The following is a 230,686-nucleotide window of genomic DNA, read 5'->3' on the forward strand; positions in this document are numbered from 1 at the left end:
CATAAGTTGAGCTACGCTGTATATGCTTGGTTTATAATTATATGTATTCTGTGTGAGCACACAACGCAAGCAGCCCCAATAGAGGCGCAGGTGTTGCAGGACACGCTTTTGCTCAAGAATCCGAAAGGGGTTCACATTTCAGAGGCCTACCGCTATTATACTGAACCCTTTGCGGCGGCTCCCAACCCGGAGCAAGTGGAGGCACAATGGCGGGCCGGCAAGTTTCGGCCCGGCCCCTGGCACCAACCGCTGAACCTCGGCATGCTACACGAACGGGTGTGGATGCGGCTAGCGGTGCGCAACACCGAACTACAGCGCTTGCGCTACCTGTGGAGCATCTTCAACTTCGTTGATAGCGCCACGCTGTACTGCCGTCGGCAGGGCGAAACCACCTTCACTGCGTTAGGCACAGCCAGTTCTTGGACCCCTGCCTCCGAACGAGAGTTCCCGGCCCGGTCGGTGAGCTTTCCTTTCACCCTAGAACCCAATGAGTCGGCAGTGTTGTATCTGCGCATCGAGTTGTATTCCGGGGCGCTGTATTTGCCTACCTACATCGAAACGGCCGAGCACTTTCTGTCTTGGGAGATGAACTTTCCCTTCGAACGTCATTGGGTGTGGCTGCTTGGGTTTTACTTGAGCAGCGCCTTGTTCAACCTGGTGCTTTTCGCCTTCCTGCGCGACCAAATTCACACGTGGTACGTGGCCTACGTGGTGTGCGTGACCCTATTTCTGATGATGGAAGACAGTTTGGATGCTATGCTGCTACCGGCGGCGCTGTACAAACTGATTTGGTCGGTGGGGCAATTCAACTTCATGCTCTTGGCTGCCGCTGCTGGCATACGCATCATGCAACTGTTTCTGCGGCTGCGCAGTGGGTGGCGGCGGCTGTACCGGCTCGGCAACTGGCTGGCGGGCGTAGCAGTGGTGTTTGTGGGGGTGTACGCAACCCTGCTGCCCTGGGCAGTGCGCTACAGCATGTCGGTGGTGTTGATCTTGAACAGCATCCGCGAGCTGCTGCTCGTTAGCTTGTTCGCCTACGGCTGGGTGACGCTTATTGCCGTGATGCTGTCCTGGCGCCGCCGCCGCTTAGGCTTCTACTACACCCTCACCTACCTTTTCTTTTTCGTTGGGGCTGCCGTGTTCTGGCTGAATCACATGGGGCTGACCAGCTTCAACCCCATCTACCCTAATCCTTTGGCATGGGGACTATTTCTCGAGCTCTTGGTACTGAGTGCGCTCCTGACCGGACGCTTTCGGTACACGCTTCGGCAGAACGCGCAGCTACGCATCAAGCAGTTGCGGCAGCGCAATGCCTTGGGAGCCCGGCTCATTGCAGCGCAGGAAGAAGAAAGAGAGCGGCTAGCCCGCGAGCTGCACGATGCCCTGGGCCCCAACCTGGCGGCCTTGCATCTGGCTTGGCAGGGTCAGGCAGTGCAGCAGGCCATATCTAGCTCCCCGGAAGCCGCTGCCGCTGGCCGCCACACCGAACTGCTGCTGCGCCACCTGCGCGACGAAGTACGCACTTTCAGCCACGCGGTGCTGCCTGCTGAGCCCGGCCTCGGCAGCCTAACCGAATCTATAGCCGCCCTAGCCGAACTGCTCAACCTCTACGGCAGCCCCACCGTGCGCACCTATTGTGATGCTGGCCTTGAACAGCTGCCCCAGCCTCTTCAATTAGCTGCTTACCGCATTGCGGCCGAGTTGCTGAACAATGCCGTGCGCCACTCTCACGCCACTGAGGTTCAAGTGCAGCTGCTACGGCTTCCTGCGGCATTGGAAATCATGGTGGAAGACAATGGCAGCGGGTTCAACCCTACGGCTACAGGCCCAGGCATTGGCCTGCGCGGCGTCTATGCCCGAGCCGAGTACTTGCACGGGCAAGTCCATATTGACAGCACAGAAAAGGGCTCCTGCATTATGGTCCGGCTGCCCTGTTGACGCACCACATTTTTTTACGTGTGCGCAGTACCTGTTGAGTTGGGCAACAGCTATTTCCTGCTGAATTTGGTGTATTGGCCCTGTGCCCCCTGCCCCAACCCGTTTGCCTATTCAAGAACCTCTACCTCCACCTTTCCTATGCCGTGCCGTTTACTGATTCTAGATGACCACTTGATGCTGACGCAGAGCCTGGCTCGGCTGCTGGCTGAGCAGTCAGATTTGCGCGTGCTAGGGCAATTTGGTTCTGGCAATGCGCTATTGGCATGGTTACACGCGGCAAGTGAGGCACCAGCCGACGTACTCCTCCTCGACCTACACTTACCCCCCCCCGATGGTCTGACCTTGCTTCCGTTGCTGCGACGCCAATGGCCTAGCCTGCGCGTGCTGGTGTTTAGTACGGCAGCCACTCCCGAGCTAATGAAAAACCTGGAAGCGGCCGGGGCCAGCGGCTTCGTGCCGAAATCAGCTGATGCGGCCGAGTTGCTGACGGCTATTCGGGTGGTGCACGCCGGGAAGCGCATGTTTCCGCAGGTGTGGCAGTCGGTGGCGCAACCGCTCGATGGCGTACTTCCGCCATTGCACCATCTTTCCCCTCGGGAACGAGAAATTGTTGGGCTGGTGCGCGCCGGCCTAACCACCCGCGAAATGGCCGACCGGCTTTCCTTGTCGGAATTTACGGTGAGCACCCACCGCCGCAACATCATGCACAAGCTCAAGCTGCACAACGTGGCCGCGCTCGTGCAGTTTGCGCATGAGCACGGCCTGTCCTGATATGGTGCCAGCAGGCAGGATGCACAACAGAGTACGCTAAGCAAGCGCCAAGGAAACCGTTGCGCCGAGCCGGCCTACAGGCCGGACGTAGTATAGCCCAGCACAGCCGTTTCGCCTTCGTCTGATAGCACGAACGATTGGGTGCCAGGTGCCACTTCGTAGCGGAACACCACGTCGGTTTCAAAGGAAATAAAGTATCGGCACAACAAGTCTAGTGCGCGCGCCTGCCACGTACCGGGAGCCAGATATACTTCCAGCTCGGCCGTTGACAAGGAAAGCAAGCTAACTTCCAGGGCCGGTAGGGTTTCCTGGTACGCGCCACTCAACACCAGGTCGCGGCCAAGCTCGCCCTGCCCCAATATGGCGCCGGATGCTCCATCGGCCAGCTCAATAGCCTCGGCGGGAAACTGTAGCGGGGCCACGGTTTGTAAGTGCACGGGCACTTCCAATACGCTTTCAAAGACCTGCTGCGTACGAGGCAAATCACCAACAATGCGGTGCGCTAAAGGCAGCAAGTACAATAGTGTGGTTACCTGTTTGGGGGGCAGTTGGCCGGCTAGTTCCCAAAAACGGGCCAGCACTTCGTTGTACCACTCTGCCGACAGGTTGGTCATGTACCGCCGCTCCTCTTGCTCTAGCAGCACCCGGAAGCGGTAGAGCTCTTGCTCGAAAGGCAGAAAGAAGCGCCGAGAAGCCTTTTCGCGGCGGCGCTGAGCCTGAATATCTTCAATCATGGCCCGCACTCCTTGCTGGGGTGTGGGGTCGCCGGGATGATGGAAAAGCTGCTGAGGCAAGGCATCATACAGGCCCTCGCGGTGCACCTCAATGGCAGTTTTCAAGGTTCGCCACTGTTCGGTTTCCTCTTCCTTTACGTCGCCGATGTCGCGGCGGTAACGACGAGCAAACAAACTAACGGGCCGAACAATGAAATCGTCGAATTGGTAGCCATAGGCCAATAAATCGGCTAGCACTACCTCCAGGCGCAAGTCCAGGGATTGGCGCCGCAGCTTGTCGAGCAACAACCGGGGGCCATTGGCGGCGAGGTACTTAACGGGGGCCGCCGGAGTAGCTGGCACTGTCCCGAATAAGCGTCCATATGCGCTTGGGTTTGGCATACTATCTTTTTTCTGACAACTTACAATCAAATGACGGAATGTTTAAAATCAACGCCAACAACCCGTCGGTCCTAAAGTAGGTAAAGCAAAGCGTTCTGCGCTTTACTTCTTGTATGGCTTCAACTAGGATGCTACCCTGTGTCTTTGTTTTTTTCATTAATATAGAAAGACTGATTAAGCTAGCTTCAACTATGCTGACTCCTAATCCGGAATCGCACGCGCGCAGCGCAGTAAGCAATATATTCTCGAACGCCCGCTCTAGCCTGCAACAGAGTCCGACGTTTGTAAGCGTGTTTCTGTATTTGCTTAGCAGCCTCTTGCTGTTCGGCTTGCTGGGCGTGGGGGCCGTTTACAGCCCGCTGGCATACAAGCTCACCTTTCTGCTTATGCAAGTGGCTGCGCTGCTCTTGGGCTGCCTGCACCTCTACACGCAACAGCGGTGGCTGGCCTGGTTCAACCCCGACGATTGGATGCACGGCACCGTGATGACGGTGCTGAGTTGGATGGCCGGTGCCCTGGGCGTGTCGTTGCTGGTATGGCTGCCGGCGCTGGAAGGGCGTACGGCGCCTTCGGCCTTCATCATGGCTACGTTGCCGGTTGTTATTCCGTACTTTTTTTATGAGGCTTACCGCGCGTGGCGTCAAATTCCGCACAAGCAATACCAGCTCTGGTATTATCAGCCCAACTCGCCCGGCCCCGACCTGGCCCGCATGGACCTCAGCAATTTCATGGTGGTGCACTTCTGGATGTCGCGCCGCTTCGGCGAGTCGCTCTACCACGACTTCTCCACGAAGGCGCCGCACGAAATGCTTTTCAGCGACCTGTTTCAGATTTTCCTCACCGACTACAATGTGTTGAAACCCGAGCAGGCGCTCCAGTACCTCGACGAGCAGGGCCAGCCCTATGGCTGGATATTCTACGCCAAGCAGCGCTGGTGGAAACCTCGCCGCTACATCAATCCGGACTATAGTTTCCGCAACAACTTTATCAAGCAAGGTGACATCATTGTTGCCCGTCGGATGGTTCGTTAGCCCCTAGTGTCGCGTTGCTGCGAGGCACTTGCTAATTTGCCAAGCCAAATAGTCTTTCTCGCTTTTCTTCTATCTGTTTATATGCTACCCGAAATCAAGCATTATCCTGTGAATTGGGTTGATGGGATGAAAATCTCCCGTCGGCATTTCACCGAGCTTGAACAATTCACCACCGAACATCTGCGTGATGCCACCGCGGTTGGCCTCAGTGGCCACCGCTACGGGCTGTTGCCCACCGACCCGCACGGCCTTTCCTCGTTTGAGTTGCAGCTGAGCGTCGACCAGCAGCAGGGCGTGCAGGCTCGGCTCAGCTATTGCCGGGCTATTACGGCGGGCGGTGCCCGCATCGAAATAACGGGTGGCAGCACGCCGCTTACTTTGCGCACCAGCCTGGCGCAGCTTCTAAAAGAGTTTAATTTACCGGCAGCTACCGAGCAACTGCGCTTCAGTGTGGTCGTATCCGTGAATCCGTACGTGCGGGTGCCCATGGGCCAGCCGGCCCCTGAGGAAGTGCCACCCCGCCACCCTTACACGCTCCCGGAGTACAAGCTGAGCGTAGTACCTACCCAGCAAGTAAATACCACTGCCGTCAGCTCGTTCCATTTGGTGGTAGGCGAATTGCTATATGCCGATGGCGCTTTGCGGCCCGTGGCGCAGTTTATTCCGCCTAGCACGTCGCTTACCAGCCACCCGGCGCTGCTGAAGTGGCTGCACCAGGTGGAGCATATACTGCAGGAAATCGAGACGGACGCCTTCAAAATCATTCATAAGGTGAAGCTGCGGCCCGACAAGAAAAGCCACCTGAGCGAGCAAGTGCAGTTTCTGGCGGAGCGCACTGTGTTTGCCTTGGCGCAGCACATTACTAGCCTGCACCTAAGCGCCGCCGAGCAGCCGCCCATCCACTTACTCGATACGCTGCTGCGCGTAGCCAAGCAAGTGAAAACCGCCCTCGATTGCCTCACCGAAGCCGAGCGGGAAGAGTTGTTAAAGTATTTCGAGCAATGGTCGGAAACGCTGCCCGCCACGCTGCTCAACGCCCTGAGCGGGGCCGTGACTATGCGCTACGACCATCACCGAGTACACGAGCATTTAGAGCAGCAGTATGCGCTATGGCAGTTGGTGGCCAATGTGTTTCGTCAGCTAACCCAGCTCGAGTACATCGGCAAAAACAAGGAAGGCTGGAAAACCTTCATCAATGAGAATCCGGTGGAGCCAGCAGCTGCCCCAGAAAAGCCCGTTACGCGGTGGAATCCATTTTAAGTTCGTTTTTCGCTCGTTACCTCTCCCGCCTGCATGAAGCCCCTCAACCACGTTGAACGCACCACGCGCCTGTGGAAATTTTCGCTCTTCTATCTTCTGGCGCTGGCGCTACCGCTGGTAGCCTCCTATTTCCTGTTCTCCGACGGTACTGCCACCGCTGAAAATCAGAAGCTGAAACTTGAACTGCAACGCACCCGCGACGAGCAGCAAAAGCTGCTTGCCCAACTTGATACGCTCACGGGCCACCTGCAACGCATCGAGCTAACTGACCGCCAGCTACGCACCGAAAGCAACGACTTAGTTATCGGCGACCTGAAAAAGCGCACCCAGGACTACTTGAACGCCATTGCCGTAACGCTCAGCGAATTACGCCGCGACTCCACGCAAATGCAATTCGTCACCAACAAGCGCCTTGCCCACAACGTGCTGCGCGACTTCGACCTGTTCCGCAGCAACCGCAGCACGGTGGACTTCCTGCGTGAGTCGCTCGACAGGCGGGGCATCGATGTATCGGGGCGAGAACAAATGGCCGCCGAGCTAGCCCAAACCAAGCAATTGCTGGCCACGTACCAAGCTGCTGCCGCCAACCGCCCAGCTCCGGTAGCTAGTGGCGGCGGGGGTGGCGGAGGAGGCGGTGGTGGTGGCAACAGTGCCACCAATGCCCGCAATGCCGACCTGCAGCGCCGCTTGCAGGAAAGCCTCAATGAAGTGGCCTTGCTCAACGACCAAGTGAGCTTCGAGAAAGCGGACTGCCTACGCTTGCGCGCTTCAGGCCTAGGCAAAGAGCAGCGCAAGGAAATGCTAGAACAGTCGCGCAAGGGCTTTGTAGCCATTCTGCAAAACCCTAACTCGACTTCGGAGTCCATGAAAGGCAGCGTGGAAAAAATGATTGATTCCATCGACAAGGAGTTAGGCCGCAGACGAGGATTGTTCAACAACTAGTGCTAGCGGCGCTTCCTTCTCTTCAGTTGAAGTCAACAAATCAGTTTTCGATGAGCCAGGAGTACTACCGTTTGCCGCTGAACTTCGAGGAGTTGCTTCAGCGTCGGCCGCTGGCCCGCTGCTCGGTGCAGGAGTCTATTGCGCAGCACTTGTATTTGATGCTTACCACTCACTTCGGGGAGTCGCGCTTTGATCCGGGCTTTGGCTGCGTGGTATGGCAGCAGGATTTCGAGGTCATGACCACTATGCGCTGGAAAGACAACGTGCAACGGTCAGTGGAGCTAAGCATTACGGAGCGAGAGCCTCGGCTAGAGCAGGTGAAAGTGGTAATCAGCATCGAGGACTTCGAAATGAAAGGCGTGAATCAGCGAATTCGTAAGCGGCTGGAAGTAACGGTCCGGGCCGTGCTGCACCGTACCAACGAGCCGTTTGCCTTTCGAGCCAGCCTATTTGTGGCGCCCCTCGCCGTGGTGTAACCACAGCTCCGAGCCCAAAAAAGTAACAGAATAGGCTTTTGTCTGGGCTTACGGCCAGTCTTCAACTACTTATACTAGCCGAACACGCCCTTCTCCCCTCTACCCTCTCATATACCCAGTTCTATACCTATGCAGGCATCTGAAGATTTCACTAAAGCAGGCATTAAAAGCCGCCTCACCCAGAAGGCCGCCGAAATGTGGGGCTACAGTGAGGCCGATATGGATGGCTTCGACCCGCTGGTGCAAATGCTACTGGAAGCCTGCGCAGTGGAGCTAGAGAAGATAGGCCAAGAAATCAACAATACGCAGTACCGACTAGTAGAGCGCTTAGCGGGCTTGCTCAACCCCGACGTAGTAGACGCGCCCCATCCAGCCCACGCCGTGGCGCAGGCCCAACCGCGCGAACCTATTCTGCACCTGCCTGCCGATGCACAGTTTGCTTTTCAGCGACCAGCAGCGGGCCGGGCAGCGGCGGGCCCGGCCATGTTCTTCTCACCTTTGCAAGCCACTCGCCTCACCGAAGGGGCCGTGCGCTACTTAGCCACCGACAGCCAGGTGTGGCGCGTGGAAACCGCCGCTCAGAAACGCCTGACGGCCGTTGCCAGCCAGACAGCCCCGGCGGAGCATCGTCGCCTTTGGATTGGCTTGGAACTGCACCCCGATATAGAGTCGCTGGCGGACCTAACCTTTTATTTCGATTGGCTGAACGAGCCCCGCCGCGAAGCCTATTTTTCCTTCCTGCCTGGGGAAACCTGGCGGTTAGGCGAGCTGGTGCTACCCGTTGCGCAAGGCCTAGATGCCAGCCTCCACGACGCAACGCCTTTACTCCACCAGGAATACGACTTCCTGCAACGGGTAGAGCAGCATGTGCGCAACTTCTACGCGCCTGGGTTTGTGCGCTTGCTGGGGGCTCCAGATGCAGAGCTGCAATTCTACATGCGCGAAACGTTTCCGGCGACGTTAGCACCGCGCTTCTCAGCGGAAGTGATGCAAACTTTCACGCAGCCGCTGGTTTGGTTGGAGGTGCGCTTTTCTCATGCGCTGCCGCCTGAAGCGTTGAACACCATTGCCTGCGGCCTCAACTGCTTTCCGGTGCTCAACCGGCGGCTCAACAAACAGCTATTTCGGCTCCAACCCGCGCTCAACATCTTCCCTTTGCAGTCGGAGGAGGCGTTTCTGGCAATCCGAGAGGTGTACAGCTTGCGCAATGTGATATTCCGCTCCACTACGCTCAGCAGCTTGCAGGAAGGCGCAACCGATACGTACACTCTGCGCTACGGCGCCGGCCGCTTCGACGCCCGTTCGGGCAAAGAGGCCCTGCTGGAGTTGCTAGAGCTATTGCGCGACGAAAGCCGAGCTTTCACAGCCACTGGCACCGATTTCGTATCCAATACGCTACGCGAGCTAAACCAGAACCTAGCTCGCCTGGAAGAACGCCTCGCCCAAGCCAACTCGGAACTCGCCAGTGACCCGGCCCCCTACGTGATGCTACGGCCGCACGATCCCAACGACAGCGTGTATCTGGAATACTGGTCGAGCGACGGAGAAGGGGGCAACCGACTCCCCACGGGTTCCAACCTGCAAGTTTACGATGGGCACTACCTTGATAGGGTGCAGTTGCTTACCACTACCACCGGCGGCCGAGAGCGGCCCCGGCCCGAAGAACGAGTACACGCGCTGCGCAAAAACCTGCTTAGCCGCAACCGCATCGTGACGGTGGAAGACATTCGGGCGGCGTGTTGGGCCGAGCTAGGCAACCAGCTTGGGCAAGTGCGTATCGAGAAAGGCTTTCGTAACGGCACCACCCCTACGGCGGGGTTTGTCCGCTGCATTCGGGTACAGCTCACGCCCGCGTTGGGCAGTCGGCTGTCTGCCCCCGAATGGCAACGCACAGCCCAAGAGCTGCAAGTGCTATTAGCCAGCCAGTCCGCCATGAATCTGCCCTACGAGGTAAGCGTCGCAACAAACTAAACTCAGGCACAACACAGCAAAAGGGGCTTTCCACTACCTGGAAAGCCCCTTTTGCTGTTCGTGGAACCCTGATGGGGAACCGCCTACGAGCCAGCCGACGCAATGGCCGCAGCAGGCGTTTCCTCTACTACGCTTTCCGGCGTTTCTTCGGAGGCCTGCACCTGCCAAGTCAGCTCTTCGGCCTCGGGGGCTTTATCCAAAGAAATAATGGTGCCTTTGCTGGCTTCCCCAGCAATAATCATCCGCGAAATAGGCCGCCGCAGTTGCTGCCGGATTACACCTTTGATGGGCCGAGCACCGTAGCGCGGGGTAAAGCCCGTCAGCGCCAGGTGTGTTCGGGCGGCATCGGAGAGGTCCAGCGTTATGCCTTGTCGACGCAGCTGCTCCTGTAACGGCCGCAAGTGGATGTCGAAAATCTGCACTACGTTTTCTTCGGAAATAGGCGCGAAAGGCACTATCTCGGTGAGGCGAGCCAGAAACTCGGGCCGAAAATGGCGGCTCATCGACTCCATCAGCACGTTGGTTGCTGGAATCTGGCCGGCTCCGAAACTTTCAATGATTTGCTCGCTGCCGATGTTGGATGTGAACAGGATAACAGCATTCGAGAAGTCGCCTTCCCGCCCGAGGCGGTCATGTAGCCGGCCTTCATCGAGGATTTGCAGGAAGATGTCGAACACCGAGCTATGAGCCTTCTCGATTTCATCGAACAACACCACTGAATACGGCTTTTCCCGGATCTTATTGACGAGCATGCCGCCTTCTTCGTAGCCCACGTAGCCGGGAGGCGCGCCGTAGAGCAGCGCTGCCGAGTGCTCTTCCTTGAACTCCGACATATCGAAGCGAATCAGGAAAGACTCATCATTGAACAAGAAGTCGGCCAGGGACTTTGCCAGTTCGGTTTTGCCGGTACCAGTGGGGCCCAGCAAAAAAAAGGAGCCGATGGGCTGGCCGGCTTTGGTGAGGCCGGAGCGCGACTCCAGAATAGCTTCGCACAGCGCCTTCACGGCGTGGTTCTGCCCCACCACGCGCTGCTGCAGGGTTTGGTCCATGTTCAGCAGCTTGTCCCGCTCGTTGCTTTGGAGCTTGCCCAGCGGAATGCCCGTTTTGCCCGACACGACGGCGGCAATATCGGCCCGCTCTACGCTCTCCTTTTTGGTGCCCGACAGGCCTACTACTGCCGCCAGCAGTTCCCGAATGTAATTTTCCAGCGCCTCAGCTGTTTCCAGCGTTTCGGGCTGCTGCTCTTGGTCGAGCTGGTTCAGCCAGAGGTGGCTGACTTGGTTTTGCACCTGGTACAGAAACCAGCGCAGTTCTTTTAGGTAGTCGGCATCAGGTAACTCAGGCTTGCGAGCTTCCAAGGCCCCGAAGTCCTGCTGTAGTTGCAACAGTTCGGCACCCGCGTGTTCGTCTAGCATTCGGATGGCGGCCATCGTACGGTCTACCAGGTCAATGGCGGAATCAGGCAGTTGCCGGTCTTTGAGGTAGCGTTTGGCTAGCCGTACCGCTTCGCCTACGGTCCCCTCTCCTACTTGCAGGCCGTGGTGCGCAGCATAGTACGGCAGCACGCTTTCCACCATCCGCTCCGCCACCACCACACTGGGCTCTTCCACTCGCAACACCTCGAAACGGCGGTTAAAGGCCTCGTCGGCTTCAATGTACTGGCGGTATTCGTCGTTGGTGGTAGCCCCAATAACGGTGATTTCGCCCCGGGCCAGCTCTGGTTTCAGCAGCTGCGCAATACCAGCCCCAGCCGAACCCTTGGGGTCGAGCAACACATGAATTTCGTCGATGAAAAGAATGGCGCGGTTGTACTGCTTGATTTCGCTGAGCACGCTCTTGATGCGGTCCTCTACCTCGCCCTTGTAGGAGGCCCCCGCCACCAGTGTGCCGAGGTCCAGTTCGAACAGTACCACCTGCTGCAAATGGCCCGGCACCTTTTTCAGCACAATCTGCTGTGCAAAGCCTTCCACCAACGCCGATTTGCCTACGCCCGGCTCGCCAACCAGCAACACGTTGGGCTTGGTGCGCCGGCCCAGAATTTCCGCCATTTGCCGCGTTTCCCGGTCGCGCCCTACAATAGGATCCAGCTTGCCCGCTTCGGCCTGCATGGTCTTGTTGACGCAATACGTAGCCAGTGCGCCAGCCTTACCCGCCGCGGCCCGATCTGTAAGCGGGGTAGATTCCTGGCCGTCGGCCCCGACGGCTACGGGCTGCATCACGTCGGGCTCGGCAGCTTCCATTATCTCCCGTTGGGTGAGCGGCAACGACTTCAACTGCTCGGGCGTGTACGCCAAGCCCGGCCGCAGTACCGCTGCCAGGGCGCACAGCGGATCGGTTAGTTCTTTAGACAGTTGCAGCGCCACTAGGTCGGCCACTTCCAGCAACGCCTTCATATCCTTGTCGGCGGCGGGCATTTCGGGGGGGCGGGTAGCTTTCGGCAAGCTTTCCAGCCGCACCTCGGCCCATTCACGCAGATAGTGCACATCTTTGCCTAGTTCCACTGCCAACCAAGAGGCCAGCCCTATTTCGTTGTGCAGTAGCGCTGTGAGTAAGTGGGGCGCCGCGTAATACTCATGCCGGTACTCATGGGCCACTGCTTGCGCAATGTGCAAAACGCGTTTCAACTCGTCGGTGTAAGCCATAGAAAGGGAAATAGAAAAACGGAATTCGATAGGCCAATAGCACGTGCTCAGGACGCTCCTTTCGCACTCAACCGCTTAGGGGCTCCTAGTGGCAGGAACTACCCGTGGGTAAGATAGGCCAATATCAAAAGCGACGCTATATTGGGCTCTAGCACAGCTATAACTCGCTTCTGTAAGTGCCTGTAATATGCTAAGTTGCTTATATTAAGTAATGAATAACTTCTGATTTATCTTAGTTGGTTTCAAAATTTGACGTACCTTACTACTCCGTGACCCGTATATAGGCACAGATTAATTTTTAGGTCTTTAAGCTTAGGCGTTCTTCTTATGTATAACTACGGAATTGGTGGACAGGAGCGTAAACTCGATAACGCCCAAGAGTCCATTTCTGATATCCCCCTCAACCGCACGCTACTGGTTCAGAAACTGACCGCCGATGCGCCTGTGCGCGCTCAGGTGGTAGAAGGCCTGCGCACGCCAGAAGCCGTTTTTGCTCACTTCAAGCCCCAAGTGGAGGTTGAGTTTGAAAAAGAAGACGGCACTATCATCCCGGAGAAGCTGAGCTTTCAGTCGCTTGGCGATTTTGGCAAGAAGGGTATCATCAACCAGAGTGATTTTCTGCAGGATTTAAACACCCAGGCCGACGATTTGCAGAAGCTGTTGCGGCAACTGAAATCCAACAAGATTTTGAAGTCGGCCCTAGACACGCCCGAAACGAAAGCTGCTTTTCTGGCAGCCATTCAGGCCATGATCAGTGAGCTGGAGTAGCGCTTGCTTTTCCCTATCCTTGTTTTGATATTTCTCGCATCGTAATAGATAGAGCGCTCCTCTATGGCAATTGAACAACAGAATGCTGCCGCAGCGGCTAATTCCCGCGAACGGGAACACGCCCCCGGCCTTGAACAGAACACCCAAACGCTTGCTAAATTCGGCGGTTTCGACCTTTTGGAAACGACCATCGATGGTGCCTCCAACCTGAACCCAGAAAAGAAGGCCCGCAAAAAAATCTTTCTCACTGAAGACAGCAAGAAAGAAGACCGTCAGCAACTGAAGAAGCGCTTGGCCCTGTGGCACGAAATGCTCAGCAAAGCCGACACCGTCGCCGACGCCGTGCAGCAGTGTGAGCAGCAAGTGGAATCGTCCATCAACCAGCTCACTGATAATCTCAAAAAAGCTATTGAGGCTACGCACGACATCGAGCAGTCGTACCGCTCAGTGGCGCTTTTCTACCGCAATACCGACCAGGATCAGGTGAAGAACATTTCCATCCTGAACGCAGACAAAGATCAGCTACAGGACCTGGACAATACCACCTTTATTGATGCTGTATCCAGCGAGCTAGAGCAGAACTTTGACCGTCTTGACCTGCGCGACAACTATTCACTGTTGGTAGTGCCTGGCTACTTGGGTTCCAACAAGGTGCTTGACAAATGGGCTAAAATCGCGCACAAGAACAAAGTGATGATGGTCACGGACTTCGAACACTACGATACGCCCGACGATGTTATCGAATTGTTCGAGGAAGCCAACCTAGCCGGCGGCGATGCCCACAAGTCCAACGTTATTATGGCGTGCAACTGGCTGGTTGGCCGGGGCAAGTTGGAAGAGCTTGGTGAAGAAGAGGATTTATTTGTGCCGCCTTCCTCCGCGCTAGCCGGCCGGATTTATAGCACGCTTGCCTCACAAGTCACGGCCGGGCGCAAACACGGCACGTTGAACGAGGTAGACGGCGTACGCTTTCCCTTGCGCAAAAGCGAAATTGCCAACCTGGAAAAGCTAGGCTTGGTACCCATGGTGAATGAATACGGCCGCGTTATGGCCTTTTCCGCCAAAACGCTTTTCAACGGCGACAACATTGGCCTGCAGACTTATTCTGTCGTGCGCGTCTTTGATTATGTAACCAAGGTTCTGATTGACTTCCTAAACCGCCGGGCCTTCGAAAACTGGGACCACAACATGCGGATGGACATTCAAAGCCAGATCGTACGGTTCCTGGATGGCATTGCCGGCCCAAGCAAGCTGATCGAGAAATTCTCGATCAAACGGTTTGAGCGCGACCCAAACCAAAAAGACCGGATCCTGCTGGACATTCACATGGTGCCTTACTTCCCAGCCAAGACTTTCTTGGTTTCGCTGGATGGTACCAAAGGCGATGACCCGGATGCACCGGGCCGCGACTGGAACGCAGAGTATAAACAGCAATAGTTGGGGAAATGCAGAGCAGACATGCTGAATGAAGTGAATAGCCTGTAGTAAAGTAATTCTTTTCAATCACCCATTTTTTAACCCTAACCCATTTGTATTATGGCCTCATTTAGTGCGTTTTTCAATGCCGCTGGCAGCGGTGACTGCGAAGTAGTAAGCTGCAGCTACTCCTTCGACCAAGCCATTGACGACAAAGGTCGTCCATCGTCTAAGGTGCAAGGCGGTACTATTAAAGTGACTATTGTTTCTACTGATAGCTCGGCCCTGGTAGGCTGGATGCTGGACCCTTACAAGCGCGAGAGCGGCAAAATCACCTTTAAGCGCATCGACCAAGATTCGACTTTGAAGGAGATTTCTTTCGAAGAGGCATATTGCGTAAGCTACGCCGAGCACTTCGATGCTCGCGGTGCTGACACCAACACGTCTATGACGTTGAGCCTAACTATTTCGGCAAACAAAATCAACGCCAACGGTTCGACCCTCGATAACCGCTGGGTATAACTAGCTAAATTTAAAAAGCCCCGGCAACACATGTTGTCGGGGCTTTTTTGTGATTCAGTAATTATAGATACCGCATGGGCATAAGTTTTTCTGCTGGTGATGCGCTAGCCGTAGTTATCAATTTTGGCGTGCAATTAGCTCTATCACTTAGTTGAGAGAATCAAGCTTTTTTCCTTTAACGAGCACGTAATAACTCACATTTTCCGTTTTGGTCTAATCTACCTCTGATGTCGTCCGCTTGTGTAGGGCACACTCCTTTCTTACACCTAATGCATCACTTATTATGTATCAAATTCATACCTAATTGTTTGCTAGCACCTGCGTCAAATAAATGTAGACACTCTGCACTTACTATTTACTGGTTATCATATGCATCACCTAGTGACTGGTAATCATCTTTCAGCCAATAAGGGTACTCCCCTTTGTTAGCGAAAAGAGCTGTCAATAACTCTATAAATGAGCTAGCTATAAGGGGCTGTTCTCCGACAATTCCGTGTCTGTCCCAGAAACTGTCATAGCATTTACCTAGGCGCTCCTTTGCTAAGTCTATTGTTACATACTGTGCTTTTCCATCAGTAGCAATTACAAACCAATTATAACTGATGTCATCTTTTATTTCTTCCCCTGCTATGATTGGGTTGGCTCTTTGGAAATTATCAAATCCAACAATTTTCAACGGATATTCTGCCGTTTCAAATAGCTTGATATAACTGTAGTTTTCCAAATAGTATTGTAAGTCTTTCGGGAGGTTGTATTCTGTTTGAAATAATAAAGGGGGCGTTCTTTTCGCAACAACACAGTCACTGGTGTTAGCTATAGTAGCAATAAGATCCTCTAAGGTTTCCATAGTATTTAAATATGAATTTATAGCTCAAACACTGCGTTTAGGTAGGCATTCAGAATGCTGTAGCCGCCTTAAGCTGTAAGCTCGGCCATGGGCGCAAAGCTCCCTTCTTCAAAAGAGTTACGTCATTGAGTCTTGCACAGCTCGCTGCTTGGGTTCACATCCAATTCCTGCCACTCCTACAAAGGCTGATTGCCACCCTCAGACCCAGCTGTAACTTGGCTATGCCGAAAAGGCTAACACGTCGTAGGTGAAGGGTACCAGAGCTTAATACACTAGCAGGATGCCGACTGTTTTATCGATTGGCTTACCTGTGTACTCTTCCTGAACGGGCCCTTCCCACCCACAGGGAATATGACCAGCTTTGTATAGCGGCAAAAAGTCTAGGAAAAAGATGGACAGACGCGGGGCTATTTTCTGGTAGTGATTCTCCATGCACATAGCAAGAAAGATCCAATCACAATCAGCCACAATAACCTGCTTTTTAGCTAGCCTTAGCTGGCCTACTTGGTGGCATGAAGATCAGAGAGTGTACCGGTTCTCAGATCAAACGTACACGCGGTATCATAGGGCTTGTATTCATCGGTGAGCAGAATAGTCGTGACATTGTCCTCGCCCGGCACAAACCAGACCGCATACACTCCTGTTACTTCGTGCTCCAACTTGGGCATCGGCGGGCGCACTTTCACTGATCCGTCTTCCACATACAGGGCCAGGTTTTGCTGCCCGCTTTCCCGAATATCTGACTGGACAATCACTTGGTTCAGGTGCTTGACGTAATTGGCTTCGACTGGGTACTGAAAGTGCAGTTCGACAGGTTGTCCCGCCGCCTGCCACGAAACGGTCTGGTGGTCCTTGCTAACTTTAAATTTGGTAATCATGGTTGCTACTTAATCTTTTTAGGTCAGCATACAGGCTTCAGATGATTCATGCGGTCGGCTAGGAGCACGCGTAGCTCGATTTGATGGCGGGCGCTACCGGGGAGGTAAGTACCGGCCTTGGGGCCGAGCTACGGCCCAATTGGGCCGCGGAAGATGGGAACATCCTTAATAACCTCATACTCCTAGACGTAGTCCACGCTTTCTTTCCAGTCTGAGCGAACGGCAAGCTTATCTTGTACAAACTGCACATCTGGAATCTTATCGGTAGTGCTAAACCCACCGGGTCGCGTGGCTGGCTGGCCCTTCGACATGGCCATGCGAATACGCGTTTTTTTGCCTGCCTTCAAGGTTTCAAGCGTTGGCGTATAGTTAATCTTTGGGCCAAGGGCTAGTGTCGGCCTGCAGGCGCTTGTATTCAGCTAGGCTTTCGGCCCTATTAGGGACCTGTCCCTTGGTTTCCTTTTAGAAGTCATTCCAAGGGTTGCCTCTGTGCGTGGCCCCACACTCCCTCAGGCCGAGGATATCAACCTTTTTGTGCGGACTAGGCACGTAGGCACATAAAGGCCGAACCTCGAGCCAAGCTCGTAGTGTCTTGGGAGATATAGCCACCACTTTCGGGGTCATAGTAGCGGAAGCGGTTATAGTAGAGGCCGGTTTCGGTGTCCTCATACTGGCCTTGGTAGCGGAAAGGACAGGCAGTAGTGGGCTCCACCTGAGCGCGTCGTTGCACGTAGCTGTTGAGTTCTGCCGTCCAGGCAATTTGCCCCTGCCCGTCAGCAATTAAAAAGGAGTACTTAGGTATTTATAGCAATATAAAATATATAGTACAGTAATTATTAACAAGCATCTTAAATATAGCCTACTACAGTCGCTGCGTGTAAATTCATGAATTTACACGCAGCGACTGTAGTAGGCATTCAATATTATGTTTACCGTATATAAACTGAATTTGGGGCGTTATAATCATTGTTAATAACAAAATCATCGTTATTGCACTCTTCTATTTTATCATCTGAAAATAGCGATTCCTAAAGCCAAGTTAGAAATAGTACAATACTATTAGGCGCTTCCATAAGAATATTCCCATATAGAAAAATATATTGGAAACTATACTTACTGCCTTTTGTGCCTATGATATAGGATAATGTATTTCTAACCATCTCATTACTTTTGGGACCATACCGCTTAAAATTAGCAAGAATGTTCACTTCAAAGAACAATTTGGTTTCAGACTCCTTGTTAGGATCGAGGTGGCTTAAATTATCTATGTCTTGATCAGACAAGGAGAACAAAGGATCAAACAATCTGCTGATGTAGTGAATGTTAACTTTTTTTCATTTTATCACTGGGAAAGTTGTGTAAGGCGAACCATTTCTATAAACAACTTTTACCTTATCAGTCTGCATCAACGCATCACCTCGTTTCGCACAAACGTCACAAATTATGCTATCCATTATGATATTAACTATGCCATTTGCGTAAAACAGCGCGCATGTGATATAACAGAGGTGGCCGCTATACTCTAATTGTTGCTTATAACAACTAGCACTATTGATAATTTACTACTACCCCAGAGCACCACTTCCAGACAAAAAATAGCATGATATACGAGTCAAAACCACAAGCAAAGTCTAGTTAATTCAAACAATTAGATTTAAAATTAGACAGACTATCCCTTAAATCGAAATAGCTATTCTCTTCAAGCTTTTTTCGATACAGCATATAGAAAGCGTAAGCTTCATTATATAAACTACTTGCTAATTCTTTATGATTAACAAACATTTTTACTTCTGCATTTCCTATATACAATAGCTTACCCTCCTTTCCAATATCAATAGAAAAAGAAGAATCGGTTCCAATAAATTTAATTTTGTTGTGTCCACCTAAAATGACTTTGTATACAGAATCGAGGAGGTCGGATAATGATACAAAAATCATCATAGATTGATCTGGCACTTTATTACAAGATGATATAACGCTATCGTTTTGGTGAATTTCCATGTCACCCTGTTCAAAAGCGGATATTTCATCATCTATCAATGAAATACTGAATTTAAATTTTATCATGGACCAGTAATTACAGGAAACATTGAAATGATTCGGTTGCCATCGTGAGAGTCTGTTACTACTCTAACAAGATCTTTTCGCCCATTAATAACTATTTTCTTTTCAAATGTCTGTATTTGTTTGTTTGGATCTGACACCCTTTTACCTTTAGCTACTACCTTATTAGCACCTTTCTGAATTTGTTGCCTGCTTGTCCCGGGTGCAAATAGGTCACCAGGGCCTTTGGGACTATTTCCAGTTATGTGACGCTCATCAATGTGTTGCCATCCTTCTTTTGTATTACCATTATCAAGCCTTGGCTTCTGACGGGTACAAGCTAATCCCCATTCATCAAGCCAACTCGTAGGATCTGGAACATATGCATACAAAGAAGCTCCTCCAAAGATCCTAATAGGATCCTGGCTAATATAATTACCACTTTCAGGGTCATAGTAGCGGAAGCGGTTGTAGTAGAGGCCCGTTTCCACATCTTCATATTGGCCCTGGTAGCGGAAGGGGCAGTTGGTGGTGGGCCCGGTCTGAGCACGTCGCTGCCCATAGCTGCTAAGCTCCGCTGACCAAACGACTTGACCTTGCCCATCATGCAGCTGTAAGGGCGTGCCCAGATGGTCCGTGACCACACTATAGGCTGCTTGCCCCTGCAACTTGCCGACCGGGGCGAAGTCCTCTTCTTCAAACAGCCAAGTGATGACCTCAGCTGCGTCATCAGCGTCGACTTCGAGGCTCGTCCATTCGTGTAGCGGCTTGTGGCCATCCCAAACCCAGCGCGTGACCTTACCCCTATACAACTTGCTTACCCGTCGGCCTAAGGCGTCGTAGGTGAAGCGCACTACGTCGCCATCTGGTCGCACGACCTCGGCCAAGTGGCCGGCCGGCAGCCAGGCATAGCGCCATTCGTCGCCGTGGGCCGTTATCTTCTGGCTCAGGTTGCCCGCTGTATCGTAGCTGTAGCGCGTGCCGTTGGCTTCGAGCAGCTGCCCAGCCGGCCCATAGCGCCGATCCTGGCGTTGTGGGGTAGTGAACAAGTTGCCCACCGCATCAGGCAGGCGCAGCTCGTGCCGGCCGTCGCCGAAGTGGGTAGCGGCCAGGTTGCCGAAGGCATCATGCTCGAAGCGGGTGAGCCCATGTTGGCTGTCTTCAATCTGTGTAAGCCGGTCGCCGGCTTGCCAGCCGTAATGACGCACTCGCTCGGGCTGTCCTACCTTTGCCCGAATGCGTTGCTCCACCGGGCGGCCTAGCGTGTCGCGCTTCCATCTCGTGCGCACCCCTCCGCTGAGCGTGCGTTGCAATTCCAGACCTTGCGGATCCCGCTCAAATAGGGCTTGCCAACTACCGGCTTTGATCTGCTCAACGCTCCCACTGGCATCGTGACTATAGCGAACTTCGGCCCCTAAGGAAGATGTCAGACTAGTCCGGTTGCCGAAGATATCGTAATCACTCGTAACAGTATATTCACCCTGCTGCTCCTGTAAAATTGCTCCTAGTAGGTCGCGCTCAAATTGTACAGTGGCGGTTGCATTAGTAGCTTCAAGTAGCGCCCCGTCAGCACGGTAGAGATAGTTCTCGCTGCTGCCGTCGCCGTAGAGGACTTCTAGTACGCGCCCGGCTCGGTCGTAGCTATAGCGGGTGCGCTGGCCAGTGGGCATAGTAAGTTCGGCCACACGCCCCCCCACATCGCGCTGGTAGTGTCGCGTGAGTCCATCAAACCCGGCTTCGCTCACCACGTCGCCCTCCGCATCGAGTTCGAAGCGGTAAGTCAGCCCATGCTCGTTTACTACTGCCCGCAATCGGCCCTCCGAATCGTAGAGGAATTCCACCGCCGTACCCGCTTCCGCGCGCCGAATCAGGCAGGTCAAGCCCCGATAGGCATACTGTACGGTATGATGACGGTCCTGGGCGTGCGTGACGTTACCGAGGGAATCGTAGCGGAAGTGGCGTACGTTACCATCAGGCTCATGCACGGTCGTGACGCGGTTGAGCAAATCATACTCGCGCCACTGCACGTTGCCGCGCGGATCACTGCTTTTATGCACGCGCCCCCACTGGTCGTAAAGCCACCTGCTGCGCTGGCCATCAGCAGTTTGAACTTCTAATAGGTTACCGGCAGCATCATAAGTTAGCGTCGTTGTTCGGCCACTGACCTGATCCGTAATGGTGTGCAAACGGCCGTTGGTATACGTGTACTGCATTGCCCGACCCATTGGGTCGGTGCGCTGGGCTAAGTAGCCGTCATCAGTGTAGCTCCATTGCCACTGGCCGCCTACCGCATCGGTAAGCTGGATCAACCGGCTCTGCGCATCGTACACCCGCAGTAGTTGCGCCCCATCGGGCAACTCAGTCAATATGCAGTTACCACGCTCATCGTACTCGTAGCGGGTCTCATTACCGAGCGGATCGGTTTCGCTGATTAATTCGCTGTATTCATTGTACTCTGTTACCGTCAAGCCACCCCGACCGTCGAACAGACGGGTTACCAGTCCCGACTCGGGGTCGTACTCATACACCCAGTGAGCACCTACGGAATTGGTAGCAATCGTCTGGTGGGCGTCCAAATTGTAGGTCAGCCGGTCGGCATAGAACCCCTCGTTGCCCCACACATGTACGCAACGCGCCGACGTTTCCTCTCCTTCGTACTCGTAATTGAATGTAACCCCGTTTTTGTAAGTACACTGTGTCAGCAGCCCCCCCGCGTAGGTGTACTGCCACGCCTGGTTCAGCGCATCGGTTACCCGCGTGAGCCGGCCTTTACGGTCATAGGTGTAGCGCACGAGATATACCAAACCACGCGGCTCGGTCGGATGCGGTGCCTGAATAGCCACGATGCGCCCTTGGTCGTCATGTTCTACAGTCAGCAAGCGGCCGGCACTATCTCGAATTCCCCTTAAGAAGCCCTGCATCGAATAGTCGAATTCAATGACGGCGCGGTTAACTGGACTTTCCAGTCGAGCCAGCTTATAGGAATCGGTGGCCTCGATGTAGGCTAAGTGGTGGATAAGGCCCTGGCCGTCAGCAAGGCTATAATTGCCGCTGTTTTCCCGCCGAATGGTAAGCTTTTCAGATCTGATAAATACGGACTCGCCTGAACTCAATGCCTCGGCGCCCGTGTAACGGCCGTCGCCCAAGCGTAGCAGTAGCAACTCGTCGTCGGCAAAGAGCTCTGTATCGTAGGCATGATGCCAACCGTTGCCCAAAGCCCCGGTGTGAGCGGAAGTAGCGTACCACATACGGCTCCATTCCAGAGGCAATGGGCCAGCCAATTCAAAGTCAGTGGCCAAGCTGACAACGTTGCCGGTAGCTACATCCACTGGGTCATTGACACATGTCTTCTTACTAAATGGGTTGCCATTGCGCTTCAAGGCGTCAAACCTAGACCCCATCTTTTTGGCAAAAGGCGAATTCATGGCTCGCTTCGCTAAGCCCGAGTTAGCCAGCTTACCAATAAGCTTGCCGCCGAGCTTCTGCATCACGAAGTTTTTGGCCGCTTCAAACGCTACTTCGCCTACAATGGCCAGCCCCACTTCCTTACTCGGGTCGCGGGCAAACTTGGTAACGCCTTTGGCGACAGCCGCGCCCGTGGCCAGCACCGTGCTGGTGGTCATCAAGTAGCCCGCGCCGGTAATCATGGCCGCTCCTAGCGGGGCACCTACGCCCGTGGCGACGAGTAGTGCCCCACCAATGCCCATGGCCAAGCCGCCCCAAAAAGCCCAGTCGGAAGCCTCTTCAGCGGCCTCCGCAGCTTCATCAATTTTATCCATCTGCTGATCCAAGGCTACGGCAGCATTGGCATCAGCTTTATTAAGGTGGATGTTAATTTTACCGCCGACGCCACACATGCATTTACTGGTATCGAGCAGCGGGCGGGCGCCGAGCGTAGTAATGCCCGTATCCGCTACCCGGTCCCACATGATGGGAGCAGGCACGCAGGGGGTACGGGTGACTTGGCAGACGCCGAAGGGCAGAATATTAGTCAGCGGAATGCGGTCGGCCTCGTTGGCAATCTGTGCGTCGTAGAGTAACACGGGCTTGGGCGTCACCATGAAGCGCGTAGGTATCACGCCCTTATCACAGGAGAGAAACGCCCCGTCCATTACATATTTATCACCAGTAGCCATAGGGGTAAATAATAAGCGTTGCTAAGCAGAAAACACGAAGGCTTATTGTGCCTTTCAGCTAGTCGACAGTCTGCAACTCATGCTGCGTTTCGTTGCGGTAAATGCCAGGCACTTCTGCCAGTAGATGTTGCTTAGCCGTACGAAGCCAGCCCGTGAGGCTATCCAGCCGGTAGCTCTCAGTGCTGGCTGCCGAAAGTGTCACCTTCAGTTGGGGGTTATCAGCCATTGCTCGGAATAAACGAAGCAAGTCGTCGTCGCGGAAGGCTGCTTCGTTGAGGGCGCCCGTCACCTGTAGATCTAGGTCGTTGTCCGTTGAGCTAGCATGCTGAGCAGTAGTCGTCATAAGCAGGGGCAGATCCACCTGATTGATGAATTGCTCTAGCACACGGCGGGTAGTTACCGGCGCTTCGGGGGTATAGCCGTACCCGTACAGGCCGGGCAGCAACACGCCATGTACTCCCTTATGGCGAAGTGTCTTCTCAAAGACGCCGTCTACCTGAATATTTCGTTCGAAAGCGTCGAAGAAAGCTTTGGAATATTGCTTGGCGTATTTTTTAACCACTCCTGACTTAATGCGCTGCCAGGTTTTCAGCATCTCGGCTTTATTGTCAATCCGCTCCAGCCGCCCATAGATGTCGGTCTGAATAATGAGCGAGTTACTGACCTGATTTAAATCAGCAGCCAAAGCAGTAAAGAACGAAGGTTTTTCAGCTTCGAAGCTAAGCACCTCAATAGCCAAGCGGTACGTGTTATTGGGTTTGCGTTCCAGCAGCGTCTGGCGGGCCACCGTATGGTACACGTTATGTTCTTCGGCCTCATTCATACGCATGTGTGAGGTGGTGGTGAGTCTGTACGTACGCGGGGCCGCTAAGGCCCCCATTGCCAACGGCAAGGACATAGCGGCGGGTTTTAGTGAATCTTGGTTTTGCCGGAGCTGATGCTGGCCTTGCTGCCCCCATTCACGTCCAACGAAGACGAGGCTGCAATTTTCATGGTGTTGTCGGCCTGGATGGTGGTAGCCTTGCCTTTCATATCCACCTTATCGCTGCCGGTCATGGCTATTTCCTTGGCCGTTTTCGTGATTTTGGTTTTGGCATTGATAGTCACGTTTTCGGCCGTGAGCGTAATATCCTTTTTGGCCGTGAGTGTGATGTCGCCGCCGGCGGTGAGGTTGATGGGGCCGTTGGTGCTGATGCTCACGCTACCGTCGCCGTTGAAATTGATGTTCAGCGAGGTGCCTTTGTTGTTGGAGTTGGAGATGTTGATGCTCTGCTCGCCCTGCTTGTCCTGCATCACGAACTTGTTGCCGCCGGCCGTTTGTAGGCCTTTCATCAGGTTGCCATCAGGGGAGTACTTGGCGCCTTGCTTGTTGTTGGCGTGGAACATGTTGCCCAGCACAAAGGGCTGCTCAGCTAGCCCGTTTTGATAGCCCACTAGCACCTGCGAGCCAACTTCAGGCTTGAACAATTGTCCTTTACCGTCGCCACTGTAGGGAGTGAGTAGCCGGATCCAGTCCGTTTCGGCATCTGCAGGCGTGCTTACAGGCCAATGGTAGCGTACGCGCAAACGCCCTAGCTTCTGAGGGTCGGCGTCGTCTATAACTTCGGCTAGCTCAGGCGTGCCAGCTGGCGGGTTGTAGCCGGGGCGCACGGGGGGCACATTCAGGAAATGCGGAATAGCCGTGAACGAATTGCTGTAATTGCCTTCTGCGTCGAGATAGTGCGAAATACTGATGATACGGTACTTGCCGAAACTCTCAGCCGTGATGTGACGACTGCCCAGACCCTCCCCGCTTACGTTAATAACGCCTCCTACTCGTAAGGCTGGATTGTCGCTATGCCCCTCAAAGGTGATCAACTCAGCCGCTGTATTGGCCTTGAGCATTTTAGCTTCTTCATCCAGCTCACTAGCGCTGGCAATCAGCATTTCGGCCGAGATATGCAGTTCGTCGGTAAACAGCTTTTCTGATTGTTCGAGCGCAAAGCTGCCAAAAGGGTGACCAGAAATACCGGGCACCTGTTGGCTGCTCGTTGAGCTTTTGAACTTCTCGTTTTTCTGATAGCTATACTCGTACATTTTCACCTTGGCCGGTCTGAGGGCCATGCCAAAGGTGAAGCTATTGTAAACACCGTCGGCTATAAAATCCTGTTCGGTGCCGGCAGCTGGGGCTCCTAATTGCAGGGTTTCGCCGTCATAGTAAAACCACTCGCCATACTCCGTAGCTAGGCGACTCAAAAAGTCGAAGTTCGTTTCATCGTATTGGGCTACGAAGGCAATGGGGGCAGTATGTACTGGCTTGATGCTGTGCTTGAGCATGTTGCCTGGGTATACCTGCAATACCTTGCTAAAAATGCTGCTCAACGTTTGCTTAACGAAAGTGCGCCTCTTCAGACCGTCTGTTAGAAGATAGTTGGGGCTGTAGCCGCGCACGATAATACTGCCAACGTAGTCAGTGTCCTTGCTGGTAGCAATGTTGGTAACTAAGCCCTTAAACTTGAACACCTGCCCTTGATTGAAATGGAACGCGTCAGCCGTCAATTCCATGTTTAGCGGCTGCCCAAGTAGCCGCTTGTGGGCCTTCGAGAAGAAAGCTTCCTGCGGCCCCTCAACGTTGTCAAAGGGCACGGCTATCTCGAAGTGATGGTGACCAAATAAATCCTGGTGCAACACAAGGTGCTGGATATCGGGAGCTGGAGCTAGAGGAGTTCCAGCGCACTGCACAGTTGCTGTGACCTGACGAGCCATAGGATGATAATAATATAGTGTGGTAGCAGACCAAGGTAGAAAACTTTATGCTATGTTCACCTTGGCTTACTCGTTAATTAGGTATTACGCCTTGTCGAGTTGAACAGGCTGTGGTCAATTTTGTATCTTACCTAAATACATAACATTCGCCTTATCGCTCTATGCCAACTTACGCCAGCAGTTCTCGCTCTAAACACGCCGCCTGCTTAAGTGGCCAGCCTCCTCAAGCACGTAACTCGAGCGCCCGAACGCAATATACGGCGCATCTTACGGTCCGTCATGGGGCCGTTCAAGACAACACAACGCCAGAACGAGTGCTTGGTTCGCGGGCCAAAACGTTGGTTTTGGGGCAAAACCCGATTTTAGCGCTTTTGGGTAAAACCCGTGCCTTTCCCGGTCAGATTGCAGGCGCAAAAGAGCTTTTAGGAAAGACGCTCCAAACAGCTGACGGCCGCTCTTTCCGCATTACCGGTATGGAAATAGTGTTGCCCGACACGGCTGACACCTATGCTATGCACAAGCGCTACGGCATGCCAGCCGATGCCACGCACGTCCAGCCCCGGCCGCACCGGGCGGTCGAAAATCAACCTCTTCCCTGGGACAGACCAGCGGGTCCATTAACCACTTTTATGCGCCCCACAGGCACGCCGGCGCCTACATTGGTTGGGCCGACGCAGCCACCCCAGCCCCTTACTGCGACAGAGAAATACGTGGGTGTGCCCTTGGATGTCGGCGGCAAACACTATGGAGGCGCTACTAGCGTACTAGAAGCTAATGCGCTAACCCATGCCTCCAAGGCGCGCATCGGCAATGCTTTGCTGCTAAGTGTGCAGAAGTTCAACCGCATGGCTGGCAGCCGAGTGCTGGCTCCTTCCCGTGTGCTAGCAGGCGGCAGCAAACTGCTAAATGCAACGGAAGGAGCGGCTAACTTTAGCTCGAAGTTTGGCACTAAGTTGGGGTACGCAGGCGTAGGGCTTTCGGGCGCAAAAATCATTTATGAAGTGAGCAATGATAAGTGGAATGCCCACACAATTGTTGACGGTGGAATATTGGCTGTAACGGTTACAGGTATGCTCGTTACAATAGCAGCGGCTGGTACAGCACCAGTATGGGTACCTATTGCTGGCGCTGTTATTCTGATTTATGGGTTGGCTGACTATAGTTTTGACTTAGGTGGTAAACTCGACGAATCATTTGGCCGGCGCACTAACTTTTGGAAAAAGTAGGAATCGAATAGGGTGTGTTGATAATACCAAAAGCAACGTCCCGCTGGGCTGGCCGAAGCAGCCTTCCGCTAAAATAACTTCTGATGAATGCAGCGAAGCGGGAGAGCGGCAGCCCAGATCTAACTCTAGTTCCGCAGGACGGGCTGAAAGGCTCGAAAAGCCATGTGCAGCTACTGTCTGCGGGTACTAGTAGTGAGCCTTTACTACTTCTGTTCGCTCCATGTAATGTTTAACCTATGTAATGAAAAATCCTTTAAACCTATATCTATTAATCAATTATAGCGCGGCCGTACAACTTAGCAATGTTGAGAACGAGCGCGCATTCATTGTGTCAGATTTTTTCATCGTATGGCAATGCATGCATCTGTATCTGACGTTGTTCTTTTTTTTGTTCTACCGTAGTGTACCATTTGGCTACCAACTTATCGGCTTTGGAGGGGTACTTTACTTTTTTTATAAAGTAGTCCGGCCCGCTTTTCATCAACAATTCCGTACCGCCGGTTTAGCGCAGGTGTACCGCGAATTACCACGTGGCAGACGTGCAATCTATACCCTGATCAGTTGCACCATGTCACTAGGTGTGCTTGTACTTATTTATGCCGTACTGCTTTTTCGGCAAAGCCACTCGCTGAGCTACTAGCCAAAAATGGGAATTTTGCTTGCTGGAGGCACAGCGCCGGTGTGGATTCCGGCGGCTGGCGCTGTTATCCTGATTTATGGAGCTGGCCACTTCTCCTACGATTTAGGCGACCAACTCGGCAACTCTGTGGGGCGCAGTTCCCAGTTCAAGGAAGTCTGGGAGAAAATGGGCATGGGACGATGATAGCAACACTGCTTTTAGTAGCAGCCGTGGCAGGGCTATCAGGGCCAGAGACTGGCTTCCTAGTGGCCTTCTTATTGCTGCTAGGTTGGCCTTGGTTGCTGGCCGGCTGGGCGTTCTGGCGCCTACGCAGCGCCCAGCCCGCCGGTGGGCTAGGGCGCGCTTATCTGCTGGCCTGCTACGCGGCTTCGGTGCAGGTCAACGCGGCCCACGTGCGGGGCGAGCGGGTCTTCCCCTTTGTACACTTTGTGGTTGCCTCGCAAGCCGTGGCTCTCTACACCGCGCTATACCTGCTGCTGCGGTGGCGTAGTCTACCTGCGAGTTTGAGTGTGGCCAGCGTATTGCTAGTTACTTGGCTGACCTACCGCTACCTGCGGCCGGTCGTGGAGCACCGCTTGCGGGCTTGGGGTACTGTGGACGCCCTCGAAAACTACCCACCGGCTCAGCGGCGGGCCTGGGGACTGCTCGGCCACACTTGCTTCTGGGGGGCTTTTACATTCATTTTCATTTGCTTGGGCTTGCACGGTAAACTTGCTGCTTGGTTGTAAAATTACTAGCGGGCACCGCGTCGGTATGGATTCCGGTGGCTGGCGCTGCTATTCTGATTTATGGCCTCACCGACTATGCATTGGATTTGGGGTCGCTACTCAAAACGCTGGTAGCAGAATTGGCAACTCTTTCGCCCTATGAAGCAGGTACTGTTCGCTCCTCTTGTTGTTGCTTGGCTCGCCGCCGCTGGCCTAAGCAGTTGTAATTCGGCTCCGGATCGGCAACGGGCATTCTTGGAACACCATGCCCACGACAACTTCACTCCGTTTCGAGAGGTGTCACTGTTCATTCGTGGCTCCGACGCCGCTGGGAATACGGTCATAGTGCTGGCAGATGGCCAACTGGCCACCACTTGCCCAGGCGAAGCCCCACTCACGTTCATCACGGTGTCCACCACAACGCGGCAGGTGCAACAGGTCAAGCACGAGTTTCCGAACGGCTGCGTGCCCCGAATAACCCAGCCCCAAATCAGGCAGTTGACGGCGGCGTTTTTGCGGTATCAAGCTCAGAGCCTCCGCGCCGATAGTGACGGCAATGTGTTTGTCGGGTTTGAGAAGCGCGGCCTCATGGCAGCTGATTTGGTGTACGTTAATGCGCCCGCCCACCTGGATAAGTACTTCTACACTGACTTTGCGCCGGTTGCAGGAAAATGGTACGCCCGAAAGGCCTCGGACTAGCTAGCAATCCGCGACACCAGCCGACTACGCTTTGGATCTGGGCGGCCAACTCGACAACGCCGTGGGACGCCACAGTGGCTTTTGAAAATAATCATGCTGCTTGGTCGCGCTTGCTTCTGAGGTGCGTTCACTTCTGTTGTCATCAGTGCCATCTTGTATGAATACTTCTGAAAGCGCTTGCGCAACAGTATATGGCAAGCTTTCCTCTTATCCATATTCACAAGGCAGCCGTGCTATTGCTTTACTCTGAGCACTTCTTGGTTGGGTTGCTAGCCAATATCACCGCTACCCGGCTGCCGGCTCAACTGCCTCGCGTTTCGGTGGGCGTAGCAGCCAGACCAAGCCGAGCACGACAACGCTGCACAGCAGACCGAGTACGGGTACAGATAGCACTTGAAGCAGCCAACCGGTGAAGTAGGCCCCGCTTACGCCGCATAAGTTGACGAGGGCCATGTAGGTGGTGAATTGGGAGCCTTCGATGCGTGGTTGGCATAAGGCCATGAGCAAGGGTAGCGCTGCTACGCTCAAACTGGGGTCGGCAAGGTTCCAGACCAGCAGCCCCACGGTGGCCACCGCCGGATAGTGCCAGAAGAAACTCAAGCTGCAGAACACCAACAAGAAAGAACCTAATCCGAGCAACACCCGGCGTTGGAGTCGCGCCGCCCCTACCCGGTCGGCGAGGGTGCCACCGGCTAGTACCAGCACGAGCGTGGCCAACGTGCCCCAGCCACCCTGCAGAACCGAGACGTCGCCATCGGGCCAGTGCAGCACCTGAATAAGGTGGTAGGAATAGGCCCAGCCAAACATGCCTAGGCACAGATACGCCACCGCAATAACCAGGAAGAGCCGCAACGTACGGGGCTCCATAATGGCCCGAAGCAACTCCTGAAACAACCATTTCAGGGGCGGGTTGTCGTTGTGGCGGCGGGGTGCTTGCGGGCCACCGAAGCGAGGTAGCAGCTGGTCGGTACGGTCGAGGCGGATGAAAAACGTGAGGACCGTGAACCCTAGTAGCGCGCCCGACTGCGCCAGCGCCGCCTCGAAGAAGCCGTAGCGGTGCAACAGCCACGACAGGCCAGCCGCTCCGGCCGAGATGCCCAGCAGAAAGCCGCCCCGCATAAAGGCATTCACCCGCCCCCGCTCCGCTTCGGGCACCACTGAAATAGCAATGGCATCCACGCTGGCATCCTGAACCGACGCAAATACGCTGTGCACCACGAAAGCCAGTTTCAGCAAGGGCAGCTGCTGTACGGGGTTGGTTACGAACAGCAGCACCAGCGAGGCCAGCGCGGCTACCAGCTGCGTGAGTACCACCCATTGCTTGCGTTGCCCAATGACGGACTCCTGATACTTGTCAATAAACGGACCCCACACAAACTGCAGCGCCCAGGGCAGCCCCACAATTGCCGAGAACGTGGCCACGGTGGCCGCATTCAGGTTTTTTCCAATCAGGTAGTTGACCACGGCCGTCATGCCGAAGCCTGCCGGGATGCCTTGCATCACATACAGATAGAAGAACGTGAAGTACCGCAGACCGGCACTTTCGCGGAGCACAAGATGACGCACAGAGCCAGAATAAGGACGGTGGAAAAAGCGGGATGCGGGGCGCTTTGTCTAACAGCGAAGCCGCCGAAACTTCTTGTGCTTACGTCAAAACTTCCTCGGTCACTTTCCCAATGTCGCTGCTTACTTTCTGGATGAAGTCTAGCTGCTCGGTGAGCTGCGGATCGGGGGGAACGGCGGCTTCGGGGCGCGGGGGCGCCGGAGTGGCATCAGCGGAGGCGGCAGGCAACTCGGGCTCGGTGATATCGAGGCGGCGCAGGCTGCGGTGCAGGGCTTGCTGGGCCTGGCGCACGGGGCGCAGCACGCTGGTACCTGCTTGCGGCAGCTGTTTGTCTTGCGTGAGTAAGGCAGAGGAGATAGAGGCTACATTTGAGGAGAGAATGTGGTTTAAAACCACAAACTCGTGCACTTCGGTGGGGCGGTGCTGCTTGCCGCTCGGCTCCGACATCATGCGCTGAAACGCTGCCGCCAGGTTGGCCGAACTAACATACACTTCTTTGCGCGCCAGCTTGTAATCCACTTCCGCCACGGCCGAGCCAGTCAGGGTTTCGGTGAGGGTTTGCAGGTAACGGAGGTTGGCGCGCAGCACGGCCGTCATGTAGTCTTGGAGTTGGTCGGATTCCCAGCGCGGAAACAACAAGTAGCTGGCCGCAAAAGCAATGAGACAGCCGAGCACCGTGTCCAAGATTCGCTCTTCCACCACCTGCAGAAAATCCAGGCCCATGAAGCTGAACAAGATCAGGACAAAGGGCGTCATGAAGCTAACGGCCACGATGTAGTGGGTACGGGTGAAGCTGAAGGAAATCAGCATAAACACAAACAGCAGGCCCACCAACACCATACGGTCGGGTACCAGCCACAACACCACCCCACCTAGCACCCCGCCGGCCAGCGTGCCCAGCACCCGATGGATGTTGCGCTCTTTGGTTAAGCTGAACGCCGGCTTGAGCATGTAGGTGATAGTCATCAGAATCCAGTAGCTGTGGTGCCCCGGCAACAGCACTTTGGCCACCACAAACCCCACCAGACACGCTACCGTCATGCGCACGGCGTGCCGGAAAACGCTCGAGCTAAGCGTGAGGTGCCCGCGTAGCTCTTCCAACGCAAAGCTCTGGTGCGACACAAACCGTCCGAATTCCAATTCTCGGCTGTCGGGGGTGGAGTTGGCATCGAAATAGGCCAGAATATCCTGGAGGCGCTGGCTCAGGTTGCGCAGGTTCACCAAGATTTTTTTGAGCACCAGCGTATGGCCCGGCTGCGAGGGGTCTTCCAGCGCATCAATACGGGCTTTTAGCTGCTCTAGGCTGGCAGTGAGCTGGCCCCTGGCCGTGTGGCTGTAGTTGGCTTGAATGGCAAAGCCAATACTTTCCAGCTCGGTTGCCATTTGCTCTACCAGCCTCGCTACCGCATCGAGCACACCGGAGGCCTCGAAGCGGGCATGGATGGCCGCGTAGTCGTAGTACGTGACGGTGATGTGCTCGTACAGGTCCATCAAATCCACGAAGGTGAGCACCAACCTTCGCCCAGTGCCCGTCGATTCTTTCATGGTTTGGCGGGTCTTAAAGAGCAATTCACGTACCGCATCCTGCTTTTCGCTCACCGTCACTTGCTGGGTCATCAGGCGCCGGTAGTCGTTTTCCAGGTTGGTGCCGGTGCGGTAGAACTCTGCTTTCAGGCGCAGAAACTCCGCTACTGCCCGGATGCACTCCCCAAGAGCCTGCTGGGCCGAGCGGTAAGGCCGAATGTGGCGAGTAAGCAAGCTGACCGCCGTGTACCATGCGCCACCAAGCGTAACAAGACCCGCATACCGAAGCAGTTGTGGCAACGCAAACGACCGGTCCATCATCAGGATAACCAGCAGCAACGCGCCAGTGCCCACCGCCCCGGATCGGGCGCCATACACCAGAAACAAGGTAAACAGGAAGCTCAAGCCCACAACTTCCAGCCCCAGCAGCCACAGGTAAGGCTGCACCAGCCCCGTCAGCACGGCTACTATCGGCAGCAACACCAATACTGCCAGCATGCCGTTGCGCTTGTGCAGCACCGGCCCCGGGGAGTCGGCAATGCTGACGCATAGTGCCCCCAGCGCCATGTCGAGGCCAATTTCCAGCTTGCCGAGCCACCCTAAGAGCACTCCCGGCAGCAGCACGGCCACCGTAATGCGCAAGCCATCCGAGAAATCCTGACTGAAAAAGAAGTATTGAAGCTTGCGGGTATGTTCGTTCATTGGTGCAGCGGGCTGCCGGTTCAGGTCGTGTATACGACGTGTACCGCCAAGCTAGCGCAAAAACCAAACACCCTCACGTTCCTTTCTCATATTCTGTCCCAAACGGCGCTTAGCATGTGGGCTTGAACCCAGACAATATTTGGCGTATACCAGCCACCAGAATTGCACACACGGGTGGGCGCTACTGCTGTGCTCGGCATGCCACTGCTGTTGCAGCACCTGCCCTACGGAACAGCTCTTGGTGATACGCGCCGAGCGCTACACGTGCATTTGTTCCATGATGGGCAGTGTGTACCGCTCGCCGCTGCTAAGCAAGTGCATGCGCAGGTCGCGGATGGAAAAGGGCTTGCCGGGGTCCACTTCGTGGATATTGGTTTGCGTGACGCCCATGCCATCAAGCACTACCACCAACCCGCTGCCAATCACCTCCAGCTCCCGGCCCTGCGTAACAACTACTGCCGTATCCTCTTCCAGCCCCAGCCCGATGCACGACGGATTGGTAGCAATAATTTGCGCCATTCGCACAATCCGGCCGCGCGCAACAAAGTGGGTGTCGATGGCTACGTTGTGCAGAAACTCTAGCCCAGTGGTGATGTGGATTTCGTCTTTGAGCATGCCGGCGTTGTTGCGTCCCTGATAAATCATGGGCGTCGACATGGCCGCGGCTCCGGCGCTGGTTCCGGCAATTACGAAGTGCTCTTGGGTGTAGCGCTCTTTCAGGCGCCGTTGGAAAGCCGTGCCGCCAAGGAGTACGGTTAACCGTAGTTGGTCGCCGCCCGTGAACATGACGCCCCCCGCTTCGTTCAGCATTTTCATGCTTTCCTCGGTATCCACATCTTCTCGCCGCCGAATATCCAGTACCTGCACTCGAGTGCAGCCCAAGTCTTTAAATACTTGCACGTAGTCTGCTGCCGCTTCCTCGGGTTCTTCGGAGGCTATTGGCAGCACCAGAATAGTGCCCTTCTCCCCTATCTCATTCACTACGCGGCGCAAAATGGTATCATCGGCCATGTCGCCGGCCTCGTCCCGCATATCTTTTCGCTCGTGCCCTCCAATGGAAATCAGCGTTCCAAGCGGATGCGGACAGGAAGACTCATGAGAGGCAGGGGCGTTTTTCTTTTTGGAGGCAGGCATATGTGAAGCAAAAAAAAGGGTACACGAAATGGCAAGCTCAGCTGTTGAGCTTGAAGAAAAGAATTACGTTACTATAAAAGCACCAAACAGCGCGATACACAATCACTTATCAACATGTCATTTGTTGATAACTAGCTACTTGGTAAGAACTAACTGGTATACTGCCCAGCCCTACTCGACTTTTGCTAGGTCTTCATTGGCAGGACCGGCGAGTAGCTTACCGTACGCATCAAAGCGGGAGCCGTGGCATGGGCAGTCCCAGCTGGTTTCCAGCGAGTTCCAGTGCACAATGCAATGCAGGTGCGGACAAACCGCCGAGCACTCATGAACTTCTCCTTTGGGGTCTCGGTACACGGCTACCTTCAGCGGGCCACGGCCTATTACAGCACCAGTGCCGGGCGCTACGTCTTCCACCTTGCTTACGTCGCCGCCGGTCAGCAGCTCGGTGTATTCGGCCGCTACGTTGAGGTTCTCGGTGACGTATTCTTTGATTGATTCCAGTTTCACGGTCACGCGGCCCGGGTCATAGAGCTTCGCCCACGGGTTTTCACGGCCCAGTATCAGGTCGGTGATAATGATGGGGCCGAGCGTGCCGTGGGTCATGCCGTGGCCTGAGTCGCCGGTGATGATGTACACATTATCGTCATCGAGGGGGTTACGGCCGGCATACGCTAGCCCATCCACTGGCTCCATCACCTGCCCCGACCACCGGTAGTCGATGCTTTTTACGGACGGGAAGTTTTCGCGTGTCCAGTCTTCCAAGCACTGCAAATGGTCTTCGGGATTGGGCTCCTGGCCGGTTTTGTGGTCTTCGCCGCCCACTAGCAGCAGGTCATAGTCGGTTTGGCCGCCGCGGGGGCCAGCGTCTACTTTTTGCAGTCGGATGTAGTGGTATGGGTCGGCCGTGTCCCAGTACAGCGCCGTCGTGACCGAGCCTTTCGGCACGCGGGCCCCGATTACGTAGGTGCGGTAGGGGTGCTGCTTGGTGTGCATCACTACCCGGTCGTTGAAGGGCGTGTTGGTGGCAATTACTACGGCGTTGGCCGTTACCTCGCAGCCCTCAGTGGTCGTTACGCCGGCATTGCTGCCGCCTTTCACTTCGGAGGCGTGGGTGTTGGTGAAAATCTGGCCGCCCTGGCGCGTAATGGCTTCGGCCAACCCGCTCAAGTATTTCAGAATATGAAACTGTCCTTGGTTGGGGAATACTAGGCACTCGCCGGTAGTAAACCCTTGGGCTCCGGCGTCGGGCAGGCGCTGCACGTCGGTGAGGCCGGCGCGGTGGGCGGCTTCCAACTCTTGGTCCAGCTCTTTTACTTTGCCGTCTTTGGGCAGGTAGAGGTAGCCGTTGAGGCGTTCGAAGTCGCAGTCTATCTTTTCGCGCTGCACTATCTCCTCAATTGTATCCACGGCGCTCCGATGACTGTCGGCCGCGAGGCGGGCTCCTTCTTTCCCGAACAGCTGCTCTAGCGTGGTATACCGATCATCGAGGGCAAATGAAAGATGCGCCGTTGTGCGGCCCGATTCGCCAGAGGCTATTTCACCGTCTTCCAGCACCACTACTTTCTGGCCTTCGCGGCCCAATAAGTAGGCTGTAGTTAGTCCCGCAATACCTGCTCCGACCACTACCACATCGGCCGCAATAGACTCTGTGAGTTTGGAAAAAGTAGGCAGGGAATCTGCGGTGGGAAACCACGACGTTTGGGTGACGCCGGACGTACGGGTAGGATTTACGGAAGCCATAGAACAGAAAGGAATTAGATACCTCCCTTTCCTCTACGCCCACTCACAGATCTGAGTTAACGACGAGCTTAGCGGAACAGCTCGATAACTTCCTTGACCTTCAGCGAGATATTAACGCAGTAGAGCTACTTATTTCGCTAGGTAGTATGGAGGCAGTTAGCAAAAAGACCCCGTGCTTCGGCTAGCGAAGCACGGGGGGCCTTTGCAAGTTGAGGCATCTTACTGCCCGCAGTTCACTTACCCTAGTAAAGAACGTCTTCTACGGGAGCCAGTTTGGGTGGCAGATGAGTTTCCCCGATCATCTCGCGCAGGTCGATTTCGATGCTGCGGCAGATAGCCGTCATGGGCACGTCGTTCATTTCGTTTTCAAACGGGTTTTCACTGGTGTGCCCCACTATCTCAATGGTGTTGAACACCCAGGACACCAACACCGAAAAAGGCACGGTAAGCCAGAGGTGCGTGGGCCCCATCTTCTCGAATTCCGCAATCAGGCCCAGCGGCAGCAAGGCGGCAAACAGCCACACAAACACGAAGCTAAAAAAGGCGTACTGACGCGGAAACGGCGTATTCTTAATTCGCTCACAGCCGCCTTGCAAATTGTAGAGCTGCTCCAGGCTCTGCATCATGTTCACGTGCTGGAAGTCGTTGAGCAGGCCCCGCTCTTCGCGCAGCACGCGCAAATCGGCGGCTTGCTGGCGCAGCAGATGCGCCGGCGGGTTCTGCTTGCGCTGCATAGCCACCGATTCGGCCGGATCGAGAAAAGGGCCTACTTGCTGGTCCCACTGGTCGTTTTGACGGCGCAGGTGTAGACGCACGGCATTGCACCACGCTATCTGACGATAGATCAGCCGCCGGTGCCGCATCGACAGTTCCGAGAGCGAAGCCGCCGGTGCGTCCACGCCGGGCGCATCCACCACGGAGGTCACGTATTCCAGCGCCTGAATCGACCAGGTGCGGCTGTAGTTCACGATACCGCCCCAGAGCTGCCGCCCCTCCCAGTATCGGTCATAGGAGCCGTTGTTTTTGAAGCCGATGTAGAACGATACGGCAATACCGAGCGTGGAAACCGGCTGCCACGGAATTGAAAGCCAGTGTTGATCCATTTCACTGTAAAAGAAGCAGATCAACGACGAGTAAATCGTGAAGATCAGCACTCCTTTCCAGGCATACTTCCAGATGACAGGCCAGCGTAGATTACTGCGAACGTACATAAGAGCGTAACTAAGTGAAGGTGTAGCGGAATACTACCGAGAAAGCAACCAAGCGAAGGAAGCACCTATGCAAACAACTTAGGAAAGCCGTGGACAATTACATTTTGTACCAGAGTTTCTGATATTTCTTTGCCCCATGTGCTCTACTTGATTGCTTATTCTTCGATTTCAATGCCCATGAGCTGCATGAGCTGGCTGGCGTTGAACGAGCGGCAAGCACCGGGCGTCAGGTGGTAGTCGAAGTGGATTTGCCCGTTGGAGAAGGTGCTGTTGAAGCTGAAGTTGCGGACTTGCCCGGGCCACTCTTCTTCCAGTGCCGCCAATTCCAGATCGTGGGTGCTCACCAGGCCGGCCGCGCGCCGCTGGTGCAACTGCCGCAACAAGGCCCGGGCTCCCCGGTGGCGGTCCAGGGAGTTGGTGCCTTTCAGAATTTCATCTAGCAGATAGAACACCGGAAGGGGCTCCTGGCTGGCAGCAGGCGGAGGGGTAGGCGCCGGCGTGGCGCCGCTCAAGTCGAGCAGCAGACGCAAACGCTTGAGCTCGGCGTAGAACGAAGACGTGCTTTCGGCGAGGTTGTCTTGGGTGCGCATGGCCGTGAACACCTGCGCCGGACTCAGCCGTAAACGGCGGGCACACACCACCCCGCCTGCCAGGGCCAGCACCATGTTCAGGCCCAGCGTGCGCAGAAACGTGCTTTTGCCCGCCATATTCGAGCCCGTCACGACCACCGTCTGGGCAAAGCCGGTGGTGTGGAAGTCGTTGGTGATGCGTGTTGTGCTGAAAATAAGCGGATGTCCGAGCGTTTCGGCCGTCACTTCCAATGGCTCGGCACTTAGCTCCGGGGTGGTGTAGTCGGGGTTGGCGAACTGCCAGCTAGCCAAACTCACCAGGGCTTCCAACTCTGCTTGCACTTCCAACACCGTGGTTAGTTCGGGGCCGAGGCCACGCTTCCAGCGCTCTAATTGCCAAACGGCGTGCATATCCCAGAGCAGTAAGCTATTCAGCAGCAACGACCCCAACGGATGCTCGCGCCCTCGGAACAACCCCGCTACGCTGGAAAGCTGCCCCAGGCGTTTGGTGGCGGCGGCTCCGTGGCTGGCGGCCTGCAAAGTGGCTTGTAACTGCCGCAGCCGGGGCGCCTGCCAGCTCCGGTCGGGGTGTTGCTCAAACAAGGCCAACTGCGCCTGGGTGGCTCGGAGGGCGTCGCGCATGGCGGTGGCCTGCTCGGCATATTCGTTGCGCACGGCGGCCAGGCGGCCATTTACCAACCCCACCAGCAGCTGCACCACTACCAGCGCATAATACCCGTAATCGAGCAGCCAGGCCACTATGCTGCCCATCACAAGCAGCGGCAACAGCACCAACACGGGTTTCAGCCAGGGCTTGCCCGCGAAAAAATCGGGGCGGGCCAGCCAGGCGCTAAACTCGCGGGGGTCGGCTTGCTGGCGCGGAAAATGCCGGGCGCGGGCCTGCCACTCTTGCAGCCAGGTTACGTCGGGCGCTAGTTCGGTGGTGGCCTGCTGGCGCGCTACCACCTCGGTAGGTGTAGCGGGAGCCAGCAGCCACCCGGCCAGCCAGTCGTGGCCGAGGCGGGTGGTGGCGCGGTTAAGCAACTGAAACAACGAGTGGCTGCCAAATACATCAAGGTCGGCGGCGTACGGGTGTTGGGTATCAAGGTAGCGAAGGCCAGGGTCGAAGGCGGCTAGCTGGCCGGCCAACCGGTCGAGTTCGTGCTGATTGATTTGGGCCAGCAGCCGGTGATGCTCGCGCTGGTAGCTCACGCCGGCATGCCAGCGCACCAAGATGGAAAACAGCAGCCACACGGCCAGCAACAGGGCCACTCCTGGCGCAATGTGTCCATTGGAAAACAACCACCAGGCCCCAGCCGCGCCGCCGGCAAACAGCAGCAGCCGCAGCCAGCCACCCAATTGGTGGCGCCCGGCAAAGTAGTTTTCGCGGGCCAGATGGGTGGCCAGGTTTTCAGTGAAGACCTCGAAAGGCGTAATAGTCAGCGGACGGACAGCAGCGGAAACAGGCACGGCAACTACATCGGTGGAGCTACGAAGGTACGCACCCACGCTCTTGCCCGGTGCGTAAATCTACCAGCACAGTCCGGTTGCTATGCCAAACGCCCCCTACTACGAACAGCTACGTGCTCGTAATAGGGGGCGCTTTGTGTGGCGGCTACTCGCCTACCGCTCGAACCGAATGCTCAGGAACAAGTTGCGGCCGGGGGCACTAATACCAGATGCGAAAACCCGGTAGTTGGTGTCCAGAATATTCTCTAACCCCGCCTGAACTGCCCAGCGTGGCGTGACTTGGTAGCTGGTGCGCAGGTTGAGCGTGTACCAGCCCAGCGCCCCGGCGGGAGTGGCTTGCGGCAGGTTGTCCTCGCCACTGGGGCTATATTGTGCTACTGTTTTGCGGCCATTGAATAGCACCGACCCCTCAGCCAATAGCCCCCGATGCTGATACGTAAGCGCCCCACGCCCGTACAGCGGCGAAATGTGGTCGAGGGGCACGTCGGCACTCTGGTCTCGGCCCTGGGTGTAGGTGAGGGTGCCATCGAGGCGCAGGTGAGCGGGTAACCCGAGTTGGGCGCGGCTGGAAATACCATGAATGCGGGCTTCGCCGGTGTTCACCGTTGCCAGGGTTTGGTAGGTTTGGCCGTTGAATTCTGTGGTAGTCTGGCCGGTGGGCGTGGCGAAGGGACGCACCACTAGGGCATTGCGCAGGGTGGTGTAGAAGCCCGTCAGGGAAACCAGCAAGCGGTTTTCAATGGTTTCGGAAAGCTCCATTTCGTAGTTCACCACCCGCTCTGGTTTCAAGCCTGGGTTGGGAATAATGAGCGTGCCAATGGCTTGCCCAGTGCCAGCAGTTTGCTCGAAGGTGCGGCTCAAGTCATCCACGTTCGGGTTGCGGAAGCCCGTAGCTACCAGCCCACTCAGGCGCAGCCCGGCCGGCAGCATGGCCACCAGCCCCACGTTGCCATCCAACGACGACGAATTCTGCTTGATGGCGTTGTAGGGCGAATCGAAAAACTTCCGGTCGAAGGCGGCTTCCACTTGCACGTTGCTGAAGCGCAGCCCGTCTGAAAGAATAAGACGGTCGGTAATTTCCCAACGGTGCGCCGCGTACACGCCAGCGGTGGCGTAGGTGGAGCCGTTGGGGTAGCGGGTAACAATGGGCGCTACGGCCCCCGTTGCCACATTCACTCCTTCCCCGATGCTGTGCACTTTGTTGCGCGTTACTTCGGCCCCGTAGCGCAACTCGTGCTGCTTGAGTTCCTTAAACAAATCGAGGTTGGCACTGAGCACGCGCACTTTCTCGGTGTTTTCCTGGCGGACATCTTTGCCGAAGTCCCGCACCAAGCGGCTTTCCTCCACGTCCTGCACGGCTGGCGTTAGGCGCAGCACATCATAAAGAACGTGGGGGCGCGTCAATTCCAGCTGGTAGCTGGCCATCAGGCGCTTCTGGGGGCCATATTCCCACTCGGCATAGCGCAGGGCGCCATTGCGGTAGGTTTGAAGCCGGTCGAAGCGCGGTATGTCGGTGGTGGTGGAAAGCTGCAGGTTCAGCAGGTGGCGCTGGCCGGCTCTGGGTTGAAACAGCACCTTCTGCACCACATCCAACTGGCTGTAGCCCGTGAATTTCTGCCGGTTGACGTGCTGGTTGGGCACTACCACGTCCTTGCCATTCTGCCGTTCCACGTATTCTTTCACTTCCCCAAAGCCTGGGTAGTCGTCGAAGCCGTTGCGGCCCTTGCGCAGGTCGTCGAAGTCGGTGGCCGTGACGCTGGTGAAGGTGGCCCACCGACGCCAGCCGAGCGTAAAGTCGGTGTGGGCGGTTTTTTCGCGGGCGGCCGTGGCGTAGCGCAGCAGGTTGCTGGTATGTGCCTGCACCCCAGTGCTGGTACTGTCGGCTAGCCGCGGCTGCTTGGTATAGAGGCTAATAACTCCGCCCAGCGCGTCGGAGCCGTACATGACGGCGCCGGCGCCGCTCAATATTTCCATGCGGTCCAGAGCGTTGGCATCCACGGTCAGGATGTTCTGCAGGTGTCCTGCGCGGTAAATGGCGTTGTTGAGCCGAACTCCATCCACTACCAGCAGCACCTTGTTGGCCTCGAAACCGCGCAGCACCGGCGAACCGCCGCCCAGCTGCGACTTCTGCACGAACACCCAGCCGGAATTCAGTAGCGCGTCGGCCGTAGTGGCCGGGTTCAGCAAGCTGATCTGACGCGCGCTTAGTACGTCTACCTGCTGCGGCAAATCGGCCTTCCGCTCGCCCTGGATGCGGTTAGCGGATACTACCACTTCGTTCAGCCCGACAATGCGCGTGGTATCGGCAAGTTGAGCGGTGGCAGCGAAACTGATAAATAGGAAAGAAGAAGAGAAGAGTATAGTGTGCTTCATGCAATACGGGTTGAATAGGACAGATTCAAAAATAAGCTGTATTCAGCAGGAAAGTACCCAATCAGCGCAAGCAGTTGCAAATTCTATCCAGCGAATACTTCATTCGCTGTCCAGGCGCCTTTCATGCACCACCGCCCACGCAAAAATGCATGGCTTTGCTACCTCAACTACGGGGTTAGACGCGACGACACGCGCTGCCTTTTCTTCTGGCGGGTGCGCTTAGCCAGCCAGGGCTGCTATGCACTTCAGCTCGATGGCAATGGGCGTGGGCAGGCAATTGACCTCCACCGTGGTGCGGCAGGGCTGGTTGTTTTGGAAATATTCGGCGTAGAGACGATTGTAGGTGGCAAAGTCGTCTTTCATGTTGGTCAGATACACCGTTACGTCCACCAGGTCTTCCCAGCGGGCTCCGGCTTCTTCCAGAATGTAGCGCACGTTTTGAAACACGGCGTGGCACTGCCTTTCAAAGTCGTAGCGCAAGATGGTGCCGGCTGCATCCTGCTCCACGCCAGGCACCGCCTTTTCGCCGCGTTGGCGCGGCCCCACACCAGACAAAAACAGCAAGTTGCCTACCCGGCGTGCGTGCGGGTAGAGCCCGACCGGCTCGGGGGCACGGCTGGAATTGTGCGCGGTGGAAGCGGCTGATGCGCCGTCGGCGGAAGTAGTGTCAGGTGCCATGTGCCAAAACTAGCCGTTTTTCAGAGTTGGGCGCGAGCTACTGAACCGGCACACGCGCTGGTGCGGTTGTTGAGTTATATTCCGGAATCTACTTCATCCTTTGTCTCTCTCCATGGATTCTCTTTTCCGTCGTGTTGCTCTTGCCCTGGTGCTGGCTTTGCCGATGGCCACTCCCTCCTTCGCTCAGCAGAAGTTGAAATACCCAAAGCCTGAACCCGAACAGATTTATGATGCCGTAGGGCAGCCCGCCGTGCCGGTTGGGGGGGTGGAAGCGTACGGGCAGTACCTAGCCGACAACCAGCAATACCCCACTGCTGCCTTGCAGCGTGGCGCCACCGGCACGGTGGAAGTCACGTTTGTAGTCGAGAAAACCGGTGTCATCTCCAACGTAGCCGCCAGCAAGCCAGTTGATCCGCTGCTGGACGCCGAAGCCATTCGCCTGATCAAAGGCGGCCCCAAGTGGACTCCGGCGCAACACAAAGGCCAAAAGGTGCGGCAGCGGGTTAGCATCCCCGTTTCCTTCCAGGTGCCGCTGGGCGCTGGCGGGGCGGCCCCCCAAACCGAGCCCGACGCAACGGCTGGTGCCCCGTCCAAACCCGCCAACGTTTCCAAGTCGGGAGCTACCATTATTGCGCCCGATCAGCCGGCCCGCCCGGTTGGGGGCACGGAGGCCTTTTTCGAGTGGATTCAGAAAAACCAACAGTACCCCACCCTGGCCCGGCAGCGCAAAATAGAAGGCCGCGTGATGGTGGAATTCATCATTCAGAAAGACGGCTCCCTAACGGATGCCAAAGTAGTGAAACCGCTCGGCTCCGGGTTAGACCAGGAAGCGTTGCGCCTCATCAAAATGGCGCCCAAATGGACTCCTGCTACCTATCAAGGCCAGGCATTAAAGCAAAAAATGGTTTTGCCTGTTTTATTTCAGCTATAAAGTAAATGTTGGCCTCGTTCGTCAGCAAAGACAGACGAGGATCGTTGTTGCTTTCCCAGAGTTGGGTTGTCGGCGGATGTAGCTGCTGACTGTTTTCCTTGGCTTTCTTTCCGCCTTCCTATGCTTTCCTTACCGCTGCTATCCGCGCCGCCCGTAACGGCTCAGCCTGGTGCCGAACCTGACACGTACCATATTTGGCCTTACCAAATGCGCTTCTTGCAAGCAGCCCAAAACATTGCCGAAGGCATCTTCAACGCCCTCGACGATGATTTGGAGCCTAATGTGCTGCTGCTAGCACTCGCTACCGATTCGGTTGCATCCGATGTGCCGCTGGTGCATTTGGAGCCTGCCGGCCACGGTCTGGACGCTGGGCGCTTCACCAACGCCTTGGCGCGAGGTCGCGACCTTAAACTGCGCACCCATTTGGCAAATTGGGTACCCCGCGACGGTTCATCGCAGGAAATGATGAGCCGGCGGCAGGAAGCTATAGGTATCCGCGACGCGGTGCAGGAAGTGTTTACTGCCCAAGACGAAGCCGCCCTGCACCAGCATTTGGCAGGATGGCCAGTGCTTATCAACGACTATTTTGTGATGCCGGTGCTACGGATGCGCCGCAAAGCCATGCGGGCCTATCCGTCGTTGCGACCACACCGCTACTACACCGATGGCAAGCCCCTGGCGCCGTCCTTGCTGTCGGCGGCTATTCTGCGCTTCAACGAGGAATGCTATAAAACCCTGAGTGAAGCGGAGCCTGGCTTCGGAATGCTGACGCGCCCCCGCGAGGCCGAAGAAATATTGCGCGCAGCCGGCAAAAGCCTGCTCGATACGCCAGCGCAAGCGCTGGGTGCGGAGCCTGGCGCAGCCCGCTTGTTCAACACGCTCAACACTATTTCCAGCTTGCGCTACGAAGGGGCCGAGGGTGTCGGGAAGCTCATCATGGCTCGGCGCCGCCACCCCAACGTGGAAGAGGTATTTGCCCTCACCTGCCCCACCCCGCTTACCGACTACCGAGCCGTGCGCAAGCTCCTGGAAATGACCACGCCCGATATCAGCCTGCTTTCGGACAGCGAAAATGTGTATGCCCTGGGCCGCTTAGTGGGCGACTATGATCCGACGCGGGAAGATTTGTTTGTCATCAACTTCATCAACCACTTTGCCTGGGAGTTTCAGCACGATGGCAAAGTGCTGATGCGGACCATTTACAGCCAGCCCAGTTTGCCCCGGTCGCGCGTCAACCGGAGCCGTTTTCGCAAAGACCTCAAACGCACTTTCCAACTCACCGACCCCGCCAAGGTCGAGCGTTTGTGGGAGGTGGTGTTGGAAGCCAGCCGCCAGAAGCACGGTACCTTGCTCGTCATCACCACCGAGGCCCTGGCCGAAGCCGACCGACTGAAACTGCAATGCACACTCATTGAGCCGGTGCCGCTCACGCCGCTTATCACCCGGCTAGTCACGTCCATTGACGGCGCCGTACTGCTCGACCCAGAGTCGTATTGCTACTCTATTGGTGTAATTCTGGATGGCAAGGCCTCAGGCCGCGGCACCAGCACCCGTGGAGCCCGCTACAACTCTGCTATTCGCTACGTGGAAACCTCGCCGTACCCTTGTCTGGCCATTGTCGTCAGTGAAGATGGCATGGTAAACGTTATCAGCAAGGACCGATTAGGGGAAGAGTAGCAGCTCCGTTTTCAGCGCCTACGGGACTTTGTACCCTTGCAGTGGCCGCTTATACAGCTGAAAACCCACTTCCATAATCAGCTGCTGCAGGTTTCGATTGAAATGGAAGGCTTGCTGCTGAAATACGACGGTACGGCTGTACGGTGTCAGGCCCCACTCGTAGCGTGCATTCACATCAAGACGCCACAAGCTGACACCTGCGCCAGCCTGCACTGCCCATTGTATACTGGACCGGTCGGCATCAAGGGCTTCGGCGGCGGCTTGCACGTTGGAGTCTATGAAATTGGGAGTCCGCGAATCGCGCAGGTAGCGGCCGACACTGGGCCCCGCAAACAGGCGCAAGGGCCCCGATTGATAGCCACCCAACAGGCGAATATCTACGCGACGGATGCGGCGGCTGGAGTAAGGAAAGTTGCCGGAACTGTAGGTTAGCCCTACTGGTGTTTCCAACGCCGACACATGACCAAGTTCCGGCTGAACGTACCAGCCGCCCTGCCCTACCTGCCAGCGGCCGAAAACAGTTGGCCCGTTGCCGGTTTCGTCATTGCTTTGGTCGGCTTGAGGGTTGATAACCACAGAGCCCAACCGAAACTCTTGCGTGCTGCTGTGCAGCCGGGCGATGTTGAAGCTGCCGCTTACTCCAACAGCCTGCAGGTGCTGCCCATACCCAGAAATCTTCGGAAGCAATAAAACCAAGCAAATGAGGGTCGCGGCAAGTGTGCGTTTCATAAAGCGTATCTATATCTGATTGACTATCACGCATGTTCAGGCAATGCTGTGGTGCAATGATAGCACAAAATACTCCTGGCCTTATGTAGCTATTAGATATCAGCTTGTATTCGTTCCAGAAGCTATTGGCTGAATCTGTGAGAAGTCATACGCTAGTGTTAGGCGGTTGCTACTGTGCAGGTGACGGCTAGATTTCACGTCGATGAACCTGCATCAACATGCCCTCTGGAAGCTAATTGGGGCACTTTTCAATAAATAATATTCTTTTTCCTAGTTGATATAACTTATCAACTTAAAACTTTCACTACTTTTATAGGAGTTTAAGGCTAATGAATTTCCCTGCTACCCGCTCCCTATGAATGCTACCCTTACTTATGCCACATTTATGCCTCGCTTTTTCTATACGCAGCTAGGCGTTCTATGCACTCTATTGCTGCTTTTAATAGCGTCTCCCCAAGCACAAGCACAGGCGCCAGCTTGGCAGCCCGTTGTGATGGGCAACCAGATCAGCAACGCCAGCTATTCCAATATCAACGCCACCACTACCGATGCCAGCGGAAACGTGTATTCCACGGGTTACTTCCGCGGGGTAGCCCACTTCGGCTCTATCACCTTGACCAGTGCTGGTAGTTATGATGCCTTTGTGGTGAAGTGGAGCCCTACCGCAGGGTATGTGTGGGCACAGCGCATGGGTGGCGCAGCAAACGAAGTAGCCACCGCAGTAGCCGTGAACGGGACCAGCGTATACGTGGCGGGTACCTTCGAAGGTCCGGTTGTGCAGTTCGGTGCTACCACCCTCACCAACAACTACCGCGCTGGAGAATACGACATGTTTGTTACCAAACTCACGGACGCGGGCAGTTCCAGCAGCTTTTCCTGGACCAAGCAGGCCGGCGGGTCAGGCTACGACCAAATAACCGCTTTGGCTGTGAGTGGTACCAGCGTATATATAGGAGGGCAGTTCCTGAACACTGCTCGCTTCGGCACGCAAGCCATAACCAGCATTGGCACCTACGACTTATTTGTAGCCAAGCTCACGGATGCTGGCTCCACTGCTAGCTTTCTGTGGGCCGAACGGGCCGGCAGTCCTACCAGCGACGCAATTAGCGCCTTGGCCGTGCAGGGCACCAGCGTATATGTAGCTGGCAGCTTCCGGGGCCCCACGGCTTCTTTCGGAAACAGCACCCTGGCCAACGCCGGAAATTCTGATGCCTTTGTGGCCAAGCTGGTTGACGCAGGAGCATCAGCTAGTTTCACCTGGGCTCAGGGGGCGGGCGGTACTGGCGCCGACCGGGCTACTGCCCTTGCCGTCAACAACTCGAACGTGTACGTCACCGGGCATTTCGGCCAGAGTGGAGCGGCTGCCAGCTTCGGAGCAACCACCCTCACGAGTGCCGGGGGCGCTGATGTGTTTGTAGCCAAGCTGACCGAGACTGTCAACGGGGCCAGCTTTGTTTGGGTGCAGCAGGCCGGTGGGCTGCAAGATGAATCGGTGAATGCTATTGCCGTACAGGGCAGCAGCGTGTACGTGGCCGGCGGTTTCACTAGCGCTATCGTGCGGTTGGGCAATACCACAATCATCAACAGAAACACCAACCTCACCAGTGACGTGTTTGCCGCCAAGCTCTCGGATGCCGGGCGAACGGGCAGCTTCACCTGGGTACAACAAGCTGGGGGAGAAGGTGATGATGCAGCTTCTGGCGTGGTACTCAGTGGCACCAGCGTATACGTGGCAGGCTATGTGGTAGCGCCGGCTACGTTCGGCAACCAAACTATTTCCAACTCTAGCAACGCAGGTGTCGGCTTTCTAGCGGCTCTCACCGATATGGCGCTGCCCACGAAGAGTTCTTCTCTAACAGCGCTAGCGGGTATGAGCATCTACCCGAATCCGGCGCACACCCACACCACGGTTGTAGTACCAGCGGTGTCTGGCGTCACGCAAGCTACGGTTACCCTTTCTGATGTAGTGGGCCGCACTGTGCGCACGCAAAACCTGCGCCTGGCAACCACTGGCACCAAAGCCGATGTTTCCCTGGAGGATTTGAAGCCGGGCCTGTATCGGGTGCAAGTGCAAGCAGGAAGTGAAACCATCACCCGCTCGCTTGCTATAAACTAAGCTCGCCGCAACGCATAAGCCACGGCCCCATCTGCAGAGAGAAAGTAGCTAGGTAGCGCCAGGTGTAGCAGAGTCTACTTGTTAGCTAACCATGCTTTGGCGGCTTCCAACGGTTGGGTGGTAGGCTTAAGCAACAACGGCAGTTCCAACTCTTGCCACTCGCCGACACCGCTGGGCTTATTCCCCAACGATTGCGAGTTGGCAAACCCAATCAACCTTTGGTCGTCCCCTATCTGGCACCAGAGCGCCACTCCCGTCGGGCTTTGAGTTTCAGCCTTACTTCGCCCGGAACGACCAGGTGATTCGAAACGTAGCCACCACGTCGCCCACCTCATCGACGCCCGTGCTGGTACACACCACCGTGCGGCCTTCCCCGGTGACGCGGCTGTCGGCAATGGCTTGGGCGATGTGCGGCCCATCGGCGCAGGTGAAGGCAATAAGTCCCACGGCTTTCTTGGTGAAGTCTGCCTCCAGTCCTACCACCAGCATGGATACTCGCCCAGCACCTTGGGTGTACATCATGGCGAGCATGCCGCTTGCCATTTCGGCCGCCATGCTCAAGCACGCGAAGTAGATGCTGCGGAAGGGGTTTTTAGTTAGATACTTGAACGGCACCGTAATAACTGCTCGCTCGGGCGTAACCTCGCGCAGCCGTAGTCCTGCCAGATAAGCCATCGGCAAGCTCCGTAGCATAAACAGCCGGAGCTTCAGCGGATTGGAAATAGTGCGCCGAAAGGCGGCAGCAGCAGGCGTATCAAGGGTGGCGGGCGTCATAGGACAGGGAAGACAGGTAGTAGCGAGTATGAGTGAATGTAGCACGAAGCCTCCGCTTCGCATAGCACATGGCCCAGAGGAAGCTGCAGCAACGCATCAGCCCAGCCACCACTCGCTGACGCCAACAGGTCTTACAACAGAGCAATACCTTTTTCACCTGACTTGTCCCACAAGCTAGAGCGTGTGGATAACCGGTGCAAAGTTCCTTGTGCTTCGATAAGCCGCCAAGTAAAGCAGGACGGACTTTTGACTGGGAGCCAACCTTCGGCCAACTACCTACTTAGGCCAGGTCTAGCGAGATGCCGGTTTCTTGCGTTTAGCGGGTGTGGCGGCCGGGTACACCGTTAGCTCTCGGTAGCCAAATGTAGCGTCGGGCTCTCGCCGAAAATCCAGTTCTTCCAATACCCCTATCACCAGTTCGGCGGTGGTGTACACCAGGTTGCCATCGAGCAGGTGCCCGCCGATGGTACGCCCCGTGGAATCCGATACGGCCAGATGGAGGTGCCCGCCATTGGTGGATAGCGTCCCGACCAAGGATACAATTTCGAAATGCCCGTGGTACACCGTCGGTTGTTCTTGGTTGGCGAGGCGCAACGTGGCTTGCGTCAAGCTTCCCACGCAGGTAACCATCGCGCCCGCCCGAATCTGGTGTTGCTCCACGAAAGCATTGATTTCTCGGCGTAAGTCCTGCCCCGGCTTCAGCCGCAAGGCATACGTGCGCATAGTTGATGAAGCGGGTGGCGTAACAGACATAGCGACAGACGACTGCGCCGTGGCAGGCAAGGCGCACCAAAGTAAAAGCAGAGACAAAAGCAAAACGCGTATTCTCGAACAACGGCTCATAGCGGCCGCTAAGAACGTCATTCCAACAGCAGCACAACGCTTTTCACTGCCATTCCTTTCTCTCTGGCTACAAAAAAGGCCTGTTCCGAAGAGAGGCGGCAACGTGTGCTTTCCTCTGTTCGAAACAGGCCCTTGTACTGGGGTGCTTGTCTTACCTCCGCCGACTAGCGGTTGAAGCGCACGTTGCCGTAGCGCACCCGGATATTGACGTTGCTGCTAGCAGACCGGCGGGCGCTGGCTGCGCCGAAAGTACCCTGCATATCACTGGATACGGGGCTACTTTCTTCGGAAGCCACTTTCACAAGCTTTTTGTCAACGAGCAGCTTCCCATGCTGCGTGTTTACGTCGAAGTTGAAGCCAGCATTGTCCTCGAAGTTCAGGAGGATAGTGCTGAAACCGCCATCAAGATTGATTTCCCGAAAATTGCGGCCGGTATTGCGCACCTCGAAGTTGGGGCAATTCTGTACCGTCATATCCAGCTGATTGTTTAGCTTGTCGATGCTAAACTTCGAGTAGCCCGATGTTCCGCGCAGGTTACGCACTGTCCCGAGAGCTACGTCGCCGTATTTACTGTGCACCGTCAGGTCCTGCACGATTCCGATGTTGATGTCAGAGTAGTTGTTGCGCAAGTCCACGGTTTCGCCGGTGTCGAGGCGCAAGCGGGAGTACGAGGCATCAATGCCCGCCCGACGAACGAATGGTATAGCTGCCTGCCCGTTGCCGATGCGCAGTAGGTTCTGGCTGCCATCCAAACGGCCAGTGCGCAGGGTGCCGTACTCCACGGCAAGTTCGGTCGGGCCAGTTAGGTCACCCAGAATGCTTACTTCCCCAAACGTGTTATAGACGTGCAAAGGCGTATTGCGCGGCAACCACACTGTATAGTTTACCTCGTAGAGTTTGGTCCGGCTCCAGCAGCCGTGCGGCATCGTCCCGAAGTGTGAGCGGGCTGATACGCCCCCAGTAGCGGGGTCGTTTTCCAGCACCTGCACCTGAATCATTTCCTGCAATTGCTGAGCCTTCTCGTCGGTATCCGCACGGGTAATGACGTCAACATCCGTCCGGATTTCCTGGCGGTTCCACACGTTCACTTGCACCCGCCCGTAGCGAGTGTTGAGCGCATACGGCTTGCCGTTTGGCACTGCGAAAGTGCGGCTTAGCTTGCGCGTTTTTTCGGCGGCCGGAGTGGCCGCTTCCTGCTGCGGTTCCTGCGTACCCAGCAACGATGGAGCCTGCGCATTCTGCAGACAATTCTGGCTGTGCGCTGCATCTGAACCACCTCCTTGGGGCCAAAAAGCAGGAGCTTCGGCGCCGGACGATTGGTAGTAATGCACGTCGGTTGGAGCACTTGGGTGCGCCAAGATAGTGGGTGCCGCTTGCTGCGCTTGCGCGCCTAAGCTGGCAGCCACTAGGGTACCCACTGCCAGCAGGCGGCTGGTCCATAGAAAGGTGCGGCGGAAGCAGCTCATGGCATGGGGTGGTTATCGGCAATCATCAGCGGCTGAGCAGTGTATTCCTGGGCCTGCTCGCGGAAGCGAGTTTGCTGATTCAAGATATCGAGGCGGATCTGCAGGTTGCGGTTCATAGCTTCCAACACCACATCAGGCTCCGGGTTGCGATACAGCTCCACTTTGAGCTGACGATAGGTGGAATCCAAGCTGGCCAACTCCCGCTGCCAATCGGCGGCGGGGGCACTGGCCACGGGCGTTTCGGCTTCCAGTTGTTGCAACTCCTGCTGCCGCTCCCTGATCTGCGAAGCAAAATACGTTTCCATGCGCTGCACAGTCTTGGTGAGTTGCTGCGCAGGAGCTTCCTGTGAATTCGTTACTGGGGAAGCACCGAAGTAGAGGCCGGTATTGGCATCAGTTGGAGCGGGGCTCGGGGCAGCCAGCACCAGCGGAGCCGTACCCGTATTGGTCCAGCCTGTGGTATGCTGCTCATTGTTCCATACGGCCCCCACACCAGCCAGTACCAGCAAGGCTACTGCCGCTGCTATACCTGGGCGAGGCAACCACGTGTTGCTGTTGGTAGTGCGCAACGGTTCGGATGATGCAGCCAGCGTAGCAGCCGGAGCTTCAGGGTACAATTTTACAATCCGCAACGGTTTAGGGACAATTGTCTCATCAGCGTCCTGCTCAACAGGGCCGGCCGTGGGTGCAGCCAGTTCCTGTTCGATGTCGTCCCACAAATCCGGGCGCGGCTCGAACACATCGAACTCGGCACGATGCCGCTCGATGAAATTCTCCAGACCGGTTTCTTTATCGTTCATGTTGGGGGGGTGGTACTAGGCACGTGGTTTATCTCGGTCCGGCGCGCCCTGTCGAAGTGGAGGGTGGGCAAAGCGCGGCCGACGAGATAAAATAGATTAAGAAATCAGGTTTAAGAGGTAAGCCCTTGTTGACAAGCTAGTTCCAAAAGCTTTTTACGAGCTCGGCTATACTGAGACTTTGACGTAGACTCTGTGATACCCAGGATGCTCGCTATTTCGGAATGGTCGTAGCCTTCCAGCAGGTACAGCGTGAGCACTACCCGATAGCCATCGGGCAATTCCTGTACGCAACGTCGTACTACATCGGCCCGCCACTGTATTACTTCGGTGTCAACAGCGTACTCGTTGGCATCGGAGCCAGCGGCGTCGTGCTGCTCTCCGAGTGGTACCAATTGCAAGCGCCGGTTGCGCAGGCAGTTAATACTCTTGTTGATTACTATTCGTTTCAGCCAACTGCCAAATGATGAATCCCCTTTGTAGCTGTGCAGTTCCCGGAAGGCACTCAAAAATGATTCTTGCAGCACATCTTCGGCCTCGGCGTAGTCGCCGGTAATGCGCAACGAAGCGTTGAACATGGCTTTAGAGTAGCGTTTGTAGATTTCGGCCTGTGCCCGTCGGTCACCCAATCGGCACCGCTCTACCAGCGGGGCGTTGATGTCAGTATACGCAAAAGCTTCCATGGCGTCGGGCGAAGGCAGCAAAATTGAAGAATGGATGATCGTAAATATCCAAATTTCCGGACAAAGCCACTAAGGGGTAGCGGATAAGCAAGTGAAAGACAGAGCCAGCCGCTGAGAGGTTGCACCTCGCCTGTTACAAAAGCTAAGTGTTAAATAAGCCAACTTTCCACTAAACCAACAGACCCGTCTAGTGGCACTAGACGGGTCTGTTTACGTTACTGCTTAGCAACGCAGCGTAAGCGCATTCTTATACATCAAACTTGATGCCCTGCGCCAGCGGCAGCTGAGTGCTGTAGTTGATGGTGTTGGTTTGGCGGCGCATGTACACGCGCCACGCGTCGGAGCCAGACTCCCGGCCGCCGCCGGTTTCTTTTTCGCCGCCGAAAGCTCCGCCGATTTCAGCGCCGCTTGTACCGATGTTGACGTTGGCAATGCCGCAGTCGGAGCCGGTGTGGCTGAGGTACGCCTCGGCTTCGCGCATGTTGAGGGTGAAGATGCTGGACGATAGCCCTTGGCGCACACCGTTCTGGAGTTCGATAGCCTCTTCTACCCCACCGCTATAGCGGATGAGATACAGAATGGGAGCAAAGGTTTCTTCCTGCACCGTATGGTAATGATTGTGCGCTTCCACCAAGGCGGGTTGCACGTAGGTGCCGGTTTCAAAGCCAGTTCCCGATAGCACCTCGCCGCCGATAAGCAGCTTGCCACCTTCTGCCTGCACGCTTTCTAGCGCCTTCTTGAAGTTTTGTACGGCATCCTGATCAATCAGCGGGCCGACAAGGGTGCCTTCTTGTAAAGGGTTGCCGATGGGCAGATTGGGGTAAATTTTCAGCAAGCGCGCTTTCACGTCCTCGAAAATACGGTCGTGGATGATGACGCGGCGGGTGGTGGTGCAACGCTGCCCGGCCGTACCGACAGCCCCAAACACAATGGCACGAATGGCAATATCCAGGTCGGCGTGTTCGGTGAGAATGATGGCGTTGTTGCCGCCCAACTCCAGCAGTGCGCGACCCAGGCGGGCTCCTACTACCTCCCCTACCTTCTTGCCCATGCGCGTACTGCCCGTAGCTGACACCAATGGTACCCGGCTGTCGGCTGCTATGCGGGCACCAATTTCGGCATCCCCAATCACTAAGTTGAAAACACCTTCGGGCAACTCGTTTTCGCGCAGCACATCCGCCAGGATATGCTGTACAGCTACGGCCGTAAGCGGAGTTTTCTCTGAAGGCTTCCAAATGCAGACATCGCCGCATACGGCCGCTAACATGGCGTTCCAACTCCATACCGCCACCGGGAAGTTGAAGGCTGATATAATACCAACTACCCCTAGTGGGTGGTACTGCTCGTACATGCGATGGGCAGGGCGCTCGGAGTGCATTGTAAAGCCGTGCAGCTGACGCGAGAGGCCAACTGCGAAGTCGCAGATATCAATCATCTCCTGCACTTCGCCGAGGCCTTCCTGCAGGATTTTACCCATCTCGTAGCTTACCAGTTTGCCTAGTGGCTCTTTGTATTGGCGTAGCTTGTTGCCAATCTGGCGTACTATCTCGCCGCGTTTGGGTGCAGGCACCACCCGCCAGGTGTTAAAAGCCGCCTGTGCTGTTTCAACTACTGCATCGTAGTCGGCGGTGGTGGCTAGTGCTACCTTGCCAATAAGGCGGCCATCGGCAGGTGAATGAATAGGCTTGGAAGAGCTATTGCCGGCTCCGCCCCATTGTAGGCCGGTACTCCAAGCCGCATTTTCCACTTGCACCCCTAGTTCGCGGAGTACTTGCTGAATGCCATGTGGGTCGTGTTCTGATACGTCGGTACCAGTGGCAGTAGCTTCTTCAAGGGCTTGTTTCATGTTCTATAAGAATAGGGTGGGTTGGGAAAAGCAAAGGTACAGTACCCACCGAACTAAGCCGAGGTTCCTGGTTCAAGCAAGTACGCCTTTGTGAGTCAAATACCATCCTACGCAAAAGCAAATAATGTATATATTATAACTATTTCAATAATAAAATAAACCTCATATAACAGAAACAAGTCTTTAAATCGTGCTACTGCGCTGCTTGTCATACCAAAGCATTTTATTTATCATTACGCCTTGATCTACCCGCTTTGGATTATGCCGTCAACTCTCTACACTATTGCGCCCATTGTTCCTTACACCGAATACCTGAATCTTAGCTACCGTCCCGATCTGCAGTTGGTTGTGTTGCGTTGGCTGCGTGATGCCTCATTAGCGGAATTGAAAGTAGCTCATCAAGCAGCGCTTGAGTTGGCGTTGCGCCATCAGGTAACGAACTGGTTTGTTGATGTCAGACGCCGCCAGGCAGTGAACAGCAACAACACGCGTTGGGTAGCCGACGACTTTCTACCCCAAGCAGCATTGCTGTTACTCCCCCGCATACTCCGCGTAGCCTACCTGACGTCGCCTAGCCGACAACACATTATTGATACCACCCCCGAAATGTATAGTACCGTGGAGCGGGCACAAGGCACCAGCCAACCCTACCTCCTACGCTCTTTTCTGGATGAGGCGGTAGCCATGGCGTGGCTTTTCGAAGAAAACAAACGAACGGTTCCGCTTATATAGGAGGTAATCCATACCACCGATACAGCACGTGCCTAACCAGCAAAAAGGCTGTATTTCTCTCGATACCCTATTGGGTTCTGTGCTGATAGATCTTGTTGAAAAAAGGCTGCCTGATGTTTAAATGCTAGCTGACTCAATAGTATGCAACCCCAAACCCTCACCGTCGCCGACCACCTTGCCCTAACCTACCGGCCCGACTTGGAGGTGCTCATTGCCCGTTGGCGCCGGCCCGTGAGCTTATCGGAACTGCAGGCTGGCTATTATGCGCTAGCAGACGAGGCAGAGCGCTGCGGCACAGTACGCTGGCTGCTCGACACCCGAGCCTTAACAATAAGCATCGAAGCCGGCCAATGGGTGAATGATTCGTTTTTTCCAACGCTGGCAACTCGTTTCCATCAGCCCCTTCGCATGGCATACATGGTTCCACCCGACAGCCAGCGACGGCTACAGACAGATGCTGAAATGGCAAGCTTACTTTCCCGGTTTGAAAAAGCTATGTTCTCCTACTGTTTCAAACTTTTTGATCAGGAAGGCGACGCGCAGCGCTGGCTGGCTGCTCCTACTCCCCACTAGCAAGGTGGGTAGCAAACTCTTTGCTCCTACCGCAGTGCTTTGCTAATAGCCCACACTACGCTCGCGCCGTAGTGCCCCCCCTTGGAAGTTTTCTGCTTGAAAACGTTGCTGAGTTTGCAGGATACTCTTATATTACTCTATAGGATACGCTTGGCTGCTGCTCACTTACCTCAACCGTAAGGCTTTCAATTATAGTCTCTTTCCTGTTCAGCGTCGCCCTCTTATGTGTGCAGTAATGTCTTCTGTCACCTGTACCATTCAGTACCGCTCCGACTTGAATGCACTGGTCGTGCGCTGGCTTTCTGACGCGCCTTTGCTTCAGCTGCAAGCCGACTTTACCGCTGTACTAGCCGCAGCCCAGGAACACGGCGCAGCGCATTGGCTGCTCGATGTGCGCCGTCGGGAACAGATCAGCCCGGAGCTGGGTCGATGGACTACTACCGTTTTTTACCCGTTAGCAGCCAGCAGTCTAGCGCCTCAAGTGCTTCACATAAGTGTTTTATGCTCGCCTGCTCGCATGGCCGTGTACGCCTCCGACCCCGTGCAGATGCATTACCTCACGTATGGCCTCGCTCCCGAAAGACCATACTATATGCGCCTCTTCGGCGACGAAGGAGCGGCTATGGAGTGGCTTTCTTCGTAATGCGAAAAGCTTTGCGTTGCTCGCAGCACTCGCCCTTACAGTTTCCTTTACTACCAACAAAAAGCCCTCTGCTGTAGTAGCAGAGGGCTTTTTAATACTCATACTTGCTAAGCCTTATTCAGCTTGCCCAATGGGGTAGTATGCCTTGCGACCATCAGGATAGACACCCTCTACGAGGGCGCCTTCACTGTTCTTAGCTGCTTCCAGGTACTTCTGTACGTCCTGTGGCTTGGCTACTTGGTTTTTATCTATGCGGGTGATGATGAAGCCGTCAGCAATACCGGTTTCACGGAAGTTGGACTTGCCGATGCCAGTGATTTTAGCTCCGCCTTCCAAGCCCAGCTTGTTCATCTCTTGCTTGCTAACCGGGGCCAACGTAGCACCTTCGTACTTAATGGCCTTGCTTACCTCTTCACGAATGATGTCAGTGGTTCCAGTCGCATTACGCAACACCGCCGTGGTGTTCTTGGTGTCGCTGCCACGCAGGTAGGTTACTTTGATTTTGTCGCCAGGGCGGAAACGGGCTACTTGCTCTTGCAGTTGCGAAGATGTGTTCACCTTGGTACCGTTAATCTCGGTGATGATGTCGCCGGGTTTGATACCCGCTTCAGCTGCCGAGCTACCATCCGTCAGGGACTGCACGTACACACCGTTCAACGAAGAGAGCTTTTTCTCGGAAGCCAACGTGGCGTCCACCTCCTGAATGCTCACGCCCAACAGGGCCCGCTGCACCACTTTATATTTGAGCAAGTCGTCAATCACCTTGCTCACGATGGAGCTTGGCACCGCAAACGAGTAGCCTACGAAAGAGCCTGTCTGAGAAGCAATAGCGGAGTTGATACCGATCAGGTCACCATTCAGGTTTACAAGGGCACCACCCGAGTTGCCAGGGTTCACAACAGCATCCGTCTGCAAAAACGACTCGATACCCATGCCTTTCTGGTCGCGCAGGATGCTGATGTTACGGCCTTTAGCGGAAATGATACCAGCTGTTACCGTAGAGTTCAAGTTGAAGGGGTTGCCAACGGCCAGTACCCATTCGCCTACTTTCACTTGGTCAGAGTTGCCGTAACGGATAAAGGGGAGGTTATCAGCCTTCACTTTCAGCAACGCCAAGTCGGTGGTAGGGTCGGTACCTACTAGCTCGGCATCGAACTTACGCTTGTCATCCATAATGACCGTAATCTTGTCGGCCTTATCGATAACGTGGTTGTTGGTAACGATGTAGCCGTTGGCAGCAATGATAACGCCCGAGCCCGAGCCCTGCTGTACACCCTGCTGACCACGACCGTGATATTGCTCGAACTCATCGCCGAAGAACTGACGCAGGAAAGGATCCATCTGCGCTGCGTTGTTGCGGCTTGGCTTTGGAGCATACTCTGTGGTTACGTGTACTACGGCTGGCGTCACGGAAGCAGCTGCTGCCGTAAAGTTCAAACCTTCCGGCACTACGTAATTGCTGCTGCGCAGCTCACTGGTGTACCGAACGTTGGGGTCAGCAGCCACAGTTTGAGGAGCAGCAGTGCGCTCCGGCTCTAGCAGCTTGTACCCACCCACTGCCACACCACCGCCTAGAATAGCAGAGCCTAGCAGACCGAGCATCATTTGTTTTGCTTGCATGGGTAATACGAGGATAAGAAGAGAAAAAGAAGGTGACTCTAATTTACAAAATCAGCATGAAAAGCAAGTGAGAGAGCTTTCATGTTCGCTGGCAAACGAAAGATGCGTACCAGCTAGTATTGGGTTGCACGTATTGGAGATTTTCTGACTATTTCAGCCTTCCCTCACCAATCACACCCAAATCAGAAACTATACCTTATAACACATAAACGAGAAAAAAAGGCACCCACAGGATGCCTTTTTTTCTCGCTTTCAAGTTTTTAACGAACCTCAATATGATGCTTCGTTACTTTCTTGCTATCGAAAGGCAACACAACGCGCAGAATACCATCGGTAAGCTGAGCATCAATAGCGGTTACGTCTACCGTTTCGGGGAGGCGGAAACTGCGAGTGAAGCTACCGTAGCCAGTTTCGACCCGACGGAATTTGGGAGCATTCTCCTCCGCTACCGGAGCCTTGCGCTCCCCGCTAATAACTAAATGGCCTTCTTGAAAATCAATTTTAACGTCTTCTTTTACAACGCCAGGCACCGCTAAGTGCAGTTCAAAACCGTTCTCCGACTCTAAAATGTCGGCGGCAGGAACGAAAGATTTAACGGGTTCCGTCACAGTGGGTAGAGTGTCGCGCAGCATTTCGTTTAGAAGCGAATTGAAAGCACGGGCAGGACGGAGAGCAGGACGATTGTTATACAGCAAAGTTGCCATGATGATATAGAGTTGAAGTCTGAGTTAATGTTTTCCCTTGCGGGTACATCCTCTTTCTATAAAATCTATACCAGATCAAAAAGAGCACAAACAAGAAGACAAAATGTCATTTCTGTCTATACCGCTGCATGTGTCTCCTCAACAATTTTGCAGATAAACGTCGAAACAAATCATCTGACTGATGAAATGGCTTAATTGAAGCCAAGCCATTTTGTCATTCTGATTTCTTAATGCTGCGTGGGAAGCTGGTACCGCTCAGTAGTTGAACTACCACTGAATAATGTCAGGCGCAGGTCTATCCCGAGGGTGGGCGTGACCAAGTTAGTGCGGCCACCGCCCGTTTGCTGGCCCAAGGCATCATACTGTGGCAACGAGTTAATGTAATAGGTTTGCGAGGCCACCCAGGGCGTGAAATCAACATGCGGCGATAGTCGGACTCCTACTTCTGCTCGTAGGTTACCGAAATCAATTACTCGCTCTTTGATATCGTTTTCGTCGCGCTGCAACCGCAGATACGTTACCGGTTCGTAAGCCAGCCGGGGCCGCACGGCAAGCTTCCCCCCCAATGGAAACACCCGATCCACATCGAGCCGCAGGCGAGTTAGAGCCCGGTTTTCGTTGTCGCTGCCGAGCACGTCGAACGTGGTAGCGTACTCTACGCCCAGCCGTTGCCCGAAGTTGAAAGCGCCTATTTTACCGCTATGCCGCACCAAGACTCCAGGCGTTATATTTCCATCCAGCCCTAGAAAGTCGCCGTAACTGTAGTTGTCGCCGCCAAGCACCCGCAACGTAGCGCCAATGCTCCATTGCTGATTTAAAAAGTGCTCGTAGCCTAAGCGCAACTGACCGGCCGCAAACGTACTACCCCCATCGGGTGAGGTTACTAAGTTGAAGCCAATCAACACGTAATCGGACCCTGAGAGAGCCAATTCCACCTGCGCTTCCGGCACCACCACCACGTCGCGCACGTGGCGGCGCTGGGCCATGGTGGCGGTAGTTACCAGCAGTACGCTGCCAGCAACTAATAAGTACCTAAGGTAGCAGCGCATCAAAAACGATAGTTACAAGTATGACAAGAGCCCAACGGCTTATAAGCAAGCCAACTCCTGCAAGGTCAACCAAGCCATTAAGCCTGGTCCCGTTTCCAGGGCTTTGGGTTCGATATCGAAGGTAGGTGTATGCACAGACGACGCAAACCGGCCATCGGTAGCACGCGTACCCAGGCGGTAGAAGCAGGCATCGGCAGCTTGGGAAAAATAGGCGAAGTCTTCCGCCGCCAGCCACTGGTCTAGCTCGATTACGTTTTCAGGGCCGAGGTACTGTTCGGCAGCAGCCCGAATGCGGGCGGTTAGTTGGGGCTCGTTTTCTAGGTACGGGTAACCCCGCCGAATCTCCAGTTCGCAGGTGGCTCCCATCGAATCGGCTAGTCCTTCGCACAAGCGGCGTAGGTGGCCGTGGGCCTCGTTGCGCCACTCCTCATTTAGCGTCCGGAAGGTGCCTTCGATGTAGACTTCGTTGGGGATGACGTTAGTAGCGCCGTTGGCAATAACCTTCCCGAACGAGAGCACCGAGGGCATTTTGGGGCTGGCCCGGCGACTCACAATTTGCTGCGCCGCCACAATGATATGGGCCGCTACCAACACTGGGTCGAGGTTCATTTCGGGCATGGCGCCGTGGCCGCCTTTACCGCGGACGGTCAGATACAGCTCGTCGGTGGAGGCCATGTAGCGTCCCGGACGGATGCCGATTTGCCCGGCTGGTAGCATTGGAAATACATGCTGCCCTAATACGCTGGCTGGCTTCGGGTTTTCTAGTACGCCTTCCTTGATCATCAGCGACGCGCCACCTGGCAACAGCTCTTCTCCCGGCTGAAACATCAACTTCACCGTGCCCTCGAACTCGTCGCGCAGTTGCGTCAGAATGCGAGCGGTGCCAAGCAACGACGAGGTGTGCACATCGTGGCCACAGGCGTGCATCACGCCGGGGTTTGTCGATTTGTACGGCACCTCGTTCTGTTCTGTGATGGGCAGCGCATCCATATCGGCGCGCAAGGCTACGGTGCGGGTGCTGGGGTTACGGCCTTCAATGAGAGCCACAACGCCCGTATTGGCAATCGGGTGCGGCGTGAGCCCCATTTTGGTTAGCTCTGCCGTAACGAAGGCCATGGTGTTGAACTCCTGAAATGACAGCTCGGGGTTCGCGTGCAAATGCTGGCGGAGCGCTACAGTATCGGCCGCAGTTTCGGTTGCCAGGGCTTTGATGCGGGGAAGCAGGTGTTTCATAGAAAGGTACACCAACTTGCAGTTGGTGGCTAGTGGAATGATGCCGCAAGATAAGCTAACGCGGTGGGCAGCAGCTACCCTCGCACCTCCATCTTCACCCAAAAAGCAGTGGTAGGCTAATACCCCGACTTATTTAAGAGCACTTGCGCTGATTCCAGTTCGGCTTTGGGCGCCAGCGGGCGGATGCGTAGCATCGCCTGTTCTGCCTCTAAACGGGTGAGGTAGTCACCCACGTACAACCGAAACACCGGCTGCTTGAACGTGAGGTAATCGGTTTCGTCGGGGTAGCGGCCGATAACGGCGCGGCGAATGGCCATAGCTTTGTCGCGTTCCAGGCCCACATAAGCCAGAATCCGGTAGCCTTGCGCGTACTTCACGTTCTGGTTGGTGTAGGCCTGGTCACGCAGGCGCTGCTCTATTTGCGCGTTTACGTGGTTGGTGGGCGTCACCGCCGACTTGGGAGCAGGCGTGACAGGATCTTTGGAAATGGAAAACTTGGGCCGGTAGCTGCTCAGGTCTTCAACAGAACCTGCCTGGGTAGCTTGGCTAGGGCGCGACTTGGTGGTATCAGCGGGAGTGGTAGCAGCGCTTGTAGTTGGTGCCGTAGTGGCGCAAGCTCCCAGCGCAAATAAAGTGGAAAGCAGCAGCACGTTACGCAGTAATGGTAGTATCATCTTCGTGAAGCAAAACAAGGCTGTTGGACGACCCTATTCGGTCGGCGCCAGCGGCCAACAGGGCCAGCGCGGCAGTCCGGGTGCGAATACCGCCAGCAGCTTTAATACGAATGTTAGCCGGCAAGGACTGGCGCATTAGCATAACATCATCCACGGATGCTCCCCGGCTGGCAAAGCCGGTAGACGTTTTCACGAAGTCGGCACCGGCCTCCTCACATAGCTCGCAGGCCAGCACAATTTCGTCTTCACTGAGCAGGGCCGTTTCGATAATCACTTTCAGCAGGGCACCGCGCAAATGGCACAGTTCGGCCAGTTGCCCTATTTCCTCTTCCACTTCCTCTAAATGCCCGTCTTTCAATGCCCCGATGTTGATAACCATATCCAGCTCGGTGGCTCCTTCCGTCAGGGCTTGGTGCGCCTCGAAAAACTTCACCTTCGCTAGCTGATAGCCTAGCGGAAAACCAACCACGGTGCAAACGGCAACCCCGGATCCTTGCAGTTTTTCAACGGCGAGCCGTACATAGCAGGGCGGCACGCAGACCGTTGCAAAATGATGTTCTGCGGCCTCGGCACACAGTTGCTCGATTTGCCCGGGGGTAGCATCGGGCCGGAGCAGTGTATGGTCGATGTGAGAAGCGAGGTTCATGGCATTAAAGGTAATGTCAACAAAGGAAAAGGTGTGCGTTTGTACGGCGGGCGGTTCTATAATGTACGAACTGAAACAGGGTCTTAGACTGCCTAATACAAAAGCGGGGACCGGCGAATGTCGCCGGCCCCCGCTTAAAGCAATTACTTGGCCGAAATTGTTATGCTATATCAACAACCACGCACCGGTTGTTGAGCACATCGTCTTCCACTGTCTTGTATTTCACATCGCGTAGGATGCGGCCGTCCATGTATTGCACGCTCACTTTCTCGTTGCGGTTGGCAACCTTTTGAGCGCGGGCAGGCTGCTGTTTTTCCAACGGCTCGTTCGGGTCCAAATCTTCTGGACCAGCTCCCAACGACACCGACGACACCTCTTTCTCGGCCTTTAGCTTAGGCATCGGGGCCGGAGTGGGCAATTCGTCTTCGATGTAGAACTCGGGGTCGTTGGTGCCTTCGGCGCCGGCTTGCATCGGCACATCAGCGCGGAACAGGAAGGCCAGCGTCTCCTCGTTTACTTTGCCGATCATGCCTTTGAACAGCTCGAAGCTCTCGAACTTGTACACCAACAATGGGTCTTTCTGCTCATACACGGCGTTCTGTACTACCTGCTTGAGGTCGTCCATCTGGCGCAAGTGCTGGGTCCAGGCGGTGTCGATGGTTGAAAGCACCACGGCCTTCTCCATGCTCCGGATGATTTCGTGGCCTTGCGTGGCTTGCGCCCGGCGCAGGCTGGCTACGGCTGATACTTGCTTGCGACCATCCGTGAACGGCACCGCTACGTTCTCGAACGGAGCGTTTTGCGCCAGCAGGTCATTGACCAGCGGCATAGCGTTAGTGGCAATGTGGTCGTTCTTACTGTGGTAGTAGCCGAGCGCCTCGTCGTAGAGCTTCTGCGTGAGCGGACCGGCGGCCAACCCTTTCATCTCCTGCTCGGTGATGTAGGTGTCATAGCCGTAGATGCGCAGGATAGCCAGCTTGAAGTCCTCGAAGTCGCCAGAAATCTTGTGGCTGATTACTACGTCTTCGGCCACGTCGTAGATCATGTTCCAGATGTCCAGCTCCAGACGCTCCCCAAATAGGGCGTTGCGGCGGCGCTTGTACACCACTTCGCGCTGGGCGTTCATCACGTCGTCGTACTCCAACAGGCGCTTGCGCTGGCCGAAGTTGTTTTCCTCGACTTTCTTTTGCGCCCGCTCAATGCTGGACGTAATCATGGAGTGCTGAATCACCTCGCCTTCCTCTAGGCCCATACGGTCCATGAGCTTGGCAATCCGGTCGGAGCCGAACAGGCGCATCAAGTTATCTTCCAAGCTCACGAAGAACTGCGAAGAACCTGGGTCGCCCTGGCGACCAGCCCGACCACGCAACTGCCGGTCGACGCGGCGAGACTCGTGGCGCTCCGTACCAATGATGGCGAGTCCGCCCGATTCTTTAGCAATGCCTTTCAGCTTGATGTCGGTACCACGGCCAGCCATGTTGGTGGCAATGGTTACAGTGCCCGGATGGCCGGCACCGGCTACAATCTCGGCTTCGCGTTGGTTTTGCTTGGCGTTCAGCACTTGGTGAGGAATACCCCGTAGCTTCAGCATGCGGCTTACCAGCTCGGAAATTTCCACCGACGTAGTACCTACCAGTACAGGGCGGTTGGCTTTCACCAACTCCTGGATTTCCTCGGCTACGGCATTGTACTTCTCACGCACGGTCTTGTACACCTTGTCGTGCTCGTCGTGGCGGGCAATACCGCGGTTGGTGGGTATCACTACCACGTCCAGCTTGTAGATGCTCCAGAACTCGCCGGCTTCGGTTTCAGCCGTACCCGTCATGCCGCCCAGCTTGTGGTACATGCGGAAGTAGTTCTGCAAGGTCACGGTGGCGTAGGTCTGCGTAGCGTCTTCTACGCGCACGTTTTCCTTGGCCTCAATAGCTTGGTGCAACCCGTCGGAGTAGCGGCGGCCTTCCATAACGCGGCCGGTCTGCTCGTCCACAATCTTCACCTTGCCGTCGTCGGTCAGGATATATTGGTCGTCTTTCTCGAACAGGGTGTAGGCTTTCAGCAGCTGGTTTACGGTGTGTACCCGCTCGCTCTTTTCCTGATAGTCCTGCATGAGCTGCTCTTTCTGGTGCAGCTTGTCTTCGTTGGTCAGCGTTTTGCTGTTTTCCAGCGCCGCAATTTCCGACCCGATATCGGGCATGATGAACAGGTGCGGATCTTCGCCTTGGGCCGTAATCAGGTCGATGCCTTTTTCGGTTAACTCGATTTGGTTGTTTTTCTCGTCGATGGTGAAGTACAACGGCGCATCGGCCGTTGGCATCTGGCGCGAGTTGTCTTGCAGGTAGAAGTTCTCCACCTTTTGCAGCACGGCCCGCACACCGGTTTCCGACAAGAACTTGATGAGCGGCTTGCTCTTGGGCAGGCCGCGGTAAGCACGGAACAACGCCAAGCCAGGCTCCCCTTCTTTGGTGCCTTCTTTACCTTCCTTGAGGCCTTTGCGGGCTTCCACCAAATACTGCTGCACCAGTTTCTTCTGGGCATCTACCAGCATCTGAATGCGCGGCTTCAGCTGATAGAACTCGTGCACATCGCCACGCGGCACGGGGCCGGAAATGATGAGCGGCGTCCGGGCATCATCAATCAGTACGGAGTCCACCTCATCGACCATAGCGAAGTGGTGCTTGCGCTGCACCAGCTCCTGCGGGTCGCGCGCCATGTTGTCGCGCAGGTAGTCGAAGCCAAATTCGTTGTTGGTGCCGTAGGTGATGTCGGAGGCGTAGGCCTTGCGGCGGGCATCCGTGTTGGGCTGGTGCTTGTCGATGCAGTCTACGGTGATGCCGTGGAACTCGAACAACGGAGCATTCCACTCCGAGTCACGCTTGGCGAGGTAATCGTTGACGGTTACTAGGTGCACCCCACGCTTGGACAAGGCATTCAAGAAAGCGGGCAACGTTGAAACTAGCGTTTTACCTTCACCCGTCGCCATTTCGGCAATCTTACCCTGGTGCAGAACCACGCCGCCAATCAGCTGCACGTCGTAATGCACCATGTCCCAGGTGATTTCGGCACCGCCGGCAATCCACTTATTCGACCACGTAGCTTGGTCGCCCTGAATGACGACGTTCTTTTTGCGCGACGCGTACTCCCGGTCGTAGTCGGTGGCGGTTACCACCAGCTGACCGTTTTCCTTGTAGCGGCGCGCAGTTTCTTTTACAATAGCAAAAGCATCCGGCAGCACTTGCATCAGCACCACTTCAAGCTCTTTGTTGCGCTGCTTTTCCAGCTCATCAATTTGATCGAAGAGTTGCTCTTTCTGCCCAATATCAAGCGTAGTATCCTCGTTGACGCGGGCGTGCAGCCCAGACAGCTGATCGTCAATGGGCTTTAGGTGCGCATCGATGCGAGCACGCACCTCGTTGGTGCGTTCCCGCAGTTGATCGTCGGATAGTTGTGCCAGTTTGGCATATTCGGCATTGATAAGCGCCACGTAGGGGATAATCTCCTTTAAATCTCGGTCCGATTTGGTACCGAAAATTTTGGCGACGGTTTTCCCTAAAAAATCAAACATGCTAGTTTATTTAAGCTGAAACGCAAGGGCGTACCTCAAATTTACGGCGTTTTTCGGGAAACTCCCGGGACAATACCGCTTATGCGTCGTCCGCACCCCTGAAACGACAAAACCCCGCCACCTCAAAAAGGGTGCGGGGTTTCCATAAAAGAAATGTTGTCAGGTTATTTTGCTTGCTGATTGTTGGTTGTTGCTTGTCGAGCAGGGCGTCCTGCTGACCGTACTATCAACCTACGAAGCCAGCGCAATGCGTTCTTCTGGTTCTTCCCGCAGTTTGTGCATCATTTCCCCAACGCACTGGTGCAGCCGGTCCTCGACTGATGGCAGCAAAGTACCTTGTTTGCTGCCCAGCACGCTGTAAGACGGCCGAGCTGCGGGCAAACCAAAAGCGCGCATCGAGCAGGGCAAAACAAACGACTGATCCATCCCAGCCATATCAGCGGCCACGCGGGCCAAGTCGGCCCAGGTGTAGGCGCCTTGGTTGGCGAGGTGCCACACCCCTTTCTCTTCGTCAATTAGCAGGTTAAGCGATACATTGACAAGGTCGGGGACGTAGGTGGGCGAAATGAGCACGTCGTCGGCAGCTTGGAAAGCTTGCTTTTGCTGGCCGGCCCGCAACGCCGCGTATACGAAGTTATGCTCGTCCCAGGGGCTGAAGAAAGCACTGGTCCGGACTACTAAGGCGCTAGGCTGCTGGATCAGCACGTCGCGCTCTGCGAGGCGCTTGCTGTTGCCGTACACGTTCAGCGGCCGGGGCTGGTCGCTTTCCACGTACGCCGACGACTTGTTGCCATCAAACACGAGGTCGGAGGAGAAGGTGAGTAGCTGAATGCCGCGGGCAGCGCAGGCAGTAGCCAGGATAGTTGGGCCCATGGCATTCTCGCGGTAGCACCGCTCGAAATCATTCTCGGCCTCATCCACCCGTACGTACCCGGCGGTATTTACTACCGCCCAGGGGTTATGTTTGGTAAGGGCTTTCTCAACGGATTGCACATCCGTAATATCCATTTCGGAACGGTTCAGAATCACCGTTTCAATGCCCCGGGTATGGCAAATACGCTGGAAAGCGCGACCAAGTGTACCGGTGGCTCCCGTAATTAATAAGGGTTGAATAACTGGCTGCGAAAGATTGGCCAGCGCTTCATTGGAGGGTAGTATTTGCATCGTATTTAGGAGGTCTGGTGGGTAGGACAGTGGTGGTGGTAGTGGAAACGTTCTTCTCTTTCCCACCACCCCTTAGACAGTAACAGCGGGTGCTCGTAGTGCCCGTCATGCGCCAAGCTCCGTATCATCTTAAACAATGCCGTGGGTCGTGGAGTACCACCTGACATATCGAAAACGCCGCTTTCATAGAAAGTCCCTGGCCGCGTGAGCAAGGAATTCCAATCGTAAGCGCCGAGCAACGACCAGATAGTAATGGCCCGCATATCTACGCCGTCTTCCTTGAGTTGATTGGCCGCGTTCCACGTCTGCTGTACCCACCGCATCTGTTCTTCGCGGGTGCAATCGATGTGTACTTCGGTTATGGCTAGAGGGAGCTTGTACCGCTCCCAGGCTTCCATCAGCAACTGGTATTGGCCCGTAAGCTCTACCAACCGCACCCGCACAGCTTCCACATCAACATAATCGGGCCGCTCGTGGCCGGAAACGCGGTGGTGGCCGAAGTAGGCCTCGTGGTTTTCGTCGAGAAACCGCTCGGACGTGATGTAGTAATTGATGCCCAGCACGTCCGGCGGACATGGGTCATTTACCAGTTCCATCAGTTCCTCTGTAGTGGCTCCATGGGTGCACAAGTAGTCCCACATGGGGTGGCCTTCGTCGATACGACCGCAAAGCAGGTCGAAGGTCAGCCAGCGCCGGTTGTTTTCGTAGTCGGCTTGGTATTGCAGGCCAGGTGTGCACTGGGTTTTGCCGAGGTCTTCGGTTTGTATCAGCTGCGCTTCCGGATTGGTTTTCCGTATCGCCCGCATGGCTGCTTTCGTCCCCTTGATGTGGTTGAGCTGAATCCGGACAAACGTGTGGTCATCGAGGCCGTGCGGATACCAGATGCCGTAGAGGCCGCTGAAGCGGGCCGTAGTCAGGGGCTCGTTAACGGGGGTGTAATTGTTGATCCAAGGGTAGCGCTCGGCTACCATTTCGGCGAAGCGCGCCAAACCCGGCACAAAGTTCTTGCGATGCAGTGCCGTGTAGCGCGGGCCGCTACCGTGGTGGAGCAGCGTCACGATGGGGTCAATGCCTAGTTCACGGAGGCGGTTCATCCGCTCATCGGTCCAGGTCCAATCGGGCTCGTCGAGGCTATTGGGGGCTACCTGTTCCCACAGGATAGGGTAACGCAGCTTCTTGATACCTAGCTCGGCAAACAAGTCGAGGTCTTCGAGGCGGTAGCGGTGGCCGCTGCTTTCCAACTGATCGGTGTAGTCATTGCCAACACGACGGATGGTACATTCTACGCCGCCCCACATTTCAACATTCTTGTCAGGCATAGTTTCGGTCGTTGAGAAGGAAGGCAACTAGTCAACTTACAATCAACTTTATTTAACCATAAAGTGACGAGGTTGCCGGGTCCTAAAACAAGCCTGTCACCTGATTTCCAATTCAGGCTTTGTATGGCCTTTGTCGGAAACCAGATGACAGTTCACTGAACGACGAAAATCGTCAGCTTCATAATGTGTTTGTTACGTGGCCGGATGGTCCTGAGGGCGGTTAAAAATCTCTCGCAGGACTTCTGGTGAGGTAGCTGAAGCGCGTAGCTGGGAGCAGATAACTCCTTACTACTACGGTAACAGCCAGGGGCGCTTACGGCTTTCCTTTGGCCGGGTCGCGGGGTACGAGCTTATCAATGATGGAAGCAGAACCCGTGATGGCAGGCTTGGCAGCAGCTTTCACGGCTTCCTCGCTCTTCTCAGTCAGTTTCTTGTACAGCGTCAGGGCCTGAGCTACTACCTGGTCCATGTTGTAGTAGCGGTAGGTGGCTAAGCGGCCCACGAAATGTACGTTCGGCGTGTTGTCAGCCAGCTTCTTGTACTGGTTGTACAACTCGGCGTTTTCGGGCTGTGGCACGGGGTAGTATGGGTCGCCCTCGGCTTTCGGATACTCGTACACGATGGCCGTTTTGGGGTGCTTCTGGCCGGTAAGGGCCTTGAACTCCGTGATACGGGTGTACAAGTTGTCGTTGGGGTAGTTCACTACGGGAGCCTCCAGGTAGTTCTCCTGGTTGAGGGTCTCGTGCTTGAACTCCAACGAACGGTATGGCAGCTTGCCGTATTTGAAGTCGAAATACTCGTCTACCGGACCCGTAAAAATCATTTCCTTGAACGGAATGAAGTCGATGATGTCGTGGTAGTCGGTGTTGAGCATCACCTTGATGTTCGGGTGATCCAGCATCTTCTCGAACATGCGGGTGTAGCCGTGTAGCGGCATGGCCTGGTACGTATCCGTGAAGTAGCGGCTGTCGCGGTTGGTGCGGGTAGGCACACGCGAGGTCACCGACTTGTCGAGCTCCGAAGGATCGAGGCCCCACTGCTTGCGGGTGTAGTTGCGGAAGAATTTCTCGTACAGCTCGCGGCCTACTTTGCTTACTACTACGTCTTCCGACGTTTTAATAACGGGAATTTCCTCGGCCAACGACTCTAGGAACTGCTCTACTTCGAAGCTGTTGAGCGAGAGACCGTAGAGCTTGTTGATGGTGTCAAGGTTGATGGGCATCGGTACCAGTTGGCCGTCAACGGAAGCCAATACGCGGTGCTCATAGGGGCGCCAATCGGTGAAGTTGGAGAGGTACTCGAATACGTCTTTCGAGTTGGTGTGGAAAATGTGCGGTCCGTATTTGTGGACTAGGATGCCTTCCTCGTTGTAATGGTCGTAGGCATTGCCGGCAATGTGGCTGCGCTTGTCTACGATGAGGACTTTCTTATTCGAACGGGTAGCTAGGCGCTCAGCCAGCACGCTGCCAGCAAAGCCGGCCCCTACTATCAGATAATCGAACATAAGCTAAGAGTGTTTTGGAAGGATTAGGGAGAATGGATGGATGTTCAGGAAGCGGAAATCAATGACGCATCGGCGGTTTCGGAGGCTTGGCCAGCGGTCTTGGCTTGGAGGCGGTCCAGCATAAGGTCCCGCATTTGCTGCCAAGTCAAGTCCCACGAGATAGTGGCTAAGTATTCATCGGTGCGCCGGCGCCAATCGGTGTCCTGCGTTTGAACAAGCGCTTTGTCAATGGCCCGCCCGAAATCGTCGGCATTGGCGGCAATCTGTACGAGGTCTAGTTCCCCGTACGGCCGCACCACGTCGCGGATGGGCGTGCTGACTACCGGACGGCCAGCGGCCAAGTATTCCGGTGTCTTGGTGGGCGAAATGAACTTCGTGCTTTCATTGTCGGCAAACAGCAAGGTGGCAACGTCCCATCCTTGCAGGTAAGAAGGCAGTTCTAGGTAGTCCTTGCCACCTAAATAGTGAATGTTCTGCTGGCGGGGCAACTGGTCGTCGCTGATCTTCACGACGGGCCCGATGATGACAAACTGCCATTCAGGGTGGTTGGTGGCCAGCTGGCGTAGCAACTCGATGTCGAGCCGTTCGTCTACCACACCAAAGAACCCAATGCGCGGATGCGCAATACCAGCCTGGTCGGCGGGGTCGGCCATAGGCTGGCGTGCCTGACCGAAGTGGTCCTTGTCGATGCTGCTTGGGAAGGGATACGCATCGGGGTGTTGCAACTTCTTGGATTCATACAGCGTGTAACCGCCTGTGAATACCAATTCTGCTTTCTTGAAAAGCTCTTGCTCCCGCTCACGCAGCCCAGCTGGCGCAAATTTGAAGCTGGCCAATTCATCCATGCAGTCATAGATGGTAAGAACCGGGCGGAAGTCACGTGACTTATTAAGCGCCATCGGCGTGTAGTACCAGAAGATATACTGTTTGAAGTTTTCCTTCTCGAAGTACTCTGCCAACAACTTGGCTTGGGCGGCATCAGAGTCCTGCCACGTTAAGCCGAAGGGCAAATGGGCAACAACTACTTTCACGCCGTTTTGGCGCTCTTTGATTTCAAGATGCGGTTCTACTTGGTCGGGATGAATAAAAGGGTCTTCTACATACAGCACCCGGCCATGTTGCGCGAACCGCGACAACAAGTGCTGTGGGCGCTGCCACACAAAATCCCAATGTAAATGAGCGAAGCAGACCAAATCAGGAAACGATTCGGACGAGGTTGAGCGAGCGGGTATGGTTGAATCAGAGGCAGAGGAGTTCACCTGCGCTGGATCATTCAGCGACATAGAGTAGCAGTAAGTAAGGAAAGTAGTGTTACACCAGCGGGCCTACGAAGCAGCCTAGATAGTCACCAGCCGTTGGTATTAGATTATACGCTAGTCCTTGATAAAAGGATACACTGCTTTAGCGAGAATTGGTGTAGCTGATAAGTTCAACTCCTAAACCGCTTATACCGATAAGCACTACAATACACATCTAAAAATTACATTTCGGGTGCAATATGAACCCCTAAAGCTCAACACTATCCAGAATATAGAATTCCCTGCATTGGCGAATAAGCTCATCTCTACTCTAGATGCCTACTCTCCTCCTATATGTCCAATAAACACTGGTATTCTACCACGTTTTGCCACTCGTCGGCCATTCGCACCCAATCTTTGCGCACACCCACAAATTGAAATCCGGCTTGTTGAAACAGCTTTTGGCTGGCGCTGTTATTGGCCCCGATTGTACAAAACAATTGGTGCAAGCCTAAGGTCTGGCGGGCATAAGAAATCAGAATTTTCAAGGCAGCGCGGGCAAATCCGTTTTTTCGCTCGTGTGGTAGTACTGCAATTCCTACACCGGCTCGTTGGTGCCGAGGCACGTAATCAAACAAATCAACGGTTCCTACCGCCCGCCCGTCGGGTAGTGCACAAATCACTAGGCGCAATTGCCGCACTTCTTCGAAATCAGCAGTGGAATTTTCTAAATATTTCCGCAAAGTGTACCGCGAGACTGGGGTTGCAGAGTCAGAAACTTGCCATAACGCCGAGTCGTTTTCCAGTACGTACAGGAATTCCAGGTCTTCTGCTTCAAGAGCCCGCAGGAAAATAAGGTCGTCGCGAAGCATGGGATGGGAGCTAGGAGGAGGCCGCTACGTCTTTAGGGTAAATAGATAAGCGCAACACAAACTTATTCAACGAACGACCGGCTTCGCAGCAAATTTTACGTAGTGTACCTACATACATCGAAAGAGTGGAAAGTGCACCCGTTTGTGGTGACTTCGCTCCTACTCCTGCCGATGGATTACCTACGCTTCATTTCAATTTCTTGGATTATGAAATACAACTTGTTGGGCAACACCGGCCTGAAAGTGTCGGAACTGTGTTTGGGCACCATGACCTTCGGCGGCAAGGGCTGGGCGGCGGCTATTGGCTCGCTCGATCAGCAAGCCGTTGATGAGCAAATAAAGCGCGCCGTGGACGCGGGCGTCAACTTCATTGACACTGCCAATGTATATTCGGAAGGCCTTTCGGAAGAATTAACTGGCCAATCCATTCATAACCTTGGTTTGTCGCGCCACTCGTTGGTGCTGGCTACCAAAGTACGCGGCAAGATGGGCGAAGGCCCCAACGAAGTAGGCCTGACCCGAAGCCACATCATGCAGCAGGTGGAGGACAGCTTACGGCGCCTGAAAACCGACTACATCGACCTCTACCAAATTCATAGCTACGACCCACTCACGCCCCTGGAAGAAACGCTCCGAGCCCTCGACGACCTAGTGCGTAGCGGCAAAGTGCGCTATATCGGGGCCAGCAACCTGGCGGCGTGGCAGCTGATGAAGGCGCTAGGCTACTCCACCTACAACCACCTGGAAAAATTCGTGTCGCTGCAAGCGTACTACACGGTGGCAGGCCGCGACTTGGAGCGCGAGCTGGTACCGTTGCTGCTTGATCAGAAAGTGGGCTTACTGGTATGGAGCCCGCTAGCCGGCGGTTTCCTGAGCGGCAAATTCACCCGCGACCAACAAAACGAAGAAGGCGCCCGCCGTATCAACTTCGACTTTCCTCCGGTTGACAAAGAGAAGGCCTACGATATTCTGGACGTACTGCGGCCGTTGGCCGAGGCAAAAGGCGTTTCGGTGGCGCAAGTGGCGCTGGCGTGGCTGCTGCACCAACCCGTCGTCACGAGCGTGATTATTGGAGCCAAGAAATTGGAGCAGCTGGAAGACAACCTGAAAGCAGTGGACGTGCAGCTTTCAGCAGAAGAGCTACAGCAGCTAGACGAGGTAAGCAAGTTGGCACCTGAATACCCCGGCTGGATGCTGGATTTCACGGCTCCCGACCGTCAAGCATAACCTTGTAGCTGTAGTTAAACACACGGAAAAGAGCCGGCCGCTAAAGACAAGTTGTCTTTAGCGGCCGGCTCTTTTCCGTGTTCAATGAAAGCTGACCAGGCTTATACTTCCACGTTTCCGTCGAACACGCGGGTTGCGGGCCCAATCAGGAAGATGTTGGTAAAAGCGCCATCGGGCAGTGCCTCGAACGTGACGCGCAGCTCACCACCAGGAGTAAGCAGGCGCACGGGGCTTTGCGCGCCATGCTGTGAGGCAGCTAGTGCCACCGCCGTAACGCCCGTGCCACAGCTCAGTGTTTCGTCTTCCACTCCCCGCTCGTAGGTGCGCACCTGCCACGGTAAATCAGGCGTTGCGGGCACTTCCGCAAAGTTGATGTTGGTGCCTTGCTCCCGGAAAAGCGCACCGTAACGGATGGCGCGGCCTTCGGCAAACACGTTCAGGTCGGCCAGGGTACTGGCGGGCATAAAGCGCACAAGGTGCGGCGAGCCGGTGTTCAGGAACACCCCGTCGTGCTCTGCTATTTGCTGGTGGCCTGCTACGTCCTGCATGCGCAGGTGCACCGTACCATCGGCGTCGATCTGGGCTTCGTGGGGGCCGTCGGCGGCCAAGAAGCGGGTGGTGCTATCAATAACGCCAAGCTGCCGGGCAAACGCCACAGTGCAGCGGCCGCCATTGCCGCACATAGAGCCTAAGCGGCCATCGGCATTGAAGTACACCATCTCGAAATCGTACTCCGGGTGCTGGCGCAGCAAAATGAGGCCATCGGCCCCGATGCCGCGGCGCCGGTCGCAGAGGTGATGCACGAGGGCTTGGTTGGTTTCGTCGAAGCGGTGGGCGCGGTCGTCCACCATCACGAAGTCGTTGCCGGTGCCTTGGTATTTAAAGAAGGAAAGAGTCACGGGGAAAGAATCAGACGAATTTGCGCAACAGGGCTATCTGCCCGGCGTGGTAAAGATAATGCTGAACGATGCCATGCAGCAGCACATAGATAGAGACGCCGGAACCATCGGCCCGCTGACGTGCATCACCAAGCACCGTATCCAGCTCCGTGGCGGGTAAGGCTTCTGTAATAGCCACCAGTTGTTCGTGCGCTTCGTGCAGCTGTTGCCGCGTACGCAACCAGGCCGCCTCGTCCGCCACAACCGGGAACAGCGGCCAGTCGTCGCGGGTCATAGGCGTGAGTTGGCGGGCCTCAACCCGTTGTGCTACCGTAACAGTCCAGGTGGTTAGGTGCTGCACCAGTTCGCCGATGGTGTGCACGCCGGGCCACGGATAGGCAGCGGCTTGCGCCGCTGTGATGTTGGCCAGCGTTTGTTGCAGTGAAGGCCCCGACCACGCATCTCCATCGAAGGCGCGGCGGAGTTGATCGGCAATGCGTTCCGACTCTGACATAGGGTAGTTGTTGCTAGTGAATTGATGTTATGTAATACGGAGTGTGCGAACTATTTGCCTGAAAGGCAGCTCCTGCAGAAAGGTCGCCGAAGCACCTTACACCGGTAGCGGCGCACAACCAGCGTAGCGAATAGAAGGCCAGGCGACGCCTCTGCATGACGTTCTGGCGACTTATTGGTTGCCGTTACCTGTGCATATGAGCGCCCAGCCCCATAGAATAGCCGTGGTCCATCAGTCAGCAAGCCAGCGTCAACCCCTACCTTTGCACTGCATGTATACTTTCCTTACTACCAGTCCTTGGTCTGATTACGAACTGCTCGACGCGGGCAACTTCGAGAAGTTGGAGCGTTTCGGCCAGCACATCTTGGCCCGCCCCGAGCCGCAGGCCATCTGGGACCCCCATCTGCCTGCTAGCGAGTGGCAGCGCGCCAATGCCACCTTCACCCGCGAGAAAGGCAGTCAGGAGCGGGGCCAGTGGAAAATAAAGCCAGGCACGCCCGAGCAATGGGTGATTGGCTACGAACGGCCCGATGGACTGAAGCTGCGGTTTCGGTTGGGCATGTCGTCGTTCAAGCATGTGGGGCTGTTTCCAGAGCAAGACCCCAACTGGCAGTTCATCTACCAGCAAACCCGCAAGCGTAAAGCCGCCGTGCCGCGGGTACTCAACCTGTTTGCCTACACCGGCGCCGCCACGCTGGCCGCCCGCGCTGCTGGCGCCGACGTCACGCACCTGGACTCGGTGAAGCAAGTCAACTTTTGGGCCCGCGACAACATGGAAGCCAGCAACCTCGACGGGGTACGCTGGCTGGTAGAGGACGCTATGAAGTACGTGCGGCGGGAAGTGAAACGCGGCAGCAAGTACCAAGGCCTCATTCTGGACCCGCCCGCCTACGGCCGGGGCCCCAACGGCGAGAAATGGCAGCTCGAAGACGAGCTCAACGAAATGCTGAAGCTGTGCAAAGAGCTCCTCGACCCCACCGACCATTTCTTCCTCGTCAATTTGTATTCGTTGGGATTCTCGGCGCTGATCCTGGATAACCTCGTAAGCGAGATTTTCCCCACTATGCGAGACAAACGGGAGATTGGCGAAATATACCTGCATGATGCCGGCGCCCGCAAGCTGCCGCTCGGTACCTTCTGCCGGTTTGCCACGTAGGGACCTCACCTCCTACCCCCTTCCTCACGGGGAGAGGGAAACTAGCTTTTAGCATTCTAGCTCTATCTTTTGCACCCATCGCACCCCTATTAAAAACTAGCTCTAGTAAAATTAGAAACTAGTTCTCCTCTCCCCGAGGAGAGGAGGTTAAGAGGTGAGGTTCGCCACCAGCCCAATTATATGACTACTACGCACCACCGCCGCCTTGCCCTCATTGACATGGGCACCAACACGTTTCACTTATTGATTGTGGAGCTGCCGGAAGAACGACACGCGGAGCCGCAGGTGTTGATGCGGACCAAAGTGGGCGTGCGGCTCGGGGAAGGCGGTATCAGCAAAGGAGAAATTACGCCCCAGGCGTTTGCACGAGCTTTGCACACGCTACAAGCTTTTCAGGAAGAAATAGAGCTCCATCAAGTGACGGATGTGCGCGCCACGGCCACCAGCGCCGTGCGCGTGGCACGCAACGGTTCGGAGCTGGTGCAGGCCATCTTCGAGCAAACCGGCATCCGGGTGGAAGTAATTCCTGGCGAACGGGAAGCCGAGCTGATTGCCAAAGGCGTACGGCAAGCAGTGCCCCTCGGCGACGAGCGCAACCTAATTGTAGACATAGGAGGCGGCTCCGTGGAGTTTATCATTGCCGATGAAGCCACCATTTTCTGGAAGCAGAGCTTTGAAATTGGGGCGCAGCGGCTACTGGACATGTTCTTTCCTGACCCCAGCGGCGTTATGTCGGCGGCGGCCGTGGCAGCCGAGCAAGCGCACCTGAGCGTGGTGCTGGCGCCCTTGGTGGCCGCTATTGAAGAGTTCCAGCCGGTGGCGGTGGTGGGCGCTTCAGGCAGCTTCGACAGCCTGGCAGATATGCAGCTCGGCCAGCTGCGCACCGAAGCCGAGCTACCGCCGTGTACCGATTTGGCCATGAGCAGCTTCCAAAACAGCTACCGCCAGCTCCTTAGCAGCACCCACGAAGAACGGAAAGCCATACCCGGCATCCTGCCCATGCGCGCCGATATGCTGGTAGTGGCCTCCGTGCTGTTCGACTTTGTGTTGGGCGTTAGTGGCATCACCCGCATCCGTACCTCGGCTTTCGCGCTGAAAGAAGGCCTGCTAGCCGAAATGATGAAATAAGCCCCTTAGCAACGCAAACCGCCCGCCTCCTTGCACCGATAGGCAAAGAGGCGGGCGGTTTGCTTTACGGCCTGTTAGGTTCAGCAGACGGCTCCGGGCTGCTGAAGATACTAGTTTACTTCCTGGCAGACCTTGTGAATAAAGGCCATCTTCTCGGTCACGGCCGGGGTGATGATGAACGGGTATGGGTCAGGCTGGCCCATGCTGCGGTTGAGGCTGTTCATGGCGAACGTAAGCGGCAGCCAGTGGTCCATGATGCGTTGGAAGTTGGCTTGCTCGTAGGGCTCCTCGCTGATGGTGGCGCGCAGGAAGTGGTTTTCTTCGGCCACTACGGGGTTCACGCTCAAGCCGAAGGCGTGGGCCGTTTGCAGCGTGTCCAGAATATGGAGGTAGTGCGCCCACGTTTCGGCCCAGTCTTCCCAGGGGTGGCTGCTGGCGTACGAGCTAATGAAGTGCTGCGCCCAATCCGGCGGGGCACCTTGGGCGTAGTGGCGTTTGAGGGCGTCGCCGTAATCCTGCTGCTCGTCGCCGAACAAGGCCCGGAATTCCTCTAGATGCGGCGTGTTGTCGATCAGCCGGTCCCAGTAGTAGTGGCCGACTTCGTGGCGAAAGTGGCCAAGGAGTGTCCGGTACAGTTCGGCCATGGCCTTGCGCGCCATTTCCCGCTCGATATCGTCGGCCTCGGCAATGTTGATGGTGATAAGGCCTTCGTCGTGACCGGTCATCACTCTTTCGCCGGCTTCGGGGTTGGGGTCGGCCAGGAAATCAAACCAGAGGCCACGCTCCGGGTCAACAGCTTTGCTGACAACGGGTAGGCCCATGCGCAACAAGCTATACACCAGCCGGTGCTTGGCTACCTCCAACCGCCGCCACCGGGTGCGGTGCTCGGGCTGCTCTAGGTTCGGAATGGTACGGTTGAGGGCACAGGCGGTGCAGAAGGAACCCATGCTGGTAGTAGGCACCAGCCAGTTGCAGGCGCCCTCCGCATGGTTGGGGCAATAGGTATACGTTGGGCCGTCAGAGGGGCTAGCGCCGTACAACCGGAATGTATGGCCATCGGCTTCTGGCACTAGGGGTACTAGTTGCAGTTGCTTGCTCTCGAAGCCCAACGGATAGGTACACTTTTCGCATTTATCGTTTTCAAAGTACAGCAGTTGGCCGCAATGAGTACACTTAAAGAGTTGCATCTGGTTGAAGTAGAGCTGGCTGGTTTCACGGTATGTACGGTTGATTTCAAAATGCCGCTACAACTGCGGGATACGCTGGTACAAAGCTTCTGCTTTCAAGCTTCATGAAGCCGTTGCAAATCCGTTTTGCGTATCCCGTAAGCTGTTGCCAAGGCTCCTTGCGCTACTCATGGGCCTGTTGTTTTCTAGAGGAGCTTTCCTTGACATAACCATCTAAGCAGGTGGCCTTACCAAGCAAAAACCACATAAAAAATCAAAAACCTTATTGAAAACTAAGGGTGTTCCGCAATTTATTCGCTTAATTCCTGAATCAGCACCCCAAAAACTACAGTCGAGTACCTATCCTTGCAGCACCTGTTTTTCTGCTTGCTGGTGCCCAAGCTGCTAGAAGTTTCTGCCTCTCTTTCCCTATTGTATGCACTCTGCTTCCTTGCTCCACTCTTATCGGGAACAGGCCCACGTGTGGGATGAAATGTTCAAGTCTGAAGGTATCCGCCCCGAGTACCGCAACTTCGTAACGGCCATCGAGAATCTGCCGGGCACCGAGATGACGCGCAAGGTGGAGCTAGCCAAAAAGCTGTTTTTGAGCCAGGGCGTTACGTTTACGGTGTACAGCAGCGGCGAAGGCATCGAGAAAATTTTCCCCTTCGATATTATTCCGCGCATCCTCAACCACACGGAATGGACCCGCATTGAGGCCGGCATCAAGCAGCGGCTGAAGGCCCTTAACATCTTTCTCAAGGATATCTACCACCAGCAGTTTATCATCAAAGACGGGATTATTCCAGCGGCGCTGGTGTACTCGTGCCCGCAGTTTTTGCGGGAGATGGTGAATGTCAATGTCCCGTTCGACATCTATACCCACATTGCGGGCGTAGACCTCATTCGGGACCACGACGGGGAGTTTTACGTGCTCGAGGACAACCTGCGCACGCCGTCGGGGGTGTCGTACATGCTGGAAAACCGCAGCATCACGTACCGCATCTTCCCCGATTTGCTGCCCAAGAACAACGTGCAGCCGGTGAAAGACTATCCCGATTTGCTGTTCCGCAACCTGCTCGCCCTCGGCGACCGGCAGGGCAGCGAGGTGACGGTGGTGTTGCTTTCGCCGGGCATCTACAACTCGGCTTACTTCGAGCACAGCACCTTGGCGCGTCTGATGGGAATCCGGCTGGTGGAAAGCCGCGACCTGATAGTGCACGACCATTTCGTGTACATGAAAACCACCCAGGGCCTCACTCGCGTGGACGTGATATACCGCCGCGTCGACGATGACTACATCGACCCGCTGGCGTTCCGGCCCGACAGCGAGCTGGGCGTGTCAGGGCTGTACTGGGCGTACCGCAAAGGCAACGTGGCCATTGTGAATGCCATGGGCAATGGGGTGGCCGACGACAAAGCTGTGTACTGCTACGTACCCGACATGATTCGCTACTACCTCAACGAGGAGCCCATTCTGAGGAACGTGCCCACCTACCAGCTCGACGACCCCGACAAACGCCAACTGGTGTTCGACAATATGGAACGCATGGTCATCAAGCGCACCAACGAGTCGGGTGGGTACGGGATGCTGATTGGCAGCAGCGCCACGGAAGAGGAAATGGATGCTTTCAAGACGGCCATCAGTGCCGACCCACGCAGTTTCATTGCCCAACCCATCATCAGCCTTTCTTCCACTCCCTGCTACATCGACGGCGTGCTGCAGCCCCGCCGCGTGGACCTGCGGCCGTTTGCGCTCTACGGCCCTTCCGGCATCGACATTGTGCCCGGCGGCCTAACGCGGGTAGCACTGCGCGAAGGTTCTCTGGTAGTAAATTCCTCGCAAGGTGGAGGCAGCAAAGACACCTGGGTACTGGGTCCGGAGTTTGGATAAGAGGCTGAGAGTAAGCGAGCAAGAAGTAGCAGGGAATGTGAAGACAAACGTCATTAATTCCACGCCGCCTATACTGTTTTAAATACCCCATACACTCTTAGTCCTCGACCTATCTCCTACCCACTTACCCTCAGGCCCTCTTACCCTCAACAATTACCGCATGCTAAGTCGCGTTGCTGACACAATTTACTGGCTGGCCCGCTACATGGAACGCACTCAATCCATGCTGCAGGTGATTCGAATCAGCTACATCACCTCGCAGGATGAACACCGCTACTCGGGGTGGAAGTCCCTGCTCGACAACTACGGCGACCTAACCACCGAGGAAATCCAGGACACCGTGCGCGACACGGCGCAAATCATCGGGCACTTGGTGTTCGAACGGTCGAATGCGGTGTCGGCGTACAACAACGTGGTGCGAGGCCGCGAAAACGCCCGCGCCGTGCAAGACCATATCACCAAAGAGGTGTGGCAGAGCCTAAACGAGTACTACCACACCATTCGGCAGGAGGACATGGCCCGCCAAACCACCATTGAAGACCCCGTATCGGGCCTAGATATGCTGCTGCGGCAAGGCTTGCTGTTTGCTGGCACGGTACAGTACACCATGCCCCGCGACGAGGGATACGCCTTCCTGAACTTAGGCAAGTTTCTGGAGCGCGCCCTCCAAACGGTGGATATTCTGCGCCTCAACAAGCTGGCCTTTTCGCCGGAGCGGCAGCATCCGATGGGCGCCCCGGAGCTGCGCTACGTGCTGTACTCGCTCTACGGCCACGAGTTGTATTCGAAAACGCACCGGGGAATCCTGGATGCGCAAACTGTACTCAACATGGTGGTCCACGACACGGACTTTCCCCATTCGCTGTCGTATAGCCTTCGGCAGTTGATGCGCCACTGTGAGCGGCTTAAAGACAAAAGCTTGCCAGCCAACTACGAGCAAGTGCGCTTTCTGATTGGCAAGGCCAAGAACAGCGTAACCTACAGCAGTTTGTCGGTGAGTGATGCCGCCATGCTCGACCAGTTTCTGCTGCAAATCCGGAACGAACTGCTGGAAATTGCCACTGCGCTCAACAAATATTATTTCGGCAACAGCTGAGCAGTGGAAGGGCAGCAGGTTGCTGCACTCTTTAGCAGCAACCCGCTGCTGTCTGGCTAGCTGCTCTTTCCATGATCTGCCCTGGCTTCACTCACGCATATTCCTGGCCCCATGCCTTCCTATAAAATCAAGCACCTTACCCGCTACGCCTACGCGGCGCCGGTCATTGACTGCGCCAATCAGCTGATGATTTATCCGCTGGAAGACGAGCGGCTAACCGTGAAGAACCACGAAGTAAGTGTTTCCTACAACCCGGAAACGGCTTTCTTCACCGACTACTTCGGCAATCAGGTGGGGGTTTTTACCTTGATAAAGCCCCACACGGAGCTACTGATTGAGTCCAATCTGGATGTGGTGACGCACCCCATTCAGTTTCCAATGGATGAGGCGTCGGCCGAAACGCAATGGCAGAACCTAGTTAGCTTGCGCCACGATGTAGGCTATATCGACTTCCTGACCCCGGAGGCATCGGCGCTGCAGCAGGAAATATGGCGCGCGCTGAGTGAGATAGTGAACGGTGCCGATAAACCGCTGAAGAATGCGCTAGTGCTGTCGGAATACGTGTACGACCATTTCGAGTACAGGAAAGGCGTCACCAACGTGGAAACTCCAACCGATGAAATCTGGCGGCTGCGGGCGGGTGTCTGCCAGGATTTTGCGCATATGCTGCTGTTCATGCTTCGGTTGATTGGCATTCCGGCGCGCTACGTGAGCGGCTATGTGTGTCCCAAAGAAGAAGGTGTCCGGGGTACGGGTGCTACGCATGCTTGGGTGGAAGCCTACATTCCGTTCTACGGCTGGCTGGGCCTCGACCCAACCAACAACTGCATCGTGAATGATGGGCACGTGCGCATTGCCATTGGCCGCAATTTCACGGACTGCACCCCCATCAAAGGCACCTACAAAGGCACCGGCGCGCACACCCTTACCGTGTCGGTGCACATCGACAACGGTGAGCCAATCCAACCAGTGGCCCTACCGGAAGAACCGGTGTATGTGCGGGAAGTGGAGCAGCCTATTGTGCCCATCAACTCCTACCGCAAGTACGTGAACTGGGAACAGCAGCAGCAGCAGCAACAGCAGTAACTCGTCGCTGCAGCACCTGACTTGGAAGTAGCCGTTCCGGAAACTGCCGTAAGTTTGGGCTTCGGTTTGGCTAGGCGTTTTGTTCTGCTGCCACTCCTTCACGCTACGCCCTTACTCGCTGCCCCCGATGACGTTCTCGTATAACCAGCTTTTCTCCTTCACTGAAGCCGTTTTCAAGAGCATCGGCTGCCCCGATGCCGATGCTATACTTGCCACCGAAACGTTGCTTTCCGCCGATTTGCGCGGCGTTGATTCGCATGGCGTAGCCCGGCTGGTGGGCTATGTACGGCTGTGGGAAGCAGGCCGCATCAATCCGGCTCCACGCGTGGGCGTCACCTACGAAACGCCCAGCACGGCCGTAGTGGACGGCGACGGCGGCTTGGGCTTGGTAGTGGGGCCTAAGGCTATGCAGGTGGCCATTGAGAAGGCGCGGCAGGTAGGTACTGGCTGGGTATCGGTGCGCAACTCCAACCACTTCGGCATCGCGGGCTACCACGCCATGAAAGCCCTAGCCCACGACATGATAGGCATGGCCATGACCAATGCTTCGCCGCTCGTGGCTCCCACCTATTCCCTGGACCGGCTGTTGGGCACCAACCCGATTGCTGTGGCCGTGCCAGCCGGTGAACAACCCGATTTTGTGCTGGACATGGCGACCACCACCGCCGCCAACGGCAAGTTGGAAATTGCTCAGCGCAAGAACATTCCTATTCCCGAAGGCTGGGCACAAGATGCTGCGGGCATCGGCTCCACCGACCCCAACGCCGTGAAGAATGGCGGCGCGCTACTACCCCTGGGCGGGGCTACCGGTTCGCATAAAGGCTACGGGCTAGGCGCTGTAGTAGACATTTTCTCGGCAGTGCTATCTGGCGCCAACTACGGCCCCTGGGTGCCGCCCTTTGTGGCATTCTTACAACCACCCGCCGACCCGGTGGGCCAGGGTATCGGCCACTTCTTCGGGGCCATGCGCGTAGATGCCTTCCGTCCCGCCGACGAGTTCAAGGCCCACATGGACAACTGGATTACCACCTTTCGCAACGCCCGCGCCACAGAAGGCCAGCACGTGCTCATCCCCGGCGACCCGGAGCGCGAAACCGCTTCCCGCCGCTTGCTCGATGGCATCGACCTCCTTGACCCCGTAGTGCGTGACCTGGAAGCATTAGGCGCTAAGTTTGGGGTGAAGCTGTAACGAGCAGGGTACATCATGCCACAAAAAAGCCCGCTCTTGCAAACAAGAGCGGGCTTTTTCACGAACTATTATAAGATTAACCGTTGCTGGCAAGCAGAGTGCTTACAGCAACATCTTCATTCAGGTATTTCGAGGAATAGGTTTCGTCGGCACCGCTTAAGAACAAGCACGTACCGCCGTTCACCGCTTCAATAATTTCATCTTTCTGATCCATCGGCAAGGCCGGGCAGCCGAGGCTACGGCCCAAGCGGCCATTTTGCTTGATGAAGTCTTCGCTTACATAATCGGCACCGTGCATTACTACGGCGCGCTCAAGTGCATTGGTGTTGAAGCCTTCGTCTACGCCTTCCAGTTTCAACGAACGGCCGTGCTTGCCTACATACTCGTCTTGCGTTACGTAGAAACCAAGGCTGCTCATGTTCGACTCGTTCTTGTTGGAGAACGTCGTTGCTACATCCTCGCCCGAGTTGTGGCCGTGAGCTACCAAGGTATTGAATTTCACTTGCTTTTGCGCCAAGTCAATCACCCACAGGCGCTTGGCTGTGCTAGGCAGGTTAAAGTCCACTACGGTTAGCAACTGCTTGTCATTGGACAGGCGGCCTTCGCTTTGCAGGTTCAGGTAGCCAGTCAAGGCTTTCTCGAACACATCAAAGTGCAGCCCCTGGCTTTCCAAGCCAAGCTCTTGGTACAGTCCGTGCGTACGCTGAGTATAGAAAGTGGCTTGCAACTCTTTAGCAGTCGGCAGTTTAGCTTCTGTGCTGGCAGCCTTCACCTTGGAGTTGATAACCGGACTAGCTAAAGGCGTAGCCATAAAAAGCGAGGCCATGAAAGGCAACACCCGGCGGGCAACCCGACGGGCGCGACGCTTGAAACGCTGGCGATATACTACACTAGTTTTTTCCATCTGCGCTGAGAGGGTTGCCCCTGCTTTTTAGATTAATACTCCTTAGGAGAAGTGTTACCTGAGAAGACTATACGCAACATCTGTGCGAATGGTGCACATCACCAGGATTTCCGGCTAGTGCTCTGCTTAAACGTAACTAGCGCCAGATTAATTCCATATCTACTATGTACACTGCTATCGTTGCCTACAGCACGCTATTGCGCGTTTCCACCTCTGGAAGTCAGCCGTACAACTACCCTGAACTTCCGACAACAAAAATTTCAAATACTGCAAGTTCCCAGTTACTTACGCTTCCCCTTATTGCCACCCACGGGCTGCTAGCTGCCGGGCCGCTTTGGTCCCATCCAGCCATTTCGACTCCAGGCCGGGGCCGCTCACAAACAAGCATGAACCTTCGGGCAAACTCTTGATGATAGCGCGGTACTGCTCTGGCGGCAGGGCCGGACACCCGCGGCTATAGCCTACCTGCCCGTGCTCCCGCAAGTAAGCGGCACTCACGTAGTCGGCGGCGTGCAATACCACGTAGCGTGCTTCGGCATTGGAATTCTGGCCGGCATCGAGGCCCCGTAGCCGCCGCGAAAGGCCGTGCTTCCCTCCGTAGGTGTCCTGCGTCCGATAGAACCCTAGTGATGTGCAAGCCGATCTAGAAACGTTGGAAAAGCGTTCGGCCCGTAGATGCCCAGAACCGCGCCCATGCGCTACGTGGCTGCGATGCAGGATGCGGCCCTCTTTCAGATCCAACACCCACAGCCGCTGCTCCGACGAAGGCAGGTCCATATCGGCTACGGCTAACACGCCGGGCCGCTGAATACGATTGGCCTGCCGCAGCGTCAGATAGCCTACACACGCTCTTTCCAACACGTCGGGGCGCAGGGCGGCGGCTTCGGGTCCAAGGCTGGCTTGCAGTTGCTGCACCGTTTGGCGCAACGAGTCGGTAACGTCCGTTAATGGAGGAACGGGGGTCAGGGCCAGCGAATCGGGGAGCGTGGGCGCCGTACGAACAGAAGTTGCCATGCTGGCCGGAACAGCGGCCGCAGGTGCTCTGCTTTCGGTGGCTGAAACGTTGCACCCAACCAGTCCCAACCCAACTGCTGCTCCTATTATGGACCGTACTCCTGCTCTTCCCCACATCATTGCTACGTGCCTACTCATGCCCCAAAGTACTCAGGCCACAGCATTGGAAAAGCACCCTCCCTAAAAGAATGTCGCTTGGCCACAAAAAAGCCTCTCCTATTTACAAGGAGATGCTTGTATACACTACCAGCGTTTGCCTGACTGACAGGGTGCCGACCGCACTAAACTGCGGCAGCGAGTTCGTGCCGCCGCCTCTATCACGTGCCTAGATGGCCTGGCAGGTAACGGCGGCTTTTTGATTCCGAACGAATGTAGCGTTGCAGCGTGAGACAAGCTTAACGCAGTGCTGGCAAGAGCAGAAACTATGGAGTTGTTGACGAGAGACATACGAAAGAATTGAAAGATGACAGTATCATCTGCGCCAGGTCAGATGCGGATATAAGACGGGGGGCACTGGCGCTAAAAAGAAACGCTCACGTTGCCTTTAATGAAAAACGGTGTCCCCGGCGTGTAGTGCAGTTCTGAGACGCCTTCGGCTGGCTCGCCTGGTAAGCGGCTCTGGGTATCAAACTGAGCTTGGTTCCATTCCACATTCAACAGATTCTCGGCGGTGGCGCCTACCTGAAACCGGCCTTTGGTGTAGCTCACTACGGCATCGAGTAGAAAGTAGCCCCGAGCCCGTACCGTGTTGAATTCGTTGGCGGGCCGGTCGTTGAGGTGGCGGTAGCGTAGGCTGGCACTGAGGCCGGTTGGCTGCTTGAGCGTGACGCCCCCAATGCTGGTGAAGCTGGGCGCTAGCGGAATGTAGTTTTCACCTTGCAGTTCGCCCACGGCGCGGCCGTGGTTGTAGTTTAGGTCTAAGTCGGCAAAAAGAATGCGCGACAGTTGATAGCGCATGGCTAGGTCGACGCCGAAGCGGCGGGTCCGGCCCGAACTCTCCACAAAGCCCCCATCCCCGACGTACACCAGTTCGTCTTGCAGATGCAAGGCCCACAACGCAGCATTCACTACTAAAGCCGGTACGGGCTTGAACGTACTGCCCACCTCGTAGCCAATGGCCCGCGGCAAGGCCTGCAGCGAGTCGCCGCGGTTCACCACCACTGCGCGGGCATCATTAGAGTGAAAGCCGAAGCCTGACCGCGCAAACAGCTGCACCTGCGGGTTGAGGTCGTAGTAGAAATTCAACTTCGGGCTCACCCGGCCTTTGGTAGCGCGCCCCGAAGCAGAGTCAGCCGCGGCGTCCTGAAACTTGAACACGAAGTAGTCGGCACGAAACGCGGCATTCACCGTGAGTTTATCGGTCAGCGACAACGTTTCTTCGAGGTAGGCATTCAGGTTTTGCTCGTACACCGGCCCACTCACTATAGTGCCCGTTACCTGGCGTTTCACCGCGTTGCGCAGGGCCACGTTGATATCGTCGATGCGCGTACCAACCCCGACGGTGGTGCGCAGGGCCCGGTTGCCGAGTTGGCCGTTGCGCTCATAGGTGCCCGTGTAGCCGTAGATATTGCGGCTCTCGGTTTGCCGAATTTGGTCGCCTTGGTCTTCGTTTTCGAGGAAGAAAGTGAAGTTGGAAAACAGATTGAAGTTGTACCGGCTGTAGTAGGCTTGCTGGCGCACCACCGCGTCGCCGGGCAAGGTGGTGGTCAGAACGGCCGTGGCGTTGGTGCGGTCGGTGCTGCCGCCCTCCGTGTTATCAATGGCCCCGAAACGGGAAATAAGACCGGCGCGCACGGCCCGCTCCGGCACCTGGCCGGAGGCATCCCACGTGGAAGTGAAGTGCGAGCCGAGCAGCATCAGCGAAGTGCGCTCCGACAGCAAGCCGGTGTACTTGCCCATGCCATTGAAGCGCTTGAAGTGCTGCTTGCTTTGGAAATAGGAATTGGTGAACGTGTACTCCGTGGCGAGGTAGGCACTTTCCGCCTGCTTGGAAAACAAGTGCTTGCCGTCTGGCAGTACATCGAGCAGCACCACCGCCCGGCGCGTATCAAAGCGCCCTATCTCCAGCTTTGCCAGGCTGTTGGTTACGCTGGTTTTGGTGGTAAACTCCCCGGCGCCAGCCGTGGCAAAATCTCCAAACCGCGCCGTGTAGGGGCCCTTGTACACCCGCAACGCATCCACCGTTTCGGGTATCACAAAATGAAAATCGGCGTAGCCCTGCCCGTGTGCATGCGACACCATGTTCACGGGCAGCCCGTCGATGCTGACGTTGAAATCGGTGCCGTGGTCGACATCAAAGCCGCGGATAAAAATTTGTTCGGCCTTGCCGCCCCCCGCATGCTGCGCAATAAACAGGCCCGGCACCAGGGGCAGTAAATCCTGCGCCGAATTGACGGGCCGTAGCACCTGGTCGATGTGGGTGATGGCGGCCAGTGTCTGGTTGGGGTCACGGGGCTGCGCTACGGTCACTTCGCGCAAGCTCAGCGCAACCATTGGCAAGTGCCACGTCAGCGCCTTGTTTTCGCCGGCACGCAGCGTTAGGGTTTGGGTGCGGGCGCCGTAGCCTAGACCCGCGGCTCGAAGCGTGTACACGCCCGGAGCAAGGTTGCTAAAGCGAAAGCTGCCTAACTCATCGGTAGCAGTAACGGCACTGTTGGAGCCACCGGCACCTTCCAGCCGGAGGCCGACGCCAAGTAGCCGCTGGCCCGACGTGGAATCGGTGATGGTGCCGCGCAAGCTGGCGGCTGTGGTGGTTTGTGCGCACAAAGGGGCTACTCCTACCGGCCCACACAGTGCCAGCACGAACAATAGTATTCGTAAAAAATTGAGGGTCATACAACCGATAGCACGACTCTGCCGCGTACAGACCAAGCGGCCCGCATACATGCAGCGTCAGATTGGAAATAAGAAATGCGGGTTGCTATAAGCAGCCTGTTTTGCCCATGCCCGCAAGCAGTGGCTCATGTCTTATCCCCGGCGCGGCGGCGCGTAGAGTATGGCTGGAAATCCGGCTGGTGTTGGCAGTACCAGAATAGCTGTTTCCGGCTTGCCTGATGTCCAGACGGGCATCATGGTTGGCAAAGGAGCCACGTTCAGGCAATGCACGTCCAAGCCCTTGAGGGTACTTAGCAGCTGCGGCAACGACTGCTGCTGGCCTGGTTTGGCTACTTCATACTGTTCGCCGTTGCACTGGTCGAAGCAGTCGAGGCGCAGGTAATGCTGCTGCTGGCAATCAACGCTGTGCACGTAGTCAGCGGCGTGCTGGCGCACCGGCTCTGGCCGCCCTACCAAGCCGGCCCCCACCACCAACAGGTAGTGCGTGAGCAGCAGCAGAACGAGGCAGGTACGGAGCATTGCGTTGTTATTGAATACGTGCTTATCACATACAGCGGAGCCTCTGCCCCACCTTACTCTTGCTAAAAGAAAACGCGCTCCACGGTCCAGTAGGCAGCAACAAGCCCGATGACAACGGACGCGGGTACCACAACGCGCTGCTTGTACCAGACTTTCTGGCCGAACCAGCGGCCCACGAGCAGCCACGCCAGCAGAATCACGGTTACCTGGCCCAGCTCCACGCCTACGTTGAAAGAAATAAGGGACTCGAAAAACATATGGCGCGGCAGCCCTAAGCCCGTCAGCGCACTAGCGAAACCCAAGCCGTGAATCAATCCGAACCCAAACACAATGGCCACACGCCAGGGGTTCAGCCGGTCAGCCACGATGTTCTCGATAGCCACGAACAGAATGGAAAGCGCAATAATTGGCTCTACCACCGCTACGGGGGGCGCTAGTATGCCATACATAGCTAACCCAAGCGTGATGGAATGGGCCACGGTGAAAGCCGTTGCCTGCCAGAGCACTGGCTTGAGGCGAGGCTCCAAGAAGAAGATGCTAAGCACAAACAGAATATGGTCGAGGCCGAGCGGCAGAATGTGCTTAAAGCCAAGCTGCAAGTAGGTCCAGAGAATGTCGGTGCGGGAAAGCTTACTGAGGTCCACGTCCAGCACATGCGCATTAGCCAGAGCAGGCAACAATAGCAGCAACGGTAGCAGGCAGCGGACCCGTGAACAAGAGAAAAGGTGTGCCATAGGCTTCAACCCGTAAGTAGCGCAGCCAGCGGGTGCAGCCACGTAGTGCTATATCTAGATCCAGCGAAACAACAAGGCGGACTTTAGCGAGCAGCCAGCAGCTTTTTACCCTCGTCGGCCAGATCAAGGCTGAGGTAGGGATTAAGCGCAAGTGCCTCCCGGATAAGGGCCTGGCCTTCGGCAACGCGGCCGGTTTTAGTGGCAATCAGGCCGGCACGGCAGAGAAGCGTGGGCGTCTTGGTTTTCATGCGGCGGGCCCGCTGCATCTGCTTTGCTGCCTCGGCGTATTCACCGCGCTTGTAGTGCACCCAAGCCAGCGTTTCCTCTACGTCAATGTTGTCGGGACGCCGCTCGTACTCGATTTTGGCGTGTTCAAGAGCTTTGTCTAGTTCTTTGGTTTTGAGGTACGCATACGCCAACTCCCGGTCGGCGTAGTGGCCCATCAGTTCGTTGTCGTCGGCTTCCTTGGCATCATCGGCCAGCATAGCAATGGCTTCACGAGCCATTTCTTGGGCTTTGTCTGGCTCGTTATTGAGGCGGTATAAGTCCGTTAGCTCGTCGGCAAACGCATAGTCCTTCACGGTGGCCCGGGCTTTCTGGAAGTAGGTGATGGCCGCGCTATAGTTGCGGCGGGCTTTTTCTACCCTTCCCAAACCAGCCAACGCGTAGGAATAGCCAGGGCGCTCCACCAATGATTGTTTGTACTGCTGTTCGGCTTGTTGCAGGTCGCCGGTGTTTTCGTACAGATGCCCCAGCTGGATACGGGCCCACTCCGTTTGTTCGAGGCCGGGAAAGCCTGCTTTGGCCGCCATGTTCATGGCTTCAATAGCGCCAGGCAAGTCGCCGTAGATTTCGCGCAGATACGACACCCGAGCGTAGGCGCGCAAGTCGGGGCGCAGGGTGTTCATCTTATCGGCCATGCGTACGGCCTCGGGGTAGAGGCCGAGTTCCACGTTGGCGTCGCAGAGCAAGCCATACACGAAGGCATTGCTTGGGTTGAGCTTCACCGCTTCCTCGGCCAAGGCCAAGCCTTCTGAAAAATGGTGTTGGGTGAGGCTGAGCGAGGCTTTGCAGCACAGGGCTTCAAAGTTTTCAGGCTCTTTTCGCAGTACGCTGTTGAGTAGTTCCATAGCGGCCATGTCGTAGTAGGCGTGGTCGCCGGTGACGCGGGCCTCCTGCATGTAGGCTTGGGCCAACAGCAATTGTGCTTTGGCATCTTCGGGGTTGGTGCGCAGCTTGGCCAACAAGCCGGCTACGGCACTCTGGGTGTTCACCCACTCACCGCCCATAGCCAGGTCGCCGTGGCGCTCCTTGAGCTGCGGAATTCGTTCGGGCTTGCGGAAGAGAAACAAGGCAGCCACTGCCGCCGCAAAACTTGCCAGCAGAATAGGGTAGAAGTAGTTACGCACAGAGGTGGGATAGTAGAATGGGCAAGGTAGCGAAACGGTGAAATGGTGAGTTCTATATTCTATCCACGCACTGTGCGCAAGCGGAACGCTGAACTCACCATTTCACTGGAACACTAGTTCACGGACTATTGCGCCTGGCGAACCACTTTCACTGACTGCAACACCGTAGCGCCGCTATAGAACGTGGCTACGTAAGTGCCAGCGGCCAGCGAGTTTGGCAAACGCCATTTGTACTCGTAGGTGCCCGCTTTATGCTCTTTTGGCTTTATGAGGGTAGCCACTTGACGGCCCATCATATCGGTGACAATCAACGAAATGTTGCTGTTCACGCCTACCTCGTAACGGAACGTGGTTTGGTCTACTGCTGGGTTTGGATACGCCTGCATGGACGCTACTGCGCTTGCCTGCAAGCCCAAGCCACCCGAAGCCGAGCGCTGCGACAGCGCGATGCGCTGTGCCGTAGTGCCAGACCAAGGCGTCTGTAAGTAAGGGAAGGCCGCTTTGAAGGTCGTATCGTTGGCTTCTACACCCGTACGGAACCCAACTACGCCAAGCAGTTGAGGCGTTACGGGGTTGGCAGCACCAGCCGTGTAGTCGTCATACCACAAGCCGATAGCGGCCAATACGGCACCACCTACAGCCTGCAACTCAATGCGGGTTACATCATCCTCTAAACGACGGCCATTCGGGAAGCCATCCATGTTCGGAATGAACTCTAAAGCGATGTTATCCTTGTAAGGAGCCACTGTGAGGCCAGCAACGGCAGCGGCTAGCAAACCTTCTGAGCTGAAAGCAGGAGAGTTACGTGGGGTAGTAGGCACCGCCATGTTCAGGCGCAGCATGTCCCCGATAGCGGGCAGGAAGTTGTTGATGAATGGCTTGCCAGCAGCCAGCGGATTGCCATTTTTGCCAGTAGCCAATTGGTACGGAATGGCATTCGGAACACCCGTGTGGAAGATAGGCAGAATGTCAACTGAGCGAGGCTTGCCAGCACGCAACAGATAAGGCCCAAACGTTGCATTCTCGAAAATGGTACCAACACGCTGAGCAGCCGTCAGACCTGATACGCCATCGGCACCATTACGGAAGTCGAAACCTTGCAGCGAGCGAGACTGGATGCGCAGGGAAGCCAAACCGGGTACGGCTTCACCATAATAGGTCTGGCCAGCAGGCTTAGGCCCGGCGGGGGCTACTGGGTTGTTATCGGCCATGTATAGGCCTAGCTCCGGGTTAGTGAAGTAGTCGTCATCCAGGGCACGCTCGGCACCGGGGGTGCGGGCATTCCAGCCGTCTTTGCCACCCACTGGGATAATAACTTCGTTGGTGAGCGGCATACCGAGGCGCGATACCTGTATCCAGTTGCCGGTGTGCGTCTGCGTACCATCCACGTTGAGCGTACGCATGGCAGGGCGGCTAGCCGAGGCCCACACCCCAATGATGTAGTCGGAGTCGAGAATGTTGGCCGCCATGGCGCCCGTCTTGCCGTCCTTCTGCAATTCTGAAATCGGAAGTTGCAGCGCAATAGCGTGCGTGTTTTTACGAGCCACACCGTCGCGGGCACTAGCGGTGCGTACGCCACCCAAGTCAAAAATACCGCCTAGGTCCACGAAGAACGGATCATCTACGGGGCCGCAGAAAATCTTGCTTGTTCCTACCGTCTGAATGGCGTTGGCCATGAGCGTATTGTAGGGCGAGTTCAACCCAGCGGCACTTTCAATAGAGCGTGGCCCAATGTTGGGCGGCGGCACAATGCCATTGGTCACGATAGTGGTGAAAGCCCCGCCCGCCACGCTTTTCTCGCAGGTGTAGGTGGTTTTCAGATTTTGCTGCCCCAGCCGGATGTTGAAGAAGGTGGTGGGGTCTTGGTTGGTCCGAGTGAAGGTGAAGCGGTAGGTGATGTCGTCGCGGGTAGGGTTGTCTGCCGAGTTCTTGATGTGAATCTCGTAGCGGACGTTTTCGCCGAACGTGTTGTAGTTAGGTCCACCCTGGGGTAGTTCCAGCGGGATGTAGTTGGCGATAATGTTGATCATCTCCGGGTTTACCGGGTCGCGGAAGGCATACAAGTCGGTGTTGTCGGCCAGCGGATCATCGGCAATGAGTGGGGCTTCCCGGTGGCTACTTGCTTCCAGTTGCGTGGTCTGTCCATTCCAGGCTAGCAGGCCGGCCACAGCCGTGGCGGCTAATGCAATGGGAAGAATGGGACGGGTAAGACTTTTCTTCATGATAATGGTGGGGAAAGATGAGAAAATAGGCAACCAGCCTACCAGAAATCCGGTAGGGTAAAAAGCAAATCACAGGAAGCAATAGGGGAAATCGGAGCGCCTAGCCGCAACCAAGCAGACCAGGAGAAAGGGCATTAACTCAGCAGGCGAAATACAAGTAAACTGGAGCTTAACAAACTCGAGTATACCGTCTACACAACAGTACGTAAACTCCTCTATAGTCGGATTGTTATAGACGAATATTCGTACATATTATTCGCTTATCACCACCCACTCTCTTGGCACCGAAACCGGCGGCTCATTGCTAAACCGACGCCCCGCTATTTCTTCACTATTTTTGCGCTTGCGCCGCGGGTTGATGGTTAAGTTGCTGTCGGGTTCCGTTTCGCTCACCAAGTGCGCTCCGGCGCTCTGCCTTTTCACGCATGGCTAAAGTTGCAATCAACCTCTCCACCGGAAGTATTCAGCAAGAAGAAATCATAGTTGGTATTGATTTGGGCACCACCAACTCGCTGGTTGCCTACATCCACCCCGACACCCGGCAGCCCTTGGCCATCAACGACCAGGGCCGCGGTACCATCGTCCCTTCGGTGGTGCATTTTCCGGTCGGTGGCGAAACGCCTATTGTGGGCACCGATGCCAAGGACTACCTGCTTACCGACCCGCAGAACACGATTTATTCGGTGAAGCGCCTGCTTGGCAAAAGCTACAAAGACCTGGGCGGCCACGCCTCCGACTTGGGCTACAAGGTGATTGACGACAACTCCGAAGGACTGGTGAAAATCCGGGTGGGTGAGAAGTTCTACTCCCCTATCGAGCTGTCGGCAGAGATTTTGAAGGAGTTGCGGGCCCGTGCCGAGCACGCCCTCAAAACGCCCGTCAACAAAGCCGTTATTACGGTTCCGGCCTACTTCAACGACTCGCAGCGGCAAGCCACCCGCGACGCTGGCCGCTTGGCAGGCTTGGAAGTGTTGCGCATTGTGAATGAGCCTACGGCGGCCGCGCTGGCCTATGGCATTGGGCTTTCGCCCGACGAAGAGAAAACCGTAGCCGTGTATGACCTCGGCGGCGGCACTTTCGACGTGAGTATCCTGCGCATTCAGCAAGGCATTTTCGAAGTGCTAAGCACCAACGGCGACACTTACCTCGGGGGCGACGACCTCGACCGCGCCATCATCAACCACTGGACGGCGCAGTACCAGTTAGCGGCTGCGCTAACCAACAACGTGCCGCTTCAGCAAGAACTGCGGCTGCTTGCGGAAGCCGCCAAGAAGTACCTTAGTCAGCACGACGATTTCGGGGCTAATTTCGACGGGCTGGTGCTGCGCCTCACCAAGCCAGAATTCAACAGCTTGATTCAGCCATTGGTGGAGCGCACCATCACGTCGTGCCGGCAGGCGTTAACCGACGCCAACCTCACTCCGAAAGACCTGGATGCCGTGTTGCTCGTGGGCGGCTCTACGCGCGTGCCGCTGGTGTACGATGCCGTGTCAACGTTCTTCCAGCAGCCGGCCAACAACTCACTAAATCCCGACGAGGTAGTGGCGCTGGGCGCGGCCATTCAGGCCGACATCTTGGGTGGCAACCGCCGCGACGTGCTGTTGCTGGACGTAACGCCGCTCACGCTAGGTATTGAAACGCTCGGTGGCTTAATGGACCCCATTATTGCGCGCAACTCGAAAATACCTACCAAAGCCGGCCGCCAGTACACCACCAGCGTGGACGGGCAAGTGAACCTGAAAATATCGGTGTACCAGGGCGAGCGAGACTTGGTGAGCGAGAACCGCAAGCTAGCGGAGTTCGACTTGCGGGGTATTCCGGCTATGCCCGCCGGCTTGCCGAAGGTGGACGTGAACTTCATTCTAAACGCTGACGGCATTTTGAAGGTGGAAGCCATTGAGCTGCGTTCGGGCACCAGCCAAGCTGTTGAAATCAAGCCCCAATACGGCCTCACCGACGAACAGGTGGAAAAGATGCTCATGGACTCGCTCACCTTTGCTCGTGAAGACGTGACGGCCCGTATGGTAATTGAAGCCCGCACGGTAGCCGAGCAAATGCTGTATCAGGTGGAGCGTTTTGTAGAGAAAAACCATCAGCACCTCACCGAGGACGAAATAACCCTTACGGCTGCCTCCACTCAAAATCTGCGTGAGGCCCTAGAAACCAAGGAAAAAGATACCATCCTGAAAGCAGTAGACGAGTTGGAAGCCCTGACCAGCCCGTACGCCGAGCGCGTAATGAACATCTCCATCAAGCAGGCCATGGCCGGAAAAAAGATTGGCTAAGCTTAAGTTATAAAAGCGAAGCTGCTTTTTGTAAGCAGTTTGTCTTACCCTACAAACACAGAAGCTCGAAACGAGCAGCTATCCGCACATTCTGCTGGATAGCTGCCCGTTTCGAGCTTCTGTGTTTACTTGCATACCTGTGACGGCAAGCTCCACCAAGCCAGCGGTAATAAAAAGTATATAAATTGTTTTACGGCCCTCCCACCAGTAGTAAACGGTACAAAAGCCATGAATCCATACCTCGTCCGCTTACTTCAGATTGCGCAGCAGCCGAGTCGGCGCATTATCGGCCTGATGTCGGGCACTTCGTTGGATGGGCTGGATGTAGCGTTGTGCCGATTGGAAGGGCACGGAGCGGACACGCGCCTCACGCTAGAGCAATTCGCTACTATTCCCTACGACGATGATGTGCGCCACCGCATCCGGCAGGTATTTGCGGGCACCCAAGTTAGTCTGGAATATCTGACGCTACTGAATCCGTGGTTGGGGCTGCTTCATGCCGATATGGTGCTGACATGTTTGGGCGCCTGGCAACTCAAGCCCGCCGACGTGGACCTAATAGCCAGCCACGGCCAGACTGTGTACCATGCCCCCCACCACCAGCACCAACACCCCGATTTCCCTCTAAATGCTACCTTGCAGCTCGGCGACGGAGACCATGTGGCCGTGCGCTCAGGCATTATAACCCTCAGCGACTTTCGGCAGAAGCACCTAGCTGCCGGTGGCGAAGGCGCCCCGTTGGCGGCCTACGGCGACTACCTATTGCTTAGCAGCCCCGACGAAGAACGGCTGCTCCTGAACCTGGGTGGCATTGCCAACTTCACGTACCTGCCCCGTACCGGCCATGATGCCAGCACAGCTTTCAGCACTGACACGGGCCCCGGCAACACGCTGCTGGATGCCACCGTGCGCGCCCAGCGCCCTGGGTTGGCCTATGATGAAGATGGCCGTTTGGCAGCCGCTGGCCACGTGCACGAAGGTCTACTAAAAGCCTTGCTTGATCATCCGTTTTTTTCGGCGCCGCTGCCCAAAACCACCGGCCCAGAGCTCTTCGGGCCGGAGTATCTGCGGCAGGCACAAACGCAAAGCAATACCTCCACCCTAAACCTAGAGGATTTGCTAGCTACTCTCACCGAGCTGAGTGCTCTAGGAGTGGCACAGGCCGCCAAGCAAGCTTTTGGTGCCCGCCCTGCGCTGGCTGTATATGCCAGTGGCGGCGGGGCTCACAACCCTGCTTTGCAGGCAGCCCTGCGGCGGCACCTACCAGGTTGCCATTTCGCTACCACTGCCGAGCTCGGAATTGTGCCCGATGCCAAAGAGGCTATTCTGTTTGCGGTGCTGGCAAATGAAGCGGTGGCAGGCCAGCCCATTTCTATTGGAGCAGGCCGCCAACGGGTGCCAGCCGTGACAATGGGTAAGATTTCCTTGCCTGGGTAAAAGTGCTATAAAAAGCAGAAAGCGTCCTCTTTTCGTTATGTTAGTGACTTGCTGCTGGGTTCAAAGAGCCTAGTAGCAAGTCATTACGCGTTTAATGTTCAGCTTCATTTTTTCTTTCACACCTCATTTCCATTCGTATGCCTGTCATCTACTTACTCACTGGGCATCTGCGCCGTTGGGGATGGGTAGCGCTGTTGCTCTTAGAGCTGGCCCTACCAGCCGCTGGTCAGAACACCCGCTACACCATCCGAGGCCGTGTGGTGGATGCTAGTTCGGCAGCGCTACCAGGTGCTACCATCCGGCTTCTCAACACAGTGTTGGGCGCTAGCTCCAACGTGGAGGGCAACTACGAATTGGTAGCCAGCCTAGCCCCCGGAACCTATCAGCTGGAAGTTAGCTCAGTCGGGTACCGGCCGCAGCGCCGCAGCGTGACTCTGGCTGCTGAAGCAACCGTCACCGTCCCGGAGGTAGGGCTAACCGAAGACTTGGTACGCCTCAATGATGTAGTGGTAACTGGTACGTCGGTGGCCACCAGCAAAAAGCAACTGGGCAACACTATTGCCACCGTGAGTGGCGACGAGCTACGCACCACCGTACCAACGCAGATCGACCAAGCCTTGCAGGGCAAGTTTGCCGGGGTTCAAATCACGCAGAACTCTGGCAACCCCGCCGGTGGTATCTCGGTGCGGCTGCGCGGCCCGAGTACCGTAGCCGGTTCTTCCGACCCGCTCTACATCATCGACGGGGTCATCATCAATAATGATTCGCCGCAGCTATTAGACCTGGGCGGCTACGCGCAAAACCGTCTCGTCGATATCAGCCCTAATGACATTGAGCGAATAGAGGTCATTAAAGGTGCCGCCGCCGCGGCTATTTACGGCTCCCGGGCTTCTAATGGCGTGGTACAGATCTTCACAAAGCGCGGCAAGGAGGGTGCCCCTCAGGTAACGGTGTCGTCGCAGTTCCTGACTTCGCAAATCCGAAAAACTCTCGATTACAATCAATACCCGTTTCGCTTCACGAATACCACTAATACTGACCTGACCCAGGTACCAGTACAGCGCTACGACTACCAGAAGGACATTTTCCGAACGGCTATCGGCACTGATAATTACGTGTCGGTAACAGGTGGAAGCAGCACGACCAAGTACTTTGCTTCCGGCAATTACTTCCGCAATCAGGGCATCATCGACAACACTGATTTCAACCGCGGTGGTGGGCGGCTTCGTCTCCAGCAAACGCTCGGTTCAAAAGCCAGCCTGAGTGTAGGCGCCAATTATTCGCTCAGCCAAAGCCGCGAGGTACCCAACGGAGGCATCAATGAAGCTTACGGGGCCCTGACGGGCTTTATTTTCTCCAATAACTTTATTGATCCTAATCAGCGCGACCCCATAACCGGGCGCTACCCGAGTACAGCGCTCAGTATCACACGCACTAATCCGCTGGAAGCTATCAACCGCTTCAAGTTTGCGCAACGCACTTCACGCTTTATTGGTGACGCACAGCTGAACCTTACACCCTTCGCCGGCTTCACTGTAGATTATGTACTCGGCTACGATGCCAGCACGCAGTTAGCCACTGGATTTATTCCGACTAACAGCACGGCACCTACCTATACCACTGGCTTAGCCCGCCGTGCCGACCGGACCGCACTGCTGGTCAACAACGACCTCACGCTTGGCTACCGGCGTGATTTCACAGAATGGTTGGCCAGCACCACCACGGTGGGTGGCACGTTGCAGTATGAACAGGCGCTAAGCACAGCTATTCAATCCATCAACCTGGCTCCAGAAATCGAAACCACTGCCAGCGGCACTGTGGTAGCCGGTGAAACACGTACTGAACGCACCATTCGCGGAGCGTTTGCGCAGCAAACATTTGGGATTTACAATCAGCTTTTTCTCACGGGCGCTATTCGGATGGATGAGGCATCTGTGTATGGGGCCAACGTGCGGAGGCAATACTACCCCAAAGTCAGTGGCTCTTATTTATTATCTGAAGCAGGCTTCTGGAAAGAAGGGCCACTGGCTCGCTTTGTACCACAATTCAAGCTACGTGCCTCCTATGGCGAAGCTGGCAACTTAACTGCTATTGGGCCCTATGACCGACTCAATAACTTGCTGCCGGTGGTGTTAGGTACCCAACCTGGCTTGTCTACATCGGCACAACAGGGAAATGCCCGCTTGCAGCCCGAGCGGCAAAAGGAATTTGAAATTGGCACTGACTTAAGTCTTTTCAACGACCGAGTAGGCATTGAATTTTCTTACTACAACAAAGAGGTAGAGGATTTGCTATTGCTGCGCGACTTGAACTTCAGCAGCGGCTTCACCAATCGGTTCGACAACATTGGGAATATGCGCAACCGTGGAGTGGAACTGCTGGTGCGCGGCACGCCTGTGCAAACAGCATCCGTACGCTGGACAGTTACTGGCACGTTCTCACACAACAAGAACCGTATTACTAATATTCCGAATGGTCTAGTCACGTTCTCCAACGGCTTTGGGTTGGTGGCAGGGGTTGAAGGCCAGCCTTTGGGTACTTTCTACGGCACCTATTCAGCTCGTAACCCTGACGGCTCCCTGTTGCTTACGCCCGCCGGGTTGCCACAACGGGAATTAGGTATTCAAGGCACATTTGGCGCTCCGAACACGCCGCAACGCCGCGCCGACGGCCAGCCTTCGGGCACCTTGCTCAATACAGTACTCGGCGACCCTAACCCCCGGTATACTGCCTCGCTTATCAACGAAGTTAGTTTGCTCGATAACCGCCTCACCTTCCGGGTACAGTTTGATACGCAACAGGATTTCGATGTATTCAACTTCACCCAACGCGTTGGCTCGCGCGACATTTTTGGTGGGCTGAAGCTATACGAGGCAGAGTTAAGCGGAAACGTGCCCAAGGGTACTAGCACTGCTACTTACAACACATTTGACCGCTGGATTGAGGATGGCTCGTTCATCAAATTGCGTGAGGCATCAATAAGCTATCTGATCAAACCCAAGATTCTAGGAATGCGGGATCTGCGCTTTTCGGTAGCTGGCCGTAACCTGTGGGTTATTACCGACTACAGTGGCTACGATCCGGAGGTGAGTGCCGCTGGCCAGAGCAATGCCGTGCGGGGCTTCGACTTTGTGGAAGTACCTATTCCGCGTTCTGTATCAGTGGGCTTCAATGCATCATTCTAATTTCTTTCCCGGCCTTTCCTTCCTATGCATATGCAATACTCATCAACCTGGCTACGTCGCCTGGCCGCTGGCTTTCTGCTCGGAACCCTACTGACGGCCACCGCCTGCGACCTAGAGTTAGCCAATCCCAATGCCGCCCTTGATGAACGGGCGTTAACGACGCGCGAAGGTTTGTTGGCGCTGAGTGTAGGCTTACGTCAGCTCTACTCCACTGCGGCTTTGGAGCCGATTATTCTTACCACCGGAGCTACCAGCCGCGAGGTAAAAGGCATTACCACCTTTTTCAATATCACCGAATTGGAGCAAGGCGGCTCACAACTTTCGCCAAGTAATGCGAATACTTCGGCTTTGTTCGCGCGGCCCTACCGGGTTATCCTAGCGGCCGATCAGTTGATTACTGCTGCTCCGGTGGTATTAGCCACCGACGCCAGCACGCGCAGCCGAGTATTGGCCCATGCTTATTTATTTAAAGCAGCGGCACTGGCGGGTGTATCACTAGGCTTCGAGCAAGCGCCGCTTACGGCTGTACCCAACGTGGAGGCTTCTCCGAACTACGTCGGGCCTAGCTTTGTGCCGCGCCAGCAACTACTGCAAGAAGCTATTCGGCTGCTTGATCTAGCTACACAGGAGCTAAGTGCCAATCCTTCCTCGCCTGAATTCACCGCTGTTGTCACTCGGGTTGGCTTCGATTTGCCTAATACAGTACAGGCGTATCGAGCCCGCTTTAATCTGATGGCTGGCAACTATGCAGCGGCTTTGACTGCTGCCAATCTTGTCGACCTAACCGTTCGCTCTGCTTTCACTTATTCAGCGCAAAACCCGAATCCAATCTATCAATTTACAGTGCAGTCGGGTGCCAACTTTCGGCCACGCAACAACCTAGGCTTACCTACTAGTCTCGTAGAAGCTAATGATGGACGGCTAGCCTTTTACTTAAGCGGCCCCGTGGTGATCGATTCCAACAATGGCACTACAGATAACATCCGCAGTTCAGGTGGTTTTTTCTCCGCCCTGAATTCTGATATCCCTGCCTACCTACCCGATGAAATGCGCCTCATCCGGGCTGAAGCCAATTTGCGCGCTGCTACGCCTAATCTTGCCGCCGCGCTCACCGACATCAACGTCGTGCGAACCCAGGCTACTGGCGACCCGTTTGGCGTGCATGCGGGACTGCCTGCCTACTCTGGCCCACTAACAGTGGAAGCGCTGCTGCTGGAAGTGTACAAGCAACGCTGCGCCGAGCTGTACCTAAGCGGCCTGCGCTTGGATGATAGTCGCCGTTTCGGGCGGCCGGTGCCGCCTGCTAATGTTACAGAACGAAACCGCAATTTCTACCCGTATCCGCAGCAAGAGCGTACCAATAACCCCAACACCCCCGCTGATCCGGCTATCTGATCTGTCTTTCAATAAAAAGCCCTGCTTCTGGCGAGAAGTAGGGCTTTTTTTGTGTGGCTGTTATGCGAATTCATCGTACCGGCGCGGCCAATGGTATCACACCGAAGCTTAGTACTTGGCGGGCCGTGGAATCACGGAATGTGACGTCGAGCTGTACTTTAGGACGAGCAGCCAATGTATCCGCCTTGAACATAAACGCGACAAACGACTGTGGGTGCTGCCCGTCGCGAAGCCGGAATCCTAGCTTGTACAAGTCAATAGATGGGCCGTAGTGACGTCCTTGCTCATACAAAGGCAAGGCTACAGCCCGGAACCGCGCAGGTGTTAAGGCAGAGCCGACTTCGGGCGCCAGCATTCGGTGGGCAACGTCAAACTCACCACGCAATACGGTCAGCAAAAACTGCCGAGCAGCTTGGATCTGCGAGGGTTGCGACGCTGGAGAAGCCACTCCGGCGCCTAATGGCACGCTAAGCAACAACAGCACCAGTAGGCTACCCACCCACCTAGCGATGAAAAACCAACCTATCTGCTTCATATACGAGAGAAATATAACGAGGCAACTCAACTGCACTGCCGCTCGTTCCCTCAACGCAAATCGGCGGTGGTTGGCTGGCTCTTCTGAACCATCCCTCCACCGCCGACGTGTTAACTCGTTGGAAGTTCTAGCAGAAAAGCTTCCAACTCTGGTAGAGCACTTTATTCAATTACAATGCGCCGAGTAGCGTTGAGACCTGCGCCAGTTAAGCGTAGAACGTATATGCCCGGGCTTAAAGCATGCGTATCGAACGTAGCCGGGGTCATACGGCTGTTGAGCGCTAGCTGCTTCCGGCTTATTTGCCGTCCCAAGGCATCATAGAGCGTCAAATCAGCAGTTTTGCCGTTGCCGGTACCTGCCAGCTGCACCGTGAAATGCTTGTCTATGGCTGCCGGATTAGGGAAAACGCTCAACGTCATGCCCGCCAACTGCTCGTCTCGTGTGCCTTGTACAATCGTAATCGTGAAGGCGCGGAAGGCAACGTTGTTGTTTTCGTTGCTCTCGACAATGCCGTTCACGTGGTCGGCGATGAACAGCACGTAATAAGTGCCGGTTGGCGTGTTACCAGGAATAACGAGCGCCGTGCCCATTGACTGCGAACTACCACCGAACAGCGTACCAGCCTGTGAATTTCCTAGGAAAATGTCGTTGCCATCAAAGACGGTATTAGTTGACAGATAGTAACCCGTGGCACTCTGCGAGGCAACAGCACTGCCTTGGTTGAACAATATACAGCTAGCCGTAATAGCATTACCAGCCATCACATTATAGTTCGACAAGGCGGCCTGCGTAACAACTAAGTCAGGCTGCGCTGGTGCTAACACAAACAGGTTGCTGAATGCCACGTTGTTGCCTTCGTTGCTCTCACTAACAGCGTTGCTTGGATCGGCTACGTGCAAGATGTAGTAGCTGCCTGCTGGCGTGGTAGTTGGAATTGTAAATTGGCTACCTCGGAACGCCGTTTGGTTGGGCGACAAGCTACCACCATTGCTGCTACCTAGTAGTACATCAGAGTTGTCGAGCGTGCTGTTCGTTGATAAATAATACTCCACTGTGCTGCTGAAAGCAACTGCACTACCTTGGTTTGCAATTTGGGTGCTCACGGCGAGTGAGTTGCCAGCTGTGATGGTTTGACTGCCATTCAACACAGATGGCACCAAATCAGGCACTGCAGTGCCGGCGGCCACGCAAGAAACAGCTGCTTGGAAACCACTGTTTACCACGCTACCATCTGTCGTGAATCGTAGCGTAAGGGCTCCCGTGCTGTTCGTAGCGGTGATAACACCAGGGTTGCCCACGTAGGTACCAATTATTGGCGACGAGCTGCTCGGACCATCGTAGATCGTAAGTCCGTCGCAGCAGGTTTCCACCGAGAAGAGGCTGAACACAAGTTGAACCTTATTACCGGCTGTACCTGGGTTGATGGTGAGCGTACCGTTTGCGTTATCCGAATAATCGGAGGTGCCACCATGGTCATATACAGTAGTGGCGCAAGTGGTGATAGTGGCTGTGCCCGTGTAAGGAACTACAGTGCCGTTGAAAGGTGCCGTTACGACGAAGGGCAATGATACCACGTTGTTGTTCTCGTTGGTTTCATTGACAAGCGCCGTGTGGTCGGCCACGAACAGGATGAAGTAATTACCAGGCGTGGTGCCAGTTGGAACACTAAGGCTAGCATTACGGCTACCGTAGTCGTTAGCAAACAACGAGCCTCCTGTGGAAGCGCTTAACAGCACGTCGGTGGCACTCAACACATTATCTGCGGAAAGGTAATACCCTACGTTGCTACTTGAGGATGTAGAGTTGCCTTGGTTAAAAATCGTAACAAAGGCATTGAACGCAACGCCAGCGCTGGCAGAGGTACGTGAAAGGCTCTGCTGCGAGAGAGTTAGGTCAACGCCCGGCGCCACAACGGTAAGCACCACGCTACGAACGTTGTTGGTTTCATTGGTTTCTGTTACCGCGCTCAGATGGTCAGCAACAAAGAGCACATAATAGCTACCCGCCGCGGTACTGCTTGGAATTGTGAGCTGTGGGTAAGTGGTAATCCCTTGGTTGGTCGTTAGCTGGGACACCATGCTGGATGTCAGCAGCTGGTCGTTGGCGCTCAAGGTAGCATCGGCAGACAAGTACACTCCCGTGCTACTAGCATTTGCTGTGGTGTTTCCCTGATTATAAACAAACGCTGTGGCACTGATATTGGTCCCTGGCACCACCGAAGTTTGGCTGAGTTGAGCCTGTTGCACCACCAGATCCACGCTGGGCATCGATACGGTGATGGCCACCGCTGCCACGTTATTTGTCTCGTTGCTCTCGTTTACCACGCTTTGGTAATCAGCCGCAAATAAGATGTAGTAGCTGCCGGGGGCAGTACCAGGTGGAACGTTGGTTGAAACGTTCCGGAATTGATTGAAGCTAGGGGTCAGCTGACCACCAAAAGAAGAAGTTAGCAACTCATCGTTGGCGTCAAGTACCGGATTCGTGGAAAGATAGTACCCCACACTGCTGAAAGGCGCCGTTGCGTTGCCCTGATTGGCAATTGAGCACGAGAGAGTAAGCACGTTACCGGGAGCTGTATTCGGTGTTGACACGTTGGCTTGCTGCACCACCAAATCAATAGTAGGTGGTACCACGTTCACCGAGATGCTGGCAACGTTGTTGGTTTCGTTGCTTTCACTCACTACGTTCAAATAGTCGGCAGCGTACAGCAGGTAGTAGCCACCCGTAGGTGTAGAAGCTGGGACAGCCAGCGTGGCCGACCGATACGACGACTGGTTCACGCCAAGAGTGCTGCCAAATGAGTTACCCAGCAGTACATCGTTGGAGCTTAGTGTAGCATCTGTTGATAAGTAGTACCCCACACTGCTACTCTGTGCCGTAGTGCCCGATAGATTGTATATCGTACAGTTGACTGATAGAGAGTTACCAGGGATGATAGCCAACGGCTGCGCCGAAGCACCTTGAATGGCCAAGTCGGCTTGAGGAATCATAGTTACGCACGCAATGTCAGCCGCGAATCCGCTAAGGTGCACCACATTGTCGCTGGTTAGACGAATGGTGAGAGTACCGGCAGCATTAGTAGCGTACAGTGTACCCGGATTCTGTGAATCGTAAACGCCAATGAGCGGAGCAGCTACGCTGGATCCGTCGTATACATAGAGCTTGTCGTAATATGACTCTACGTTGAAAGACGTGAACTGTAATCTAATCTTGTTACCTGCCGTAGCGGGTGTAAGTGTTACCGTACCGTCAACGTTAGGAGAATAGTTGCCGTTAGCGCCCCCATCATCATAGAGAGTTCCACCGCACGTGGTGAAAGATGTGGAACCACTAGTGGGCAGCAAATACGTCTGCGCAGTAGCGGGCAGGGCCCACATCAGTAATAGCAATAGGCTCCCGAACACCGGATAAGTCCGCCGTAAAAGAGATAAGTAAAGTTGGGGCATACAATAAAAGGTAGAAGTGAAAAAAACAAAAAAGCCAGCCCATACGCTTCACCTAGAAGCATACTGGCTGGCTGACAAGAATTTTATTCAAGGTGCGTCCGACGACGCAGACGGTTAGTTACTGTCCTGGTGGGGCACCAGAATAAATACGTCTTCACTAGGGCGTTTCATAATATAGTTTTCGCGCGCAAACTTTTCCAGCAGTTCCGGGCTGCTCAATAATTCAGCGCGCTCTTTTTTCACTGTCTCTATATTGTCTAAATAATATTTCCGATCGGCCTGTAACTCCTGCAGCTTTGCGTACATATCGTACTGCTTCACAAAGTCGTTAGCGTCGAATACAAGCATCCAAACCAGAAAGCTCACTCCTACATAAAAGTAGAAGCTGCGTAAGAAGCCGGGAACACGCATAAGAATACTACTAAAAGACAAGGTTCAAAGATAAATGCATTTACTGCAGAATGAAAAGCAAGTATAGATTTTTTTCTATTCAAATAACCTGGCATTACACCTGGCTCCTAGCTTTTCGAACTATGAAAAAAGGCTCCGTTGCCTTCTGACAACAGAGCCTTTCATAGAAACGCTTCTACAAAAGCGTTTGGTATGTGCTACATTTTGCGGCCGGGGAAGTACGCTACCTCACCTAGTTCTTCCTCAATGCGGAGAAGTTGGTTGTACTTAGCCATCCGGTCAGAACGTGAAGCCGACCCCGTCTTGATTTGACCAGTGTTCAATGCTACTGCCAAGTCAGCAATTGTATTGTCTTCGGTCTCGCCAGAGCGGTGGCTCATAATGCTCTTGTAGCCATTGCGGCGACCTAGATTAACAGCATCAATAGTTTCGGTGAGCGTACCAATCTGGTTTACTTTGATCAAGATTGCATTGGCAATCTTCTCGTCAATACCCCGTTGTAAACGCGTTACATTAGTTACAAACAAATCGTCTCCTACCAACTGCGTGGTAGAACCAATGCTGTCGGTCAGTGCTTTCCAACCCGTCCAGTCATCTTCGTCCATACCATCCTCGATGCTGATGATAGGGTATTTCTTGGTCCAATCGGTCCAGTAAGCCACCATTTCTGACGATGTCAGTTTGTCGCCGGTGCTTTTCTTGAAGTGATACACACCATCTTCGTAGAACTCTGACACGGCAGCATCCATGGCAATCATCACGTCTTCACCAGGGCGGTAGCCGGCCGTTTCAATAGCCTGAAGTACAATCTTGATGGCGTCCTCGTTGGACTTGATGTTAGGAGCGAATCCCCCTTCATCACCCACGTTGGTGCTGAAACCTTGCTTCTTCAAGACGTTTTTGAGGTGATGGAAAATCTCAGTGCCCCAACGCAACGCTTCCGAGAAAGAAGACGCGCCTACTGGCATGATCATGAACTCCTGAAAGTCGATAGAGTTGTCGGCGTGCGAACCACCGTTCAGGATATTCATCATGGGTACTGGCAGCGTGGTTGCCCCAACCCCACCTACATAGCGGTAAAGTGGCATCCCAGCCTCTTGTGCAGCCGCACGAGCAATAGCCAATGAAGCACCTAGGATGGCATTAGCGCCAAGGTTTGCCTTGTTAGATGTGCCATCAAGCTCTAGCATGATCTTATCAAGCAAGCCTTGTTCGAACACTGAAAAGCCAATCAGCTCTTCGGCAATCTGGCTGTTCACGTTCTCAACTGCTTTGAGCACGCCTTTGCCCATGTACATGCTCTTGTCATCGTCGCGCAGCTCTACAGCTTCGTGCTTACCGGTGCTGGCACCCGATGGCACAGCTGCGCGGCCTACAGTGCCGCTATCGGTGGTCACGTCCACTTCTACAGTTGGATTGCCGCGCGAATCAAAAATTTGACGGGCATGAATGGCAGTGATGATGCTCATAATGGAAAGAATGAGGTTGAAGAAAGGTAGTAACTGCGAAACAAGCTACCGCAGCGGTTCGGCATTCACACAGGGTTTGTGGCGCCAAGGTAAGGAATTCATAAAAGAGCTGCCGCCCTTTTGCCATCTTTCACGTTCCCAAAGCACATTCTGCAACGTCAAAATTCAGGCATAAAAAAGGGACGTACCATCTGGCACGTCCCTTTTCAAATCAGTTGTCAAGAACTCAACTTACGACGCAGACTCTTCGTCTTTCTTCTCGTCACGGGTTTCGCCTTCTTTTAGCGTATCCGTAGCGGTATCTTCTGGAGCAGATACTTCTGTAGTAGGGGCAGCAGCGACAGGAGCGTCAGCTACTACTTCAGCCGAAGACTGACCTTCACCAGCCGTAGCGGTAGTAGCTTTCTTCTTGCCACGTGAACGACGAGTGGTAGCCGTAGTTTTGGCTTCACCAGCATTCTTGGCTTCCAACAACGTCTCGTTGTAATCTACGAGTTCGATGATGCACATCTCGGCGTTGTCACCAAGGCGAGACTGGCTCAACTTAATGATGCGGGTATATCCACCGGGACGGTTAGCAATTTTCGCTGCTACGTCACCGAACAGTTCTTTCAAGGTCTCTTTGTTCTCCAGTACCGAGAATACCGTACGACGAGAATGAGTTGTATCGTTCTTAGATTTGGTGAGCAGGGGCTCTACAAACTGACGTAGAGCTTTGGCCTTAGCTACAGTGGTCGTCACACGCTTGTGCATGATCAGAGACGAAGCCATGTTAGCTAGCATAGCATTGCGGTGCGAAGCTGTGCGGCCGAGGTGGTTGATGGTTTTACCGTGACGCATAATAAAGGGGAAATGTGTGAGCTTGCGAACGACGACCACGGCGGAAGGCTTCCCGTCTAAGGAGCCTTCTCATTAGAACCGTTGCCCCTAGGGCTCACTAATGAAAAAATGAATGGGCAAAAAAAGGTGCTCTCCTTACAAGCCGAAACTTTAGTAAGGAGAGCACCTATAAAATTTATTCTTCGTCGAGCTTATACTTGCTCAAATCCATGCCGAAGTTCAAGCCTTTTTCCTCTACGAGGTTTTCCAGCTCAGTTAGCGACTTTTTACCAAAGTTGCGGAACTTCATCATGTCCGACATATCCAACTGCACTAGGTCACCAAGGGTCTTAATGTCGGCAGCCTTGAGGCAGTTGTAAGCGCGTACACTCAGATCCATATCCGCCAGTGGCGTCTTCAGAACCTTACGCATGTGCAGCGTTTCTTCGTCCACAGTCTCTTCTTCTTCAGCCTTGGCCGTTTCGAAGGTCATGGTGCTGTCCGAGAACAGCATGAAGTGTTGGATCAAAATGTTGGCAGCACCTTTCAGTGCTTCCTCTGGGTGAATAGAACCGTCCGTGTGAATTTCTATAAGAAGCTTCTCGTAGTCGGTTTTCTGTTCTACACGAGTATTCTCGATGCTATATTTTACGTTTTTGATAGGCGTAAAAATAGCATCAATTGCAATCTGCCCAAATACCTGGTCAGCTGGCTTGTTCTCTTCAGCAGGCACGTAACCACGCCCTTTCTGAATAGAAAACTCAAACTCCAGCTCTACCGAAGGGTCGATGTGACAGATAACGAGGTCGGTATTCAAAACCTCGAAACCGTTGGTGAACTTATTGATGTCACCAGCAGTGAATGTTTCTTGGCCTTTGATGCGAACGGTGATTTTATCCTCGATAGCATCACTAACCTTTTTGAAGCGCACTTGCTTCAAGTTGAGGATGATTTCGGACATGTCCTCAATCACACCCTCAATGGTCATGAACTCGTGCAGAACGCTGCTGGTGCGAACCGACGTGATGGCATAGCCCTCCAGCGACGACAGCAGGATACGGCGTAACGCGTTGCCGATCGTGACGCCGTAGCCTTTCTCCAGCGGTTTAAATTCAAACGTCCCGTAGAAGTCGTCGGATTTCTCCATTACTACCTTCTCCGGCATTTGAAAAGCTAAGATTGACATAAGTTGGGGCGGTTTTAGTATTGAGTAATGGGTATTGGATATAGAGGCTTGGAAAAGCTCTCAGTACCCACTACCCAATACTTGAATCCATTTAAAGAAAGTCGAAGTAAGAAGGTGACCCGTGTATACAGGCCAACATCAAGATTACTTCGAGTACAACTCGACGATAAGCTGCTCCGTGATTTTTTCCGGAATCAACTCACGCGAAGGAGCGCTGATGAATTTACCAGCCATTTCCTTGCCGTCCCATTCCAACCACGAGAAAGCGCGAGCATTACGAGCGCTCAAGCTAGTGGTAATAGCCTCCAACGACTTCGACTTCTCGCGTACTGCAACGATGTCGCCAGCACGGAGCTTATAAGAAGCAATGTTCACGATTTCACCATTTACAGTAACGTGCTTATGCAATACCAATTGACGGGCAGCACGACGCGTTGTGGCAATGCCTAAGCGGTATACGGTATTGTCGAGGCGTGATTCCAGCAAAGCCAACAGGTTGTCACCGGTAATGCCGGGCATAGTGGCTGCTTTATGGAACAAGTTCTCGAATTGTTTCTCGAGCACGCCGTACATATATTTAACTTTCTGCTTCTCCATCAACTGGACAGCGTACTCGCTTTGCTTTTTGCGACGACCACGGCCATGCTGGCCAGGAGGATACGCTTTTTTGGTGAGCGCCTTGCTTGGGCCGAAGATTGGCTCACCAAAGCGACGGGCAATCTTGGTTTTTGGACCGGTATAACGTGCCATTTCGGGGTTGTTGAGTTTTGAGGGGGTTGAACTGCGCGTGTCGGGCTTCTTGGATGTACCTTACTAAATAGAAAAGGTGCATCAGAAACCCGACACCGGAGGCAAACACTAAGCTTGCCAGTTCAGATAATTATACGCGACGACGTTTAGGAGGACGGCAGCCATTGTGGGGCAGCGGCGTCACGTCCTTGATGGTCGTTACCTCAATACCCACGTTACCCAGCGTACGGATAGCCGATTCACGACCAGCGCCCGGACCTTTAACAAACACTTCGGCTTTGCGCATACCCAAATCATGAGCTACTTTACCGCAATCGGTGGCAGCCATCTGAGCAGCGTAAGGCGTATTCTTTTTAGAGCCGCGGAAGCCCATCTTACCAGCAGAAGCCCAAGAAATAACTTGGCCATTATTGTTGGTGATGGAGATGATGATGTTGTTGAACGAAGCCTTGATGTGTACTTGGCCTACTGGCTCAACAACGACAACGCGCTTCTTGGCTTTGTCTTTTCTTTTTTGTGCCATTTGGTTATCGCGAAAATGCGCGGAAGGTGTTGATACCTACTTCAAGAATATCAAAGTAGGTATCGATTCCCGCTACGGTTTATTTAGTAGCCTTCTTTTTGCCAGCAACGGTTTTACGCTTGCCCTTGCGGGTACGCGAATTGTTCTTGGTACGCTGACCACGAACAGGCAGACCTTTGCGGTGACGCAGACCCCGGTAGCAACCGATGTCCATGAGGCGTTTGATGTTCAACTGCACTTCTGAGCGCAGCACACCTTCGGTCTTAAACTCAGCGGCAATCACGCCGCGGATTTCGCCAGCCTCAGCTTCAGTCCAATCTTTCACCTTTTTGTTTAGGTCAACGCCTGCTTTGGTGAGGATCTGCTGAGCAGAAGGACGGCCAATGCCGAAAATGTAGGTCAGCGCGATTTCGCCGCGCTTGTTATCTGGGATATCTACCCCTGCAATACGAGCCATGTGCTTTATTAAAAAGTCTGGTGCTACTACCCTTGACGCTGCTTATAGCGCGGGTTCTTTTTGTTGATGACGTAGAGCTTGCCTTTGCGGCGGATGATTTTGCAATCAACGCTACGCTTCTTGACGGACGTTTTGACTTTCATGTCGTCGGTTTATTTGTAACGGTACACAATTCGTCCCTTCGACAGATCGTAGGGTGACATTTCTAACTTAACCTTATCTCCCGGCAAAATCTTGATGTAGTGCATCCGCATCTTGCCCGAAATGTGAGCAATCAGTTGGTGACCATTCTCCAGTTCCACACGGAACATAGCGTTAGAAAGGGCTTCCAGGATGACTCCGTCTTGCTCAATGGAAGTTTGTTTGGCCATAAGGCTACTGTAAGGCTTTTTCTATGTATTCAAAGGAGGTAAGAATCTCCGCTTTGTCTTTTCGTATTACTACGGTATGCTCGAAATGCGCTGATGGCTTGTAGTCTTTAGTTCGGATGGTCCAGCCATCTTTCTCTTGCACTACATCCTTCTTTCCTAGGTTCACCATTGGCTCAATGGCAAGAACTAACCCTGTTTGCAACTTTAGCCCTGCACCACGTTTACCGTAATTAGGTACTTCAGGTCGCTCGTGCAGCTTCTTACCAATCCCGTGGCCAACAAGTTCCCTAACCACTCCATAACCTTGTTTCTCAACGTGGTTTTGAATGGCATAGCTAACGTCGCCCATTCGGTTGCCAGCCACTGCTTGCTCGATACCGAGATACAACGACTTCTTAGTCTCCTCTAGAAGTCGGAGTACTTCCGGCTCCACTTCTCCTATTGAGTAAGTGTAAGCGCTATCTGAATGGTAACCATTAAGCAGTACTCCGCAGTCAACTGAAATAATATCGCCGCTTTTCAACACATGGTCTCCTGGAAAACCATGGACCACTACAGCATTAGGAGATATGCAGAGACTGTAAGGGAAATCGTTATAACCCTTGAAAGAAGGCTGCCCACCATGGTCGCGAATGAACTCCTCCGCGCGCTGGTCTAGCTCTCGCGTTGTTACTCCTTCTCGAATTAAGCTAGCAACTTCTCCATGAGCTTGGGCTAACACTTTCGCGCTAGCTTTAATAAGCTCTATTTCTTCCTCAGTCTTGTAAACAATCATGACTGATTAAGATGCCATAGCTATGTTCTGCGAACGGCCACGCAACTTGCCTGTCTTCATCATACCATCATAGTGACGCATCAGCAAGTAGCTTTCTACCTGGTTAAGCGTATCCAATACCACCCCTACCATAATGATAAGTGAAGTACCGCCATAGAAGGCCGAGAAAGGGCGGGTTATGCCAGCTAACAAAGCAAGCGACGGGAAAATCGCAATCAATGCCAGAGCAACAGCGCCAGGCAAAGTAATATGAGTCAATACCTCATCAATGTATTCTGAAGTATCACGACCAGGTTTAACACCAGGCACGAAACCACCGCTTCTCTTTAAGTCATCCGCAATCTGATTAGGATTGACACTGATGGCAGTATAGAAATACGTGAAAACAATGATGAGGGTAGCAAAAACTAAGTTGTACTGCCACGACGTGTAATCCGAAAACTTGACGCCGATGTAGCTAGCAGTTTCGCTGTCATTCTGCCAAACTGAGGCAAGAATAGCGGGTACAAACATCAACGACTGAGCAAAAATGATTGGCATTACACCAGCCGCATTCACTTTCATTGGAATGAACTGACGTTGCGCGTTCAATTGCGCAGTACTACCTACCTGCTTAGCATACTGAACCGGAATTCGGCGCACAGCTTGCGTTAGCACGATAACTGCCATTACCACTAAAAACAGAACAACTAGTTCAATCAAGAAGATCAATGAACCGCGCATGCCTTTAGCAGCCGCCTCACCAATAATAGCGCCTGGCAGACGGGAAACAATCCCGATCATGATGATCATGGAAATACCGTTGCCAATACCCTTATCAGTAATTTTTTCACCTAACCACATACAAAACAACGTCCCAGCCGTGATAATCAACATCGTAGTGATGGTGAAGAACGTACCAGGGTTGATGATGGCGTCCGCGTTAATAGTGGCAATAAAGCCCACCGACTGCGCCATCACAATAGGGATGGTGAGAATACGTGTATACTGATTAATCTTCTTCCGGCCCGACTCTCCTTCTTTTTGAAGCTTTTGGAAATATGGTACTGCTATTGTGAGCAATTGCAACACAATAGAAGCCGAGATGTAAGGCATGATGCCTAAGGCAAAGATGGAAGCATTGCTAAATGCACCGCCGAGCAGCGTATCTAGAATGCCAAACACCCCTGATGCACCACCTGTCTTGAGGCGAGTTGCATCAACGCCCGGCAGCACGACGAAAGAACCTAACCGGTATATGGCAATGAAGAAAAGCGTATTGAAGATCCGCATACGCAGATCTTCAATCGCAAAAATGTTCTTGATCGTAGTGATGAACTTGTTCATTGCCAGTCTTGCTTTACAGCGTCACAGCTTTACCCCCAGCTTTCTCAATAGCTTCAATAGCTGATTTCGAGAAAGCGTGAGCGTGAACTTCTAAAGCCTTGGTGATTTCGCCACGGCCTAGAACTTTGATCTTGGCGCTTTTCGAAGCCAAACCAGCCGACACGAAGAAAGCACTGTCAAGCGTAGTGGTAGCACTGTTTTCAGTTAGACCAGCCAGTACGTCTAGGTTAACTGCCTTGTACTCAATCCGGTTGATGTTTTTGAAACCGAACTTAGGTACGCGGCGCTGTAGCGGCATTTGGCCACCTTCGAAACCTGACTTTTTGGAATAGCCCGAACGGGACTTTTGGCCTTTGTGACCGCGCGTCGAAGTGCCGCCACGGCCGGAACCCGTACCACGGCCAAGACGCTTATTGTTGCGCGTTGAGCCTTCGGCGGGTTGGAGATTGCTGAGATTCATGGTCGGGATATCCTAGAGTACGGTTACTTCCAACAGGTGCTGCACTGCAGCTACCATACCAGCTACCTGAGGAGTGTTTTCTACCTCTTTGGTACTGCCGATTTTACCAAGGCCGAGGGCCTTAATCGTGCGCTTCTGACGCTCAGGGCGGTCAATAACGCTCTTTACAAGTTTAATCTGGATCTGCGCCATTGTTTATTAACCGTTAAAAACTTGGGCGAGAGTGATGCCACGAGCCTGAGCAATTTGCATTGGGTCACGCATCTTCAGCAGAGCATCAAAAGTAGCCTTTACCACGTTGTGTGGGTTCGACGAACCTTTAGACTTAGCCAGTACATCTTTGATACCAGCGCTTTCAAACACAGCACGCATAGCACCACCTGCAATTACGCCAGTACCAGCAGCAGCTGGCTGTACCAATACGAAACCGCCAGAGTACTTGCCTTCCATTACGTGAGGCACAGTGTGCTTGTAAAGAGGTACACGCACTAAGTTCTTCTTCGCGTCGTCAATGCCTTTAGCAATAGCGTCGGTTACTTCGTTGGCTTTGCCGAGGCCGTAGCCTACAGTGCCATTACCGTCACCTACTACTACAATAGCGGAGAAGCTGAAGCGTCGACCGCCTTTCACTACTTTAGCTACGCGGTTGATAGCTACTACCTTCTCTTTCAGATCAGATTCGCCGGCACGGGGAGCTTGTTGCTCACGGTTGCCACCACGTTCACGGTTTTGGCCTTGGCCGCCGCGGTTGTTGTTGTCTTGGGCCATATTCTTAGAAATTGAGGCCGCCTTCGCGGGCTCCTTCTGCCAATGATTTTACGCGGCCGTGGTAGAGATAACCAGAACGGTCAAATACCACTTTCGAAATTCCTTTTCCTGTAGCACGGGCGGCAATTTCTCTGCCGACTGCGGCAGCGAGGGCGACTCCGTTGCCCCCTTCCACCGAAACGTGCTTCGAGGAAGCAGACGCCAACGTGTGACCAGTTGTATCGTCAATAATCTGAGCATAAATGCCCGTATTGCTGCGAAACACTGACAGACGTGGACGCTCGGACGTGCCAGCCACCTTGGTGCGGATGATGCGCTGGATCCGTTTTCTTCTAGTTGCTTTATCGAAAGCCATGATCTGTTATTATTTCGAAGCTGTTTTACCAGCCTTACGACGAATCTGCTCACCCACGAAGCGCACGCCTTTGCCTTTGTATGGCTCAACTTTGCGCAACGAACGAATCTTAGCGGCCACCTGGCCGAGCAGTTGCTTATCAATGCTGTTCAACGTGACAATAGGGTTCTTACCTTTCTCGGTTACAGCAGTAGCGGTTACTTCTTTTGGCAGAGCCAAGAAGATGTTGTGCGAATAACCCAAAGAGAGTTCAAGTGTAGTACCAGCCATTGCAGCTTTGTAACCTACACCTACCAATTCCAGTTTGTGCTCGTAACCAGTGCTAACTCCTTGAATGGAGTTATTGAGGAGCGAGCGGTACAAACCATGCATTGCCTTGTGGCGCTTTTGCTCGGTAGGACGCTCAACTACCAACTGACCGTCGGCTTGTGTAACCGTAATGTCGCGGTCAACCGGAACTGAGAGAGTACCCTTAGGACCCTTTACAGTTACTTCGTTTTCTTTGCTCACTTCAACCTGAACACCGGAGGGCAGGCTGATGGGCAGTTTACCAATGCGTGACATATCTAGTTCTTGTCGATTAGTAAACGTAGCACAGCACTTCGCCGCCCACGTTCTCGGCTTTAGCTTCTTTTTCCGTCATTACCCCTTTCGAAGTAGAGAGGATAGCAATACCCAAACCGCTCAGTACGCGGGGCATGTTGTCAACTGGGGCGTAAGTACGCAAACCAGGTGAGCTCACACGCTCCAGCTTTGTAATAGCTGGCTGCTTGGTGGCAGGGTTGTATTTCAGCGCGATTTTGATCGTGCCTTGTACTGCAGCATCGTCAAAACGATAGCTCTGAATGTAGCCCTTCTTGTAGAGCACCTTCGTGATTTCCTTCTTGATGTTGCTGGCCGGAATCTCTACTACCCGGTGGTTTGCCTTTATGGCATTGCGCACCCGGGTCAGGTAATCGGCAATTGGATCTGTGTTCATTTCAGGGTAAAAAAAGAGGCGCCCTTTTTTAGGGAGCCGCAAAGATATGAAAATTTCACTGCTGCCGAAAGACAGCAGTGAAATTTTCGTTTAAGACTTCTTGGCTCGTCTTTGCGGGAGCGGCCAATGGTTTCTCTCGGCAACCTGCCAAGTATCATTACTTCTAGCAATAGCTAAGAAGCAATAGGTAACAAATTACCAGCTGGACTTTGTTACGCCGGGGATCTTACCTGCTAAGGCCATTTCGCGGAAACGTACACGGCTAATGCCGAACTTACGCATGTAACCACGGGGACGGCCGTCGATCAAGTCGCGGTTGTGCAAACGCACAGGCGAAGAGTCACGGGGCAACTTGTCCAAACCTTCGTAGTCACCAGCGGCCTTCAGCGCCTTGCGCTTCTCGGCGTAGCGGGCAACCAGAGCGATGCGCTTGCGCGCTCTTGCTTTTGCTGATTCCTTAGCCATTAGTCGTTTTGTTTCTTGGCGTTAGCGAAAGGCATACCGAAAGCTTTGAGAAGCTCATAGCTCTGCTCGTCGTTTTCGGCGCTCGTTACGAAAGTAATATCCATACCCGAAATCGACTTAATCTTATCGATCGAAATTTCAGGGAAGATAATTTGCTCCTTAACGCCTAAGGTATAATTACCACGGCCGTCGAAGCCTTTATCGTTGATACCTTTGAAGTCACGTACGCGGGGTAGAGCAACCGTCAATAGACGGTCCATGAACTCGTACATCCGCTCACCGCGCAACGTTACACGGGCGCCAATTGGCATCCCCTCACGCAGCTTAAAGTTCGAAACCGAACGCTTGGCTATAGTTGGAACAGCTTTCTGACCAGTGATAGTCGACAGCTCATCCACACCATTGTCCACCAGCTTCTTGTCAGCTACGGCAGCACCAATACCGCGGTTAATGCAGATCTTGGTGATGCGTGGTACCTGCATGATGCTCTTGAACTGGAATTTCTCCTGGAGCGCCGGTATTACTTCCTTATTATATTTCTCTTTGAGTCGTGCCATTGTCGTCGTACCGAATTAGGCTTTTGGAGCTTCCACTGCCTTCACGTTGCTCACGTGAATACCAGCTTCGATCTTAGTGATGCCACCCTGGGGATTCTTTGCACTTGGTTTGTTGTGCTTAGTAACTAGGTTCAGGCCTTCTACGATAACACGCTCCGTGGTGCGGTTCACCGACTTGATAACGCCGGTTTTGCCTTTTTCATCACCAGCAATAACCAAAACGGTATCACCAGTTTTCACGTGCAGTTTCGCAGGCTTTTTGTCTTTGGTTTTCGTTGCCATTGCTTAGAGAACTTCAGGAGCGAGCGAAACAATCTTCATGAACTGCTTTTCACGCAGTTCGCGGGCTACTGGGCCGAAGATGCGGGTACCGCGGGGCTCATCGTTGTTGTTGAGCAGTACCGCAGCGTTGTCATCGAAACGAATATAAGAACCGTCTTTACGACGAATCTCTTTCTTCGTGCGAACTACAACTGCTTTCGATACAGTGCCTTTTTTAGCGTTACCAGAAGGGATAGCCGATTTGATTGCAACTACAATCTTGTCGCCTACGCTGGCGTATTTCTTGCCCGTGCCACCGAGGACACGAATGCAGAGAACTTCTTTGGCGCCGCTGTTATCAGCGACGGTCAGACGGGATTCTTGCTGTATCATCTTACTTGGCGCGTTCTACAATTTCGACCAATCTCCAGCGCTTGTTCTTGCTCAATGGACGAGTGCCCATAATGCGAACAGTATCGCCTTCGCCACATTCGTTATTCTCGTCGTGAGCCATGAACTTGGTCGACTTGGTAACGAACTTACCGTAGATCGGGTGTTTCATTTTGCTCTCCACTATTACAGTGATGGATTTGTCCATCTTAGCAGAGGTCACGCGCCCGATGATTTCTTTGCGCAGATTCCGCTCAACGGCGGATGTTGCCTGCTGCTCTTCGTTGCTTGCCATCGTTAGTTAGCAGTGTTAGTAGCCTGCTCGTTCTTCCGACGGGTCTGCTCAGTCAGCAAACGGGCGACGTTCTTGCGGCTAGTTTTCAAACGACCTGGGTTTTCCAATGGGGAAATAGCATGCGCGAAACGCAGCGACTGACCATTGGCTTTTTCGGTCTTAATTTGTTCGTTCAGGGCCTCGTCCGAGAGGGCCAGGATTTCAGTGTTCTTCATCTTACTTGCTTTCTACGTAGTCGCGACGAACAACAAACTGAGTCCGAACTGGCAACTTCTGAGCAGCCAGACGGAGCGACTCCTGAGCCACTTCCAGCGATACGCCGTCCGATTCAAACATGATGGTACCAGGCTTCACGCAGGCTACCCAATACTCGGGGGAACCTTTACCCTTACCCATCCGCACTTCAGCAGGCTTCTTGGTAATTGGCTTGTCTGGGAAAATACGGATCCATACTTGCCCTTCACGCTTCATAGCGCGGGTCATAGCGATACGAGCAGCCTCAATCTGGCGAGCCGTAATCCAAGCTACTTCCAACGATTTGATAGCGAAGGAACCGAAGTCTATGGAGCTGCCGCGGAAGGCGAGACCTGTCACGCGACCCTTTTGCATCTTGCGATACTTGGTCCTTTTCGGTTGTAACATGATTTATTAAAATTGAAATTCAGAAGAAGGAAAAGGACTAGCGACGTGGAGCACCACCGCCACCACGGTTGCCGCCACCGGCAGGACCATTACGACGTGGGCCAGCATTGCCACCACCACGGTTGTCACCTGCGCCAGCACCACCGCCGCGGTTCTCACCGCCACGGTCGCCACCCCGGTCACGACGTGGGCCACGGTCACCGCCACGGTCGCCACGCTCACCACGTGGGCCGCGCTCATTACCACCGCGGGTCTCGTTGCCTTGGTTGGCAGGAACCTGATTTGGGGAAAGGTCGGGCTTGCCGAATACCTCACCACGCATCACCCATACCTTGATGCCAATTTTGCCATACACGGTCTGAGCTTCAGACAAAGCGTAGTCGATGTCAGCGCGCAACGTGTGCAGCGGCGTACGGCCTTCTTTGTACTGCTCGGAACGGGCGATTTCAGCACCACCCAAACGGCCACCGCACTGAATCTTGATGCCTTCGGCACCAACACGCATTGCAGCCTGGATAGACATCTTCATAGCACGACGGAACGAGATACGAGCTTGTAACTGCTGAGCGATGCTCTCCCCTACCAGCTTGGCGTCAAGTTCCGGACGCTTAATTTCGAAGATGTTGATCTGAACGTCCTTGCTGGTGATCTGCTTCAGCTCGTCCTTGATCTTGTCAACCTCAGCGCCACCTTTACCGATTACCACACCCGGACGAGCCGTGTTGATAGTGATAGTGATGCGCTTGAGGGTACGCTCGATAACGATGCGGCTGATGCCACCCTTCGGGATACGAGCGAGGATATATTTGCGGATTTTTTCGTCCTCAACTAGTTTGTCGGCAAAGTCCTTGCCGCCGTACCAGTTCGAGTCCCATCCTTTGATGACGCCTAGACGGAAGCCAACCGGATTTACTTTCTGTCCCATAGTGCTTATGCGGAGGCTTGAGCCGTAGTTTCAGTGGATTTCTTGGCTGAGCTACGACGAGTTTTCGTGGCTTTGCCTTCAGTAGTTGTAGCAGCAACAGCTTCAATAGCTGCTTTGCTCCCAATGCGCTCAACTTTTGCGTCAATCACAAGAGTGACGTGGTTGCTACGCTTGCGGATGCGGTGACCACGACCCTGAGGAGCAGGGCGCAGACGCTTCAACTGACGTCCTTCGTCCACGAAAATCTCCTTGATATAGAGATTGGCATCCTCGATGCGCTCGTCTTCGTTTTTCTGCTGCCAGTTGGCCAAAGCCGAAAGCAACAGTTTCTCGATACGCTCGGCACCTGAGTTGGCTTCGAATTTCAGCAAGCCCAAGGCGCGGGTCACTTTCTGACCACGTACCATGTCGGCTACCAAGCGCATCTTGCGCGGCGAGGTAGGAACATTACTTAGTTTAGCTCTTGCTTCCATCTTAGCGTTTGCCTTTATCTTTCTTGGCTACGTGGCCACGGAAGTTGCGCGTTGGAGCGAACTCGCCGAGCTTATGACCGACCATGTTTTCGGTCACGTATACCGGGATGAATTTATTGCCATTGTGCACCGCGAAGGTGTGGCTAACGAAGTCTGGAGAGATCATCGAGCGGCGCGACCAAGTCTTGATGACGGCCTTCTTGCCCGACTCTTCCATCGTCGTTACTTTTTTCTCGAGCCGAAAATCAATGTACGGCCCTTTTTTTAGTGAACGTGCCATTGGTTATTTCTTGCCTTTGCGATTAACGATGAGCTGCTCTGAGTACTTATTCTTGTTGCGGGTCTTCTGACCTTTAGCGAAGATACCGTTACGGCTACGTGGGTGACCACCCGACGATTTACCTTCACCACCACCCATTGGGTGGTCAACAGGGTTCATTGCAACACCACGAACGCGCGGACGACGACCTAACCAACGGTTACGACCGGCTTTGCCGAGACGTACGTTCATGTGGTCACCATTCGATACGGTACCAACGGTAGCCATGCAGGTTACGAGAACCATGCGCATCTCACCAGAAGGCAATTTCAAAGTGGCGTACTTGTCTTCGCGGGCTACAAGCTGAGCATATGTGCCAGCCGAGCGGGCCATTGCTGCACCAGCACCGGGCATCAGCTCGATGTTGTGAACAATAGTACCGAGTGGGATTTCGCGGAGTGGCAATGCGTTGCCTACTTCCGGAGCAACACCTGAACCCGATACAACCGTGCGACCTACTTCAACACCAGCAGGCGCAATGATATAGCGCTTTTCGCCATCGGCGTACTGAAGCAAGGCGATACGAGCCGTGCGGTTTGGATCGTACTCGATGGTCTTCACGGTAGCAGGCACGCTGGCCTTGTCACGCTTGAAGTCCACGATACGATACTTTGCTTTGTGTCCACCGCCGATGTAGCGGTTCGACATTTTACCAGAGTTGTTGCGGCCACCGGAGTTTTTCATGGGTGCCAACAGCGACTTCTCCGGCGTCGACGTCGTAATCTCGTCGAACGTCGGGGCGATACGGAAGCGCTGACCCGGTGATGTTGGTCTTAGTTGTTTGAGTGCCATTACTCTTGCTTAAGGAATTTTCTTTTGCAGAAAGGCGAAGGCTAGATGCCGTTGTAGAAGTCGATAACGTCGCCTTCTTTCACGGTCACGACGGCTTTCTTGCCGTGGGCGCGACGGCCCGAGATGGACCCACCCTTCGTGAACTTAGATTTGATCTTGCCGTTCGTACGCATGGTGCTGATGCCAACAACCGTTACGCCGTAGAACTGCTCGATGTCTTTCTTGATCTGAACCTTGTTCGCAGTACGCTCTACTTCGAAAACGTACTGACCTTTTTCATTCAGGCCCGTGGCCTTCTCGGTCACGATTGGTTTCTTCAGTGTGCTCATTACTCAGCGACGGTATAAAGTTGTTCAAGCGACTTCAGGCCGTCCTCTGACAGCAGCAGCGTGTCCGTGTTCAGCAGATCGTGTGTGTTCAGGGCAACGGGCGTAGCCACGGTTACGCGCTGAATGTTACGAGCCGACAGAACTACGTTCTTGTCTACTTCGCCAGTCACTAGCAACGTTTTCTTGCCGTTGTTCAGCTTGAGGCCGTTTAGGATGCTGAGGAAGTCTTTGGTCTTAGGAGCCGACAGCGTGATGTTTTCCACGAGGGCTACTTTGCCGTCTTTAGCCAAGCTCGAAAGAGCCGATAGACGAGCAAGACGCTTGGTTTTTTTGTTGAGCTTGAAGCCGTAGTCACGGGGCTCAGGACCGAATACACGGCCGCCACCGATGAACACTGGCGACTTCATGCTGCCGGCCCGAGCACCACCGGTGCCTTTTTGCTTCTTCAGCTTCTTGGTAGTACCGTGCACTTCATTGCGCTGCTTCGACTTGTGCGTACCCTGGCGCTGATTGGCCAAGTATTGCTTCACGTCGAGATACATCACGTGCTCGTTGGGCTCCAAGCCGAATACGGCTTCCGGCAGCGTTACCTTGCGACCGGTGTCTTCACCCTTGATGTTATATACTGACAGTTCCATCTTCAAGGTTATTTTTCCAGGACCACGAAAGAGTTCTTGGCACCGGGAATCGAACCGCTCACCAGGATGAGGTTCTTGTCGGCTACCACGCGCATCACCTTCAGGTTCTGCACTTTCACCCGGTCGTTACCCATGCGGCCACCCATGCGCATTCCTTTGAATACGCGCGAAGGCCACGAGCAGGCACCGATAGAACCAGGGTGACGTAAACGGTTGTGCTGACCGTGGGTCTGGCCGCCTACACCAGCGAAGTTGTAACGCTTAACAACACCTTGAAAGCCTTTGCCTTTCGAGGTGCCTACTACGTCAACAAATTCACCTTCCTCGAAGAGGGAAGCGTTGATTTCAGCACCAGCAGCATACGTAGACTCTGCATCGAGGCGAAATTCAACTAATTTTTTCTTGGGGGTAGTACCGGCTTTTGCGAAGTGACCAGCCAATGCTTTGGTGGTGTTCTTTGCTTTTTTCTCGCCGTACCCGAGCTGGATAGCCGTGTAGCCGTCCTTCTCAGTAGTCTTAACCTGCGTCACTACGCACGGACCCGCTTCGATGAGCGTGCAAGGGATGTTTTTCCCGTCCGGAGTGAAGAGGCTTGTCATACCGATCTTTTTACCGATGATGCCAGGCATTCTGTTTTTGTTTAGTAAAAGACGCAGAAGAAAACGCCTGAGTGGCGTTTTCGTAATGGGAGTGCAAAGCTAGGAAATTGTTACGAGAATTAACAACGTCATTCTTAAATATTTTCACTGTCACGACTTTAGCTCTAAACTTATGCTTTGTCATGAGCCTGTTAGTGCCAACTAATTGGGTTTTTCCAACCAGCCTTAAGAAGTATTCATTCCCGGCTTGTAAAAGAAAATACCCTACCAACTCGAAAGTCAGTAGGGTATTACCTAATTAGTCGACAAACTCAGTCCTCAGACTTTGATTTCAACGTCAACGCCGCTTGGCAACTCAAGCTTCATCAGTGCATCTACCGTCTTCGACGAAGTCGAGTAGATGTCAACCAGACGCTTGTATGTGCAGAGCTGGAATTGCTCACGCGACTTCTTGTTCACGTGGGGGGAACGGAGAACAGTGAATTTCTCTTTGTCGGTCGGCAATGGAATGGGGCCGCTTACGATAGCGCCCGTAGCCTTCACCGCCTTCACAATCTTCTCCGACGATTTGTCCACCAAGTTGTGGTCGTAGGATTTGAGTTTGATGCGAATTTTCTGGTTCATGTCTTGTTTGTGAAAGCGGATTAGCGGATAGCGTTACCCTTTTGCTTAGCGATGATGGCGTCAGCCAAGTTTTGCGGCACCTGATCGTAGTGCGAAAAAGTCAAGGAAGCCGAAGCACGACCTGAAGAAATCGTACGTAGCGAAGTCACATAGCCGAACAATTCCGACAGTGGAACGTCAGCCTTGATAACCTGAGCACCACCTTTGGTGTCCATGCCTTTCATGATACCGCGACGACGGTTCAAGTCACCCGTTACTGGACCGGTGTACTCGTCTGGCGAAACTACTTCTACAGCCATGATAGGCTCGAGCAATTTCGGACCAGCTTTCTTACCTGCCTCACGGAATCCACCGCGAGCTGCGAGTTCGAACGACAGAGCGTCCGAGTCAACATCGTGGTAGGAACCAAAGAACAGACGAACACGCATAGCTTCAATTGGGAAGCCTGCCAACGGACCATTCTTCATAGCTTCTTCGAAGCCTTTCTGAACTGGTGCAATGAATTCGCGAGGGATAACACCACCAGTGATGTCGTTCACAAACTCCAAGCCTGGCTTCTCTGGATCAACCAGTTTCGGACCGAGTTCGAATACGATGTCACCGAACTTACCACGACCACCAGTCTGCTTCTTGTAAGTCTCACGGTGTTCAACCGTTTTGGTGAGAACTTCCTTGTAAGCAACCATTGGAGCACCTTGGTTGATTTCCACCTTGAATTCACGACGCATACGGTCGATGATGATTTCGAGGTGAAGCTCACCCATACCTTTCAGTACAGTCTGGCCTGTCTCAGGGTCAGTCTGTACCACGAGGGTAGGATCTTCTTCCACAAGTTTGGCAATCGCCATACCCATCTTATCAACGTCAGCCTGAGTTTTAGGCTCAATGGCGTAGCCGATAACAGGCTCAGGGAACGACATCGACTCAAGCACGATGCGCGACTTCTCATCGGTTAGCGTATCACCCGTCTTGATATCTTTGAAACCCACACCGGCAGCAATATCACCAGCTTGGATCTTGTCGATAGGGTTCTGCTTGTTGGAGTGCATCTGCATCAAACGCGAGATACGCTCTTTCTTGCCAGTGCGGTTGTTGAACACGTATGAACCAGCATCCAGCACCCCGCTGTAGCAGCGGAAGAAGCACAAACGACCTACGAAAGGGTCAGTAGCAATCTTAAATGCCAGCGCAGTAAAAGGCTCATCGTTGTCAGGGTGACGCTCGATTTCCTCGCCGCTGTCGGGGTTAGTACCGATGATAGCAGGCATATCGAGAGGCGAAGGCAAATAGGCCATTACACCATCAAGCATCGACTGAACACCTTTGTTCTTGAAGGCCGAACCGCACATTACGGGCGAGAACTTCATGTCGATAACCGCTTTGCGGATAACAACCATCATTTCCTCACGCGTGATGCTGTCTGGATCGTCAAAGAATTTCTCTAGCAGAACTTCGTCGTATTCAGCAACGCTTTCTACAAGCTTCTGACGCCATTCAGCAACGGTGTCAACCAGATCCTCGGGAACCGGAATCTCATGGTACGATTTGCCTTGCGTGGCATCATCCCATACGATAGCCTTGCCAGTCAGCAAGTCAACAACACCTTTGAAGGTATCCTCGGCTCCGATTGGAATTTGCAGAGGCACTGGGTTGGCACCTAGTTTCTCCTTGATTTCGTTAACGGCTTTGAAAAAGTCAGCACCAGCGCGGTCCATCTTGTTGACGAAGCAAATGCGGGGCACTTTGTACTTGTCAGCCTGACGCCATACAGTCTCCGACTGCGGCTCTACACCAGATACAGCGCAGAACAAAGCAACGGCACCGTCGAGCACCCGCAGCGAGCGTTCAACTTCTACAGTGAAGTCAACGTGGCCAGGAGTGTCAATCAGGTTGATTTTATATTGCTTGGTGTCCGCAGTTGGGTCACCTTGCTCGTTGGTAGGATAATTCCAGAATGTAGTAGTAGCAGCCGACGTGATGGTGATACCACGCTCCTGCTCCTGCTCCATCCAGTCCATCGTGGCAGCACCTTCGTGCACTTCCCCGATTTTGTGGGTCTTACCAGTATAGTAAAGAATGCGCTCCGAGGTTGTGGTCTTACCGGCGTCGATGTGCGCCATAATCCCAATGTTGCGGAGGTATTGCAGGTCTTTGTTAACAGCCATGTCTCTTTATATGAGTGAATGAGAGAATGAGTGAATAAGTGATTGTCGAGTTTGCGGTGTTAACCATAAAACTCAATCACTCATTCACTCAATCACTCATTTTTTTAGAAGCGGAAGTGCGAGAAGGCTTTGTTGGCCTCAGCCATCCGGTGCGTGTCGTCTTTCTTCTTGACAGCAGCACCTTCACCCTTAGCAGCAGCGATAATTTCGCCAGCCAGCTTGTCTTTCATGGTTTTCTCACCACGACGACGAGCGTATTGAATCAACCACTTGGCACCTACCGAAATACGACGGTCAGGACGAACTTCGATTGGAACTTGGAAGGTAGCACCACCTACGCGGCGGCTCTTTACTTCTACAGTCGGCATTACGTTGTTGAGTGCCTTACGCCACATTTCAACGCCACTCTCTTTGGTGCGCTGCTCCACTAGGTCGCAAGCATCATAGAAAATGGTGTAAGCCAGGTTTTTCTTCCCGTCGTACATCATGTAGTTGACGAAACGGGTTACTAGCGTCTCCTTGTATTTAGGGTCGGGCAGGAGGATGCGCTTCTTTGGTTTTGACTTTCTCATGGGTATAGAAATGAGTTGAGGCAAGGGGAAGTGGGATAAGAACCATGTGCTATCCAGCACTTCGCCTACCTCACTCGGTTTCGATTACTTCTTCTTAGCTCCTGGTTTGCCGCCTTTGCCTGCTGCTGCGGCTGGTTGACCTGGCTTCGGACGCTTAGCGCCGTACTTCGAGCGACGCTGGGTACGACCGTTTACACCGGCAGTATCCAGAGCACCACGGATGATGTGGTAACGTACACCGGGCAAGTCTTTCACGCGGCCACCACGAATCAGCACGATGCTGTGCTCCTGCAGGTTGTGGCCTTCGCCTGGGATATAGGCGTTGACTTCTTTGCCATTGGTGAGGCGCACACGAGCTACTTTACGCATAGCCGAGTTCGGCTTCTTAGGCGTGGTGGTGTATACGCGGGTGCAAACGCCACGGCGCTGCGGGCACGAATCAAGAGCCGGCGACTTCGACTTCGTCGTCAGCTTCTCGCGGCCTTTCCGTACTAACTGATTGATGGTAGGCATTTATTGTGTGTTTTGTCAAGGAGGGTTCTCTCCCAAAAAATTAGGCTTGCAAAGGTATAGAAGTTGGGTTAGAATAGCAAACGTGTTGAAATAGTTAATTTTAGAGAAAGCTACCTCTCTATGCTCACTCGTTTTACCAACTCCTTTCCTCTAGAATTCAGCTGTCTATTATCAAAGAAAACGCTCCTGAACATGTTCAGGAGCGTTTCAATTATGGAAGTATTTCGCTGAGGTTACGCCTCTCCCATCTTCCCGCCGAATCCCATTGGATAGTTTGGAACATCCTGTTGGGCTTTGATAGGGCCAAACGATTGCTCATACCGCTCGATGTTTTCGCCGAGTGCAGCATGCAGCCGCTTCGCGTGTTCAGGCGTGATAACAATGCGCGCCTTCACTTTGGCTTTGGGCAAGCCAGGCATCAGGCGAATAAAGTCAACTACAAACTCGCTGCTGCTATGCGCAATCATGGCGAGGTTGGCATATTCACCTTCCGCTATTTCTTCAGAAAGCTCGATGTTGATGGCATTCGGGTCTTGCGAAGCGTTTGGATCGGGTTGCTGGGGTTGGTTCATGTGGGGTAGAATAAAGGCCGTGGGTGTACCGGTTGTTTTTATTAAAGCTGCTAATAAAGAAAAAGCCGGCCGAATTACTCCGGCCGGCTTCTCTACATTTAACTCAGGACTAGTCCTGCACCGATTCGCGACGTGAAGCGCGAGCCGAACGTTTCGTAGGAGCCACAGTGTCCTCGGCTTTGGCCGACTGTTGAGCTTCCATTTCCTCCTTCGAGCCAACAATCTGGCGAGTGTACTCGCGCAGACCGGTACCGGCCGGAATGAGGTGACCAACGATTACGTTCTCTTTCAGGCCCAGCAGTTCGTCAGCTTTGCCACGGATGGCAGCTTCCGACAGTACCTTGGTCGTTTCCTGGAAGGATGCGGCCGAGATGAACGACTGAGTACCCAGCGAAGCCTGCGTGATACCTTGCAAGGTTGGGCGAGATACGGAAGGCTGAGCATCGCGTACTTCTACCAATTGCAGGTCGCGGCGGCGCAAGCTGGAGTTTTCGTCACGTAGGCGACGGGCACTCACAATCTGGCCAGGCTTCAGGTTCGGCGAATCGCCGGCGTTGGTAACCACTTTCATGTCGATGATGGTGTCGTTCTCCTCCATGAAGATAATCTTGTCGATTACCTGGTTTTCGAGGAACGACGTGTCACCGGCATCCAGAATCACAACTTTCTGCATCATCTGGCGAACTACCACCTCGATGTGCTTATCGTTGATTTTCACACCCTGCAAGCGGTATACTTCCTGAATCTCGTTCACGAGGTATTCCTGCACTGCGCCCGGACCCTGAATGCTCAGGATGTCGGATGGCGTGATGGCCCCGTCGGAGAGCGGCATACCAGCCCGGATGAAGTCGTTGTCCTGCACGAGGATATGCTTGGACAGCGGCACCATGTACTTCTTCTTGACGCCGTCTTTCGACTCCACGAAGATTTCACGGTTACCACGCTTCACAGTACCATACGTTACCACACCGTCGATTTCCGACACAACAGCCGGGTTCGACGGGTTACGTGCTTCGAAAAGCTCCGTTACGCGGGGCAGACCACCAGTAATGTCGCGGGTTTTGCCTACGGCACGTGGAATCTTGGCAAGGATGTAACCAGCCTTGATTTTCTGACCGTTCTCTACGTTCAAGTGCGAACCTACTGGAATGCTGTAACCACGCTGTCCTTCCTCTTCACCTTTTTTACCAGGACGAACGATGATGGATGGGTTCTGGTCCTTGGCCTTCGATTCGATGATCACTTTCTCACGGTGACCAGTCTGCTCATCCGACTCTTCACGGTAGGTGATACCTTCCGTGATGGCGTCGTATTGAACAGTACCATCGAACTCAGCCAAGATGACGGCGTTGTAAGGGTCCCAGTTGCAAAGCTCAGCACCCTTCTCCACTTCCTGTCCTTCCTGCACAAGCAGGAACGAGCCGTATGGAACGTGGTTGGAGATAAACACTTTGCCAGTACCCTTCTCAACGATACGTACCTCGCCCGAGCGACCCATCACAACGGTTGCGGTTTCGCCTTCGCCGTTAACAGAGTCCACAGTGCGGATATCTTCGAACTCGACAACCCCAGCAAACTTCGCCTTGATGCTAGCTTCTACAGCAATGTTAGAGGCTGTACCGCCTACGTGGAACGTACGCAACGTCAACTGGGTACCAGGCTCACCGATAGATTGAGCAGCAATTACTCCAACAGCTTCACCTTTCTGGACCATGCGGCCCGACGACAGGTTACGGCCGTAGCATTTGGCGCAGATACCACGCTTAGATTCGCAAGTCAGTACCGAACGGATTTCCACCGACTCGATACCAGCGTTATCTATACGACGCGTGATGTCTTCTACGATTTCCTCACCGGCAGGCAGAATAACTTCGTCTGTCAACGGGTCAACCACATCGTGCACAGCTACACGGCCAAGGATACGCTCTGACAGGGGCTCTACTACATCTTCGTTATCCTTCAAAGCGAAGGTCTCGATGCCGCGTAGGGTACCACAGTCGTTTTCATTCACGATAACGTCCTGCGATACGTCCACCAGACGACGAGTTAGATAGCCGGCGTCAGCCGTTTTCAATGCCGTATCGGCAAGACCTTTACGAGCACCGTGGGTCGAGATGAAGTACTCGATAACGTCTAGACCTTCTTTGAAGTTAGACAGAATCGGGTTTTCAATAATCTCACCTACCGAACCCTGCAACGATTTCTGTGGCTTGGCCATCAGACCCCGCATACCGCCGAGCTGACGAATCTGCTCGCGCGAACCGCGGGCACCGGAGTGCATCATCATATAAATCGAGTTGAAGCCCTGGTCCTCTTTCTCAAGACGGCCCATGAGGGTTTCAGTGATTTGGTTGTTGATGCGGGTCCAGATATCAATAACCTGGTTGTAACGCTCGTTGTCGGTAATCAGACCCATCTGGTAGTTCTGAGTAACGGCCTTCACGTCGTTCTGCGCTTGCAGAACCAGGGCATCTTTCTCTTTCGGGATGTTGATGTCGCCCAAGCCCATCGACAGACCACCTTTGTAAGCCGACTGGAAACCCAGCGTCTTGATGTCATCGAGGAACTGTGCGGTGCGAGCCATGCCAGTCCGCTTGAACACCATCGAAATGATTTGCTGAAGCTTTTTCTTAGTCAGCAATTCATCTACGAAACCTACTTCCGTTGGTACGAGCTGGTTGAAGAGCACGCGGCCAGCTACGGTCTCAATGACCTTGGTTACGAGGTTGTCGTTTTCGTCGCGAACCAACGTGCGCACCTTGATGTAGGCGTGCTTTGACAGCTGGCCTTCATTAAGAGCAATTACAACTTCCTCATCCGAGTAGAACATGCGGCCTTCGCCTTGAATGCTCTCGTCAGCGGTGCTGCGCTTGCCTTTAGTTACGTAGTATAGACCCAGAACCATGTCCTGCGACGGTACCGCAATCGGTGCGCCGTTGGCTGGGTTCAGGATGTTGTGCGACGCCAACATGAGCATGGAGGCTTCCAGAATAGCGGCCGGTCCGAGTGGAACGTGCACAGCCATTTGGTCACCGTCAAAGTCAGCGTTGAAAGCAGTACACACTAATGGGTGCAACTGAATAGCTTTACCCTCAATGAGACGAGGCTGGAACGCCTGGATACCCAAGCGGTGCAAGGTAGGAGCACGGTTCAACAGAACTGGGTGGCCCTTCAACACGTTCTCCAGGATGTCCCACACCACAGCATCCTTGCGGTCTACGATCTTCTTTGCTGATTTTACCGTCTTCACAATGCCGCGCTCAATAAGCTTACGGATGATGAACGGCTTGAACAGCTCAGCAGCCATGTTCTTGGGCAGACCGCACTCGTGCAGTTTCAACTCAGGGCCTACTACAATAACCGAACGACCAGAGTAGTCAACACGCTTACCAAGCAAGTTCTGACGGAAGCGGCCCTGCTTGCCTTTCAGCATATCAGACAGCGACTTCAACGCACGGTTGCCTTCTGCACGCACGGCATTCACCTTACGCGAGTTGTCGAACAGAGAATCTACTGCTTCCTGCAGCATACGCTTTTCGTTCCGCAGAATTACTTCAGGAGCCTTGATTTCGATCAGACGCTTGAGGCGGTTGTTGCGGATGATTACGCGGCGGTACAAGTCATTCAAGTCGGAAGTGGCGAAACGGCCACCATCCAATGGCACGAGGGGGCGCAGTTCCGGCGGAATTACCGGTACCATGCGAATTACCATCCACTCGGGCTTGTTCTCGATACGGGTAGCGGCGTCGCGGAAAGCTTCTACTACACGTAGACGCTTCAACGCTTCAGCCTTACGCTGCTGCGAGGTCTCGTGCGCAGCAGAGTCACGTAGTGAGTAAGAAAGTTCATCGAGGTTGATACGGTCCAATAGGAGTTGCAGCGCATCGGCGCCCATACGGGCAATGAATTTATTCGGGTCCTCATTCGGCAACATCTGGTTCTCCCGGGGGAGTTTATCGATGATGTCGAGGTACTCGTCTTCGGTGAGGAAGTCGAGTTGCTGCACGCCTTCTTCAGCAAGCACACCCGGCTGCACTACTACGTAGCGCTCATAATAGATAATCTGGTCCAGTTTCTTGGTAGGCAAGCCTAGCAAGTAGCCGATTTTATTAGGCAAGGACTTGAAGTACCAGATGTGGGCAACGGGTACCACCAACTCAATGTGGCCCATCCGCTCCCGACGCACTTTTTTCTCAGTCACCTCCACGCCGCAACGGTCGCAGATGATGCCTTTGTAACGGATGCGCTTGTATTTGCCGCAGTGGCATTCCCAGTCCTTTACAGGACCGAAAATCCGCTCGCAGAACAAGCCACCCATTTCGGGCTTGTACGTCCGGTAGTTGATCGTCTCAGGCTTCACCACCTCTCCATTCGACCGCTCCAGTATGGATTCGGGCGAAGCTAGTGAGATTGTGACTTTCGAGAAGTCCTGTACCAGTTTTTTGTTTTTTGCAAACGCCATGTAGAGAAGCTGTTAGCTGTTGGCTTTGTAGGCTATTGTGGATGATTGGCTCTTCTTAAGAAGAGTCCGAAAAACCAAAACAGTTCGACTCTAATAAAAGTGCTCTGCAGACCGGATAGGTACGTCGTACAGCAGGTTTTACTAGGTCTTGACAATACTATGGTTTGTCTCTCAATAAATGCAAACCTCGCTACGGCCAGATGCTTCCAGAAATTCTCGCCGTTCTGACCTATCTCGGAACGGCTCTGGCAGCAACTGCAATCAGCTATTCCGACCGCAGACTTTGTTTATTGAATAGGTAGCTGTCAGCACCGAAGCACCGACAGCTACCTAACAACAAGCGTTACTCTAATGTGATTTCCAAAGCCAGACCACGTAGCTCATGAATGAGTACGTTGAATGACTCGGGGATATTTGGCTTGGGCAATACGTCACCTTTTACAATGGCTTCGTACGCTTTAGCACGGCCTACCACGTCGTCCGACTTCACAGTCAAGATTTCCTGGAGTACGTTGGAAGCACCAAACGCCTCAAGCGCCCATACTTCCATCTCGCCGAAGCGCTGGCCACCGAACTGCGCCTTACCACCCAGCGGCTGCTGCGTGATGAGCGAGTACGGACCAATAGAACGAGCGTGCATCTTATCATCAACAAGGTGACCCAACTTCAGCATGTAAATCACACCAACCGTCACCGGCTGGTCGAAACGCTGACCAGTCAGACCGTCGTGTAGGTAAGCACGACCGAAGTGTGGCAAACCAGCTTCCGTCAATTCCTTTGATACTTCCTCTTCGGTAGCACCGTCGAAAATTGGGGTAGCATAGGTGCGACCCAACTTGAGGCCGGCCCAGCCCAATACCGTCTCGTAGATCTGACCGATGTTCATACGGCTTGGTACACCAAGCGGGTTGAGCACGATATCCATTGGCGTACCATCTGGCAGGAACGGCATGTCCTCATCGCGCACGATGCGGGCTACCACCCCTTTGTTACCGTGACGACCAGCCATTTTATCACCCACCTTCAGCTTGCGCTTCTTGGCGATATATACTTTAGCTAGTTGCACGATGCCTGCTGGCAGTTCATCACCTACTTCCAACGTAAACCGGTCACGCTTGAAGCGGGCCGTGATGGTGTTACGACGCTTAGCGTAGTTCTTCACCAACTGCGTCACCATCGTGTTTACGCGAGCATCAGCAGTCCATCCTTCAAGAACTAGGTCCTTGAACATGTTCACTTCCTCTGGAACAGCATAGTTGCTCTCATCCTTATAAGGGTTCTTCTCAGGGAACAGTGCATCCGCAATGTTCTTCTTCCCGAATTTGGCACCCTTCGCTAGGATTTCGTCGCCGAACTTGTGCTTCACCCCTTGCGAGGTTTTGCCTTCCAGCAACTGCACCAGCTTATCAACCATTACGGCTTTCACTGCACGCAACTCCTTTGCGTAGGCATCCTTCAACTCTTCCACTTCCTTCTTCGACTTAGCCCGGAGGTTTTTGTCTTTCTTAGGACGCGAGAATAGCTTGGTGCCGATAACAACACCGTTCAAGGATGGCGGCGCCTTAAGCGAAGCATCCTTCACGTCGCCGGCTTTGTCACCAAAGATGGCACGGAGCAGCTTCTCTTCCGGGGTCGGGTCCGTCTCGCCCTTAGGCGTGATTTTACCGATCAGAATGTCGCCTTCTTTCACTTCAGCACCCAAACGGATAATACCGTTGTCGTCGAGGTTGCGGACAGCCTCTTCGCTCACGTTCGGAATCTCCGAAGTCAGTTCTTCTTCACCACGCTTGGTTTCGCGCACTTCCAACTCGAACTCTTCGATGTGAATCGAAGTGAAGATATCGTCGCGCACTACTTTCTCCGAGATGACAATGGCATCCTCGAAGTTGTAACCCTGCCATGGCATGAACGCCACCTGCATGTTACGGCCGAGGGCTAGTTCACCTTTGTTGGTGCCGTAACCTTCGCAGAGTACCTGACCTTTCACTACCCGCTCACCAGTCTTCACCAGCGGCGTTAGGTTGATACAAGTATCTTGGTTGGTACGGCGGAACTTGATGAGGTCATACGAAATCTTCTCAGCATCGAAGCTTACAAGAATATCGTCCTCTGTCAGGTCGTAACGTACCACGATGCGGTTAGCATCAACGTAGTCGATTACGCCGTCACCTTCTGCTACTACCAGAGTACGAGAATCACTGGCTACGCGGCCTTCCAAACCGGTGCCCACAATTGGAGCCTCAGCCTTCAACAGCGGAACTGCCTGGCGCTGCATGTTCGAACCCATCAGGGCGCGGTTAGCGTCATCGTGTTCCAAGAAAGGAATCAGCGAAGCAGCAACCGATACAATCTGGTTGGGGGCTACGTCCATGTAGCTGTACTCCGAAGGACCTACTACCGGGAAGTCACCTTCAAAACGACCTTTTACAAGTTCGTTCGTAAAGTTTCCTTCCTCATCGATACGGGCGTTAGCCTGCGCAATGTGGTGGGTGTCTTCTTCCTCAGCTGTCAGGTATTTTACATTCGAGCTAACGTCTACTTTACCACCTTCTACGTTGCGGTAAGGTGTCTCAATGAAGCCCATCGAATTAACACGAGCATGCACGCAAAGCGACGAAATCAGACCGATGTTCGGTCCTTCCGGCGTTTCGATGGTGCACAGACGGCCGTAGTGCGTGTAGTGAACATCACGTACTTCGAAACCGGCCCGTTCGCGCGACAGACCTCCTGGCCCGAGTGCCGATACGCGACGCTTGTGCGTCACCTCAGCCAACGGATTGGTTTGGTCCATGAACTGCGACAACTGGTTGGTGCCGAAGAACGAGTTGATAACGCTCGACAGAGTACGGGCATTGATCAGATCAACTGGCTTGAAATCCTCGTTGTCACGCACGTTCATGCGCTCCTTGATAGTACGCGCCATACGGGCCAGACCTACGCCAAACTGAGCGTACAACTGCTCCCCTACCGTGCGTACCCGACGGTTGCTCAAGTGGTCAATGTCGTCGACAATAGCCTTCGAGTTGATCAGACCGATCAGATACTTCACAATCAAAACGATGTCCTGGTTGGTCAATACCCGAGCCTCCTGGCTCATGTCGATGCCAAGCTTCTTGTTGATACGGTAGCGGCCTACATCACCGAGGTCGTAGCGCTTGTCCGAGAAGAATAGCTTCTGGATAATGTCGCGGGCAGTTTCTTCGTCGGGAGCCTCCGTGTTCCGGAGTTGACGATAAATCTGCTCAACGGCTTCTTTCTCCGAGTTGGAGTTATCCTTCTGCAGCGTGTTGTATATGATAGCGAAGTCCGCGATGTTCACGTTCTCCTTGTGCAGAATCACCGACTTAGGGCCTGCATTGAGAATCGTTTCAATGTCGTCTTCCTGAATAGTCGAGTCACGCTCCAACAACACTTCGTTCCGGTCGATAGACACCACTTCACCGGTATCCTCATCCACGAAGTCTTCCGTCCAAGTGCGCAGTACCCGGGCAGCTAGCTTACGGCCTACGGCGCGCTTCAGGTTCTTGCGGTCGGCCTTCACCTCTTCCGACAGCCCGAACAAATCTAGAATGTCTTTATCGGTTCCGTAACCGATGGCGCGGAGCAGCGTAGTAACCGGAAACTTCTTTTTCCGGTCGATGTAAGCGTACATCACGTTGTTCACGTCCGTGGCGAATTCAATCCACGAACCTTTGAACGGAATAATACGGGCTGAATACAGCTTTGTGCCGTTGGTGTGCTTGCTTTGCGCAAAGAACACACCTGGCGAACGGTGCAACTGTGATACGATAACACGCTCAGCCCCGTTGATAACGAATGAGCCCTTTTCGGTCATGTAGGGGATATTTCCCAAAAACACTTCCTGCTCGATAGTCTCGAAATCTTCGTTGTCCGTGTCATTGCAGACTAGGCGCAACTTTGCTTTCAACGGCACTGAATACGTCAAGCCACGATCAATACACTCATCCACCGAATATTTCGGAGGATCTACGTGATAGTCGATAAAGGTCAAGACAAAGTTTTCACGCGAGTCCGAAATTGGAAAGTTCTCGGCGAATACCTTGAAAAGCCCCTCATCGGTGCGGTTTTCGGCAGCCGTCTCCAATTGGAAGAAGTCCATAAACGAGCGAACCTGCACGTCTAGGAAATCCGGATACTCGATAACCTTTTTAATCTTGGCAAAATTGATCCGCTCGTCAGCGGCCTGCAGCTTCTGCAATGCAGTTTGTGCGTTCGGTGTAGCCAATGTATGTGGGGTTAAGAAATGACACTGGGAAAGCACTGACTCACCAAATGAATTGGTGACAAATTATCAGCAAGCAGCCTGAAGGCCTGCATTAGCCGATACACAGAAGCGCGAAGCAGAACTTCACGCATCAGGGTCCGTAGGCACAAAAAGCCGCAAAGCGGCGTGCAAACGAACTTCAGTATAGTTTGTTGCCTACAAACAGGAAAAGACCTGGCTTAGTTGCCAGGCCTCCCCTTATTTATTGGTTAAAAGCGGCGTTGCAGAGTAATTACTTAACCTCTACTTCAGCACCAGCTTCTTCTAGCTGCTTCTTCAGCGACTCAGCTTCGTCTTTGGTTACACCCTCTTTCAAAGGCTTAGGAGCACCGTCAACTAGTTCTTTAGCTTCTTTCAAGCCAAGACCGGTTAGGTCTTTTACCAGCTTCACAACAGCCAGCTTAGCGCCACCGGCAGCTTTCAATATTACGTCAAACGAAGTTTTCTCTTCTGGAGCCTCAGCAGCAGCAGCGCCACCACCAGCAGCAGCTACGGGAGCAGCAGCAGCAGGCTCGATGCCATACTCGTCCTTCAGGATAGTAGCCAACTCGTTTACTTCTTTTACCGTCAGGCTAACGAGCTGCTCGGCGAATGCTTTCAAATCTGCCATTTCTGTAGATTGTTAAAAAAGGGGTTGTTGAACTTTTGAATTGTATGCGTGAAAAAGATGAGCAGCGGTTAGCCTGCAACCTCTTCTTTTTCGGAAAGCGTTTTGAGGATACCAGCCAGTTTGTTGCCACCGCTCGACAGAGCAGAGATAACATTCTTGGCAGGTGATTGCAGCAAGCCGATGATATCACCGATAAGCTCTTGCTTGCCTTTAATCGTGCTGAGAGTGTCTAATTGATCGGCCCCTACATAAATGCTAGCATCGATGTAAGCACCTTTCAAAACAGGCTTAGTAACAGCATTTTTGCCGTAATTCTGAGCCTTATAGAAATCCTTCAACAGCTTAGCGGGTGCCGAGCCTGACTCTTTCGAGAACAGTACTCCCGACTGACCAGCCAATGCAGCATCCATCTCGACTGTGTCGCCACCTAAAGTGTCAAGCGCCTTGCGGATGAAAGTATTCTTGTACACCTTATACTCTAACCCACGGTTGAAGCACAGGCGACGGAATTCGTTGATTTTCGCCACCGACATTCCCGAAGCATCGGCAATGTAGAACGCGTTGTGCGATTGAAACTTCTCGCTCAACTCGTCGACTAGGGCTTGTTTTTCTTCCCGGTTCATATCGTCGTGTTGGTTTACTTAAGCGGAAGTTACTTGCGTGTCAACCGGAACGGCTGGGCTCATCGTGCTCGAGAGCGTAATGCTCTTGATGTATGTACCCTTAGACGAAGAAGGCTTCAAACGCGTCAGCGTCTGAATTACTTCAATGGCGTTTTCAGCGAGCTTCTGCTCGTCAAAAGACACTTTGCCAACAGAGCAGTGAATGATTCCAGTCTTATCAACTTTGAAGTCAATTTTACCAGCTTTCACTTCTTGCACTGCTTTAGCTACGTCCGTAGTTACCGTGCCTGACTTTGGGTTTGGCATCAGACCACGTGGACCAAGAACCCGACCCAAACGACCAACCTTAGCCATTACAGATGGCATCGTGATGATAACGTCAATGTCAGTCCAGCCTTTCTCGATTTTCGAGATATAATCGTCAAGACCAACGTAGTCAGCACCAGCTGCAGTAGCTTCGGCTTCCTTATCAGGGGTCACGAGAGCTAGTACGCGTACAGTTTTGCCAGTACCATGGGGCAATGTGGCTACACCACGCACCATCTGGTCGGCTTTACGAGGATCAACACCTAGACGAACGTCGATATCGACTGAAGCATCAAACTTGGTATAGGTAATATCCTTTACCACTTTAGCAGCTTCAACCAGATTACGAACTTGCGTCAGATCATGCTTAGCAAGGGCTTCCTTGCGTTTTTTGCTTACTTGTGCCATGTCTTCTCTTTCGTTAATTATTTAGTGAAAGGAGAAGTGCCCGACACAGTGATGCCCATGCTGCGAGCCGTACCGGCCACCTGCAACATTGCCGACTCCACTTTGAAAGCGTTCAGGTCTGGCATCTTCGTCTCAGCGATGGTGCGCACCTGGTCCCACGACACAGAACCAACCTTATTACGATTAGGCTCCTTCGAACCGCTCTGGAGCTTAGCAGCCTCCATAAGGAGAACTGGTACCGGAGGAGTTTTTACAACGAAGTCGAACGACTTGTCGGTGTACATAGTGATGAGTACAGGACAAACTTGGCCGGCCTTATCTTGGGTGCGCGCATTAAACTGCTTGCAGAATTCCATGATGTTAAGGCCTTTGCTACCAAGTGCAGGTCCAACCGGCGGCGCGGGATTCGCGGCACCTCCCTTTATCTGAAGCTTCAGATAACCTCTAATTTCCTTGGCCATTTGGTTTGTAAGGCTTTAGACTCTGCGACGTAACCCGCATCATCCTCAGTTTTGTAATAACTCCGAGTGGAAGCTCCGCCGGTCCGGAGTCGATAACCGACGACGTTTTTCTGACATGGAACTTAGAGTTGAGAGCTTACAACTCAGACAGTTTACAAGTCCGAGTTCTAAGCTCTCAATCTGAATTCTCACCTATGACTCTTTTTCAACCTGTGTGTAGCTCAACTCCATTGGAGTACTACGGCCGAATATTTTGACAATTACGTTGAGTTTCTTACGCTCCTCAAACACCTCCGACACATTCCCAGAGAAGCCACTAAAGGCCCCATCAACTACTTTAACTAGCTCACCTACTACGAAAGGAGTTTCTAGCGTTGCGGCTTCTTCTTCCGTCTCATCTACGATACCAAGGATGCGATTCACTTCAGCTAGCCGAAGTGGCACTGGTTTCGTATTGGCTGTTTTACCTTCTTTATCGCTCAAGAAGCCTAAGATGCCAGGGGTGCTTGTAATAATGTGATCAACCTCACCATGCGACAAATCAGCATGAATTAAGATGTAACCAGGAAAGAAATTACGCTCGCGCACTCTCTTCTTGCCGTTACGCATCTCATATACTTTTTCCGCTGGAATCAGTACTTGAGGCATGAGGTCTGAAAGGCCATGCCGGCCGATTTCAGTTTCGAGATAGGTCTTAGCCTTTTTCTCTTGTCCGCTTACCGAGCGAACTACGTACCACTTCAACTCTCCCATCTGTAGACCGATTAACGGAAGGAGTTGTAGAACGCCTCCAGACCGGTTTTGAAAATCACGTCCATTAGGCCCACAACAGCAGCGAAAACCAACGAACCGATAAGTACCAAGCCGGCACTTTTCTGAAGCTCTTCAAAAGAAGGCCACGTTACTTTGTAACGCATCTCCTCAGTAGTGTCGCGGAAGTATTTAGTTAGCTTACTCATTGTGCGTCGCCTATTGGCTGGCTTTTGATTGCTCGAAAATGGGTTAGACCCTTTTCCTAGAGCACGAGTGGAGAGATTCGAACTCCCATCAAAGGTTTTGGAGACCTCTATTCTACCCTTGAACTACACTCGTGTATGTGACCCCATTACCACTATCTGTGGGATTGGGACTGCAAATGTACTGAACTACTAATACAAAACAAATCCGCCCCCGAAAAAAATCGGAGGCGGATTGTATTGTTTTAGCAGAAAACTAGTCGAGGATCTCAGTCACCTGACCGGCACCTACCGTACGACCACCTTCGCGGATAGCGAAACGCAAGCCTTTTTCCATTGCTACCTTGTTGATCAGTTCAACAGTGATAGTAACGTTGTCACCAGGCATTACCATTTCTACGCCTTCGCCTAGAGTGATGATACCAGTAACGTCGGTGGTACGCAGGTAGAACTGCGGACGATAGTTGTTGAAGAATGGCGTGTGACGGCCACCTTCCTCTTTCGAGAGAACGTAAACTTCGGCCTTGAATTTCTGGTGAGGAGTTACTGAACCTGGCTTGCAGATAACCATACCACGACGGATGGCTTCTTTTTCAATACCACGGAGCAACAGACCTACGTTGTCACCAGCTTCACCACGGTCAAGAATCTTGCGGAACATCTCAACACCAGTTACAGTCGACTTCAGGCCAGGAGCAGCGCCCATACCCAAGATGTCAACCTGCTCACCCGAGTTGATGATACCACGCTCGATACGGCCAGTTGCAACTGTACCACGGCCCGTGATAGAGAATACGTCCTCTACAGGCATTAGGAAGGGCAGGTCGGTCAGACGAGCAGGAATTGGAATGAAGCTGTCAACAGCGTCCATCAGTTCCTCGATCTTAGGCACCCAGTTAGCATCACCGTTCAAGCCACCTAGAGCAGAGCCCTGGATAACTGGAATGTTGTCGCCGTCGAAGTCATAGAAAGAGAGCAGCTCGCGGATTTCCATTTCTACCAACTCGAGCAGTTCTGGATCGTCCACCATGTCCACTTTGTTCATGAACACAACGAGCTGAGGTACACCTACCTGACGAGCGAGCAGGATATGCTCACGAGTCTGGGGCATTGGGCCGTCAGTTGCAGCCACTACCAGGATAGCGCCGTCCATCTGAGCAGCACCCGTTACCATGTTCTTCACATAGTCAGCGTGACCAGGGCAGTCAACGTGAGCGTAGTGACGGTTTTCGGTAGCATATTCAACGTGCGACGTGTTGATCGTGATACCACGCTCTTTCTCTTCAGGAGCGTTGTCAATCGACGAGAAGTCACGCTTGGCGGCCAAACCTTTGTTCGCCAGTACCATAGTGATAGCAGCGGTCAGGGTGGTTTTGCCGTGGTCGACGTGCCCGATCGTACCGATGTTCACGTGCGGCTTGGAACGATCAAAATTTTCTTTGGCCATTGTAATGAGTTTAAAAAGAACTAAAGTAAAGGGGAGGGCGGAAAAACGTGACTAAGCTATACTGCAAGAAAGCGAAACGCAGCTCCGTTTAAATAAGGATTGCACGTCGCTTTACTAGTCTGACAGATCCACTCAAGAAATTATTGTGTGGCACTCGTAATTCTGAGCCATTTATGGGATTTGAACCCATGACCTCTTCCTTACCAAGGAAGTGCTCTACCACTGAGCTAAAACGGCTTATTTTGTTTTGCAAAGCTACAACGATTGCCGCACAGTTCACAACCGCACCATTTCGTTGCACTGAGCGGGAGACGAGGTTCGAACCCGCGACCTGCAGCTTGGAAGGCTGCCGCTCTACCAACTGAGCTACTCCCGCATAAAAGACTTTTGATGTTACCTCATGCCTGTTGAAAGCAACAAGCAACAGAAAAGCCTAATCGTGGGGGGAGAAGGATTCGAACCTTCGAAAGCTTACGCTAACAGAGTTACAGTCTGTCCCATTTGGCCGCTCTGGAACCCCCCCGATTGCATTTTCAAGGCCTATTGCCTCGAAATAATTCCCTTTGACAACCTAGCTGTTTCACACAGTCTGTAAAAGGAGTTGCAAAATTAGTGGCTTTATGACGCAAGTCAAGCTCAAACCTTAAAACAATAGATATTTTTTCTGTGTGGTGTCCGCTTTTGCAGTAGCAAGATCAGCTAACTAGCTGACTACTTATTGAAAACGTGAAAGCAACTAATAACCCATGCCAGCAAAAAAATTACTGCATTAAGGCATAGTATGCCTTTACTTGAGCATCTTTCTCTTTGTTGCGGATATCCTGCATAACCGTTTTCAAGTTTGGCATATTGGAAGCAAGTATACTTAAGCCCTTATAAGCACCTAACCGCACGTAACTGTTCGGGTCAGTGCGGGCCAGGCTTTCAAGGCGTTGTACCCCTTTGTCCCGCTCGACAGCTGGTATGCGTAGCATAAACGTGGCAAAATTGGGTAGGTACCCCTGGTACAGGTCTACTTTACTTACATCGGACATGCGACGCAAAAACCATTGGTATTGCTCTATACTGTTTCCATTCAACGCATAATACCCCGATAGCGCATTTAGCACCTCATGGCTATTCGTTTCTTGCAGGCTATTGACACGCTCACGGGAATCAATAGCTGGGGACTTGGCTAAAGCCTGTACAGCAGCACTAACTACATGATACGAACTGTCATTCAGAGCTGCCGTGTAGATTGGCGCGTAGTTCTCGTTGATAAATGCCGACAAAGTACTTATTGCAGTAGCACGTACTTGGCTGTTCTTGTCTGAGGCCGCTACACGTTGTAGCTCTTTCCGAACTGCATTGCCCTCAGCTCCTTTGTACCTCCGTAGGGCTAGCACAGCTGCTTGACGGACAGCCCAGAAATTGTCGCTGAGTGCATTGCGTAGCATTCCACTTACTGCTAAATCTGAGTTTTTGGGGCGCAGCAAATCAATAGCTTCATACTTCTGCAAATAGTTGCGTGCGTGAGTGAACTGAAACAGTAATTCATCTTGTGTACGCTCCTCATCTATTTGTGCTAGCAATTGGGCTTCACTGTCAAATTTGACCAAGTTGGGACGCTGGGAAACAGAAAACCGAAAGGTTTGATCGGCTTTTGTAACCACGATACGATGGTCGGTTGGTTGGTTGTTTATCCAGGTGGTAACGGTTACAGGCAGCCGGTAAATCGGAGAGAAGGTGGAATCCTGAAGCTGCTGTACTCGAAGGCTTACTTGGTTTCCAGCGAAGCTATGCGTGACCTTGAGTTCGGGATGACCGCGCTGTAGAAACCACTGGTCGAAAAACCACATCAGATCTTCGCCTGTTGTTTCTTCGAAAACAAGGCGAAGTTTAGCTATTTCAGTGGTCGAGAATTTGTTCTGCGTTAGGTAGCGATTGAGGGCCGTAAAGAAAGCTTCATCACCAACATGTTTGCGCAGCATGTGTAGTACGCGCCCCCCTTTGTCATAGGAGTGCCGATCGAACATGTCTTCCTGAGAGGCATAACGGTACCGAATTAGTGGCTCTCGCTTGCTTTGTGCTTCCTCTAGGTAATGGTTCATTTTCTCTTGCTGAACCAAAGCTGCGGCATCTGCACCATACTTGTGTTCGGCCCAAAGCAACTCAGAATAGTCAGCGAAGGACTCATTGAGTGGCAGATTAGCCCACGATTCAGTTGTGACATAGTCACCGAACCAATGGTGGAATAACTCGTGTGCCACCACTGATTCTGGCTCGTATCCAACATCAGGCAATTCTCGTGCGGTGAACTGCACTAAGCTTTGCTCGAACGTAACAGCTGTCGTGTTTTCCATAGCCCCCGATACAAAATCGTGAACGGCTACTTGGCTGTATTTCTCCCAAGGAAATTCTACCCCTAGTTTCTTGGAGAAGAACTCCATCATTTCAGGAGTGTTGCCAAACACTGCTTTTGCAGTGCTTTCAAACCGTGGGTCCACATAGTAATCAACTGGCTTTCCTTGCCATGTATCTTTCACTACAGCAAAATCGCCTACGGCCAGCATAGTTAAATAGGGCGCGTGGGGCAGCGTTTGCTTCCAGGTATCCGTACGAGTACCGTCGTTGTTACGCTTGGAAGAAATCAGTAAACCATTCGACAAGGTTTTCAACCCGGGCTCAACCGTTAGGCTGATTTCCTGCGTCATCCGCTGGTTGGGCTTGTCAATAGTTGGAAACCAGCAGGAACTACCTTCTGTCTCGCCCTGAGTCCAAATCTGGCGGGGCTTGGTTTTGTCGGTGCCTTGGGGATTAATGAAGTACAGCCCTTTATCCTGCGTGATAGCAGCACTCCCTCCTATTTCTAGATCGTTGGGCTTGGCTGTGTATTGAATCCGTACTTGGTAAGGTTCAGTCCGAGTGTAAGAACGGTCCAGAGTAACGGTTAGCTTCTTTTTATCGTAGTTATAGTTGAGGTTTTTCTCCTTGTTGCCTGTTACAAGGCGTACGTTTTTCACGTCAAACCCTTTGGCATCAAGTACCAATTGGTTTTGTGCGTAAAAATGAGGCCGTACCGTAAGCGTGGCAGTGCCTAGTACCCACTGTCGGCTCCAATCGAAACGAACGTCGAGCTTGGTATCTAGTAGATCGTGCACGATGGTAGCAGCCGGCTGCACCGGGTTGGTGGGCGGCAGCCAAGAAGGCACCACTAGAGTTGCAGCAGGAGGCGCTACAGCGGCCTCACTAGCTGGAGCCGCTTTCTTATGCGTAGCTGCTTTAGTGGACGCCGGCTTGCCAGATTTAACCGCTTGAGCCGGTGCTTCCAATTGGCACGCGAGGACTAGGCCTAGAACGCCAAGAAGCGAATATTTCATTCGGAAATGCAAAGGTTGGATGAGACCTCAAGTTCCGAAATTATTTGAGATTTGGGCTATCTTTATGCCCTTTTCCACCCCATGTACACCCTCCCGCCTATGTTACAGGTTAGTACCAATGCCGCTCAAACCTGGAATATAGAATACCAGGCCGGCGGTCCGATAACGGTGAATAACGAGCCGTTTGAGTGGGATATAGTAGTGCTTGGCCCAGGTAGGTTTCACGTAGTACACGAAGGAAAGTCAGCGGCAGCGGAAGTAGTACAGGCTGATTACCTCACTAAAACTTTTCAACTCAAGCTTAACGGGCAGGTCATCGAGATTCAAGTAAAAGACCGGTTTGACCTGTTGCTTGACAAGCTAGGCATGAGTGCTGCTACCGTTGGCAAGGTGAATGAAATGAAAGCACCGATGCCAGGCCTGATTGTAGCCATCCGGGTGGAACCAGGCCAAACAGTACAGAAAGGCGACCCACTGCTCGTGTTGGAGGCTATGAAGATGGAAAACATTCTGAAAGCTCCTGGTGATGGCACTGTAGCAGCTATTAAAGTAGGCTTGCGTGACAACGTTACAAAAGGACAAGTCCTAGTTCAGTTTAGCTGAAGACGCTTAGGCGTGTACCCTCATTCGTAAAGCTTTATTACCCCTGATTTTTCACTAAACCTCCCTTGTTTTGAAATACAAAAGAATCCTGCTAAAGCTGAGCGGCGAGGCTCTGATGGGCCAGCAGCAATACGGTATTGATGCTGTACGGCTTATGCAATACGCCGAGGAAATTAAATCAGCGGCCGCAACAGGTACGCAGGTAGCTGTCGTGATTGGGGGTGGTAATATTTTTCGGGGCGTACAAGCAGCTGCGCTAGGATTGGATCGAGTGCAAGGCGACTACATGGGCATGCTGGCTACGGTCATCAACTCCATGGCGCTGCAAAGCGCCTTGGAAAAGCTGGAGGTAAGCACTCGTCTGCTGTCGGGGCTGACCATTCAGCGGGTGTGTGAGCCGTATATCAGACGGCGTGCTGTCCGTCATTTGGAGAAGGGCCGCGTCGTGATTTTCGGTGCTGGCATTGGCTCACCATACTTCACTACCGACTCGGCCGCCTCTTTGCGCGCTATCGAAATTGAAGCCGACGTTGTGCTGAAAGGCACTCGCGTGGATGGTATCTACACTGCCGATCCTGAGAAGGATCCTTCTGCTGTTCGTTACCCCGAAATTACTTTCGAGGAAGTAATGGAGAAGAACCTGAACGTGATGGATATGACCGCTTTCACGCTGTGCAAGGAAAACAACCTGCCCATTATTGTCTTCGATATGAACCGAGAGGGCAATCTTCAGAAGTTGATTGATGGAGAAACCGTAGGTACACTCGTAACCATGAGCGGAGGTAATCTGTCGGCTGCAGTTGACCCTAAGCATAGCAGCCTCCAACCCAGTTTGGATACTCCTACTGAGCAAGCATAATTTGGTTGATTGCTGATTGTTGCCATTGCAATGGCTGATCGGCGATTGGCTACTGACAATTGGTAACCAACTAATCAATTTCCCCAAATGGACGAAGAAATTCAGTTTTACCTGAGCGAAGCCGAAGAGTCAATGGGCAAGTCGCTGCAACACACGGGCCTAGAGCTTAGCCGTATCCGGGCAGGCAAGGCGTCGCCGGCCATGCTCGATTCGCTGCGTGTAGACTACTATGGTACCCCAACTCCTATTGCACAGATTGCCAACATATCAACCCCTGATGCTCGCTCTCTGTTGATCAAGCCCTGGGAGAAGAACATGATATCAGAGGTAGCCAAAGCCATCAAGAACAGTGACCTTGGCTTGAACCCAGCTTCAGATGCAGAAGGCGTACGGCTGAACATTCCGCCCATGACGGAGGAACGTCGGCGCGACTTGGTGAAGCAAGTGAAGAATGAAACGGAGAGCGGCAAAGTACGCATTCGGGGCATTCGCAAGGATGTAAATGAGTCTTTGCGCAAACTGCTGAAGGATGGTGCGGCCGAGGATGCTATCAAAGATGCCGAGGCTAAAGTTCAGAAAGCAACCGACAGCTATATCAGCAAGATCGATGACTTGATGAGCAAGAAGGAATCAGAAATTATGACTATCTGATTTGTTCTGCCTCTCAAACAGCAAGGCCCACCAAGTGAACTTGGTGGGCCTTGCTGTTTGATATGAGACTTGCTACTTCTGCCAATATCCTTGAGCCACAATCTGATTCTCTACAGCTTCAGGCACGAGGTAACGAATGGACTTACCAGCTTGGATGCTGTTCCGCACAAACGTGGCAGATATATCGAGCAAAGGCGCTTGCACTAGCTGCACGCGTGAATTATGCGTGTCAGGTGAGGTAACAGACCCAGGTCGTGGGTACACATAAATATCGAACTCTTGCTGAATACGAGCTGAGTCTTTCCAGCCGGCTAAGCCAACTAAATTGTCGCCTCCCATTAAGAGCACAAAGTCCAGTTCCGGATGCTGCCGCTTAAGTACATCAAGGGTTGTAATGGTGAAGTTGGGCTTAGGCAACTGAAACTCCAAGTCAATGGCCCGGAGCAAGTGGTTGCCCGCAATAGCTGCTGCTACCAGCGACAACCGATCTTGTTCTGGCAAAAGCTCCTGATTGACCTTGTAAGGACTTTGAGGCGACACGACTAGCCACACCTCAGTTAAATCGGTGTGCGTGGCCATATACTGGGCCAAGATCAGGTGGCCTGTATGAATCGGGTTAAAGGAACCAAACAATAACCCAACCCGCGTCCGAGCAGCAGTTAAGCTCACAGAACAGCAGAATCAGTTGCAATAAAATCCAGCACCAATTTCTCGGCGGCGGCTATTGCCTCGTTGAGGTCATCGTTGACTACCGTGACATCAAATCTGTCCTCGAAGGTCAGTTCGAAGTTGGCTTTGTAAAGACGAGCTGAAATGCTAGCAGCCGAGTCTGTAGCACGGTGCCGTAGCCTACCCTCTAAGATCTCCAAAGAAGGTGGCTTCACGAAGATAGCCAGTGCCTGGTCCTTGTAGAACTCTTTGATGCTTAGCCCACCTTTTACGTCAACGTCGAGCACAGCATGTTTGCCGCTTTCCCAGATGCGCTCAATTTCAGACTTGAGAGTGCCATAAAAGGCACCCTCGTATACTTCCTCCCATTCTACAAAAGCATCTTCCCGGATTTTCTCCTGGAACTCCTGTACGGAAATGAAGTAATAGTCCTTGCCATTGGCCTCGGCACGTCCCCGACGGTCGCGAGTACAAGCAGAGATGGAAAAGCTTAGCTCTGGAATTCGCTCCAGTAGCCGATGAACTATAGTGGTCTTACCGGCCCCCGAGGGGGCAGAAAATGCGATGATTTTGCCCTGCATCGGGCAAAATTATACCATTTCCGTTTGTAAGCGCGACAAAATAGTTTGCGACAACGAATTAGGAGCGCCCTTATGGCCTACATACGTAGTAAGGAAGCCGATAAAAGCTTGTTGTTTAGTGATGTCCTCAAAGCATGGAGAACAGTCATCGACGTGGCTGACGATATATTCTTCGTCTTCCACAGTAGGCTCATGACCTACTACTAGCTGGTCGAGTATCATATTCACACGTTCACAGTCGGCAGCCTCTGATGAAATGGGCTGCGTGGTAGATTTGGTTTGAGCGGTAGATGTGTTTTCCATGATTGGTTCCTTGTATTTAGTTGGTTGAATCGTCCTCTTCGTCGTCAGTTTCTGATCCTTCAGCGTTTCCACTGTAGCCCATCGACTGCGCATATTTCTCCAACTTGTCCTTCAAAAAATTGCGGGCCCGGTGGAGGCGTGAGCGAACTGTTCCGATAGGGATGTCCAGCACTTTTGCCATCTCCTCGTAAGTGAACCCTTCTAGGTCGCAGAGGATAATGACGGTGCGAAAATCCACGGGCAGTGAGTTTAGTGCGCTAGCCACTTCGTCGCCGATGAGGTCACGCACGGCTTGCTGCCGCATATCAGACGAGGTACCACCCACGTCACTGTCGGACTCGACGTCTTCCGAATTGTAGTAGCCCTCAATTTCGCTGTAGTCGACTTTGGCGGGTTGCTTACTCTTCTTTCGAAAGTCGTTGATGAACGAGTTTTTCAGGATGCGAAACAGCCATGCTTTGGCGTTGGTTCCCTGTTCGAAGTACTCGAAGAACCGATAGGCCTTCAAATAGGTCTCCTGGACGAGGTCATTGGCGTCGTCCTCGTCGAGTGTGAGACGGAAGGCAAAATTGTACAGAGAGTCGATTACAGGCATGAGTTCCGCCTGGAATCGTCGGTCCTTTTCTTCCTTACTTAACTTCGGAACCCGGTCGGGAGAGTCGCTCATAGAGGCTCAGCAGATAGCGGCGGAGGTTTGAAAACCGCCTTTTAACAAATGTACAGATTATACTATCCCGTTCAAGCAGGCAGTCCAACTGCGCCCCGAGCATCGCGTTCTGCACTTACTACTAAAAAACCGTAGATAAATACAAACATATTGAAGCCGATTTGCAATTGTAGCAGCGAATCAACCAGATTCGCTACACTCATGATGATCAGGAAATGTATGACGTACGGATTTCTACGTAGCACAGGTTGCAAAAAAGGCCCAAACAGGACGATTAACCAAAGTAGCAGCCCAACTACTCCTCCTCCAACAAGATATTCTAGGTACTGGTTGTGTGTCATAGCCCAGTTTTTGGGTTCCATCCCAAAGTCGCGGTAGCTATACTGCGAAAGCATAGCCGCATCTACGTCAGCCATGCCAACGCCTAGAATGGGATGCTCCTGCGCTATCAGTACGGCCGTCTCCCAAGCAGCCAAGCGTTTGGAGGCCGAAAAATCGTTGATATCCTGATTGGTTTGGTAATGGTCGATGTCATAGAAGGTGGTGTCTACTCGCTCCTTCACTGACTCCAGATAGGTATACGCCACGAACGGCAAGCCAACCATAGTGGCCAGCATAACTAGGCCTAACAGAAAGCGCTTTTTCATCACTATCAGGATGAGTGCGTCGCACAAAAACATAACATACATTACCAGCAGACCCGTCCGGTAGGCTAGCACATGCATTACGGCAGCAAGTAGTACTGCACAGACGAGTAACACCCAGCGAACAACTGGCGTCGCAACAGTATGGGAACGCAGCAAGAGCGCAAAGAAAAAAGCCAGCGCAAGCAGAATGCTGAAATGAATGTGAAATATGCCCGTGATGGCGGGCACGTTGTGTCCGATATTAATTAGGCGATTGGCCTCACTAGGGTCGAGCAGATAGCGCCAGAGGGTGCCAATCCCTAGTAGTGTAGCAGTAACCACATAAAACAAGCCGATGCCAAAACGCTGGCGCGAACTTAAAGGAACCGCGACAGCAAATACCAAAGGCACTACTACCAGGGGCAGCTTCCGATATATTTCGTGGCGCCATATATCCAGCTCTACTGTGTAGAGGACACTAGCAGCCAAAAAAACATAAAGTAGTCCTAGGCTTACAACGGTTTTCAACCGCAACCATTGGCTTAGGCTCTCACGCAAGCGTGGCTGTGTGCCAGCAGCCAGCAACCCTACTATTGGGCTAAGGGCAACAAAGGCTCTAGAAGCAAACAGCCCCACAACTGCTGCCACACACGCCAGCAGCAACAGGTATTGAGATAAACGCCCCTCCTGGTAGAGCTGACGCAGAGGAGAGGATACAAGTACTTCGGTCATAAAAGATAACAGGAGCCATAACTTAGCTTGGCAAGTTAGGCATTGGTTGCCACGCAATGATGTGCTGGAATGCAGCTACGGGAGTCAAGGCTTTAATACAGGTACACGCAGCAGGCTGCGCCCGGCAGTCTTGGCAGTCGGGCCGGTTGAACACGTGGTAGGCGGCTCGTGGTCCTAGAGGCGCCCAACGACCAGGGTGCATAGGACGGATCGGAGGATAAAATCCTAAGGTATAACGCCCCAAAGCAGCTGCCAAGTGTAGTGGGCCTGTGCTTCCGGCAGCTATGCCATCCGCTTCATTTAAGAAAGCCAGCAGTTGAGGTAGCGTTAGATGCCCCGTTAAATCGGCAGCTAGGAACGGGCGGTGCTCGATGAGCCACTCCCGAAGTTCTTCCCCTTCGGCGGCAGTTCCCGTCACAAACACACGGTGCCCAGCCGCATGCAACAACCGGGCTAATGTTCCGAAGTGTGCTAGCCCCCACTCACGGGCGCTGCCTCGGCTGCGCGGATGCACCACTACATTGAGCTGCGTTGCCGTCCGCTGGCTGAGCAACTGCTGCCACTCTGCTGCCAACGGCTCGGTGGCTTGCAGTCGAACAAGTGTAGCTACTTCAGGCAATGCCATCGGGGTAGCAGCTGCATGGAGTGGAGCAAGTAACTGCAGATTGAGCTGTGCCTCGTGCAGCAGAGAGTTTCGGCGGCTTAGCGCAACCAAGCGGTTGCAGGTGAACCAGTGAAATAGCCGGTTGCGCGTACCTATACGAACCGAAATTCCCGCTTTAAGGGCCAGGCGAGCGAGTAATTTATTGGGGAATACGTGCAGAATAACTTCGGCCTGTTGTGCTCGAAGTACTTTTAGTTGCTCGGTTTCGGGGAGGCCAGCCAGATGATCGAAATTCAGAAACCCATCTACCCACGGGCATGCCTCCGCTACCGCCTGAGTGTAAGTTCGGCCTATTACTATCACTCGGCACCCCGGAAATAGCTGCTTGAGTTGCCCACATACTGGTAGCGTGAGCACCACATCACCAATAGCATCGGTACGGCTGACGAGGAAAGTGCGCATCAAGGAAAGACAAATGAAAGGCAAACCAGACAACAAGTAAGGCAGCAATTGTGGGCATTACTACTACACATGCTACTTCACGCTGTAGTATCCTTACTTCTGAGCTTGAGCTTGGCAAATTTCAGGAAAACACCCCAAGCAGAAATAACAGCAATACTCAACCCAGCAAACCCATCGAGGAAACCCAGCCGAAAGAAGTAGCCATACATGAACTTCCACCACGGCTTAAGTAGCAGATGAAACAGCGTGACCTTCCACCGGCCACGTAGCCATAGCTCATCGGCGGCAATGCTGGTGAAGCGGTTAAGCTGGCTAACGTGCTCCTCCACGGAATTGTAGGAGTAATGCAGCAAATCCCCTTTCAACTCCCCAGCTACATCCCCCGTCTCCAACTCGAAATGCTCGTGCAATAAGAGGCCTTGCCACTGTCCTAGTCGTCGGTTGTAGAGCCGTAGCTTCCGGTCGGGGTACCAGCCGCCGTGGCGGACCCAGAAACCGCAGTAATTGGTGAGCCGCGCCAGCGTGTAGCCTGCTTGTTGCCAGTCCTGCTTCACCGCCAGTATGCTCTGGCGCAGTTCTTCGGTTAGTACCTCGTCAGCATCGAGTTGCAGCACATAATCATACCGAGCCTGAGAAGTAGCAAAGTTCTTCTGCTGCACGTAGCCTTCGAAAGCATGCTGAATGACGCGCGCTCCTTGCTGCTGAGCTAATTCTACGGTGCGGTCAGTGGAGAAAGAATCCACCACCAACACTTCGTCTGCTATGCCTTGAAGAGCCCCTAGGCACCGGACAATATTTTGCTCTTCATTGAAGGTAATGACGACGACGGACAGAGAAACAGGCAGCATGTGATGCAAATATCCAAGATTTCGGCGGTCCGAGTTACTTCTTGAACCGATGTGGCACCAAACACCACGCCGTATGGATTGGCGCCACCCACATATACAGTTCGGCTAACGCGGATTAGGTACCGGCCACACAGCCAGTCGTCAGTTGCTCGTTGAGCATTAAGCAACCTGCTTATCACTTCAAGGAATATTAAGGTAACTAGCCAGCCTCAACCGTTAGCTTTCGTATATCCAGCTTTATCACCTCAACTTTAACGTATGCCTACTCTGAAAGACAAAATCATTCTTGTGACAGGAGCCACATCCGGCATTGGAGAGGTGACAGCCCGCGAGCTAGCCAAACAAGGAGCACACGTGGTATTACTAGCCCGCAACGCCGAAAAAGCGGAAGCAACCCGGCGTAATATAGTAGCCGCCGCGGGCCACGACTTAGTTGGCGTTCTGCTCTGTGACCTGTCAGACTTAAACCAAGTGCGCAAAGCGGCCGAGACATTCAAACGCATCTACCCACGCCTGGATGTGTTGGTAAACAACGCAGGCCTGCTCTTCGGCACTCCCCGCACAGTGTCAGTTGACGGCTATGAAATGGGAGTAGCTACCAATCATCTTGGCCCTTTCCTGCTTACCAGCTTGCTGTTCGATGAGCTTCGGAAGAGTGAAGATGGCCGCATTATCAACGTAGCCTCAGAAGCCTATCGGTTTGCTAAACCCAACATAGCTGATTTCCAATCGGAGCGCCACTACAACCCACTACGGGTGTATGGCAACACCAAACTCTACAATATCATGTTCACGCAGGAGCTGGCGCGGCAACTACGGGACCGTGGCATCACCAACGTCTCCGTCAATGCTGTACATCCTGGCGCGGTGGCCAGCAATTTCGGCACTAGTTCTAGCGTCTTGCTATCTACTATCACCAAGCTATTCCGGCCCTTCATGCTGTCGGTGGAAGAAGGAGCGGCAACCAGCATCTTTCTGGCCTCCGAACCTACTTGCGCCGAAGTTAGCGGGGGGTATTTCGAGAAGAAGCAAGCCAAACCCGTGAAACACCCATTTAACACTCTCGATAATGCGCAGGCGCTGTGGCACGAAACAGAGCGTCTGGTACAGCGAAACTTCTTTCAGGACTAAGAAAAACTCATCTACTCTATCTCCTCACTACTACTGTGATACTTGCCTGGTCCTTACTCAATTTATCATTACTGCTTCTGGTTCTATATGCCTACTGGAAGGTAGGCCACTTTCTGAGCAAACATGTAGGGAAAGGAGTAGCGCTACTTTTTGTGCTTGGCTTTTTTCCTTCAAGACCAATTCTTCAACCCCTGCCGACACAGATGGAAATATGCTAGCTGTTAAGCCGCAATCCAGTAAACCAACCAACCGATCATCCACTATTCGCACTCCTTTAGGGCGTAGCATCGATATTTCATTTATCATCAACTACCAACTCGACAGCACTAAAGCGACACCAACAGGCTTCTATGCTACTGCTTCAGGGTTTACCCTTGGCCATCGGTGGACACCAGTAGCAGGATACGTAAATCAGGAAGGCGACTCGTTGCAATACCATGCAACTATGAAACATGAGTGGCAGCTACTGAATTTTTACGCGAAAACAGAATTCGAAACTTATTCTGGAAGCGTAAGTAGCAAGCAATAATCACCTTAAAAGCAAAACCCCGCCTGGCACGATGCCAGGCGGGGTTTTGCTTTCTAAAAACGCGTATCGCTTAGTAGCGGTACAGGTCGGATTTGAACGGGCCTTCTACCGAAACTTTGATGTAGTCAGCTTGCTTAGGCGTCAACTCGTCCAACTCAACACCGATTTTGGCGAGGTGCAGGCGAGCTACTTTTTCGTCGAGGTGCTTCGGCAAGGTATACACTTGCTTCTCGTACTTGTCGGCATTCTGCCACAACTCCAACTGGGCCAACGTCTGGTTGGTGAAGGAGTTCGACATTACAAACGAGGGGTGGCCAGTGGCGCAACCAAGGTTCACCAAACGGCCTTCAGCCAGGATGATTACCTCTTTGCCTTCGATGTTGTAGAGGTCAACTTGTGGCTTCACCGTGTCTTTGGTGTGACCATAGTTCTTGTTCAACCACGCCATGTCAATTTCATCGTCGAAGTGACCGATGTTGCAGACAATGGCCTTGTCTTTCAGGCTGCGGAAGTGCTCCTCAGTGAGGATGTCACAGTTGCCAGTAGCCGTCACCACGATGTCCGCTTCTTTCACAGCGTTGGTCAGCTTCTTTACGGCGTAGCCGTCCATGGCAGCTTGCAAGGCGCAGATTGGGTCGATTTCCGTTACAATAACGCGGGCTCCAGCACCAGCCAAGCTAGCAGCGGTACCTTTTCCAACGTCACCGTAGCCGGCCACTACCGCTACTTTGCCAGCCATCATCACGTCGGTAGCCCGACGGATAGCGTCTACTGCCGACTCTTTGCAGCCGTACTTGTTGTCGAATTTCGATTTAGTAACCGAGTCGTTCACGTTGAAGGCAGGGAACTGCAGCGTGCCGTTCTTCACCCGCTCGAACAAGCGCAGTACACCAGTAGTCGTCTCTTCCGAAACGCCTTTGATACCAGCGGCTAGCTCGGGGTACTGGTTCAGCACCATGTTGGTCAGGTCACCACCGTCGTCGAGGATCATGTTCAGGGGCTCGCGCTTCTCGCCGAAGAACAGCGTCTGCTCGATGCACCAGTTGAATTCCTCTTCGTTCATGCCCTTCCAAGCATACACCGGGATACCAGCAGCCGCAATAGCGGAAGCAGCATGGTCCTGGGTGGAGAAGATGTTGCACGACGACCAGGTTACATCAGCACCCAAGGCAATCAGGGTTTCGATGAGAACCGCCGTTTGGATGGTCATGTGCAAGCAGCCAGCGATACGAGCGCCTTTCAGCGGCTTCGATGCACCGAACTCTTCACGTAGCGCCATCAGGCCAGGCATCTCAGCTTCGGCCAAACGGATTTCCTTACGGCCCCACTCTGCGAGGCTCATGTCTTTTACTTTGTACGGAACGTAAGCCGTGGTCTTGGTCTCAACCATGATATAGAAGGTTTTTTGCGAGTCAACTGCAAAGATAGCTAAAATGTTATTTGGGCTTTAACACAAAAAAGCCTGCCCAGTGAGAGGCAGGCTTTTAGCTATGAGCTATTTATGCTTTAGTTGTTCTGAATAATAACTGCTTGTGCTCGCTGAGCGGTAGGAACGGCTGCACCAGCAATACCACGCACAACGACGGTGTAAATTTTACCTGCTTCGAAAGTTTTGGTACCAGTTCCGGAGCCAGAGCCGTCACCCACTACTAATACTTGCGTGCGTGGTGTACCATTGGCCGTGATAGTTAGGTTGAGAGCCACTCCAGCATTTAGCGCCACAAAGCTGGAAGCTGCACCAAAGGCAACATCAGGCGTAACATCTGTACCAGCAGCGCCGGGAAGAGGTGAAGGCAAAGTCAGCCGGACAGGCGAAGGAGCATCAACACCTAGATGTACTACCCGAACTTTGGCTTGACCAGCTGCAGGTGCAGTCAGATCATCTTGAATGGGAAGCAGCCCTGCGCTCCCAACACCATTGGTTGGCGAATACGCAAACACTGTGTAACTCTGGTTTCCATCAATAGTAAGCGCCTGCTCAGTGACTACCTGACTACCGTTGTTGATACGAAACTTAGGAGAACCGGCGTTGACATTTAAGTAATTAGAACTTTGCCCGTAGTTGAGCTGGCCCACTTGTTGGTCGTTTACAAATGCTGTGACCTGTACGTTGGCCGAGGCAGCAGCGTGCGAAATCAGCACTCTTCCTTGCGCGGGGGTAGCTGGGTTATCATCATCGCCACAGCTTGCGAAAGACAATGCAGCAGGAAGGGCGGCGAGTAGGAGAGAACGGCGAAATAAAGTGGAAAAGGTTTTCATCAGTGGGCACTATGGTGAGAGGAAATACGGTATTGCGCTCAGAACGTAAGTGTGGTTCCTTTTGTTGAGCTGCCATTAGAATCTTTTTGTTGCTGAGAGTCTTAGCTTCTTGCCTGAGACTTTATTAAATTTGTACTATGCATTACCTCACCTCGCTCCCCTACCGCGCACACCATCGCTCACTTGTCCTATTTAGTATGGCCACAATGCTGTTCAGCTCCCCGCTGTACGCACAGCAAAGTCCGCCTACGATTCAACTAAGCCCCGAAGATCAGAACCGGGGACTAAATGGACCTCAGAAGAACTTTTATTTCGCCACCAAGACCAACCCTACCGACGACGATTACCAGAACGCTGGCTATTTCGGACAGCGGTTGCGCCCTTACTTAGCGGGCAACACAGAGGCTCTCGATAATTTGAACAGCTACCGTCGTCAGAAGTGGCTGTTTTTGGCGGAACGGGCTGTATTCATAAGCTCAGTGGCTACCTACGGTGCTCAAGTACTGCACGGCGACGGACCTCAGCAGTACTTCAACAACGTTCAAAAAGTAACGATAGGTGTAGCAGCCGCTAGCTTGCTGTCCAACGTATTTATCACGCGCCACACCAACGAGCACTTCGAGCGGGCCGTGAATGCACACAACGCAGGCTTCCCAGCAGCTCATCGTACGGGCGGCATGTTGCGTCGTCTTGCACCAAGCGGTGTTGGCATGGGAGCGGCTCCTACCGGGCAGCCGTTGCTGGCCTTGCGTTGGCAGCTTCGCTAGCACTTGTGGCATAAACGGGCTAGCGTTGTTTGTTGTAATAAACGAAGTTCAGCACGAATTTGTAGGAGAAGGCACTCTTCCCCGCATTGAAAACGTTTACTTCACAGCACATGCTACCACAAGCGCCTTACCTTTGGGCTTGATTGGGGCCGTGGATGAGCACGATGGCCAACCACGCTTTTTTTTGTCCGTAGGAGTAATACATGGAATTTCCGTTGCCCGAGGCGGCTCGTCGTTACGTTGCCAAGCATCTGTACGACGACCCCGCTCAACTGGCCCTGCAAGCCCGCCGTTACCCTAGTCTACCCGTTCCGGAGTTGGTACGCCAGATTCAGGCGCGCCAGAAGGCCCGTCTGAAAGTACCCGCCTGGGCCGACAACCCTGACTTGATTTTTCCACCGACTTTGTCGGTAGAACAAGCTTCTTCGGCCCGTACTGGTACTTTCAAAGCATCGTTGGTTACGGGGCAGCGCCTCGTTGACCTCACAGGTGGCTTCGGGGTGGACGTTTCGTGCTTTGCAGAGCAGATACCAGAAGTGCATTATGTGGAGCGCAACGCGGCCTTGGCCGATGTAGTACGCTTCAACCTGACGCACCTGGGCATCACCAATGTGCAGTTTCACACGGCTGATGCCGTGAACTTCCTGCGCAACACGCCTGATACCTTCGACTGGATCTACCTCGATCCTGCCCGACGTGACACGGCGGCTAAGAAGATATTCCGGCTGCAAGACTGTGAGCCTGATGTGTTGCGCCTCATGCCGCTGCTGTTGCACAAAGGGCGGCGCGTCTTGCTGAAAACTTCGCCTATGCTTGATATAGATCAGGCGGTGTTGGAGTTACGTCAGGTGCGCCGCTTGTGGGTAGTAGCCGTCGATAATGAATGCAAGGAGGTGTTGTACGAACTGGGCCCTGAAGCGGCCGTCGACCCAGAGCGCTACACTGTGAACCTGCTTCGTACGGGTGAGCAGCAGGAGTTTCGCCTGAACAGGGCCCGCGAAGCCCGGGCTATTTCCCGCTATGCTGAGCCGCAGGACTATCTGTATGAGCCCAACGTTGCAGTGCTGAAGGCAGGCGGGTTCCGTAGCATCGGCACGGCGTTCGAGCTACTGAAGCTGCACCAGCATAGCCACCTCTACACTTCCGATACGTTACGGCCTGAGTTTCCAGGCCGTATCTTCCGTATCCGGGCAGTGGAGCGCTATGATGCAGTGGCTATCAAAGTGCATCTCGGCCCCGAGGCTCGCGCCCACGTCACGACGCGTAACTTTCCCGACACCGTAGCCGATTTCCGCCACCGCACTGGTATTCGCGAAGGCGGCGACACGTATCTGTTTGCCACCACCAACTTGGAAGGCAAACTGATGATACTGGTCTGCGAAAAACTGTAGCAAGCGCGGTTGCTGTGGGGCTGCGTAACAAACGCGGCTCAGACAGCAACCGCACTGCTTTTAGCGAGCGGGGCTGGTCCATTTGCTACCCTTAATGCGGAAACGCCACGGCAGCGCGGCATCGTCGCCGGCATAATCTATTCCTACACGGGGGCTGGCTAGTATCAGGTCTTCGGCTACCGGTTCCTGCTGATCTTCCAGCCAAATGGTTGTTCCGGTAAGGTCGGTGCCGTAGTGCTGGGTACTGATGCCAAGTGCTTGAGTGAGCAAGCCAGGACCACCTGTAAGGTTGCGCTTGACCTCTGTTACTCCGCGGCGGAGCAGCATTTCTGGGATGCCCACAGTGGGTTCGATTCCTCGAATCAAGACAGCATCGGCTTTGCCCGCTTCGTTGGTGATAATGTTGAACAAGGCGTAGCGCCCGTACACGAGGTACACATAGGCTACGCCGCCTGGTTCATACATAATCTGGGTGCGGGCAGTGTAGCGCCCCAAATGCGAGTGGCAGGCTTGGTCGTTGATATGGGCGTAGGCTTCTGTTTCCACAATCCGGCCGCCGGTTAGCACTCCGTTGATGTTGGTGTAGACGTATTTGCCTAATAGGTCGTGGGCCACCTGCACGGGGTCAGGGCGGCGGTAAAAGTCAAGCGCAATCTTCATGAATACGACGAACAACTGTGGGTGTCACTGGAGAGCTATGCCTGCACTACGAAGAATGCTGCCTCAGGGCTTCTCAACAGCATTAGGGGCAGGCAAGCAGACCAGCCACCATGAGATGGATACGCACGCTACGGAAAACAAGCAACCGCAAACCAGAAACTCCTCTCTATCTTTGTGGCTGTAAAGGTGGCCGGACTCTGATTGGAGAGCGAGGCTGAAAAGGGAATTCGGTTGAAATCCGGAGCTGTCCCCGCAACTGTACGCTTCACGAGTTTGGCGCGCCTCTGCTGCCACTGTTTCAGCGAAAGCTTTTTCCAAACAACCGGGAAAAGCTGGAGAAATGGGAAGGCGGCGCACCGGAAGCAAGCCAGGAGACCTGCCTTTGCTGTTTTTATGTTCAGCGCTTTCGGAGGAAGAGCGGAGAACGAATGCAGTGGCGGCCTTCAAGTCGCTGATTTTTTTCTGTTTTCGGCCTCGGCTTTGGGGTGGTTGTCTGGTAAGCCAGAGCCACGCTGTAAGTTTTGAACTAAATTTTCCTGACTTGGAGATTTGGTTCCGATGATTGATTTTAGTGGGCAGTTGAAAAGCTCGAAGCTGCTTTGCCGCGGCGGCGCCACCGCGCTACTAGCCGTGCTTGGGCTAGCGAGTGCTCCAGCAAAGGCGCAGCAGGCCTCTACTTCTCCCCTCGACTCCATTCAATCGTTGCCCAACGTGCGGGTACAGGGTATTCACCTAAGCCGCTTTGCGGTTGGCAGCCGCGTCAGCACGCTCGATTCTAGTGCGTTTGCTATAACAGGTAGCACAGTAGCCGACGCCTTAGCAGTTCGCACCCCTCTCTACCTGAAAGAATACGGCCCAGGTCAGTTGGCATCCATTGCCATTCGGGGTACGTCGGCGCAGCATACAGCGGTACTTTGGAACGGCTTCAACATCATGCTGCCCACGTTGGGCCAGAACGACTTTGCCCTCCTACCATTAAGTGGCGTTAGCCAAGTGGCTGTACAGCATGGGCCGGCTGGCGGCACCTACGGCACGGGGGCAGTAGGCGGCACTTTGTTGCTGTCGGCCCCCGCCGTGTGGGGCGCGGGCCCCCGGGTACGGGTGCAGGCTGATGCCGGTAGCTATGGCCTACGCGCTGGCAGTGTAGAGGGCAGCTTCAGCAACCAACGCATAGCGATGCGCACGGCCGCCTCCTACCGCACGGCCGACAACGATTTTCCGTACGAAGTGCGCGAAATAACCGGCTTAACTCGCTACCGCCAACAAAACGCCGCGCAACAGCAGTGGAGTTTCGCGCAGGATGCTACGCTACGGGTAGGACAACAAGGAGAAGTGCAGGCCTCGGTATGGCTCACAGAAGCCAACCGCGAAATTCAACCTTCTATAGGTTCGGCCAATAGCAACGCCACCCAACACGATCAAAGCCGCCGGTTGCTGGCTGGGTACCGGCATGTTTCGGCGCGGCACGAGTCGGGCGTACGGGTGGCGTGGTTTGAAGACGTGCTCGACTACCTGAGCGACGGCGTGGAGAGTTTTTCACAAGTGCGCACAACGCAAGCCCAGGCCGACCATACCGTCAACTTCAAGAGCAAAGCCAGCCTCCGGGGCGGTGTAGAAGCGCAACATTTTGCTGTAGCGCCTGGCCTGTACAGAGGCGCCGTGGATGAAAACCGTTTTGCGGGCTACCTATTATTCCGCTACGACCCCCACCCAGTGCTGCACCTCTCTGCCAACCTGCGCCAGGCTATACTGCCTGGCCGCCAGGTGCCTCTTACGCCTACTGTTGGAGCGGAGTGGGAAGTGTTGCATACAGAACAGCAACAGGTACTAGTGAAGGCCAGTGCTTCGCGCAGCTACCGGGCCCCTACTCTCAATGAGCGGTACTGGCCCCAGGGCGGAAACCCCGATCTGCGACCCGAGAGCGGCTACGGGTATGAAGCCGGACTGCAACACAGCATCAAGCCAACCAAGCAGCTGAAAGTATCGTCGGAACTCACGGCGTTTCAGCAACTGGTAGACGATTGGGTGGAATGGCGCACCGATCCGCGGACCAGCTTCATTTCACCCAACAACCTGCGGCAAGTGCGCGCGCGGGGCCTAGAAGCCAGCAGCCACTTGACATGGCGACAGGGGCAGTACCAGCTTCAGGCCCGGGCTAGTTACGCCCTGACGCAATCAGAGAAGACACGCGGTGCTTCCGATGATTTGGTACCCGTTGGCAGACAGTTGGCATACGTGCCACTACACACGGCTGCCCTCACCACCGACCACAGCTGGCGCCGCTGGCAGGTAGCTACAGCACTCCGATTTACGGGCTACCGCTACGTGTATACGGGCACCCAGTATCTGCCAGCTTATGCCCTGCTGAATGCCACCGTCAGCTACACCCTGCGCCTACAGCAAACCTACGCGTTGACTGTGACCGGACAGGGCTTCAATCTTACCAATACCAGCTACCAAACCTACGAGGCCCGGGCCATGCCGCCGCGTTGGGGGAGCCTGGGGTTGCGCCTGCAATGGCGCTAGCATTGTTTTCACATCTTTCCTACTTCTTTTTCATGTCGACATCCTTCCGCATTTTTCCTTTGTTCACGCGTGCAGTTGCTGTGGGCGCCGGGGCACTGGCCCTTCTGAGCTGTAACCCTGATGACGATAGTCAGTCCACTCCGCTCTATAACTTGAGCAAGGACGGCAGCAACGTACTCGTGCTGAACGAAGGGCAGTTTGGCACGCCAAACGGCGAAATCAGCCTATTTAGCAAGACCACGAAGAAAATTCTGAACAACAACGCTTTCCGCACCATCAACCAGCGCGACATCGGCGACGTGATACAGTCCATGCTGGTTGTGGGCGACCGGGGATACATCGTGGTCAACAACAGCAAGAAGGTGGAGGTAATTGACGTTCGCACCTTCGGCGAAGTAGCTACTGTGGATGGCTTGGATCAGCCCCGCTACGCCGTAGCCGCCGGCCCCGACAAAGTGTATATCAGCGAATGGACATCGGGAACTACTGGCCGGGTAGCCGTGCTAGATACCCGCACCAACAAAGTCAGCAAAACAGTTCCGGTGGGTGGCCGGCCCGAGCAAATGCTGCTGGCCGGTGGCAAGGTCTACGTTCCGAACTCCGACCAGAACACCGTTACGGTAATCAATGCCAGCACCGACGCGGTGGAAAGCACCCTGACCGTGACGGAAGGCCCCAGCGCGTTGGTGCAGGATGCCTCCGGCGCTATTTGGGTGTCGTGCAGCGGAATCACCCGCTATGGTGGGCCTCCAAGCTACGCCGTTATTTCCTCCACCCCCGGCAGCCTAATCAAGCTGAATGCGGCGGCTTCCGCAGCGGCGCTTACCCTGCCATTCACTCGTAGCGGCCCCGCCAACTTGCAGCTCAATGCCGCAGGCACCGAACTCTATTACCGGTACAGTGGTGGAGTGTATCGGATGAGCACCACGGCTAGCACGTTGCCCACCACGCCGATAATCCGACGCAGCTTTTATGGCTTCAACGTTGACCCGCAAGACAATACCATCTACGGGGCAATAGCACCATACACTACCACCGGCAAGTTTATCCGCTACCAAGCCAGCGGTACAGCCATTGACTCTTTCAACGTAGGCTTGCTGCCGAACGGGTTTGTGTTCTACTAAACCGTGTAAAGCAATACCAACAGCATAACGGATGGCTTCAGTAGGCAAGCTGCCGTTCGCACTTCTTTTCAACAACAAAGGCCAGCTCCGTGGAGCTGGCCTTTGTTGTTGGTTCTGGTTTGGCAAAAAAGCTAATCTGCCATACCGTCGTTGTTGCGGTCTTTGCGGTCGGCGGCTTCTTCGTACACTTGGCGGGTGCTAGGAGCGGTGCTGGTGTCGGCCTGCGTGCCGGAGGTAGCAGAGTCGCCAGCGGCGGTGCCAGTCTGCAGGTCGTTGGAGTCGTTGTCTTTGGCACCATCACGCTCCACATTGGTGTCTCCGGTGTCGTTGCCGGTGTTGCAGGAAGTGGTGAAAGACGTGGCGGTGAGCAGGGCGGCAGCAACCAGCAGGCGGGGCAGCAAAGAATATTTCATGGCAGAAAGTAAGTGGAATGGCAGTGTGGCGGGCAAGATAGCCTTCGTCTACTACGGCAAAGCCCGAGCATCGTTACTGCTACGCGTAGCGCAGCCACTCTGACCTGTGGCAGAACCCGGTATATTTGCCGCTCTGTTGTTGATCTATGAGCCGTCCTGTTTCCCCTTCTTTCAACTATCAGCCACTGCTACGAAGAGCTGGTATTCTGGCTGCTGTGAGCCTAGCCCTAGCATTGGCGCTGATAACTTTTTTATTCGGAATTGAAGACGAATTTTTCAGCCGATGGATCAGCGCTTTTTTCGTATTTTTCTGGCTGTTGGCGGTAACATTTTTAGGGGTAGTGCCCTTTGTAACCTGGGTAGCCACTCACTGGTTTGGAAAGAGTTGGACGGGCGCTACGGCTCCGCTCCCTCGCAAAGCCAAACCGGCCTCTCCGGTGGCAACCGTTCGCAAACCTGTGCGTACAGTATCTGGTCGTAATAAATAATAATCCATAACCCGTGAAAACAACACTGCTTCATATCAAGAACATGGTTTGCCCACGCTGCGTGGAAGCCGTCCGCACCGTACTCGAGCAAGCTGGTTACCACCCGACGGAAGTAACGTTGGGCCATGCGCAGCTCGATAAAGACACTCCTGCCGACCCTGCTGCTGTGGCCCCTATCTTGCGTGAAGCTGGTTTTGACGTGCTCATGGGCCGAGCCGAGCAAATGACCGAGCAAATCAAAGGCGCTCTAGCTGAATACCTAGAGCACCTGCGCACGGCCCGGATGCCTCTTACCACGTCGGCTTTCCTTACCGACCGGTTTGCCGCCACGTACTCGCACTTAAGCAAAGTATTTTCGCGCACCGCCAACCTCACCATCGAAAAATACCTGATTCGGTTGAAGATCGAGCAGGTGAAAGAAATGTTGAGCTACGGCGAAATGACCCTCAGCGAAATTGCTGACCAGATGCGCTACAGCAGCGGCCAACACCTAAGCAACCAGTTCCGCCAAGTAACCGGCCGCTCGGTCAGCGAATTCCGCCGCGACATCCTGCCCAAGCGCTTGTCGCTCGACCAACTGGCTTAGTATATACAACGATATAGCAGTAAACCGCCCGGCTCCTTTCAAGGAAGCCGGGCGGTTCTTTTTTATTCGGGGTGTTGTGTACCGTTAGCCACTGGTTGGGAACGTACTGATGCCTAACGACGTTTTGCCGAGCCGTATCTTTGCGGCTCGCTTTGTTGTTGTATTGTCGTGTCCACTCTCCGTATCCTGCTTATTACGCCGCCGCTAACGCAGCTCAACACGCCGTATCCGGCAACGGCCTACCTAAAAGGGTTTCTGAGCGGACGCGGCTACAGCCATGTCAAGCAGGCCGATTTAGGCTTGGAGCTGGTGCTCAAGCTGTTTTCGGAAGATGGACTGCGGCGCGTGTTCGCAGCCATTGAAGCCGGCGGGTTTGAATTGAGCGACAATGCCCGCCGCATGCTGCGGCTACAACGCAGCTACGTGAGCACCATAGCGCCAGTGGTGCGTTTCCTGCAAAACAAGGATACCACGCTGGCCTCCCGCATCTGTCACAGCCGCTTTCTACCCGAAGCCAGCCGCTTTGATAACGTAGCTGATCTGGAGGCTGCCTTCGGTACCATGGGCCTCACCGACCAAGCACGGCACTTGGCTACGCTGTACCTAGAAGACCTTGGCGACTTGATCAAGGAGACGGTAGGACCCCAGTTCGGCTTTTCGCGCTACGCCGAGAAGCTAGCCATGTCGGCTACCACCTTTGATGCCATGCACGAGGCCCTACGGGCTGATCCCAACTTGCTGGACCTGATGCTGCTGGAGCTTCTCGATGAGCTACTAGCCCGCGTGCAGCCCGATGTGGTGGGCTTCACTGTTCCATTTCCCGGCAACCTCTACGGCGCACTACGGCTGGCAGACCGCGTAAAGGCAACCCGCCCTGCCACCAAAACCCTGATGGGTGGTGGCTACCCTAACACAGAGCTACGCCAGATTCAGGAGCCCCGCTTTTTCGACTATATTGACTACCTGACCCTCGATGACGGCGAAGGCCCCTGGCTACGTCTACTGGAATACATCAGCAAGCAACTGCCCGCTGTCAGCCAGCAGGTCAGCGAAAAGACTACACCGGCATACCAGGTAGCCAACAGTCAGCTAGTTGGCTTCTTCACCCAGACAGTAAGCACTATCCCGGATGTAGCATTGGAAAGCGGGCCGTTGACACCCGACAAGCACTACCTCACCTTGCAGCGCACGTTTTTGCGCGATGGCGCGGGGCAGGTGCAGTACATCAACCACCCACACCCCGATATTCCGCACCCGGAAGTGGGCACGCCGGATTATTCTGATTTACCGCTGAGCGAGTATCTGTCGGTGATTGAGGTGCTGAACCCGATGCACCGCCTGTGGAGCGACGGCCGCTGGAACAAGCTAACGGTGGCGCATGGCTGTTATTGGAAGCGCTGTTCGTTTTGCGACGTAACGCTGGACTACATTTCTCGCTACGAAACGGCGCCGGCTACCTTGCTCGTGGACCGCATCGAGCAGATCATAGCCCAAACCGGCCAAACTGGCTTTCACTTCGTGGACGAAGCGGCTCCCCCGCTGGCGCTCCGCGACTTGGCAATTGAGCTGTTGAAGCGCCGAGTTAGCATCACGTGGTGGGGCAATATTCGCTTCGAGAAAACCTTCACTCCCGACTTGTGCCGGCTGCTAGCTGCTTCGGGCTGCATAGCGGTATCGGGTGGTTTGGAGGTGGCTTCGGACAGGCTGCTGGCCCTGATGGAAAAGGGTGTGACCATTGCGCAGGTGGCTCGCGTAACGGATGGATTCACGCAGGCCGGCATTATGGTGCACGCTTATCTGATGTACGGCTTTCCCACCCAAACCGCGCAGGAAACTGTGGACAGCCTGGAGGTGGTGCGGCAGCTCTTTGCGGCGGGTATTGTGCAGAGCGGCTACTGGCACCGCTTCTCGATGACGGCTCACTCACCAGTAGGCAAGAACCCAACGAAATACCAAGTGGTACCGGTTGGCCCTGAGCCCGGCCCCTTCGCTTGGAACGACCTGTGGCACGACGACCCCACCGGCACCGACCACGAGCAGTTTGGGGCTGGCTTGGCCAAAGCACTTTATAACTACCTGCACGGTGTGGCCCTACAAGAGCCCCTCAGCTTCTGGTTTGATTTTCGGGTGCCCAAAACCACGGTTTCGCGTCAGCTTATCCAGCAAGCGCTACAGGAGCCTGCCAAGCCTGATGTGGCCAAACAGAACCAACGGTTGTTTTGGCTGGGCAACGCCCCCGAGCTACGGCAAGAGTCCGGCAAGAAAGGGCCGCGCGCCGTTCTGACCTTCTATGAGCAAGCCGAAGACTTCGAAGTTACTGTGCCGGCGGCTTTGGGTTCCTGGCTTCAGGAAGTACTTGCTACCCTAACGCAGGAGTACGACACCAAGCTTTCACTTAAGGATATAGCCCGCACCTTTCCGGCCGGGCATTCCTTCCAGCAGTTTCTGGAGTCGGCGGCGTGGCAGCTGCTACGGGAGAAAGGCTTGTTGGTGCTTTAAACGCCGCTAGTTGCTACGCCATTCCTTCACGGCAGTAGTGTAGCCAGCGGCTGGCCGGGGCCACGTCCATTTGCCTTCCGCACTCAGACCGCCGGGCACCCGAAAATTGGCATCGGCCTTTGGAAACGTACGAATTACAATCCCACTACGGCGCGAACCGCGTCCGCCACGCAAGCGCTGCGTGCTTTCCTGTACGTTCAGGGAAGTATCAGCAGCGGCGTATAAGCCCAGCATGGGTACGCGCTGGCGACTAAGCGCCTGAAACGGCTTGGCCTCATCAGCAGAAGACACGGGTACATTTTCCAGCACGACAAAAGCCGCCCGGGGTGAAACCAACGTGGCAGCTGGCACCACGGCCGCTGCTGTAGTACCGCGGGCCCATACCCCAATGCGGGTGGTGTCAATAGTTGGAGCCCGGCGTAGGGCGAGCAATATCGTGGTGGCCGTACGTAGTGCGGTAGAGTCCTCGGGGGAAGTGGCCGGGGCGACAGTCACCACAGTGGTAATGAAGCCTTGCCCTGCTAATTGATTTGCTCGGGCATTGGCAACGTTCTGGTGGGTTGCATCTGTGAAAAGAGCCACAGCCGAGTGCAACGAGGCAGTGTCGTTGGGTACGAGCACAGTAAGAGCAGGCGCGTTCAAGCCAGCTTGGGCAGGCAGTTGCTTTTCCTGATATGAGCGAGGCTCAGGCTGGCCGCGGCGCACCCACACAAAATCGGCCCGGGCGCTGTCCTGAGCAAGTATGCCCCGCAGGAAATCTCCCTCCCGGATAGCGGTGATCTGCATACCACCTGGCTGGGCGGCCTCTTCGAAGCGTAGCTGCGGCTCGGTATAGCTTAAGTTGGTAGCGGCAAAGCCCAGGTCTTCTATTTCGGGGAAGTGCAGATCCGCCTCTAGTTGGCCGGGCCGGCTTTCGCGCAGGTCCAATACAGTTTGCAACTCGGTACCCTGGTAGCTAATGGTGCCTTCATAGTGACCAGTAGGCAACGAAACCACGCTTTTCTGCCCAGAATCGAGGGAACAACCCGCCAGCAACACGACAAAGGCGGGCCACCACACGAGCCAGCAGCCCCAAAGCGGAATGGAATCCAAGGATTTATTTCTCACGCAAACAGCAGGATGAACCAAGCCCAAAGGTAAAGCCGGAAGTTTAACTTCGTTTGAACACCTCACCACCTCGCCTACCACCACCGCCGAAACGCTACAATCCTTTGCGCATCAGCAGATCGGTCTGCACGTCGGTACCCAACACAAATTCGTGCTGCCCGATGACTTTGAACCCGAACCGCTGGTAAAACTCGATGGCGCGCGTGTTCTTTTCCCACACCCCCAATACCACCGAGCGGCAAGCATTCTTCCGAGCCTCCTCGATAGCGCGGCGCATCAAGGTGGCACCTAAGCCAGTACCTATCCAGTCTTGGCGCACGTAAAGCCGCTCTATCTCAACCCGTGCATCTGGTGTCTTGTTGGCTTCCACTCCCCGCGTGGAATTGAAATGTAGCTTGGCGTAGCCTACCAGTTCTTGTTGCATGCGCGCCAGCAAAAACACCGTATCGGTGTCTTCTAGCTCCGCTAGTTGCTTTTCCGCACTGAAGTTGGCCGCTATGTACGCAGCCATGTCTTCGGGGCGGTTATCGGCCGCGAATGTATCTTGAAACGTCTGGCGACCTAAGTCAGCTAGCTGAGTGGCTACTGCTGCGGTGCGCCGGGCAATTGAAATTAATAAGGGAGATGACATAGTAAAGGCAAAGCTACGCACTACTTGGTAGTGCAATGCACGGCATTCAAATGCTACTCTCTTATGGCGCTTTCACTCGCCGGGCCATACGCCACCCTAGCCATAGCAACAGCACCCCACCCAACAATAAGAGCAAGCTGAATACGAATTGGCGGTTGTACAACGCGGCCACACCCGCCTGCTGGTAGGCATAGTACGTCACATAGATGCGCAAAGCCAGCGCCACTAGCAACATAAAACCAGCCAGCATATTCAAACGGCCTACGAGACGGCGCGTAACGGGAGGAAGCGGAGCCATAGAAACAGAATTGGTGAGCGAAGCAGCCGGAATCAGGAACGCCGACAGGTTGAAACTAGTAAACCCGCCGCTGAATTCCCTGACTTGTTAATAAGAACTGCTTTCCTAGAGCTGGGTAGCGTTGTAAATTGACAAGTACCCCTTATTTTTGTTTCACCAAGCCCCGCGAGAGTAGCTCAGTTGGTAGAGCATCAGCTTCCCAAGCTGAGGGTCGCGAGTTCGAGCCTCGTTTCTCGCTCACTGTAAATCAGCCACTTAGACACACGTCTGGGTGGCTTTTTTGTTTCTGGTTTAAACGCTGGTTTAAACATTTGATTTGTCAGCACACTGATTTGCCAGCGCGAAATAATTTCTCTTTAGCAAGAGAGCCTGCCTAATTATTTAGTACCGATGTCCGCAGCCACTGTTCAGGACCTACTGGCCCATCTGACCTCTCCTACCGTTATGCGTCCCGATGCAACGGTGAAACAAGTCCCTTTAGTATACCCCTCAGGTTGCCCTCCTACCGATGAACAGTTGCGGGCATTGAAAGAGCAACTCTCAGCAGATGTTTGGCTATACCTACTTCGTGCCGAGGAAGTAGGGCTGCCGCTAGACCAGCCGCTAGTGCGTCGGGAGTTACAAGCCCACTTGGCAAGAGTGCTGGACTTAGTAGGGCAGGACTTGCGGAACGAGCCGCTTAACTCCCCGCAGGTGCTGCTGCGTTGCCAATGGGTGCAGCATCAGTTGCTGCATGCCCCAACTCAACAGCTGCCACCCGTGTACTATGAGCGAGCTGTTCGCAGCTTGGTTGCCGAGGCGCAGCTTCAGCAGGCACAGGACCAAGCTTGGAACGCACTGAGTCCGGAACAGCAAGCAGCCTATGCACAGGAACTCGCCCAGCGCCTGAGTACAACTCGTCCTTCGGTAACTATTCCTTCTCATCCTATTCCCCTTGCGCCGCGTACCAGCTTTTCGGGAGGGCTACAGCACCCAGGGTTTGGGGAGTGGCTAGTGCAGGAACTTGCCCAACGCCCTCTACCGGAGATTGAGCCCTACTTAATCCTCACCTGGGTCTTGGCAAGACCAGAAGCACCGCGCCGCGCCGGAGAAGCTCGCCGTGTCTTTGCGCCGGATGATATTCCCTACCTACTGGATTTGCTGGATAGTGACTGGAGCTTCCTCACGACAGGTGGCCGACCGCAGCTTGCTCGAGCCCGTGATTGGTTTGCCCGGCACCAATCTGCCTCACCAGCCAACACTAAAGCTACACTCAGCAAGCAGGCACAGTTGATAACAGATCAGCCGAAATCGCCCCTATCCTTGCGGCAGTTAGCTTTGTGTGCTATTTATGAAGGGAGTTCCTTGCCTTTACAGAAGGCAAACGATGTAGCCCGAGAGTGGGGATACGAGAGTGGTGGGCGGCTGTACCAGCTATATCGAGGATTACTTCGCCCCTCGGACCGCCTTGGTCGTGAGAGCCGTCAACTCACTAGTCTTATTAAGGATATTGAAGCCGTACTTTCCCATCTCACGGACTCAGCACGTAAGCGTGCTGAAGATGAGCTAGTTGAGTTAAATCAAAAAAAATAGAAACTAGTTTAAACTAGTTTCATGGGGTCAAGTAAGGCGAAAATTGCGGCGTCATCTCTTTCCCACGCCCATGCATAACCCTTTCGACATTTTAGAAACCCGCCTCCGGCAGGTAGAAATTCTATTACTGGAACTGGTTCAGCAGCAGCGAGCCCAAGCCGCTCCTGCCCCAGAGCTTGGTGGCTTAGATCTAGCTCAGCAGATTACCGGCCTGAGTAAGGCCCGACTGTACGCGTTGGTGAGTACGCGCAGTATTCCGCACGCCAAACGCGGCAACAAACTATTCTTCAATCGAGCGGAGTTGCTGCTGTGGGTCGCCGCCGGCCGCCGGGCAACACAGTCGGGCCATTAGGTCCTGACTGTGTTGCCCATACATGGGCATTTCTGCTATGCCATAAACACCTACACCACCCAGCAGTCCACCCGTTGATTACCCCTGCCGAAGCATTTTGGCTCCTATCCTTTCTGCTTGCCCCACGACGACCGATTACCCTAGACTCTAACCTAGGACTCGGTTAGCTCCCCTATGTACGACTGTCTGCACCTGCGCTTTACCCTCAGACCGAAGGAGCCCGGCTATGGCGCTTTCCAGGCCTCTTTGGCACTTCGGCTGGGCACGCGTACCCGGCAGGAGCCTACGCGCTGGCAGTTACGTTACCGTGGCCTGCGCTTGGACTATTGGCCGCAAACCGGTCGGGGCCGAATTCGCGGCTCACTACATACCTTTTTTCACGGCCACAATAGCGGCTCCTTTCTGGCAGCGGAAGTATCAGTTGCCAGCCAACAACTGGCCAATGCCTTTGGGTTGCCCGCTCATGTCCTAGAGGTAGAACGCCTGGAGGTTGGGGTGAATCTACCATTACCAACCGCTCCGACTCGTTTCCTGGACTCGCTGCTGGTCCATAAAGGCAGCCGCTTCTACCCCCAGGAGCCACCGGTTGGCACAAGCCGCCCGCTCCTGTTTGTCGCCACCCACCTCGACTACCGGGTGAAGGCCTATGACAAGGGCAAATACAACCGGGTGCAGGGTACTACTATCCGGCATACGCCACCCCACCTGTTGCGGTTTGAGGTAGCTTATACCCGGGCCCGCCCGCTGCAGCGGTTACTACAGTGCACCACACTAACGTTAGAGACAATAGCCCTGCCTGCCGCTGTACAACAGTTGGCGCAGGCGTTGCGGCAGCACTGGTACGATGTCGAACATCAGTTTGAGCCAGATTTCAGTGGCCTGGATTTTCAGGATATGCTGCTGCTACATGCCGCCACGGCGCCTACCCTTTGGCAGGCCGCCCGCCAGATCGTACCCGCCCGTACCCTCAGCCGGCACCGCGCTAAAAGTCGGCAATTGCGGCAGTTGGCCGAGCACTCAAGCCCACTGGCCACCTACCATCAGCGTTTTGAACAGCAGATGGCCTGCTTACTAGCCGGAGCGAACGAAACGGAGGCGCTAACAGAAACTACCTCCCGTGATTTAAGAGAGCAGGAGCTAATTCTACCAGCTAATCAGCAGTGGCCGATGTTCCACCCATGTAATCAAGTGGAACCTCCCCCTGCAACCTTGGTGGACGCCTCCCACATAAGTTGCCCTTTCCAGCCTGCACCCTATGTTGACTACCATGGACTGGTACACGCCACTTCATACTTCGGCCAACTAGTCGACATGCCGATTTTCTCAAGGGCCACCCTGCTCAGCCGTGTTCTTGTGGAGAATACTGCCACCCATCCAACTCCCTATCATCACCCCTGCACACCCTATTTATCTAGCATATTTCGACCGGCCTACGCATTAGCAAAAATTGAATTAAAAAAAGCATCACACTTCATTTGCCCACCGCATCAACTCATTGATGCAAGCACCATTACATCATTTTATTATCCCTATATCTTATTGACTTACAATACACTACATCACAATGTTGCTATTAAGCGAATACGTCCACCACCAAGCTACTGAAATACGTGTTTTTTTCGGTTGCGACTTCGCTATGCGTACCACCGGCAAAGCAGTTTTTAGCGTGTTTTGAATGCTAGTTAGCAAGTACGTATTCGCTATTGTACACGCTAGTAAAATCAACCCTCTAATAGCCCACTTTACCACCGACAAAAAATATAACTTAATTAATAGAATCAAACTCGACTACTATGTTACTCAACGCTCAATGCTAGCACCTATCCTGCGTAGGCAAAAGAATATGCAACAATCCGAAGAATCGAAGCCCTTCTTTATCGATGCACCATTTCACTTAAACTCTTAGCGGTTTACCTTCGCTTTATGCCCACTGTATCGCTGCCCGCTGATTACACTAAATTTTTAGCTGAACTGAAAACCCACATCGGTGACGCCCAAGTACGGGCGGCACTGGCAGTAAATTCTGAGCTGGTGCAGTTGTACTGGCGCATTGGCCACCAGATTTTACAGCACCAACGCCAGCAAGGGTGGGGCGCCAAGGTCATTGAGCAGCTGCCTCAGGATTTACGCCACGAGTTTCCGGAAGCTTCGGGCTTCTCGTCTCGTAACCTCAAGTACATGCGAGCCTTTGCTCAGGCATGGCCAGATGCGTTAATTGTGCAACAGCTTGTTGCACAAATTCCGTGGGGCTACAATGTGGGGCTGCTGGATAAAGTAGCCGATCCCGCGGAGCGGGCATGGTACGTACACCAAACTATCGAGCAGGGCTGGAGCCGTAACGTGCTGGCCGCTCAAGAGGAAAGCGGCCTCTACCACCGGCAGGGCCGGGCGGTGAGCAACTTCGACCGCACTCTGCCTATGCCGCAGTCAGAGTTGACGCAGCAGCTCCTGAAAAACCCCTGTTCGACTTTCTCTCCTTGGGCGCCGAGGCCCAGGAGCGAGACTTAGAACGCGGCTTGCTGGAGCATGTGCGCGCCTTTCTGCTGGAACTGGGCAAGGGATTTGCGCTGGTAGGCAGCCAGTATCACCTGAAAGTAGGTGCCCAAGACTACTACCTGGATCTTGTATTCTACCATCTCCAACTGCGCTGCTTTGTTATTATCGACTTGAAAATAGGTGAATTCAAGCCCGAGGACAGCGGCAAGATGATCTTCTATCTGGCCGCGGCCGATGAGTTGCTACGCCACGCCACCCCACTGACCACCCAAGTATCGGGCTGGTGCTGTGCAAAAGTCAAAACCGGGTGGTGGCCGAATATGCACTACGTGGCCTCAGCCAACCTATTGGAGTAGCCGAATGGCAACTTACCCGGGCCCTGGCTATCGAGTTGCGACGCAGTTTGCCCACCACGGAAGAGTTGGATGCTGCCCTTACCAATTAGAGGGTGTACACAAAATCAGGCGGGCTGTAGTCGTCGGCACATGAGGTGGATTACGGCCACGAAAATCCAGGCACAACTATTTTGAGGTATAGGCTCCAAATAGCGAGTGCCAAGGCGGCGGTAGCGGCTTAGCCAAGCAAAGGCGCGCTCGACCTCCCAGCGACGAGGCAGCGCGGCAAAGGGCTTCTGGCCCGCAGGCTTGGCCACCATTTGCAGTCGGCAGCCGAACGGTGCAGCCCTTGCAGCGGGCGGCCCGCTATAGCCCCCGTCGGCCCACACCACGCCCAGGCCGGGCTGGCGCCGCTCCGGCCAACCCCGGACCATACGCCGGGCCGGTCCTGTTCGCTAGCCGGCTGCACCTGCAAGACCAACAATAGGTCCAGCGTGTCGACGAGCAGGTAACGCTTGCGCTCGGTTATGACTTTGCCAGCATCGTAACCCCAGTTACCCCTTTTTTTACCCACTGTGCGCACGGCTTGGCTGTCAACGAAAGCTGTGGAATAGGTAGTTTTATTGGCTTGGCGACGTACCAGCGGCCGTCAGGCCTCGTGCACCTACTTCATGGTACCGTTGTCACGCCAGCGACGGAAGCTGGTTCACATCACGTTCAACTGCGGCAGGTCGTAGGGCAAGTTACACTAAGAGCACCCAATGCGGACCTGACAGGAAATGACGTTTCACACAGCTTGGAACGGCCGGCGACGCGGGCAGCACGGCCAGCACCTGCCCCTACAGTACACCGCTTAAATCAGTGCTATAATTCGCCCGCTGCATAATCAGCAATTATGCTCATCAACCGACTTTAACATACCTCCAACGTGTTTGGGGATGTAAATAAAACCGAGTCAGTAAGATCATGCCTGGGATTGCAAGCTGTGATCATACTTTGCTTATCGAAGCATGATGGCCTAAATGTCTTTTTAGCATATTTTAACACGAATAAAGCAAGGAAGGCTCGAATGGAGATCTCCATTCGAGCCTTCCTTGCTTTAAGCAATACCTATTGACCAGTTTCCTGTTCTGAAGTACTCTTCTTTATCATCGTCTTTCACCCTTTTGTTAATAATATTAATCATAAAGCTGTACGCTTGCTTAGGTATCACTTGATTTAGCAGTGTTTCCTTTGATAGATCGAAAGTATATAGTCCAGCTATGGTAGTTAAGAAAAGGTTACTATCAACACCAACCTTCCCACGAAGATTTTTCAGCTCCTCTTGATTAATATATATTTTATAAATCCATTTCCCATTCTTGTGAAATACATCAAATCCTGTTTCATTATTTATTTTTCCCTTAACTTCATATGAGAATAATGGCAAGCAATTCATAATACATTCTGCCAACTCCTTGAAAGAACTTATATAGCCATATTCTTGATAGGAATAATCTATAATATTGTTAATACAAGCATCAAATTGACTGTAAATATTGCCTCCTTTGTTAAAATAATATGGCCTTAATACTTCTCTTAATATATTTTTTCTCTGCACTTCTTCCTGTGTTAGCTCCCTTTTCAGATTTAGCGCGTTCAATTCTTTGTGTAATTCACTGTATTGCTCTATATTATAGTTTAGAGTGTAACTAGAGTTGTTTCTTCTTAGTTCGCTTATCTCGGATAGAATATCTATAAATACTTCAGTTGATTGTCTTAAGGAAAAATCACTATTCAAATCTATAGTAAATTCATCTCTTTTATAATCATTGGTTTTTGTAAAATCTGGCTTACTCCCTCTTTCGGGTTTAACAAACTCTGGTTCGTTATAAATTGTTCTTACCAATGTATTCAATGACATATTGTAATCTAAATCTTCTTTAAAATTAATTGAGTATATCCCTTTAAAATGCGGTGGTATCGCGCAGTTTTCTCCTTGAAAATTTCCTGACCTTATAATTGGAATAAACTTATTCCTTTCAACCCCTGACATTATTTCTCCTGATACGATCTGTTGTTCATAGCTTACTCCCCCACTTTGGCTAAGAGACCTGCTTCGGTAGTTAGGTGTTAGAACAACAACAACTTTTCCGGCTTCCTCCAAAGACTTATTCATAAAATGAGTGATACTGTCACCTGGCTGAAGCGCGTAAACATCAAGTAGGGTTTCGATACCATTAGCTTCTAAATCATCTGCTAGTTTTCTTACCCATTCTTTATGCTGATGGTCGTCCCATGAGTAGGTGATAAAAACTTTATGTTCCATAGTTTCGGGGATGAAATGTCTTTGTGAATTTATAATTTATGTTGTGAGATTGTCAGGGGTTTACGGTCAGAGCCGCTGTTATGAGGCTCTGTTCCTGGTTCAAGGTATTGTTCTTTGTGCTAAGTATTTTCCTATTATAGTGGTGCCGATGTGTACCTGGTCTACCCAACGACCATTCATCAGACACCTCACAAGTTGATAGTCGAGCAAGCCGGCTACATCCGATTAGCTGCTGTTGTAGGAGTCTCAGCTAGCTGCAAGAAGATCACGTACGGGACACGCGTTCTGCAGTCATGTAGTCGACGATACAAACGAGCAAGTCAAAGGCTCTGAGTAGCTCTCATAGTCCATCTACAGGGCAACCGATCAGTTGTGTTGTTATCGCTTACTACTCTGATGCAATTACTGAGGCTCGGGTCTGAGATACACTGGACATAGGCAACAGGTTGCTGGACCAACTATGCATTGTATTGATGTATGTGGCCTCGGTAACTGGTTGCACCCTTCTAGCCTAACGCTGTCCGCTCGCACTAGTGCTCGGTGGCGTGGTAGTTGATAAAACAGTTTTCTCTTTAAATCTAGCTGCTGGTAGGACGAATCAACAGATAGGTTGGTCGTTGCTTAGCTAACACCTATGAGTGCAGACCTCACATACCAACACTGACCACATACAGCTAATAATTAACAGCTTGACAATTCATTTTGAATATCTTTTTAATCAATATCTGAGAAGAATTCCCGCAACGTAAGGTGATGAATATCAAGCAAACGCAGCAAACTTTTCATCGTGATATTACTGCCTTTCTCGTGCTTGCCATAGCTCACCCGCGAAAGCTCATGCTCAAAAGCAAACGTTTCGTAGGACTTGTACCCCGCAGCCAAGCGTAAGCGGCGAAGCTTATTGGCAATCTGTTGGATGCGCGGATCCGGTAGCGAGTCAGACTTCATGAGCGGCGAAAGTCCGCCAGAAGCCTGTAAAAAGTAACAACATATAATTACCTTATTTTATAATCCTTATTATAGTAGGTTTGTAGTGGCTGAATATTCCGCTGCTTATCCTATTTAGAATCTAGCGCCGCCACGCCTCACAGAGACTATAGCAGCGCTGGACTCCAGTATAGTTGGTCAATAGTGTGTATTACAGCTTGTTTATCAGGCCTGCAGCTCTAACTGCATCTCGTTTTCGCATGACTCTCTTTCGCACCCATTCCCAGTTTTCTTTTTCTGTTCGACAGCGGCATTTATTACTAGTCGTAACAGACCGCGTTCATCTTTCGCTGCAAAGTCAATCTCAACAAGCTGTCAGAGAACAGTCGGAGTGTTGGACACCCCTGCCGCCACTCGAGCAGTTACAACAGGAGCTGGCTAAGTTTCGCTATAACCTAGAGGAAGAGCAATATGCTAAGCTCAGTTTGAGTACCCCCCTGCTGATATTGCTGCTATTTGAGCTGATGCAGTCATGGGGCCCCGAAGTCGGTCCAGTTCCCACTCAAGAAACGGAGCAGCAAGAGCTGTTCGGTTTATACTACATGCTCAGTTTTCCTTTCACTTATCATTTCGCCATGCAGGAATACCAGACCTTTTTGCACCCCTTCCGCTCGCCAGCGGTGCAAGCGCGTTTTGCCAAGGACAAGCGACAATACATCAACACGGCTGGAATGGACGTAATCGCCGTATTTACGGCTCTATATAATGCCGGTAAAGGTTCCTTGCAAGAGGAAGTGCTGGACATTACAGAAGAGCAGGGCGCGCACCTCTTAATGGCTTGGCCCGGTACAGAGTTGAAGTTCGTGCAGGATCGGTACCTGTACCTTAGTCGACGCGACTTAGAGCGAGGCTATATCGACGTAACGTGTTACGACGAAGAACACGGGGCGGGAACGGCGCAGCAAGCTGTGGCCCACTTACCGCGTAATTAAGGATAACCTTTCAGTGTCCAGCACGGTCATTCAGGTTACCAGTTGCTCTCTTCTAGCAGTTGGAGATACGATGGTCGTGCGGCTCAAACAAGTTTTCTTTTCACTCATGTCCACTAGCCTTTCAGCTCGCACAGAGCAGACGTTAATTCTTTTCGCCAACGCCTTTGATTGGCACGGCTACGCGCAGACGCGCTGGCCTACCTACGACATCAGTCAATTGCACGCCCAGTTGCAGGAGTGGACCCAACAATTGCATGCCCAGGCCAAGCTTCAACTACGAATAGAGGAAAATATGGCCCTCAATAGTTACTTGCACCGCACGTATCACCACCACGGGCAGTTGCCTACTGCGGAGCAAGTAGAAGGGGAGCGGATGGCATACCTGTATCTACATCTCTATCGTCAGGGCATTCCAGCATCTTACCGGCATACTTTTTACGCGGAATGGGAGCAATTAATACCAGCAGCGGCCGAAGCCGCTGCCGTGGAACTTCGTCTAGCATTAGGTACTCATCAAGCAGCAATTACAGCTTTGAGTAGCTAAGTGGGCACATACGTTTCCTAGTAGAATGATTTCGACTTAGCGTTCAGGTGAGGCTTCGGCGAACCCCATCCTGATCCTTATCTTTCCGCCCTGTACTTGAATGGGTATAGCCCTTCACGCAGCTGACGCCTAGTCACGCACAGCTTGGAAGCAAGCCAAGCTGTACTATTTTTTATTCTGACGCAACCTACCGAAGATCTTTGAGATAGTTGAGTTTAGCTGGTATAGAAGAAGGATGCATCTTTCTTTTGCTATGACAATTATAAAGAATGGGCGTCGCTCGATAAACGACGCAAATAGAACGAGGCATCTAAGGCCGAAGTCTTGCGCCTAGCCTCGGAAAGCTGCAGCACGCAAGCGGCCGCTCAACAGTTGGGTATAAGCCCGAAGTTACTGTATCAGTGACAGCAGGCCTTGGAACTAGACATCTTAGCCCTCTTTGCCCAGTCAACTACTTGAGCATCTACTACATTGTCCATCGACGATGTTAGGTTTTCATGCGCCTCTGCTAGGCGCTGCATGTGGCCCCAAGCCCCTACCACGCTTGGCATCAGCCCGCCATCGAGCCCGTCTGGCAAGTCGCCGTACGCACGACGTTTCAGGGATAGAACGTGCGCTTTGGCTATGCCCGAAGACTTGGTTAGCGAGGTCCTGCGGCGCGTCTTAGCCGTGCCGTGGCCTGCTGCCGGACTCATTATGCAGTTGAATCAGGGCACCTAATATAGCGCTATTCGCTTGTAGAAATTGTTGAGCCGGTATGGGTCCCAACAAAGCATGAGATGGCGCGGCAACTATTACGATAAGGCCTACGCTGAATAGTTTTGGAACTGGCTTAAACTAAACTGCCTCGATGGCGACAGCTTCCGAAACTTAACCGAAGCGCACTTGGAAATCAGTCATTATCTGCCCTATTACAATAACGAGCGCCAGCATTCAGCTCTCGGCTACCTTGCTCCGGATTACTTTGAAACCCATTTTCAAACTGCATTCCAACTCTGTGCGGCTTAGTGAGACCACCTCACTAACTCAAAAATCCTGCTTATGCCGAAGACAAAACATAATAGCAGATTAGCCGCATGACTCTCAAAACGGGCGTCCCCTCCCCTACACTTGTATTTGCCCACTGCCCCAACTAATTCTAACCTCCGCAACTCGATTGAGCGAATCATCAAGTTCGCGAACAGCACCGATGTGTGGGTAGATTTTATTCATGGAAATTAAGAAACGTCTTTACCCGTAAAATGCAGCATAAAATAGAAGCTGCAGGTTAAGAGTAACTTCTTATCTACTACTCTTTAACCGCTGGGCAGCTCACAAATAGCAGGCCGCCCGTATTGTTGTAAGTTGTAGGCATTGGTAACCTAATGGTAGCAAATCCCACTTTCCCTGCCGACCTTTAAACTTGAATTACCCACCTTATTTCCTAATGTGGTTAGCTAATTTACGATATGTCTGTCCAGTTCCCACCTACCACCATTGCTGAGATGTTTGAAGCGGTTCACACCACTCAGACATTGTTGCCTAGTCCACCTAGTTTCGCCGGTCATCAAACCTTTGCCATGCGGTCAGCTTGGCTCAAAAAAGGTGTGGATGCATTGCTGCAAGACCCTGCGGTTTTCTCTGCTGAGGGTGCATTAGTTGAGCTAGGGGTAGGTAAAAATATGGTGTCAGCTATCCGCCATTGGCTGCTGGCCACGCGATTAGCAGCCCCAACCGAGCGTGGTGGCTATATGTTGCCCACGGAGCTAGGCCACTCTCTGCTTACAAACAACGGCACCGACCCATACCTTGAAGACCCCGCCACCTTGTGGCTGTTGCATTGGAACCTCTGTGGCCCCGGTTCGCAATCCTACACCTGGGCTTTTGCCTTCAACGTCTTTCGGGAGTGGGAGTGGACGGCCTCAGCCCTGGTTACAGCAGTGCAAAATGCGGCTCGGGCTACCAGTTCTAAAACCTTCTCCCAGGAAACCGTTGAGCGCGACGTAAGCGTGTTTCTGCAAACCTACGTCGCGCCGACCGACCGCAGCCAAAACGCCGAAGACGGCCTCGATTGCCCCTTACGCGAACTAGGCTTACTCCGAGCCGGCTTTGGCGGCCAACAACAATACTCTTTCGTCATCGGCCCCAAGCCCAGCTTGCCTGTTAGCATTTTCGTTTGGGCTCTCCGCAAGTTTTGGGACTGGAAGTACCCTGGTAGCAGTACTATCGCCGCCCGCGACATTGCGCATGCAGAAGGCTCGCCAGGTATGGTCTTCAAGCTCGACGAGGATTCCACGCTAGCCTACCTCGACCAACTCGAGGCCCTCACTGCCGGCGCGTTGCGCTTTGAGGATACGCCCCTCGTGCGCCAAGTGGTGCAAACCACGGCTGATTCCCTTAACCCCGCCGCGCTGCTGCGTCTTCACTACGCCGCCGCGCCTGTTGCCTAGCCTTCATGTCCTCTGCTACCCAATTAACCCTAGCTGATATCGTTACCGTGCGGCCCCGTTTTGGCCGCTCAGTACACCTGGAGCGCGACCTTGCCACCCGCGCCACTACGCCCGATAATTACTTCCTCACGCCTTCAGCCATAGAAGCGCTGCAAGGCGTTCTACGTGCCCAGTACACGCCCACCGACCGAGCCTTGTCGCTCATTGGCCCATATGGTGCGGGCAAAAGTGCTTTCGTTACGTTCCTGGCCCGGTTGGTATCGGAACCCAAATTCAAGCATGCGGTCAAGTTGCCCGCTAAGCTGCCACCGGTGCCCCAGCTGCTGCCGGTGCCTGTTGTTGGCTCCCGCTCTGCCCTTGGTCCAGCTTTGCTGGTGGCCTTGCGTCATGCTATTGAAACCGCTCCCGGCGCGCCTGCCATACCCAGCGCGTTGCTTTCGGCCGAGCTTAAACCAACCCCTCGGAACCTAGCTAATGCCTACCTGGCTGCCGCTCAGGCCGTGGCCAACGCGGGTCAACACACAGGCCTACTATTGCTGGTTGATGAGGCCGGCAAATTCCTCGAATACGCTGCCAACCACGCCCAGGCCGGCGATATTTTCGGCCTGCAGGAGTTGGCCGAAGCCGCCGCCCGTGCCCCTCAGACCGCGCCGCTGTGGGTGATTACAGTGCTGCACCAAAACGCCGAAGCGTACGCCAGCCGACTTGGGCGCACCCAGCAAGCCGAGTGGGCCAAAATAGCCCAGCGCTTCCGCCAGCTCCCCCTGTTTCCTTCCGATGTAGAACGGATGGACCTCATTGGTCGCGCCCTCCGTCACGACCCCGGTCTGCACCTCAACGGTACTTTCTCGGCCCAGCTCGCCCCCATTCTCGACCCTCAGAACCAGTTACTCCCCACCGGACTGGCCAGTCGTTTCGAGAAGCTCGCGCGCGCTGCTTACCCCTTGCACCCAGTAACCCTGCTAGCGGTGCCCGCCCTATTTCGTCGGGCTGGCCAGAGCCACCGCAGCGTTTTCAACTTTCTCGAAGGACAGGAAAATGGTGCGTTAGGCCGTTTCCTGAATGACCAAGCCTACGACCCCGCCGACCCGGCCTTCTTCCCACTCGATGGCTTGTTCGACTATGGCCGCGATGTGCTGCTGGCACATTACACCGGTCCCACTGCTAGGCCCTGGCTCGAAGCGGTAGAATTGGTGGCCCAGGCTCTCAACAAAGAACCGGTTGTAAGCCCGCTGGCTGTCCGCGCCCTCAAGTGCATTGCCTTGCTCACTTGGCTCCGCGATGCTCGGCTAAAAGCTTCGCCTACGGTACTGGCTGCAGCACTTGGTACCGAAGTGGCGCCGGCCCTCGAAGAGCTTGTCAGCCGCTCATTGGTCGTATTCAGCCGCGCCCGCGACAGCTACCGGTTGTGGGAAGCCGGCGACGTGGATATTGAAGCGGAGCTGACTACCGCCCGCGCTGGCCTAGCCGGCGACGTGTTGCTGGCCGCTACCAGCGACCCTACCCTGTTTCCGCTGCCGCGCCTCGTAGCCCGCCGCCACTCGTTTGAAACTGGCACCCTACGTCCTGTAGGGGTGGAGGTACTGCGTCCCGACCAATTGGTCACTCGTGCTGCGACTCGCCCCGACGAGCTGACTGTACTGCTTTGCCTGGCGTCCGACCCTCTGGCTCGCGCGCTAGCAGAGCAGGAAGCCGAACGTCTCCGTCAGCCCAACTTGCTCGTTGCCGTGGCCCTAGAAACTGAAGGGCTGCGTGACACGGCCTACCATCTTGCCGCTGCCTGCATTGTCGCCGATACAGTGCCCGCGCTGGCCGGCGACCGGGCTGGCCGCCGCGAATTGGAATTACGCCGCCACGAAGCCGAAGCACAATTTCGCACGGAGTGGAGCCGCCTGTTTGGCCCCGCCCTAGGCGGCGAAGCAATACCCGCCGCAAATGCGCTCGAAATGGCTGGACTGGCTGCTACGTGGCACTGGCAAGGCCAACCCCAGCGCCTAGCTGATGCCCGCGCCTTCAGCCGCCAACTTTCCCTGCTGGCCGATCGCACCTTTGAGCGCACCCCTATCCTGCGCAACGAGATTCTGAACCGTCGTAGCCTCTCCTCGGCTGGGGCCGCTGCGCGTGGGGCTTTAGTAAAAGCCATGCTCACGCAGGGACACCAGGCCCGGCTGGGCTTCACTGGCTACCCCCCCGAGTACGCCATGTACGCCTCCGTGATGTCAGCTACAGGCTTGCACCACCTCACCAATGAAGGTGTTTGGGCATGGCGTGCCCCTGATGCTGCCCACGACCCTTACCGTCTACTGCCGGTGTGGGAGGCTATTGAACGCTTGGTGTTCCAAGCCACTGAGCCGCTGCCGCTGCCTGCCTTATATGCCCACTTGCGTGCTGCTCCCTACGGTATTTCCGATGGCGTATTGCCCGTGCTGCTGGCTGTGTTTCGCCGCGTCCGCGAGGGCGACACGTCCCTTTACCGGGAGGGACAGTTCCTGGCCGATGAGAAAGAAGCGGATTGGGAGTTGCTGCTCCGCCGCCCCGATATGTTCGCCCTGGCTGACTCCCGCGTCGCTGGGGCCCGCTTAGCTGTTGTCGAACGTATTGCCCAGGCCACCAATGTGCGTCCCCAGCTCGTGCCCGTCGTGCGACGCTTGCTTCGGATGCAGGACAGCCTGCCTGAATATACCCAGCAAACCCGCCACCTGCCGCTACCGGCCCGCGCCTTGCGCGATGCTTTCCAGCAGGCACGTGCGCCCGAGTACGTGTTGTTTAACGCGGCCCCGGCAGCGCTCAATCTGCCGTCGTGGTCCGCGGATGCCGCGCCAGAACCCATGCGTGTAGAAGAATTCTTCAAGCAGCTCAACGAGGCCCTCCAAGCCTGGGCCGCCGCGTACCCTGCTGCCCGTAATCAGGCCCGCGACCATTTGCTTCAGGCCTGCGGCCTACCAGCTGGCCCGGCCAGCTGGCTCGACCTGCACCAGCGCATCCAGCTGCTGCCGACTCTCACCTTGCCGCCCTTGCTGGGGCCTTTCGTCAGCCGTTTCACCGATACGGCCGACCCCGCCGCCGACCTCGACCGGGTGCTGGCCCTCGTCGCCAACCGCCCGCCCAACCTCTGGCGCGATACCGACCTAGCCAACTTCCCGAGCTATGCGGCTCCCTTCGGGGCGGCGCTGCAATCCGCCTGGAACGGTGCCGGTGCCGTAGCGGCTCCGGCCCGCCCCCGCGTTTCGCGAGCCGAGCAAAAGCAAGTGAAGCAGCTAGTAATGCAGCTCGACCAGGTAGCTCGGCCTACCACTGGCCCGCGCCCACCCGCCCACCTGGTGCGGGCTGCCGTGCTTGAATGGCTCGACGCGCTAGAAGACGACCCGGCCCAATAAGCCTGTTCGCTTCTTTACTCTTACCCTCGATATTCCCATCCCGTGAACCTACCCAATTACACTGGTCCGCTGCATCTCGAAGGAGCCAAGGTGCGCCACATTCTCTGCCTCTCCGGTGGCAAAGATTCTACGGCTCTGGCGCTATATATGCGCGATAAAGTACCCGAAATGGAGTATGCCTTTGCCGACACCGGCGAAGAGCTGCCCGAAACTTATGATTACTTGGCTCTGCTCGAGGCCCAGCTAGGAAAGAAAATTAACCGGCTCAATCCAGACCGGCCTTTTCAACACCATCTAGATATTCGTAATGGCTTTCTCCCCTCTGGGCGTCAGCGTTGGTGCACTGATTTACTTAAAATCAAGCCGTTTGAGGCATTTGTAGGCGATGATTTAGTGTATTCCTATGTCGGAATTCGAGCCGATGAGAACCGCTCAGGCTACATCTCCAGCAAGACTAATATCATTCCGATTCTGCCTTTCAAAGATGATGGGCTTGGATATGACGAGGTAATGCAAATTCTGGATGACAGCGGTTTGGGTTTGCCCAAATATTATGAATGGCGCTCCCGCTCCGGATGCTACTTCTGCTTTTATCAGCAGCGCAATGAGTGGGTAGGGTTGAAGGAACGCCATCCTGACTTGTTTGAGAAATCCAAGACATTTGAGCGGTTCGATGAGGAAAGCGGAACTCGCTTCACCTGGAATCAGCGCGAAAGCTTGAATGAGCTGGAACAGCCTGAGCGCATGGCACAGATTAAAGCAGACCACCAAAAGCGGCTAGAACGTCAAAGCAACTTTGTGCCTGCCAACTTATTGGATATCCTGAGTGACGACGATGATGGCGAAGAAGGATGCCTGATTTGTCATTTATAATACTAGCAAATAATGGAGCCTATCGAAAATGTAGCTTTAAGCTATCATCGTGGATTTGGGTTAGTTAGAACAGCCGTTGCATCAGTACTGCGCTCGTACTCTGAGGGCTATACCAGGGCACAGATTGAAGCTGAGTCAAAACTTGGGCCTGACCAGTTTACTGCAGCTGCAATTTATTGTGAGCGAAGTGGTTTGACGATTCAAGGCAAGCTTACTGATTTTGGCTTAACTGTAGCCGAAAATGATGCGACTTTATCTGAGTCAACAACTCAGTGGGCAATGCATTATTTTTTATCAAATCCTGCGCTCAATTCACCTAATTATTGGGCAATGCTGACCTTGAATGGTCTGCCTTTATTAGGTCAGTTGAGCCAAGCTAGGATTTCAGAGGACATAGTTAATTACGCCCAGGAGGTTTCTGGCTGGCAACCGTCAGATAGAACCGTAAAGTCGGGAGCAACAGCTTATTTAGCTACTTATGCGAAAGAGGAGGGTTTGGGTTCACTAGGCATCCTTGAAGAAGCCGAAGGCCGCAGCCAATACACGGTACGACAGCCTCGGGCACTGTCGGTCGGTTCGTTTGCCTGCCTACTGGCCGACTACTGGCAACGCCACTGGCCCGACCGTGCCGATGTGCTACTTGAACAAGTCACACAGGGTGAATTGGCGCGAGTGCTGCTGCTGAGCGAAAACAAGGTAAACGACCTGCTCGGCTCCCTGGCTGCCCCCGATATGGCCCTTGTGAAGCGGCAGCGCAAGCACCTGCCGTACCAGATTATCCGTCAGCCTAGCCTTGATGTGACCACCATCTGGCAAACTCACCTCTACCGCTAACGCCCACGCAACCGTGTCGCCTGCCACTCCTGCTTCCCTGCTAACCGATTGGTTCGATGATGAGCCGGCCTTCGATTGCGCCGCTGTGCCCATACCCGTGCTGGCCTTGGTGCGAGCGCTGGCCAGCGGCACCACTACCCGGCGCTGCGCAGTGCTGTGGCTGTCGCCAGCTGCCTATATCGCTGGTCCCCGCTGGGCTACCCACTGCCTCGAGATACAGCCCCGACACCTGGGCCGCGAAGTGCTGGCAACTTGCGAAGCCCAGGGTACCCAACGCATACCTGCCAGTGCTTCTGACCTGCTCCGTCACCTACATACCGCAACTGCCGGTACCACAGGCACCTGGCTTTGGGGCCTTGATGCCTTGCTCACCCGCCTGTCTACCACTGAAGTACAGGTATTTTGGGCAGCCCTTTTCGACTTGCGTCAGCGCCCACCCTTGCTTCTAGCTCTGCCCCAGAACTACCGCGACTTCGGCCCCCCCGAACCCAGCCGCTGGCTTCAGGCCGACCCCTGCCGGGGGGTGGAGGTCTGAGCTGCTGCCTTCACGACTATTATATTGATTTTTGGTTTCTCCCGTCCTAATTAGCGTTTACCTTTAATGACACTCTATTCTACCCTCATTGGTGATGTAACAGTACCTAATCCCGATTTCCGCTTCGTGTATGACGTGCGGCTAAGCCAATACCCCGCTGACCCCGACAACTTGGCCTTAGCCAAAGCCTACCAATGGACGAACCAGCGCATTGGTGCCGACGAACAACCATCGGTGCAGGTACTCGAAACGGTGTGCAATGCTTACGAGTACAGTGCCCACGATTCCAATAAAAAAGAAGACCCCCGCCGGGTGTTGCAGGCTACTTATGGCCATGGCAAATCTCATTTAGCCCTTGCCTTGGCCAATTTCTTCGGTCAACCTTCTGGCTCGAATGAAGTAGAGGCCGTTTTGGCCGGCGTGAAACACGTGGCTCCCGGCGTAGAAACCCGCCTGCGCACCTTCAAGGCCGACCGCAAGCCTCATTTGGTATTGCGCCTCACTGGGGGCGGCGATGACAGCCTATCAGCCGCTGTAGTGCGCGGCTTCGAAAAAGCGCTGAATGAAAACCCTGACACCCGCGGCACCGACCTCGGCCTGTGGTTTGATAAGGCACTCACCGCTCTCGATAAATTTAGCCCCGAGCAAGCCGCCATTGCCAATAAATATCTTGAAGCCACTGCTCCCGGTGAAAACATCGACCTGGGAGCCTTACGGGCTACGCTACATGGTGACCTGCGCGACGGCCGATACCGCGAGTTGACCCACCAGCTGGTTGAGCACGTGCTGGGCGTGTACCCCAATTTTGGAGCTGCCCTCACGCCTCGTGAGTTGCTCAACAAAGTCGGCCGCGACTTCTGCGGCCCCGACAAGCCCTTTGCGGGCATCCTGGTTCTGTTTGATGAATTCGCGGCTTTTGTCGAAGCCTACGCCCGGCAATACGGCCGGCACACCGATAGTCAGCCCCTCCAAAGCCTGCTCGACGGCATCAGCGACTTGCAGAAGCCCGACCCCGGCCAAGTTGGCAAGCGCAACCGCGCCGTATTACTGGCCTTTTCTCAGCAAGACCCCGACGACGTGGCCGAGTTGGCCATGCGCGAGCGCGGCGCATCCAAAAGTGCCCTTGGCGACCTCAAAAAAGAACTCACTCGCCTGCCGAACGAGGCCCGCAACCCGCTTTACTCGCCCATGGAGGCCGTGCTCGATGCCTACCTCAAGCAAAACAAATCTTTGTGGGACGAGCTCACTCCCGACGACTCGATAGCTGACAACGACGTAGTCGATGCCGTCGATGCCGTGCGCAACTTCTTCCCTCAGCGCTACACCGATGCTGCTGGCTGGACGCTCGACCGCATCCGCCACACGCTGGCTTACGGCTGCCACCCGCTGCACCCGCTCACCACGGCCCTGCTGTGTTCGGCTACCCTGCGGGCCGGCTCGGCCGCTCGTACGGTACTTTCCTTCGTCACCGATGCGATGAAGGACATGCAGGGTCGTCGCGCCTTGGACGATGACCAACGCCTGTGCTGGGTCCGTCCCATTGCCTTGGTGGCTTATTACAAGCATCAGCTCGTGTCCGATGATGATTGGAAGCAGTTCCAAACCACTCTGGGCAAAGCGACCCCCGCAAAGATTCCTCATACCGAGGCCACGCTCCAGGCCATGCTGCTCTACGGCACCGCCGGCTTCCAGCCGGGCGACACCGACGCTACCGACTACTCAGGGGCGTTGGCCGTGCTCACCGGCCTGGCCCGGCCCCTCATAAAACGCACCTTAGAAAACCTGGAAAGCGCTGGCTACATCGAACTCGACCCAGTGAGCGCCACATACCGCTTTTGGGCCAACAATCAGGACGGTTCTCAGGTCCGGGTGGCAGTAGCGGAAGGCCTTGAAAAACTGCGGCGCGATGATAACCGGATGCTCACTGCCCTCTACCGAGGGTTGAAAGACGAAGAAGCCAAGTTTGCGCCGGTAGGCGAAGTCGTATTCCATGGCTCCACCAACGCCGACTGGAGCGCCAGGGTGATGTTCGTGCCGCGCCAATTGTGGAGCCCGGCTTATCTAGCCGACTTGCTTAAGCCCCGGTGTTTGGAAAACGGCAGGCTCTCAGACGCGGCGCGAGGCTATGTGCTGGTTCCCCTTGCCGCCACCGAAGGCGACGTGCAATGGCTACGTCAACACGCCGAAGCCGACCTTAACCAGGCTGTATCCACGCTCGCCGACCGTCAGCAAGTGCCCCCCGTGGTAGTGGTATTGCCCAAAAAGCCCCACGATGCCCTGCTCAACGCGGTGCTGGAATTGGACGTGCTGACCAACCTGTCCGAAGCGCAGAAACGGGACCTTGGTACCGAGCCGCTTACCCTGCGCCGTACCGCTGTGCGGGCCACCGTGCAAAGCGCCCTCGATGTGCTTAAAACCGATGTGCGAGCTGCTGCCGATTATGCCGTGCCTACCCTGCACCGCTCTGGCATCGAGCGTTTGCTCACGAGCAAGCGCGTGGTAAACCTTACCCATATTCTGGCTGCGGCCTACGAAACAGTATATTACCGCTTTGCGCCGTACTTGGGTGAGCCTACCCGCGGCCCCAAACTGCGCGAGGCCGTAGGCCTGGCCGCAGTACGTCTCTACAAAGGCAATTTCTTGGATTGGGCGGCTAACACCGAGCGGGGTAATCTAGGCCGCGCCCGCGACCTTTATAGCAAGGTGCTGCGCATTGGTTCGCCCGGTTCCTGGGGCGTAGTCGATACCAGTGAACGGGTGGTTGCACCCAAATTGTCCCTGGTGAAACACGCTTGGGATTTGCTCGAAGCCACGGTACCGCCTGGTGCCGAAGCCCAGCCCCTGCGCCCGGTATTACTGCAATTACTCAACGCTCCCTATGGCTACGACCCTTGGTCGTTGGGCCTGCTCTTCGCTACCTGGTGCGGCGTAAACCGCCACCAGCTCCAAATAAGCGATGCTGCCGGCAAAGTTTTGGATTACAAAACATGGTTGGGTACTGGTAATAACTTCGAGACCATTCTCGAATCTATCCTGCATACCTACGACCTGCGAGCTACCCGCCGCAACGAGGAAATGGTGGAAGACGAAGTGCAGGAGTTACTCAGCAAGCTGCGCTACCCCGTACCCATGGCGCTGGCTGAGGCCGACACCGTGCTTCAAAAGCTTACCCAGTTTGCCAGCACTGAAGGCGGTAAACCCCACCTGCGCGACGAAGCGGAGCAAGCTGCCCGCCAGCTCACCCACGAAGTGCAGCAGGCTCAGGATTACGAAGCTCGCATAAGCGGCGGCATCAATAGCCTGGAATCAGTGCCTACTACCGCCAACGGCATCAAACAGCTTATTGACCTCTACCAGTTGTTTAGTGACCCCACTAAAGCTGGGGTGCCACTGGGCCGGGTGCTACCCCCCAGCCAAGCCACCATCGTCCAGGCTCAGAAGGGCGCTAGTATTAAGCTCAGGCCCCTGCTTAGCGATGTATGCTCGGAACTGGCCAACGCCTCAGTGCGGAGTTACGAGCTTAACAAGCAAAACTTGAACAAACTACTGGCCCTGCTCGCCCCCTTAGGCGAACCCGACTTGGAGCGGCGGGTGCGCGATGCTCAGCAGCAGCTGGAAAATCTCAATGAAGAATTTGGTAAAGAAGCACTGGATAAGGACATCCGCGATAAAGTAACCGAGTCGCGTAAGGCTAATGCCTTGGCCGATGTGCGAGAATTGCTGAACCTGTTTGATATCGCCGACCCTAAAGCTGATTCTACAGTATCAATGGTAGCCGAGGCCACCATTGCCCTCACCACCAAGCGCCAAGAAGCCGAAGCCTGGCTGCTGTCCATGCAGGAGCGGGCCCAAGCCTTCACCGAAGGTGCCGCTATCACCACTTTCGAGCGCGACCTCAACCGCCGCGCCGCCCAGTTTGAAGGTACCCCCGAGGCCGAGCAAATCAAGGAATTGGAGTTTCACGCCAAGCGGACTACCACCTTGTTGGCTGACCTCAAGGAATTGCGTCGTGAGAAGCCTAAAACAGCTGACGACATGCGCCGGGTGGTTAAGGAATACGAGCGCCTCGCGGCACGTGATGGCTTAGCCGAGGCCCAACTTACCCTCGTTGCCCAGGAACGCACCGAATTCGAGAGCCGATTCGACCAACAGCGTCAGGCTGCCCGTGAAAAGCTTGATGAGCTAATTCGCCGCAACGAGGCCCAGGAAGCTCCCGCTTTGCTGTTGGCCGATGTGGAGAAAAAACTTGAATTCCTACCCGCCGAAGACAAACCTCGCCGCGATGCGCTGGAGAAAGACCTGAAGCGTCGCGTCGCCAAAGACCGCGCCAGCGTCGCCGAGAAGGCCTTTCTCGATATTGGTAGTCGCGCCGAGCAAAAGGCCTTACTAGTGCGCCTTCAGCAGTTTCTAGACTAGAGCTTCAAACTACTTTGCCGTCTATCTTCCATATTCGTTATGCTACCTGCTCTTTCCTCTTTTCTGCTGCTCGACCCCCACGGTGATGCCCGCGTTCCGGTAGGTTATGCTGTCGTCGCCACCGAGTTGGAATGGCTGCGCGAAACTACTAGCATCGGCCTCTCAGCGCCGCCCATCGTGGTACGCGGCCTTGAGCTCACACGGTGGGTAAGGAAGTGGTGGGAAGCGCGGGGCGGCGAGTGTCAGGAGTTAGTTTCACCCGGTTACACGCTCCAACGCTTGGTAGCTACTTTGCCTACCGCTACCGCTCAGGCCATAGCCGAGGAATTGCATACCCATTGGGGAGCCGACACGTGGCCCGCTCCGCTCACGCTGCCGGCCGTCCTCACCGCGCTATATCCGGCCGCCCAGGCATTGTGGAAGTCAGACTCTAATAACGAACCTGCTGCCGTAGCGGCTATTGCCGGGCAGTGGCTAGCTTGGCTGCACCATACCGACCAAGTTGAGTGGCCCTCGCAACACGTCGCCTTGCTAACCGCATGGCTGGCTGAGTGGGAAAAAGCTGCCCCCCAGGCAGCCCTGCTGATGCCGCTTGACCCGGCAATGGCTCTGACTACTTACCAGGCCTGGGTAGGATTGGCCCCGGCTCCGCTAGCCCGGCCTTTGCGCCAGGCTTTCGCTTGGGCTGGACCTTGCCCAGCGCCTGTGCCCGCCCCGTGGTCCGCCGCTGCCCGGCAGTACTGGGAAACCGACCTGCCGCGCTACGTAGATGCCCGACCTACCGGCACCGAGGCTAGCTTAGCAGTTGCCGCTTGGTGGGCGCAAACCAATAACCAACTCTTACATCCCGACTTGCTACCACTAGTTCTCAACGTAGCCGTGCAGTACGTTTCCCAGCACCGAGCGGCCCTCACAGCTGACCTTCTGCGCACTTTGCGGGCTAGTATGGCTCCCGAAGATTATGCTCGGTTGGTTCGCTACCTGCCCCCACCCGAGCCCGGCCCCCTGCCTGATGAGCCCGAGGCGGTGTTGCGTTGGACGACCGACGAGTACCTTCCTTACCGCCTCTGGCAAGCGACCCTTGACCAGCCCGACGAAGCTGCCATTGCCACCGTGCGTCATCACGCGTTGGCATTTGGTGCGTGGCTGCTGACCACTTACCCCGCTCGCTTGGTTGGGGCTACTCATCCTTATCAGCATCTCTATTGGGCTCAACCCAATCGGGTACTTCCCCAGTCTCCCAACGAGGTGGTGGTATGGGTAATTGCTGACGGACTGAGTTGGGCTGATGCCCGCTTCGTAGCCCAAAAAACAGGCGAATTGTCCGCCAACCGTCTATCTACTACCGAAGCAGCCCGTTGCTTTGGCCTGCTGCCTACTATCACTCATTTTACCAAAGTGCCAGTACGGGCGGGTATCCCTTACCAAAACACCTTAGGTCGTCTGCCTGAGTTGGCCTCCGCTGCTACTGCTGACGTGCGCGACAGTCAAGATCCTGTGCAACGTGCCAGCCAACTTGCCGGCGGCCAACTTCTAGTCTGGAAGCCTTTGCAACCCGATGCCGCCTATCACGAATCAGCTGAAGCTTCCGTGGTGCGCCGCAATGCGTTGGGCATTCTTACTACTTTGGCCCAAACCATTGTGGACGTAGCCCAGGAAATTCCCCGCTCTCTGGCCCTGCGGGTATTGCTCACCACCGACCACGGCCGCATGGCCGGCCTTGGCACTCGCGCTGTGACCGTGCCCGAGGGTTTCGAAGCCCACGGCCGAGTAGCTTACCGCTTGGTCCCTGGTCCACCCCCTGCACCTTCCCCCGATATTGAATGGCTTGACCCCGAGTTTTTCAGCTTACCCGGCTGGGCTGGGGTAGTGCGCGACGAGCGCAGCTTTCGTAAGCTACGCAAAGATGGCAGCCAAGCCGGAGGCCCCGACAACTTCTCTCACGGTGGTATCTGGCCCGAAGAAGTGGTAGTGCCATGGCTCACAATCCAGCGCGATGCCGTGCCCATCAAAATTACAGGTAGCGCTACCGGCCGGGCACGAGCGGGGAGTACCGGTACGATTACCCTACAGCTGTTCAACGAAGCCGACCGCCCCGTTCGCTTACGGCGGCTTCAAATTAGCTGGACGGGTACCCCACCTTTTGAAGCTGAAGTCAGTACGACCCTGTCCGGCCAGCAAAGCACGTCTGTTTCCGTGCCACTCTCGAATTGGCCCGATGGTTTGCGCATCGGCACGGCTACTTTATTTATCACCGTCGAGCTGGCTGATGGCCGCGAGCAGCAGTTTTCGCTAACTAATCAACTCAGCACCGACGAATTTCAAACTCGCCAGGTCGACCTGCTCGGCGACCTCTAACTATTTCTGCTCCGATGGCTCTTACTTCTGATGAATTATTCGGTGGTCTCTTTGACGAAGGCACTCTGTCCATGCCTAACCTCGTGAACGGTGTTGACCTGGTTGCGCTCGAAGCCAAAGTTGTGCGGGTTTTCGGCAACGTGTCCATCGACAAGCGTCGCCTGCCTGCTTCCAAGTTGCAAAGTCGGGGCATCCCTGGTTATGTGGCCGAGTGGGTACTTGAATCCAGAGCCCCTGGCCGCGGGCCTCTTTCTGCTGAAGATGCCGCCACAGTGTTGGAGTGGGCGGCCCGCGTTGTACCCAAGGCCGACGAGGGCAACCTCATCCGCAACCGCCTCCTTAATGGCGAGGCCGTGCGTATCCTCACGCCCGTGCAGGTAGATGTGAACCTGACCGGCAAAAAAGCTGAACGTGTGGCCAAGCTGCCCATGATTGGTGAGGAGAGGGCGCAGATTGCCGAACACCTGCTCGAAGCATACCCCGCCCTGCTTCAACAAGGGATGTGGGGGGTGGCCCAGCTGCTTTACATCCGCGATCAAGGCATTGTCATCACCGAGTTCCAGCCCATGCAATCTACTGTGGACTTGAACCGTTGGCGCGAAGCCCGGCGCGAGTTCAGTCTCCCGGAATGGCGCTCCTTGCTTATGCTCACCATGGGCTACAATCCCGCTGCCTATACCCCCGAAGCTCAATTACTAGTGTTGGCTCGTCTCTTACCATTGGTGCAAAAAAACGTGCATCTCATGGAACTAGCCCCCAAGGGAACAGGCAAAAGCTACGTGTACGAGAATATTTCTCCCCTTGTGCGTCTTATCAGCGGCGGCAATGTGTCGCCAGCCGTGCTTTTTGTCAATAACCAAACCAACCAGCCCGGCATTTTGGCCCGCTATGCTGTTGTTGTACTCGATGAAGTACAGACTCTAAAATTCGAGAACCCAGCCGAAATTGTCGGCGGCCTTAAGGGTTACTTAGCTAACGGTAAAATATCGCGGGGCGGCAAGCACGAAATGGCTTCCGACTGCGGATTCGTGTTATTGGCCAACATCACCCTTGATGCAAACCAGCGGCCTGCTCGCCAATCCATTGTAAGTGAGTTGCCCGTCTTCTTGCAGGAAACAGCCTTTCTCGACCGTATTCGAGGCCTTATCCCAGGCTGGCAAATACCTAAGCTCTCTCCTACCAGTTTCGCCGAACAGAGTGGCCTCAAAGCTGATTATTTCAGTGATATTCTGCTGCTGCTGCGTCAGGACTTAGAAATTGACGCTTACTGCGCCCGCCACATTAACCTTGGCCCAGATGCCTATCAGCGCAATCAGGAAAGTGTTCGGGCCTTGTCCAGTGGCTACATGAAACTTCTCTTCCCCCACGGTGAGGTTAATGACGCTGACTTTAAAAAGTACTGTGTCCAACCTGCCACCGACCTACGCCAAGGTGTATGGGACCAGCTTTACAACCTCGACCCCGAGTATCGCAAGTATGGGCAATTCGTTGCCCCCTAATTATCTATCAATGTCCCCGCTCATTTATCTCGACCACCACGCCACCACGCCCTGTGACCCAGTAGTTGTAGAGACTATGCTGCCCTACTTTACGGCACAATTCGGTAACCCGTCTTCCGCTCACTTCGCTGGCAGCCGGGCTGCCGATGCTGTGCAGTTGGCCCGTGAGCAAGTGGCGGCATTAGTGGGTGCTCAACCCGGTGAGGTCATTTTCACTAGTGGCGCCACAGAAGCCAACAACTTGGCCCTACTTGGTTATGCCCGGGCCGCGCAAGCAACCAACCCGCGCCGTCGCATCATCATTTCGGCTATTGAGCACAAAGCCATTACCAATCCAGCCAAGCAGCTCGTGCGTGAAGGCTTTGAAGTGATTGTTCTTCCCGTTGATGCACAAGGAACAGTAAGTATGGCGGCGGCGGCAGAAGCCATAAATGCTAATACGCTTCTGGTTTCCATCCATGCTGCTAATGGGGAGGTTGGTACCATCCAGCCCATAGCCGCGCTAGCCCAACTTGCCCACGCCGCCGGAGCCCTGATGCACACCGATGCCGCTCAAGCCGTCGGCAAAATCCCGGTTGACATGCTAGCCTGGGGCGTCGATATGCTCTCCCTAAGCGGCCATAAGCTCTACGGCCCCCAAGGCATAGGAGCCCTCATTGTGCGTCACCCCCGCCGTACCCAGCTCGAACCACTCGGCTACGGTGGTGGCCAAGAGCGCAACTGGCGCTCAGGCACCCTCAATGTTCCCGGTATCGTCGGCCTGGGTGCCGCCTGCAGCCGTTGCGCCCAGGTATTACCTGAGGAAAGTACCCGCCTAGCAACATTGCGCGACGCATTCGAAATGGATGTTCTAAAAGCCGTGCCCAACGCTTACCGCAACGGCAACACCCAAAACCGGCTACCTCACAATGCTAGTCTAACCTTTCCGGGTATTGAAGCCGATGCTCTATTAGCTCGCCTGCCGACCCTGGCTCTCAGTACTGGCTCTGCCTGCGACGCTGGTACCATTGAGCCGTCTCCCATACTGTTAGCTTTAGGGCTTTCTCGTGATAATGCCCGCGCCACTGTAAGAGTAGGGATGGGACGGTTTAATACAGCAGAAGAAGTGATTGAGGCCAGAGTGACACTAGAGGTTCAGATCGTCAAACTTAGAAGACTGCTTGCGGACTCTTTTTATAAATCTTGATCCTCATTTAGCTCTAAAATATACTTTCCAAATCATAGTTATATGCCATTCAAAAAGTTTAATATCATTACTGAAGAGGATTTACTTAAGTCTGAGGGAGGACCAAATATGCTACAAGCCATCAAATTCAATGGCCCTCGTCATTTACTGGTAACGGGCCCACCCGGTAGTGGAAAAACAACCATTAGTCTGCTACGTGCCACTCGCGAAATACACAAGGGCAAGGCTATCAAACTACTTACCTATCAGCATCTGCTACGATACAGTTTGCTCGGTGTGGCTGATCCGGTGCTTCAACCACACATCATTACTATGTATCGTTGGCTAACCGACAACTTCAGTATTAATCCGGAAAGCCATAGTGTAGCCGAAATGGTAAGCCTCATGATAGGTAAAGGCCAGCAGTACGATGAGATTCTAGTAGATGAAGGTCAAGATCTGCCCCGTCACCTATATGAAGCATTACCTACTCTTGCAAGGCGGCTATCGGTAGGGGCGGATACTGGACAAATGCTTCACAGCAAGGGCACAAAGAGCAAGGATATTGGCCAGGCCTTAGAAACGCATCAGGAAGTCGTAGAATTTTCGCTCCAGTTTAATTACCGCAATTACTTCGAAACGTACGATTTCGCACGCCAATTTATGCCACTGGGCAACCGCGATAATATTGCGCTGCAAAATATGCCGAAGGGCAAAGGGGGCCTTGACCGCCGGCCCATTATCGTACAGACAGCTAACGAGAAAAAAACTCTTGAACAGATCTATAACCTACTAATTGATAATGAGTCAGTGAACGTAGCTGTGTTGTTTTTCTATACGCACGAAGTAGACGCCTGGTGTCGCAAAATTCAAGCTAGGCTAAACCAAGACAGGCTAGACTTACGCATCAGTCGCTTCCATAGCGACATGAGTGATTACGAGCGTGAGAAAGAAGCTGAAACCATGCAAAATTTTGTGGTTACTACTTACAAATCTATCAAAGGGCTAGAGTTTCAAACCGTTATTATGCCCAGCATGGAATATGCGAGCATCCGACCGAAGATTGAAACGCCTCAGCACTATTACGTGGCCTGTACACGCGCTACTGAAAAGCTGTATTTGCTATATCAGGGCGATAAAAAGCCTGACTGGCTTCTAAAGTTTCGCACCGACTCTTATGTGCATCATGCATTCTGAGTAAGTACCTTGCAGTTTTAAGACCTGTTATATGCCTCGTCCCTCACTCAGTAAGATCTATTCTGCAGGCGCCAGACAAGCCGAACTCATTGAGTTGTGTAAGCAGAGGGGACTGCCAATTCAAAACTCCAAGGGAGGAAAATTGACGAACGAAGCCTTGAAAAGGCAGTTAGACGACTTTTCTGCGGACCAAGGAAATATATCAGCTCTCCCAGCAGCGGAAGAAGCTTCTCATGTATCAGGTAGTGCTAACCGGACTGAGGAAATTCTCAAAGCTGATGACGATACCTCTGCACGTTCTGTTGATACCAAACTTGTCGATAGTACCTCTGAGGCTGTAGAAGCAGAGCCGCAGGCAGTTAAATGGGAGCAAGGATCATCCATGTCTTTGCAGCCCGAACTGTTTCCCATCTTTTCTCCGCCTGCAGCACCGCACTCGTCGGCAGTCACTCCGGAGCTAATCATTACTAACCCAGACAATTTAGAAGAGACAAGTTTTGAGCGAGATACCGCTGGTATTTTGCTTCCATCTGAGCAAGTGGCAGTCGCCCAGTTTACGAAAGTCCAAGATCATTCCATTAACAAGGTTGACGCAACGCATGGTGCAAGCAGTAGGCTCACCTTTACGGAAGAGGTCAAATCGTCGCCTCGGTCTCGGCCTGATGGACCCTATTACCTCCAACTCTCGCATAGCAAGCTAGCCACCAGCCTTAGCAGAGGTGTATTTATTCCTGTTGCACTAGATCCGGACCCAGAGCTGCAGCGAATGCGCTCAGGTGATTTACTATCTAAGTATCCAAACTGTCTACCACTGTTACATGGACGGCTTGCATCGTTTTCGGACCAGGACGTTTTGGTAGAGTTAACGCTACGCCCCAGTGAAGTAAATCAGCTTGTTGAATACGGCTCAATTTACGCCTACCTAGAGCCGTTGCCTGTTTCTCGCATCCAAAGCCTAACATTTGCTAATGCTGATGCTCTCGCAGATATTCAAGCTGATGCTCTCACGTACAAAAACTTCTTTCTGCCTCAGCAACGAATAATGCTTTTGTCAGAGGGGAAAATAGTGCCGCTGATTGAATTGCCACCTGACACTGAGGTCCACATCTCGGAAGCACCTAACGCCGACAATTGGATTCCACGACTACAGCAGTTTGATCAACAGCTTGGTTTGTTTGGCTACCTGAAGCACGCTCCATTGTTAGCTGCTAATACCACTCAAACGGTTCAAGATTATTCAGCTGAATTCCAGTATGCACTTAGCTTGCTAAACACGACGGTGGCTACGCCTCCACCTGCATCTGGCAGCGAGTTGTTACTGCGAACATTACTGCGGATAAATCCTTCATTTCCTCAAACGGCTGGGCAAATGTTGCTCTCAGCTTTAGTAGATAGCATCTACGCTGGAACTGAGGCATCTTTAGAGTGGGCTACGCAGTTGTTAGCAAATGTCATTGCTCAATCGTCATCCATTGTAGGAAAGCACTCTGGTTTGCAAGACTTGGAAGAAACGCAACGCCAAATTGACTTACTCAAAACCTCTCGCACAAATTATCAAGACGCGTTAGCCGCTATTGCCCGTGGTGGTCGCCAGTCCATCCCCAAAGTGCCTTTCGCAGCCGTTGTGCTTCTAATCAAGCACCCGAACCGTGCCCGTAGCAGTGCCGATAAACAAGCTGTGCTCGATGTACTCGGCAAAGCTGCCGACCGCGGTGCATTAGCTTCGCCACAGCTGGAATGGCTGCTTGCTATTCTTGGCTTGTACTATACCTATTCTCGTCTGACCCGTGAAGATCCAAACTTGCACATTCGCAACCCTAACTTAGCAGCCCTTGCGCGACCATTGCATCGGCTGCGTTTCGACATGGACCATTTTGCTGACCGCGTTGTTGTTGAAACCGTGTTCCGTGTTGCCTCCGAAGGCAAGGTAATATCGGATAGGCTTGCCTATCTAGGGCCAGATGATGAACAGGCTACGACTATAGAATTACCGTTACGTGCGACGGGTTTTTCATCGGCACAGACTCTATTCGATGCTCCAACCAAACCTGTCGTTAACTCGACTACGGTGACTGCTTCTATGCCGTCCAATGATTTAATTCTTCACCAAAGTGTGTTACGCAAAATGCTGGCACTATTTGCCCCTGAACAGTTTGAGCAACTACTTCTACCCAGCTTCACTCCGGCTGAGCAGACGTTGCTACGTCAGGTTCTAGCATTCAAACAGTAGACATATTATTCATTGTATTTATTTCTATGACTGTTGAAGATTTTCTACCCCTGTTTCACGCTTGCACATCGACTGCGGACCTCAACTGCTTACTCGAAGATCAACAACAGTCGTTTATCCTAGCTCTTTACAATCTGGATGTGCATTCTTCGGCCGGTTTGCAACAAGCACAACGGTGCTTTGCTGCCTTCACGTCCTGTTCTCCCTATGAAGAGCAGCAAGCAGAATGGAAGTTTTCAGAGCCAGTTAGACAAGCGCAATTGCTTTTTGCCACTGTATTTGAACGGGCTGGTAGCTTCGGGTTGGTAACTCCGTTGCGAAGCGCACTCCCGCCGAAATCATCAGTAGCGTTGCGCTTACGTGCGCAAGAAATATTCCACACTCTACTGGACTTACGAACCCAGTATGGCGAGGTATTCTCCGAAGTAATGAACTTGCTTCAGCAAGCACAATTTGAAGGAGAAGAAGATTATACTATGGCAGTAGTACAGGTTGCTCATTCGTATTTATACAAAGGCCGAAAGGAGTTGCGTGAACACGGTTTTTTGGTTGAAGAAGCCGCTTTCTGTTCGCTGTTTACTGCGCCGGCTCATTTAGATGCTTATCCGTTTCTTTACCACTCATCCCTTGCTGCACTCCTTGAAGGGACCACAGGTGGGAGCCTCTCGGTCCAGCCTGTCATGGCACCAGGGGTTTTGTTTCCTACAAGTTTCATCCAAAATATATTTCGGCAACATATCCTTGATCCTGTGAACCACGACTCCCGTACGCGTGGCTATGCAGCCCCGTTAGGCTACCCAAGCTCCGCCGTTCGGGCTCAGATTCTAGAGTATGGACGGGCAGACTTTACTGCTGCATGCCAAACAGTGACGCCTACAGCCTCGCCCGCTGAACGGGTTTTACTTTACTGCTATTACAATCTGCGTAAACATTTTTTCACCACCCGCCATGTGCTAGCGCAGATTATTGATTCTTTACCCACACTGCTGACCAATGCAACTGCCCAACCGGTATTTCTGGACCTTGGTTGCGGGCCTATGACATCCGCCCTGGCTTTTGCTGACCTCTACCGTGAGCGTTATCATAAAGCGTTACCCATTCGGTATGTTGGTATCGATATAGCTCCAGCTATGCTTGAGAAAGCTCGCACATTCGAGAATTGTGGGCTGTTCGCTGCTACAAGTCAATTCGACTACTTCACCCGCTGGGCTGATGCACTTGACTCTCTGGTTGCGCATGTGCAAGTGAATAATCCTGTTATTATTAATGCATCATACTTGTTTGCTAGCTCTTCACTGAACACTTCTGAGCTAGCTGTGTTCATTCATAAGTTACGTCAGCGTTGTCCCGTGACCAAAATGTACTTTCTGTTTCAGAATCCCAACCGGACTGACCGCAATGTGAAGTATCATACTTGGCGCAATGGGCTTTCATTTGCTTATTCTCTCATCCAAAGCACCCAGGTGGTTCGGTATCAAACAAGCAGTTACGCGGCTCCGAGCGAAGAGGAGGTAACGTATGAGCTACTCGCTTTTCAACCCGCTTGAAGTTTCTCTTTCTCAAACTGAAGCAATTGCGCCAATTGGATTGCGTTACTTGCCAGAGTATGTATCTACACGTCTGGAGGATCGATTGTTGGATTTGATTGACGCTGCTCCTTGGTTAGGTGACCTCAAACGTCGCGTGCAACACTACGGATACCGGTATGATTATAAGTCCCGACGCATTGACCGCTCGATGTACTTAGGGCCACTGCCGCACTGGTGTGAGTATTATGCGCAAAAATTTGCTGAAGAAGGTGTTTTTAGAAGCCCGCCTGACCAAGTCATTATCAATGAGTATTTGCCTGGTCAGGGCATTGCACCTCATATTGACTGCACTCCATGCTTTGAAGATACCATAGTTTCATTGAGCTTAGGATCTGCTTGCGTCATGAATTTCACGAACTTAGCTGACCCTACCCAACACTACAATCAGCTTTTGGAGCGTGGCAGCGCCGTCGTCCTCCAACACGCTGCTCGTTTTGAATGGCAGCATGGAATTAAACCGTTAAAATCAGACCCTGTCAACGGTCAGCGCCTGCCACGGCAGCGCCGCGTTTCTTTGACCTTTCGTAAAGTAAAGCTCTAATAGAGCCAGACAGCGAGAAGCATAAGCACAAACAAAACGAGCGGACCATCCAGTCCGCTCGTTTTGTTTGTGCTTATGCTTCTCGAAATGCGGCCGCTCCTTAAACCCCGGCCAGTCACTGCACCAGCGTACTCATGCATCAACTGCCTTAATCATCCGCGCAAACTTGCTTAGCAACAGCCCTGATCATGACACCTCGCCACCCAGCAACCGCCGCCAGTAGCAACATTAGAGAACCAAGCCACTGCGCCAAAACCTGTGCATGGGCCCCGCAAGGTTCTGCACCGGTTGCCCTTTGTTGCATGCCGTTAGCGTCGCCGCCTGCTTCACCAACGTTTCGGCCTTATTTAATAATATCAGTTCCAGAGCTATATAGTAGGCTCGGTAGCCGATGCCGTCGTTCTCTCAAAATATTTTACCTCCTACAATCCTACTAAAGTAGGCCTTCGAAAGCAGCATCGACCTGTTCGGAGGCAAACGAATCTAAATAGATAGCTGTAACAGCTTCCGATTTATGGCCCATGGCCTGTGAAATGACAGCTGTATTAGCACCACTTCGCCGCAAGGTGGTAGCAAAGGAGTGGCGGGCAACGTAGGTAGTGAGAGGCGTAGCGATGCCAGCCTTCTCCCCCAGTTCCTTTAAGTCGGCGTTAACCTGACCTAAAATCTTGTGTAGGCGATTTTTCACTTGACTGGGAGTAAGATGCTTGGTAGCGTCCAGAATGGGGAGGAGGTAGCTAGTCAGACTGACTTGGGTGATAGCGCGGTATTGCTCTACTATGGCTTCTACCGGCGCCAAGAGTTTGACAGAGAACTTGCCGCCCGTCTTCTGCCGCACGTAGGTAAGCCGTAGTCCACCATCTGCGGGCAATAGATTCTGCCAACGGAGCTGCGCGAGGTCCACAAAGTTGATACCACCACAATAGAAGGAGAAAGCAAATACTGCTTTTGCCAGCTGATGGCGTTCTGTAGTTACCACCAAGTTTTCCAGCCGGCGAATATCGTCGCGGGTGATGGCGCGCTTAGCGGTGCTTACATCAAACTTGCCGACTTGGAATTTGTGCTTTTCAGCTACGTTACGTGCAAAAGGGTATTTCTCGACTTTCGCTACCCCAGCCGCAATGGCCTTGTTAAGCACCGCCCGCAACGTCCGGAAGCGAAGCGAAAGAGTAATTTCCTCTATTCCCGAACCCCGTAAGGCTTCTTCCCACTGCTGACAGAAGGCAACTGTAACTTGGTCAAACGGGATGTCGTGCTGCTGCACCCAGGCGATGCGCTGCGGCTCCAATCCTTTGCCAAGCGGTGGCTCTCCAATGCCTGCTTTAGATGCTAGGTGCTTTGCCAACTGATTTCCTAGGTCACGGTACACGGTAGAGTTACCCACTTGACCGGCAACTACCATTCCAGCGGCTAGCTCCTCAATGTAGGCTAATAGTTTGATGCGCCGCTGCGCTTGGCGCCCTTCAGCCGCCTTCTTAGCTACAGCCGGAGCGTCATGTTGCTCATCAGCCAAACTTAAAGTCTTTGCTGCTTCTGCATATTTCTTCTCCCATTCTTCCAGTCTCACCAGTAGGTTCTCCCGATCGGGCTCTGGGTAGCTACGCCGGACTTCCTTCTTTTTAGGGTTCCAATAATTCGGATGCAGACTTAGGCCAGTAGCAATGTATTTTAGCTTTCGATCCTTGGTGATGCGAATCATAAATGGATGGGAGCCATCCGACAGGGTTTTAGAAGTGAAGTAAACGGCCTTCACAGAAGCCTTACCTTCCTTATGTTCAGTAGTTTTGCTCATGGTGTTTAAACCAGCGGCGGTTTAAACACTGGTTTAAACAAGTATACTAAATAACGATGAAAAGCCAGTAAGGCTAATAAATCAAATCTGCGAAATTGATCTAAAAACAAAGATTTGACAACCCATAACAACTAGCGATTACACTAAATACACAGCTTCCCAAGCTGAGGGTCGCGAGTTCGAGCCTCGTTTCTCGCTCATCTTGAATCAGCCACTTAGACATGCGTCTGGGTGGCTGTTTTATTTTTGAGCTTACGCTGGCTTACATTGCCCTTCACTCACCTTACTCAGGACAAGGAGCCACCTAGAATAAATTTTTGAGAGAAATTACTTTAAAAGCTATTGATAATTGCCTACGACTAAGGCTCAACACACTTATCAATTATCACTAATTAGTACATGACAAGGCGGGGTGTAAAGGAAAGTGACTGACACTTTTTGACTCAAGGCCACTAGCTGCTAATGGTACTTAGGAAACGATTTATTATACAACCTCTGTTTCCATCACCACTTATCCTTCAATACAATAAGAAAATGAGTGTAAAAAACATGTACTATTTATTTATTGGCATTAAAGTAATATCATTTTTCGCAGTGACCTTGATTTATCTTGTAGACAAAAGAAATGGAAATAGAAGCATTAAAACGATTGAATACTCTAATGCTTATATTAACGCTAAGACGTTTAGCGACGAATATAAAAGGGTAAAGTCTGTAGATCTAATGTTTAAAAATGATTCAATTAGCAAAATATTATATAAAAATGATATTAAAATTCTTAGGAATGATAGCCTTGGAGTCGAAGCCATATCTATTCCAAAAGACAGGGGATCAGATGATTATTATTTGATAATTAATGATTCTATTTTTACAATGGCTATTAGACGCTAGCTATAGATGTTTTCAAAGACGAGAGGTAAAACATAGTAACAACCTAGTTTTTCACTTGCCTAAACCTATCATTTCAGAACACCTTTGATTTTACTGTATTCTAAATAAGTAGCACAACCACAATATATATTACCGCCATCGACTGCTTGATTACAGAAAAGGCTCGCTTTAGTTAAAAGCGAGCCTTTTCTGTAATCAAGCAGTCGACAATTATTTCGAGCGGTGTTAGTTGGCTACGTTATAGGGGACGCCCATATTCTGGAATAGAAACGCCCACTTGTCGGTTTGCTCGCTAATTACTTGGGCGGTGGAACGGCCTGCTCCGTGGCCAGCTTTGGTTTCGATACGGATCAGGACGGGGGCAGTGCCTTTCTGGGACTCCTGCAGCCGGGAGGCGAACTTAAAGGAATGGGCTGGCACCACCCGGTCGTCGTGGTCGGCGGTGGTAACCATGGTGGCGGGGTAGCTGGCGGGCTTCAGGGCGTGGTAGGGCGAGTACTTGTAGAGGTACTCGAACATCTCCTTGGAATCTTGGGCAGTGCCGTAGTCGAAGGCCCAGCCTGCACCGGCCGTGAACTGGTTGTAGCGCAGCATGTCCATCACGCCTACGGCGGGGAAGGCCACTTTAACAAGGTCGGGCCGCTGGGCCATGACGGCCCCTACCAGCAGGCCCCCGTTGGAGCCCCCTGAAATGGCGAGGTAGTCTTTGGAGGTATAGTTGTTTTTTATTAGGTATTCACCAGCCGCAATGAAGTCGTCGAACACGTTTTGCTTTTGCAGTTTGGTACCGGCCAGGTGCCACTTCTCGCCGTATTCGCCGCCGCCGCGCAGGTTGGCTACGGCATAGATACCGCCATTCTCAAGCAGAATGATATTGGACGTGCTGAAGCTAGGCGTCATGCTGACATTAAATCCGCCGTAGGCATAAAGCAGCGTGGGATTTTTGCCGTTCATCACCAAGCCTTTTTTGTAGGTGATAAGCATGGGTACGCGGGTGCCGTCTTTGGAAGTGTAAAACACCTGCTTCGACTCAAACTTGGTGGGGTCAAACTGCACGTTGGCCTTCTTGAACACCGTGGACTTGCCGGTGGCAATGTCGTACTTGAAGATGGTGGGCGGGTAGATGTAGGACGTGAAAGTGTAGTAGGTTTCTTTCTCTTCCTTCTTGCCACTGAAGCCAGCAGCCGAGCCTATCGAGGGCAGCGCAATATCCCGTTCCTTTTTGCCGGCCATGTCATATTGCTCAATCAGCGAGGTAGCATCTTTGAGATAGATGGCGAATAGCTTGCCTCCGGAAGTGTTTACATCCAGCACGTTTTTGGTTTCCGGAATCAGGTTTTTCCAGTTCGCGGGCTTGGGCGAGGCGGCGTCCACGGTCACTACGCGGTTGTTGGGCGCTTCTAGGTTGGTGAATATGTATAGCTTGCTGCCCACGTTATCAACTACCTGATTGATGGTTTTCTCGTTGTCTACTACGGGCACGATAGCGCTGCCGGGCTTGCTCAAGTCTTGGAGGTAGAGTTCGTTGCCGGTCGTGGTATTGCGGGCCGAAATGACGAGGAACCGTTGGTCTTCGGTTACGGAGCCGTTGATGTAGCGGCGCGGGGTTTTCTCGCCCCCAAACACGAGTACATCGGTGCTTTGGGGCGTACCGAGCTTGTGGTACATCAGCTTGTGCAACTGGGTTTTACCAGCCAACTGGCTGCCGGCTTTGGGCTTGTCGTAGCTGCTGTAGTAGAAGCCTTCGTTGCCTTTCCAAGCAGTGCCCGAAAACTTGACGTCCTTGAGCGTATCCCCCACAATCGACTTGTCAGCGGTGCGCAGCACAATCACCTTGCGCCAGTCCGAGCCGCCTTCCGAAATCTGGTAGGCGGCCAGGCTGCCGTCTTTGGTGAAGCTAATGCCGGCCAATGACGTAGTGCCATCTTTCGAGAAGATATTGGGGTCGAGAAATACCTCGGGCGTGCCGGTACCCTGCTGCCGGTACAGCACCGACTGGCTTTGCAAGCCCGTGTTCTTGCTGAAATACGTGTATTTGCCTTCCTTGAATGGAGCCCCGTATTTCTCGTAGTTCCACAGCGTTTCGAGGCGCTTCCGGATGGCGTCGCGGTACGGAATCTGGCTCAGGTAGCTTTGCGTAACCTTGTTTTCCTCTTGCACCCAGGCCTTGGTGTCACTCGCCTGGTCGTTTTCCAGCCACCGATACGGATCAGCCACTTTGGTACTGAAATAGGTGGTAACGGTATCTACTTTTTTGGTTTGGGGATAAGGCAGCAATTTGATGGGCGCCTGGCCATGGGCCTGCGCGCCAGCCAGCAACACGGCCAGCAAGGTAAAGTAGCTTTTCATAGAGTGAAGGTAGAAGAGTGAATGGCAAGCACGGAAGCGGCAGCCAGCGGCATCAGCACGGCGCGCAGGCATAGACTCTGCCTCTCACCATGCGTTGCAAAACGGGCAAACAGAAGTTGGCTGCCAGGTGAAAGTAGCAAAGGCTAGGGCGTAAACCTACTGCGCTTGCCCCGTCACCTACGGTCAAGCAAGTGAGCTTTTCGCTGCTAACCCACAGGGCAGCAGTTGCCGCTTGCTAGCTCTCCAAGCCACCAGACAAGCCCAACAGTGACAAAGTATTTCGAGTAGTGAGCAGGTTACGTTTTCAGTGAAATGGCATTAAGTGATATTCGTCCATAGAAAAACCTCACTTTCCGCTATGAAAATCTCCTTCAAATCCCTGTTCGTTCTTGCTGCTTTCGCTCCGTTGGCTTTGACTTCCTGCTCGGAAAGCACCCAGCAAAACGCCGAAGCAACTGCTGAAGGCGCTGCTACCGACGCGACTAACGCGGCTGCCAATGCTGGCGAAGCTGTTGAAAACGCTGCCGACAGCGCTACCGCCGACCTAGCTCCCGAAGCAGGCGACACAGCCGTTGTTCGCAATCAGGAAGCCGACAAGCTAGTAGAAGAAACGCCTGCCAAGCAGTAGTCGGGTAGTCTAGCCACTTGCTCCACCGAAAAGCCCCTTTCAGGTTCTACCTGGAAGGGGCTTCAAGTGTACTTACGCGGCTGAGCTAGCTTGCAGCTTACTTGCCGGTGCTAACGACTACGTCCGGCCGCTTGGGCTGACCAACGTAGAAAGGAAAGCTGTTTGTAGTGACACTGCCTTTCTTGTCGTACACGTTGACTAATAATCGGTAGGCCCCCTCTTGGGCTGGGGCCCGAATAAGAGCCGTAGTTCCCTTGGCTTGGCGGATGGCACTCGGTATAGCTTCGGGCGCAGTTCGGTTCTGGGGCAGCGTGTGGAACTCGTCTACGTCGCGGGTTACTTTCCACTGGACGGCCAGCGAGTCACCGTCCGGATCGAAGGCACTGACGGAGGCAGTGTACTCCAAGTTGGGCTTCAGGGCCACACTCAGGCTATCGGGCTTAGAATCCAGCAGCATCACGCCCACTTTCGGCGCTTGGTTTTCCGGCTCGGTCTTGGTCCACAGGTATTGCATCATGTCAACCATTGGGGTTTTTTCGCCGGTGGGAGCAAACATGCTAAGCCACATATCGGTCTGCTCGAAACGGTTGCCCCAATACAGCGCGTACGAGCCCAGGCAATGCGAGCCATTGCTGGCTACAGTGGATTCGTAGTTGCGGCCCATTAGCTCTGCTTTCTCAGACCCACTTTGGTCGAGGGGAGCCCCCCAGCTGGTTTGCGGCGCTTCCCACCATCCGCGGCCGCCAAACTCTCCTATAACGAAGGGGCCAGACCAACCGGCTGCTTTCAGATCCTGCGCGTGGCGACCTAGCGTGTTGAACACATTGATGGTAATCACATCAAGGTCTGGACACAGGCGCGCGATGGCCGGAATAGGAAATGTACTGGAAGTTAGGGTGGTAGTTACGGGATGATTGGGGTCGAGCCGGTGAATGACTTGCGCTGTTTCGTTGACAACCTGGTACACCTTCATGTCAAGGGTGTGGTTGTTCAACTCGTTGCCCAGGTTCCACATCAGCAGCGACGGGTGGTTTTTGTACCGCAGCACTTGCTCGTATATCTGCTGCTGCTGCATGGCTACGGCTTTAGGGTCGTAGTAGTCGAACTTTTCGTATGATGGCCGCATCCACAATCCGAACATCACGGTTAGGCCGTTGCGGTGGGCTTCATCCAGCAGAATATCAGCATAGTTGGCGGTGTAGATCCGGACCGAGTTGCCGCCTTTTTGGCGAATCAGATCCAAATGCTGCACGCCCGCTACACCTTTTATGTGGTACGGTTTGCCACCTCGCTGTAATTCATACCCAGTGGACGTACGTACCACGCGCACGGGCACCACGGCCCCTGCTGGGTTTAATGGTTTAATACCGGCCAGTGCCGACTCGGTGTTCTGCTGACAACTAGTGGCCAGTACAATACTCGCTACCAACGGAATGACAGCTAAGCTTTTCAAGAACGAGGCATACCTCATTGAAAGTGTTGGCCTTATGATTCTCATTATTAGAATTACAGATGAGCTTACTTAAATATACGGATGAGCTTATCTAGTTAAAATACTTGTTTTATACATAGTTATAATGACGAAGGTCCGAAAAAGCAGTATTATTGCAAAGATTTATTCTCAGATTTATTTGTGTTTAAGCTAGAAAGCAGGCGTAACTGATTGACCTTTTTACTTTAAAAAGCGTTTTTACTCCTATTAATAATTAGATAATGAATACTGTATCTAGCATTGACCAGCTTGCCTCACAGGAAACTTCTTATGGAGAATTCAACTCTTCCGAAGCAGCCTTCTTCAAATAATTTAACTACCGCAAAAGCTACCATCCAGTTCAAGGATGCAGAGGGAAGCAAGAAAATGCGGGTGCTGGTAGCCGTTGGCGTACTGCTTTTACTTCAGTTCTTCTGGTGGTTTGCCGATTCCGACCACGTAGGCTACGCCCCCCTATTTTGGCTGCTCACGTTTTCGCTCTGCTATAAGATGCTGCGCATGTTGCAGGAGTGGTATCACTACGTGCACGTGCAAGAGCCGATTGCACCAGTGGTTGCTGCCACAGCCCCTCTTCGCACCGTGGACATGCTCACCACCGCGTGCCCAGGGGAGCCACACGCCATGATCATTCGCACGCTCGAAGCCATGGTGGCGGTCCGCTACCCGCACACCAATTACCTCTGCGACGAAGGCGACGACCCCGTATTGCGGGCCGCCTGTGACCGTCTCGGCGTCGTGCACGTGACGCGCATTCTGAAAGTTCATGCCAAGGCTGGCAACATCAACAACGCCTTGCAGCAGGCCACTGGTGAGCTGTGCGTGGTGCTAGACCCCGACCACGAAGTAACGCCCGACTTTCTAGACCAAGTCGTTCCGTATTTCGAGGACCCTACCTTGGGCTACGCGCAGGTGGTGCAAGCTTACGGCAACCAGCAGGAGAGTTTCGTGGCCCTTGGTGCGGCCGAGCAAACGTACCACTTCTATGGCCCCTTGATGATGGGCATGAACAGCTATAACACGGTGCAAGCCATTGGAGCCAACTGCACCTTCCGCCGGACTGCCCTCGACAGCATTGGGGGACACGCGGCGGGCCTCACCGAGGACATGCACACCGCTATGCGCATGCACGCCCACGGCTGGAAATCGATTTATGTGCCCGTGGTGGTAAGCCGGGGGTTGGTGCCTTCCACGTTGGGCGGGTTCTACATGCAGCAATTGAAGTGGGCGCGCGGCACCTTCGATTTGCTGTTTCATGTGTACCCCAAGCTGTTCCGGCACTTCACGTGGCGGCAGCGGCTCCACTACCTCATGATGCCGCTGTACTTCCTGTCGGGGCTGGTGGCCCTGATTGATATTGCAGTGCCGGTAGCTTCACTGGTGCTGCTGAAGTTTCCCTGGCACCTCTCGTTGCCGGAATTTGCGCTGCACATGCTGCCGGTGGCTACTGTAGCCTTGCTCATTCGTTATAACGCCCAGCAATGGCTGCGCGAACCGCACGAACCGGGTTTGCATCTGGCGGGTGGTATTCTGCGCATCGCCACGTGGTGGGTGTACTCCCTGGGCTTGATCTATACCTTCTTTAATGTGAAGGTGCCGTACATTCCAACGCCCAAGGAAGGGCAAGTGAAAAACGAATGGCTGTTGAGTTTGCCTAACCTGCTGTTGGCAGCTCTCTCCGTTGGGGCGGCGGCTTTTAGCTTGCAGGTACAGGGCATTCGGGGGCCGTACACCAAGCTGATGGCCACGTTGGCGCTCATCAACGCCTTCATTCTGCTGGTGTCGGTGCTGATGGCACAACATGCCTTAATCATGGGGCTACGGTCGTTTATGTGGTCGGTTCCTATTCTGCACACGTTGAAGAGAAAGTTCGACCAGACCTTGGCAGCCGGCGCGGGCATTATTGCCACCCGGTTGCGCTCAGGCTCTATTGCCTTTGCTGCCGGGCTAGCTATACTGCACTTGCTGGCCACGGCTGGCTTGGTGCTGATGCAGTGGCGAGAAAACGTGTCTATTTCCGAGGACTATATCTGGGCGCATACCGGCTACGGAGAGCTGCGCATCGGTCGGCCTCTCGCCGCCAAGCAAGCAGCATCGTTGCCGGTGCGACAGGCCGCCAGCAACAAGCAGCCTGCCATCATCTGGACCAAAACATCTTCGAGTGCTCGCCAGGTTATCAGCATCGAACTCCCAACAAACACCCCTCCTCAGGTGCCCGTGGGCGTTATCGAGGATATAAATCAGCGCCACAATATTCCGCTGCTCACGTGGGTTGCAAACGAAGCGCCGGACAAGACCCACGCATTCAAGCAGCAAGTGCTGCGCATTGTCAAGCACGAAAACCAACTGCTGCTTCGGCCCATTATCCGGGCTAAAAGCCCGAGTGCTTACCGCGCCGCTTGGCAGCAGCTTGTAAAGAGCTACCGCGCCTCCGGCGACACTACTTTGGTTTGGGTTTGGACCCCACCCCGCCCCGATTCCATTGCGGCCTACTTCCCAGGGTCGGCGTACGTGACGTGGATCACCAGCGACTGTACCACGCAGCCCGAACCCGCCAACACCACCCTAGACTGCTACAATACGTTTCGCCAGCAGGTAGCCATCCAGATAGAAATGCAAAGTAAGCCTGTGCTCTTGTTTGCCCCGCAGTTCTACTCGCCTACCTCCTATCAGTGGGCTAAAAAAGCAACTGAACGGTATCCGGAAATTAAAGCAGTGGTGTTCTCCGCCAACAATTCCTCTGATAGCCCATCCAAGAACGTGAGCCTTACCGTGGCCAACTAACCCTTGGCCTCTAAGCGGAAGTTACGCGGCTTACTGCCGCCGCCTGGCTTGCACGCACGGGTGCCGCTTGGTTGGTTGCCGTTGCTACGGATAAGGTGGCTTTCACTCGGAGCGCTTGCTGCACGTGGCGCTGTTCGTGCAGCACTACAAACTCGAACGTTTCGCCCAGGCGCATATTCAGTAGTTTAAAGAACTCCACTGGTACTGCTTTACGGTCGAGGTCGGTATGGCGGGCTTCCGCGAGTAGTTCTAGCAGGTGCTGTTGCTGCTGTTGAAACTCAACTATTACTTCACGGCCCAGTTGGCTTCCGCTGGGGTTCATGCGCTTCAGAGTTTTGGCCTTTTTGGTGTTGCCGGGCGCCATCATGGCAATGAACTTGCGCCCTAGCCAGCTATAGCGTACTTCGCGCTTGGGGGTGCCGCCGTAGGCTAGCGCTTCTGCCAGAGCAGAATTGTAATAGCAACTGTACCGGTTCAGGTGCTCCAAGCACTCCAAGATGCTCCACGCCTTGGGGGCAGGCTGCTGGTTGAGTTCAGTTATGCGTAGTGGTGCTAGCTCGGTTTGCACGGTGAGCAGCAGCTGGCGGGTGGCGTGTTCTAGCTGGGAAAGGAAAGCGTTGGGAGTCATGACGTTTGTTTTTATCAAAGGTCCGGGCGGCCTTCTACTTTCGCCTTGATTGAAATCAAGATTTACTTGAGCCGGCTTAGTGTTTCAGGCGTCATGCGCAGGTAAGAGGCCACGTACTTCTTCGGAACGGTTTGGAAGATGTGCGGACTGCGTTGGCGTAATCGTTCGAGGCGCTGGGCGGGTTCGGGGAGCAGCAAGTCGATTTCGTGCTCCATTCGCCCAACCAAGGCTCTTTCCAACTCTGCCCGCCACAGGCGGGCCAGGGCGGGGCTGTTGTCGAGGCAGGTTTGGAAGTCGTTGCGGGCAATGGCAATCAGCCCACTTGGTTGGAGCGCCTGAATAGCGTACTCCGATGGCCGGCCCATGGCAAACGAGGGAAAAGAACACACCATGTCGGTAGGGTGCACAAAGCCTACGCAGATTTCCTCGCTTGGCGTTGGGTAGAAGATGCGCAACGTACCGTGGTGCGTGAAATACAAGTACTGTTCTGTTTGGCCCGGCGACACCAGGAAGTCGTTGCGCGACACGTGTAGTTCCTTGGTCCAACAGGCCACGAAATTATTGATTTCAGTGGCTCGCAAATACGGAACCTTGCCCAACGTGGTGGCAAGCAGAGCACGGGCAGTGGCAGCAAAGGCAGGCGCAGAAGCCATTACAGAGAAGTTGGGGCAACAAGTGAAATAACCCGAAATACAGATAGCGTAAGCTTACCTCATCCACAGCACAAGCAAGCAGGGCGCACGCCGAAACCCGAGCTCCGTACCAGCCTGCTTGGCCTTCTGCCAGCAGTACCGGCCTGCCTACCGCTTGGTTAGCCGCAGCAGTTGCCGACAAAGCTCGGCTTCCTCGAAGGGCTTGTTCACGCACGCATCCATGCCCGCGGCCATGTAGCTGGCCCGGTCTGCCTCGAAGGCGTTGGCTGTTAAGGCAATAACAGGGAGCCGGGCCACATGCGAGTCGGGGTGTTGGCGCAGGGCTTCGGTTACCTCCACACCAGTCAAGCCGGGCATTTTAATATCCAGCAGAGCGGCATCGAAGTCGCGGGTTGTTAGGGCCACCAGCGCATCCACCCCGTTGTCTACGGCTTCCACCACTACGCCCCAGTGCTCTAGCACTACGGTGGCAATCCATTGGTTGACAGCGTTGTCTTCGGCGAGCAGAACCCGCAAACCCTGAAGGGCTTCGTAGTTGTCTATGGGCAGGGTGCCTAGGGCATCTTGGTCGGGCTCGTGGGCCCGTGGCAAGGTGAGGACAAACGAAAACGTAGTGCCCAGTTGCGGCACGCTACACACCTGCAACATTCCGCCCATGTGCCGTACCAGTTGCTCGCTTATGGCCAAGCCTAGGCCCGTTCCGCCGGCTTGGTGGCTGCTGGCTGTGCTGGCCTGCGTGAAGGCCTCGAATATACGTTCCTGCTGTGCGGGCGCAATGCCTATGCCGGTGTCCAGTACCCAGAACCGCAACGTCACTTCGGCTGCTGTTTCCTTGAGTACCACGGCCCCTAGCTGCACACAACCAACCTCCGTGAACTTGACGGCGTTGCCTAGCAGGTTGAGTAGCACTTGGTGTAGTCGGTAGGCGTCGCCGAGCACGCGCCGCACCGACGGGGCTACGGGCTCAACGGTTAGCAGCAACCCTTTCTGGGTGGCCAGGGCGGCTATTGTCTGTCGTGCGCCCTCCAGCGTGCCGTTCAGGTCGAAGGCAGCCTGGGCAATTTGCAGATGCTGAGTGGTGATTTTCGCCAGATCAAGCACGTCATTAATCAGGGCCAACAAGTGGTGTCCCGCCTGCTGCATGGTGGTCAGGTAGTCTTGCTGCAACGGGGTCAGCGGCGTTTTTTCCAGCAGAGTAGCCATTCCCATCACCCCGTTTAACGGCGTCCGAATCTCGTGGCTCATGCGGGACAGAAACGCTTCTTTGGCTCGCGCATTTTCTTCGGCCTGCTGTTGCGCGTGCTTTAGAGCCGTAATGTCGGTGCTGACAATGAGTACCTCCACGCGGCCATCGGCGTACTGCAAGGGGCGCATATGCACTTGCAGGTAGCAGGATTCGTCGTTGTTCATGGTCAGGAGCATTTCCACGTTCAACGGCTGGCCGGTTGCCATTACCTGCCTGCGCCACGCCCGAATCTGCTCTACCTGCGCTTCTATCAGCGCTGGCTTTTGCGCAGCTATATGCTGGCTACGGGCTGCTGTGGCGTTGAAAGCAGCATTACGAAATGAAATATTACCCTCAGCGTCCGCTACGTACACAATATTAGGTAGCGTGTCCACAATCAGCCGCACAAATTCTTGCTGCTCCCGAACCAGTGCCTCGCTTGTTTGCTGGAGTTCCTCGGCCTGCTTACGCGCTGTAATATCGATACCTGAAGCAATGAGCCGCCGAATCTGCCCGTCGGCCTCCACAATAGGCCGTAGCTGAAAAATCACAGAACGTTGTCTGCTGCCATCCGGAAATGTTTCTTCCCAGCTAACTCCCTCCTTCTTACGCATAGCCTCTTCGAAGCCTCGCTGCCGGTGCTCGATTACACTGACAGGACGCAACCGCTCACGCCCAGCTTCCACGTTGGTTTTCCCGATCATCTGAACCCGCTTAACGGGGTCTGGCTCTATGGCTGGGTTGACGTAGAGGTAGCGAAAAGCAGTATCAACCACGGCTACCGCCATGGGCACCTGGTTGAGAATGGTTTCGTAGAACAACCGTTGCTCCCCCAATTGTTGCTCTACCTGCTGGCGCGCGGTCACCTCGGTCAGGTACAGCGTGGCGTATTTCTCGTCTGGCACCGCCACTGCCGTGAACAGATAGTGCCGGTTAGCTACTTGTAGCTCTTGCTGTTGCTGGCCACTGGTGTGCAAGACATGCTGCACCAAGTCAACCAGCCGCGTGCGTAGCAACCCAACCTCATTCGCCTCTTCGATAGCCAGCGCGCGGAGCAGCGGCCCGGCGGCGGGGTTGGCATATATCACCTCACCCGCTGCCGACAGCCGCACAACGGCATTGGGGCTTTGCTCGGGAATATACGAGAGCGTGCGGAGCTGCCCTTCGCGCAAGTGGCGCTCCGATACGTCGCGGTAACAAATCAGCCGGCCGGCTTGGCCTTCCTCCAAAACAAGGTAATCAAGTTCCACCACCCGGCCGTCGGCCAAGACAAACTCCTGGTTGAGGATTGTTTTGCCGGCTTGGTGTATAGCACGAGCGCGGGCACTGAACGCCGCCGGGTCCTGGAAAGCTGTATCAATAGAAACAGTGTCGGGGGCGGCGGACGGATACCTGTCGGCCAATACAGCCGTTGGTGGTAGGTTGAATAAGCTGCGGAAATAGGAATTGACCAACTGAATCTGGCCTGCCGGGTCCACTAGCAGCAAACCCACCGGCAAGTTTTGCACTAGTGCCGCAAGTTGGGCCTGATGCCGCCGGCCGCTTTCCTGCGCCTCAGTTAGCTGTTGTTCTAAAGCAGTAATACGAGTCTGAGCTACTGCCAACGCGGCCTCGGCCTCTCGGCGCCGGTCTTGCTCGGCTGCCAAGCGGGCATCTGCGTCTGCGTCTGGACGAGAAAGTGGCGAGTCAGTAGGCATATACTAATAACGACACGGTGAACAGGTGAATGTACTGTCGAACTCCGGCAATGTGGCTTCTGTAGCTACCACTTGGGTGGCACAGCTACTAGAGTGGAGTCAAGGGCCTGCCAAGTTACGAGTGTAGATGTTCACAAGACCACAGTAGCTGCCTAACCGGCGCAGCCAGAAGCTACGATAAGTTGAAGAATATATACTGGTTGGCGTTCAGCGTAACACAACAAAAAACCCAGCAGGCAATTGCCTACTGGGTTTTTTGTTGTGTTACGCTGAACGCTTGCAGGCGTGCGGCGTGTGCTTAGTGCTGAATCAGGATCTTCTTGGTGAAGGAACCGGCATCGGAACGTAGCTGCACGATGTACAAGCCAGGTGCCAAGGCCGTGGTGTTGAGGCGCAAGCCGCGCTGCAACTCACTGGAAGGCGTAGCAGAAGTCTGCACCGTCTTGCCCAGCATGTCCACCACCGATACTTGTACTGGCGTCTTGCTGCTTACGGGCAGCTTGACCGTTAGCTCGCTGTTGGCGGGATTCGGATACAGCTCCAGCAACTGGTCGCGCTGCTGCTGCGACTGGGTAGCCAGCACGCGGGTTGGAATCAGGTAGCCGGCCACTTGGTCGGTGAGCAGGTTGCTAGAACCCTGCACGGCATCAACACCCATGCCACGACGGGCAAACACCTGCCAGATCTGGTACGTGTTGGCTTTGTTGTTATAGATCGAGTCGGCCCGCAGGATGGCGTCGCGGCCGTCGAGGAAGCCGGGGCTACACGGTTGCAGTTTCAGGCCGTCGAGCACGAGCTTGAGGGCGATGTTGTTGCCGCCGGTAGCCGCTTTCAGGTTGCGGTTGTAGCCATACTTCTCCACCATCTTCCAGTTCAAATCCCAGAGCGTAGCAGCCCATACTGAACCGATGGCGTGCACAGCCGTGTACGGGGCTACCCCAATGTTAGCGTAGGTCTGGTTGTTCACGGCGAAGTCCGTGGAATAGCGCTGCGGACGGATACCTACACCGTCGGGGGTGCGAGAAGTGGCATAGTTACCGATGCCGCGAGGCGTAGCGCCTTGGTCGCCGGGCTTGGTGGTCATCCACAAGCCGAAGAAGTCGCTCCAGCCTTCGCCCATCTGTTCGGCGTTGCCGAGGCAGCTCACGTTAGCGGGGCCGCCGGTGAGGCGGTTGGAGATGCCGTGGCCGTATTCGTGGGCAATGATGCCGTTGTCGAAGTCACCGTCGCGGGGAATACCAGCAACCAGGGAGCCGCTCGGCGTGTTTCCGGCCGCTAGGCTAGCCTTGAGGGCGGTACCGTCAGCCAGCGAAATCATAACGGATGGAATGCCGGTGTTGGTGGTATCGGCACCAGCGCCCATCGTGATAGGGTCACCAGGCACGTTGTTTACTACCACTACCCCCCTAGCTCCAGCTAGTTTGGCATTACGAACTTTCGCGGAGAAGTCACAAGAACCCCGATCAAGCACGGCTATTTTACCGTTGACAGCGGCAGCGTTGATGAAGGGAGTGGTGCAGCCTAAGGTAGTAGCGCTAGCGTCGTTTACGAGCACAAACTGCCCAGTGAAAGGCGAGCCAGGGGCCAATTGCTTACCAAAGCCAGCAGTTGTTGCCTTGTATGTGCCGGCAACGTTGGAAGGTGCGTTGATAACCAAGGAGGCAGGTGCCGACCACAGATACATCTGCATACGCGGGCGCATACCGTCCACGGGCGTACCGAAGTTGGCATTGTCGAGGCCACCGCCGTCTTGAGCTTCAGCACGCACATCGTCGTTGCCTAAGCCCGCAACGGTGTAGTTTTTCACCTGGAAGTTACCACTAGCCTCGTCGAAGCCGTGAGTTGCCATTACGTCGTGTATCACGTTGTTCCAGTAGAACAAGTTGGTGATAGCAGCGTTCTGGTTGGCTAACGGAAGCAGATTTTGGTCGAAGGGAAAGTCGAAGCTCAGGTCAGTGCCACCGTCGGGGCTGTAGCCGGGGGTGTTTAGGTTGGCCCGGTCTTCATACGCGTGCACGTTATTGCCGCGGGTGATGGTGAATTCAGCACCAGCTATACCGTTGGTATCGTGCCAGCCGTAGGGCGAGAACGTGGCGTCAGCAGGATTCACTACCAGCTGCCGGGTTCCATGGATAGGGCTCTCCACGGTCAGCGGATACACGTTGTAGCTGTTGGGGGTAGCCGTTGGGCTGGCAGCCTGCGCCTGGGGCCACGTGGCCGACGCCAATGAGCGTTGCGTTAACGCTTGAAAGTCGACGGGCTCGTAAATAGTGAAGTCAACTTTATCTACCAGTTGGCCTGTCTGCGCGTTCACACGCACATTCCAGATGTGGTCACCTACTTTGGGAGCAATGGTCACGTCCCATACCAATACCAGTTCGCCGCTAGGACGGGCCTGGTACATCAGCTTCACAGGAATAGGAGTTAAAGAAATACCACCCTCTGAGTACGTCAGGCCCTCGGTGGGAGTACCCGCTTTGGTGACGGTCAGGCTGCCAGGTCCGGGCAGGTTCAGCACACGAGCAGCCGCAGCCACTGCCTGCACCGACGACAGACCAGGAACCGTAGAAGCACTGCGCGCTGCCACAGCCACGTTGGCTACGAAGTCGCTGTGCATGGCCACTACTTTGCCGGCGCGGTCGAGGTGGATGTTGGCTTCGGCCCCATACACTTCAATGCCCTGGTGGCGCTGACGCAAGTACACGTGCGTTACTTCGCCGCTCGCATCGGTGTAGGAGCTGGTAACTGCCGGATTAGCCACGTCAATGGCGCTTAGCCCCATGCGGGTCTGCCGATTGCCCAGTTGCTGCAACGCATCGGCAAGCGGGGTGTTTTGCGCCGCCGCCAATCCTGGAATAGCCAGCAGAGCTGCTACAACTAAAGGACGGCAGATAGTTGGCGTAAAGAATGCTTTCATATAAGAGGGTGAGGGTGAAAAAGTACCGTTACAACTGCGTAAGACTGCGCAGTTATCCAAACCTATCCAAGAATCTGGATAACAAGAAATTTATTTCCTTTTGAAATATAATTTATTATTACTATCACTATGTAGCAATGCCCGAATTATGCTCATAAATATCCTGGTCTAGCATAGTTTCGATGGCACCCACTCACAATACTGGGCGAGCAAAAAGGCATTTTTAGCTGCTTCAGCGCGTCGCTTGCTCAGTATCTGAACGTATTGCGGAAAGAAAGCAGCGCACGTTTCCCAGCGCTATTGAGCGTACAACACCCCTTGTATTCATTAGTGCCGGTGTTGCTGAGCAGAACTTCTCTTACCAGCTTAGGCGCAAGTATCAGGTCGGCTACCCGACCGTGAGCAAGCAGGCGGCTGGATACGCTCCGCAAGCACGAGCTTCACTGGCTTCACCAGCACTTATGCCGGTGGTTTGGTGGTGTTCGTAAGCTCGACACTTGCTACTGTAAACAATAGCAGAAGCTGCGCGTTACGATTTGGCCAGTTTCACAAATCGTAACCTTTACATCTGTACATGTATGCGCGCATCCTTATTCCGCTTGCCAACCGCTGCCTCGGTGTTCACACAGGTAAGCTTGGCCTTAGCTACCGTTTGGCTGGGAGCTTGCTCCCCGAATGCTTCGTTGGAAGAGCTGGACAATGCCGGCCTCGAAACGGCTAGCCAGGAAGGAAAAAAGACGGCCATTGCCGAGCAAACCACTTTCACTCAGCCAGGGCTGTATCCGGAAGGGTCGGTGCTGGACGAGAAAAACAACCGCTTCTTGGTTAGCTCCTTTGCGCAAGGCACCATTGGCGCCGTTAACTTCGATGGCACCTACACGCCTTTTATAGTGGACTCCCGCTTGGTGGCTACCGTGGGCCTGACGGTGGACAAGGCCCGCAACCGGGTGCTGGTGGCAGTTGCGGATCCGACGCAGGGCAACCTGGCAGCATTGGGTATCTACGACCTCACGACGGGTAGCCCGCTTCAGTTCGTGAACCTGGGCCAGGTTAGCAATACCACGGCCAATTTCGCCAACGACATTGCGCTTGATCCGCAGGGCAACGCGTACGTAACCAACAGCTTTTCACCAGTTATCTACAAAGTAGACCCTAGCGGCAACGCTACGGTTTTCTTTCAGGACCCGGCGTTTGCCACGCCAGCCGGCGCGTTCGGCTTCAACGGCATCGTGTACGACAACCGTGGGTACCTCTTGGTTGCCCTCACCAGCTCCAGCCAGATCCTGCGCATTCCTGTGCGGGAGCCGGCTGCTTACAGCTTGGTTGAACTGGATGCGCCTCTGCTCAACCCTGATGGCTTACTACTCAGCCAGGATGGCAAACAATTGGTTGTGGTGAATAATGCGTTTGGTGCTGCGGCAGGCAATGTGCAATCCTTCCTGACCACCAACCAATGGGCTACGGGCCAGCTAGCTGCCACCTTCCGGACCGGCCCAGTTTTCCCTACCACGGCCACCAGCGACGGCAAGAACATTTACGTGCTGTACTCCTACCTGAACCAGCTGCTAAGCGGCGACGCCTCACGCGCCACCTACACCATCCAGCGAGTGGACCTAGCCGGTAATCGTCCTTTCTAAGCGCCCACTTACGCCAACACCCGTACGCAAAACCCCAATTGGCTTTAAAACCAGTTGGGGTTTTATGTGGGTGGTAGGCTACTCCGTTTCTGCAACCACAGCAGCTCACAAGCTAGCCCCACCAGTATCCCAGTGCTGTAGCATAGCAAGTCGCTCCACAGGAAGCCATGGCCCAAAACCAGCGCCCCAATGGTAGTACTACGAAGCGCATTCAGCCAAGGTGCCTGGTAGAGCTGGCTTACTTCAATAGCTACGGCAAACAGCCAAGCCGCCCCAGCCACTCGCCTACTCGACAAACTAGGTAACGCAAAGCCCAGCAACCAGAAAACCAGCAGCGCCCACAGTGTGTCGCCGGAATAGGCAGCCACTGGCGCAGGCAGCATAACGGCAAAGCGGCGGGAGCCCAAGCCCAGCAGCACAGTGCAGCAGACAAGCACCCCGTAAAGTATGCGGTTCCGCCTATGCTGCTGGGCTGCTTCGGGAATCCGCGACCGAGCTTTTTGAAGGGATGATGCCATACAAGGTGAAGTCAAGCGAGGCTGCTACGCTGGCTAGGGGGTCCCGCTTACAAGCAACGGTTGTGCTTGATTGAAGTGGCAAGTTGGCGAGAAGCTGTTGTGGAGAGAATACGCGTAGTGCAAAAGTCAGCTATTTTACTTTGCAATACAAAGTACTCTGAATACATTTGTATGGCCTTAGCCTGTGCGACTTGCTTTTAGGCGAGACAGGCTAGCCAGAGCAACTTTTGCCCCTGGTTTCAGTGTAGTCATAGCAGCCAGGCCACTCCTTCTTGTTTGGCTTACGCTCTCAATTATTGGTATATGGAATATTTTGTGGCTCCCGGGTCGGTGGTACGAGACATCTGGGGCAAGGCCGACACGGTGCTATTTATTTTTGCTGGTGCGGCGGCTGAATTTGCCTTGAACAAGGCCGTTGACTGGCTGTACTTCACTGGTAAGCTTCCCGCCGACCCGTTGGCCCGGCTGTTTTCCACGGTCGACTATGCGCGCCAGATTGTATTTGCTGAACGTGCCGCTGCCGAGCGTGCCATTGACACTATTGCGGCCATTCATGGAGCGGTGGAGGCTAAACGCGGCATGTCCATCCCCGACTGGGCCTACCGCGACGTGCTGTTCCTGCTCATCGATTACTCTATTCGGGCTTTCGAGGTGCTGGAGCGCCCTCTTAGCGCACCGGAAAAAGAAGAAGTATTCACGGTGTTTCGGCGGGTGGGTGCCCGAATGGGCGTGCCGGGTTTGCCCGAATCATATGCAGCGTGGCTGCTGGTTCGGCAGCAACACCTCGACGAGAACCTAGCGCACAGCCACTACACCACTGACCTATACCGGCAATACCGCCGGCACTTAGGCAAGTTGCGCTACGGATTATTGCTACAAGCCCAGCGCCTCGTGGTGCCGCCACACGTTCGGGCGCTGTTGCACCTGGGCAACCGGACGTGGCTGCCCCTGCTGCTGCCGCTCTACCGCCGCACACAGCATCTGGCCGCCAGCAAGTGGGCAAAAGCGGGGCTGTTGCCGGCGGCCTACAAAGACCGAATCCTGGCCCTCGACCACCAGCCAGCTGTCTTGGCAAGCTAAGTGCTACGCCTGACCCTAACACCCGCCACGGCACCCAACAAGCAGGGAAAGGAAGTTGCGTGCGTAGCTTTGATTCATAACATTCACGTAAAGAGTACACTACTCTTTTAGTCGACCTTTGCTCTCCCCTGCTTGCTTCGGCAACGGCAGTTGGCCAAGGTGTGCATCCATGAGTTCATGCGCTTGGCGCTTTCCAGAAGGAATACATGCAGTGGTACCAGGAAGAAATACGGCAACTTGAAGCGAAACCAGTGGTGCAGTCGGGGTTGCAGAAGGTGATATTCTACGGCAGCTCCACGTTCACGCGCTGGCCGAACCTAGAACAGTGCTTTCCGCAGGTCCAGGCGCTCAACCTCGGGTTTGGAGGGTCTACCCTGGCCGCTTGCGCTTGGTTTTTCAAACGCGTGGTGCCGCAGCACCAGCCCAACATGGTGATGGTGTATGCCGGCGACAACGACCTAGGCGACGGACGCACGCCCGAAGAAGTGGTGTTGTTCTACGAGCACTTGCTGGCTTCCATTAGAGCCATGCTTGGCAACATTCCGGTGTGCTTTGTTTCAATCAAACTGAGCTTTGCGCGGTTACACCTGCGCGGTAGCATCGAGTATGCCAACAGCTGCGTCAGTCGGCTGGTGTCGTTGCAAGGCCCACCGCTCTATTATCTCGACCTCTACTACCCCATGTTCGATGAGCGAGGCAACCTGCACCCTGCGTTTTTCGAGCCCGACGGCCTGCACCTGTCGCCGGCAGGCTACACCCTGTGGCAGCAGAAAATCAGCGCCCAACTAGACCATATGCTGCAACACCAGCAGCCATTATCCTGAAAATCCGCCTTTCTATTTAGGTAGCCACTAACCGTTTTGCTGATGCGCCGCGAATACCATGAATGGGAGAGTCCTGCGTTGGGTCGGCCGATGCAGATGCTAGTTTTTGGCGAAACCGGCGCCCGGGTACTGCTATTCCCTACCCGCAAAGCCCGCTTCTACGACTACGAAAATTGGGGCGTGATTGAGGCCCTGCAAGCCAAAGTAGAAAGCGGCTTCCTGCAACTCTATTGTGTGGACAGCATTGATGCCGAAAGTCTCTACAGCCTCGACAAGCCGCCAGTGGAGCGCATTCAACGCCATTTACAGTACGAGCAGTACATTCTGGACGAGGTGCTGCCCATGAGTGAAGCCACAAACCCCAACGCGTTTCTAATTGCCGCTGGCTGCAGCATGGGCGCATTCCATGCAGTCAACCTCTCGTTTCGGCACCCCAACCGGTTTGGCAAAGTGGTGGGCATGAGCGGCCGCTATGACCTTACGCAAGCCATGGCTTCGTTTCCCGACTTGTTTCAGGGCTACGTCGACGAGAATGTGTACCTGAACACCCCCAACCGCTTCATCCCCAACCTAGAGGACGACTCTTATCTGGCGCAGCTGCGCAACTTGGAAATCACCTTAGCTATCGGCACCGAAGACGCTTTTCTGCAAGACAACCTGTTTCTAAACCAGCAGCTTCAGCAAAAAGGGGTTGACAGTCAGCTGCACGTGTGGGAAGGTGAGGCGCACAACCCAGTGGCGTGGCGGCACATGGTTGATTTGTACTTGTAAAACGTCTCAACGCCCTAGAGCCCGTGTTGGCTAGAGCTGCAACCCAGCAAGCGTACTTGCTTGCAACTGGGAATGCCTATAAAGAATAAGAAGCTGTTCTGATCAGGTTGCCCCAATCAAAACAGCTTCTTCCACTGAAATTCGTTCTACTACTCCCGCTTAGTTTTGAGCACCTGCTTCAGCGCGGCCAACTCGTCGCGGAGCTTAGCGGCTGTCAGGAAGTCGAGGTCCTTGGCGGCAGCTTCCATGGTTTTCTCGGTTTGCTTGATGAGCTTTTCCAAGTCGGGACGGGTCATCATGGATATCACTGGCTCGGCGGCTATGGCCAGCGCCGTGTCCGTGTCGGGCCCAACGTAGGCTTGCGGCTCGGCAATACGATAATCGGAGAGCGACGTCTGCTCCATGATGGCCTCGCGCGACTTGCGCACTGTCCGTGGCGTGATGCCGTGCTCCTGGTTGTACGCGAGCTGCGTGGCGCGGCGGCGGTTGGTTTCGTCGATGGCGCGCTGCATGGAACCGGTCATCCGGTCGGCGTACATGATAACCTTGCCCCGGTCGTTACGGGCGGCGCGGCCCATGGTCTGAATCAGGCTGCGTTGGTCGCGTAGGAAGCCTTCCTTGTCGGCATCGAGGATGGCAACGAGGCTCACTTCGGGCAAGTCCAGGCCTTCGCGTAGCAGGTTTACCCCAATCAGCACATCAATTTCGCCGAGGCGCAGCTGACGCAGAATTTCCACCCGGTCCAGGGTTTTCACATCGGAGTGCACGTAGCTGGACTTGATGCCAAGGCGCTCCATGTATTTCTGTAGTTCTTCGGCCATTCGCTTGGTAAGCGTGGTTACCAGCACCCGGTCGCCCATTTTCACCCGGTTGTCCACTTCGTCCAGCAAGTCGTCAATCTGATTCACCGAAGGCCGAATATCAATTTCCGGATCCAATAGGCCGGTCGGCCGGATGATCTGCTCGACTACCACGCCGTTGGCCTGGGTAAGCTCGTAGTCGGCCGGGGTAGCCGACACGAATACGGCCTGCTGATACATGCTCTCGAACTCGTTGAACGTGAGTGGGCGGTTGTCTAGGGCCGAAGGCAACCGGAAGCCGTATTCAATCAGGGCCGTTTTGCGGCTCCGGTCGCCGCCCCACATGGCCCGAATCTGGGGCATGGTGGCGTGGCTTTCATCTACTACCAGCAGGTAGTCGTTGGGAAAGTAGTCGAGCAAGCAGAACGGGCGGGTGCCGGGGTTGCGGCCGTCGAAGTACCGCGAGTAGTTCTCGATACCCGAGCAGTAGCCCAGCTCCCGAATCATTTCCAAGTCGAATTCGGTACGCTCCATGATGCGCTTGGCTTCCGAGTCGCGCCCCTCCTTCTCGAAGTAGGCGTGCTGCTGCACCATGTCGAACTGGATTTCCTTGATGGCCTGGTTGAGCGTGTCTTTGCCGGTCACGAACAGTTGAGCCGGATACAGCGTCACCGACTTTTCATCGGCCAGCTTCTTGCCACTCACCGGGTCAATCTTATGGATGGCTTCGATTTCGTCGCCAAAAAAGAAGATGCGGTAGGCATAGTCAGCGTAGGCCGGGAATATGTCCACTGTGTCGCCTTTCACCCGGAACGAGCCGCGCGTAAACTCCATCTCGGTGCGCGAGTACAGGATCTGTACAAACTGGTAGAGCAGGTTGTTGCGCGAGTAGCGCAGGCCTGGCGCCAAGTAAATCACGTTTTTGCTGAACTCCTCGGGGTTGCCGATACCGTAGATGCACGACACCGACGCAATAACAATCACGTCGCGCCGGCCGCTGAGCAGCGTGGAGGTGGTGTGCAGCCGCAGCTTCTCGATTTCCTGGTTGATGGCCAAGTCTTTCTCGATAAAGACGTCGGTACTGGCAATGTAGGCCTCTGGCTGGTAGTAGTCGTAGTAACTGATGTAGTACTCGACGGCGTTGTTGGGGAAGAACTGCTTGAACTCGCCGTAGAGCTGGGCGGCCAGGGTTTTGTTGTGGCACAGCACCAAGGCGGGCTTGCCGGTTTCGGCAATAACGTTGGCCATGGTGAACGTTTTGCCGGTGCCCGTGGCCCCGAGCAACACCTGCGCCGGCTCGCCGTTGTTGACGCCTTCCACCAACTGCTTGATAGCCTGCGGTTGGTCGCCGGTGGGTTTGAATTCCGAGGTAAGTTGATAGTTCATGCGAAGGAAATTAGCTACTAGACCGCGAGTTGGCAAAAAGGTCAGCCTAGGATAACTGCATTAGTAAAGTGGAGGTTTCCTCGGAAACAAAAAAACCTGCCCGGGTTACGAGCAGGTTCTCAGGAGTGTGGTGTGGTAAGGCGCAGGGTATTATTGGCGGGTTAGCCGCAACGACGCTGTTTGGGCCGAGGAAGTGCCCGTAGCCGCAGGACCAGGTTCAACGGCCAGTAGCGTTAGCCAGTGGGGTATGGTGTTGAGCACCACGGTAGCCGAATCGTTTTTACCGCGGCAGTCGCCGAGACAGAGGGAAGCATTTTGCACGGCCCCAATGGCATCCCGTAGCTCCACATCCACAGTAGCTTCCCCAGCCCAGATGCATTGCAGGTTGGCCGGGCAACGCGAATCGGATATGCCGCTGACGGTGAACTGCACATTGGAATCAGCAGCTTTAACGGTCGTACTTTTCTTGCTTTCAAGCTTTATCGTATCGTTGAGGGTCAATTGCTCTGCATCTTTTTTGCTGCACTGCATCAACCCTAACAACCCCCAAACAGTCAAAAGAAACAGAAGTGTTTTCATAGTTTGTGCGAGTATGGTTGGAACATAGAATGTGGTTTCAAACAAGCACGCAGCAGACCTCCGGATGAGGTGGCCAGCTGCTGCTACACTGTCAGCGCGGGTCGCGCCAAATCAGAACGGGATTGGTAGCAGTGGTTTTAAAATCGGGGCAAATGCCGTCACCGTCGTTGTTGGGTCCACCACTGGCAGCGCACACCACCTTCCCGCAGCTATCGAACAGGTAGTTGAGGTTGATAGAGGCTCCATTGGAAACCGTACCACTCCCACCCGTCACGAGGTACACCATCTGTCCTTGATACGTGTACTGCGTAACTTCCGCTACTGGAGTACGCTTGGGTTCCTGTTTGAGCTGCTCAATTAGCGTCTCGGAAAAATTGCCGGTGCAACTCGGGCTAGCATCCAAATCAGCATTTGTGCTACACGCCACCATCCCCCCCAACGAGAGCAAAGCAGTTAGTAGGTAGGCGAAAAGTCGGATCATAGAAAAGGTGAATCAAGAAGAGTGCCAGCTACTTACTGCGCCACAGGCATTGGCTTGGGTCGGCCGAATTCTACAACCGCCTCCACACCTACACTGTGCGGCCGGCTTTGGCTGAGCCCGCGCTGGCTGGGGTTGGCATTCAGCGTCGTGAGGCCCATTTCGGCAGTAGGCCCAACTACCATGCTCCAGTTAGCGTTGGCTGGTTGGTAGCGTATACCGGCGCCACCCCGCACAGAGGCTTGCACCTTCCGGTACGGAGAATCAGACGACCCCACCGAATACGCGCGGCTCGCATCCGCACTGGCCGGTGCAAAGGAAGCAGGGCTATTGGCCACCCTTACCGACGGCTCCACAAACTTTGAGTTGCTATTGAGCAGCAACCCTACTGCCGCGCCCATTTTGGCATATAGCGACACACCTGTCCGCTGCGAACCATACCGCAAGGCTACGGGAACAGCCACCGAGCGGTAGCGGTAAGCCGTTTTGCGGGTTGATGCGGGAGCTGCTGCCCGGTTAGACAACACGTAAGAGTAGCTGGTATTGTTGAATAAGTCGGCTACTCCGCGGCTCACTTGCCGGCCATCGAGAAAGTCGTAGCTGGTGGCTGACGTGGCGTGTTGCTGGGCGGCTTCCACTCCCGAAACAAGCGTCAGGCGTTTGTTGAGGGTGTACGCCGCCGTGAGGGCTACGCGCTGGCTGAGGCCCGCCCGCAGGTTGCGGCGGTATTCTGCTTCGGCATCTTCCTGATAATAGCTGCGGAGGGCGTTGGCAACCCGGTCGGCCTGCACCATCCCGTTGTCGTCGGAGAAGTTGATGTTGGGGTTGTAGGCTCCTACTGCATAGCTACCGCCGAGGCGCAATCGGCGCCACTGCTTGGCAGCTGTTTTGGTTTGATCCTGCGCGGCGGCCAACGTACCAATGGCTGGCTGCGGAGCTGACAACAACGAGCGTTTCAAGGTATCAGGGCGGGAGCCCAACCAGCCCCCACGTAGGCTAGCAAAGCGCGGAGACACCCCGTTCCAGCCAACCGTAGCCGTCTCCGTTTCCATACCTGAGTAGCTTGTGGCCGCTGGGAAACCCGCTTGGCCGGACGGCCTACTGCCATTGGCACTGTAGTAGCTGCCAGCTACACCCATAGCGGCTGGCATAGTGCCCACAGAGTACACATTAGAACCTACACTACGGCCAGTAGCGGCTTGCGGAGCAGCTACCAAACCAGCAGTCTGACTAGCATCCGATGCAACTACCCCTTGCTCGGCGGCAGGCATCGGCAGGTGGTTTTCGCTCGCCAAGAGCTCCTTGGCCGCACCTGTTGAAGCATCAGCGGCATCTTCTGTATTGTTGGAAGCGGCGGAAGCAGTACCAGCAGCAGTGGCGGCGCTACCCGATGCAGTGCCTGATAGGCCGTTGGCCGCTACTCCGGTGTGGCTATCGGCACCGGTGCCCCGCTGTACGGCCAAGCCAGGAGCGGCGGGTTGCCACTCATGCAACAAGGCCCAGCCACTTACGCTTAGCAGCAACAACAGGCAAGCCGCGGCCACCCACCGGTGCACACGTAGCCGATGGCGGTAAGTGTTGTTTTGGTCGACAAGCAGCTCGTGGTCGAGTTGCTCCCAGAGGCTGGCACGCGGCGTCACCTCGGCGTCCGCGAACTTCTGTCGAAACAGATGTTCCAGGTCGCCGGTGGGCCGGGGGTCAGGAGTGGTATTAGGTGCGGAAGTGGCCATGATTGGATTGTGCGTCAAGACGCTCGATTTTCGACTTCAAGATTGCCCGTGCCCGGGAATATTGTGATTTGCTGGTGCCTTCGGAAATGCCGAGCATCTCCCCTATTTCTTTGTGGCCGTAGCCTTCAACAGCAAACAGGTTGAATACCATGCGGTAGCGGGGCGCCAGCTCCTGCACCATGGTCAAAAGTTCCTCGAAACCGTAATTGGCTAATGTAAATTCCTCATCTGCCAACTCTTCGGGATATTCGCCTTCGCTAACGGCTACTAAAGGGGCGTTGCGGCGGTGTTGGCGCAGGGCAGCGTTTACCATGATGCGCCGGATCCAGAACTCTAAGGGGCACTCGCGGCGGAAGCTGCCCAGATTGCGGAACACCGTAATAAATCCTTCTTGCAACACGTCTTCGGCCTCGAACGTGGTTTGGGCGTACCGCAGGCATACTGCCATCATCCGTCCCGAGAACCGCTCGTAGAGATATTTCTGCATGAGGCGGCTGCCCGCTAGGCACCCGTCTATTAGCTCAGCCTCGCTGAGTTGGGAAGGCGGTGTGAGTTGGCGCACGGAAGGAGCGGGCGAAGTGAAAGCTTCAGTCGACGGGGCCGGTGTACCGGCGAGCAAGCCCCGCAACCCGGTGGCGGGCCGCAGAGACAAAGAGGAAAGAGCACTCACCGGGCTGCCCGACCTCCGGGGCCGGAACCGTGTACCCGTACAGACTGCGCTGCCTGCCAGACTCGCGCGCACTGAACGTATATAAATTGCATAGGCCGTAAGCTAACTAAACAAAATCCGTGAGGCTAGCCTTTTGAAGGCGTCGCTACAGATGCAAGAGCCTACACCCTGCCCCAAGGGTTGCATGCAGATAAGCAACCAGCCCAAAAATTTCCTGAACTATTCCGAACTAGTTGATGGCGAAGGAAAACAATCCGAGCCAACAAGCCGTACTGTCCATTAATGTACCTACATATTTGTGTAGGGTCCGTTGTTTTCTCCGTGCTTTTTTCCCAACTCGCACAAACATATTTCCTCTTCCATTTCACTCCTTATCGTATGAAAACTCTGGTTCTGTTTTACTCCACGTATGGTCATCTCTACAAACTAGCCGAGGCTATAGCAGAAGGGGCCCGGGAGGTAGAGGGCAACGAGGTATCGTTGAAGCGCGTGCCTGAAACACTGTCCCGCGAAATACTAGACAAAACCGGAGCTACAGAAGCACAAAAGGCATTCGAGCACGTGCCCGTAGCCACTCCCGACGAACTAGTGGAGTACGATGCCATCATCTTCGGCACGCCTACCCGCTACGGCAACCTATGCGGCCAGATGCAGGCCTTCATGGACAGCACGGGTGGTTTGTGGGCCAAAGGAGCACTGGTTGGTAAAGTAGGCAGTGCCTTCGTGAGTACGGCTACCCAGCATGGCGGCCAGGAAACCACCTTGCGCGCTTTCCATACTGAGCTGTTGCACCACGGCTTCGTGATTGTGGGCTTGCCTTACGCGTGGCAGGGCCAAATGGGCCACGATGAGGTAACGGGTGGCACGCCTTACGGCGCCAGTACTGTAACCGGCGGCCAAGGTGAGCGGCAGCCAAGTGCCAACGAGCTGGAGGGTGGCCGCTACCAGGGCCGTCACACGGCAGAAATAGCAAAAAAACTTTCAGTGAAATAAATTCAGTTAATTTAGCACTTGGATTATAACAAATAGTATTCGTCCCGCATACCTCTTGCAACGTTGTCCAGCCGCTCCTCACCAGAGTGGCTGTACTTTTTTAGGGCCATACCGCAGAGCCACAAGCTGTTGTCTTCTACACGCCTCGTATCCAAGCAGAACAGGTAGAGCGGTAGCCACATCCCTACAACTGTTGATACGCCCGAATCAGCGTGGCAAACGATTCGCGGTAGGTGTCGCCGATGGGGAGCAGGCGCCCAGCCACCTGCACCTTGCCCCGCTCTACGTGCTCGATACGGCTCAACGCTACCACGTAGGATTTGTGGATGCGCGCAAACCGCTCGGGTGGCAGCACCTCTTCTATGCGCCGGAACGACTGCAAGGTGAGCACCTTCCCTGTGGTGGTGTAAATCATCAGGTACTCCTTCATGCCTTCTATGTAGAGGATATCGTCGAAGGCGACGCGCTGCAACCGGTGTTCGTTCTTCACGAACATGGCGTCGGGGGCGGTGGCGAGTGCTTCCGGAATGGCAGCAGGCAACGTACTGGCCGGGGTAGAGCTAGGGGCTGGGGCACTGAGTTGCTGACGTACTTTCTGGACGGCCTGCACAAAACGCTCGAAGGCAATGGGCTTAAGCAAGTAGTCGGCGGCGTTGAGCTCGTAGCTCCGAACGGCGTACTGGTCGTAGGCCGTGGTGAAAATGATGCGTGGCGTGGGGGCCGGTAGAAGTTGGGCCAGCTGCAAGCCAGTTAGCCGCGGCATATGGATATCCAGAAACACGATATCAACCCGATTTTCCTGCAAAAAGGCCAAGCCTGCCAAGGCATCATCGAACTGCGCCTTCAACTCTAGGCCAGGCACTTGCGCGCAATAGTCGGTCAGCAGATCGAGGGCCAGCGGCTCGTCATCAAAAATAACGCAGGTCATCATAAGTGGGATACTGAAGTGTGGAATAGCAAGGTAACATGCGTGCGCCGGGCGGCTAGCCGATACGTAGCGGCGGATATAAAGCCAGTGGTATCAATACCTGCTGTCTGTTTTACCGCAGCAACACCAGCGTTACGAGGTGCTGGGCGGGCAGCGTTTCTACGTGCAGCGTGTAGCGGCCAGGGTAGAGCAGTTCTAAGCGGCGGCGCAGATTCACGAGGCCAACGCCGCCGGGCTGCACCGGCAGCTCCCGTTCGGCATCGGCGGGCGCTACATAGTTGAGCACCGAAAAGCGAAGCAGGCCTTCCGTTGTTAGGTTGAGCGAGATGTGCACGGCCACGGGCCGGGCCGTCAGGTCGCCATGCTTGAAGGCATTTTCTACCAGCGGCAGCAGCAGCAATGGGGCAACCGGGTGCGCACTGTCGGGCGCGGCACCAGTTACCTCGAAACGGATGGCATCTTGTGCTGAGGCAGACAACCGCAGCCGCTGCAAGTCCAGAAAGCTGTTCAGGTGCTGTATCTCCCGGCTCAATGGCACTGTATCGGTGCTGCTTTCATAGAGCAGGTACCGCATGATTTCGGCGAGGCGCAACACCGCTTCCGGCGCTTTATCCGACTTGCGGCTCGTGAGGGAATAGATGTTGTTGAGGGTGTTGAAGAGGAAGTGCGGGTTGATTTGCGTTTTGAGCATGGCTAGCTCCGTCAGCAGTTGCTGGCGTTCCTGCTCCCGGCGGTTGCGCTGCTGGCGCAAGTAGTCGTTGGTTATGCGGAGCGCTGTGCTACTCCCCACAACCACAGTTCCGATGAAAAGTGAACCCAATACCACCCCCCATAACAAGGGGCCTTCCAGACCGCGCTTCTGGGGGTCAACAATGGTAGTAACCGGCTTTTTCTTGCCTGCCACTTGGCGCGTCACTTTGTAAGCCTGAATTTTCACCCCTTTGTTGGCAAACTGCACGGTAAAGGTGCCTACTATAGCCGCATAGGGGATTATCAGCATTGCCGCCAGCAGGACATACTGTCCAATTCGAGCCCGTCCTAAAGTCCGAGGTACTAGCCATTGCCACGTGAGGTAAAACAGGGTGGCCCCGAATATATCTTCCAGCAACTGCCGACCTAACAGGGGCAACAGGGGCTGCCATTCGGTGGCGGTGTGCGGAAACCGAGGTAGCAACCGGATGTTGTTGGCCAGTTTCATAACATCCAGCGTGAGCAGCCACAGCCACAGCAGCACATGAATTAGCCACGGAATACGGCCCAGATGTAAATCGGCGGTTGAACCAGTAGGCTGTAGCAACCTGCGCAGCCGCTGCCACCAGGTGGGCCGAGCAACGACGGAATCCTGCAGGGTTGAACCTATGACGGGTGCGGCTGATAGTTCCATAGCTAAAAATAGTACGCCTAGTTGCCAACGGCCACTGGTATTCAACCAACCCGGCCCTACAACCCGCCAACGCCTTGCTGCAAGCACTTAAGCACGTATAGGCCTGCACAGGGTACGAAAGGGGGAGTTGAGCTGAAAAACGGGCTGTTCTAGCTGATTTAGTACGGGTTGGTTGAATAGCGCTAGTG

Annotated in this window: 198 protein-coding genes, 5 tRNA genes, 2 pseudogenes and 1 riboswitch (1 of these 206 only partly in view); of the genes and pseudogenes, 73 read left to right on the forward strand and 132 right to left on the reverse strand. The window is 54.2% G+C overall.

Annotated elements, in window-relative coordinates; all coding sequences use genetic code 11:
• Together MTX78_RS18925 and MTX78_RS18930 are read left to right on the forward strand one after the other, a co-directional pair.
• On the forward strand, positions 1-1,938 hold the 3' portion of the coding sequence (locus tag MTX78_RS18925; RefSeq protein ID WP_243797438.1) for a sensor histidine kinase. It extends 6 nt beyond the left edge of the window; the window shows 1,938 of its 1,944 coding nt (coding positions 7-1,944); its start codon lies beyond the left edge, outside the window; the stop codon is at positions 1,936-1,938.
• 138 nt (positions 1,939-2,076) lie between these two features.
• Positions 2,077-2,709 carry a response regulator gene (locus MTX78_RS18930; RefSeq protein ID WP_243797439.1) on the forward strand — a complete coding sequence of 211 codons (633 nt, stop codon included), beginning with the start codon at positions 2,077-2,079 and terminating at the stop codon, positions 2,707-2,709.
• A 74-nt stretch (positions 2,710-2,783) separates the two neighbouring features.
• On the opposite strand, the gene MTX78_RS18935 is transcribed toward MTX78_RS18930, so the two are convergent.
• The gene (locus MTX78_RS18935) at positions 2,784-3,824 is read right to left on the reverse strand and encodes a type VI secretion system baseplate subunit TssG (protein ID WP_243797441.1); all 1,041 of its coding nucleotides are present in this window, start codon (positions 3,822-3,824) and stop codon (positions 2,784-2,786) included.
• A gap of 191 nt (positions 3,825-4,015) precedes the next feature.
• Here MTX78_RS18935 and MTX78_RS18940 point away from each other — a divergent pair, with 191 nt between their 5' ends.
• The 5 genes from MTX78_RS18940 (at position 4,016) to MTX78_RS18960 (ending at position 9,504) form a co-directional block, all read left to right on the forward strand.
• Positions 4,016-4,855: a TssN family type VI secretion system protein gene (locus MTX78_RS18940; RefSeq protein ID WP_243797443.1), complete on the forward strand. Its 840-nt coding sequence runs from the start codon at positions 4,016-4,018 to the stop codon at positions 4,853-4,855.
• A gap of 81 nt (positions 4,856-4,936) precedes the next feature.
• The gene (locus MTX78_RS18945) at positions 4,937-6,115 is read left to right on the forward strand and encodes a hypothetical protein (RefSeq protein ID WP_243797445.1); all 1,179 of its coding nucleotides are present in this window, start codon (positions 4,937-4,939) and stop codon (positions 6,113-6,115) included.
• A gap of 33 nt (positions 6,116-6,148) precedes the next feature.
• Complete coding sequence (locus MTX78_RS18950) at positions 6,149-7,057, forward strand: hypothetical protein (RefSeq protein ID WP_243797446.1); 909 nt, start codon at positions 6,149-6,151, stop codon at positions 7,055-7,057.
• Between the two features lie 26 nt (positions 7,058-7,083).
• A complete protein-coding gene (locus MTX78_RS18955) occupies positions 7,084-7,533 on the forward strand; it encodes a GPW/gp25 family protein (RefSeq protein ID WP_243797448.1) in 450 nt (149 codons plus the stop codon).
• Positions 7,534-7,662: 129 nt separating this feature from the next.
• Positions 7,663-9,504: a type VI secretion system baseplate subunit TssF gene (locus MTX78_RS18960; protein WP_243797450.1), complete on the forward strand. Its 1,842-nt coding sequence runs from the start codon at positions 7,663-7,665 to the stop codon at positions 9,502-9,504.
• Positions 9,505-9,587: 83 nt separating this feature from the next.
• On the opposite strand, the gene MTX78_RS18965 is transcribed toward MTX78_RS18960, so the two are convergent.
• The gene (locus MTX78_RS18965; RefSeq protein ID WP_243797451.1) at positions 9,588-12,146 is read right to left on the reverse strand and encodes an ATP-dependent Clp protease ATP-binding subunit; all 2,559 of its coding nucleotides are present in this window, start codon (positions 12,144-12,146) and stop codon (positions 9,588-9,590) included.
• 327 nt (positions 12,147-12,473) lie between these two features.
• On the opposite strand from MTX78_RS18965, the gene MTX78_RS18970 reads away from it, so the two are divergent.
• The 3 genes from MTX78_RS18970 (at position 12,474) to tssD (ending at position 14,852) form a co-directional block, all read left to right on the forward strand.
• Positions 12,474-12,914: a hypothetical protein gene (locus tag MTX78_RS18970; RefSeq protein ID WP_243797453.1), complete on the forward strand. Its 441-nt coding sequence runs from the start codon at positions 12,474-12,476 to the stop codon at positions 12,912-12,914.
• A gap of 63 nt (positions 12,915-12,977) precedes the next feature.
• Positions 12,978-14,351, forward strand: coding sequence for a DUF5458 family protein (locus tag MTX78_RS18975; RefSeq protein WP_243797455.1), 1,374 nt, complete (start codon positions 12,978-12,980; stop codon positions 14,349-14,351).
• 99 nt (positions 14,352-14,450) lie between these two features.
• A complete protein-coding gene (gene tssD, locus MTX78_RS18980) occupies positions 14,451-14,852 on the forward strand; it encodes a type VI secretion system tube protein TssD (RefSeq protein WP_243797457.1) in 402 nt (133 codons plus the stop codon).
• 355 nt (positions 14,853-15,207) lie between these two features.
• On the opposite strand, the gene MTX78_RS18985 is transcribed toward tssD, so the two are convergent.
• The 7 genes from MTX78_RS18985 to MTX78_RS19015 form a co-directional block, all read right to left on the reverse strand.
• Positions 15,208-15,699 carry an SMI1/KNR4 family protein gene (locus MTX78_RS18985; RefSeq protein WP_243797458.1) on the reverse strand — a complete coding sequence of 164 codons (492 nt, stop codon included), beginning with the start codon at positions 15,697-15,699 and terminating at the stop codon, positions 15,208-15,210.
• A gap of 500 nt (positions 15,700-16,199) precedes the next feature.
• On the reverse strand, positions 16,200-16,577 hold the full coding sequence (locus MTX78_RS18990) for a hypothetical protein (RefSeq protein ID WP_243797460.1): 378 nt from the start codon (positions 16,575-16,577) through the stop codon (positions 16,200-16,202).
• Between the two features lie 541 nt (positions 16,578-17,118).
• Positions 17,119-17,307, reverse strand: coding sequence for an RHS repeat-associated core domain-containing protein (locus tag MTX78_RS18995; protein WP_243797461.1), 189 nt, complete (start codon positions 17,305-17,307; stop codon positions 17,119-17,121).
• A gap of 905 nt (positions 17,308-18,212) precedes the next feature.
• Positions 18,213-18,644: a hypothetical protein gene (locus MTX78_RS19000; RefSeq protein WP_243797463.1), complete on the reverse strand. Its 432-nt coding sequence runs from the start codon at positions 18,642-18,644 to the stop codon at positions 18,213-18,215.
• Positions 18,641-22,756, reverse strand: a complete 4,116-nt coding sequence (locus MTX78_RS19005) for an RHS repeat-associated core domain-containing protein (protein WP_243797464.1) — start codon at positions 22,754-22,756, stop codon at positions 18,641-18,643. The genes MTX78_RS19000 and MTX78_RS19005 overlap by 4 nt, the downstream gene beginning before the upstream one ends.
• Positions 22,757-22,814: 58 nt before the next feature.
• Complete coding sequence (locus MTX78_RS19010; RefSeq protein WP_243797466.1) at positions 22,815-23,654, reverse strand: hypothetical protein; 840 nt, start codon at positions 23,652-23,654, stop codon at positions 22,815-22,817.
• Positions 23,655-23,665: 11 nt separating this feature from the next.
• Positions 23,666-25,501 (reverse strand): type VI secretion system Vgr family protein, encoded by a 1,836-nt coding sequence (locus MTX78_RS19015; protein ID WP_243797468.1) that lies wholly within the window; start codon positions 25,499-25,501, stop codon positions 23,666-23,668.
• Positions 25,502-25,974: 473 nt separating this feature from the next.
• On the opposite strand from MTX78_RS19015, the gene MTX78_RS19020 reads away from it, so the two are divergent.
• From MTX78_RS19020 to MTX78_RS19040, 5 genes are all read left to right on the forward strand, one after another.
• Entirely contained in the window at positions 25,975-26,727 is a 753-nt protein-coding gene (locus MTX78_RS19020; protein ID WP_243797470.1) for a hypothetical protein, read from the forward strand.
• Between the two features lie 646 nt (positions 26,728-27,373).
• Entirely contained in the window at positions 27,374-27,550 is a 177-nt protein-coding gene (locus tag MTX78_RS19025) for a hypothetical protein (RefSeq protein WP_243797471.1), read from the forward strand.
• Positions 27,551-27,612: 62 nt separating this feature from the next.
• A complete protein-coding gene (locus MTX78_RS19030; protein WP_243797473.1) occupies positions 27,613-28,095 on the forward strand; it encodes a hypothetical protein in 483 nt (160 codons plus the stop codon).
• Positions 28,086-28,301, forward strand: a complete 216-nt coding sequence (locus tag MTX78_RS19035) for a hypothetical protein (protein WP_243797475.1) — start codon at positions 28,086-28,088, stop codon at positions 28,299-28,301. The genes MTX78_RS19030 and MTX78_RS19035 overlap by 10 nt, the downstream gene beginning before the upstream one ends.
• Before the next feature lie 28 nt (positions 28,302-28,329).
• The gene (locus MTX78_RS19040) at positions 28,330-28,773 is read left to right on the forward strand and encodes a hypothetical protein (RefSeq protein WP_243797476.1); all 444 of its coding nucleotides are present in this window, start codon (positions 28,330-28,332) and stop codon (positions 28,771-28,773) included.
• 285 nt (positions 28,774-29,058) lie between these two features.
• On the opposite strand, the gene MTX78_RS19045 is transcribed toward MTX78_RS19040, so the two are convergent.
• The 8 genes from MTX78_RS19045 to MTX78_RS19080 form a co-directional block, all read right to left on the reverse strand.
• Positions 29,059-30,339 carry an MFS transporter gene (locus MTX78_RS19045; RefSeq protein ID WP_243797478.1) on the reverse strand — a complete coding sequence of 427 codons (1,281 nt, stop codon included), beginning with the start codon at positions 30,337-30,339 and terminating at the stop codon, positions 29,059-29,061.
• Between the two features lie 79 nt (positions 30,340-30,418).
• Positions 30,419-32,563 carry an FUSC family membrane protein gene (locus MTX78_RS19050; protein ID WP_243797479.1) on the reverse strand — a complete coding sequence of 715 codons (2,145 nt, stop codon included), beginning with the start codon at positions 32,561-32,563 and terminating at the stop codon, positions 30,419-30,421.
• A 258-nt stretch (positions 32,564-32,821) separates the two neighbouring features.
• Positions 32,822-33,697: a cyanophycinase gene (locus MTX78_RS19055; protein ID WP_243797481.1), complete on the reverse strand. Its 876-nt coding sequence runs from the start codon at positions 33,695-33,697 to the stop codon at positions 32,822-32,824.
• 171 nt (positions 33,698-33,868) lie between these two features.
• Positions 33,869-35,437 carry an FAD-dependent oxidoreductase gene (locus MTX78_RS19060; protein ID WP_243797483.1) on the reverse strand — a complete coding sequence of 523 codons (1,569 nt, stop codon included), beginning with the start codon at positions 35,435-35,437 and terminating at the stop codon, positions 33,869-33,871.
• 242 nt (positions 35,438-35,679) lie between these two features.
• Positions 35,680-36,648, reverse strand: coding sequence for a bestrophin family protein (locus MTX78_RS19065; RefSeq protein ID WP_243797484.1), 969 nt, complete (start codon positions 36,646-36,648; stop codon positions 35,680-35,682).
• 155 nt (positions 36,649-36,803) lie between these two features.
• Positions 36,804-38,726 (reverse strand): MutS-related protein, encoded by a 1,923-nt coding sequence (locus MTX78_RS19070; protein WP_243797486.1) that lies wholly within the window; start codon positions 38,724-38,726, stop codon positions 36,804-36,806.
• Positions 38,727-38,840: 114 nt separating this feature from the next.
• Positions 38,841-41,060, reverse strand: coding sequence for a TonB-dependent receptor (locus MTX78_RS19075; protein ID WP_243797487.1), 2,220 nt, complete (start codon positions 41,058-41,060; stop codon positions 38,841-38,843).
• 219 nt (positions 41,061-41,279) lie between these two features.
• Positions 41,280-41,738, reverse strand: a complete 459-nt coding sequence (locus MTX78_RS19080; RefSeq protein WP_243797489.1) for a RidA family protein — start codon at positions 41,736-41,738, stop codon at positions 41,280-41,282.
• 112 nt (positions 41,739-41,850) lie between these two features.
• Between MTX78_RS19080 and MTX78_RS19085 the strand changes: the two genes are divergently transcribed.
• Positions 41,851-42,669: an energy transducer TonB gene (locus tag MTX78_RS19085; RefSeq protein WP_243797491.1), complete on the forward strand. Its 819-nt coding sequence runs from the start codon at positions 41,851-41,853 to the stop codon at positions 42,667-42,669.
• Positions 42,670-42,789: 120 nt separating this feature from the next.
• Positions 42,790-44,346, forward strand: coding sequence for a DNA integrity scanning protein DisA nucleotide-binding domain protein (locus MTX78_RS19090; protein WP_243797492.1), 1,557 nt, complete (start codon positions 42,790-42,792; stop codon positions 44,344-44,346).
• A gap of 18 nt (positions 44,347-44,364) precedes the next feature.
• Here the strand turns inward: MTX78_RS19090 and MTX78_RS19095 are convergent, their stop codons facing one another.
• A complete protein-coding gene (locus MTX78_RS19095) occupies positions 44,365-45,075 on the reverse strand; it encodes an outer membrane beta-barrel protein (RefSeq protein WP_243797494.1) in 711 nt (236 codons plus the stop codon).
• A 355-nt stretch (positions 45,076-45,430) separates the two neighbouring features.
• On the opposite strand from MTX78_RS19095, the gene MTX78_RS19100 reads away from it, so the two are divergent.
• Positions 45,431-47,191, forward strand: coding sequence for a T9SS type A sorting domain-containing protein (locus MTX78_RS19100; protein WP_243797496.1), 1,761 nt, complete (start codon positions 45,431-45,433; stop codon positions 47,189-47,191).
• A gap of 276 nt (positions 47,192-47,467) precedes the next feature.
• Here MTX78_RS19100 and MTX78_RS19105 read toward each other — a convergent pair whose 3' ends face one another.
• The 6 genes from MTX78_RS19105 to amaB all read right to left on the reverse strand — a co-directional run bounded on the left by MTX78_RS19105 (position 47,468) and on the right by amaB (position 53,600).
• On the reverse strand, positions 47,468-47,965 hold the full coding sequence (locus tag MTX78_RS19105; protein WP_243797497.1) for a PaaI family thioesterase: 498 nt from the start codon (positions 47,963-47,965) through the stop codon (positions 47,468-47,470).
• A gap of 291 nt (positions 47,966-48,256) precedes the next feature.
• A complete protein-coding gene (locus tag MTX78_RS19110; RefSeq protein WP_243797499.1) occupies positions 48,257-48,718 on the reverse strand; it encodes a PPC domain-containing DNA-binding protein in 462 nt (153 codons plus the stop codon).
• Between the two features lie 254 nt (positions 48,719-48,972).
• Positions 48,973-50,274, reverse strand: a complete 1,302-nt coding sequence (locus tag MTX78_RS19115) for a hypothetical protein (protein WP_243797501.1) — start codon at positions 50,272-50,274, stop codon at positions 48,973-48,975.
• A complete protein-coding gene (locus MTX78_RS19120) occupies positions 50,271-51,074 on the reverse strand; it encodes a hypothetical protein (RefSeq protein ID WP_243797502.1) in 804 nt (267 codons plus the stop codon). Before MTX78_RS19120 ends, MTX78_RS19115 begins: the two co-directional genes overlap by 4 nt.
• 110 nt (positions 51,075-51,184) lie before the next feature.
• On the reverse strand, positions 51,185-51,754 hold the full coding sequence (locus MTX78_RS19125; protein WP_243802931.1) for an RNA polymerase sigma factor: 570 nt from the start codon (positions 51,752-51,754) through the stop codon (positions 51,185-51,187).
• A 247-nt stretch (positions 51,755-52,001) separates the two neighbouring features.
• Positions 52,002-53,600 (reverse strand): L-piperidine-6-carboxylate dehydrogenase, encoded by a 1,599-nt coding sequence (gene amaB, locus MTX78_RS19130; protein ID WP_243797504.1) that lies wholly within the window; start codon positions 53,598-53,600, stop codon positions 52,002-52,004.
• A 261-nt stretch (positions 53,601-53,861) separates the two neighbouring features.
• Between amaB and MTX78_RS19135 the strand changes: the two genes are divergently transcribed.
• The 3 genes from MTX78_RS19135 to MTX78_RS19145 all read left to right on the forward strand — a co-directional run bounded on the left by MTX78_RS19135 (position 53,862) and on the right by MTX78_RS19145 (position 55,548).
• Positions 53,862-54,332 carry a hypothetical protein gene (locus MTX78_RS19135; protein WP_243797505.1) on the forward strand — a complete coding sequence of 157 codons (471 nt, stop codon included), beginning with the start codon at positions 53,862-53,864 and terminating at the stop codon, positions 54,330-54,332.
• 141 nt (positions 54,333-54,473) lie between these two features.
• Positions 54,474-54,905: a hypothetical protein gene (locus tag MTX78_RS19140; RefSeq protein WP_243797507.1), complete on the forward strand. Its 432-nt coding sequence runs from the start codon at positions 54,474-54,476 to the stop codon at positions 54,903-54,905.
• 235 nt (positions 54,906-55,140) lie between these two features.
• Positions 55,141-55,548, forward strand: coding sequence for a hypothetical protein (locus MTX78_RS19145; RefSeq protein ID WP_243797508.1), 408 nt, complete (start codon positions 55,141-55,143; stop codon positions 55,546-55,548).
• Between the two features lie 114 nt (positions 55,549-55,662).
• Here MTX78_RS19145 and MTX78_RS19150 read toward each other — a convergent pair whose 3' ends face one another.
• From MTX78_RS19150 to MTX78_RS19205, 12 genes are all read right to left on the reverse strand, one after another.
• Positions 55,663-57,168, reverse strand: coding sequence for a Do family serine endopeptidase (locus MTX78_RS19150; protein WP_243797510.1), 1,506 nt, complete (start codon positions 57,166-57,168; stop codon positions 55,663-55,665).
• 260 nt (positions 57,169-57,428) lie between these two features.
• The gene (locus MTX78_RS19155) at positions 57,429-57,872 is read right to left on the reverse strand and encodes an Hsp20/alpha crystallin family protein (protein WP_243797511.1); all 444 of its coding nucleotides are present in this window, start codon (positions 57,870-57,872) and stop codon (positions 57,429-57,431) included.
• 227 nt (positions 57,873-58,099) lie between these two features.
• Positions 58,100-58,921, reverse strand: coding sequence for a hypothetical protein (locus MTX78_RS19160; RefSeq protein WP_243797512.1), 822 nt, complete (start codon positions 58,919-58,921; stop codon positions 58,100-58,102).
• Positions 58,922-58,960: 39 nt separating this feature from the next.
• A complete protein-coding gene (locus tag MTX78_RS19165; protein WP_243797514.1) occupies positions 58,961-60,154 on the reverse strand; it encodes a M20 metallopeptidase family protein in 1,194 nt (397 codons plus the stop codon).
• 116 nt (positions 60,155-60,270) lie between these two features.
• Positions 60,271-60,828, reverse strand: a complete 558-nt coding sequence (locus tag MTX78_RS19170; protein WP_243797516.1) for a sporulation protein — start codon at positions 60,826-60,828, stop codon at positions 60,271-60,273.
• Positions 60,806-61,474 (reverse strand): deoxyribose-phosphate aldolase, encoded by a 669-nt coding sequence (gene deoC / locus MTX78_RS19175; protein WP_243797517.1) that lies wholly within the window; start codon positions 61,472-61,474, stop codon positions 60,806-60,808. Before deoC ends, MTX78_RS19170 begins: the two co-directional genes overlap by 23 nt.
• 160 nt (positions 61,475-61,634) lie before the next feature.
• Entirely contained in the window at positions 61,635-65,036 is a 3,402-nt protein-coding gene (gene secA / locus MTX78_RS19180; protein WP_243797519.1) for a preprotein translocase subunit SecA, read from the reverse strand.
• A gap of 231 nt (positions 65,037-65,267) precedes the next feature.
• Positions 65,268-66,200, reverse strand: a complete 933-nt coding sequence (locus MTX78_RS19185; protein ID WP_243797520.1) for an SDR family oxidoreductase — start codon at positions 66,198-66,200, stop codon at positions 65,268-65,270.
• 5 nt (positions 66,201-66,205) lie between these two features.
• Positions 66,206-67,519, reverse strand: coding sequence for a family 1 glycosylhydrolase (locus MTX78_RS19190; RefSeq protein ID WP_243797522.1), 1,314 nt, complete (start codon positions 67,517-67,519; stop codon positions 66,206-66,208).
• A gap of 313 nt (positions 67,520-67,832) precedes the next feature.
• Positions 67,833-69,023, reverse strand: coding sequence for a UDP-galactopyranose mutase (gene glf, locus MTX78_RS19195; protein ID WP_243797523.1), 1,191 nt, complete (start codon positions 69,021-69,023; stop codon positions 67,833-67,835).
• Positions 69,024-69,067: 44 nt separating this feature from the next.
• On the reverse strand, positions 69,068-70,306 hold the full coding sequence (locus MTX78_RS19200; protein ID WP_243797525.1) for a glycosyltransferase family 1 protein: 1,239 nt from the start codon (positions 70,304-70,306) through the stop codon (positions 69,068-69,070).
• A 305-nt stretch (positions 70,307-70,611) separates the two neighbouring features.
• Positions 70,612-71,133, reverse strand: coding sequence for a GNAT family N-acetyltransferase (locus tag MTX78_RS19205; protein WP_243797526.1), 522 nt, complete (start codon positions 71,131-71,133; stop codon positions 70,612-70,614).
• Positions 71,134-71,340: 207 nt separating this feature from the next.
• Here MTX78_RS19205 and MTX78_RS19210 point away from each other — a divergent pair, with 207 nt between their 5' ends.
• Entirely contained in the window at positions 71,341-72,360 is a 1,020-nt protein-coding gene (locus MTX78_RS19210; protein WP_243797528.1) for an aldo/keto reductase, read from the forward strand.
• Positions 72,361-72,461: 101 nt separating this feature from the next.
• On the opposite strand, the gene dapF is transcribed toward MTX78_RS19210, so the two are convergent.
• Complete coding sequence (dapF, locus tag MTX78_RS19215) at positions 72,462-73,259, reverse strand: diaminopimelate epimerase (RefSeq protein ID WP_243797530.1); 798 nt, start codon at positions 73,257-73,259, stop codon at positions 72,462-72,464.
• A gap of 10 nt (positions 73,260-73,269) precedes the next feature.
• Positions 73,270-73,752 carry a DinB family protein gene (locus MTX78_RS19220; protein ID WP_243797531.1) on the reverse strand — a complete coding sequence of 161 codons (483 nt, stop codon included), beginning with the start codon at positions 73,750-73,752 and terminating at the stop codon, positions 73,270-73,272.
• Positions 73,753-74,023: 271 nt separating this feature from the next.
• On the opposite strand from MTX78_RS19220, the gene MTX78_RS19225 reads away from it, so the two are divergent.
• Positions 74,024-74,908, forward strand: a complete 885-nt coding sequence (locus tag MTX78_RS19225) for a class I SAM-dependent methyltransferase (RefSeq protein ID WP_243797532.1) — start codon at positions 74,024-74,026, stop codon at positions 74,906-74,908.
• Between the two features lie 180 nt (positions 74,909-75,088).
• Positions 75,089-76,036, forward strand: coding sequence for a Ppx/GppA phosphatase family protein (locus tag MTX78_RS19230; RefSeq protein ID WP_243797534.1), 948 nt, complete (start codon positions 75,089-75,091; stop codon positions 76,034-76,036).
• A 110-nt stretch (positions 76,037-76,146) separates the two neighbouring features.
• On the opposite strand, the gene MTX78_RS19235 is transcribed toward MTX78_RS19230, so the two are convergent.
• Positions 76,147-77,223, reverse strand: coding sequence for a zinc-binding metallopeptidase family protein (locus MTX78_RS19235; RefSeq protein ID WP_243797535.1), 1,077 nt, complete (start codon positions 77,221-77,223; stop codon positions 76,147-76,149).
• A gap of 415 nt (positions 77,224-77,638) precedes the next feature.
• On the opposite strand from MTX78_RS19235, the gene MTX78_RS19240 reads away from it, so the two are divergent.
• The 4 genes from MTX78_RS19240 (at position 77,639) to MTX78_RS19255 (ending at position 82,467) form a co-directional block, all read left to right on the forward strand.
• On the forward strand, positions 77,639-79,096 hold the full coding sequence (locus MTX78_RS19240; protein WP_243797537.1) for a circularly permuted type 2 ATP-grasp protein: 1,458 nt from the start codon (positions 77,639-77,641) through the stop codon (positions 79,094-79,096).
• Positions 79,097-79,256: 160 nt separating this feature from the next.
• Positions 79,257-80,192 carry an alpha-E domain-containing protein gene (locus tag MTX78_RS19245; RefSeq protein WP_243797539.1) on the forward strand — a complete coding sequence of 312 codons (936 nt, stop codon included), beginning with the start codon at positions 79,257-79,259 and terminating at the stop codon, positions 80,190-80,192.
• Positions 80,193-80,303: 111 nt separating this feature from the next.
• Positions 80,304-81,278 (forward strand): transglutaminase family protein, encoded by a 975-nt coding sequence (locus MTX78_RS19250; RefSeq protein WP_243797541.1) that lies wholly within the window; start codon positions 80,304-80,306, stop codon positions 81,276-81,278.
• A gap of 127 nt (positions 81,279-81,405) precedes the next feature.
• Positions 81,406-82,467: an Ldh family oxidoreductase gene (locus MTX78_RS19255; RefSeq protein WP_243797543.1), complete on the forward strand. Its 1,062-nt coding sequence runs from the start codon at positions 81,406-81,408 to the stop codon at positions 82,465-82,467.
• Between the two features lie 76 nt (positions 82,468-82,543).
• On the opposite strand, the gene MTX78_RS19260 is transcribed toward MTX78_RS19255, so the two are convergent.
• The 8 genes from MTX78_RS19260 to MTX78_RS19295 form a co-directional block, all read right to left on the reverse strand.
• Positions 82,544-83,371, reverse strand: coding sequence for a murein L,D-transpeptidase catalytic domain family protein (locus tag MTX78_RS19260; protein WP_243797544.1), 828 nt, complete (start codon positions 83,369-83,371; stop codon positions 82,544-82,546).
• 297 nt (positions 83,372-83,668) lie between these two features.
• Entirely contained in the window at positions 83,669-84,385 is a 717-nt protein-coding gene (locus tag MTX78_RS19265) for a murein L,D-transpeptidase catalytic domain family protein (protein WP_243797545.1), read from the reverse strand.
• Between the two features lie 519 nt (positions 84,386-84,904).
• Positions 84,905-87,220, reverse strand: a complete 2,316-nt coding sequence (locus MTX78_RS19270; RefSeq protein WP_243797546.1) for a TonB-dependent receptor — start codon at positions 87,218-87,220, stop codon at positions 84,905-84,907.
• Positions 87,221-87,352: 132 nt separating this feature from the next.
• Positions 87,353-87,739 carry a hypothetical protein gene (locus tag MTX78_RS19275; RefSeq protein ID WP_243797547.1) on the reverse strand — a complete coding sequence of 129 codons (387 nt, stop codon included), beginning with the start codon at positions 87,737-87,739 and terminating at the stop codon, positions 87,353-87,355.
• A gap of 62 nt (positions 87,740-87,801) precedes the next feature.
• Positions 87,802-88,473 (reverse strand): HupE/UreJ family protein, encoded by a 672-nt coding sequence (locus tag MTX78_RS19280; protein WP_243797548.1) that lies wholly within the window; start codon positions 88,471-88,473, stop codon positions 87,802-87,804.
• An 83-nt stretch (positions 88,474-88,556) separates the two neighbouring features.
• The gene (locus MTX78_RS19285; protein WP_243797549.1) at positions 88,557-89,882 is read right to left on the reverse strand and encodes a tetratricopeptide repeat protein; all 1,326 of its coding nucleotides are present in this window, start codon (positions 89,880-89,882) and stop codon (positions 88,557-88,559) included.
• Between the two features lie 125 nt (positions 89,883-90,007).
• Positions 90,008-92,104: a DUF4331 family protein gene (locus tag MTX78_RS19290; RefSeq protein WP_243797550.1), complete on the reverse strand. Its 2,097-nt coding sequence runs from the start codon at positions 92,102-92,104 to the stop codon at positions 90,008-90,010.
• 252 nt (positions 92,105-92,356) lie between these two features.
• A complete protein-coding gene (locus MTX78_RS19295) occupies positions 92,357-92,527 on the reverse strand; it encodes a hypothetical protein (protein WP_243797552.1) in 171 nt (56 codons plus the stop codon).
• 2 nt (positions 92,528-92,529) lie between these two features.
• On the opposite strand from MTX78_RS19295, the gene hscA reads away from it, so the two are divergent.
• From hscA to MTX78_RS19315, 4 genes are all read left to right on the forward strand, one after another.
• On the forward strand, positions 92,530-94,389 hold the full coding sequence (gene hscA / locus MTX78_RS19300; protein ID WP_243797553.1) for a Fe-S protein assembly chaperone HscA: 1,860 nt from the start codon (positions 92,530-92,532) through the stop codon (positions 94,387-94,389).
• A 228-nt stretch (positions 94,390-94,617) separates the two neighbouring features.
• Positions 94,618-95,826: an anhydro-N-acetylmuramic acid kinase gene (locus MTX78_RS19305; protein ID WP_243797555.1), complete on the forward strand. Its 1,209-nt coding sequence runs from the start codon at positions 94,618-94,620 to the stop codon at positions 95,824-95,826.
• Positions 95,827-95,963: 137 nt separating this feature from the next.
• A complete protein-coding gene (locus MTX78_RS19310; protein ID WP_243797556.1) occupies positions 95,964-99,011 on the forward strand; it encodes a SusC/RagA family TonB-linked outer membrane protein in 3,048 nt (1,015 codons plus the stop codon).
• Between the two features lie 30 nt (positions 99,012-99,041).
• Entirely contained in the window at positions 99,042-100,406 is a 1,365-nt protein-coding gene (locus tag MTX78_RS19315; RefSeq protein WP_243797558.1) for a RagB/SusD family nutrient uptake outer membrane protein, read from the forward strand.
• A 70-nt stretch (positions 100,407-100,476) separates the two neighbouring features.
• On the opposite strand, the gene MTX78_RS19320 is transcribed toward MTX78_RS19315, so the two are convergent.
• From MTX78_RS19320 to MTX78_RS19575, 52 genes are all read right to left on the reverse strand, one after another.
• Entirely contained in the window at positions 100,477-100,941 is a 465-nt protein-coding gene (locus tag MTX78_RS19320) for a hypothetical protein (RefSeq protein ID WP_243797559.1), read from the reverse strand.
• Between the two features lie 161 nt (positions 100,942-101,102).
• Positions 101,103-104,387, reverse strand: a complete 3,285-nt coding sequence (locus MTX78_RS19325) for a CARDB domain-containing protein (RefSeq protein WP_243797561.1) — start codon at positions 104,385-104,387, stop codon at positions 101,103-101,105.
• A 114-nt stretch (positions 104,388-104,501) separates the two neighbouring features.
• The gene (locus MTX78_RS19330) at positions 104,502-104,798 is read right to left on the reverse strand and encodes an FtsB family cell division protein (RefSeq protein WP_243797563.1); all 297 of its coding nucleotides are present in this window, start codon (positions 104,796-104,798) and stop codon (positions 104,502-104,504) included.
• A gap of 197 nt (positions 104,799-104,995) precedes the next feature.
• The gene (eno, locus tag MTX78_RS19335) at positions 104,996-106,267 is read right to left on the reverse strand and encodes a phosphopyruvate hydratase (RefSeq protein ID WP_243797565.1); all 1,272 of its coding nucleotides are present in this window, start codon (positions 106,265-106,267) and stop codon (positions 104,996-104,998) included.
• Between the two features lie 231 nt (positions 106,268-106,498).
• Entirely contained in the window at positions 106,499-107,107 is a 609-nt protein-coding gene (gene rplQ / locus MTX78_RS19340) for a 50S ribosomal protein L17 (protein WP_243797566.1), read from the reverse strand.
• Positions 107,108-107,282: 175 nt separating this feature from the next.
• Positions 107,283-108,272 carry a DNA-directed RNA polymerase subunit alpha gene (locus tag MTX78_RS19345; protein ID WP_243797568.1) on the reverse strand — a complete coding sequence of 330 codons (990 nt, stop codon included), beginning with the start codon at positions 108,270-108,272 and terminating at the stop codon, positions 107,283-107,285.
• A 144-nt stretch (positions 108,273-108,416) separates the two neighbouring features.
• Positions 108,417-109,022, reverse strand: coding sequence for a 30S ribosomal protein S4 (rpsD, locus tag MTX78_RS19350; RefSeq protein WP_022822150.1), 606 nt, complete (start codon positions 109,020-109,022; stop codon positions 108,417-108,419).
• A gap of 130 nt (positions 109,023-109,152) precedes the next feature.
• Positions 109,153-109,545: a 30S ribosomal protein S11 gene (rpsK, locus tag MTX78_RS19355; RefSeq protein ID WP_022822149.1), complete on the reverse strand. Its 393-nt coding sequence runs from the start codon at positions 109,543-109,545 to the stop codon at positions 109,153-109,155.
• 79 nt (positions 109,546-109,624) lie between these two features.
• Positions 109,625-110,002 (reverse strand): 30S ribosomal protein S13, encoded by a 378-nt coding sequence (rpsM, locus tag MTX78_RS19360; RefSeq protein WP_022822148.1) that lies wholly within the window; start codon positions 110,000-110,002, stop codon positions 109,625-109,627.
• Between the two features lie 26 nt (positions 110,003-110,028).
• A complete protein-coding gene (rpmJ, locus tag MTX78_RS19365; protein WP_044003233.1) occupies positions 110,029-110,145 on the reverse strand; it encodes a 50S ribosomal protein L36 in 117 nt (38 codons plus the stop codon).
• Positions 110,146-110,154: 9 nt separating this feature from the next.
• The gene (infA, locus tag MTX78_RS19370; protein WP_022822146.1) at positions 110,155-110,373 is read right to left on the reverse strand and encodes a translation initiation factor IF-1; all 219 of its coding nucleotides are present in this window, start codon (positions 110,371-110,373) and stop codon (positions 110,155-110,157) included.
• 4 nt (positions 110,374-110,377) lie between these two features.
• On the reverse strand, positions 110,378-111,148 hold the full coding sequence (gene map / locus MTX78_RS19375; protein WP_243797570.1) for a type I methionyl aminopeptidase: 771 nt from the start codon (positions 111,146-111,148) through the stop codon (positions 110,378-110,380).
• 6 nt (positions 111,149-111,154) lie between these two features.
• Positions 111,155-112,474: a preprotein translocase subunit SecY gene (secY, locus tag MTX78_RS19380; protein ID WP_243797571.1), complete on the reverse strand. Its 1,320-nt coding sequence runs from the start codon at positions 112,472-112,474 to the stop codon at positions 111,155-111,157.
• 13 nt (positions 112,475-112,487) lie between these two features.
• Complete coding sequence (gene rplO, locus MTX78_RS19385) at positions 112,488-112,934, reverse strand: 50S ribosomal protein L15 (RefSeq protein ID WP_243797573.1); 447 nt, start codon at positions 112,932-112,934, stop codon at positions 112,488-112,490.
• 12 nt (positions 112,935-112,946) lie between these two features.
• Positions 112,947-113,126: a 50S ribosomal protein L30 gene (rpmD, locus tag MTX78_RS19390; RefSeq protein ID WP_243797575.1), complete on the reverse strand. Its 180-nt coding sequence runs from the start codon at positions 113,124-113,126 to the stop codon at positions 112,947-112,949.
• A gap of 6 nt (positions 113,127-113,132) precedes the next feature.
• Positions 113,133-113,702 (reverse strand): 30S ribosomal protein S5, encoded by a 570-nt coding sequence (gene rpsE / locus MTX78_RS19395; RefSeq protein WP_243797577.1) that lies wholly within the window; start codon positions 113,700-113,702, stop codon positions 113,133-113,135.
• A gap of 4 nt (positions 113,703-113,706) precedes the next feature.
• A complete protein-coding gene (gene rplR, locus MTX78_RS19400; RefSeq protein WP_022822140.1) occupies positions 113,707-114,057 on the reverse strand; it encodes a 50S ribosomal protein L18 in 351 nt (116 codons plus the stop codon).
• Positions 114,058-114,066: 9 nt separating this feature from the next.
• Positions 114,067-114,621, reverse strand: a complete 555-nt coding sequence (rplF, locus tag MTX78_RS19405; protein ID WP_243797578.1) for a 50S ribosomal protein L6 — start codon at positions 114,619-114,621, stop codon at positions 114,067-114,069.
• 16 nt (positions 114,622-114,637) lie between these two features.
• Positions 114,638-115,036, reverse strand: a complete 399-nt coding sequence (gene rpsH / locus MTX78_RS19410) for a 30S ribosomal protein S8 (protein ID WP_243797580.1) — start codon at positions 115,034-115,036, stop codon at positions 114,638-114,640.
• Between the two features lie 195 nt (positions 115,037-115,231).
• A complete protein-coding gene (gene rpsN, locus MTX78_RS19415) occupies positions 115,232-115,501 on the reverse strand; it encodes a 30S ribosomal protein S14 (protein WP_022822137.1) in 270 nt (89 codons plus the stop codon).
• The gene (gene rplE, locus MTX78_RS19420; RefSeq protein WP_022822136.1) at positions 115,501-116,058 is read right to left on the reverse strand and encodes a 50S ribosomal protein L5; all 558 of its coding nucleotides are present in this window, start codon (positions 116,056-116,058) and stop codon (positions 115,501-115,503) included. Before rplE ends, rpsN begins: the two co-directional genes overlap by 1 nt.
• A gap of 15 nt (positions 116,059-116,073) precedes the next feature.
• The gene (gene rplX / locus MTX78_RS19425; protein WP_022822135.1) at positions 116,074-116,340 is read right to left on the reverse strand and encodes a 50S ribosomal protein L24; all 267 of its coding nucleotides are present in this window, start codon (positions 116,338-116,340) and stop codon (positions 116,074-116,076) included.
• A 3-nt stretch (positions 116,341-116,343) separates the two neighbouring features.
• Positions 116,344-116,712, reverse strand: coding sequence for a 50S ribosomal protein L14 (gene rplN / locus MTX78_RS19430; protein ID WP_022822134.1), 369 nt, complete (start codon positions 116,710-116,712; stop codon positions 116,344-116,346).
• 1 nt (position 116,713) lies between these two features.
• Complete coding sequence (gene rpsQ / locus MTX78_RS19435) at positions 116,714-117,004, reverse strand: 30S ribosomal protein S17 (protein ID WP_022822133.1); 291 nt, start codon at positions 117,002-117,004, stop codon at positions 116,714-116,716.
• Positions 117,005-117,006: 2 nt separating this feature from the next.
• Positions 117,007-117,219, reverse strand: coding sequence for a 50S ribosomal protein L29 (rpmC, locus tag MTX78_RS19440; RefSeq protein ID WP_243797582.1), 213 nt, complete (start codon positions 117,217-117,219; stop codon positions 117,007-117,009).
• A 1-nt stretch (position 117,220) separates the two neighbouring features.
• Entirely contained in the window at positions 117,221-117,646 is a 426-nt protein-coding gene (rplP, locus tag MTX78_RS19445; RefSeq protein ID WP_022822131.1) for a 50S ribosomal protein L16, read from the reverse strand.
• Between the two features lie 37 nt (positions 117,647-117,683).
• Complete coding sequence (gene rpsC, locus MTX78_RS19450) at positions 117,684-118,571, reverse strand: 30S ribosomal protein S3 (RefSeq protein WP_243797584.1); 888 nt, start codon at positions 118,569-118,571, stop codon at positions 117,684-117,686.
• Between the two features lie 5 nt (positions 118,572-118,576).
• On the reverse strand, positions 118,577-119,044 hold the full coding sequence (gene rplV, locus MTX78_RS19455) for a 50S ribosomal protein L22 (RefSeq protein WP_022822129.1): 468 nt from the start codon (positions 119,042-119,044) through the stop codon (positions 118,577-118,579).
• Position 119,045: 1 nt separating this feature from the next.
• The gene (gene rpsS, locus MTX78_RS19460) at positions 119,046-119,324 is read right to left on the reverse strand and encodes a 30S ribosomal protein S19 (protein ID WP_022822128.1); all 279 of its coding nucleotides are present in this window, start codon (positions 119,322-119,324) and stop codon (positions 119,046-119,048) included.
• Between the two features lie 3 nt (positions 119,325-119,327).
• Positions 119,328-120,155: a 50S ribosomal protein L2 gene (gene rplB / locus MTX78_RS19465; RefSeq protein WP_022822127.1), complete on the reverse strand. Its 828-nt coding sequence runs from the start codon at positions 120,153-120,155 to the stop codon at positions 119,328-119,330.
• A 41-nt stretch (positions 120,156-120,196) separates the two neighbouring features.
• Positions 120,197-120,484 carry a 50S ribosomal protein L23 gene (gene rplW / locus MTX78_RS19470; protein WP_022822126.1) on the reverse strand — a complete coding sequence of 96 codons (288 nt, stop codon included), beginning with the start codon at positions 120,482-120,484 and terminating at the stop codon, positions 120,197-120,199.
• Complete coding sequence (gene rplD, locus MTX78_RS19475) at positions 120,484-121,122, reverse strand: 50S ribosomal protein L4 (protein WP_022822125.1); 639 nt, start codon at positions 121,120-121,122, stop codon at positions 120,484-120,486. Before rplD ends, rplW begins: the two co-directional genes overlap by 1 nt.
• An 8-nt stretch (positions 121,123-121,130) precedes the next feature.
• Positions 121,131-121,751, reverse strand: a complete 621-nt coding sequence (rplC, locus tag MTX78_RS19480) for a 50S ribosomal protein L3 (RefSeq protein WP_022822124.1) — start codon at positions 121,749-121,751, stop codon at positions 121,131-121,133.
• Between the two features lie 288 nt (positions 121,752-122,039).
• Positions 122,040-122,345 carry a 30S ribosomal protein S10 gene (rpsJ, locus tag MTX78_RS19485; RefSeq protein ID WP_022822123.1) on the reverse strand — a complete coding sequence of 102 codons (306 nt, stop codon included), beginning with the start codon at positions 122,343-122,345 and terminating at the stop codon, positions 122,040-122,042.
• A 20-nt stretch (positions 122,346-122,365) separates the two neighbouring features.
• Positions 122,366-124,510, reverse strand: a complete 2,145-nt coding sequence (gene fusA, locus MTX78_RS19490; RefSeq protein ID WP_243797586.1) for an elongation factor G — start codon at positions 124,508-124,510, stop codon at positions 122,366-122,368.
• 104 nt (positions 124,511-124,614) lie between these two features.
• Positions 124,615-125,082, reverse strand: coding sequence for a 30S ribosomal protein S7 (gene rpsG, locus MTX78_RS19495; RefSeq protein WP_206981605.1), 468 nt, complete (start codon positions 125,080-125,082; stop codon positions 124,615-124,617).
• 84 nt (positions 125,083-125,166) lie between these two features.
• Complete coding sequence (gene rpsL, locus MTX78_RS19500; protein ID WP_022822120.1) at positions 125,167-125,595, reverse strand: 30S ribosomal protein S12; 429 nt, start codon at positions 125,593-125,595, stop codon at positions 125,167-125,169.
• Between the two features lie 233 nt (positions 125,596-125,828).
• Entirely contained in the window at positions 125,829-126,167 is a 339-nt protein-coding gene (locus MTX78_RS19505; protein WP_243797588.1) for a DUF3467 domain-containing protein, read from the reverse strand.
• 109 nt (positions 126,168-126,276) lie between these two features.
• Positions 126,277-130,629 (reverse strand): DNA-directed RNA polymerase subunit beta', encoded by a 4,353-nt coding sequence (rpoC, locus tag MTX78_RS19510; protein WP_243797590.1) that lies wholly within the window; start codon positions 130,627-130,629, stop codon positions 126,277-126,279.
• Positions 130,630-130,972: 343 nt separating this feature from the next.
• Complete coding sequence (gene rpoB / locus MTX78_RS19515) at positions 130,973-134,875, reverse strand: DNA-directed RNA polymerase subunit beta (protein ID WP_394805597.1); 3,903 nt, start codon at positions 134,873-134,875, stop codon at positions 130,973-130,975.
• Positions 134,876-135,146: 271 nt separating this feature from the next.
• Complete coding sequence (rplL, locus tag MTX78_RS19520) at positions 135,147-135,524, reverse strand: 50S ribosomal protein L7/L12 (protein ID WP_243797592.1); 378 nt, start codon at positions 135,522-135,524, stop codon at positions 135,147-135,149.
• 68 nt (positions 135,525-135,592) lie between these two features.
• Positions 135,593-136,147 (reverse strand): 50S ribosomal protein L10, encoded by a 555-nt coding sequence (gene rplJ / locus MTX78_RS19525; RefSeq protein ID WP_243797593.1) that lies wholly within the window; start codon positions 136,145-136,147, stop codon positions 135,593-135,595.
• An 18-nt stretch (positions 136,148-136,165) separates the two neighbouring features.
• Positions 136,166-136,861 carry a 50S ribosomal protein L1 gene (gene rplA, locus MTX78_RS19530; protein ID WP_022822114.1) on the reverse strand — a complete coding sequence of 232 codons (696 nt, stop codon included), beginning with the start codon at positions 136,859-136,861 and terminating at the stop codon, positions 136,166-136,168.
• A 17-nt stretch (positions 136,862-136,878) separates the two neighbouring features.
• On the reverse strand, positions 136,879-137,322 hold the full coding sequence (gene rplK, locus MTX78_RS19535; RefSeq protein WP_243797595.1) for a 50S ribosomal protein L11: 444 nt from the start codon (positions 137,320-137,322) through the stop codon (positions 136,879-136,881).
• 192 nt (positions 137,323-137,514) lie between these two features.
• Positions 137,515-138,075 carry a transcription termination/antitermination protein NusG gene (gene nusG / locus MTX78_RS19540; RefSeq protein WP_243797596.1) on the reverse strand — a complete coding sequence of 187 codons (561 nt, stop codon included), beginning with the start codon at positions 138,073-138,075 and terminating at the stop codon, positions 137,515-137,517.
• An 11-nt stretch (positions 138,076-138,086) separates the two neighbouring features.
• Entirely contained in the window at positions 138,087-138,281 is a 195-nt protein-coding gene (gene secE, locus MTX78_RS19545; RefSeq protein WP_022822111.1) for a preprotein translocase subunit SecE, read from the reverse strand.
• 62 nt (positions 138,282-138,343) lie between these two features.
• A tRNA-Trp gene (locus tag MTX78_RS19550) sits at positions 138,344-138,414 on the reverse strand.
• A 120-nt stretch (positions 138,415-138,534) separates the two neighbouring features.
• Positions 138,535-139,725, reverse strand: coding sequence for an elongation factor Tu (gene tuf / locus MTX78_RS19555; protein ID WP_243797598.1), 1,191 nt, complete (start codon positions 139,723-139,725; stop codon positions 138,535-138,537).
• A 165-nt stretch (positions 139,726-139,890) separates the two neighbouring features.
• Positions 139,891-139,962 (reverse strand) — tRNA-Thr (locus tag MTX78_RS19560).
• A gap of 66 nt (positions 139,963-140,028) precedes the next feature.
• Positions 140,029-140,101, reverse strand: a tRNA-Gly gene (locus MTX78_RS19565).
• Positions 140,102-140,165: 64 nt separating this feature from the next.
• Positions 140,166-140,248 (reverse strand) — tRNA-Tyr (locus tag MTX78_RS19570).
• Positions 140,249-140,486: 238 nt separating this feature from the next.
• Positions 140,487-143,084, reverse strand: coding sequence for a M1 family metallopeptidase (locus MTX78_RS19575; protein WP_243797600.1), 2,598 nt, complete (start codon positions 143,082-143,084; stop codon positions 140,487-140,489).
• Between the two features lie 99 nt (positions 143,085-143,183).
• On the opposite strand from MTX78_RS19575, the gene MTX78_RS19580 reads away from it, so the two are divergent.
• From MTX78_RS19580 to frr, 3 genes are all read left to right on the forward strand, one after another.
• Positions 143,184-143,687 (forward strand): biotin/lipoyl-containing protein, encoded by a 504-nt coding sequence (locus MTX78_RS19580; RefSeq protein WP_243797602.1) that lies wholly within the window; start codon positions 143,184-143,186, stop codon positions 143,685-143,687.
• A gap of 70 nt (positions 143,688-143,757) precedes the next feature.
• Entirely contained in the window at positions 143,758-144,546 is a 789-nt protein-coding gene (gene pyrH, locus MTX78_RS19585) for a UMP kinase (RefSeq protein WP_243797604.1), read from the forward strand.
• 87 nt (positions 144,547-144,633) lie between these two features.
• On the forward strand, positions 144,634-145,197 hold the full coding sequence (gene frr / locus MTX78_RS19590; protein WP_243797605.1) for a ribosome recycling factor: 564 nt from the start codon (positions 144,634-144,636) through the stop codon (positions 145,195-145,197).
• Between the two features lie 72 nt (positions 145,198-145,269).
• Here the strand turns inward: frr and nadD are convergent, their stop codons facing one another.
• The 7 genes from nadD to MTX78_RS19625 form a co-directional block, all read right to left on the reverse strand.
• Positions 145,270-145,866, reverse strand: coding sequence for a nicotinate (nicotinamide) nucleotide adenylyltransferase (nadD, locus tag MTX78_RS19595; RefSeq protein ID WP_243797607.1), 597 nt, complete (start codon positions 145,864-145,866; stop codon positions 145,270-145,272).
• Entirely contained in the window at positions 145,863-146,447 is a 585-nt protein-coding gene (gene gmk, locus MTX78_RS19600) for a guanylate kinase (RefSeq protein WP_243797608.1), read from the reverse strand. The genes nadD and gmk overlap by 4 nt, the downstream gene beginning before the upstream one ends.
• 9 nt (positions 146,448-146,456) lie before the next feature.
• Positions 146,457-146,750: a hypothetical protein gene (locus MTX78_RS19605; protein WP_243797610.1), complete on the reverse strand. Its 294-nt coding sequence runs from the start codon at positions 146,748-146,750 to the stop codon at positions 146,457-146,459.
• A 16-nt stretch (positions 146,751-146,766) separates the two neighbouring features.
• A complete protein-coding gene (locus tag MTX78_RS19610) occupies positions 146,767-147,417 on the reverse strand; it encodes a sigma-70 family RNA polymerase sigma factor (protein ID WP_243797611.1) in 651 nt (216 codons plus the stop codon).
• A 71-nt stretch (positions 147,418-147,488) separates the two neighbouring features.
• Positions 147,489-148,775 (reverse strand): O-antigen ligase family protein, encoded by a 1,287-nt coding sequence (locus MTX78_RS19615; protein WP_243797613.1) that lies wholly within the window; start codon positions 148,773-148,775, stop codon positions 147,489-147,491.
• 22 nt (positions 148,776-148,797) lie between these two features.
• A complete protein-coding gene (locus tag MTX78_RS19620) occupies positions 148,798-149,841 on the reverse strand; it encodes a glycosyltransferase family 9 protein (protein ID WP_243797614.1) in 1,044 nt (347 codons plus the stop codon).
• Positions 149,842-149,918: 77 nt separating this feature from the next.
• A complete protein-coding gene (locus MTX78_RS19625; RefSeq protein WP_243797616.1) occupies positions 149,919-150,689 on the reverse strand; it encodes a glycosyltransferase family 2 protein in 771 nt (256 codons plus the stop codon).
• Positions 150,690-150,947: 258 nt separating this feature from the next.
• Between MTX78_RS19625 and MTX78_RS19630 the strand changes: the two genes are divergently transcribed.
• Positions 150,948-151,820: an SDR family oxidoreductase gene (locus MTX78_RS19630; protein ID WP_243797618.1), complete on the forward strand. Its 873-nt coding sequence runs from the start codon at positions 150,948-150,950 to the stop codon at positions 151,818-151,820.
• Positions 151,821-152,419: 599 nt separating this feature from the next.
• Here the strand turns inward: MTX78_RS19630 and ahcY are convergent.
• Together ahcY and MTX78_RS19640 are read right to left on the reverse strand one after the other, a co-directional pair.
• Positions 152,420-153,739: an adenosylhomocysteinase gene (ahcY, locus tag MTX78_RS19635; RefSeq protein ID WP_243797620.1), complete on the reverse strand. Its 1,320-nt coding sequence runs from the start codon at positions 153,737-153,739 to the stop codon at positions 152,420-152,422.
• Positions 153,740-153,855: 116 nt separating this feature from the next.
• Complete coding sequence (locus MTX78_RS19640; protein ID WP_243797621.1) at positions 153,856-154,608, reverse strand: DUF4397 domain-containing protein; 753 nt, start codon at positions 154,606-154,608, stop codon at positions 153,856-153,858.
• Positions 154,609-154,805: 197 nt separating this feature from the next.
• On the opposite strand from MTX78_RS19640, the gene MTX78_RS19645 reads away from it, so the two are divergent.
• Positions 154,806-155,375, forward strand: a complete 570-nt coding sequence (locus tag MTX78_RS19645) for a hypothetical protein (RefSeq protein ID WP_243797623.1) — start codon at positions 154,806-154,808, stop codon at positions 155,373-155,375.
• 203 nt (positions 155,376-155,578) lie between these two features.
• Positions 155,579-156,766: a class I SAM-dependent methyltransferase gene (locus tag MTX78_RS19650; RefSeq protein WP_243797625.1), complete on the forward strand. Its 1,188-nt coding sequence runs from the start codon at positions 155,579-155,581 to the stop codon at positions 156,764-156,766.
• Between the two features lie 60 nt (positions 156,767-156,826).
• Here the strand turns inward: MTX78_RS19650 and MTX78_RS19655 are convergent, their stop codons facing one another.
• Entirely contained in the window at positions 156,827-157,426 is a 600-nt protein-coding gene (locus MTX78_RS19655) for a DNA-3-methyladenine glycosylase (RefSeq protein ID WP_243797627.1), read from the reverse strand.
• A gap of 167 nt (positions 157,427-157,593) precedes the next feature.
• Positions 157,594-157,824, forward strand: a riboswitch (cobalamin riboswitch).
• Positions 157,825-157,984: 160 nt separating this feature from the next.
• Here MTX78_RS19655 and MTX78_RS19660 point away from each other — a divergent pair.
• Positions 157,985-159,952: a TonB-dependent receptor plug domain-containing protein gene (locus tag MTX78_RS19660; RefSeq protein WP_243797628.1), complete on the forward strand. Its 1,968-nt coding sequence runs from the start codon at positions 157,985-157,987 to the stop codon at positions 159,950-159,952.
• Between the two features lie 32 nt (positions 159,953-159,984).
• Positions 159,985-161,076, forward strand: coding sequence for a YncE family protein (locus MTX78_RS19665; RefSeq protein ID WP_243797630.1), 1,092 nt, complete (start codon positions 159,985-159,987; stop codon positions 161,074-161,076).
• A 131-nt stretch (positions 161,077-161,207) separates the two neighbouring features.
• Here the strand turns inward: MTX78_RS19665 and MTX78_RS19670 are convergent, their stop codons facing one another.
• Positions 161,208-161,489 (reverse strand): hypothetical protein, encoded by a 282-nt coding sequence (locus tag MTX78_RS19670; RefSeq protein WP_243797631.1) that lies wholly within the window; start codon positions 161,487-161,489, stop codon positions 161,208-161,210.
• A gap of 501 nt (positions 161,490-161,990) precedes the next feature.
• Between MTX78_RS19670 and MTX78_RS19675 the strand changes: the two genes are divergently transcribed.
• Positions 161,991-162,563 carry an AraC family transcriptional regulator gene (locus tag MTX78_RS19675; protein ID WP_243797633.1) on the forward strand — a complete coding sequence of 191 codons (573 nt, stop codon included), beginning with the start codon at positions 161,991-161,993 and terminating at the stop codon, positions 162,561-162,563.
• Between the two features lie 168 nt (positions 162,564-162,731).
• Positions 162,732-165,062 (forward strand): B12-binding domain-containing radical SAM protein, encoded by a 2,331-nt coding sequence (locus MTX78_RS19680; RefSeq protein ID WP_243797634.1) that lies wholly within the window; start codon positions 162,732-162,734, stop codon positions 165,060-165,062.
• Positions 165,063-165,068: 6 nt separating this feature from the next.
• Here the strand turns inward: MTX78_RS19680 and MTX78_RS19685 are convergent, their stop codons facing one another.
• From MTX78_RS19685 to MTX78_RS19695, 3 genes are all read right to left on the reverse strand, one after another.
• Complete coding sequence (locus MTX78_RS19685; protein ID WP_243797636.1) at positions 165,069-166,169, reverse strand: hypothetical protein; 1,101 nt, start codon at positions 166,167-166,169, stop codon at positions 165,069-165,071.
• A gap of 94 nt (positions 166,170-166,263) precedes the next feature.
• Positions 166,264-166,800, reverse strand: a complete 537-nt coding sequence (locus MTX78_RS19690; RefSeq protein WP_243797638.1) for a GNAT family N-acetyltransferase — start codon at positions 166,798-166,800, stop codon at positions 166,264-166,266.
• Positions 166,801-166,861: 61 nt separating this feature from the next.
• The gene (locus MTX78_RS19695; protein WP_243797640.1) at positions 166,862-167,098 is read right to left on the reverse strand and encodes a hypothetical protein; all 237 of its coding nucleotides are present in this window, start codon (positions 167,096-167,098) and stop codon (positions 166,862-166,864) included.
• A 165-nt stretch (positions 167,099-167,263) separates the two neighbouring features.
• On the opposite strand from MTX78_RS19695, the gene MTX78_RS19700 reads away from it, so the two are divergent.
• The 7 genes from MTX78_RS19700 to MTX78_RS25285 all read left to right on the forward strand — a co-directional run bounded on the left by MTX78_RS19700 (position 167,264) and on the right by MTX78_RS25285 (position 171,963).
• A tRNA-Gly gene (locus tag MTX78_RS19700) sits at positions 167,264-167,336 on the forward strand.
• A gap of 152 nt (positions 167,337-167,488) precedes the next feature.
• Entirely contained in the window at positions 167,489-168,670 is a 1,182-nt protein-coding gene (locus tag MTX78_RS19705; protein ID WP_243797641.1) for a hypothetical protein, read from the forward strand.
• Between the two features lie 70 nt (positions 168,671-168,740).
• A complete protein-coding gene (locus MTX78_RS19710; RefSeq protein ID WP_243797643.1) occupies positions 168,741-169,022 on the forward strand; it encodes a helix-turn-helix domain-containing protein in 282 nt (93 codons plus the stop codon).
• A gap of 174 nt (positions 169,023-169,196) precedes the next feature.
• Positions 169,197-170,627, forward strand: coding sequence for a hypothetical protein (locus MTX78_RS19715; protein ID WP_243797644.1), 1,431 nt, complete (start codon positions 169,197-169,199; stop codon positions 170,625-170,627).
• Positions 170,628-170,945: 318 nt separating this feature from the next.
• The gene (locus MTX78_RS19720; protein ID WP_243797646.1) at positions 170,946-171,530 is read left to right on the forward strand and encodes a DUF1016 N-terminal domain-containing protein; all 585 of its coding nucleotides are present in this window, start codon (positions 170,946-170,948) and stop codon (positions 171,528-171,530) included.
• A gap of 8 nt (positions 171,531-171,538) precedes the next feature.
• Entirely contained in the window at positions 171,539-171,874 is a 336-nt protein-coding gene (locus MTX78_RS19725; RefSeq protein ID WP_262924452.1) for a DUF1016 domain-containing protein, read from the forward strand.
• Complete coding sequence (locus MTX78_RS25285) at positions 171,829-171,963, forward strand: hypothetical protein (protein WP_262924442.1); 135 nt, start codon at positions 171,829-171,831, stop codon at positions 171,961-171,963. The genes MTX78_RS19725 and MTX78_RS25285 overlap by 46 nt, the downstream gene beginning before the upstream one ends.
• A 15-nt stretch (positions 171,964-171,978) precedes the next feature.
• On the opposite strand, the gene MTX78_RS19730 is transcribed toward MTX78_RS25285, so the two are convergent.
• The 4 genes and pseudogenes from MTX78_RS19730 to MTX78_RS19740 form a co-directional block, all read right to left on the reverse strand.
• Positions 171,979-172,287 (reverse strand): transposase, encoded by a 309-nt coding sequence (locus MTX78_RS19730; protein WP_243797648.1) that lies wholly within the window; start codon positions 172,285-172,287, stop codon positions 171,979-171,981.
• Between the two features lie 56 nt (positions 172,288-172,343).
• A pseudogene (locus MTX78_RS25490) lies at positions 172,344-172,436 on the reverse strand (hypothetical protein); the annotation flags it as partial.
• Positions 172,437-172,952: 516 nt separating this feature from the next.
• Positions 172,953-174,161: a toll/interleukin-1 receptor domain-containing protein gene (locus MTX78_RS19735; RefSeq protein ID WP_243797649.1), complete on the reverse strand. Its 1,209-nt coding sequence runs from the start codon at positions 174,159-174,161 to the stop codon at positions 172,953-172,955.
• A 714-nt stretch (positions 174,162-174,875) separates the two neighbouring features.
• Complete coding sequence (locus MTX78_RS19740) at positions 174,876-175,109, reverse strand: XRE family transcriptional regulator (protein ID WP_243797651.1); 234 nt, start codon at positions 175,107-175,109, stop codon at positions 174,876-174,878.
• 239 nt (positions 175,110-175,348) lie between these two features.
• On the opposite strand from MTX78_RS19740, the gene MTX78_RS19745 reads away from it, so the two are divergent.
• The 16 genes and pseudogenes from MTX78_RS19745 to MTX78_RS19815 all read left to right on the forward strand — a co-directional run bounded on the left by MTX78_RS19745 (position 175,349) and on the right by MTX78_RS19815 (position 199,667).
• Positions 175,349-176,080, forward strand: coding sequence for a hypothetical protein (locus MTX78_RS19745; protein WP_243797652.1), 732 nt, complete (start codon positions 175,349-175,351; stop codon positions 176,078-176,080).
• Between the two features lie 106 nt (positions 176,081-176,186).
• On the forward strand, positions 176,187-176,624 hold the full coding sequence (locus MTX78_RS19750; RefSeq protein WP_243797654.1) for a hypothetical protein: 438 nt from the start codon (positions 176,187-176,189) through the stop codon (positions 176,622-176,624).
• 879 nt (positions 176,625-177,503) lie between these two features.
• Positions 177,504-177,632: pseudogene (locus MTX78_RS25495) on the forward strand (IS3 family transposase); the annotation flags it as partial.
• Between the two features lie 440 nt (positions 177,633-178,072).
• Positions 178,073-179,053: a DUF4007 family protein gene (locus MTX78_RS19755; protein ID WP_243797656.1), complete on the forward strand. Its 981-nt coding sequence runs from the start codon at positions 178,073-178,075 to the stop codon at positions 179,051-179,053.
• Positions 179,054-179,058: 5 nt separating this feature from the next.
• Positions 179,059-182,430 carry a hypothetical protein gene (locus MTX78_RS19760; protein WP_243797657.1) on the forward strand — a complete coding sequence of 1,124 codons (3,372 nt, stop codon included), beginning with the start codon at positions 179,059-179,061 and terminating at the stop codon, positions 182,428-182,430.
• Between the two features lie 42 nt (positions 182,431-182,472).
• Positions 182,473-183,303 carry a phosphoadenosine phosphosulfate reductase family protein gene (locus MTX78_RS19765; protein WP_243797659.1) on the forward strand — a complete coding sequence of 277 codons (831 nt, stop codon included), beginning with the start codon at positions 182,473-182,475 and terminating at the stop codon, positions 183,301-183,303.
• 12 nt (positions 183,304-183,315) lie between these two features.
• Positions 183,316-184,137, forward strand: coding sequence for a DUF4007 family protein (locus MTX78_RS19770; protein ID WP_243797660.1), 822 nt, complete (start codon positions 183,316-183,318; stop codon positions 184,135-184,137).
• Positions 184,138-184,150: 13 nt separating this feature from the next.
• Positions 184,151-184,672 (forward strand): hypothetical protein, encoded by a 522-nt coding sequence (locus MTX78_RS19775; RefSeq protein ID WP_243797662.1) that lies wholly within the window; start codon positions 184,151-184,153, stop codon positions 184,670-184,672.
• A 66-nt stretch (positions 184,673-184,738) separates the two neighbouring features.
• Positions 184,739-189,088 carry a hypothetical protein gene (locus MTX78_RS19780; RefSeq protein WP_243797663.1) on the forward strand — a complete coding sequence of 1,450 codons (4,350 nt, stop codon included), beginning with the start codon at positions 184,739-184,741 and terminating at the stop codon, positions 189,086-189,088.
• Between the two features lie 39 nt (positions 189,089-189,127).
• A complete protein-coding gene (locus MTX78_RS19785; protein WP_243797665.1) occupies positions 189,128-191,446 on the forward strand; it encodes a hypothetical protein in 2,319 nt (772 codons plus the stop codon).
• A gap of 14 nt (positions 191,447-191,460) precedes the next feature.
• Positions 191,461-192,945, forward strand: a complete 1,485-nt coding sequence (gene brxL / locus MTX78_RS19790) for a BREX system Lon protease-like protein BrxL (RefSeq protein WP_243797667.1) — start codon at positions 191,461-191,463, stop codon at positions 192,943-192,945.
• A gap of 10 nt (positions 192,946-192,955) precedes the next feature.
• Positions 192,956-194,131 carry a cysteine desulfurase family protein gene (locus MTX78_RS19795; protein WP_243797669.1) on the forward strand — a complete coding sequence of 392 codons (1,176 nt, stop codon included), beginning with the start codon at positions 192,956-192,958 and terminating at the stop codon, positions 194,129-194,131.
• 42 nt (positions 194,132-194,173) lie between these two features.
• On the forward strand, positions 194,174-195,307 hold the full coding sequence (locus MTX78_RS19800) for an ATP-binding domain-containing protein (RefSeq protein WP_243797671.1): 1,134 nt from the start codon (positions 194,174-194,176) through the stop codon (positions 195,305-195,307).
• Between the two features lie 31 nt (positions 195,308-195,338).
• Positions 195,339-197,537, forward strand: a complete 2,199-nt coding sequence (locus MTX78_RS19805) for a hypothetical protein (RefSeq protein WP_243797672.1) — start codon at positions 195,339-195,341, stop codon at positions 197,535-197,537.
• A 26-nt stretch (positions 197,538-197,563) separates the two neighbouring features.
• Entirely contained in the window at positions 197,564-199,084 is a 1,521-nt protein-coding gene (locus tag MTX78_RS19810) for a class I SAM-dependent methyltransferase (RefSeq protein ID WP_243797674.1), read from the forward strand.
• Positions 199,056-199,667, forward strand: a complete 612-nt coding sequence (locus tag MTX78_RS19815) for an alpha-ketoglutarate-dependent dioxygenase AlkB (RefSeq protein WP_243797675.1) — start codon at positions 199,056-199,058, stop codon at positions 199,665-199,667. Before MTX78_RS19810 ends, MTX78_RS19815 begins: the two co-directional genes overlap by 29 nt.
• A 433-nt stretch (positions 199,668-200,100) precedes the next feature.
• On the opposite strand, the gene MTX78_RS19820 is transcribed toward MTX78_RS19815, so the two are convergent.
• On the reverse strand, positions 200,101-201,459 hold the full coding sequence (locus MTX78_RS19820; RefSeq protein WP_243797677.1) for a site-specific integrase: 1,359 nt from the start codon (positions 201,457-201,459) through the stop codon (positions 200,101-200,103).
• A gap of 534 nt (positions 201,460-201,993) precedes the next feature.
• Here MTX78_RS19820 and MTX78_RS19825 point away from each other — a divergent pair.
• Positions 201,994-202,350 (forward strand): hypothetical protein, encoded by a 357-nt coding sequence (locus MTX78_RS19825; RefSeq protein WP_243797679.1) that lies wholly within the window; start codon positions 201,994-201,996, stop codon positions 202,348-202,350.
• A 225-nt stretch (positions 202,351-202,575) separates the two neighbouring features.
• Here MTX78_RS19825 and MTX78_RS19830 read toward each other — a convergent pair whose 3' ends face one another.
• Positions 202,576-204,699 (reverse strand): prolyl oligopeptidase family serine peptidase, encoded by a 2,124-nt coding sequence (locus tag MTX78_RS19830; RefSeq protein ID WP_243797680.1) that lies wholly within the window; start codon positions 204,697-204,699, stop codon positions 202,576-202,578.
• Positions 204,700-205,057: 358 nt separating this feature from the next.
• Here MTX78_RS19830 and MTX78_RS19835 point away from each other — a divergent pair, with 358 nt between their 5' ends.
• Positions 205,058-205,327 (forward strand): hypothetical protein, encoded by a 270-nt coding sequence (locus MTX78_RS19835; RefSeq protein ID WP_243797682.1) that lies wholly within the window; start codon positions 205,058-205,060, stop codon positions 205,325-205,327.
• A 97-nt stretch (positions 205,328-205,424) separates the two neighbouring features.
• Here MTX78_RS19835 and MTX78_RS19840 read toward each other — a convergent pair whose 3' ends face one another.
• Positions 205,425-206,780 carry a glycoside hydrolase family 2 TIM barrel-domain containing protein gene (locus MTX78_RS19840; RefSeq protein WP_243797684.1) on the reverse strand — a complete coding sequence of 452 codons (1,356 nt, stop codon included), beginning with the start codon at positions 206,778-206,780 and terminating at the stop codon, positions 205,425-205,427.
• Positions 206,781-207,089: 309 nt separating this feature from the next.
• Between MTX78_RS19840 and MTX78_RS19845 the strand changes: the two genes are divergently transcribed.
• Positions 207,090-209,600: a glycosyltransferase family 2 protein gene (locus MTX78_RS19845; protein ID WP_243797685.1), complete on the forward strand. Its 2,511-nt coding sequence runs from the start codon at positions 207,090-207,092 to the stop codon at positions 209,598-209,600.
• Positions 209,601-209,610: 10 nt separating this feature from the next.
• On the opposite strand, the gene MTX78_RS19850 is transcribed toward MTX78_RS19845, so the two are convergent.
• From MTX78_RS19850 to MTX78_RS19865, 4 genes are all read right to left on the reverse strand, one after another.
• The gene (locus tag MTX78_RS19850; protein ID WP_243797687.1) at positions 209,611-210,228 is read right to left on the reverse strand and encodes a DinB family protein; all 618 of its coding nucleotides are present in this window, start codon (positions 210,226-210,228) and stop codon (positions 209,611-209,613) included.
• Positions 210,229-210,290: 62 nt separating this feature from the next.
• A complete protein-coding gene (locus tag MTX78_RS19855; protein WP_243797689.1) occupies positions 210,291-210,881 on the reverse strand; it encodes a Crp/Fnr family transcriptional regulator in 591 nt (196 codons plus the stop codon).
• A 147-nt stretch (positions 210,882-211,028) separates the two neighbouring features.
• Complete coding sequence (locus MTX78_RS19860) at positions 211,029-213,803, reverse strand: PAS domain-containing protein (RefSeq protein WP_243797691.1); 2,775 nt, start codon at positions 213,801-213,803, stop codon at positions 211,029-211,031.
• Between the two features lie 298 nt (positions 213,804-214,101).
• On the reverse strand, positions 214,102-216,720 hold the full coding sequence (locus tag MTX78_RS19865) for a T9SS-dependent M36 family metallopeptidase (RefSeq protein WP_243797692.1): 2,619 nt from the start codon (positions 216,718-216,720) through the stop codon (positions 214,102-214,104).
• 578 nt (positions 216,721-217,298) lie between these two features.
• Here MTX78_RS19865 and MTX78_RS19870 point away from each other — a divergent pair.
• Positions 217,299-218,357, forward strand: coding sequence for a hypothetical protein (locus MTX78_RS19870; RefSeq protein WP_243797694.1), 1,059 nt, complete (start codon positions 217,299-217,301; stop codon positions 218,355-218,357).
• A 62-nt stretch (positions 218,358-218,419) separates the two neighbouring features.
• Here MTX78_RS19870 and MTX78_RS19875 read toward each other — a convergent pair whose 3' ends face one another.
• The gene (locus MTX78_RS19875) at positions 218,420-218,875 is read right to left on the reverse strand and encodes a ribosomal maturation YjgA family protein (protein ID WP_243797695.1); all 456 of its coding nucleotides are present in this window, start codon (positions 218,873-218,875) and stop codon (positions 218,420-218,422) included.
• Between the two features lie 303 nt (positions 218,876-219,178).
• Here MTX78_RS19875 and MTX78_RS19880 point away from each other — a divergent pair, with 303 nt between their 5' ends.
• The 3 genes from MTX78_RS19880 to MTX78_RS19890 all read left to right on the forward strand — a co-directional run bounded on the left by MTX78_RS19880 (position 219,179) and on the right by MTX78_RS19890 (position 221,550).
• The gene (locus MTX78_RS19880; protein ID WP_243797696.1) at positions 219,179-219,955 is read left to right on the forward strand and encodes an oxygenase MpaB family protein; all 777 of its coding nucleotides are present in this window, start codon (positions 219,179-219,181) and stop codon (positions 219,953-219,955) included.
• Positions 219,956-220,161: 206 nt separating this feature from the next.
• A complete protein-coding gene (locus MTX78_RS19885) occupies positions 220,162-220,779 on the forward strand; it encodes a GDSL-type esterase/lipase family protein (protein WP_243797697.1) in 618 nt (205 codons plus the stop codon).
• Between the two features lie 42 nt (positions 220,780-220,821).
• Positions 220,822-221,550 carry an esterase family protein gene (locus MTX78_RS19890; RefSeq protein ID WP_243797699.1) on the forward strand — a complete coding sequence of 243 codons (729 nt, stop codon included), beginning with the start codon at positions 220,822-220,824 and terminating at the stop codon, positions 221,548-221,550.
• A gap of 149 nt (positions 221,551-221,699) precedes the next feature.
• Here the strand turns inward: MTX78_RS19890 and uvrB are convergent, their stop codons facing one another.
• From uvrB to MTX78_RS19915, 5 genes are all read right to left on the reverse strand, one after another.
• Entirely contained in the window at positions 221,700-223,736 is a 2,037-nt protein-coding gene (gene uvrB, locus MTX78_RS19895; RefSeq protein ID WP_243797701.1) for an excinuclease ABC subunit UvrB, read from the reverse strand.
• A 150-nt stretch (positions 223,737-223,886) separates the two neighbouring features.
• Entirely contained in the window at positions 223,887-224,315 is a 429-nt protein-coding gene (locus MTX78_RS19900; RefSeq protein ID WP_243797703.1) for a hypothetical protein, read from the reverse strand.
• Between the two features lie 91 nt (positions 224,316-224,406).
• Positions 224,407-224,796 (reverse strand): DUF6970 domain-containing protein, encoded by a 390-nt coding sequence (locus MTX78_RS19905; protein ID WP_243797704.1) that lies wholly within the window; start codon positions 224,794-224,796, stop codon positions 224,407-224,409.
• 32 nt (positions 224,797-224,828) lie between these two features.
• Positions 224,829-226,523 carry an outer membrane beta-barrel protein gene (locus MTX78_RS19910; RefSeq protein ID WP_243797706.1) on the reverse strand — a complete coding sequence of 565 codons (1,695 nt, stop codon included), beginning with the start codon at positions 226,521-226,523 and terminating at the stop codon, positions 224,829-224,831.
• Positions 226,504-227,193, reverse strand: a complete 690-nt coding sequence (locus tag MTX78_RS19915; protein ID WP_243797707.1) for an RNA polymerase sigma factor — start codon at positions 227,191-227,193, stop codon at positions 226,504-226,506. The genes MTX78_RS19910 and MTX78_RS19915 overlap by 20 nt, the downstream gene beginning before the upstream one ends.
• 378 nt (positions 227,194-227,571) lie before the next feature.
• Between MTX78_RS19915 and wrbA the strand changes: the two genes are divergently transcribed.
• Positions 227,572-228,186 carry an NAD(P)H:quinone oxidoreductase gene (gene wrbA, locus MTX78_RS19920; protein ID WP_243797709.1) on the forward strand — a complete coding sequence of 205 codons (615 nt, stop codon included), beginning with the start codon at positions 227,572-227,574 and terminating at the stop codon, positions 228,184-228,186.
• Between the two features lie 184 nt (positions 228,187-228,370).
• Here the strand turns inward: wrbA and MTX78_RS19925 are convergent, their stop codons facing one another.
• Positions 228,371-229,117: a LytR/AlgR family response regulator transcription factor gene (locus MTX78_RS19925; protein WP_243797711.1), complete on the reverse strand. Its 747-nt coding sequence runs from the start codon at positions 229,115-229,117 to the stop codon at positions 228,371-228,373.
• Positions 229,118-229,226: 109 nt separating this feature from the next.
• A complete protein-coding gene (locus MTX78_RS19930; protein WP_243797712.1) occupies positions 229,227-230,498 on the reverse strand; it encodes a sensor histidine kinase in 1,272 nt (423 codons plus the stop codon).
• Between the last annotated feature and the right edge of the window lie 188 nt (positions 230,499-230,686).

The sequence above is a fragment of the Hymenobacter tibetensis genome (genome assembly GCF_022827545.1).
GTDB classification, from domain to species: domain Bacteria; phylum Bacteroidota; class Bacteroidia; order Cytophagales; family Hymenobacteraceae; genus Hymenobacter; species Hymenobacter tibetensis.

Coding starts and splice junctions, on each gene's coding strand:
- MTX78_RS19910 (WP_243797706.1), bottom strand. CDS start 226,523: ATGGCCACTTCCGCACCTAATACCACTCCTGACCCCCGGCCCACCGGC.
- MTX78_RS19630 (WP_243797618.1), top strand. CDS start 150,948: ATGCCTACTCTGAAAGACAAAATCATTCTTGTGACAGGAGCCACATCC.
- rplJ (WP_243797593.1), bottom strand. CDS start 136,147: ATGAACCGGGAAGAAAAACAAGCCCTAGTCGACGAGTTGAGCGAGAAG.
- rpoC (WP_243797590.1), bottom strand. CDS start 130,629: ATGGCGTTTGCAAAAAACAAAAAACTGGTACAGGACTTCTCGAAAGTC.
- MTX78_RS19050 (WP_243797479.1), bottom strand. CDS start 32,563: ATGAACGAACATACCCGCAAGCTTCAATACTTCTTTTTCAGTCAGGAT.
- MTX78_RS19065 (WP_243797484.1), bottom strand. CDS start 36,648: ATGTACGTTCGCAGTAATCTACGCTGGCCTGTCATCTGGAAGTATGCC.
- deoC (WP_243797517.1), bottom strand. CDS start 61,474: ATGAACCTCGCTTCTCACATCGACCATACACTGCTCCGGCCCGATGCT.
- MTX78_RS19080 (WP_243797489.1), bottom strand. CDS start 41,738: ATGGCACCTGACACTACTTCCGCCGACGGCGCATCAGCCGCTTCCACC.
- MTX78_RS19210 (WP_243797528.1), top strand. CDS start 71,341: ATGAAATACAACTTGTTGGGCAACACCGGCCTGAAAGTGTCGGAACTG.
- rpsQ (WP_022822133.1), bottom strand. CDS start 117,004: ATGGCAAGCAACGAAGAGCAGCAGGCAACATCCGCCGTTGAGCGGAAT.
- MTX78_RS19270 (WP_243797546.1), bottom strand. CDS start 87,220: ATGACCCTCAATTTTTTACGAATACTATTGTTCGTGCTGGCACTGTGT.
- rplK (WP_243797595.1), bottom strand. CDS start 137,322: ATGGCCAAGGAAATTAGAGGTTATCTGAAGCTTCAGATAAAGGGAGGT.
- amaB (WP_243797504.1), bottom strand. CDS start 53,600: ATGAAACAAGCCCTTGAAGAAGCTACTGCCACTGGTACCGACGTATCA.
- MTX78_RS19290 (WP_243797550.1), bottom strand. CDS start 92,104: ATGAAGAAAAGTCTTACCCGTCCCATTCTTCCCATTGCATTAGCCGCC.
- MTX78_RS19875 (WP_243797695.1), bottom strand. CDS start 218,875: ATGGCATCATCCCTTCAAAAAGCTCGGTCGCGGATTCCCGAAGCAGCC.
- frr (WP_243797605.1), top strand. CDS start 144,634: ATGGACGAAGAAATTCAGTTTTACCTGAGCGAAGCCGAAGAGTCAATG.
- MTX78_RS19865 (WP_243797692.1), bottom strand. CDS start 216,720: ATGAAAGCATTCTTTACGCCAACTATCTGCCGTCCTTTAGTTGTAGCA.
- MTX78_RS19025 (WP_243797471.1), top strand. CDS start 27,374: ATGGGAATTTTGCTTGCTGGAGGCACAGCGCCGGTGTGGATTCCGGCG.
- MTX78_RS19060 (WP_243797483.1), bottom strand. CDS start 35,437: ATGGCTTCCGTAAATCCTACCCGTACGTCCGGCGTCACCCAAACGTCG.
- rplA (WP_022822114.1), bottom strand. CDS start 136,861: ATGGCACAAGTAAGCAAAAAACGCAAGGAAGCCCTTGCTAAGCATGAT.
- MTX78_RS19305 (WP_243797555.1), top strand. CDS start 94,618: ATGAATCCATACCTCGTCCGCTTACTTCAGATTGCGCAGCAGCCGAGT.
- MTX78_RS19245 (WP_243797539.1), top strand. CDS start 79,257: ATGCTAAGTCGCGTTGCTGACACAATTTACTGGCTGGCCCGCTACATG.
- rpsN (WP_022822137.1), bottom strand. CDS start 115,501: ATGGCTAAGGAATCAGCAAAAGCAAGAGCGCGCAAGCGCATCGCTCTG.
- MTX78_RS19010 (WP_243797466.1), bottom strand. CDS start 23,654: ATGTCCTTGCCGTTGGCAATGGGGGCCTTAGCGGCCCCGCGTACGTAC.
- rplB (WP_022822127.1), bottom strand. CDS start 120,155: ATGGCACTCAAACAACTAAGACCAACATCACCGGGTCAGCGCTTCCGT.
- MTX78_RS19320 (WP_243797559.1), bottom strand. CDS start 100,941: ATGAAGCAGATAGGTTGGTTTTTCATCGCTAGGTGGGTGGGTAGCCTA.
- MTX78_RS19140 (WP_243797507.1), top strand. CDS start 54,474: ATGCAACCCCAAACCCTCACCGTCGCCGACCACCTTGCCCTAACCTAC.
- MTX78_RS19145 (WP_243797508.1), top strand. CDS start 55,141: ATGTCTTCTGTCACCTGTACCATTCAGTACCGCTCCGACTTGAATGCA.
- MTX78_RS18945 (WP_243797445.1), top strand. CDS start 4,937: ATGCTACCCGAAATCAAGCATTATCCTGTGAATTGGGTTGATGGGATG.
- MTX78_RS19620 (WP_243797614.1), bottom strand. CDS start 149,841: ATGCGCACTTTCCTCGTCAGCCGTACCGATGCTATTGGTGATGTGGTG.
- rplN (WP_022822134.1), bottom strand. CDS start 116,712: ATGATACAGCAAGAATCCCGTCTGACCGTCGCTGATAACAGCGGCGCC.
- MTX78_RS19810 (WP_243797674.1), top strand. CDS start 197,564: ATGACTGTTGAAGATTTTCTACCCCTGTTTCACGCTTGCACATCGACT.
- rplE (WP_022822136.1), bottom strand. CDS start 116,058: ATGGCACGACTCAAAGAGAAATATAATAAGGAAGTAATACCGGCGCTC.
- MTX78_RS19805 (WP_243797672.1), top strand. CDS start 195,339: ATGCCTCGTCCCTCACTCAGTAAGATCTATTCTGCAGGCGCCAGACAA.
- rplF (WP_243797578.1), bottom strand. CDS start 114,621: ATGTCACGCATTGGTAAACTGCCCATCAGCCTGCCCTCCGGTGTTCAG.
- rpsE (WP_243797577.1), bottom strand. CDS start 113,702: ATGGCCCAAGACAACAACAACCGCGGCGGCCAAGGCCAAAACCGTGAA.
- MTX78_RS19275 (WP_243797547.1), bottom strand. CDS start 87,739: ATGCTCCGTACCTGCCTCGTTCTGCTGCTGCTCACGCACTACCTGTTG.
- infA (WP_022822146.1), bottom strand. CDS start 110,373: ATGGCCAAACAAACTTCCATTGAGCAAGACGGAGTCATCCTGGAAGCC.
- MTX78_RS19170 (WP_243797516.1), bottom strand. CDS start 60,828: ATGATACTACCATTACTGCGTAACGTGCTGCTGCTTTCCACTTTATTT.
- MTX78_RS19225 (WP_243797532.1), top strand. CDS start 74,024: ATGTATACTTTCCTTACTACCAGTCCTTGGTCTGATTACGAACTGCTC.
- MTX78_RS19190 (WP_243797522.1), bottom strand. CDS start 67,519: ATGCCTGACAAGAATGTTGAAATGTGGGGCGGCGTAGAATGTACCATC.
- MTX78_RS19760 (WP_243797657.1), top strand. CDS start 179,059: ATGTCCTCTGCTACCCAATTAACCCTAGCTGATATCGTTACCGTGCGG.
- MTX78_RS19830 (WP_243797680.1), bottom strand. CDS start 204,699: ATGAAAAGCTACTTTACCTTGCTGGCCGTGTTGCTGGCTGGCGCGCAG.
- rplD (WP_022822125.1), bottom strand. CDS start 121,122: ATGGAACTGTCAGTATATAACATCAAGGGTGAAGACACCGGTCGCAAG.
- rpsM (WP_022822148.1), bottom strand. CDS start 110,002: ATGGCTCGTATTGCAGGGGTAGATATCCCAGATAACAAGCGCGGCGAA.
- MTX78_RS19800 (WP_243797671.1), top strand. CDS start 194,174: ATGCCATTCAAAAAGTTTAATATCATTACTGAAGAGGATTTACTTAAG.
- MTX78_RS19860 (WP_243797691.1), bottom strand. CDS start 213,803: ATGCCTACTGACTCGCCACTTTCTCGTCCAGACGCAGACGCAGATGCC.
- MTX78_RS19640 (WP_243797621.1), bottom strand. CDS start 154,608: ATGAAAACCTTTTCCACTTTATTTCGCCGTTCTCTCCTACTCGCCGCC.
- rpsH (WP_243797580.1), bottom strand. CDS start 115,036: ATGAACACAGATCCAATTGCCGATTACCTGACCCGGGTGCGCAATGCC.
- rpmJ (WP_044003233.1), bottom strand. CDS start 110,145: ATGAAAGTCAAAACGTCCGTCAAGAAGCGTAGCGTTGATTGCAAAATC.
- MTX78_RS19155 (WP_243797511.1), bottom strand. CDS start 57,872: ATGGCAACTTTGCTGTATAACAATCGTCCTGCTCTCCGTCCTGCCCGT.
- MTX78_RS19105 (WP_243797497.1), bottom strand. CDS start 47,965: ATGACGCCCGCCACCCTTGATACGCCTGCTGCTGCCGCCTTTCGGCGC.
- MTX78_RS18990 (WP_243797460.1), bottom strand. CDS start 16,577: ATGATTACCAAATTTAAAGTTAGCAAGGACCACCAGACCGTTTCGTGG.
- ahcY (WP_243797620.1), bottom strand. CDS start 153,739: ATGGTTGAGACCAAGACCACGGCTTACGTTCCGTACAAAGTAAAAGAC.
- MTX78_RS19785 (WP_243797665.1), top strand. CDS start 189,128: ATGCTACCTGCTCTTTCCTCTTTTCTGCTGCTCGACCCCCACGGTGAT.
- eno (WP_243797565.1), bottom strand. CDS start 106,267: ATGAGCATCATCACTGCCATTCATGCCCGTCAAATTTTTGATTCGCGC.
- MTX78_RS19905 (WP_243797704.1), bottom strand. CDS start 224,796: ATGATCCGACTTTTCGCCTACCTACTAACTGCTTTGCTCTCGTTGGGG.
- MTX78_RS18975 (WP_243797455.1), top strand. CDS start 12,978: ATGGCAATTGAACAACAGAATGCTGCCGCAGCGGCTAATTCCCGCGAA.
- MTX78_RS19660 (WP_243797628.1), top strand. CDS start 157,985: ATGATTGATTTTAGTGGGCAGTTGAAAAGCTCGAAGCTGCTTTGCCGC.
- MTX78_RS19740 (WP_243797651.1), bottom strand. CDS start 175,109: ATGAAGTCTGACTCGCTACCGGATCCGCGCATCCAACAGATTGCCAAT.
- MTX78_RS19000 (WP_243797463.1), bottom strand. CDS start 18,644: ATGATAAAATTTAAATTCAGTATTTCATTGATAGATGATGAAATATCC.
- MTX78_RS19695 (WP_243797640.1), bottom strand. CDS start 167,098: ATGGCTCCGCTTCCTCCCGTTACGCGCCGTCTCGTAGGCCGTTTGAAT.
- rplO (WP_243797573.1), bottom strand. CDS start 112,934: ATGAATCTCAGCAATCTCCAACCCGCCGAAGGCTCAACGCGCAACAAT.
- MTX78_RS18935 (WP_243797441.1), bottom strand. CDS start 3,824: ATGCCAAACCCAAGCGCATATGGACGCTTATTCGGGACAGTGCCAGCT.
- MTX78_RS19655 (WP_243797627.1), bottom strand. CDS start 157,426: ATGAAGATTGCGCTTGACTTTTACCGCCGCCCTGACCCCGTGCAGGTG.
- MTX78_RS19615 (WP_243797613.1), bottom strand. CDS start 148,775: ATGACCGAAGTACTTGTATCCTCTCCTCTGCGTCAGCTCTACCAGGAG.
- MTX78_RS19925 (WP_243797711.1), bottom strand. CDS start 229,117: ATGATGACCTGCGTTATTTTTGATGACGAGCCGCTGGCCCTCGATCTG.
- MTX78_RS19205 (WP_243797526.1), bottom strand. CDS start 71,133: ATGCTTCGCGACGACCTTATTTTCCTGCGGGCTCTTGAAGCAGAAGAC.
- MTX78_RS19165 (WP_243797514.1), bottom strand. CDS start 60,154: ATGAAACACCTGCTTCCCCGCATCAAAGCCCTGGCAACCGAAACTGCG.
- gmk (WP_243797608.1), bottom strand. CDS start 146,447: ATGCAGGGCAAAATCATCGCATTTTCTGCCCCCTCGGGGGCCGGTAAG.
- MTX78_RS19885 (WP_243797697.1), top strand. CDS start 220,162: ATGCAGTGGTACCAGGAAGAAATACGGCAACTTGAAGCGAAACCAGTG.
- map (WP_243797570.1), bottom strand. CDS start 111,148: ATGATTGTTTACAAGACTGAGGAAGAAATAGAGCTTATTAAAGCTAGC.
- MTX78_RS19055 (WP_243797481.1), bottom strand. CDS start 33,697: ATGCCTGCCTCCAAAAAGAAAAACGCCCCTGCCTCTCATGAGTCTTCC.
- MTX78_RS19610 (WP_243797611.1), bottom strand. CDS start 147,417: ATGAGCGACTCTCCCGACCGGGTTCCGAAGTTAAGTAAGGAAGAAAAG.
- MTX78_RS19280 (WP_243797548.1), bottom strand. CDS start 88,473: ATGGCACACCTTTTCTCTTGTTCACGGGTCCGCTGCCTGCTACCGTTG.
- secA (WP_243797519.1), bottom strand. CDS start 65,036: ATGTTTGATTTTTTAGGGAAAACCGTCGCCAAAATTTTCGGTACCAAA.
- hscA (WP_243797553.1), top strand. CDS start 92,530: ATGGCTAAAGTTGCAATCAACCTCTCCACCGGAAGTATTCAGCAAGAA.
- MTX78_RS19160 (WP_243797512.1), bottom strand. CDS start 58,921: ATGCGCTGCTACCTTAGGTACTTATTAGTTGCTGGCAGCGTACTGCTG.
- rpsL (WP_022822120.1), bottom strand. CDS start 125,595: ATGCCTACCATCAATCAGTTAGTACGGAAAGGCCGCGAGAAGCTGACG.
- rplW (WP_022822126.1), bottom strand. CDS start 120,484: ATGAGCACACTGAAGAAACCAATCGTGACCGAGAAGGCCACGGGCCTG.
- MTX78_RS19645 (WP_243797623.1), top strand. CDS start 154,806: ATGGCCACAATGCTGTTCAGCTCCCCGCTGTACGCACAGCAAAGTCCG.
- MTX78_RS19720 (WP_243797646.1), top strand. CDS start 170,946: ATGCCCACTGTATCGCTGCCCGCTGATTACACTAAATTTTTAGCTGAA.
- brxL (WP_243797667.1), top strand. CDS start 191,461: ATGGCTCTTACTTCTGATGAATTATTCGGTGGTCTCTTTGACGAAGGC.
- rpsS (WP_022822128.1), bottom strand. CDS start 119,324: ATGGCACGTTCACTAAAAAAAGGGCCGTACATTGATTTTCGGCTCGAG.
- MTX78_RS19575 (WP_243797600.1), bottom strand. CDS start 143,084: ATGAAATATTCGCTTCTTGGCGTTCTAGGCCTAGTCCTCGCGTGCCAA.
- MTX78_RS19265 (WP_243797545.1), bottom strand. CDS start 84,385: ATGGCAACTTCTGTTCGTACGGCGCCCACGCTCCCCGATTCGCTGGCC.
- rpsK (WP_022822149.1), bottom strand. CDS start 109,545: ATGGCACAAAAAAGAAAAGACAAAGCCAAGAAGCGCGTTGTCGTTGTT.
- MTX78_RS19235 (WP_243797535.1), bottom strand. CDS start 77,223: ATGCAACTCTTTAAGTGTACTCATTGCGGCCAACTGCTGTACTTTGAA.
- tuf (WP_243797598.1), bottom strand. CDS start 139,725: ATGGCCAAAGAAAATTTTGATCGTTCCAAGCCGCACGTGAACATCGGT.
- MTX78_RS19845 (WP_243797685.1), top strand. CDS start 207,090: ATGGAGAATTCAACTCTTCCGAAGCAGCCTTCTTCAAATAATTTAACT.
- MTX78_RS19930 (WP_243797712.1), bottom strand. CDS start 230,498: ATGGAACTATCAGCCGCACCCGTCATAGGTTCAACCCTGCAGGATTCC.
- MTX78_RS19115 (WP_243797501.1), bottom strand. CDS start 50,274: ATGAGCTGCTTCCGCCGCACCTTTCTATGGACCAGCCGCCTGCTGGCA.
- tssD (WP_243797457.1), top strand. CDS start 14,451: ATGGCCTCATTTAGTGCGTTTTTCAATGCCGCTGGCAGCGGTGACTGC.
- MTX78_RS19745 (WP_243797652.1), top strand. CDS start 175,349: ATGACTCTCTTTCGCACCCATTCCCAGTTTTCTTTTTCTGTTCGACAG.
- wrbA (WP_243797709.1), top strand. CDS start 227,572: ATGAAAACTCTGGTTCTGTTTTACTCCACGTATGGTCATCTCTACAAA.
- MTX78_RS19095 (WP_243797494.1), bottom strand. CDS start 45,075: ATGAAACGCACACTTGCCGCGACCCTCATTTGCTTGGTTTTATTGCTT.
- MTX78_RS19315 (WP_243797558.1), top strand. CDS start 99,042: ATGCAATACTCATCAACCTGGCTACGTCGCCTGGCCGCTGGCTTTCTG.
- rplV (WP_022822129.1), bottom strand. CDS start 119,044: ATGGAAGCAAGAGCTAAACTAAGTAATGTTCCTACCTCGCCGCGCAAG.
- MTX78_RS19690 (WP_243797638.1), bottom strand. CDS start 166,800: ATGTCATCTCCCTTATTAATTTCAATTGCCCGGCGCACCGCAGCAGTA.
- secY (WP_243797571.1), bottom strand. CDS start 112,474: ATGAACAAGTTCATCACTACGATCAAGAACATTTTTGCGATTGAAGAT.
- MTX78_RS19250 (WP_243797541.1), top strand. CDS start 80,304: ATGCCTTCCTATAAAATCAAGCACCTTACCCGCTACGCCTACGCGGCG.
- MTX78_RS19085 (WP_243797491.1), top strand. CDS start 41,851: ATGGATTCTCTTTTCCGTCGTGTTGCTCTTGCCCTGGTGCTGGCTTTG.
- MTX78_RS19100 (WP_243797496.1), top strand. CDS start 45,431: ATGAATGCTACCCTTACTTATGCCACATTTATGCCTCGCTTTTTCTAT.
- MTX78_RS19735 (WP_243797649.1), bottom strand. CDS start 174,161: ATGGAACATAAAGTTTTTATCACCTACTCATGGGACGACCATCAGCAT.
- MTX78_RS19705 (WP_243797641.1), top strand. CDS start 167,489: ATGTCCGCAGCCACTGTTCAGGACCTACTGGCCCATCTGACCTCTCCT.
- rplQ (WP_243797566.1), bottom strand. CDS start 107,107: ATGCGTCACGGTAAAACCATCAACCACCTCGGCCGCACAGCTTCGCAC.
- MTX78_RS18985 (WP_243797458.1), bottom strand. CDS start 15,699: ATGGAAACCTTAGAGGATCTTATTGCTACTATAGCTAACACCAGTGAC.
- MTX78_RS19795 (WP_243797669.1), top strand. CDS start 192,956: ATGTCCCCGCTCATTTATCTCGACCACCACGCCACCACGCCCTGTGAC.
- MTX78_RS19200 (WP_243797525.1), bottom strand. CDS start 70,306: ATGTCGCTGAATGATCCAGCGCAGGTGAACTCCTCTGCCTCTGATTCA.
- rplP (WP_022822131.1), bottom strand. CDS start 117,646: ATGTTACAACCGAAAAGGACCAAGTATCGCAAGATGCAAAAGGGTCGC.
- MTX78_RS19150 (WP_243797510.1), bottom strand. CDS start 57,168: ATGCAAGCAAAACAAATGATGCTCGGTCTGCTAGGCTCTGCTATTCTA.
- MTX78_RS19260 (WP_243797544.1), bottom strand. CDS start 83,371: ATGGAAAAAACTAGTGTAGTATATCGCCAGCGTTTCAAGCGTCGCGCC.
- MTX78_RS19625 (WP_243797616.1), bottom strand. CDS start 150,689: ATGCTGCCTGTTTCTCTGTCCGTCGTCGTCATTACCTTCAATGAAGAG.
- MTX78_RS19135 (WP_243797505.1), top strand. CDS start 53,862: ATGCCGTCAACTCTCTACACTATTGCGCCCATTGTTCCTTACACCGAA.
- MTX78_RS19310 (WP_243797556.1), top strand. CDS start 95,964: ATGCCTGTCATCTACTTACTCACTGGGCATCTGCGCCGTTGGGGATGG.
- MTX78_RS19505 (WP_243797588.1), bottom strand. CDS start 126,167: ATGAACCAACCCCAGCAACCCGATCCAAACGCTTCGCAAGACCCGAAT.
- uvrB (WP_243797701.1), bottom strand. CDS start 223,736: ATGAACTATCAACTTACCTCGGAATTCAAACCCACCGGCGACCAACCG.
- MTX78_RS19230 (WP_243797534.1), top strand. CDS start 75,089: ATGACTACTACGCACCACCGCCGCCTTGCCCTCATTGACATGGGCACC.
- MTX78_RS19075 (WP_243797487.1), bottom strand. CDS start 41,060: ATGAAGCACACTATACTCTTCTCTTCTTCTTTCCTATTTATCAGTTTC.
- MTX78_RS19005 (WP_243797464.1), bottom strand. CDS start 22,756: ATGGCTACTGGTGATAAATATGTAATGGACGGGGCGTTTCTCTCCTGT.
- MTX78_RS19020 (WP_243797470.1), top strand. CDS start 25,975: ATGGAAATAGTGTTGCCCGACACGGCTGACACCTATGCTATGCACAAG.
- MTX78_RS18950 (WP_243797446.1), top strand. CDS start 6,149: ATGAAGCCCCTCAACCACGTTGAACGCACCACGCGCCTGTGGAAATTT.
- MTX78_RS18940 (WP_243797443.1), top strand. CDS start 4,016: ATGCTGACTCCTAATCCGGAATCGCACGCGCGCAGCGCAGTAAGCAAT.
- MTX78_RS19835 (WP_243797682.1), top strand. CDS start 205,058: ATGAAAATCTCCTTCAAATCCCTGTTCGTTCTTGCTGCTTTCGCTCCG.
- MTX78_RS19870 (WP_243797694.1), top strand. CDS start 217,299: ATGCGCGCATCCTTATTCCGCTTGCCAACCGCTGCCTCGGTGTTCACA.
- rpsD (WP_022822150.1), bottom strand. CDS start 109,022: ATGGCACGTTATACCGGTCCAAAAACCAAGATTGCCCGTCGCTTTGGT.
- rpsG (WP_206981605.1), bottom strand. CDS start 125,082: ATGAGAAAGTCAAAACCAAAGAAGCGCATCCTCCTGCCCGACCCTAAA.
- MTX78_RS19330 (WP_243797563.1), bottom strand. CDS start 104,798: ATGCGTGTTCCCGGCTTCTTACGCAGCTTCTACTTTTATGTAGGAGTG.
- rplC (WP_022822124.1), bottom strand. CDS start 121,751: ATGCCTGGCATCATCGGTAAAAAGATCGGTATGACAAGCCTCTTCACT.
- rplX (WP_022822135.1), bottom strand. CDS start 116,340: ATGGCAACGAAAACCAAAGACAAAAAGCCTGCGAAACTGCACGTGAAA.
- MTX78_RS19850 (WP_243797687.1), bottom strand. CDS start 210,228: ATGACTCCCAACGCTTTCCTTTCCCAGCTAGAACACGCCACCCGCCAG.
- MTX78_RS19220 (WP_243797531.1), bottom strand. CDS start 73,752: ATGTCAGAGTCGGAACGCATTGCCGATCAACTCCGCCGCGCCTTCGAT.
- MTX78_RS19650 (WP_243797625.1), top strand. CDS start 155,579: ATGGAATTTCCGTTGCCCGAGGCGGCTCGTCGTTACGTTGCCAAGCAT.
- MTX78_RS18960 (WP_243797450.1), top strand. CDS start 7,663: ATGCAGGCATCTGAAGATTTCACTAAAGCAGGCATTAAAAGCCGCCTC.
- MTX78_RS19110 (WP_243797499.1), bottom strand. CDS start 48,718: ATGTCTGTTACGCCACCCGCTTCATCAACTATGCGCACGTATGCCTTG.
- MTX78_RS19730 (WP_243797648.1), bottom strand. CDS start 172,287: ATGGTCCGGGGTTGGCCGGAGCGGCGCCAGCCCGGCCTGGGCGTGGTG.
- rplR (WP_022822140.1), bottom strand. CDS start 114,057: ATGGCTTTCGATAAAGCAACTAGAAGAAAACGGATCCAGCGCATCATC.
- rpmD (WP_243797575.1), bottom strand. CDS start 113,126: ATGGCGCAGATCCAGATTAAACTTGTAAAGAGCGTTATTGACCGCCCT.
- MTX78_RS18965 (WP_243797451.1), bottom strand. CDS start 12,146: ATGGCTTACACCGACGAGTTGAAACGCGTTTTGCACATTGCGCAAGCA.
- MTX78_RS19120 (WP_243797502.1), bottom strand. CDS start 51,074: ATGAACGATAAAGAAACCGGTCTGGAGAATTTCATCGAGCGGCATCGT.
- MTX78_RS19770 (WP_243797660.1), top strand. CDS start 183,316: ATGGAGCCTATCGAAAATGTAGCTTTAAGCTATCATCGTGGATTTGGG.
- MTX78_RS19015 (WP_243797468.1), bottom strand. CDS start 25,501: ATGGCTCGTCAGGTCACAGCAACTGTGCAGTGCGCTGGAACTCCTCTA.
- MTX78_RS19890 (WP_243797699.1), top strand. CDS start 220,822: ATGCGCCGCGAATACCATGAATGGGAGAGTCCTGCGTTGGGTCGGCCG.
- MTX78_RS19715 (WP_243797644.1), top strand. CDS start 169,197: ATGTACGACTGTCTGCACCTGCGCTTTACCCTCAGACCGAAGGAGCCC.
- MTX78_RS18930 (WP_243797439.1), top strand. CDS start 2,077: ATGCCGTGCCGTTTACTGATTCTAGATGACCACTTGATGCTGACGCAG.
- rpmC (WP_243797582.1), bottom strand. CDS start 117,219: ATGAAGAACACTGAAATCCTGGCCCTCTCGGACGAGGCCCTGAACGAA.
- MTX78_RS19090 (WP_243797492.1), top strand. CDS start 42,790: ATGCTTTCCTTACCGCTGCTATCCGCGCCGCCCGTAACGGCTCAGCCT.
- MTX78_RS19605 (WP_243797610.1), bottom strand. CDS start 146,750: ATGGAAAACACATCTACCGCTCAAACCAAATCTACCACGCAGCCCATT.
- MTX78_RS19710 (WP_243797643.1), top strand. CDS start 168,741: ATGCATAACCCTTTCGACATTTTAGAAACCCGCCTCCGGCAGGTAGAA.
- MTX78_RS19855 (WP_243797689.1), bottom strand. CDS start 210,881: ATGGCTTCTGCGCCTGCCTTTGCTGCCACTGCCCGTGCTCTGCTTGCC.
- MTX78_RS19815 (WP_243797675.1), top strand. CDS start 199,056: ATGAGCTACTCGCTTTTCAACCCGCTTGAAGTTTCTCTTTCTCAAACT.
- MTX78_RS19255 (WP_243797543.1), top strand. CDS start 81,406: ATGACGTTCTCGTATAACCAGCTTTTCTCCTTCACTGAAGCCGTTTTC.
- rpsJ (WP_022822123.1), bottom strand. CDS start 122,345: ATGAACCAGAAAATTCGCATCAAACTCAAATCCTACGACCACAACTTG.
- fusA (WP_243797586.1), bottom strand. CDS start 124,510: ATGGCTGTTAACAAAGACCTGCAATACCTCCGCAACATTGGGATTATG.
- secE (WP_022822111.1), bottom strand. CDS start 138,281: ATGAGTAAGCTAACTAAATACTTCCGCGACACTACTGAGGAGATGCGT.
- MTX78_RS19880 (WP_243797696.1), top strand. CDS start 219,179: ATGGAATATTTTGTGGCTCCCGGGTCGGTGGTACGAGACATCTGGGGC.
- MTX78_RS19820 (WP_243797677.1), bottom strand. CDS start 201,459: ATGAGCAAAACTACTGAACATAAGGAAGGTAAGGCTTCTGTGAAGGCC.
- MTX78_RS19755 (WP_243797656.1), top strand. CDS start 178,073: ATGTCTGTCCAGTTCCCACCTACCACCATTGCTGAGATGTTTGAAGCG.
- MTX78_RS19750 (WP_243797654.1), top strand. CDS start 176,187: ATGTCCACTAGCCTTTCAGCTCGCACAGAGCAGACGTTAATTCTTTTC.
- rpsC (WP_243797584.1), bottom strand. CDS start 118,571: ATGGGACAGAAAGTAAATCCGGTTGGCTTCCGTCTAGGCGTCATCAAA.
- MTX78_RS19670 (WP_243797631.1), bottom strand. CDS start 161,489: ATGAAATATTCTTTGCTGCCCCGCCTGCTGGTTGCTGCCGCCCTGCTC.
- MTX78_RS19665 (WP_243797630.1), top strand. CDS start 159,985: ATGTCGACATCCTTCCGCATTTTTCCTTTGTTCACGCGTGCAGTTGCT.
- MTX78_RS19240 (WP_243797537.1), top strand. CDS start 77,639: ATGCACTCTGCTTCCTTGCTCCACTCTTATCGGGAACAGGCCCACGTG.
- nusG (WP_243797596.1), bottom strand. CDS start 138,075: ATGGGAGAGTTGAAGTGGTACGTAGTTCGCTCGGTAAGCGGACAAGAG.
- MTX78_RS19580 (WP_243797602.1), top strand. CDS start 143,184: ATGTTACAGGTTAGTACCAATGCCGCTCAAACCTGGAATATAGAATAC.
- MTX78_RS19780 (WP_243797663.1), top strand. CDS start 184,739: ATGACACTCTATTCTACCCTCATTGGTGATGTAACAGTACCTAATCCC.
- MTX78_RS19325 (WP_243797561.1), bottom strand. CDS start 104,387: ATGCCCCAACTTTACTTATCTCTTTTACGGCGGACTTATCCGGTGTTC.
- glf (WP_243797523.1), bottom strand. CDS start 69,023: ATGTTCGATTATCTGATAGTAGGGGCCGGCTTTGCTGGCAGCGTGCTG.
- MTX78_RS19125 (WP_243802931.1), bottom strand. CDS start 51,754: ATGGAAGCTTTTGCGTATACTGACATCAACGCCCCGCTGGTAGAGCGG.
- MTX78_RS19825 (WP_243797679.1), top strand. CDS start 201,994: ATGAGTGTAAAAAACATGTACTATTTATTTATTGGCATTAAAGTAATA.
- MTX78_RS19185 (WP_243797520.1), bottom strand. CDS start 66,200: ATGCAAATACTACCCTCCAATGAAGCGCTGGCCAATCTTTCGCAGCCA.
- MTX78_RS19900 (WP_243797703.1), bottom strand. CDS start 224,315: ATGAAAACACTTCTGTTTCTTTTGACTGTTTGGGGGTTGTTAGGGTTG.
- MTX78_RS19345 (WP_243797568.1), bottom strand. CDS start 108,272: ATGTCAATCTTAGCTTTTCAAATGCCGGAGAAGGTAGTAATGGAGAAA.
- rplL (WP_243797592.1), bottom strand. CDS start 135,524: ATGGCAGATTTGAAAGCATTCGCCGAGCAGCTCGTTAGCCTGACGGTA.
- MTX78_RS18970 (WP_243797453.1), top strand. CDS start 12,474: ATGTATAACTACGGAATTGGTGGACAGGAGCGTAAACTCGATAACGCC.